212 protein-coding genes (1 of these 212 cut by a window edge) are annotated in these 230,686 nt (G+C 65.3%); 121 read left to right on the plus strand and 91 right to left on the minus strand.

All coding sequences use genetic code 11. The annotated features are described in order from the left end of the window. Positions 1-8 precede the first annotated feature (8 nt). From A3K89_RS15925 to A3K89_RS15935, 3 genes are all read right to left on the minus strand, one after another. Positions 9-1,127, minus strand: a complete 1,119-nt coding sequence (locus A3K89_RS15925; RefSeq protein WP_442978242.1) for an IS30 family transposase — start codon at positions 1,125-1,127, stop codon at positions 9-11. Positions 1,128-1,430: 303 nt separating this feature from the next. Further along, positions 1,431-2,333 carry an alpha/beta fold hydrolase gene (locus A3K89_RS15930; RefSeq protein WP_068427686.1) on the minus strand — a complete coding sequence of 301 codons (903 nt, stop codon included), beginning with the start codon at positions 2,331-2,333 and terminating at the stop codon, positions 1,431-1,433. A gap of 12 nt (positions 2,334-2,345) precedes the next feature. After that, positions 2,346-4,310: a CocE/NonD family hydrolase gene (locus A3K89_RS15935; protein WP_068427687.1), complete on the minus strand. Its 1,965-nt coding sequence runs from the start codon at positions 4,308-4,310 to the stop codon at positions 2,346-2,348. Positions 4,311-4,740: 430 nt separating this feature from the next. Between A3K89_RS15935 and rplJ the strand changes: the two genes are divergently transcribed. The 13 genes from rplJ to A3K89_RS16000 all read left to right on the plus strand — a co-directional run bounded on the left by rplJ (position 4,741) and on the right by A3K89_RS16000 (position 17,837). Continuing rightward, entirely contained in the window at positions 4,741-5,316 is a 576-nt protein-coding gene (gene rplJ, locus A3K89_RS15940) for a 50S ribosomal protein L10 (protein ID WP_068427689.1), read from the plus strand. Between the two features lie 81 nt (positions 5,317-5,397). Next, a complete protein-coding gene (gene rplL / locus A3K89_RS15945) occupies positions 5,398-5,787 on the plus strand; it encodes a 50S ribosomal protein L7/L12 (protein WP_068427691.1) in 390 nt (129 codons plus the stop codon). 341 nt (positions 5,788-6,128) lie between these two features. Next, entirely contained in the window at positions 6,129-7,325 is a 1,197-nt protein-coding gene (locus tag A3K89_RS15950; protein WP_174551439.1) for an ATP-binding cassette domain-containing protein, read from the plus strand. A 5-nt stretch (positions 7,326-7,330) separates the two neighbouring features. Continuing rightward, positions 7,331-8,125, plus strand: coding sequence for an MlaE family ABC transporter permease (locus A3K89_RS15955; RefSeq protein ID WP_068427693.1), 795 nt, complete (start codon positions 7,331-7,333; stop codon positions 8,123-8,125). 6 nt (positions 8,126-8,131) lie between these two features. Beyond that, entirely contained in the window at positions 8,132-8,992 is an 861-nt protein-coding gene (locus tag A3K89_RS15960) for an MlaE family ABC transporter permease (RefSeq protein WP_068427695.1), read from the plus strand. Beyond that, positions 8,989-10,350 (plus strand): MCE family protein, encoded by a 1,362-nt coding sequence (locus A3K89_RS15965; protein WP_068427697.1) that lies wholly within the window; start codon positions 8,989-8,991, stop codon positions 10,348-10,350. Before A3K89_RS15960 ends, A3K89_RS15965 begins: the two co-directional genes overlap by 4 nt. Beyond that, the gene (locus A3K89_RS15970; RefSeq protein ID WP_068427698.1) at positions 10,347-11,414 is read left to right on the plus strand and encodes an MCE family protein; all 1,068 of its coding nucleotides are present in this window, start codon (positions 10,347-10,349) and stop codon (positions 11,412-11,414) included. Before A3K89_RS15965 ends, A3K89_RS15970 begins: the two co-directional genes overlap by 4 nt. Beyond that, positions 11,411-12,403 carry an MCE family protein gene (locus tag A3K89_RS15975; protein ID WP_068427700.1) on the plus strand — a complete coding sequence of 331 codons (993 nt, stop codon included), beginning with the start codon at positions 11,411-11,413 and terminating at the stop codon, positions 12,401-12,403. The genes A3K89_RS15970 and A3K89_RS15975 overlap by 4 nt, the downstream gene beginning before the upstream one ends. Continuing rightward, positions 12,403-13,683, plus strand: coding sequence for an MCE family protein (locus A3K89_RS15980; RefSeq protein ID WP_068427701.1), 1,281 nt, complete (start codon positions 12,403-12,405; stop codon positions 13,681-13,683). The genes A3K89_RS15975 and A3K89_RS15980 overlap by 1 nt, the downstream gene beginning before the upstream one ends. 14 nt (positions 13,684-13,697) lie before the next feature. Further along, positions 13,698-14,969, plus strand: a complete 1,272-nt coding sequence (locus A3K89_RS15985) for an MCE family protein (RefSeq protein ID WP_167674314.1) — start codon at positions 13,698-13,700, stop codon at positions 14,967-14,969. Further along, complete coding sequence (locus tag A3K89_RS15990) at positions 14,966-16,213, plus strand: MCE family protein (protein WP_068427706.1); 1,248 nt, start codon at positions 14,966-14,968, stop codon at positions 16,211-16,213. Before A3K89_RS15985 ends, A3K89_RS15990 begins: the two co-directional genes overlap by 4 nt. 41 nt (positions 16,214-16,254) lie before the next feature. After that, a complete protein-coding gene (locus A3K89_RS15995) occupies positions 16,255-16,986 on the plus strand; it encodes a hypothetical protein (RefSeq protein WP_068427708.1) in 732 nt (243 codons plus the stop codon). 65 nt (positions 16,987-17,051) lie between these two features. Continuing rightward, positions 17,052-17,837 (plus strand): hypothetical protein, encoded by a 786-nt coding sequence (locus A3K89_RS16000; protein WP_068427710.1) that lies wholly within the window; start codon positions 17,052-17,054, stop codon positions 17,835-17,837. Between the two features lie 65 nt (positions 17,838-17,902). Here A3K89_RS16000 and A3K89_RS16005 read toward each other — a convergent pair whose 3' ends face one another. Further along, complete coding sequence (locus A3K89_RS16005; protein ID WP_068427712.1) at positions 17,903-18,526, minus strand: N-acetyltransferase; 624 nt, start codon at positions 18,524-18,526, stop codon at positions 17,903-17,905. Continuing rightward, on the minus strand, positions 18,516-20,684 hold the full coding sequence (locus A3K89_RS16010) for an MMPL family transporter (RefSeq protein ID WP_174551440.1): 2,169 nt from the start codon (positions 20,682-20,684) through the stop codon (positions 18,516-18,518). The genes A3K89_RS16005 and A3K89_RS16010 overlap by 11 nt, the downstream gene beginning before the upstream one ends. Positions 20,685-20,896: 212 nt before the next feature. On the opposite strand from A3K89_RS16010, the gene A3K89_RS16015 reads away from it, so the two are divergent. Continuing rightward, positions 20,897-21,865, plus strand: a complete 969-nt coding sequence (locus tag A3K89_RS16015; RefSeq protein WP_254303554.1) for a 3-oxoacyl-ACP synthase III family protein — start codon at positions 20,897-20,899, stop codon at positions 21,863-21,865. Between the two features lie 68 nt (positions 21,866-21,933). Here A3K89_RS16015 and A3K89_RS16020 read toward each other — a convergent pair whose 3' ends face one another. Both A3K89_RS16020 and A3K89_RS16025 read right to left on the minus strand, forming a co-directional pair. Then, positions 21,934-23,277 carry an aminotransferase class I/II-fold pyridoxal phosphate-dependent enzyme gene (locus A3K89_RS16020; RefSeq protein WP_068427716.1) on the minus strand — a complete coding sequence of 448 codons (1,344 nt, stop codon included), beginning with the start codon at positions 23,275-23,277 and terminating at the stop codon, positions 21,934-21,936. Continuing rightward, complete coding sequence (locus A3K89_RS16025) at positions 23,274-29,705, minus strand: type I polyketide synthase (RefSeq protein ID WP_068427718.1); 6,432 nt, start codon at positions 29,703-29,705, stop codon at positions 23,274-23,276. The genes A3K89_RS16020 and A3K89_RS16025 overlap by 4 nt, the downstream gene beginning before the upstream one ends. A gap of 1,091 nt (positions 29,706-30,796) precedes the next feature. Between A3K89_RS16025 and rpoB the strand changes: the two genes are divergently transcribed. Both rpoB and A3K89_RS16035 read left to right on the plus strand, forming a co-directional pair. Further along, the gene (gene rpoB / locus A3K89_RS16030; RefSeq protein WP_068427720.1) at positions 30,797-34,303 is read left to right on the plus strand and encodes a DNA-directed RNA polymerase subunit beta; all 3,507 of its coding nucleotides are present in this window, start codon (positions 30,797-30,799) and stop codon (positions 34,301-34,303) included. Positions 34,304-34,400: 97 nt separating this feature from the next. Then, on the plus strand, positions 34,401-38,357 hold the full coding sequence (locus A3K89_RS16035) for a DNA-directed RNA polymerase subunit beta' (RefSeq protein ID WP_068427722.1): 3,957 nt from the start codon (positions 34,401-34,403) through the stop codon (positions 38,355-38,357). A 96-nt stretch (positions 38,358-38,453) separates the two neighbouring features. On the opposite strand, the gene A3K89_RS16040 is transcribed toward A3K89_RS16035, so the two are convergent. Next, positions 38,454-38,867: a VOC family protein gene (locus A3K89_RS16040; RefSeq protein ID WP_068427724.1), complete on the minus strand. Its 414-nt coding sequence runs from the start codon at positions 38,865-38,867 to the stop codon at positions 38,454-38,456. A gap of 110 nt (positions 38,868-38,977) precedes the next feature. Between A3K89_RS16040 and A3K89_RS16045 the strand changes: the two genes are divergently transcribed. Continuing rightward, positions 38,978-40,594: an alkaline phosphatase D family protein gene (locus A3K89_RS16045; protein ID WP_068427726.1), complete on the plus strand. Its 1,617-nt coding sequence runs from the start codon at positions 38,978-38,980 to the stop codon at positions 40,592-40,594. Between the two features lie 54 nt (positions 40,595-40,648). Here A3K89_RS16045 and A3K89_RS16050 read toward each other — a convergent pair whose 3' ends face one another. Further along, on the minus strand, positions 40,649-42,271 hold the full coding sequence (locus A3K89_RS16050) for a GMC oxidoreductase (protein WP_068427728.1): 1,623 nt from the start codon (positions 42,269-42,271) through the stop codon (positions 40,649-40,651). A 120-nt stretch (positions 42,272-42,391) separates the two neighbouring features. Continuing rightward, complete coding sequence (locus tag A3K89_RS16055) at positions 42,392-42,757, minus strand: VOC family protein (protein WP_174551441.1); 366 nt, start codon at positions 42,755-42,757, stop codon at positions 42,392-42,394. Between the two features lie 145 nt (positions 42,758-42,902). On the opposite strand from A3K89_RS16055, the gene A3K89_RS16060 reads away from it, so the two are divergent. The 4 genes from A3K89_RS16060 to A3K89_RS16075 all read left to right on the plus strand — a co-directional run bounded on the left by A3K89_RS16060 (position 42,903) and on the right by A3K89_RS16075 (position 45,629). Then, positions 42,903-43,406, plus strand: a complete 504-nt coding sequence (locus A3K89_RS16060; RefSeq protein ID WP_114328256.1) for an SRPBCC family protein — start codon at positions 42,903-42,905, stop codon at positions 43,404-43,406. A gap of 41 nt (positions 43,407-43,447) precedes the next feature. Continuing rightward, complete coding sequence (locus A3K89_RS16065; RefSeq protein WP_068427730.1) at positions 43,448-44,419, plus strand: MsnO8 family LLM class oxidoreductase; 972 nt, start codon at positions 43,448-43,450, stop codon at positions 44,417-44,419. A 124-nt stretch (positions 44,420-44,543) separates the two neighbouring features. Further along, the gene (locus A3K89_RS16070; protein ID WP_068427732.1) at positions 44,544-45,395 is read left to right on the plus strand and encodes a helix-turn-helix transcriptional regulator; all 852 of its coding nucleotides are present in this window, start codon (positions 44,544-44,546) and stop codon (positions 45,393-45,395) included. A gap of 30 nt (positions 45,396-45,425) precedes the next feature. Then, positions 45,426-45,629 carry a hypothetical protein gene (locus A3K89_RS16075; RefSeq protein ID WP_068428988.1) on the plus strand — a complete coding sequence of 68 codons (204 nt, stop codon included), beginning with the start codon at positions 45,426-45,428 and terminating at the stop codon, positions 45,627-45,629. Between the two features lies 1 nt (position 45,630). Here the strand turns inward: A3K89_RS16075 and A3K89_RS16080 are convergent, their stop codons facing one another. Then, complete coding sequence (locus A3K89_RS16080) at positions 45,631-46,122, minus strand: SixA phosphatase family protein (protein ID WP_068428990.1); 492 nt, start codon at positions 46,120-46,122, stop codon at positions 45,631-45,633. 120 nt (positions 46,123-46,242) lie between these two features. Between A3K89_RS16080 and A3K89_RS16085 the strand changes: the two genes are divergently transcribed. Beyond that, the gene (locus A3K89_RS16085; RefSeq protein WP_068427734.1) at positions 46,243-47,913 is read left to right on the plus strand and encodes a hypothetical protein; all 1,671 of its coding nucleotides are present in this window, start codon (positions 46,243-46,245) and stop codon (positions 47,911-47,913) included. 141 nt (positions 47,914-48,054) lie between these two features. On the opposite strand, the gene A3K89_RS25835 is transcribed toward A3K89_RS16085, so the two are convergent. Further along, positions 48,055-48,237: a hypothetical protein gene (locus A3K89_RS25835; protein WP_157105364.1), complete on the minus strand. Its 183-nt coding sequence runs from the start codon at positions 48,235-48,237 to the stop codon at positions 48,055-48,057. A 267-nt stretch (positions 48,238-48,504) separates the two neighbouring features. On the opposite strand from A3K89_RS25835, the gene A3K89_RS16095 reads away from it, so the two are divergent. Together A3K89_RS16095 and A3K89_RS16100 are read left to right on the plus strand one after the other, a co-directional pair. Continuing rightward, positions 48,505-49,695, plus strand: coding sequence for a hypothetical protein (locus A3K89_RS16095; protein WP_068427737.1), 1,191 nt, complete (start codon positions 48,505-48,507; stop codon positions 49,693-49,695). Then, a complete protein-coding gene (locus tag A3K89_RS16100) occupies positions 49,692-51,191 on the plus strand; it encodes a hypothetical protein (protein WP_157105365.1) in 1,500 nt (499 codons plus the stop codon). The genes A3K89_RS16095 and A3K89_RS16100 overlap by 4 nt, the downstream gene beginning before the upstream one ends. Before the next feature lie 193 nt (positions 51,192-51,384). On the opposite strand, the gene A3K89_RS16105 is transcribed toward A3K89_RS16100, so the two are convergent. The 6 genes from A3K89_RS16105 to A3K89_RS16135 form a co-directional block, all read right to left on the minus strand. Beyond that, a complete protein-coding gene (locus A3K89_RS16105; protein WP_068427741.1) occupies positions 51,385-51,870 on the minus strand; it encodes a hypothetical protein in 486 nt (161 codons plus the stop codon). Positions 51,871-52,512: 642 nt separating this feature from the next. Then, the gene (locus A3K89_RS16115; RefSeq protein ID WP_254303572.1) at positions 52,513-53,049 is read right to left on the minus strand and encodes a DUF2716 domain-containing protein; all 537 of its coding nucleotides are present in this window, start codon (positions 53,047-53,049) and stop codon (positions 52,513-52,515) included. Positions 53,050-53,339: 290 nt separating this feature from the next. Continuing rightward, entirely contained in the window at positions 53,340-53,873 is a 534-nt protein-coding gene (locus tag A3K89_RS16120; protein WP_068427747.1) for a DUF488 domain-containing protein, read from the minus strand. Positions 53,874-54,253: 380 nt separating this feature from the next. Then, entirely contained in the window at positions 54,254-55,237 is a 984-nt protein-coding gene (locus tag A3K89_RS26735) for an ANTAR domain-containing protein (protein ID WP_367946711.1), read from the minus strand. Continuing rightward, positions 55,143-55,622 carry a GreA/GreB family elongation factor gene (locus A3K89_RS16130; protein ID WP_068427751.1) on the minus strand — a complete coding sequence of 160 codons (480 nt, stop codon included), beginning with the start codon at positions 55,620-55,622 and terminating at the stop codon, positions 55,143-55,145. Before A3K89_RS16130 ends, A3K89_RS26735 begins: the two co-directional genes overlap by 95 nt. Positions 55,623-55,981: 359 nt before the next feature. Then, the gene (locus A3K89_RS16135) at positions 55,982-56,872 is read right to left on the minus strand and encodes a LysR family transcriptional regulator (RefSeq protein WP_068427753.1); all 891 of its coding nucleotides are present in this window, start codon (positions 56,870-56,872) and stop codon (positions 55,982-55,984) included. A 74-nt stretch (positions 56,873-56,946) separates the two neighbouring features. On the opposite strand from A3K89_RS16135, the gene A3K89_RS16140 reads away from it, so the two are divergent. From A3K89_RS16140 to A3K89_RS16165, 6 genes are read left to right on the plus strand one after another with little or no spacing between them, the layout of a single operon-like run. Then, positions 56,947-58,146, plus strand: coding sequence for an MFS transporter (locus tag A3K89_RS16140; RefSeq protein ID WP_174551442.1), 1,200 nt, complete (start codon positions 56,947-56,949; stop codon positions 58,144-58,146). Between the two features lie 33 nt (positions 58,147-58,179). After that, on the plus strand, positions 58,180-58,770 hold the full coding sequence (locus tag A3K89_RS16145) for a biotin transporter BioY (RefSeq protein ID WP_254303556.1): 591 nt from the start codon (positions 58,180-58,182) through the stop codon (positions 58,768-58,770). Further along, positions 58,767-59,867 (plus strand): class I adenylate-forming enzyme family protein, encoded by a 1,101-nt coding sequence (locus tag A3K89_RS16150; protein ID WP_068427757.1) that lies wholly within the window; start codon positions 58,767-58,769, stop codon positions 59,865-59,867. The genes A3K89_RS16145 and A3K89_RS16150 overlap by 4 nt, the downstream gene beginning before the upstream one ends. Continuing rightward, positions 59,864-60,991, plus strand: coding sequence for a thiolase family protein (locus A3K89_RS16155; protein WP_068427759.1), 1,128 nt, complete (start codon positions 59,864-59,866; stop codon positions 60,989-60,991). Before A3K89_RS16150 ends, A3K89_RS16155 begins: the two co-directional genes overlap by 4 nt. Continuing rightward, positions 60,988-61,668, plus strand: a complete 681-nt coding sequence (locus A3K89_RS16160; protein WP_068427761.1) for an energy-coupling factor ABC transporter ATP-binding protein — start codon at positions 60,988-60,990, stop codon at positions 61,666-61,668. The genes A3K89_RS16155 and A3K89_RS16160 overlap by 4 nt, the downstream gene beginning before the upstream one ends. Continuing rightward, the gene (locus A3K89_RS16165) at positions 61,665-62,267 is read left to right on the plus strand and encodes an energy-coupling factor transporter transmembrane component T family protein (protein ID WP_068427763.1); all 603 of its coding nucleotides are present in this window, start codon (positions 61,665-61,667) and stop codon (positions 62,265-62,267) included. The genes A3K89_RS16160 and A3K89_RS16165 overlap by 4 nt, the downstream gene beginning before the upstream one ends. A 29-nt stretch (positions 62,268-62,296) precedes the next feature. Here the strand turns inward: A3K89_RS16165 and A3K89_RS16170 are convergent, their stop codons facing one another. Next, positions 62,297-63,739: a C40 family peptidase gene (locus A3K89_RS16170; RefSeq protein WP_068427766.1), complete on the minus strand. Its 1,443-nt coding sequence runs from the start codon at positions 63,737-63,739 to the stop codon at positions 62,297-62,299. A 192-nt stretch (positions 63,740-63,931) separates the two neighbouring features. Between A3K89_RS16170 and A3K89_RS16175 the strand changes: the two genes are divergently transcribed. Then, positions 63,932-64,315 (plus strand): RidA family protein, encoded by a 384-nt coding sequence (locus A3K89_RS16175; RefSeq protein ID WP_243636595.1) that lies wholly within the window; start codon positions 63,932-63,934, stop codon positions 64,313-64,315. A gap of 8 nt (positions 64,316-64,323) precedes the next feature. On the opposite strand, the gene A3K89_RS16180 is transcribed toward A3K89_RS16175, so the two are convergent. From A3K89_RS16180 to aroQ, 3 genes are read right to left on the minus strand one after another with little or no spacing between them, the layout of a single operon-like run. After that, complete coding sequence (locus A3K89_RS16180; protein WP_068427769.1) at positions 64,324-64,893, minus strand: vitamin K epoxide reductase family protein; 570 nt, start codon at positions 64,891-64,893, stop codon at positions 64,324-64,326. Next, the gene (locus A3K89_RS16185; RefSeq protein WP_068427771.1) at positions 64,890-65,621 is read right to left on the minus strand and encodes a DsbA family protein; all 732 of its coding nucleotides are present in this window, start codon (positions 65,619-65,621) and stop codon (positions 64,890-64,892) included. The genes A3K89_RS16180 and A3K89_RS16185 overlap by 4 nt, the downstream gene beginning before the upstream one ends. Positions 65,622-65,680: 59 nt before the next feature. After that, positions 65,681-66,118, minus strand: coding sequence for a type II 3-dehydroquinate dehydratase (gene aroQ, locus A3K89_RS16190; protein ID WP_174551443.1), 438 nt, complete (start codon positions 66,116-66,118; stop codon positions 65,681-65,683). A gap of 66 nt (positions 66,119-66,184) precedes the next feature. Here aroQ and A3K89_RS16195 point away from each other — a divergent pair, with 66 nt between their 5' ends. Next, positions 66,185-67,471 carry an MFS transporter gene (locus A3K89_RS16195; protein ID WP_068427773.1) on the plus strand — a complete coding sequence of 429 codons (1,287 nt, stop codon included), beginning with the start codon at positions 66,185-66,187 and terminating at the stop codon, positions 67,469-67,471. On the opposite strand, the gene A3K89_RS16200 is transcribed toward A3K89_RS16195, so the two are convergent. After that, complete coding sequence (locus tag A3K89_RS16200) at positions 67,446-68,963, minus strand: adenylate/guanylate cyclase domain-containing protein (RefSeq protein ID WP_068427775.1); 1,518 nt, start codon at positions 68,961-68,963, stop codon at positions 67,446-67,448. The genes A3K89_RS16195 and A3K89_RS16200 overlap by 26 nt on opposite strands. Positions 68,964-69,157: 194 nt before the next feature. On the opposite strand from A3K89_RS16200, the gene A3K89_RS16205 reads away from it, so the two are divergent. Then, positions 69,158-70,825, plus strand: coding sequence for an MDR family MFS transporter (locus tag A3K89_RS16205; RefSeq protein WP_068428997.1), 1,668 nt, complete (start codon positions 69,158-69,160; stop codon positions 70,823-70,825). 111 nt (positions 70,826-70,936) lie between these two features. Further along, the gene (locus tag A3K89_RS16210) at positions 70,937-73,060 is read left to right on the plus strand and encodes an ArnT family glycosyltransferase (protein ID WP_371828810.1); all 2,124 of its coding nucleotides are present in this window, start codon (positions 70,937-70,939) and stop codon (positions 73,058-73,060) included. Between the two features lie 135 nt (positions 73,061-73,195). On the opposite strand, the gene A3K89_RS26430 is transcribed toward A3K89_RS16210, so the two are convergent. Beyond that, positions 73,196-75,319 (minus strand): HNH endonuclease signature motif containing protein, encoded by a 2,124-nt coding sequence (locus A3K89_RS26430; protein WP_068427776.1) that lies wholly within the window; start codon positions 75,317-75,319, stop codon positions 73,196-73,198. Positions 75,320-75,976: 657 nt separating this feature from the next. After that, positions 75,977-77,020 carry an endonuclease/exonuclease/phosphatase family protein gene (locus A3K89_RS16220; protein ID WP_068427778.1) on the minus strand — a complete coding sequence of 348 codons (1,044 nt, stop codon included), beginning with the start codon at positions 77,018-77,020 and terminating at the stop codon, positions 75,977-75,979. 91 nt (positions 77,021-77,111) lie between these two features. On the opposite strand from A3K89_RS16220, the gene A3K89_RS16225 reads away from it, so the two are divergent. The 16 genes from A3K89_RS16225 to tuf all read left to right on the plus strand — a co-directional run bounded on the left by A3K89_RS16225 (position 77,112) and on the right by tuf (position 95,032). Next, complete coding sequence (locus A3K89_RS16225; protein WP_068427780.1) at positions 77,112-77,909, plus strand: TIGR03084 family metal-binding protein; 798 nt, start codon at positions 77,112-77,114, stop codon at positions 77,907-77,909. After that, positions 77,906-79,597, plus strand: a complete 1,692-nt coding sequence (locus A3K89_RS16230) for an acyclic terpene utilization AtuA family protein (RefSeq protein WP_068427782.1) — start codon at positions 77,906-77,908, stop codon at positions 79,595-79,597. Before A3K89_RS16225 ends, A3K89_RS16230 begins: the two co-directional genes overlap by 4 nt. Then, positions 79,594-80,742, plus strand: a complete 1,149-nt coding sequence (locus A3K89_RS16235) for an acyl-CoA dehydrogenase family protein (RefSeq protein ID WP_068427784.1) — start codon at positions 79,594-79,596, stop codon at positions 80,740-80,742. Before A3K89_RS16230 ends, A3K89_RS16235 begins: the two co-directional genes overlap by 4 nt. Next, positions 80,739-82,337 carry an acyl-CoA carboxylase subunit beta gene (locus A3K89_RS16240; protein ID WP_068427786.1) on the plus strand — a complete coding sequence of 533 codons (1,599 nt, stop codon included), beginning with the start codon at positions 80,739-80,741 and terminating at the stop codon, positions 82,335-82,337. Before A3K89_RS16235 ends, A3K89_RS16240 begins: the two co-directional genes overlap by 4 nt. A 5-nt stretch (positions 82,338-82,342) precedes the next feature. Further along, entirely contained in the window at positions 82,343-84,295 is a 1,953-nt protein-coding gene (locus A3K89_RS16245; RefSeq protein ID WP_068429002.1) for an acetyl/propionyl/methylcrotonyl-CoA carboxylase subunit alpha, read from the plus strand. Further along, positions 84,292-85,452 carry an acyl-CoA dehydrogenase family protein gene (locus tag A3K89_RS16250; RefSeq protein WP_068427787.1) on the plus strand — a complete coding sequence of 387 codons (1,161 nt, stop codon included), beginning with the start codon at positions 84,292-84,294 and terminating at the stop codon, positions 85,450-85,452. Before A3K89_RS16245 ends, A3K89_RS16250 begins: the two co-directional genes overlap by 4 nt. Next, positions 85,452-86,213 (plus strand): enoyl-CoA hydratase family protein, encoded by a 762-nt coding sequence (locus tag A3K89_RS16255; protein ID WP_068427789.1) that lies wholly within the window; start codon positions 85,452-85,454, stop codon positions 86,211-86,213. Before A3K89_RS16250 ends, A3K89_RS16255 begins: the two co-directional genes overlap by 1 nt. Before the next feature lie 41 nt (positions 86,214-86,254). Continuing rightward, positions 86,255-86,884: a TetR/AcrR family transcriptional regulator gene (locus A3K89_RS16260; RefSeq protein WP_068427791.1), complete on the plus strand. Its 630-nt coding sequence runs from the start codon at positions 86,255-86,257 to the stop codon at positions 86,882-86,884. A gap of 47 nt (positions 86,885-86,931) precedes the next feature. Continuing rightward, positions 86,932-88,338 (plus strand): guanine deaminase, encoded by a 1,407-nt coding sequence (locus tag A3K89_RS16265; protein ID WP_084423842.1) that lies wholly within the window; start codon positions 86,932-86,934, stop codon positions 88,336-88,338. Beyond that, entirely contained in the window at positions 88,339-89,301 is a 963-nt protein-coding gene (locus A3K89_RS16270; protein WP_068427795.1) for an antibiotic biosynthesis monooxygenase, read from the plus strand. Between the two features lie 25 nt (positions 89,302-89,326). Further along, positions 89,327-89,842: a DUF3558 domain-containing protein gene (locus tag A3K89_RS16275; protein ID WP_068427797.1), complete on the plus strand. Its 516-nt coding sequence runs from the start codon at positions 89,327-89,329 to the stop codon at positions 89,840-89,842. Beyond that, positions 89,839-90,357: a DUF3558 domain-containing protein gene (locus A3K89_RS16280; RefSeq protein ID WP_068427801.1), complete on the plus strand. Its 519-nt coding sequence runs from the start codon at positions 89,839-89,841 to the stop codon at positions 90,355-90,357. The genes A3K89_RS16275 and A3K89_RS16280 overlap by 4 nt, the downstream gene beginning before the upstream one ends. A 285-nt stretch (positions 90,358-90,642) precedes the next feature. Beyond that, entirely contained in the window at positions 90,643-91,017 is a 375-nt protein-coding gene (gene rpsL, locus A3K89_RS16285) for a 30S ribosomal protein S12 (protein WP_008714048.1), read from the plus strand. Beyond that, entirely contained in the window at positions 91,018-91,488 is a 471-nt protein-coding gene (gene rpsG, locus A3K89_RS16290) for a 30S ribosomal protein S7 (RefSeq protein WP_003941856.1), read from the plus strand. A 128-nt stretch (positions 91,489-91,616) separates the two neighbouring features. Beyond that, positions 91,617-93,719, plus strand: a complete 2,103-nt coding sequence (fusA, locus tag A3K89_RS16295; protein ID WP_068429005.1) for an elongation factor G — start codon at positions 91,617-91,619, stop codon at positions 93,717-93,719. Positions 93,720-93,841: 122 nt separating this feature from the next. Then, on the plus strand, positions 93,842-95,032 hold the full coding sequence (gene tuf, locus A3K89_RS16300; RefSeq protein WP_068427803.1) for an elongation factor Tu: 1,191 nt from the start codon (positions 93,842-93,844) through the stop codon (positions 95,030-95,032). Positions 95,033-95,469: 437 nt separating this feature from the next. Here the strand turns inward: tuf and A3K89_RS16305 are convergent, their stop codons facing one another. The 5 genes from A3K89_RS16305 to A3K89_RS16325 are packed head-to-tail and all read right to left on the minus strand — an operon-like array spanning position 95,470 to position 97,849. Then, positions 95,470-96,024 (minus strand): hypothetical protein, encoded by a 555-nt coding sequence (locus tag A3K89_RS16305; protein ID WP_068427804.1) that lies wholly within the window; start codon positions 96,022-96,024, stop codon positions 95,470-95,472. Further along, positions 96,021-96,947: a DUF6286 domain-containing Asp23/Gls24 family envelope stress response protein gene (locus A3K89_RS16310; protein WP_254303557.1), complete on the minus strand. Its 927-nt coding sequence runs from the start codon at positions 96,945-96,947 to the stop codon at positions 96,021-96,023. The genes A3K89_RS16305 and A3K89_RS16310 overlap by 4 nt, the downstream gene beginning before the upstream one ends. Then, positions 96,940-97,119 carry a DUF2273 domain-containing protein gene (locus A3K89_RS16315; protein WP_068427807.1) on the minus strand — a complete coding sequence of 60 codons (180 nt, stop codon included), beginning with the start codon at positions 97,117-97,119 and terminating at the stop codon, positions 96,940-96,942. The genes A3K89_RS16310 and A3K89_RS16315 overlap by 8 nt, the downstream gene beginning before the upstream one ends. Continuing rightward, on the minus strand, positions 97,116-97,412 hold the full coding sequence (locus A3K89_RS16320; RefSeq protein ID WP_068427810.1) for a hypothetical protein: 297 nt from the start codon (positions 97,410-97,412) through the stop codon (positions 97,116-97,118). The genes A3K89_RS16315 and A3K89_RS16320 overlap by 4 nt, the downstream gene beginning before the upstream one ends. Continuing rightward, positions 97,409-97,849 carry an Asp23/Gls24 family envelope stress response protein gene (locus A3K89_RS16325; protein ID WP_068427812.1) on the minus strand — a complete coding sequence of 147 codons (441 nt, stop codon included), beginning with the start codon at positions 97,847-97,849 and terminating at the stop codon, positions 97,409-97,411. Before A3K89_RS16325 ends, A3K89_RS16320 begins: the two co-directional genes overlap by 4 nt. Before the next feature lie 112 nt (positions 97,850-97,961). Here A3K89_RS16325 and ilvA point away from each other — a divergent pair, with 112 nt between their 5' ends. From ilvA to A3K89_RS16340, 3 genes are all read left to right on the plus strand, one after another. Then, positions 97,962-99,176 carry a threonine ammonia-lyase gene (gene ilvA, locus A3K89_RS16330; RefSeq protein WP_068427816.1) on the plus strand — a complete coding sequence of 405 codons (1,215 nt, stop codon included), beginning with the start codon at positions 97,962-97,964 and terminating at the stop codon, positions 99,174-99,176. 165 nt (positions 99,177-99,341) lie between these two features. Then, positions 99,342-100,310: an ATP-binding cassette domain-containing protein gene (locus A3K89_RS16335; protein WP_068427817.1), complete on the plus strand. Its 969-nt coding sequence runs from the start codon at positions 99,342-99,344 to the stop codon at positions 100,308-100,310. Then, complete coding sequence (locus A3K89_RS16340; RefSeq protein WP_068427820.1) at positions 100,307-101,098, plus strand: ABC transporter permease; 792 nt, start codon at positions 100,307-100,309, stop codon at positions 101,096-101,098. Before A3K89_RS16335 ends, A3K89_RS16340 begins: the two co-directional genes overlap by 4 nt. A 9-nt stretch (positions 101,099-101,107) precedes the next feature. On the opposite strand, the gene A3K89_RS16345 is transcribed toward A3K89_RS16340, so the two are convergent. From A3K89_RS16345 to A3K89_RS16355, 3 genes are all read right to left on the minus strand, one after another. Continuing rightward, positions 101,108-102,364, minus strand: a complete 1,257-nt coding sequence (locus A3K89_RS16345) for an acyl-CoA thioester hydrolase/BAAT C-terminal domain-containing protein (protein ID WP_084423843.1) — start codon at positions 102,362-102,364, stop codon at positions 101,108-101,110. A 91-nt stretch (positions 102,365-102,455) separates the two neighbouring features. Next, positions 102,456-102,950 carry a transcription elongation factor GreA gene (gene greA / locus A3K89_RS16350; protein WP_068429008.1) on the minus strand — a complete coding sequence of 165 codons (495 nt, stop codon included), beginning with the start codon at positions 102,948-102,950 and terminating at the stop codon, positions 102,456-102,458. A gap of 210 nt (positions 102,951-103,160) precedes the next feature. Beyond that, positions 103,161-103,583: a DUF4307 domain-containing protein gene (locus A3K89_RS16355; protein WP_068427824.1), complete on the minus strand. Its 423-nt coding sequence runs from the start codon at positions 103,581-103,583 to the stop codon at positions 103,161-103,163. Positions 103,584-103,700: 117 nt separating this feature from the next. Between A3K89_RS16355 and mca the strand changes: the two genes are divergently transcribed. Genes mca through A3K89_RS16370 form a run of 3 tightly spaced genes read left to right on the plus strand, consistent with a single transcriptional unit; the run spans position 103,701 to position 106,843 of the window. Then, entirely contained in the window at positions 103,701-104,576 is an 876-nt protein-coding gene (gene mca, locus A3K89_RS16360; protein ID WP_174551444.1) for a mycothiol conjugate amidase Mca, read from the plus strand. After that, a complete protein-coding gene (locus tag A3K89_RS16365) occupies positions 104,577-104,831 on the plus strand; it encodes a hypothetical protein (protein WP_068427830.1) in 255 nt (84 codons plus the stop codon). A 2-nt stretch (positions 104,832-104,833) separates the two neighbouring features. Continuing rightward, positions 104,834-106,843: a thioredoxin domain-containing protein gene (locus A3K89_RS16370; RefSeq protein ID WP_068427831.1), complete on the plus strand. Its 2,010-nt coding sequence runs from the start codon at positions 104,834-104,836 to the stop codon at positions 106,841-106,843. On the opposite strand, the gene trhA is transcribed toward A3K89_RS16370, so the two are convergent. After that, a complete protein-coding gene (gene trhA / locus A3K89_RS16375) occupies positions 106,840-107,505 on the minus strand; it encodes a PAQR family membrane homeostasis protein TrhA (RefSeq protein WP_068427833.1) in 666 nt (221 codons plus the stop codon). The two genes, A3K89_RS16370 and trhA, sit on opposite strands and share 4 nt — an antisense overlap. A gap of 127 nt (positions 107,506-107,632) precedes the next feature. Here trhA and A3K89_RS16380 point away from each other — a divergent pair, with 127 nt between their 5' ends. Beyond that, a complete protein-coding gene (locus A3K89_RS16380; protein WP_068427835.1) occupies positions 107,633-108,415 on the plus strand; it encodes an isoprenyl transferase in 783 nt (260 codons plus the stop codon). Between the two features lie 44 nt (positions 108,416-108,459). Here A3K89_RS16380 and coaA read toward each other — a convergent pair whose 3' ends face one another. Continuing rightward, on the minus strand, positions 108,460-109,383 hold the full coding sequence (coaA, locus tag A3K89_RS16385; protein ID WP_068427837.1) for a type I pantothenate kinase: 924 nt from the start codon (positions 109,381-109,383) through the stop codon (positions 108,460-108,462). Positions 109,384-109,510: 127 nt separating this feature from the next. Between coaA and A3K89_RS16390 the strand changes: the two genes are divergently transcribed. Beyond that, positions 109,511-110,707 carry a DUF885 domain-containing protein gene (locus A3K89_RS16390; RefSeq protein ID WP_068429010.1) on the plus strand — a complete coding sequence of 399 codons (1,197 nt, stop codon included), beginning with the start codon at positions 109,511-109,513 and terminating at the stop codon, positions 110,705-110,707. Positions 110,708-110,765: 58 nt separating this feature from the next. Beyond that, positions 110,766-112,049, plus strand: a complete 1,284-nt coding sequence (glyA, locus tag A3K89_RS16395) for a serine hydroxymethyltransferase (protein ID WP_068427839.1) — start codon at positions 110,766-110,768, stop codon at positions 112,047-112,049. Positions 112,050-112,128: 79 nt separating this feature from the next. Here glyA and gdhA read toward each other — a convergent pair whose 3' ends face one another. Further along, positions 112,129-113,466: an NADP-specific glutamate dehydrogenase gene (gene gdhA / locus A3K89_RS16400; protein ID WP_068427841.1), complete on the minus strand. Its 1,338-nt coding sequence runs from the start codon at positions 113,464-113,466 to the stop codon at positions 112,129-112,131. 432 nt (positions 113,467-113,898) lie between these two features. Here gdhA and A3K89_RS16410 point away from each other — a divergent pair, with 432 nt between their 5' ends. Then, the gene (locus A3K89_RS16410; protein ID WP_068427845.1) at positions 113,899-115,224 is read left to right on the plus strand and encodes a PhoH family protein; all 1,326 of its coding nucleotides are present in this window, start codon (positions 113,899-113,901) and stop codon (positions 115,222-115,224) included. Between the two features lie 30 nt (positions 115,225-115,254). On the opposite strand, the gene A3K89_RS16415 is transcribed toward A3K89_RS16410, so the two are convergent. After that, positions 115,255-115,668, minus strand: a complete 414-nt coding sequence (locus A3K89_RS16415; protein ID WP_068427846.1) for a limonene-1,2-epoxide hydrolase family protein — start codon at positions 115,666-115,668, stop codon at positions 115,255-115,257. Between the two features lie 128 nt (positions 115,669-115,796). On the opposite strand from A3K89_RS16415, the gene A3K89_RS16420 reads away from it, so the two are divergent. After that, the gene (locus A3K89_RS16420) at positions 115,797-116,654 is read left to right on the plus strand and encodes an acyl-ACP desaturase (RefSeq protein WP_068427848.1); all 858 of its coding nucleotides are present in this window, start codon (positions 115,797-115,799) and stop codon (positions 116,652-116,654) included. Positions 116,655-116,810: 156 nt separating this feature from the next. Here A3K89_RS16420 and A3K89_RS16425 read toward each other — a convergent pair whose 3' ends face one another. Then, positions 116,811-118,217, minus strand: coding sequence for a class II fumarate hydratase (locus tag A3K89_RS16425; protein ID WP_068427849.1), 1,407 nt, complete (start codon positions 118,215-118,217; stop codon positions 116,811-116,813). Between the two features lie 79 nt (positions 118,218-118,296). Further along, positions 118,297-119,337, minus strand: a complete 1,041-nt coding sequence (gene glpX, locus A3K89_RS16430) for a class II fructose-bisphosphatase (protein WP_068427851.1) — start codon at positions 119,335-119,337, stop codon at positions 118,297-118,299. Between the two features lie 125 nt (positions 119,338-119,462). Between glpX and A3K89_RS16435 the strand changes: the two genes are divergently transcribed. After that, complete coding sequence (locus A3K89_RS16435; RefSeq protein ID WP_068427853.1) at positions 119,463-120,032, plus strand: DUF4245 domain-containing protein; 570 nt, start codon at positions 119,463-119,465, stop codon at positions 120,030-120,032. Here the strand turns inward: A3K89_RS16435 and A3K89_RS16440 are convergent. From A3K89_RS16440 to A3K89_RS16450, 3 genes are read right to left on the minus strand one after another with little or no spacing between them, the layout of a single operon-like run. Next, positions 120,029-120,253: an exodeoxyribonuclease VII small subunit gene (locus A3K89_RS16440; protein ID WP_068427857.1), complete on the minus strand. Its 225-nt coding sequence runs from the start codon at positions 120,251-120,253 to the stop codon at positions 120,029-120,031. The genes A3K89_RS16435 and A3K89_RS16440 overlap by 4 nt on opposite strands. Positions 120,254-120,261: 8 nt before the next feature. Continuing rightward, positions 120,262-121,482: an exodeoxyribonuclease VII large subunit gene (gene xseA / locus A3K89_RS16445; protein WP_068427861.1), complete on the minus strand. Its 1,221-nt coding sequence runs from the start codon at positions 121,480-121,482 to the stop codon at positions 120,262-120,264. Next, on the minus strand, positions 121,479-122,036 hold the full coding sequence (locus A3K89_RS16450; protein WP_068427864.1) for a lipid droplet-associated protein: 558 nt from the start codon (positions 122,034-122,036) through the stop codon (positions 121,479-121,481). The genes xseA and A3K89_RS16450 overlap by 4 nt, the downstream gene beginning before the upstream one ends. Before the next feature lie 89 nt (positions 122,037-122,125). Here A3K89_RS16450 and A3K89_RS16455 point away from each other — a divergent pair, with 89 nt between their 5' ends. Then, entirely contained in the window at positions 122,126-123,136 is a 1,011-nt protein-coding gene (locus tag A3K89_RS16455) for a 4-hydroxy-3-methylbut-2-enyl diphosphate reductase (protein WP_068427868.1), read from the plus strand. 85 nt (positions 123,137-123,221) lie between these two features. On the opposite strand, the gene A3K89_RS16460 is transcribed toward A3K89_RS16455, so the two are convergent. Both A3K89_RS16460 and A3K89_RS16465 read right to left on the minus strand, forming a co-directional pair. After that, complete coding sequence (locus A3K89_RS16460; protein WP_254303558.1) at positions 123,222-124,025, minus strand: DUF6542 domain-containing protein; 804 nt, start codon at positions 124,023-124,025, stop codon at positions 123,222-123,224. A gap of 92 nt (positions 124,026-124,117) precedes the next feature. After that, complete coding sequence (locus A3K89_RS16465) at positions 124,118-125,284, minus strand: DNA recombination protein RmuC (protein ID WP_068429014.1); 1,167 nt, start codon at positions 125,282-125,284, stop codon at positions 124,118-124,120. 86 nt (positions 125,285-125,370) lie between these two features. Between A3K89_RS16465 and A3K89_RS16470 the strand changes: the two genes are divergently transcribed. Together A3K89_RS16470 and A3K89_RS16475 are read left to right on the plus strand one after the other, a co-directional pair. Beyond that, complete coding sequence (locus tag A3K89_RS16470) at positions 125,371-126,573, plus strand: exonuclease SbcCD subunit D (RefSeq protein ID WP_068429016.1); 1,203 nt, start codon at positions 125,371-125,373, stop codon at positions 126,571-126,573. Beyond that, positions 126,570-129,563 carry an AAA family ATPase gene (locus A3K89_RS16475; protein WP_068427873.1) on the plus strand — a complete coding sequence of 998 codons (2,994 nt, stop codon included), beginning with the start codon at positions 126,570-126,572 and terminating at the stop codon, positions 129,561-129,563. Before A3K89_RS16470 ends, A3K89_RS16475 begins: the two co-directional genes overlap by 4 nt. Here A3K89_RS16475 and A3K89_RS16480 read toward each other — a convergent pair whose 3' ends face one another. From A3K89_RS16480 to A3K89_RS16495, 5 genes are all read right to left on the minus strand, one after another. Beyond that, positions 129,564-130,757: an AI-2E family transporter gene (locus A3K89_RS16480; protein ID WP_068427876.1), complete on the minus strand. Its 1,194-nt coding sequence runs from the start codon at positions 130,755-130,757 to the stop codon at positions 129,564-129,566. Between the two features lie 91 nt (positions 130,758-130,848). Then, positions 130,849-131,346: a methylated-DNA--[protein]-cysteine S-methyltransferase gene (locus A3K89_RS16485; RefSeq protein ID WP_068427883.1), complete on the minus strand. Its 498-nt coding sequence runs from the start codon at positions 131,344-131,346 to the stop codon at positions 130,849-130,851. Beyond that, on the minus strand, positions 131,343-132,788 hold the full coding sequence (locus tag A3K89_RS16490) for a DNA-3-methyladenine glycosylase 2 family protein (protein ID WP_068427886.1): 1,446 nt from the start codon (positions 132,786-132,788) through the stop codon (positions 131,343-131,345). The genes A3K89_RS16485 and A3K89_RS16490 overlap by 4 nt, the downstream gene beginning before the upstream one ends. Before the next feature lie 57 nt (positions 132,789-132,845). Then, entirely contained in the window at positions 132,846-133,016 is a 171-nt protein-coding gene (locus tag A3K89_RS25515) for a YbdD/YjiX family protein (RefSeq protein WP_084423844.1), read from the minus strand. A gap of 1 nt (position 133,017) precedes the next feature. Further along, the gene (locus A3K89_RS16495) at positions 133,018-135,303 is read right to left on the minus strand and encodes a carbon starvation CstA family protein (protein ID WP_068427889.1); all 2,286 of its coding nucleotides are present in this window, start codon (positions 135,301-135,303) and stop codon (positions 133,018-133,020) included. Positions 135,304-135,491: 188 nt separating this feature from the next. On the opposite strand from A3K89_RS16495, the gene A3K89_RS16500 reads away from it, so the two are divergent. Beyond that, a complete protein-coding gene (locus tag A3K89_RS16500; RefSeq protein WP_068427891.1) occupies positions 135,492-135,824 on the plus strand; it encodes a CD225/dispanin family protein in 333 nt (110 codons plus the stop codon). Between the two features lie 101 nt (positions 135,825-135,925). Then, the gene (ychF, locus tag A3K89_RS16505) at positions 135,926-137,005 is read left to right on the plus strand and encodes a redox-regulated ATPase YchF (RefSeq protein ID WP_068427894.1); all 1,080 of its coding nucleotides are present in this window, start codon (positions 135,926-135,928) and stop codon (positions 137,003-137,005) included. Between the two features lie 72 nt (positions 137,006-137,077). Here the strand turns inward: ychF and A3K89_RS16510 are convergent, their stop codons facing one another. Together A3K89_RS16510 and A3K89_RS16515 are read right to left on the minus strand one after the other, a co-directional pair. Next, positions 137,078-137,947: an AraC family transcriptional regulator gene (locus A3K89_RS16510; protein WP_068427896.1), complete on the minus strand. Its 870-nt coding sequence runs from the start codon at positions 137,945-137,947 to the stop codon at positions 137,078-137,080. 84 nt (positions 137,948-138,031) lie between these two features. Further along, positions 138,032-139,189, minus strand: a complete 1,158-nt coding sequence (locus A3K89_RS16515) for a winged helix DNA-binding domain-containing protein (protein ID WP_068427899.1) — start codon at positions 139,187-139,189, stop codon at positions 138,032-138,034. A 342-nt stretch (positions 139,190-139,531) separates the two neighbouring features. On the opposite strand from A3K89_RS16515, the gene A3K89_RS26180 reads away from it, so the two are divergent. From A3K89_RS26180 to A3K89_RS16540, 5 genes are all read left to right on the plus strand, one after another. Then, positions 139,532-139,990 (plus strand): VOC family protein, encoded by a 459-nt coding sequence (locus A3K89_RS26180; RefSeq protein WP_068427903.1) that lies wholly within the window; start codon positions 139,532-139,534, stop codon positions 139,988-139,990. A gap of 17 nt (positions 139,991-140,007) precedes the next feature. Then, positions 140,008-141,891, plus strand: a complete 1,884-nt coding sequence (locus tag A3K89_RS16525) for an alpha-amylase family protein (protein WP_068429019.1) — start codon at positions 140,008-140,010, stop codon at positions 141,889-141,891. A gap of 104 nt (positions 141,892-141,995) precedes the next feature. Next, the gene (locus A3K89_RS16530; protein ID WP_068427906.1) at positions 141,996-142,949 is read left to right on the plus strand and encodes an alpha/beta hydrolase; all 954 of its coding nucleotides are present in this window, start codon (positions 141,996-141,998) and stop codon (positions 142,947-142,949) included. 148 nt (positions 142,950-143,097) lie between these two features. Continuing rightward, on the plus strand, positions 143,098-143,463 hold the full coding sequence (locus tag A3K89_RS16535; RefSeq protein WP_068427909.1) for a VOC family protein: 366 nt from the start codon (positions 143,098-143,100) through the stop codon (positions 143,461-143,463). Positions 143,464-143,476: 13 nt separating this feature from the next. Then, positions 143,477-143,941, plus strand: a complete 465-nt coding sequence (locus A3K89_RS16540; protein ID WP_068427912.1) for an SRPBCC family protein — start codon at positions 143,477-143,479, stop codon at positions 143,939-143,941. Here A3K89_RS16540 and A3K89_RS16545 read toward each other — a convergent pair. Beyond that, positions 143,930-144,784, minus strand: coding sequence for a PE-PPE domain-containing protein (locus A3K89_RS16545; protein ID WP_068429021.1), 855 nt, complete (start codon positions 144,782-144,784; stop codon positions 143,930-143,932). The genes A3K89_RS16540 and A3K89_RS16545 overlap by 12 nt on opposite strands. 67 nt (positions 144,785-144,851) lie before the next feature. Next, positions 144,852-146,135 (minus strand): WS/DGAT domain-containing protein, encoded by a 1,284-nt coding sequence (locus A3K89_RS16550; RefSeq protein WP_068427914.1) that lies wholly within the window; start codon positions 146,133-146,135, stop codon positions 144,852-144,854. A 58-nt stretch (positions 146,136-146,193) separates the two neighbouring features. On the opposite strand from A3K89_RS16550, the gene A3K89_RS16555 reads away from it, so the two are divergent. Then, positions 146,194-147,588, plus strand: coding sequence for a WS/DGAT/MGAT family O-acyltransferase (locus A3K89_RS16555; protein WP_068427917.1), 1,395 nt, complete (start codon positions 146,194-146,196; stop codon positions 147,586-147,588). Next, positions 147,588-148,610 (plus strand): NAD-dependent epimerase/dehydratase family protein, encoded by a 1,023-nt coding sequence (locus tag A3K89_RS16560; protein ID WP_068427920.1) that lies wholly within the window; start codon positions 147,588-147,590, stop codon positions 148,608-148,610. The genes A3K89_RS16555 and A3K89_RS16560 overlap by 1 nt, the downstream gene beginning before the upstream one ends. On the opposite strand, the gene A3K89_RS16565 is transcribed toward A3K89_RS16560, so the two are convergent. Then, positions 148,597-149,412, minus strand: coding sequence for a hypothetical protein (locus A3K89_RS16565; protein ID WP_068427923.1), 816 nt, complete (start codon positions 149,410-149,412; stop codon positions 148,597-148,599). The genes A3K89_RS16560 and A3K89_RS16565 overlap by 14 nt on opposite strands. A gap of 108 nt (positions 149,413-149,520) precedes the next feature. Beyond that, on the minus strand, positions 149,521-150,099 hold the full coding sequence (locus tag A3K89_RS16570; protein ID WP_068427926.1) for a TerD family protein: 579 nt from the start codon (positions 150,097-150,099) through the stop codon (positions 149,521-149,523). A 184-nt stretch (positions 150,100-150,283) separates the two neighbouring features. On the opposite strand from A3K89_RS16570, the gene A3K89_RS16575 reads away from it, so the two are divergent. Continuing rightward, positions 150,284-151,018 carry a DUF1906 domain-containing protein gene (locus A3K89_RS16575; protein ID WP_068427928.1) on the plus strand — a complete coding sequence of 245 codons (735 nt, stop codon included), beginning with the start codon at positions 150,284-150,286 and terminating at the stop codon, positions 151,016-151,018. A 62-nt stretch (positions 151,019-151,080) separates the two neighbouring features. On the opposite strand, the gene A3K89_RS16580 is transcribed toward A3K89_RS16575, so the two are convergent. Beyond that, positions 151,081-152,271 (minus strand): MFS transporter, encoded by a 1,191-nt coding sequence (locus tag A3K89_RS16580; protein ID WP_068427930.1) that lies wholly within the window; start codon positions 152,269-152,271, stop codon positions 151,081-151,083. A gap of 12 nt (positions 152,272-152,283) precedes the next feature. Continuing rightward, positions 152,284-153,102, minus strand: a complete 819-nt coding sequence (locus A3K89_RS16585; protein WP_068427933.1) for an Rv1157c family protein — start codon at positions 153,100-153,102, stop codon at positions 152,284-152,286. Positions 153,103-153,392: 290 nt separating this feature from the next. On the opposite strand from A3K89_RS16585, the gene A3K89_RS16590 reads away from it, so the two are divergent. After that, positions 153,393-154,613 (plus strand): mannosyltransferase, encoded by a 1,221-nt coding sequence (locus tag A3K89_RS16590; protein ID WP_068427936.1) that lies wholly within the window; start codon positions 153,393-153,395, stop codon positions 154,611-154,613. On the opposite strand, the gene A3K89_RS16595 is transcribed toward A3K89_RS16590, so the two are convergent. Next, positions 154,555-154,851, minus strand: a complete 297-nt coding sequence (locus A3K89_RS16595) for a 4a-hydroxytetrahydrobiopterin dehydratase (RefSeq protein WP_068427939.1) — start codon at positions 154,849-154,851, stop codon at positions 154,555-154,557. The two genes, A3K89_RS16590 and A3K89_RS16595, sit on opposite strands and share 59 nt — an antisense overlap. Before the next feature lie 14 nt (positions 154,852-154,865). On the opposite strand from A3K89_RS16595, the gene A3K89_RS16600 reads away from it, so the two are divergent. Continuing rightward, entirely contained in the window at positions 154,866-155,264 is a 399-nt protein-coding gene (locus A3K89_RS16600) for a (deoxy)nucleoside triphosphate pyrophosphohydrolase (protein ID WP_068427943.1), read from the plus strand. On the opposite strand, the gene A3K89_RS26020 is transcribed toward A3K89_RS16600, so the two are convergent. Beyond that, a complete protein-coding gene (locus tag A3K89_RS26020; RefSeq protein ID WP_165839483.1) occupies positions 155,242-155,418 on the minus strand; it encodes a hypothetical protein in 177 nt (58 codons plus the stop codon). The genes A3K89_RS16600 and A3K89_RS26020 overlap by 23 nt on opposite strands. Positions 155,419-155,608: 190 nt before the next feature. Here A3K89_RS26020 and typA point away from each other — a divergent pair, with 190 nt between their 5' ends. The 5 genes from typA to A3K89_RS16625 all read left to right on the plus strand — a co-directional run bounded on the left by typA (position 155,609) and on the right by A3K89_RS16625 (position 160,858). Then, the gene (gene typA / locus A3K89_RS16610) at positions 155,609-157,525 is read left to right on the plus strand and encodes a translational GTPase TypA (protein WP_068427950.1); all 1,917 of its coding nucleotides are present in this window, start codon (positions 155,609-155,611) and stop codon (positions 157,523-157,525) included. Positions 157,526-157,601: 76 nt separating this feature from the next. Continuing rightward, entirely contained in the window at positions 157,602-159,308 is a 1,707-nt protein-coding gene (locus A3K89_RS16615) for an ABC transporter family substrate-binding protein (protein WP_068427953.1), read from the plus strand. After that, positions 159,284-160,168: an N-acetyl-1-D-myo-inositol-2-amino-2-deoxy-alpha-D-glucopyranoside deacetylase gene (gene mshB, locus A3K89_RS16620; RefSeq protein WP_068429023.1), complete on the plus strand. Its 885-nt coding sequence runs from the start codon at positions 159,284-159,286 to the stop codon at positions 160,166-160,168. The genes A3K89_RS16615 and mshB overlap by 25 nt, the downstream gene beginning before the upstream one ends. Before the next feature lie 50 nt (positions 160,169-160,218). Next, complete coding sequence (locus A3K89_RS26025) at positions 160,219-160,377, plus strand: hypothetical protein (protein ID WP_165839484.1); 159 nt, start codon at positions 160,219-160,221, stop codon at positions 160,375-160,377. Positions 160,378-160,405: 28 nt separating this feature from the next. Then, positions 160,406-160,858, plus strand: a complete 453-nt coding sequence (locus tag A3K89_RS16625) for a hypothetical protein (protein WP_068427956.1) — start codon at positions 160,406-160,408, stop codon at positions 160,856-160,858. Here A3K89_RS16625 and A3K89_RS16630 read toward each other — a convergent pair. The 3 genes from A3K89_RS16630 to A3K89_RS16640 all read right to left on the minus strand — a co-directional run bounded on the left by A3K89_RS16630 (position 160,785) and on the right by A3K89_RS16640 (position 163,491). Next, positions 160,785-161,522: a uracil-DNA glycosylase gene (locus A3K89_RS16630; protein ID WP_068427959.1), complete on the minus strand. Its 738-nt coding sequence runs from the start codon at positions 161,520-161,522 to the stop codon at positions 160,785-160,787. The two genes, A3K89_RS16625 and A3K89_RS16630, sit on opposite strands and share 74 nt — an antisense overlap. After that, the gene (locus tag A3K89_RS16635) at positions 161,510-162,940 is read right to left on the minus strand and encodes a PH domain-containing protein (protein ID WP_084423876.1); all 1,431 of its coding nucleotides are present in this window, start codon (positions 162,938-162,940) and stop codon (positions 161,510-161,512) included. The genes A3K89_RS16630 and A3K89_RS16635 overlap by 13 nt, the downstream gene beginning before the upstream one ends. Positions 162,941-163,002: 62 nt before the next feature. Next, the gene (locus A3K89_RS16640; protein WP_068427971.1) at positions 163,003-163,491 is read right to left on the minus strand and encodes a PH domain-containing protein; all 489 of its coding nucleotides are present in this window, start codon (positions 163,489-163,491) and stop codon (positions 163,003-163,005) included. Positions 163,492-163,564: 73 nt separating this feature from the next. On the opposite strand from A3K89_RS16640, the gene A3K89_RS16645 reads away from it, so the two are divergent. The 7 genes from A3K89_RS16645 to A3K89_RS16675 all read left to right on the plus strand — a co-directional run bounded on the left by A3K89_RS16645 (position 163,565) and on the right by A3K89_RS16675 (position 171,023). Next, entirely contained in the window at positions 163,565-166,126 is a 2,562-nt protein-coding gene (locus A3K89_RS16645; RefSeq protein ID WP_068429024.1) for a bifunctional FO biosynthesis protein CofGH, read from the plus strand. Continuing rightward, a complete protein-coding gene (locus A3K89_RS16650) occupies positions 166,126-166,896 on the plus strand; it encodes a hypothetical protein (protein WP_068427974.1) in 771 nt (256 codons plus the stop codon). Before A3K89_RS16645 ends, A3K89_RS16650 begins: the two co-directional genes overlap by 1 nt. 108 nt (positions 166,897-167,004) lie before the next feature. Next, positions 167,005-167,328: a ferredoxin gene (gene fdxA, locus A3K89_RS16655; protein WP_068427977.1), complete on the plus strand. Its 324-nt coding sequence runs from the start codon at positions 167,005-167,007 to the stop codon at positions 167,326-167,328. A gap of 2 nt (positions 167,329-167,330) precedes the next feature. Next, positions 167,331-168,434 (plus strand): succinyldiaminopimelate transaminase, encoded by a 1,104-nt coding sequence (gene dapC, locus A3K89_RS16660; protein WP_068427979.1) that lies wholly within the window; start codon positions 167,331-167,333, stop codon positions 168,432-168,434. A 38-nt stretch (positions 168,435-168,472) separates the two neighbouring features. Further along, complete coding sequence (locus A3K89_RS16665) at positions 168,473-169,090, plus strand: LysE family translocator (protein ID WP_068427982.1); 618 nt, start codon at positions 168,473-168,475, stop codon at positions 169,088-169,090. Positions 169,091-169,139: 49 nt separating this feature from the next. Beyond that, the gene (locus A3K89_RS16670; RefSeq protein WP_254303559.1) at positions 169,140-170,630 is read left to right on the plus strand and encodes a SulP family inorganic anion transporter; all 1,491 of its coding nucleotides are present in this window, start codon (positions 169,140-169,142) and stop codon (positions 170,628-170,630) included. Positions 170,631-170,645: 15 nt separating this feature from the next. After that, positions 170,646-171,023, plus strand: coding sequence for a MerR family transcriptional regulator (locus A3K89_RS16675; protein ID WP_068429026.1), 378 nt, complete (start codon positions 170,646-170,648; stop codon positions 171,021-171,023). Here A3K89_RS16675 and A3K89_RS16680 read toward each other — a convergent pair. Continuing rightward, positions 170,995-171,381, minus strand: a complete 387-nt coding sequence (locus tag A3K89_RS16680; protein ID WP_068427984.1) for a hypothetical protein — start codon at positions 171,379-171,381, stop codon at positions 170,995-170,997. The two genes, A3K89_RS16675 and A3K89_RS16680, sit on opposite strands and share 29 nt — an antisense overlap. 2 nt (positions 171,382-171,383) lie before the next feature. Here A3K89_RS16680 and A3K89_RS16685 point away from each other — a divergent pair, with 2 nt between their 5' ends. Continuing rightward, positions 171,384-172,799, plus strand: coding sequence for an acyl-CoA synthetase (locus A3K89_RS16685; protein ID WP_068427987.1), 1,416 nt, complete (start codon positions 171,384-171,386; stop codon positions 172,797-172,799). Here A3K89_RS16685 and A3K89_RS16690 read toward each other — a convergent pair. Next, entirely contained in the window at positions 172,796-173,386 is a 591-nt protein-coding gene (locus tag A3K89_RS16690; RefSeq protein WP_068427988.1) for a CHAP domain-containing protein, read from the minus strand. The two genes, A3K89_RS16685 and A3K89_RS16690, sit on opposite strands and share 4 nt — an antisense overlap. A 62-nt stretch (positions 173,387-173,448) precedes the next feature. Here A3K89_RS16690 and A3K89_RS16695 point away from each other — a divergent pair, with 62 nt between their 5' ends. The 4 genes from A3K89_RS16695 to A3K89_RS16710 are packed head-to-tail and all read left to right on the plus strand — an operon-like array spanning position 173,449 to position 175,800. Continuing rightward, positions 173,449-174,486, plus strand: a complete 1,038-nt coding sequence (locus A3K89_RS16695; RefSeq protein ID WP_068429032.1) for a DNA polymerase III subunit beta family protein — start codon at positions 173,449-173,451, stop codon at positions 174,484-174,486. An 11-nt stretch (positions 174,487-174,497) separates the two neighbouring features. After that, a complete protein-coding gene (locus A3K89_RS16700; RefSeq protein ID WP_068427990.1) occupies positions 174,498-174,926 on the plus strand; it encodes a PPOX class F420-dependent oxidoreductase in 429 nt (142 codons plus the stop codon). A 2-nt stretch (positions 174,927-174,928) separates the two neighbouring features. Beyond that, positions 174,929-175,351 (plus strand): DUF1810 domain-containing protein, encoded by a 423-nt coding sequence (locus tag A3K89_RS16705; protein ID WP_068427993.1) that lies wholly within the window; start codon positions 174,929-174,931, stop codon positions 175,349-175,351. Positions 175,352-175,362: 11 nt separating this feature from the next. Then, positions 175,363-175,800 carry a 6,7-dimethyl-8-ribityllumazine synthase gene (locus A3K89_RS16710; RefSeq protein ID WP_068427996.1) on the plus strand — a complete coding sequence of 146 codons (438 nt, stop codon included), beginning with the start codon at positions 175,363-175,365 and terminating at the stop codon, positions 175,798-175,800. Here A3K89_RS16710 and A3K89_RS16715 read toward each other — a convergent pair. From A3K89_RS16715 to dapD, 4 genes are all read right to left on the minus strand, one after another. Continuing rightward, complete coding sequence (locus tag A3K89_RS16715) at positions 175,797-176,810, minus strand: GAF domain-containing protein (RefSeq protein ID WP_068427999.1); 1,014 nt, start codon at positions 176,808-176,810, stop codon at positions 175,797-175,799. The two genes, A3K89_RS16710 and A3K89_RS16715, sit on opposite strands and share 4 nt — an antisense overlap. Then, positions 176,807-178,174, minus strand: coding sequence for a cytochrome P450 (locus A3K89_RS16720; protein WP_068428001.1), 1,368 nt, complete (start codon positions 178,172-178,174; stop codon positions 176,807-176,809). The genes A3K89_RS16715 and A3K89_RS16720 overlap by 4 nt, the downstream gene beginning before the upstream one ends. After that, a complete protein-coding gene (locus A3K89_RS16725; RefSeq protein ID WP_068428004.1) occupies positions 178,153-178,863 on the minus strand; it encodes a MinD/ParA family ATP-binding protein in 711 nt (236 codons plus the stop codon). The genes A3K89_RS16720 and A3K89_RS16725 overlap by 22 nt, the downstream gene beginning before the upstream one ends. A 97-nt stretch (positions 178,864-178,960) precedes the next feature. Further along, positions 178,961-179,914 (minus strand): 2,3,4,5-tetrahydropyridine-2,6-dicarboxylate N-succinyltransferase, encoded by a 954-nt coding sequence (gene dapD / locus A3K89_RS16730; protein WP_068428007.1) that lies wholly within the window; start codon positions 179,912-179,914, stop codon positions 178,961-178,963. A 39-nt stretch (positions 179,915-179,953) separates the two neighbouring features. Between dapD and dapE the strand changes: the two genes are divergently transcribed. The 10 genes from dapE to A3K89_RS16780 all read left to right on the plus strand — a co-directional run bounded on the left by dapE (position 179,954) and on the right by A3K89_RS16780 (position 188,082). Next, entirely contained in the window at positions 179,954-181,051 is a 1,098-nt protein-coding gene (gene dapE / locus A3K89_RS16735; protein ID WP_068428012.1) for a succinyl-diaminopimelate desuccinylase, read from the plus strand. Positions 181,052-181,061: 10 nt separating this feature from the next. Then, positions 181,062-181,817, plus strand: a complete 756-nt coding sequence (locus tag A3K89_RS16740; protein WP_068428015.1) for a TIGR00730 family Rossman fold protein — start codon at positions 181,062-181,064, stop codon at positions 181,815-181,817. Further along, the gene (locus A3K89_RS16745; RefSeq protein ID WP_114328440.1) at positions 181,814-182,383 is read left to right on the plus strand and encodes a TIGR00730 family Rossman fold protein; all 570 of its coding nucleotides are present in this window, start codon (positions 181,814-181,816) and stop codon (positions 182,381-182,383) included. The genes A3K89_RS16740 and A3K89_RS16745 overlap by 4 nt, the downstream gene beginning before the upstream one ends. 36 nt (positions 182,384-182,419) lie before the next feature. Beyond that, positions 182,420-184,186, plus strand: coding sequence for a long-chain-acyl-CoA synthetase (locus tag A3K89_RS16750; RefSeq protein ID WP_068428018.1), 1,767 nt, complete (start codon positions 182,420-182,422; stop codon positions 184,184-184,186). A gap of 18 nt (positions 184,187-184,204) precedes the next feature. Then, entirely contained in the window at positions 184,205-185,065 is an 861-nt protein-coding gene (gene folP, locus A3K89_RS16755; protein WP_068428020.1) for a dihydropteroate synthase, read from the plus strand. Further along, on the plus strand, positions 185,062-185,988 hold the full coding sequence (locus A3K89_RS16760) for a glucosyl-3-phosphoglycerate synthase (RefSeq protein WP_068428022.1): 927 nt from the start codon (positions 185,062-185,064) through the stop codon (positions 185,986-185,988). The genes folP and A3K89_RS16760 overlap by 4 nt, the downstream gene beginning before the upstream one ends. Before the next feature lie 12 nt (positions 185,989-186,000). After that, positions 186,001-186,297, plus strand: coding sequence for a DivIVA domain-containing protein (locus tag A3K89_RS16765; RefSeq protein WP_068428025.1), 297 nt, complete (start codon positions 186,001-186,003; stop codon positions 186,295-186,297). Beyond that, a complete protein-coding gene (locus tag A3K89_RS16770; protein WP_068428028.1) occupies positions 186,294-186,902 on the plus strand; it encodes a DNA-3-methyladenine glycosylase I in 609 nt (202 codons plus the stop codon). The genes A3K89_RS16765 and A3K89_RS16770 overlap by 4 nt, the downstream gene beginning before the upstream one ends. Before the next feature lie 98 nt (positions 186,903-187,000). Continuing rightward, positions 187,001-187,168, plus strand: a complete 168-nt coding sequence (locus tag A3K89_RS16775; protein ID WP_068369835.1) for a DUF3117 domain-containing protein — start codon at positions 187,001-187,003, stop codon at positions 187,166-187,168. 74 nt (positions 187,169-187,242) lie between these two features. Continuing rightward, positions 187,243-188,082 carry a methyltransferase domain-containing protein gene (locus A3K89_RS16780; protein ID WP_068428031.1) on the plus strand — a complete coding sequence of 280 codons (840 nt, stop codon included), beginning with the start codon at positions 187,243-187,245 and terminating at the stop codon, positions 188,080-188,082. Positions 188,083-188,095: 13 nt separating this feature from the next. On the opposite strand, the gene glgA is transcribed toward A3K89_RS16780, so the two are convergent. Then, the gene (glgA, locus tag A3K89_RS16785; RefSeq protein WP_068428037.1) at positions 188,096-189,271 is read right to left on the minus strand and encodes a glycogen synthase; all 1,176 of its coding nucleotides are present in this window, start codon (positions 189,269-189,271) and stop codon (positions 188,096-188,098) included. Between the two features lie 76 nt (positions 189,272-189,347). On the opposite strand from glgA, the gene glgC reads away from it, so the two are divergent. Further along, the gene (gene glgC / locus A3K89_RS16790) at positions 189,348-190,562 is read left to right on the plus strand and encodes a glucose-1-phosphate adenylyltransferase (protein ID WP_068428040.1); all 1,215 of its coding nucleotides are present in this window, start codon (positions 189,348-189,350) and stop codon (positions 190,560-190,562) included. A 19-nt stretch (positions 190,563-190,581) separates the two neighbouring features. On the opposite strand, the gene A3K89_RS16795 is transcribed toward glgC, so the two are convergent. Then, positions 190,582-191,214, minus strand: a complete 633-nt coding sequence (locus tag A3K89_RS16795) for an O-methyltransferase (protein ID WP_068428043.1) — start codon at positions 191,212-191,214, stop codon at positions 190,582-190,584. Between the two features lie 262 nt (positions 191,215-191,476). Here A3K89_RS16795 and sigE point away from each other — a divergent pair, with 262 nt between their 5' ends. The 4 genes from sigE to tatB are packed head-to-tail and all read left to right on the plus strand — an operon-like array spanning position 191,477 to position 194,334. Continuing rightward, positions 191,477-192,088 (plus strand): RNA polymerase sigma factor SigE, encoded by a 612-nt coding sequence (gene sigE, locus A3K89_RS16800; RefSeq protein ID WP_068428046.1) that lies wholly within the window; start codon positions 191,477-191,479, stop codon positions 192,086-192,088. Positions 192,089-192,104: 16 nt separating this feature from the next. After that, positions 192,105-192,440 carry a hypothetical protein gene (locus tag A3K89_RS16805; protein WP_068429034.1) on the plus strand — a complete coding sequence of 112 codons (336 nt, stop codon included), beginning with the start codon at positions 192,105-192,107 and terminating at the stop codon, positions 192,438-192,440. 11 nt (positions 192,441-192,451) lie between these two features. Further along, the gene (locus A3K89_RS16810) at positions 192,452-193,918 is read left to right on the plus strand and encodes a S1C family serine protease (RefSeq protein WP_254303560.1); all 1,467 of its coding nucleotides are present in this window, start codon (positions 192,452-192,454) and stop codon (positions 193,916-193,918) included. A gap of 17 nt (positions 193,919-193,935) precedes the next feature. Continuing rightward, positions 193,936-194,334 carry a Sec-independent protein translocase protein TatB gene (tatB, locus tag A3K89_RS16815; protein WP_068428049.1) on the plus strand — a complete coding sequence of 133 codons (399 nt, stop codon included), beginning with the start codon at positions 193,936-193,938 and terminating at the stop codon, positions 194,332-194,334. A 75-nt stretch (positions 194,335-194,409) separates the two neighbouring features. On the opposite strand, the gene A3K89_RS16820 is transcribed toward tatB, so the two are convergent. From A3K89_RS16820 to A3K89_RS16850, 7 genes are all read right to left on the minus strand, one after another. Further along, positions 194,410-195,159, minus strand: a complete 750-nt coding sequence (locus tag A3K89_RS16820; protein ID WP_068428051.1) for an amino acid ABC transporter ATP-binding protein — start codon at positions 195,157-195,159, stop codon at positions 194,410-194,412. Next, the gene (locus A3K89_RS16825) at positions 195,156-196,553 is read right to left on the minus strand and encodes an amino acid ABC transporter substrate-binding protein/permease (protein ID WP_240930828.1); all 1,398 of its coding nucleotides are present in this window, start codon (positions 196,551-196,553) and stop codon (positions 195,156-195,158) included. The genes A3K89_RS16820 and A3K89_RS16825 overlap by 4 nt, the downstream gene beginning before the upstream one ends. Before the next feature lie 133 nt (positions 196,554-196,686). After that, on the minus strand, positions 196,687-197,823 hold the full coding sequence (locus A3K89_RS16830) for an Mrp/NBP35 family ATP-binding protein (RefSeq protein ID WP_068428057.1): 1,137 nt from the start codon (positions 197,821-197,823) through the stop codon (positions 196,687-196,689). 27 nt (positions 197,824-197,850) lie between these two features. Then, positions 197,851-198,720: a lytic transglycosylase domain-containing protein gene (locus A3K89_RS16835; protein ID WP_068428060.1), complete on the minus strand. Its 870-nt coding sequence runs from the start codon at positions 198,718-198,720 to the stop codon at positions 197,851-197,853. Positions 198,721-198,818: 98 nt separating this feature from the next. Next, a complete protein-coding gene (locus A3K89_RS16840) occupies positions 198,819-199,685 on the minus strand; it encodes a lytic transglycosylase domain-containing protein (RefSeq protein ID WP_254303561.1) in 867 nt (288 codons plus the stop codon). A 54-nt stretch (positions 199,686-199,739) separates the two neighbouring features. Then, entirely contained in the window at positions 199,740-200,294 is a 555-nt protein-coding gene (locus A3K89_RS16845) for a DUF1003 domain-containing protein (RefSeq protein ID WP_068428066.1), read from the minus strand. Continuing rightward, positions 200,291-201,565, minus strand: coding sequence for a magnesium transporter MgtE N-terminal domain-containing protein (locus tag A3K89_RS16850; protein ID WP_068428069.1), 1,275 nt, complete (start codon positions 201,563-201,565; stop codon positions 200,291-200,293). The genes A3K89_RS16845 and A3K89_RS16850 overlap by 4 nt, the downstream gene beginning before the upstream one ends. 57 nt (positions 201,566-201,622) lie before the next feature. Between A3K89_RS16850 and A3K89_RS16855 the strand changes: the two genes are divergently transcribed. From A3K89_RS16855 to A3K89_RS16880, 6 genes are all read left to right on the plus strand, one after another. Beyond that, entirely contained in the window at positions 201,623-202,594 is a 972-nt protein-coding gene (locus A3K89_RS16855) for an HpcH/HpaI aldolase/citrate lyase family protein (RefSeq protein ID WP_068428072.1), read from the plus strand. 5 nt (positions 202,595-202,599) lie between these two features. Further along, on the plus strand, positions 202,600-203,091 hold the full coding sequence (locus A3K89_RS16860) for a general stress protein (protein ID WP_068428075.1): 492 nt from the start codon (positions 202,600-202,602) through the stop codon (positions 203,089-203,091). Positions 203,092-203,264: 173 nt separating this feature from the next. Beyond that, the gene (locus A3K89_RS16865) at positions 203,265-204,587 is read left to right on the plus strand and encodes an ABC transporter substrate-binding protein (RefSeq protein ID WP_068428078.1); all 1,323 of its coding nucleotides are present in this window, start codon (positions 203,265-203,267) and stop codon (positions 204,585-204,587) included. Continuing rightward, a complete protein-coding gene (locus tag A3K89_RS16870) occupies positions 204,584-205,528 on the plus strand; it encodes a carbohydrate ABC transporter permease (RefSeq protein WP_068428081.1) in 945 nt (314 codons plus the stop codon). Before A3K89_RS16865 ends, A3K89_RS16870 begins: the two co-directional genes overlap by 4 nt. Beyond that, positions 205,528-206,361: a carbohydrate ABC transporter permease gene (locus tag A3K89_RS16875; RefSeq protein WP_068428084.1), complete on the plus strand. Its 834-nt coding sequence runs from the start codon at positions 205,528-205,530 to the stop codon at positions 206,359-206,361. The genes A3K89_RS16870 and A3K89_RS16875 overlap by 1 nt, the downstream gene beginning before the upstream one ends. 5 nt (positions 206,362-206,366) lie before the next feature. Continuing rightward, on the plus strand, positions 206,367-207,536 hold the full coding sequence (locus tag A3K89_RS16880) for an ABC transporter ATP-binding protein (RefSeq protein WP_068428087.1): 1,170 nt from the start codon (positions 206,367-206,369) through the stop codon (positions 207,534-207,536). A gap of 53 nt (positions 207,537-207,589) precedes the next feature. Here A3K89_RS16880 and A3K89_RS16885 read toward each other — a convergent pair whose 3' ends face one another. The 4 genes from A3K89_RS16885 to A3K89_RS16900 form a co-directional block, all read right to left on the minus strand. Further along, entirely contained in the window at positions 207,590-207,880 is a 291-nt protein-coding gene (locus A3K89_RS16885) for a hypothetical protein (protein WP_068428089.1), read from the minus strand. Positions 207,881-207,942: 62 nt separating this feature from the next. Continuing rightward, positions 207,943-209,463: an MFS transporter gene (locus A3K89_RS16890; protein ID WP_068428091.1), complete on the minus strand. Its 1,521-nt coding sequence runs from the start codon at positions 209,461-209,463 to the stop codon at positions 207,943-207,945. Positions 209,464-209,567: 104 nt separating this feature from the next. Beyond that, on the minus strand, positions 209,568-210,425 hold the full coding sequence (locus tag A3K89_RS16895) for a chromosome partitioning protein ParB (RefSeq protein WP_068428094.1): 858 nt from the start codon (positions 210,423-210,425) through the stop codon (positions 209,568-209,570). Continuing rightward, positions 210,415-211,128, minus strand: coding sequence for a metallophosphoesterase family protein (locus tag A3K89_RS16900; protein WP_068429039.1), 714 nt, complete (start codon positions 211,126-211,128; stop codon positions 210,415-210,417). The genes A3K89_RS16895 and A3K89_RS16900 overlap by 11 nt, the downstream gene beginning before the upstream one ends. Before the next feature lie 33 nt (positions 211,129-211,161). On the opposite strand from A3K89_RS16900, the gene A3K89_RS16905 reads away from it, so the two are divergent. Next, the gene (locus tag A3K89_RS16905) at positions 211,162-211,755 is read left to right on the plus strand and encodes a suppressor of fused domain protein (RefSeq protein ID WP_084423848.1); all 594 of its coding nucleotides are present in this window, start codon (positions 211,162-211,164) and stop codon (positions 211,753-211,755) included. Positions 211,756-211,763: 8 nt separating this feature from the next. Here A3K89_RS16905 and A3K89_RS16910 read toward each other — a convergent pair whose 3' ends face one another. Next, the gene (locus tag A3K89_RS16910; protein WP_068428097.1) at positions 211,764-212,861 is read right to left on the minus strand and encodes a magnesium and cobalt transport protein CorA; all 1,098 of its coding nucleotides are present in this window, start codon (positions 212,859-212,861) and stop codon (positions 211,764-211,766) included. A gap of 103 nt (positions 212,862-212,964) precedes the next feature. On the opposite strand from A3K89_RS16910, the gene A3K89_RS16915 reads away from it, so the two are divergent. From A3K89_RS16915 to A3K89_RS16925, 3 genes are all read left to right on the plus strand, one after another. Further along, positions 212,965-213,825, plus strand: coding sequence for a PHP domain-containing protein (locus A3K89_RS16915; RefSeq protein WP_068428099.1), 861 nt, complete (start codon positions 212,965-212,967; stop codon positions 213,823-213,825). Positions 213,826-213,828: 3 nt separating this feature from the next. Beyond that, a complete protein-coding gene (locus A3K89_RS16920; RefSeq protein WP_240930820.1) occupies positions 213,829-214,089 on the plus strand; it encodes a hypothetical protein in 261 nt (86 codons plus the stop codon). A gap of 190 nt (positions 214,090-214,279) precedes the next feature. Continuing rightward, positions 214,280-215,476 carry an NAD(P)-dependent malic enzyme gene (locus A3K89_RS16925; RefSeq protein ID WP_068428102.1) on the plus strand — a complete coding sequence of 399 codons (1,197 nt, stop codon included), beginning with the start codon at positions 214,280-214,282 and terminating at the stop codon, positions 215,474-215,476. A 286-nt stretch (positions 215,477-215,762) separates the two neighbouring features. Here the strand turns inward: A3K89_RS16925 and A3K89_RS16930 are convergent, their stop codons facing one another. Genes A3K89_RS16930 through A3K89_RS16945 form a run of 4 tightly spaced genes read right to left on the minus strand, consistent with a single transcriptional unit; the run spans position 215,763 to position 219,356 of the window. Next, positions 215,763-216,473 (minus strand): ABC transporter permease, encoded by a 711-nt coding sequence (locus A3K89_RS16930; RefSeq protein WP_068428105.1) that lies wholly within the window; start codon positions 216,471-216,473, stop codon positions 215,763-215,765. Continuing rightward, complete coding sequence (locus A3K89_RS16935; RefSeq protein WP_068428108.1) at positions 216,470-217,135, minus strand: ABC transporter permease; 666 nt, start codon at positions 217,133-217,135, stop codon at positions 216,470-216,472. Before A3K89_RS16935 ends, A3K89_RS16930 begins: the two co-directional genes overlap by 4 nt. After that, the gene (locus A3K89_RS16940; protein ID WP_068428110.1) at positions 217,135-218,361 is read right to left on the minus strand and encodes an ABC transporter ATP-binding protein; all 1,227 of its coding nucleotides are present in this window, start codon (positions 218,359-218,361) and stop codon (positions 217,135-217,137) included. The genes A3K89_RS16935 and A3K89_RS16940 overlap by 1 nt, the downstream gene beginning before the upstream one ends. Before the next feature lie 47 nt (positions 218,362-218,408). Further along, complete coding sequence (locus A3K89_RS16945; protein ID WP_068428113.1) at positions 218,409-219,356, minus strand: ABC transporter substrate-binding protein; 948 nt, start codon at positions 219,354-219,356, stop codon at positions 218,409-218,411. A gap of 179 nt (positions 219,357-219,535) precedes the next feature. Here A3K89_RS16945 and A3K89_RS16950 point away from each other — a divergent pair, with 179 nt between their 5' ends. After that, positions 219,536-220,417 carry a glycine betaine ABC transporter substrate-binding protein gene (locus tag A3K89_RS16950; RefSeq protein WP_254303562.1) on the plus strand — a complete coding sequence of 294 codons (882 nt, stop codon included), beginning with the start codon at positions 219,536-219,538 and terminating at the stop codon, positions 220,415-220,417. On the opposite strand, the gene A3K89_RS16955 is transcribed toward A3K89_RS16950, so the two are convergent. Genes A3K89_RS16955 through A3K89_RS16965 form a run of 3 tightly spaced genes read right to left on the minus strand, consistent with a single transcriptional unit; the run spans position 220,373 to position 223,708 of the window. Further along, complete coding sequence (locus A3K89_RS16955; RefSeq protein ID WP_068428116.1) at positions 220,373-221,311, minus strand: alpha/beta hydrolase; 939 nt, start codon at positions 221,309-221,311, stop codon at positions 220,373-220,375. The two genes, A3K89_RS16950 and A3K89_RS16955, sit on opposite strands and share 45 nt — an antisense overlap. A gap of 4 nt (positions 221,312-221,315) precedes the next feature. Further along, a complete protein-coding gene (locus A3K89_RS16960) occupies positions 221,316-222,146 on the minus strand; it encodes an SDR family NAD(P)-dependent oxidoreductase (RefSeq protein WP_068428119.1) in 831 nt (276 codons plus the stop codon). Beyond that, complete coding sequence (locus A3K89_RS16965) at positions 222,143-223,708, minus strand: flavin-containing monooxygenase (protein WP_068428123.1); 1,566 nt, start codon at positions 223,706-223,708, stop codon at positions 222,143-222,145. Before A3K89_RS16965 ends, A3K89_RS16960 begins: the two co-directional genes overlap by 4 nt. A gap of 69 nt (positions 223,709-223,777) precedes the next feature. Here A3K89_RS16965 and A3K89_RS16970 point away from each other — a divergent pair, with 69 nt between their 5' ends. Continuing rightward, a complete protein-coding gene (locus tag A3K89_RS16970) occupies positions 223,778-224,410 on the plus strand; it encodes a TetR/AcrR family transcriptional regulator (protein WP_068428126.1) in 633 nt (210 codons plus the stop codon). Between the two features lie 67 nt (positions 224,411-224,477). Here the strand turns inward: A3K89_RS16970 and A3K89_RS16975 are convergent, their stop codons facing one another. Together A3K89_RS16975 and A3K89_RS16980 are read right to left on the minus strand one after the other, a co-directional pair. Next, positions 224,478-228,263, minus strand: a complete 3,786-nt coding sequence (locus A3K89_RS16975; RefSeq protein WP_084423849.1) for a multifunctional oxoglutarate decarboxylase/oxoglutarate dehydrogenase thiamine pyrophosphate-binding subunit/dihydrolipoyllysine-residue succinyltransferase subunit — start codon at positions 228,261-228,263, stop codon at positions 224,478-224,480. Positions 228,264-228,374: 111 nt separating this feature from the next. Next, positions 228,375-230,686: the 3' portion of an ABC transporter ATP-binding protein gene (locus tag A3K89_RS16980; RefSeq protein ID WP_167674317.1), read on the minus strand. Its footprint extends 1,513 nt past the window's final position; the window shows 2,312 of its 3,825 coding nt (coding positions 1,514-3,825); its start codon lies beyond the right edge, outside the window; its stop codon occupies positions 228,375-228,377.

Raw genomic sequence — 230,686 nt, forward strand, 5'->3', positions numbered from 1 at the left:
GGGCGGTTTCAAGCGGTCGCTGCACCAATGAGCTCTGCGAACTTTTCCAACGGTGGTCTGTAGCCTAGCGTCGCCCTGGGGCGCTCGTTCAATTCCAGGGTGACGCGGCGCAGTTCCTCGGGTGAATGCACCGACAGGTCCGTTCCCTTCGGAAAGTACTGACGCAGAAGACCATTGGTGTTCTCGTTGGTTCCCCGTTGCCACGGCGAGTGGGGATCGGCGAAGTAGATCGCGACACCGGTCGCCGCGGTGATCTCCGCATGCGACCGCATCTCGAAGCCTTGATCCCAGGTCACAGACTGTTTCAGCAGCTCAGGCAGGGTGTTCATGGCCTCGATCATGGCGTCGCGGACCTGTACTGCGCCGTGGCCGTCCGGCAGATGCAACAGCAGCGTCGTGCGAGTGGTGCGCTCGACGAGGGTGCCGATCGCGGACTTGTTGTTCTTGCCCATGATCAGATCGCCCTCCCAGTGGCCTGGGATTTTCCTGCTTTCGACCTCGTCGGGCCGGTCGGCGATACCTACCTTGTCCGGGATGTGCCGGGCGTTCTTCGACTTCGCGACGCGGCCATGCGGTTTGCGGAACGTGCGGCCCGTACGCAGGGCTTTGTCGACTTCTTTCTTCAATCCTCCTCGTGGAAGCACGTAGATTGCCTTGTAGATCGTCTCGTGCGACACCTGCATCTCCGGTCGATCGGGGTACTTCTGTTTCAGTGTCTCCGAGATCTGCTGCGGTGACCACTTCTTCTGCAGCCCGGCGATCACCTCGCCCCGCAGTTCCTGATTGACGACCAGCTTCGACTCCTTCGGTCGCCGAACCGCATCATCTGCGCGGCGTTGCGCCGAGACAGCGCGGTAGCTGCCGTCGACGTTGCTGTGGTGTTTGATCTCGTACGAGATGACCGTGTGATTGCGACCGATGTCGCGACCAATCTGCCTGAGCGACAGTTTGTTTCGAACACCGATCTCGATCTCGACTCGGTCCTCCAACCTCAACGCCGGCCCGAAGGACACACGAACCTTCTCTCGATCGATGCCGGCCCTCTCATCGCGCCAGCGATAACCGGTCTTGCGCCTGACCCCATGCGCTTCGCTGGCCTTCTTTATCGGCACCCCGGAATCGATCATGGCGTAGAAGCTATCGCGCACTTCCTCCGATTTGCCCCGCGTTCTACCCACGACACACCACCTACTTCTTCCTGGTCGGGAGCGGTGGTGCATCGACCGCTTGAGACTGCCCTCGCTGGCCTTCTTTATCGGCACCCCGGAATCGATCATGGCGTAGAAGCTATCGCGCACTTCCTCCGATTTGCCCCGCGTTCTACCCACGACACACCACCTACTTCTTCCTGGTCGGGAGCGGTGGTGCATCGACCGCTTGAGACTGCCCAGAGTGACCGGATGTGACATTCGGTCGGAGGGGCGGAGAGCTCAGACCCGCCCGAAGTTCGACGACAGTTCCCCGAGGATCTCGTCCCACAGAGGCCGCGGGAGGTCGTGGCCCATTCCGTCGATGAGGTGCAGCCTGGAATTCTTCGCCGCTCGGGCGACGGCTTTTCCACCGGTGGGCCGCATCAGCCGATCGGCGCGGCCGTGGACGACGACGGTCGGCCCTGCGATCTGCGTGGTGTATCGCCGCAGGCTTCCCGTGCCGGTGACCGCAGCCATCTGACGTAGTGCGCCTGCGGGACAGTAGTTGCGGTCGTACATCTGGCCCGCGGTCTCGAGGAGTTCGTCCATCGGCGTCGGGTAGGCCGGGCTGCCGATGATGCGCCGCGTGTTCGCGGAGTGCCGAACGATCTCCTCGCGCGACGCTCCTGGCCCTGGCCCCTTCATGAGCGGGATCAGGGCGCGCGGATCGGGCGGCGGTAGAAACGCTTCGTTGGTGCTGGAGAAGATGATCGCGGTGCTGAGCACTCGGTCCGGGTACAGCCCCGACAGAATTTGTGCGATCATTCCGCCCATCGATGCTCCGACGACGTGCACTCGGTCGATGTCGAGGTAGTCGAGCAACCCGATTGCGTCGGCTGTCATGTCCAGCAGCGTGTAGGGCACGGTGCTGGGTGCGCCGAGTCCGGTTCGCAGCAGTCGTAGCAGCGCCGAACCCTGGATGCGCATTGCGTCCATCTTGGTCGACAAGCCGATGTCGCGGTTGTCGAACCTGATCACTCGGAAACCCATGTCGACGATGCGTTCGCAGAACTCGTTGGGCCACAACGTCATCTGCGCACTGAGACCCATGATCATCAGCACGGCGGGATCGTCGGGGTTGCCCATGTCCTCGTACGCGATGTCGAGCGAGTTCGACGCCGCGAAGCCGGTTCGGGTCTGCACGATGACCTTCTTTCACCAACCGGGTGTGCCGAGCAGCGGGACGACGAGGAAGCTGGGCTCGTCGGCGTCGAGAACGACGTCCTGTCTGCGGCCCCTCGTGCGCAGCAGGTCGGGGAGTATCGGCATGAATCGTGGTGCGTCGGTCGCGAATACGTCGACGCGGAGGCGGTGACCTACTCGGACGACGGCCTCGGTCGTCAGCAGGTCGATGTCGAGAATCACCGGCTCGCCCACGGGCACATCCAGCATGGAGGCCTCGGTCAACGGGTGGTGCGGCTTGGTGTAGTCCCCGTTCGGCGCGAAGAGGGACTTCTCGTCGTCGATGGCCCGACGGGAGGTCAACAGTGCACCGTTCGTGATGACCGTCGAGGTGCCGTCGGGTGCGACGTCGCAGACCATGATGGCCCACAACGCTTCTCGCGCATGGCACACGACCTGCATGTGCAGATTCATCGGGCCGGAGACGACCGTGTCCGCGTGGGCAGGGCCGGTGGTGAACGTGGCGGCGGCGCCTTCCGCGAAGCGATTGTCGTAGGTGAACCCGCCGCCGAACACCGCGGTGATCCCGGCCAACACCTGCGTCGTGTCACGAGACACCGTCGGGCGAAGAGACGGACGAACGGTGAAGATTCCGCTGGATCCGTCGGGCGTGCCGACGAGACTGCCGTCGGCTACTGCATGCGCGGCGACGCCGGAAGTCTTGGCAGAGAGGTAGAGCCGCGTCGGCTGCGCGTGAGGAGCGGGAAATCGCCCATGCGCTGTCCACGTACCGCCCTGACTGCGGAGAGTGACGGGTCCGTACTTCTCGATTCCGTTGTCCTCGTCGCGGAGCCAACGATCGAACCAAGCGCGTTCGAGCACGTCGAGACGAGGTGGGAACCCCGGTCGTCCGAAACCGATCCCCGGATTGCCGTGATAGCCGTCGCCGACGAGAAGCTGTTTGTGGCCGCGTTCGAGCGCGAGCCGGTTGTAGATGTCGGGGGCCGAGCCTCCGAAGATGTCGTGCCAGCATCCGTAGACGAAGGTGGGTACGTCGATCTGTTCGATGTCGGCGTCGATGTTGTCGTAGTAGGGGTCGTCGTAGATTCTCGTGTCACCGCCGGTCAGGAATCCTCTGGCGAGATCGAGCATGTGAGTGGCGGGGGAGGACGCGCGATCTCGGAGCCAGGTGACGACGTCGAGGCCCTGCAGCGACGGCACCCATTTGAGCCCGTTCACGGTCGTCAACCACAGCTGTATGAAGAAGGACGGCGCACCGCCGGTCGCGAAGATCTCACGAACGATGTCGACCGATCCTTCGACGGCGAACACCGCCTCTAGCCCGTTCGGCCTCTTCGCTGCGGCCTGCAGTGCGTTGATCGCCGAGTACGAGATGCCCGTCATTCCGACGCGGCCGTTGCTCCACGGCTGGGAGGCACTCCATTCGATGATCTCGATGGAATCCAGCTGCTCTCGATTGCCGAGAACATCCCACTTGCCTGCCGACGACCCGGTGCCTCGTGCGTCGACGATGACCTGGACGTACCCGCTGCGGATCAGGTGACGATTGACCGACAACAGATCGGCTGCACCGCCGTCGACGATGCGGGTTATCTCCGTGATCCCTTCGAAGGGGGTGCCGCTGAGGTCGAGTCGGCGCGAGAGCCCACGGAGTGCTCGACCCAGCACGGGCGTCCCGAGAAGCGCATCGATGCCCGTCACGAGGCCCTTGTTGTACGGCGTGATGTTCAGAACCACCGGAAGCGGGGTCGCGACGGCAACTCCTGCGACATCGGCGGGGCGAAAGACGTCCGCCCGTAGAACGGTCCCGTCGCTCATCGTGATCGGAACGTTCGACGCTCGTGCGATCTCGGGATAGCGGGGCGGTGCCTCGACGAGGTTGCGCCACGCGGTCGCTGCGTCGCCACCGCTGGGGTCGCGTACTCGCTCCTGGGCGTGCCCAGGACGCAGGAGGGGACGTGGCTGCGCTGCCGTCATGTATCCGATTGAACCGTCAAAATGCTCGGTTGTCCTGTGAGCGGCGATTGTTGTGCGCAGCTGACAGCAACGCTCGGGCAAACTTGGTGGGCAGTCACATCCGAAAACGGTGAGGCGCACTGTCGGGCCGTTTTGGCGTAGTGGCACTGCTCGAGGTACTGTTGCCGACGGTTCGGATGTGGAATGCATCCGGTCCACCCAATCGAGTTCTACCCAAGACCGTTGGTCACCGCCTTCTCCAGGGAATGCGGTTGAAGGTCCGAGTTTCTCGGACGGCCCACGCAGGAGGACGAGGTAAGGGACCTGTTCGACGGCGTCTTCGCGACGCTGTTCTCATGTCTACGCCCCGTGTGCTTCTTGCGCCGGGGCGTTCGTTGTTTCTGCCGGACCTCTCGCGATCGACATTACTTCCCACGAGAGGAGGCGAAGTATGGCAAAGCCCGAAAAGGTCTCGGCAGTATCCGAGATCACCGAACAGTTCAAGGGTTCGACGGCTGCCGTCGTCACGGAATACCGTGGCCTGTCGGTGTCCGGTCTGACTCAGCTCCGGCGTGCGCTCGGCGAAGGTGCCACGTACTCCGTCGCCAAGAACACCCTGGTCAAGCGCGCTGCTGCCGAAGCCGGCATCACCGGGCTGGACGAGTTGTTCGTCGGACCGACCGCCATTGCATTCATCAAGGGCGAGCCGGTCGACGCTGCGAAGGCCATCAAGGCGTTCGCAAAGGACAACAAGGCCTTGGTCGTCAAGGGCGGCTACATGGACGGCGCGACGCTGTCCGTGGACGAGATCAACAAGATCGCGGACCTCGAGTCCCGCGAGATCTTGCTGGCAAAGCTCGCAGGTGCCATGAAGGGCAACCTGTCGAAGGCTGCCGGCCTGTTCAACGCTCCGGCGTCGCAGGTTGCACGTCTGGCCCAGGCATTGGCAGACAAGAAGGCCACCGAGGCACCGGCTTCTGCCGCTGCCGAGGCACCGGCAGAAGCAGACGCTCCCGCCGAAAGCTGATCCGCACTTTTCAGCGAACAGCTACACACCACCACCTGTGTCGCGGATCAGCGACTCGGTACTAAAGGAAGGACCGCCACCATGGCGAAGCTCAGCACCGAAGAATTGCTCGACCAGTTCAAGGAGCTCACCCTCCTCGAGCTCAGCGAGTTCGTGAAGGCATTCGAGGAGACCTTCGAGGTCACCGCAGCTGCTCCCGTCGCCGTCGCCGCTGCAGGCGCTCCGGCTGCCGGTGGCGCTGACGCTGCCGAGGAGCAGGACGAGTTCGACGTCGTCCTCGAGTCGGCCGGCGACAAGAAGATCCAGGTCATCAAGGTCGTCCGTGAGGTCGTTTCCGGCCTCGGCCTGAAGGAAGCCAAGGACCTCGTCGAGAGCGCTCCGAAGGCCATCCTGGAGAAGGTTGCCAAGGACGCAGCCGACGCTGCCAAGGAGAAGCTGGAAGCAGCCGGCGCCAAGATCACCGTCAAGTAATTCTTGCCGGGCCGATCACGGTCTGTCGCTTCATCGAAAGAGGGCCACCTCCCGTACGGGAGGTGGCCCTCTTTCTTTCGTCCGTGCAGCGTCGTGTCGATGCGGAGCGGTCGGAAGCGCCATATTCTGTGGTCTGTCACAGTGCCGACACGTTGGTTTTCGTCACAAATCCGGCGAGTCGTACGCGTGTCTCAGTGACATGAGTCACACTAAGCTCAGGATCTCGGCCCGCCTCGGGGATTTTATTACTGGGCAGTAAGCTCCTGTGTCGGTGCGGACACTCGTATGCGATAGAGTGACCGGGCCCACATCCGGTGATGTGTACGAACTTGGAGGTCAGAGTGGGAGTCGAGGTTTCGGTCGAGGGTCTGACCAAGTCTTTCGGTGTTCAGAAGATTTGGCAGGACGTATCGCTGACGCTGCCGTCGGGAGAGGTCAGTGCACTCCTCGGGCCGTCCGGCACCGGCAAGTCGGTGTTCCTGAAGTCCCTGATCGGTCTGCTGCGGCCCGAGCAGGGCAAGATTTTCATCGACGGAACCGACATCCTGCAGTGCTCGTCGCGTGAGCTCTACGAGATCCGCAAGCTGTTCGGCGTGCTGTTCCAGGACGGCGCTCTGTTCGGGTCGATGAATCTGTACGACAACGTCGCGTTCCCGCTTCGCGAGCACACCAAGAAGAGCGAATCTGACATCCGCAAAATCGTGATGGAGAAGCTGGAGCTGACGGGCCTCGTCGGCGCCGAGGACAAGCTTCCCGGTGAGATCTCCGGCGGTATGCGCAAGCGCGCAGGTCTGGCCCGTGCCCTCGTGCTCGATCCCGAGATCATCCTCGTCGACGAGCCGGACTCCGGTCTCGACCCGGTGCGCACCACGTACATTTCGCAGACGTTGATCGACATCAACGCCGAGATCGATGCGACCATTCTCATCGTGTCCCACAACATCAACCTCGCGCGGACGGTGCCGGACAACATCGGCATGCTGTTCCGTCGCCAGTTGGTCATGTTCGGTCCCCGTGAGGTCCTGTTGACCAGCGAGGAACCCGTCGTCAAGCAGTTCTTGAACGGCACGATGATCGGCCCGATCGGCATGTCCGAGGAGAAGGACGAGGCGCAGATGGCGCACGAGCAGGCGCTCGTCGACGCCGGACACCATGCGGGCGGCGTCGACGACGTCGAAGGAATCGTGCCGCAGATGAAGGCGACGCCCGGGACGCCGGTTCGCCAGGCCGTTGCTCGCCGGCAGGAAAGGGTGCGACGCATCATGCACACGCTGCCGCACAGCGCGCAGGTCGCCATCCAGGAAGACCTCGACGCGACCAACTCGTCTCAGCAGGTTCCCGCCTATGCAGGACAGAGCTACGACGACGGCTCCGGTTACCAGCAGCAGTACGACCAGACCGGCTACGAGCAAGCGGGATACGACCAGCAAGCGGGCTACGACAATTCCGGGTACGAGCAGACCGGCTACGACAACTCGGGCTACGACACCGGATACAGCGACCAGGGCCGCGGCTCGTCGCAGGGGCGGGGACAGTAAGGGCTATGGGGGGTTCCAAGAAATCCGCGCTCGCACCGGCTAGCGCAGCACTGACGCAAGCCGGAAATATCGTCGAATTGTTGGTGGACGTCGTCCGCAACACGTTCAGGCGCCCGTTCCAGCTTCGCGAGTTCATCGAGCAGGCATGGTTCATCGCCAGCGTCACGATCCTGCCGACGGCACTCGTGGCCATTCCGTTCGGTGCCGTCGTGTCGCTGCAGACAGGCTCGTTGATCAAGCAGCTCGGAGCCGAGTCGTTCACCGGCGCCGCCAGCGTGCTCGCCGTCATCCAGCAGGGCAGTCCGATCGTGACGGCGCTGTTGATCGCCGGCGCCGCCGGGTCGGCCGTGACAGCAGACCTCGGGTCGCGCACCATCCGCGAGGAGATCGACGCGATGCGGGTGCTCGGTATCGATCCGATCCAGCGCCTCGTCGTTCCTCGTGTCCTTGCGATGATTCTCGTGGCCCTGCTGCTGAACGGTCTCGTGTCCGTCGTCGGCATCGCGGGCGGCTACTTCTTCAACGTCGTGCTGCAGGGCGGAACTCCCGGCGCGTACCTGGCGTCCTTCTCGGCGCTCGCGCAGTTGCCCGACCTCTACGTCGCGGAGTTGAAGGCTGCCATCTTCGGCTTGATCGCGGGAATCATCGCGTCGTACAAGGGTCTCAACCCGAATCCCGGCCCGAAGGGGGTCGGTGAGGCAGTGAATCAGACGGTCGTCATCACGTTCCTGTTGCTGTTCTTTGCCAACCTCATTCTCACCCTGGTGTATCTCCAGGTCGTGCCGGCGAAGGGAAGCTGACCCGCAATGACCATCGCCAAAGGTCGTGGCGACCGTACTCTCATGCGCGCGAAGCGAATCGCGAACGCGCCGCTGACCGTGCTCGACAGCGCGGGCGAACAGATGTCGTTCTACGCGCGAGCCATCGGATGGATTCCGCGCACGCTGATCCACTACAAGAAGGAAACCCTTCGTCTGCTCGCCGAGGTCACCTTCGGCAGCGGCGCGCTCGCCGTCATCGGCGGCACCATCGGCGTCATCGTGATGATGTCCGGCGCAACGGGTGTCGTCGTCGGCCTGCAGGGTTACGCAGCGCTCGAACAGCTCGGCAGCTCGGTGCTTACCGGCTTCCTGTCGGCGTACATCAACACCCGTGAGATCGCGCCCGTCGTCGCCGGTCTGGCGTTGTCGGCGACGGTCGGCGCAGGATTCACCGCGCAGCTCGGAGCCATGCGGATCTCCGAGGAGATCGACGCACTCGAGGTCATGGCGGTACCGAGTGTGCCGTTTCTCGTCACGACGCGCATGATCGCCGGATTCATCGCGGTCATCCCGCTCTACATCGTCGGTCTGCTCGCGTCGTACATCGCCTCTCGCGGCATCAGCACGATCTTCAACGGGCAGTCGGGCGGGTCGTACGACCACTACTTCAATCTGTTCCTACCGCCCGAGGACGTTCTCTATTCGTTCCTGAAGGTGTTGATCTTCGCCTTCGTGCTGATCATGATCCACTGCTACTACGGGTTCCATGCTTCGGGCGGACCTGCCGGAGTCGGTGTCGCAGTGGGTCGTGCCGTGAGGACCGCCATCGTGACGGTCGCTGTTCTGGACTTCTTCCTCAGTCTTGCCATCTGGGGAACCACCACCACAGTGAGGGTTGCAGGATGATCGACTCGCCGTCTCGCCTCAGGCGACTTCTGTTGGGTCTGGCATTCTTCTTGGTTCTCATCCTTTTCCTCGGGTGGTCCATCACGTCGTACAACAAGACGTTCAAGAAGGTCGTCAGCATCGATCTGATCACCGACTCGGTGGGCAACGCCCTGCCTGCCAACGCGGACGTGAAGGTCCGCGGGTTGATCGTGGGTGAGGTGCGCTCGGCGTCGACCGTCGACGGCGTCGTCACCGCGCATCTGGCGATCGATCCGGACAAGGCGGAGCTGATCCCGTCGAACACGACGGCGCGTTTGCTGCCGAAGACGCTGTTCGGTGAGCGCTACGTGTCGCTGATCGTCCCGGAAGGAGACACGGCGTCGCCCATCACGAACGGCACCGTGCTGCGCCAGGACACGAGCGGCGACGCCATCGAGGTGGGCCAGCTGCTGGACAACCTGCTGCCGCTGCTCGAAGCCATTCCGCCACAGGACCTGGCCAATACGCTCGGTGCGTTGGCGCAGGGATTGAGTGGCCGCGGTGCGGAACTCGGCATGACGATCGATCGGCTCGAACGCATCTTCGGGAGCTTGAACACCGAGTTGCCGAACATTCAGGAAGATCTGCGTGGTCTCGCCGACTTCTCGCAGACCTACTCCGACGCTGCCCCCCAACTGGTGGACGCGCTCGAGAACCTGACCGTCACCGGCAACACGTTCGTCGAGCAGCGTCCTGCGGTCGACACGTTGATCGCGACGCTGACATCCACCAGCGGAACGACAGCGGACTTCCTGCAGGCCAATTCGAACAACCTGATCAACATCGCAGCGAATTCGCGTGAGGCACTGGAACTTCTGGCCAAGTACTCGCCGTCGTTCGGGTGCACGTTCTCGCAGTTCGTTCCGACCGTCGCCGAGGCGCAGAAGGTCATCGGCGTCGGAGACGAGTATCGGGGCATCAACGTGACCGCGTCGTTCGTCAACCCGAAGGGTCGTTACCTGCCCAACCAGGACGAGCCGCGTCTCTTCGACAACCGCGGACCGAAGTGCTACACCCCGGCGAACACCGATGCGGGCGAGTTCTTCCCGCAGTACCCGGGCGGATCGGCCAACGACGGGTCCTACCAGGTGCCGTCGAGAAACCCAGGACCGCAGGAGATCCCCGAACTTCCCGCACCGCAGCTGTCGGGCGTGCCTGCTGCGACGGGTACCGACGGCCAGGCGACGCCTGCGGGGTACGAAGGATCCGATTTCGAGCGTGACACCCTCGCCGTGATCTACGGCGAGGCCGGGGGAGTGGCTCCAGGTGAGATCCCGTCGTGGACGACGACTCTCGGAGCACCCGCACTGAGGGGAGCGGAGGTGACCATCAAATGAGGGGACTTGCAGCTCCACTCGTCAAACTGATCGTGTTCGCGGTGGTGACCATCCTGGCGACCGCCACGCTCGCGTTCTCGATCGCGAACATCAGCGGCGGAGGCGGCGAGAAGTACAGCGCGATCTTCAGCGACGTCGCGTCGCTCAACAAGGGCGACGAGGTACGTATTGCCGGTGTTCGCGTCGGTGACGTCAAGAACATCGAGATCGTCAACGAACGCGAAGCACGCGTCGAGTTCAGTGTCAACGGTCGCGACTACCTCCCGTCGACCGTGACTGCGAACCTGCGATACCGCAACCTGGTGGGGCAGCGCTACATCGCCCTCGAACAGGGCTCCGGAGAGCAGGGCGGAAAGCTGAACCCGGGCGGGGAGATTCCGCTCTCGCAGACCAAGCCCGCCGTCAATCTGACGACGCTGTTCGACGGTTTCCGGCCGCTGTTCACGACGCTCAACGCCGACGACGTGAACAAGCTGTCGTACCAGATCATCCAGGTGTTCCAGGGTGAGGCGGGCACGATCTCCGACCTGGTGCGCAGCACCGCGAGCCTGACCAACACTGTCGCCGACAAGGACCGGGTCATCGGAGCCGTCATCACCAACCTCAACACGGTGTTGGAGACGGTGAACCAGCACGACAAGGATCTGGATTCGCTGATCGTCAACACGCAGCAGCTCGTGTCGGGGTTGTCGGCCGATCGTGACGTCGTCGGATCCGCCGTCACGTCGCTGGCCGGTCTGACGGACGCGACCTCGGATCTGCTGGAGCCGACGCGGCCCGCGATCCAGGGATCGATCGCGTCGCTGAACACGCTTGCGACGACGCTGAACAACCGCGAGGAGGACCTGACGAAGGTCATCCAGACACTGCCGAAGAAGCTCGACAAACTGATTCGCACCGCGCAGCAGGGATCGTGGTTCACGTTCTATCTGTGCGGCATCGACATTCAGGCCGGGCCGGGCACTTCGCCGAACTTGAACCTGCCGACGGGACTGCCGACTGTGAATCAACCGCTGTACACGAACGCGGCCGAGCGGTGCAAGGCTGGGGGGATCCAGGGATGAAAAAGCGTAGCCCGGTAGTGGCCGGTGCGCTCGGCATCATGATCGTGCTGCTCGCGACCGTCGCCGTGTTCTTCCTCGACCGTCTGCCCATCCTGGGTGCAGGGTCGGTGTACACCGCAGAGTTCTCCGAGGCCGCAGGTCTCAAGCCCGGCAACGAAGTGCGCATCGCGGGCGTCAAGGTCGGCAAGGTCGATTCCGTCGATCTCGCCGGCGACAAGGTGAACGTTCAATTCCGCGTGCAGGACGCGTGGATCGGCAACAACTCGTCGGCTTCGATCCAGATCAAGACGCTGCTCGGCCAGAAGTACCTGGCCATCGATCCGCGCGGCGACGAGGTCTTGAAGCCGAAGGATCCGATCCCGCTCGAGCGCACGACATCTCCGTACGACGTCATCGACGCGTTCTCCGACGCGGCGCGCACCATCACCGACATCGACACCGACCAGTTGGCGTCGAGCTTCCAGACGCTGTCGCAGGCGTTCTCGGAGACGCCGGACGACATTCGAGCATCGCTCGACGGTGTCAGCAGGCTGTCGCAGACCATCGCAAGTCGAGATGCCGAGTTGCAGAGGCTGTTCGAGGCGACCGGCAAGACCTCGAAGGTGCTGGCCGACCGTAACCAGGAGTTCAACCGCCTCATCGCCGACGCCGGTCCGTTGCTCGAAGAACTCAACAACAGACAGCAGTCGATCTCACAACTGCTGACAGGCACGCAGCGGCTGTCCACGGAACTCACCGGATTGGTTCGCGACAACGAGCAGCAGATCAATCCGATGCTCCAGCAGTTGAACGGAGTCATCGACATCCTGAACGCGAACAACGACTCCCTGTCCAGGGCGCTCGAGCTCTATGCGCCGTTCGTGCGTTTGTATGCCAACGTCACGGCGAACGGCCGGTGGCTCGACATCACCCTCGCCAACCTGACGCCGCCCGGTCTGCCGCTCATTCCCGGCTACCGTCAGCCCGCACGCGATCTCGGGGGCAACTGATGACCGACACCGCACAGAAACAGAAGAAGTCCGGCATCGGCAAGGGCGTCATCGCAGCCGTCGTGATCGTCGCGTTGGTCGTCGCAGCCGGTCTGTGGTGGCTGTTCACGCGCGCCGGCGCCACGAACATCACCGCCTACTTCGACAAGTCGGTCGGTATCTACGAGGGCTCGGATGTCCGTGTGCTCGGTGTCGCGGTCGGTGAGGTCACCTCGGTAACCCCTCAGGGCGACCAGGTCGAGGTTCAGATGCGCGTGAAGCGCGGCATCGACATCCCGGCCGACGCGAAGGCAGCGCAGATCACGCCGTCTCTGGTGTCGGACAGGTACATCCAGCTCGCGCCCGCGTACAGCGGAGGCGACACGATGGCCTCCGGCGCGGTCATTCCGCGCGATCGTACGGCAACTCCCGTCGAGGTCGACCAGATCTACGCGAGCATCGACGAACTCTCGACCGCTCTCGGTCCCGAGGGCGCCAACAAGGACGGCGCGCTGACAGACCTCGTGAACACCGGTGCTGCGAACCTCGACGGCAACGGTGAAGCGTTGGGCGACAGCATCACTCAGCTGTCCGAGGCGTCGCGCACACTCAACGAGTCGCGCGGCGACCTGTTCGACACGGTCAAGAACCTGCAGACGTTCGTGTCGGCGCTCGCCGCGAACGATCAACAGGTCCGAAACTTCAACAACCAGCTGTCGGATCTCACGAGCTTCCTGAACGGAGAACGCGAGGATCTCGGTGCGGCGCTGAACCAGCTGTCCATCACGCTTGGTGACGTCGCCGGATTCGTCGCGGACAATCGAGATCAGCTGGTGCAGGCCGCCGACGGTCTCGTCCAGCCCACGCAGACGTTGGCCGACGGCAAGGAATCGCTGGTGGAGACGCTGACGCTGCTTCCGCTCGCAATCAGTAACCTCGTCAACGCGTACGACGCCGAATCGGGAACGCTGGCGTCCCGCGCCAACCTGCAGAACGAGACGCAGGACCCGTTGGGCACGGTGTGCAGATTGATCGACCTCGGCAAGCTGGTGCCGGGCGATCCGCGCTTCGAGCAGCTCGGTGCGCAGATCCAGCCGATCATCGATCGATGCAGCGAATTCACGACCTTGATTCAAGGGCCCGTGCGGGATTCGGGCGTCGTTCTGCCGTTCGGTGTCCTCAGCGGTACGACCGAACAGAACGCCGTCGTGCCGGGAACGGTGCCCGGCACCGTGTCGCCGCGTCTCGGCGAGAACAACACGCTGCCCGGTTTGCAGCAGTCGCTCGGAGGGGGACAGTGATGGGAAGGTCGGTCATGCGTACGCGCCCACTCGTCGTGCTCGCCGGTGCGACGGTCGTCGGCTTGTCGGCGACGGCGTGTTCGCAGGGCGTCTACGGCATTCCGCTGCCCGGTGGCGCGGATACCGGAAGCAACCCGATGCATCTGACCATTCAGTTCCAGGACGTGCTCGACCTCGTCCCGCAGTCGACGGTGAAGGTCGACGGTGTCGAGGTCGGCCGAGTCGATTCGATCTCGGTGCCGAACGGTGAGTGGACCGCGAACGTGAACGTCATCGTCGACAATTCGGTGGATCTGCCCGCCAATGCGCTTGCCGCAGTGGAGCAGACGTCGATCCTCGGTGAGAAGTTCGTTCAGCTGACGGTGCCTGCGGGTGACGCCGATCCGCAGAAACTGCAGGACGGCGACACGATCCCGCTGGATCGGACGCGGTCGACGACGAACATCGAGCAGGTTCTCGGCGCGTTGTCGATGGTCCTCAACGGCGGTGGCGTCGGCCAACTCGCTCCGGTCGTCAAGGAATTGAGTGCCGCGTTCGACGGTCGCGAGGGCAAGACACGCAGTCTGTTGGAACAGGCGAACACCCTCATCGGTGGCCTCGAAGAGCAGCGCGACGACATCACCCGTGCGCTCGACGGTCTCGACGTTCTGACGACCGAGGTGAGTGGCCAGACCGAGAAGATCGATCGTGTGCTGTCGGACCTTCCGATCGCGACGGACGTTCTCGAACAGCAGCGTCCGCAGCTGACGCAGATGCTCGGCCAGCTCGATCGACTCGGAGCCGTCGGCACCGACGTGATCAACCGGTCCAAGGACAACCTGATCGCCGATCTGCGCGCACTGCGGCCGACGTTGCAGGCGCTCGCCGAGTCGAGCGACGACATCGTCACGACGCTGCCGCTCATCCCGACCCTCCCGTTCCCCGACGGCATCGAGCAGATCACACAGGGCGATTCGGCGAACCTGTACCTGTCGCTGGATCTGTCGATCGGCACCACGCTGCGCAATCTCGGTGTGGGAGAAGGCGATCCGGTCTACATCCCACCGAAGTACGGTGACACGCTGCCGCTGGTCGATCCGTCGAACCCGTACTACAACGGCAACGGACCGCGCCCGGGATGGCCGACGATCTCGCTGCTGCCGTTGCCTCCGATCATTCCCAATCCGTCCCCGCCGCCGGGAGTCCCGGTCGCGCCAGGAACCGAACCGGTGGACTCGCCCGTGAACGAACCGACTCCGTTCGCTCCGTTGAACGACCTGCTCGAACAATTCGGAGGTGGACAGTGAGATCGCGGCTGGTCAGGATTCAGCTGTTCGCATTCATCGCCGTCGCGGTGCTCGGCATCGTGTACGTCGGTGGAAAGTACGTCCGAATCGACAATCTGCTCGGCTTCGGGCAGTACGACGTCAATGCGCAGTTCGCGGACTCGGGCGGCATCTTCACCAACGCCGAGGTGACGTACCGCGGTGTGCCCGTCGGGACGGTCGGTGCGTTGTCGCTGACGTCGGACGGCGTGAACGTCGAACTGCTGTTGAACAACGGTGGGCCGGACATTCCGTCGTCGGCGAAGGCCGTCGTGGCCAACCGCTCTGCGATCGGTGAGCAGTACGTCGACCTGCAGCCGACCAGCGACGAGGGTCCGTACCTCGAAAGCGGTTCGGTCATCGTCGAGGCGGACACGGCAACGCCCGTTCCGGTCGAGAACGTGCTCGCGAGTGCGGACAGTCTCGTCAGTTCCGTTCCGTTGCAGAACTTGACGACGGTTGTCCAGGAACTGGGCACGGCATTGAACGGCAAGGGCGACGATCTGCAGGTCCTCCTGGACTCGCTGAACACGCTCACTCAGTCCGGTGACGAGGCGTTGCCCCAAACTCTCGCGCTCGTTCGGGACAGCCGGACGGTTCTCGACACCCAGTCGGATCAGGCGTCGGCCATCCGTCAGTTCAGCACCGACCTGAACAACGTGACGGCCCAGCTGCGCAGCAACGACCCGGACATTCGACGACTGATCAACACCGGCACTGCCGCCAGCGATCAGATCGGTGCGTTGATCGACGAGGGCGGTCCGGCGTTGACGACCGATCTGAACAACCTCAACGAGGTCACCGAGCTTGCCGCGCCGCGCACGCTCGCGTTGCAGCCGCTGCTGATCTTCCTGCCCGCGTTGGCCGCTGGATCGAGCACGTTGACCCCGGGCGACGGCACGATCCATCAGGGTCTGCTGCTCGAGACGAACAACCCGCCGCCGTGCACGGTCGGCTACGAGGGCACCCAGGCGATCCTCGCGGAGGAGAAGGCGAAGAACCCGAACTTCGACATGTCCGAGGACAACTACCCGCTGAACCTGCAGGCCAACTGCACGACGCCTCAGGGCAGCGTGACAGGTGTTCGTAGTTCCAACCGCATCGTCTTCGCGGATCCCGAAACCCCGCAGCCGTGGGATTCGAAGCCGAAGGTCGATCCGGACAAGCTCAACTTGAATCCGATTGCGACGCAGCTCGCACCGCTGATCGGTGTCACTCCGAAGTAAGCGGATCGGGTGACGAAGTTACCGAGTAGTAGGGTGTCAGTGTGACGTCAAACACCGAAGCCCAGGAGCCGACTTCCGGCGCTCCTGGGCCATCGAGCGAAAATGTCGGCCGAAAGAGCAGCAGGACTCCGATTCTGATCGGCGTATCCGTCGTCGCGATCGTCGCCCTGGTAGCGGCCGTGTGGTTCGGAATCGGGTACGTGAACGCGCGATCCGACAAATCGGTTGCCGACACCCGCGACTCGGCACTCACCGGTGCCCAGCAGGTGGCGATCAACCTCAACACCGTCGACGCCGCCAACATCGATCAGTCGTTCGACGACATGAAGTCGTCCATTACCGGCGACACGATGCTGAACGATCTGGAAGCAACACGGTCGTCTATCGACGACGCGGTCCGCACGTCGGGAGCCAAGAGTTCGGCCGAGTTGATGCACTCGACCCTGACCGAACTCAGCGCCGACGAGGGCACAGCCACCGCACTGGTCGTCATCGCCGCGACGACGACGTGGCCTGACCGTCCGGCGCAGAAGGTCAAGCAGACCATGCGGTTGTTCATGGAAGACGTCGACGGTACGTGGAAGGCCAACAAGGTCGACCCGATCGGAACACCGATCGCGCTCGACGCGTCGGGCGGGCAGACGGACTCGAACGGATTGCCGCTCGACCCCAATGGAGCTCCCGCCCCGACCACTGAGCCCGCCGACCCGAACGCGGTCCCGTCCGAAACCGCGGAGCCTGCGCCCGCTCCCGATGCGACCGGCGGGCAGTGACATCCGTCCTGCCCTGACCATCGGATAGTGGCATTTTTCGAAAGAACTACGAGGAGTTGTCCGCAGTGCCTCCACAGCGCCGGAAGATCGTTCCCCCCAACACCACCAGCAAGGCTCGGAAGAAGGTGGCGGGCAGCAATCGCAGAACCGAGCCCGACGCCGTCGCGTCCGACGCAGCGACTCCGGACACCACGGCGACCTCGGATTCCACCACGCCGGTAGACCTTTCGAAGGCTGCGAAGCCCGACGCCGCCGCGCCTGAACCCGAGGCTCCCGCAGAACCGCCCGCTCCCGCGGAACCTGCCGCTCTCGCGGAACCTGCCGCTCCTGCGGAGCCCGCCGCTTCCGAGGCGCCTGCCGCGCGGACCAGCTGGACGCCGGTTGTCGCAGTGGGGGTCGCTGCCGTCGTGTTCGGTGCTGTCGCCGTCGTTGCTGCGCTGAAGCCCGGTGCGGACGTCGACAATTCGGCGTGGGTCGATCAGAACGCGACGTCCGAGGTCACCGCTGCGGCGACGGACGCATTGAAGACGCTCTACACCTACAGCGACGCGACGATCGACGAGGACTTCGACAAGGCCCGCGCCGTCCTCAACCCCGACATGCTCGCCGAGTTCGACCGAGTGGCCGACACGACGAAATCGGCTGTGCGCCAGACTCAGACCGCAACGCAGGCCGACATCTCCGATATCGGCGTCACGCGCCTCGAACCCGATCACGCCGAGATCGTCGCACTGCTCAATGTCAGTGCCACGCAAGCGGGCGTCGCGCAGGGAAATGCCGAGGGGCCCATCGTCGTGAACATGGAGAAGACCGACGGTAAGTGGATTCTTTCTGCCATCTCCGATCAGTAAGCGGTATCAGCAGCCCGAACCGGTTGATGATCTTCTCGCAGCCGCCACGACGGAAGGCGAGCCGGCTACGGCCCGCTCGTCACCTGCGCGGGCGGGCGGTTCATGCGGTACACGAGCGGACCTTTCGGCCCGATGGTCGTCGTGCCTACCGGTTCGAAACCCATTGCGGTCCAGAAGGGAATGTTTCCCTCCTTGCAGATCCCGTAGGTGATGCGACGTTCGTGGTCCATTCGCTCGAAGATGGAGCTCGTCAATGCCCGTCCGACGCCCGAACGATGCAGTGACGGCTCGATTCCCAGATACACCCACAGGACGGCCTGGTCGTCGGGGGCTCCGGCGAGCAGCGTCCTGTCCATCTGGATGCCGGGTCGGACGCCGCGTCCCATGGCCCACAACAGGTGCGGTCCGCTGATTGCCTTGCGCCACCACGGTTCCGGCGGTGAGTCGTGCGGATACCAGAGGCTGACGCCGACGATCCTGCCGTCGATGGTCGCGACCTCGGCCCCGTCGATGGGCAGATACCGATGACGGATCAACGCGGACATCATGCGTCGTTGCTTCTTCGGTCGTGTGCGGTCGTTCGGGAAGAAGTACCCGCTGACCGGATCCTCGACCTGGAATGCACGGGCCATCACTTCGGACATCTCTCGGATGTCTGCTTTCGTGGCGTACCTGATCTCAACCGACATTCTCGTTGTCCTTTTCCAATGGGGTCGAAACAGTCTCGTGCACAAGTTTTTTCGGGTGCAGCCACCAGTTGGCCTCGCCCATCAGCTTGACCGTTGCGGGGACGAGCAACATGCGTACGACGGTGGCGTCGAGTATCAGTCCGACGATGATGCCGATTCCGACGAGGCGCATCATCGCGAGTTCGGACAACGAGAAGAATGCGGTGACGGTGATGAGCAGCAGTGCGGCTGCCGTGACGACGCGGCCGGTGCGTGCGGCGCCGATTCTCACTGCGTCACGCGTACTCGCGCCTGCGTCGTGCGCTTCGACGATGCGGGACAGCAGGAAGATCTCGTAGTCCGTGGACAATCCGAACACGACGGCCATGATGAGGATGCTCATGGTGGCTTGCAGCGGCGCCGGTGTGATCCCGACGATCCCTGCCCCGTGGCCGTCGTGGAACACCCAGGTCAGCACGCCGAACGTCGCGGCCAGGCTGAGTATTGCCATGACGATTGCTTTGGTGGACAACACGATCGAGCGAAACGCGGCCGTCGTGACGACGAACGTCGCAGCGATCATGATCGCGAACATCCACGGAATGGTGTCGTAGATCGACGAGATGCCGTCCTGGCTCAACGCTGTCGCTCCGCCGATGCGGATCACGGTGCCGTCCGGCGCCTCGATGTCGCGAAGGCGGGACACGGTGTCGAGTGCGCTCTCGGTGCGATCCGGTGAGGTCAGGATGGCCCTGATGACCCCGTAGTTCTCGGCGCTGCCCGACGGTATGGCGGCCGCGATGCCGTCGACGCGTCCCATCTCGGCGGCCAGTTGCTGCACGACGAGGGCGTCCGGGGGAGAACCGTTGTCGGACTGGACCATCACCGTGACGCCCGAGTTGGCGAGAGGGAAATCGGCGAACAGCTTGTCGGTCGCGATGCGGGCGGGCGCGTCGGAGGGCAGTCCCTTGTGGTCGAGGTCGCCGAGTGCGACGCCGAAGATCGGCGCCGCGAGCAGTCCGAGGAACGCGAGAATCGAGACCGCGACGACGGCGGGCCGTCGCATCACGCGCTCGGCCACCGAACCCCAGAACCGTTCGGCGCGAGCGTCACCGCGCTCGGCTGCGCCCCTACGCCAACTCAACGAATCGATACGTGGCCCGAGCACTGCGAGTGTGGCGGGCAGCGCCGTCAGCGACACGAACGCCGACACCGCGACCGCAGCCATTCCGCCGAAACCGAGTGACCGAATCATCGCCTGCGGAAAGATCAGCATGCCGACGAAACCGCACACGAGCAGCAGCGCCGAGAACGCGACGGTGCGACCTGCCGTGGCCATCGTGCGATACACGGCCTGGTCGACGGCGGCGCCGCGTCGTAGCTCCTCCCTGAATCTCGTCAGGACGAACAAGCTGTAGTCGACGGCCATGCCGAGGCCGACGAGGCTCGCGATGTTCGTGGCGAAGATGCTCACCTCGGTGAACTGCGACAGCACTCGCATGACGGCAAGGGACGCCAGAATGCTGAGACCGCCGATGCACAGCGGGACGGCGGCGGCGGTGACGCCCCCGAAGATGACGAGCAGCAACACCATCAGGATCGGGAACGTGATGGTCTCGGCTCGGACGAGATCGGACCGCGCCTCGGTGTTGTACGCGTCGGCGATGGTCGAGAAGCCGCCGAACTGCACGTCGACACCGTCGATCTGCAGGTCGTCTCGAATGTCGACGAACGTCTTGACTCGCGCGTCCTCGTCGCCGGTCATCGTCAGGACGGCCAGCGCGGATCGTCCGTCGAACGACGTCAAGCCCTGGGCGATGGTCGGCGGCATGTTCCAGTACGTTACCGGATCGCGAGCGAGGAGCGAGGAGTCGATGCCCGCAAGGTTCTGCTCGACGTCGCCGCGGATGTCCTCGACGGTGCGGCCGTCGGTCGGCGTGTACAGAACGGCGACGTCCGGCACCTGACGACCGAACTGTGCCTCGACGATCCGGTCGACCTGCGCTGCCTCGCTGCCCGGGTCCGAGTATCCGCCCACGCTGAGCTGGCTCAGCACGCCGACGCCCCACACGCCTGCGACGACGATGACGGTGACGCATGTGGCGACCACGAATCGAGCACGGCGAACCACGAATTGCGCGAACGTGTTCGGACGCGCCGTTCGATCGCCACGTGTCATGAAGCCCCCCGGGTGACCGCGAAACGGCCTTGAATGAACGCGAGAGTACACCGATCGTCCGACGCGGGCGACACTGTCGACGAAGTCCGTGCGATGTTATCGTGCAGCCGCGCAAATATGTTCCGCTGCTGCACGTTTCGCACCGCACCATGATCAAGCGTTCAACTTCCGCGCCTACGATGTGGAGAAGTATGAATACCAGAAATTCTTCGGTGGCGGTCCGTCATTTCGCCGATGCACTCCCGGACCGAGTGGTGGACAACGCCGAGCTGTGTGCCACGGTCGATTCGAGCGACGAATGGATCAGAGCAAGGACCGGCATCGAGGCACGACGATTTCTCGAGGACGGTGCCGCGGCATCCGACCTGGCGCTGAGGGCCGCGAGATCCGTACTGCACCAGAGCGGCCTTGCGGCAATGGATCTGGACGCGATCGTGTTGGCGACAGTGAATCCGGATCAGCCGTTCCCGTCGACGGCGCTCACCGTTGCTCAGTCGCTCGGTGCGGTCCGGGCCGTTCCCATCGATCTGACGCAGGCGGCGTGTTCCGGCGGGCTGCTCGGGCTGGAACTGGCCGCGTCGATGATCGGAGATCGTTACCGAATCATCCTGGTGCTCGCGGTGGAAGTGCTGTCGCGCCAGACGAATCCGAACGATCGGACGACGCGCATCTTCTTCGGTGACGCGGCAGGCGGTGCGCTCGTGACCGCGGAGACGGATCCCGCGAGGGGGATCAGGTCGTCGACCATCGAATCGGAACTGGACATGTCCGTCGGTATCAGCGGCGGGGGATCGCGTCATCCTCTCACTGCCGACGCCGTCGCGGACGGTCGACACTTCGTGTACATGGACGGTCGACGAGTGTGGAAACTGGCGACGGTGCTGCTGCCTGCGGTGGTGCGCAAGGCCGTCGACGACGCGGGGTTGACGCTCGACGACGTCGATCATCTCGTTCTCCATCAGGCCAATCGCACCATCATCGAGACCGTCGTCGACACGCTCGGTATGCCGCGGGAGAAGGCGCCCATCACGGTGGACAGACTCGGAAACACCGGCGCGGCCAGTATTTTCACGGTTCTTGCCGAGCTCGAGCGCGCGAAGCTCACGAGCCAGGGGAAGGTGACCGTCATCGCGACCATCGGTGCCGGATTCATCTGGGGCGCAATCGTTCTGATTCACTAGGGGCGTCGCCCTCGTGCGTGCGAATGTATAGCGGGCTATACATTCGCACGCACGTGCGCCGAAGGCGCCTACCCGAGAATCTCCGCAACCGTCGTCAACGCGGTGTCGATCTGCTCGCGCGTGTGTTCGCTCGAGATGAAAAACCGCAGGCGCTCCTCGCCGAGAGGCACCGACGGGTGGGTGATCGAATTCGCGTTGATGCCCGCCTGCAGCAGGCCGACTCCGGCCAGCACCGCCTTCTGCGTGTCACCGACGATGATCGGCAGAATCGGCGTGCCCTCGGCGAGGCCGGTGCGGAATCCGAGGGCTTGACTCTGCGCGAAGGCGTACGACGCGTTGTCCCGCAGTCGAGCAACGCGTTCCGGTTCGCGGTCGACGATGTCGAGCGCGGCAAGTGCGGCGGCGATCGACGCCGGAGCAGGTGCAGTCGCGAACATGCTGAGACCGGGCGCGGAGTACTTGAACGCACGAATCAGTTCGCGTGAGCCGGCGAGAAATCCGCCGACGCTGCCCAACGCCTTGGACATCGTGCCCATCCAGACGTCGACGGCGTCACCGGGGAGGCCGTACAGCTCGCGGATGCCGTGGCCGTGTTCGCCGAGGACGCCGAACGAATGTGCCTCGTCGATCATCACCGCGCAGTCGTACTTGCGTGCCACGTCGATCAGCGGGGGGAGCAGCGCGACGTCGCCGTCCATGCTGTAGTGGCTTTCCAGAACGACCATCGCACGCCTGAAGCTGCCGCGCGACATCTTCAAGACCGCTTCCAATGCGGCAGGATCGTTGTGTCGGAACGAGATTCGCCGACACCCCGCCCATTCGGTACCGGACACGATACTGCTGTGCACCAGGGCGTCGCAGACCGCGAGATCGCCCTGGCCCAGCAGATATCCGACGGCGGCTGCATTGGTCAGGTAGCCGCTCGTCGTGATGACGGCGTCGTCGACGTCGTACGTCTCGGCGATGCGACGTTCGAACTCGGCGTACAGCGGGATCTGCCCGGACACGATGCGGCTGGCCGATACCGACGTGCCGTACTCGTCGATCGCCGCCTTCGACGCCTCCGCGACCCGCTTGTCGGCGCTGAGCCCGAGGTAGTTGAAGCATCCGAAGTTGATCATGTCGCGATCGAGCTGGCGGATCGTGGGTCCGCTCGTGCCCTGGTGCGGCAGGTACAGCGGGTTCGGCACGTTCAGACTGTCGAACATGCGATCCACGCCGTCGAACTGCGCGACGGTGGCAACGATGTCCGGGTGCGCCAGCAGGCCACGGTCACCGGGGGCCGCGACACTGCTCGGTTGTGGGGTTCGCGGTGCCGTCGGTGCCGACTCGGCGGTCTCGGTCACCTGCACCGTCGAATAGCCGGTGCGTGCGAGCAACTGCCTCGCGATCTCGCGGGAGTCGGCGGTCACGATGCGGTCCCGACGGGCTCGTGCGCGGCGTCGGCGTCCGGTGCAGGCATGACGTCGACCGCGATGGGCGACGGTGCCGGTGCCGCCTCGCCCTCCGCCCGCGCGGTGAGTGTCGCCGCGAGCTTCGCGCCGATGGCCGAGAGGCCATGTCCTCGGCCGAATTCGAGCACCGACAGTTCGAGGCCGACGGCTTTGCCGACGCGCGCCGCGAATTCGACGGCCATCAGTGAGTCCAGTCCCAGCTCGGGCAACGGCGTCTGGACGTCGACTGCATCGGCGTCGATTCCCATCACGACGGCCAACTGCTCGGCGAGGACGAATGTCATGACCTCCGCGCGCTGCTCTTCCGGCAGGGCGAGGATCTCGGCTTGCAACGCCGAGATTCCCGAGCCTCCGGTGCTGGCCGCCGCGATGTGTGCAGCGAACCTCGGGATGTTGGCCGATGCCGGGTTGGCGACGCCCCACTGCTCCCAGTCGATGCCGACGAGGGCGACGTGTGGGATGTCGAGGGTCAGGGCTTCGCGAAGGTACAGCGTGGCGACGTCCATGTCGATGTTCCTGAACCCGAGCATCTCGAGATAACGCACCACTTCCGGCTTGGCTTCGGCCATCCCGCCACCGCCCATCGATCCCCAGCTGACGGTGAACGCGGACTTTCCCCGGTTCCGACGCGACCACGAGAGAGCGTCGAGCACCGAGTTGGCCGCCGAGTACGACACCTGGGGAGCGCCGCCGGTGAGACTGCTCATCGACGAGAACATCACGAAGATGTCCGGGTCGACGTGCGCCTCCTCGAGCGCGCGATCCATGTTCACCGCACCGCTGACTTTAGGGAGGAACACGCTGCGCAGCGAGTCCTGGTCGATGTCGGCGACCGGGTGGTTGTTGACCACGCCTGCCGTGTGGAAGACACCGCGGAGTGGATGCGCGTCGTCGATTCGGCCGATCATCGAGGCAACCGCGTCGTAGTCGGCGATGTCGACGAGTTCTTCGCTGACCAAAATGCCTGCAGCCGAGAACGATTCGAGATTCTCGCGGGCCCGATCCGTCGTCGCGCCATTGCGTCCGACAAGAACGAGATGACGGGCACCGGAGTCGACGAGCCACCGCGCGACGGCGGAACCGAAGGCGCCGAAGCCACCGGTGATCAGGTAGGTGGCGTCGGGATCGATGTCGACCGTCGGAATTCGGGGCTTCACGACGGGTGCGTCCTCGTCGAGGCTGAGCACGACGCGACCCGTGTGGCTCGATCTGACGACGGCGTCGAACGCCTCGCCGACCTGATCGAGCCGGTAGGTCGTGTACGGCAGGTGCACGTAGTCGCCTACCTTCATCTTGTCGACGACCTCGCGGGTGATCTGCCGGGCCAGATCGGGCTTGAAGTTGAACATGCGATCCATGTCGACCGCGTAGAACGTCAGGTTCTTGTCGAACGGTTTCAGGTCCATGACACCGCCGAAGTAGATGTCCGCCTTGCCGATCTCGACGATTCGCGCGAATTCGGCTGCCACATGCAGGTTCTGGGCCATGATTTCGCCGGGGGAGGAGTTGAACACGACGTCGACGCCCAGGCCGTCGGTGAGTGTCATGACGTCCTCGGAATAGTTCAGCGACCGCGACGCCAGCACGTCGTGCGCGCCCGCCTCACGGGCCACCTCCCGACGCTCGTCCGTGCCCGCCGTTCCGATGACCCTCGCGCCGAGCGCTCGTGCGACCTGAACGGCCGCGAGTCCCATGCCGCCTGCGGCGCCGTGCACGAGAACCGTCTCACCCGGTTGCACGCGCGCCAGGTGAACGAGGCCGTAGTGCGAACAGAGAAACGGCAGGATCGACGAGCACCAGCCCGCTTCCCAGCCGTCGGGAATGGGCATCGTGCCGCCTTCGTCGATGCCGACGGTGACGTAGCGACGCATCATGTCCCGGGCACACACGCCCATCTGATCACCGGGAGCGACCTCGGTGACGCCCGGTCCGACGCGGGTGACGACGCCCGCGCCTTCGAGTCCGAGTCGCGTCCCGAAGTAGGTGCCGTCGAGTTCCTTGTCGGTCAGCACTCCCATGACCTTCAGGGGATCCTTGTAGTTGAGGCCGATCGTCTCCATGCGCACCTCGACCTCACCCGGCCCGGGAGCGCGACGGTCGTGCACGCGAAAGGCCAGGTCCGACAGCAGCTTCGACTTCGGTACCTCGACCGCGAACGATTTTTCACGGTCGCGCAGGACGGTGGGCTGCTCCCGGACCGCGAGGTGCTCGTCCAGGTTGCTCTTCAACGTGATCACCCAGCGCGAGGTCTGCCGCAGTGCGACCTCGTCGGCGACATCGGAGGCGAACGATCCGCATGCGAACGTCTCGGTGACGAGTTCGGAGTCCGTAGTCGAGGGCTCGGTGTCGACGAGCCGCCATCCGGCGGCGGACTGCTCGTTCCGCAGCGAGCGCCTCGCGCCGACGAGTCCCGCGTGGGTCAGGTCGGCGCCGTCGATGTCGCCCGGCATGCAGAACGCCCGCTGGGTGACGACGGCTGTCGACAATGATCCGGGATCGACGGCGGGCCCGGTCTCGTCGCCGTAGATCGCGAGGTGAACAGCACGCGCGACGACGAGCAGCGACGCGACCGAGTCGGCCGGCTCGTCGAAGCGGCCGGCCACCGCGACGACGGTGACGTGGTCGACGCCGTCGACCGACAGCGCCTCGCGGAGGGCGGCCACCAACTCGTGGTGCGTCGTCGAATCCGCGTGCAGGACCGATGAATTCCGACGCGACGCGGCGATCGCGTCGACTCGCGTGGTCGTCGACGCGTCGGCGTGACCGAGTACGACGACGAGCGCGAAGTCGCGGGCTTGCTCGGGGAGAACGGCGCCGGGATCGCGGTTGTCCCGAAGCTCCCACACCGGTTCGTAGAACACCGACGACATCTGCGCGTGCAGGCTCTGCGGCGGAGCGATGGGACGGAATTCGACGGCGTTCATCGTCACCGCGGCACGTCCCTCGTCGTCGGTGACGGCGATGTCGGCACGCATCGGATCGGTCGACGTGCGCCGGACGACGACGGTCGCGTGGTCGGGAATCGGTCCGTAGCGTCGCACCGTTCCCATCGCTGCGGGCACGACGGCGCCGGTGACTCCGGACGGATTCGCCAGCGTCGCAACGCATTGCAAGGCGGTGTCGAGAACGGCCGGGTGGACGAGGTGGCCGGAGCCGGCTTGCGCGGCTGCGTCGATGGATGCGACGACGATGTCGGCGCCGATCCGTGCCGACTCGATTCCCTGGAATGCCGGCCCGTACTGCAGTCCAGCCGCATGCAGCAGCGGATACAGAGCCTGCCCGGTGATCTCGTGTTCGACGTCGGGAGTGTCCGCCGCGACGAACGGTGCCTCGAAATTTCCTTCGACGAGGCGACCGGTCGCGTGGAGCGACCAGCTCGTCGACGACGCGGGCCGCGAGCGGATGACGAAACGTCGCGTGCTGTCCTCGACGGCGACCTGCAGCACGGGCACGTCGTGCGTGTCGACGACGAGGGGAGCGACGAACTCGACGTGTTCGAGGCCGACCTCGGGGCGGTTCGACCGCACCGCGGCCGCACTGAGGGCCGCGTCGAGATACGCGGTTCCCGGTAGCAGCACGAGGCCGTCGACGACGTGGTCGCGTAGCCACGGCAGCTGCGAAACCGCCAGTTCGACGGTCCATTCCGACGCGGCCGCGGCGGTCCGGTCACCGAGCATCGGGTAGACGGTGTTCGTGCCGAATCGGTCGGCGACCGAGGCCTCGTCCTCGTTCCACACGCGCGTGCGCTGCCACGGGTACGCGGGGAGGTCGACGTGCGGCGACGCGACAGCGTCGCCGGGGGCGAAGATGCGTCCGTCGAACGCGCCCGCGGCGTACAGGCCGGCCACCGTCGCAGACAGGCTCACGACGTCGTTCTGCTTGCGGACGAGTGTGCCGATCGACGTGCCGGGATCGCCCGAGCGAATCAAGATCTCACGGATGTTGCCCGACAGGACGGGGTGCGGCCCGACTTCGAGGAACAGACGTCGGCCCTGCGCGATCAGTGCGGCGATCGTGTCGGCGAACCGCACCGGCTTGCGGACGTTGTCGCACCAGTAGGCGGCGTCCCAGTGTGCGCCCGTGACGCGTTCGGCGGTGACGGTCGAATAGAGCGCCAGCCCGGGAACGTGCGGATCCAGGGATGCGAGAGCCGACGACACCTCGCCGAGAATCGGATCCATCAGATGGCTGTGGTACGGCACCTCGACGTGCAGACGCTTGGCGAATATACCTGCTGCGGTGAGGGATTCGGCCAAAGAGGTGAGGTGTTCGACGTCGCCTGCAAGCGTCACCGCGGTCGGGCTGTTGACGGCTGCGACGGACACGTGGGACACCATGTCGTCGCCCGCCTCGGCGAGTCGGGCCAGGGCGTCGGCCTCCGACAGTCCGACGGCCAACATCGATCCGCTGCCGGCCGTGGTGGCCTGCAGCCGCGCGCGATGACAGCTGACGAGGAGAGCGTCGTGCAGACTCAGTGCGCCACTGATGTAGGCGGCGCTGACCTCACCGACGCTGTGGCCGACGACGGTGTCGGGTTCGATTCCCATGGACCGCAATTCGGCGACGAGCGCCACCTGCACCAGGAAGTTCGCGGGCTGCGCGACTTCGGTGTCGGTGACGCGCGACGACTCCTCGTCGCGGCTCAATTCCTCGATGATTGACCATCCGGCGATCTCGGTGAACGCGTCGTCGATGATCCGGGCTTCATGGGCGAAGACGCCACCCTCGTTCAGAAGGTCACGAGCCATGCCCCACCACTGCGGTCCCATGCCGCTGAACACGAACACGGGTGCGCCGCCGCCGTCGACGGTATGTGCGGATTGTCCGGTACCCGAGGCGAATTCGCGTAGGACTTCGAGCAGGGTGGTGGCGTCGGTGTACTTGACCGACGCGCGGACGGGGTGGTGTGCCCGACGCGTCCACGCCGCTGCGGTGAATGCGCGCACGATGTCGTCGGCGGCATCCGGTGCGGCTTCGACAAGGGACTGCAGACGGTCGGCGAGAGTCGCCGCGACCTCGCGGACGGCTGCGTCGGTGCGGGCGGAGAGTGGGAAGATCCGCGGACCCGACACGCGAGGCGTCGACACCGCGGAGGCGGGCGCGTCGTGCATGATGACGTGCGCGTTGGTGCCGCCGTAGCCGAAACCGTTGATGGCGACGACGGGCCGGGAGTACGCGTCGGGGAACGGTTCGGGATCCAGCGGGATGCGAATCTGCAGGTCGTCGAACAGAATTGCAGGGTTGAGCGCCTCCAGCCAGGCCTGCGGCGCGATGGTTCTGTGGTGGATCGACAGGGCGCTCTTGATGACGCTCGCGATGCCGGCGGCTGCCTCGGTATGGCCGATCGACGCCTTGATGGATCCGACGACGAGCGGAGTCGTACGACCGGGCACCGTGCCGTAGGCGCCGCCGAGTGCCTCGATCTCCAACGGATCGCCGACGGCCGTGCCCGTTCCGTGTGCCTCGACGTATCCGACCTCACTGGGGTCGATACCGGCCTCCGCGCAGACCCGTTCGGCCAGCGTGCGCTGCGAGACGGGGTTCGGGACGGGGATGGCGATCGTGCGCCCGTCCTGGTTGACGCCGGATCCGCGGATCACCGAGTAGATCCGGTCACCGTCGCGCACCGCGTCGGCGAGCGGCCGGAGCAGCACCATGCCCGCACCCTCACCGCGGCCGTACCCGTCGGCGGTGGCGTCGAACGACTTGGATCGGCCGTCGAACGCGAGGAAGCGGCCCTTGCACATCGAGACGAACGTCTCGGGACGGATCATCGTGTTGACGCCGCCGACGAGCGCCATGTCGCATTCACCGCGGTCGAGGGCGCGGACGGCCTCGTGCATCGCGACGAGCGAAGACGAGCACGCCGTATCGATGGTCATCGACGGACCGACCAGGTCCAACGCGTACGAGATGCGGTTCGACAACAACGTGTGCGACGAACTGGTGGCACTGTGCGCATTGATGAACGGGCGCACCGACGGCGCACCACGAAGCCCGGCCGAGTCGTTGGTGAATCCGCCGACGTAGACGCCGATCGGAGCGCCCGTGATGCGGCCGGCGTGCCCCGCGTCGTCCAGGGCTTCCCATGCGACCTCGAGTAGCAGACGCTGCTGCGGATCGGTCACCGACGCCTCACGTGGGGAGATGCCGAAGAATTCGGGATCGAAATCCCACAGCGACTGCGTCAGAAACCCGCCGCGACGGGTGTACATGCGCCCCGGCGCCTCGGGATCGGGGTCGTAGAACCGGTCGGCGTTCCACCGATCGGCAGGGATGTCGACGATGCCGTCGCCCTTCGAGATCATGAACTCCCAGAAACTCTGCCCGTCGTGAACTCCGCCCGGGAATCGGCATCCGATACCGACAAGTGCAATCTCGACCATGAATCTCCCCCGACTACTGTGCGACGGCCCACCAGAGATGTGAGCCCCGTCCGACCCCGAATACGTACTGCGCTCGTGAAGACAGCGAACTCCCCGAGTCGGGTGAATACAACCAGACTCTGCACCGAACCGCCATAGGAATGATGGTGCGGCACTCGTTGTCTCGATACGCGTTGGCAAAGTACAAGATTGAACTTTGCCTGGGGGTGGGGCGGTTCTGCCGTGGTCGCTATCGTTGTGAATAGCGTTGCCAGGCAATAGATTTCGAATGAAGCACAGGAACTGTTGCGGCGCAACGAAATCCGACCATTCCGGCGCTGTGGGTCGTTACAGATTTACAGCGAGTGCGAACGGTGTAACGCGGCCGACTGGAACGCTCCCATGTGTGTCCGGGGTGAGCGGCTGGGTGGCCCCGCGCCCCGTACCGCGCACGTTGCAGCGAATGCGCGGGTTGCAACGTGCGCGCCGGCTGGAACCTGCGCGGCTGTGATCCCGGGTGGGCCCCGCGCCCCGTACCGCGCACGTTGCAGCGAATGCGCGGGTTGCAACGTGCGCGCGGGCTAGAACCTGCGCGGCTGCGATTCCGGGGTGGCCCGAGTTCCGTATCGCGCACGTTGCAGCGAATGCGCGGGTTGCAACGTGCGCGCCGGCTGAAACCTGCGCGGCCGCGATCACGGCCCCCTGGAACCCGCGCGCACGAAAACCGGACCGGCCCGAGACCCGCCGGTTTTGCGCCACGCGGGGCTGTCCCTCTTGACGCGGGCGCGGCGAGGGGTCACTCTTGTCCCGGAAGCACCCCGCAGCGATCGGGAGGACCGATTCGCAGACCCGCGACACGCCGCCGCCGAGCGCCACGCAGGTTCACATCTCGGGTGCTACTTTTGATGCCCCTGTTGCGCTCTGCGCCGATGTGGGGTACCTTTGGACGTTGCGCTGGCTGCCTCCTGTCCACCTCTCGATTGCTGTGTCTGCGAAGTCGAACTTCGAAGAGATTGCAGTGGGGATTCGGTCTTGGTTGTGACCAGTGAATTCGCCCCACATATAGCAAGCAGATACAGCGGCGGTCGCACTGCACGAGCGGCCCGCGTGAGGTGCTGGAAGGACGCATCTTGGCAGTCTCTAGCCAGACCAAGGCAGTTGTCGGAACACCGGGAGCCCCGAGGAGGGTTTCGTTCGCGAACATCCGCGAACCGTTGGAGGTACCCGGTCTCCTCGATGTACAGACGGACTCTTTCGAATGGCTGGTAGGCGCGCAGTCCTGGCGCGACCGTGCCGCCGCGCGCGGTGACGGTGAAGTCACCGGTGGTCTCGAGGACATCCTGACGGAGCTCTCTCCGATCGAGGACTTCTCGGGCTCGATGTCTCTTTCCTTCTCCGATCCTCGATTCGACGAGGTCAAGGCCTCGCAGGACGAGTGCAAGGACAAGGACATGACGTACGCGGCTCCGCTGTTCGTCACTGCCGAGTTCATCAACAACAACACCGGTGAGATCAAGAGCCAGACGGTGTTCATGGGTGATTTCCCCATGATGACCGACAAGGGCACGTTCATCATCAACGGCACCGAGCGTGTCGTCGTCTCGCAGCTCGTTCGTTCCCCCGGCGTCTACTTCGACCACACGGTCGACAAGACGACGGAGAAGGACCTGCACAGCGTCAAGGTCATCCCCGGCCGTGGTGCATGGCTCGAGTTCGACGTCGACAAGCGCGACACCGTGGGTGTTCGTATCGACCGCAAGCGTCGTCAGCCGGTCACCGTGCTGCTGAAGGCTCTCGGCTGGACCACCGAGCAGATCACGGAGCGCTTCGGCTTCTCCGAGATCCTGATGGCCACGCTCGAGAAGGACAACACCGCCGGTACCGACGAGGCACTCCTCGACATCTACCGCAAGCTGCGTCCGGGCGAGCCCCCCACGAAGGAGAGCGCGCAGACGCTCCTGGAGAACCTGTTCTTCAAGGACAAGCGCTACGACCTCGCTCGCGTGGGCCGCTACAAGATCAACAAGAAGCTCGGCCTGAACTCCGGCCAGCCGATCGTCGCGTCGACCCTCACCGAGGAAGACATCGTCGCGACCATCGAGTACCTCGTGCGTCTGCACGCAGGTGAGACCTCGATGACGGCTCCCGGCGGCGTCGAGGTTCCCGTCGAGGTCGACGACATCGACCACTTCGGCAACCGTCGTCTCCGCACGGTCGGCGAGCTGATCCAGAACCAGATCCGCGTCGGCCTGTCCCGCATGGAGCGCGTTGTTCGCGAGCGGATGACCACTCAGGACGTCGAGGCGATCACGCCGCAGACCCTGATCAACATCCGTCCCGTCGTGGCTGCGATCAAGGAGTTCTTCGGAACGTCCCAGCTGTCGCAGTTCATGGACCAGAACAACCCGCTGTCGGGTCTGACGCACAAGCGTCGTCTGTCGGCTCTCGGCCCCGGTGGTCTGTCGCGTGAGCGCGCGGGCCTCGAGGTTCGTGACGTCCACCCGTCGCACTACGGCCGCATGTGCCCGATCGAGACCCCCGAGGGTCCGAACATCGGTCTGATCGGTTCGCTCTCGGTGTACGCGCGGGTCAACCCGTTCGGCTTCATCGAGACGCCGTACCGCAAGGTCGTCGACGGCCAGGTCACCGACGAGGTCGACTACCTGACGGCCGACGAAGAGGATCGCCACACGCTCGCGCAGGCGAACTCGCTCGTCGACGATCAGGGTCGCTTCGTCGAGGACAAGATTCTCGTCCGTCGTAAGGGTGGAGAGGTCGAGTTCGTCTCGTCCGCCGACATCGACTACATGGACGTCTCGCCGCGCCAGATGGTGTCCGTCGCCACCGCGATGATTCCGTTCCTCGAGCACGACGACGCCAACCGTGCCCTCATGGGCGCGAACATGCAGCGTCAGGCCGTCCCGCTGGTGCGCAGCGAGTCGCCGATCGTCGGTACCGGCATGGAGCTCCGCGCTGCCGTCGACGCCGGTGACGTCGTCATCACCGACAAGACGGGCGTCGTCGAAGAGGTGTCCGCGGACTACGTCACGGTCATGGCCGACGACGGCAGCCGCAAGACGTACCGCATGCGCAAGTTCGCGCGCTCGAACCAGGGCACGTGTGCCAACCAGCGTCCGATCGTGGACGAGGGTCAGCGCGTCGAGGCCGGCCAGGTCCTCGCCGACGGTCCCTGCACCGAGAACGGTGAGATGGCGCTCGGCAAGAACCTGCTGCTCGCGATCATGCCGTGGGAAGGCCACAACTACGAGGACGCGATCATCCTGTCGCAGCGCCTCGTGGAAGAGGACGTTCTCACCTCGATCCACATCGAAGAGCACGAGATCGACGCCCGCGACACCAAGCTCGGTGCCGAGGAGATCACTCGTGACATCCCGAACGTCTCCGACGAGGTCCTCGCCGACCTCGACGAGCGCGGCATCATCCGTATCGGTGCCGAGGTTCGTGACGGCGACGTGCTGGTCGGAAAGGTCACGCCGAAGGGCGAGACCGAGCTGACCCCGGAAGAGCGTCTGCTGCGCGCCATCTTCGGTGAGAAGGCTCGCGAGGTTCGTGACACGTCGCTGAAGGTTCCTCACGGTGAGAGTGGAAAGGTCATCGGCATTCGCGTGTTCTCGCGCGAGGACGACGACGACCTGCCTCCCGGCGTCAACGAGCTCGTGCGCGTGTACGTCGCGCAGAAGCGCAAGATCCAGGACGGCGACAAGCTCGCAGGCCGCCACGGAAACAAGGGCGTCATCGGCAAGATCCTCCCGCAGGAGGACATGCCGTTCCTGCCCGACGGCACCCCGATCGACATCATCCTGAACACGCACGGTGTTCCGCGTCGTATGAACATCGGTCAGGTTCTGGAGACCCACCTCGGGTGGATCGGCAAGACCGGATGGAACGTGCAGATCGCCGCGGACGGCACGAAGCCCGATTGGGCCGACCGCCTTCCGGAGGAGATGCTGGCGGCTCCGGCCGACAGCAACATCGCCACCCCGGTGTTCGACGGCGCCAAGGAGCACCAGCTCGCTGGTCTGCTCGAGAGCACCATCCCGAACCGTGACGGCGAGCAGATGGTCGGCCCCGACGGCAAGGCCACGCTGTTCGACGGCCGCTCCGGCGAGCCGTTCCCGTACCCGGTGTCGGTGGGCTACATGTACATCATCAAGCTGCACCACTTGGTCGACGACAAGATCCACGCTCGTTCGACCGGTCCGTACTCGATGATCACGCAGCAGCCCCTCGGCGGTAAGGCCCAGTTCGGTGGTCAGCGCTTCGGTGAGATGGAGTGCTGGGCCATGCAGGCCTACGGTGCGGCATACACGCTGCAGGAGCTTCTGACCATCAAGTCCGACGACGTGGTCGGTCGCGTGAAGGTGTACGAGGCCATCGTCAAGGGCGAGAACATCCCCGAGCCCGGCATTCCCGAGTCCTTCAAGGTGCTCCTCAAGGAGCTCCAGTCGCTGTGCCTCAACGTGGAGGTGCTGTCCTCGGACGGCGCAGCCATCACGATGGCCGACGGCGACGACGAAGATCTCGAGCGTGCGGCAGCCAACCTGGGAATCAACCTTTCCCGCAACGAAGCTGCCACGGTCGACGACCTCGCCCAGTAGTTCTTGGTCCCCGGGCCTGCAGTGACGCGGGCCCAGGGGCGTTAGTTCTTGTTTTCGATTCGGCAGTACAACACCCATCACGGGGAAAGGAAGTTACGTGCTCGACGTCAACTTCTTCGATGAACTCCGCATTGGCTTGGCCACGGCGGACGACATCCGTAACTGGTCCTACGGCGAGGTCAAGAAGCCGGAGACCATCAACTACCGCACGCTCAAGCCCGAGAAGGACGGCCTCTTCTGCGAGAAGATCTTCGGCCCCACCCGGGACTGGGAGTGCTACTGCGGCAAGTACAAGCGCGTCCGCTTCAAGGGCATCATCTGTGAGCGCTGCGGCGTCGAGGTCACTCGCGCCAAGGTGCGTCGTGAGCGCATGGGCCACATCGAACTGGCTGCACCCGTCACGCACATCTGGTACTTCAAGGGCGTCCCGTCGCGCCTCGGTTACCTGCTCGACCTGGCTCCGAAGGATCTGGAAAAGATCATCTACTTCGCTGCCTACGTCATCACCTCGGTCGACGACGAGCTCCGCCACAACGAGCTCTCGACGCTCGAGGCCGAGATGGAGGTCGAGAAGAAGGCTGTCGCCGATCAGCGCGACGCCGATCTCGAGGCTCGCGCGCAGAAGCTCGAAGCCGACATCGCCGAGCTCGAGGCAGAGGGCGCGAAGTCCGATGTCCGCCGCAAGGTCAAGGACGGCGGCGAGCGCGAGATGCGTCAGCTCCGCGATCGTGCGCAGCGTGAACTGGATCGTCTCGAGGAGATCTGGAACACCTTCACCAAGCTGGCTCCGAAGCAGCTCATCGTCGACGAGCTCATCTACCGCGAGCTCACCGACCGCTACGGCGAGTACTTCACCGGCGCCATGGGTGCCGAGTCGATCCAGAAGCTCATGGAGACCTTCGACGTCGACGCCGAAGCCGAGATCCTGCGCGAGACCATCCGCAGCGGCAAGGGCCAGAAGAAGCTTCGCGCACTGAAGCGTCTGAAGGTCGTCGCAGCGTTCCAGGCCGGCCGTAACTCGCCGATGGGCATGGTCCTCGACGCCGTCCCGGTCATCCCGCCGGAGCTTCGTCCGATGGTGCAGCTCGACGGTGGGCGTTTCGCGACGTCCGACCTCAACGACCTGTACCGCCGCGTCATCAACCGCAACAACCGCCTCAAGCGACTGATCGACCTCGGTGCTCCCGAGATCATCGTCAACAACGAGAAGCGGATGCTGCAGGAGTCGGTCGACGCCCTGTTCGACAACGGCCGTCGTGGACGTCCGGTCACCGGACCGGGTAACCGCCCGCTGAAGTCGCTGTCCGACTTGCTCAAGGGCAAGCAGGGTCGTTTCCGTCAGAACCTGCTCGGTAAGCGCGTCGACTACTCGGGCCGTTCGGTCATCGTCGTCGGTCCTCAGCTGAAGCTGCACCAGTGTGGTCTGCCGAAGCTGATGGCTCTCGAGCTGTTCAAGCCGTTCGTGATGAAGCGTCTGGTCGATCTGAACCACGCGCAGAACATCAAGTCGGCCAAGCGCATGGTCGAGCGTCAGCGTCCCCAGGTGTGGGACGTCCTCGAAGAGGTCATCGGCGAGCACCCCGTGCTGCTGAACCGTGCACCTACGCTGCACCGGTTGGGCATCCAGGCGTTCGAGCCGCAGCTCGTCGAGGGCAAGGCCATCCAGCTGCACCCGCTCGTCTGTGAGGCGTTCAACGCCGACTTCGACGGTGACCAGATGGCCGTGCACCTGCCGCTGTCCGCCGAGGCTCAGGCCGAGGCACGCGTGCTGATGCTGTCGTCGAACAACATCCTGTCGCCTGCATCGGGCCGTCCGCTCGCCATGCCGCGTCTGGACATGGTCACCGGTCTGTTCCACCTGACGCGCCTCGATCCGGGCGCCAAGGGCGAGCACGTCGACGCCAGCGCCGACGCCGCCGAGTTCGGTACGTACTCGAGCCCGGCCGAGGCACAGATGGCCGTCGATCGTGGCGTGCTGACCGTGCAGTCGCAGATCAAGGTTCGGCTGACGCAGCAGCGTCCGCCGCGCGACATCGAGGCCGAGCTGTTCCCGAACGGCTGGAACCGTGGCGACGGCTGGACCGCCGAGACCACCCTCGGACGCGTCATCTTCAACGAGCTGCTTCCGGCGGACTACCCGTTCGTCAACGAGCAGATGCCGAAGAAGCGTCAGGCCACGATCATCAACGATCTCGCCGAGCGCTACCCGATGATCGTCGTCGCGCAGACCGTCGACAAGCTCAAGGACGCAGGCTTCTACTGGGCCACGCGTTCGGGCGTCACCATCTCGATCTCCGACGTGCTCGTGCCGCCGGAGAAGCCGCAGATCATGGAGTCGTTCGAGGCCCAGGCCGACCAGATCGAGAAGAAGTACCAGCGTGGTGCTCTCGACCACGCCGAGCGCAACTCGGCTCTGGTCAAGATCTGGCAGGACGCGACCGAGCAGGTCGGTAAGGCCATGGAGGCGCACTTCCCCGACGACAACCCGATCCCGATGATCGTGAAGTCCGGCGCAGCCGGAAACATGACTCAGGTTCGTTCGCTCGCCGGCATGAAGGGTCTGGTGACCAACCCGAAGGGTGAGTTCATCCCGCGTCCGATCAAGTCTTCCTTCAAGGAAGGCCTGACGGTCCTCGAGTACTTCATCAACACGCACGGTGCTCGTAAGGGTCTGGCCGACACGGCGCTTCGTACCGCCGACTCGGGCTACCTGACGCGTCGTCTCGTCGACGTGTCGCAGGACGTCATCGTTCGCGAGGTCGACTGTGGCACCGAGCGCGGCATCACCACGACCATCGCCGAGAAGCTCGCCGACGGCACGATGATCCGTGACGCTCACGTCGAGACCAGCACCTACGCTCGTACGCTGGCCGCCGACGCGACCGACGACAACGGAAACGTCATCGTCGCTCGTGGACACGACCTGGGTGACCCAGCCATCGATGCTCTGCTCGAGGCAGGCGTCACGACGGTCAAGGTCCGTTCGGTGCTCACCTGCACCACCGGCACCGGCGTCTGCGCCACGTGCTACGGACGCAGCATGGCGACCGGCAAGCTCGTCGACATCGGTGAGGCCGTCGGTATCGTCGCCGCACAGTCCATCGGTGAGCCCGGTACCCAGCTGACCATGCGTACCTTCCACCAGGGTGGTGTCGCCGGAGACGACATCACCGGTGGTCTGCCTCGCGTGCAGGAGCTGTTCGAGGCACGTGTGCCGAAGGGCAAGGCTCCCATCGCGGACGTGTCGGGACGCATCCAGCTCGAGGACGGCGATCGTTTCTACAAGATCACCATCATTCCGGACGACGGCGGCGAAGAGGTTGTCTACGACAAGCTCTCGAAGCGTCAGCGTCTGCGCGTCTTCAAGCACGACGACGGCACCGAGCGCCTGCTGGCGGACGGTGACCACGTCGAGGTCGGCCAGCAGCTCATGGAAGGTGCTGCCGATCCGCACGAGGTTCTGCGCGTGATGGGTCCTCGCCAGGTTCAGATTCACCTGGTGAACGAGGTCCAGGAGGTGTACCGGTCGCAGGGTGTGTCGATTCACGACAAGCACATCGAGACGATCGTGCGCCAGATGCTCCGTCGCGTCACGATCATCGACTCCGGCTCCACCGAGTTCCTGCCCGGTTCTCTGACCGAGCGCAGCGAGTTCGAGGCGTCGAACCGTCGGGTCGTGTCCGAGGGCGGCGAGCCCGCAGCCGGACGTCCGGTCCTGATGGGTATCACCAAGGCGTCGCTGGCAACGGATTCGTGGCTGTCGGCAGCGTCCTTCCAGGAGACCACTCGTGTGCTCACCGATGCGGCCATCAACACCCGCAGCGACAAGCTCATCGGCCTCAAGGAGAACGTCATCATCGGTAAGCTCATCCCGGCCGGAACCGGTATCAACCGGTACCGCAACATCCAGGTGCAGCCGACCGAAGAGGCACGTGCCGCGGCATACGCGGTGCCGTCGTACGACGATCAGTACTACAGCCCGGACGGCTTCGGCCAGAACACCGGTGCCGCAGTGCCGCTCGACGACTACGGTTTCTCCAACGAATACCGGTAGGCGCCTTCGGCGCACGTGAGTGCGAATGTATAGCCCGCTGTACATTCGCACTCACGACGAGAGCCCCGCATCCTGTGAGATGCGGGGCTTTTCGCGTTATCGGTGGCAGACCGCTTCGAGGTCGATACCGTTGAGATCCCGGACGAACGCGCCGTAGTACGACGCGTGGTACTCGGGCTGCAGGCCGGGCGGTCGCAGTTCGACGGCACCGGCCGCTAAAGCGGCGACGTGGAAGGCGTCGACGGTGTCGTGGTCGGCAGCGGTGAACGCAAGATGGGTGTGCGGACCGATCTGCGCACCTGGGGCGTCGACGATCCAGAAGAACGGTTTTCGGTCCGCCCATCCGAAGGCGATCATGGGGAGCTGGTCGGTGCCCGCGGGAACCCGCATGATCTCGGTGATGCCGAGGGGTGCGAGGGCTGCGCCGTAGAAGGCGGCGCTCGCGGAAAGGTCGGAGACGCCGACGTTGAGATGGTCGATCTGTGATCCTGAGCGGTCCGGTGTGGTCATGGAACACAGCATGCCGTCGATTGCGGACAACTACGGCCCTTCGTGATCGGTTCATGTGCACGTCCCCTCGATGACGGGTCCTGTTGACCGGCGTCCGAGAGCCTCGAACGATGGTGAGACGAGGAAACGACGTATCCATCGGCCGTGACATCTCCCTACGCGGGGGTTCGACGCGGCGACAGTTTCTGACGTGGAGCGCACTGGTCGGTGCGCTGGCGTTCACTCCTGAGCTGACTGGAATCCCCGCCGCGAACGCGCAATCGGTTGTCCCGCCGGACTTTCCGTTTCGACTGGGTGTTGCGTCCGGTGACCCGTTGCCCGACTCGGTGGTCCTGTGGACTCGGCTCGCGACGGATCCCTTCGCGCCGCTGGGTGGAATGAACCCGGGGGTCGTTCCGGTGCAGTGGCAGATCGCTGCCGACGAGAAGTTCGGGCGCATCGTCACCCAAGGTGTCGAGCTGGCTACGAAATTCGACGGCTGGTCGGTCCACGTCGACGTGGAGGGACTGGAGCCGGCCCGCGAATACTTCTACCGTTTCCTCGTCGGTGCACATGCCAGCACCGTGGGTCGCACGAAAACTGCTCCGGCACCGGGTCAGTCGCTCGGCCGTCTCGACTTCGCGTGGGCGTCGTGCCAGAAGTGGGAAGACGGATTCTTCGACGCGTACAAGGATGTGGCGTCGTCGAATCTCGATGTCGTGTTCTTCCTCGGTGACTACATCTACGAGTACGCGATCAAGGACGAGGGAGCGCGCGCAGGTAAAGCGCGGCCCGACTCCGCCGCACGAGAAACCATGGTGCTCAACGACTATCGCGACCGCTATGCCATGTACAAGGCCGACGAGAATTTGGCCGCGGCGCACGCGTCGGCGCCGTTCGTGACGACGTTCGACGATCACGAGGTCGACAACAACTGGGCGTCGCAGATCAGTCAGGACGACGACGATCCAAAACAATTTCTCCTCCGAAGAGCCGATGCCTTCAAGGCGTGGTGGGAGAACATGCCCGTCCGCGCAAATCTGAGACCTTCAGGCCCCGACATGAAGGTGTACCGGCGCTTCTCGTTCGGCGATCTGGTCGACTTCTCCGTCCTCGACACCCGCCAGTACCGCAGCGATCAGGCCAACGGCGACGGCGAGCACGCGCAGAACGCCGAGACCGCGGACCCGTCGCGCACCATCACGGGCGCCGAGCAGGAGCAGTGGATTCTCGACGGCTTCTCCTCGCCGTCGAAGTGGAATTTCCTTGCGCACCAGACTGTCATCTCGGATCTCGCACGCGGACTCGACGCCGACCGCAAGGTAGGAATGGATCCCTGGAGCGGGTACGAGGCGTCGCGCCACCGCATTCTCGATGGTGCACGCGACCGCGGAACGAACAACGTGGCGTCGATCGTCGGCGACATCCACCGCACGATCGTGTCGGAGCTTCGACGCGACTACCAGGATCAGGTGTCGCCGGTGGTGGGCGTCGAGATCGCGACGACGTCGATCGCGTCGGGCAAGGACGGTGCCGACGTCGACACGACAGGCGCCGCCATTGCACACGGCTCACCCCACGTGAAGTTCGGCAATGCGCGACGCGGCTACCTGCGTGCCTCGTTGACGCCGAGCGAATGGCGTTCGGAGGTACGGGTTCTCGACGCGGTCTCCACACCCGGCAACGCCGTCCGCACGGCTGCGACGGTCACCGTTCCGGACGGCAGCCCCGAGATCGACCTGCGCTGACGCACCCGTGCGTGGAGAGTTGGACCCCGATGCAACTATCCACGCACGGACGCGTCAGCGCCCATCGGCGATGATGCGAGCGACGTTGCGCTCCGCCAACGCGGTGATGGTGAGCGACGGGTTGGCCGCACCCGTGCTGCCGGGGATCAGGGCGCCGTCGACGACGTAGACGCCGTCGTGGCCCTTGACCCTGCCGTACGAGTCGGTGACGTCACCGAGCACCGCCCCGCCGAGCGGATGGGCGGTGAAGGTGTCGTCGACGTCGCGGGTGAACGGTTCGGCCGAGACGACGGTTCCGCCGGCTGCTGCCATCCGATTCTGTACTGCGCGTAGGGCTTCGACGGTGTCGCGGCTACCGCCCTTCGGCCAGGACAGCGACATCGAGTCGGTCGCGGCGTTGTAGGAGAAGTTCGCGCGCAGGGGATCGATAGTCATGCCGAGTGAGCCGAGGAATCCGAGGTCCCAGGGAACGCCGGGGACGTACCAGTTCTCGACGGTCAACGGAAGTCCCGACTCGTCGACGATGCGCGACGCACACGGCGCACCCTGCGGTCCGCCATTCGCGGGGCCGAGCGAGCGGGTCATCGACGCGTCGCCGTTGGTGCCGAAACCGCGGCCGACGAACTCGTTCAGGTTGCCGAGTGCGCCCGTCGCCTGGGCGCGCAGCAGCAGTTCCGTCGTGCCGATCGATCCTGCGCCGAGGACGAGCGAATCGCATGTGAGCGTTCGGGTTTCGACGACGTTGCCCTCGGGGTCGAGGCGTCGCACCTCGACGCGGTAGCGGCCACCCGATTCGGTGCCGATGGCGGCCACCTCGTGGCTGTGCGCGATGAGTGCGTTGCCGGTGCCCTCGGCTTGCGGGATGTAGTTCTGGGTCAGGTCGTGCTTGGCGCCGTTGCTGTTGCCGAAGGTGCTCGCCCCGATGGTCGCCGACGGACGCGACCGGCCGGACATCTCGTCGCGGAGGACGTTCCAATTCCAGTTGCCGTCGACGGGCTCGGGTGAATAGCCGGCGCGTCGGGCATGGTCGTCCCACGTACGAGAATGCGAGAAGTTGGGACTGTTGTAGATGTCGGCAGGCATGGTCGACGGCAGCAGCATCGAGCGCGCCTTCGGGTACCACGTGGCGGCCATCTCGTCGTACGAGAGGCGCCCGCCGAAGGACATGTCGAAGAAGCGCTTGTCGGGCGCGATGGTGACGCCGGTGTAGACGATGGATCCACCGCCGACGGCCGCACCACGCCACACCGAGAGGTTCTCGAAGCGCGTCGTGTCGAGCACACCGCCGAAGCGGTCGACGGGCCCCACGGGCATGCCCGTGATGTTGGTGAACGATCCCTGACGCCACAGACCACGGCCGTCGGCTGTCATGTCGGCAGTGAAGATGTCGCGCCACGGGTCACGTGGCCAGCGCAGGCCGCGTTCGAGGACGGTGACCCGACGCCCGGCCTGAGCGAGCCTCAGGGCAGCGGCACTGGCGCCGAAACCGGAGCCGACGACGATGACGGACGAGTGATCCGGCGGTCGAGGGGGATCGGCGAACAACTCCGGAACGAGGTTGCGGATCGAGCCGACGCCGATGGGGATCGCGCCGGCCCGGGACGCCGATACCAGCGGCGGTGCGGCCATTCCGACCAGTCCCGCTGCTGCCAGTTGAAGCAGTTGCCTGCGTTTCACGTGTTTCGTCCCCTGCACTCGACCCCGACCCGCCGGACATTCTTCCCTATCCGGTTGCCAAAAAGCGACCGTATGTCGGGAAAATGCTGGTTTCCGCTGGTCGAGCGCAGGTCGTGCGGACTAGCCCTTCGGTAGCTCCTGCACCGCCCACTTGTTGCCGTCGGGATCGGAGAAGTACACGAACTTCCCCCAGCCCTGGTCGACGACGGGATCGATCTCCAACCCGGCGGCCGTGAGGTGGTCGTAAGCCTCTTGCGCGCTATCGACGACGACCTGCATGCCCTCGACGCTGCCGGGTGCAGCTTTCGTGATGTTCTCGCCGATGGCGATCGAACACGCCGAACCGGGCGGGGTCAGTTGCACGTAGCGAATGTCGTCGGTCGGGCGCTCGTCGTAGTCGGCGACGAACCCGATGCTGGTGTAGAACTTCTTGGCCCGGTCCACGTCGGTCACGGGGATCATGATGAGTTCGATGCGAATGTCCACGATGTCTCTCCTCGGTCTCGATCGGTTGACGGGTCTCAGTGTGACCCGAATCGCGGACAGCTTCGGTCCTCTGTGTGCGGGGCGATGAATTTTTCGCTCGCGCCGGGTCGGAACCTGCGACGACGCCTACGAGAAGGAACGAGAAATGCACGACATCAACGACCCGGAACGCCTGTCCGTCAGCCGCACCGTCTCCGCGCCCCCGTCGACCGTGTTCGCCTTTCTGGCCGACCCGTCGAACCACCACCGCACCGAACCGACGGATTGGGTGCGCGACGCCATCGAACCGACCCCGATCACAGGCCCCGGCCAGGTCTTCCCCATGAACATGTACATCGAGCAGGCAGGGGGCCACTACGTCATTCACAATCTCGTGACGGTCTTCCAACCGAACCGCGCTATCGGGTGGTTGCCGACGACAGTGAACGACGACGGGGTGCTCGAGGCCGGCGGGTGGTGGTGGCGCTACGACCTCGCCGAGGACGGTGACGGCACCCGGGTCACGTTGACCTACGACTGGACCGACACGCCGTCGTTCGTCCGCGACCAGATCGGGGGCATGCCTGCCGTCCCGACCGAGTTTCTCGAACGGTCTCTGGCCTCGTTGGATGCGGCAATCGTCGAGGATCGTGAGGGTCTGCCCGCTTGACCTCCAGAAATATGCGCGACGCGTAACTCGTTGCCTCTGACGTGCTTCTGTCGCTTCTCGATCGCTCCCGAACCCGTGACGGCTCGTCCGACGCGACGGCGCTTCACGCGACCATCGACCGTGCCGTCAACGCGGAGAAGCTCGGCTACCACCGATTCTGGGTAGCCGAGCATCACGGGGTCCCCGGGATCGCGAGTGGCGCACCGCCGGTGCTGTTGGCGGCGATTGGTGCCAGGACGTCGAGCATCCGGATCGGGTCGGGCGGCGTCATGCTCCCGAACCATCAGCCGTTCGTCGTGGCCGAGCAGTTCGCGATGCTCGAAGCGCTCTACCCGGGCCGGGTCGACGCCGGGGTCGGCCGTTCGGTGGGATTCACCGAGCCGGTGCGCAGGGCTTTGCGCACGGTAGCAGCGGACACGTTCATCGACGACCTCGCCGAACTCCGTAGTTACCTGGACAGCACCGGCCCGGTCACGGTGCGGCCTGCGGTGCCGTCGCCGCCGGTCTACGTGCTCGCGACGGGGCAGGGGTTGGCCGTCGCGGCGGAGGCGGGACTTCCCGTCGTCGTCGGCGGCCCGATCCTGTACGGCGACGGTTCCGCGATCGACGACTACCGATGTCGGTTCCGTCCCACCGAGCGCAACCCTGCGCCGACGGTGATCGTGTCGCTCGACATCACCGTCGCCGAGACGGCGTCGAGAGCGCGAGAGTTGGTGCTCCCCGAGGCATGGGCGATGGCGCAATCGCGACGGACGGGCGAATTCCCGCCGCTGACACCGGCGTCGAACATCGATCTCGACGCGGCTCCGACGCGTGTGCGCGATCGCGTCGAGAAGTCCATTGCCACCGGCGTTCACGGAACGCCGGAAATGGTTGTGGCACAGCTCGATCGGTTGAGCGATCGAACCGGCGCCGACGAGATTCTGGCATCGACGTCGACCTACGACCGAGAAGCCCTGTTCGACGCCGATGCCGCGTTGATGGATCTGGTTCAGGCCTCGCTGTCGAGCTGAGCCATCTGGGCCTCGGCGTATCGGTCGCCCGCGACGGCGTCGGCAGGCGCGGCCTTGTCGATGCGCTTGTCGTGGGACTGCCGATCCCTGGCTGGGCGCGCCGGAGAAGAGCACACTGAACGACGTGGAACGAGACCAGCTCGCAGACTTCCTTCGCCGACGCCGTGAACTCCTGACTCCCGCCGACGTCGGTGTCGCGCCCGGCGTGAGGCGTCGAACACCGGGGTTGCGACGCGACGAAGTGGCCTTGCTGGCCGGGATGTCCACCGACTACTACACGCGCCTCGAGCAGGGGAGAGGTCCGCATCCGTCGACGCAGATCCTGAGCTCGCTGGCGCGTGCGCTGCGTTTCGACGACGACGAGCGCGACCACCTGTACATTCTGGCCGGGCAGGCGCCTCCGACGCGGATCGGTGCGGACAAACACGTCGGCCCCGGTTTGATGCATCTGCTGACCAAGCTCGACGACACCCCGGCGTTCGTCGTCACCGATCTCGGCGAGATCCTGGCCTACAACACGATGTTCGACGCCTTGTCCGGCGGCGTGCCCGAGTACACCGGCATGGACAGGTACGTGGTGTGGCGGTTCTTCATGGATCCGAACGCACGACGCGGATTCGTCGAGGACGACTGGGATCGCATGGCGCACAAGCAGGTTGCGGATCTGCGAGCCGTCGCAGCGCGCCGAGCCGGTGATCCCGAGGCGACGACACTCGTGTCCCGTCTACGTGCCGAGAGCGAGGAGTTCGAGTCGGTCTGGAGCGAGCACCGGGTGGCGTTCAAGGCGTCCGCGATCAAACGGTTCGTACACGCGGACGTCGGAGTCGTCGCGGTGCACTGCGAGACGCTCGCGACGCAGAAGGAAGGCCAGCATCTCATCGTCTACTCGCCCCTTCCGGGGACCGATGCCCGCGAGAAGTTCGACCTGCTCAGGGTCATCGGCACCCAGACGATGCGCGCTACTGTGGAGAACTAGGACATATCCGACGCAGGAGAGGTGCTCGACATGGCAGGCAAGAAGCTCGACCGCGTTCATGCTCAGTCCGCACTCGAGACGGTGCGCGAAAGCCCCGGCATTGCGTTGATCGCCGCTGCACCCGCATTGGTAATCTTCGCGCTCGTGTGGTGGCTCGCAGGTTTCGGAACCGCCCTTCTGCTGCTCATCGCACTCGGCGTCGTCGGGTTCGTCGGCGCGAAACTGAAGAGCTGAGCTAGCGCGGCACGTGGAAGTGCGTCAGCGCGCCGGTGCCGCGTCCGATCTCCGACCATGACGTGTCGAAGGTGAGAACAGCGATCGCCGACGTCGGAAATTTGCGGCCGATCTCGATGGCTGCCTCGGAGCCGGTGGCTTCGCCCAATTCCAGTGCGGTGAACGGTATTCCGGGCGCATGGCCGACGACGAGCAGTGTCGAGACGGAGTCGTCGGTCAGTGCGACCTCGTCGATGATCTCCTCCGGCGACGCCCCGTAGATGCGCTCCTCGTAGGTCACGGGTGCGTCGATCTTCGTTGCGGCGAGTGTTTCGCGGGTGCGCGTTGCCGTCGAGCACAACACGGCGTCGACGGCGCCGAAGTGCTCGGTGATCCACTGGCCTGCCAGTCCCGCTTCGCGCTCGCCACGCTCGGCGAGGGGGCGGTCGAAATCTTCCACCCCGTCGGGGTAGGCGGACTTGCCGTGTCGCATGAGCACCAAAGTTCGCGTCATGAGTACCACCGTATCGCGCACGGATGTCGGTCCCTCGTTCTAGAGTCTCCTCGTCGAACAGCGGTGAGTGAATCCGGGGGGGACCAACGCGTGCGAACGATGTCGACGGTTTTCGGGGTAATGGTCGTGTTGCTACTGGCAGGCATTCCGGCGGTCGCGCAACCTGTCGTCTCGCGAAGCGAGGAGCAGATCGAATCGTCGTCGCCGGTCACCGACGTCGTCGGATCCGTCGTGTCGGTGCTTGCCCCACTACCGCCCGACGCGCTCCGACGTCCTCCGGAATGCGACTACCTCTCCTACCTGCGGTGGCGGTCGGTCGATGGCCCGACGGAATCGACCGCGGCAGACCGCATTCTGGTCGCGCAACCGGGAATCTACGAGGGTGCCGGTGCCTTCGAGTCCGTTGCCCGTAACACCGTGTCCGCTGCCGCCGCGGCGGGATCCCATATCGAGTTCTGGGCATTGGATCGACGGTCCAATTGCATGGAGGACCACACCGGTACGCAGGCGGCGCTGGCAGCGAGAGATCTGACGGTCGCGTCGGACTACTACTACGGCGGCGCCGAGGTGGACGGTCGACGATTCGGCGGTTTCGTCGACGGCGACGCGACGGCGTGGCTCGCGCGCCAGGGACTCGAACAGACGCTGCGGGATCAGTACGACGTGATGCGCATCGAGATGCCGGATCCGGCCATGCGCAAACAGAAGATGCTGTGCGGCGGACACTCGCTCGGCGGTTTCGTGACGGGCTACTTCGCCGAGTGGGATTTCGACGGCAATCCCGGCACACTCGACGACGCCGGATTCAACCAGTGCGCCGGCTATTTCGCGCTCGACACCATCGTGAAAGCGGGAACGCCACCCCTGCTGAGAGGCATTCCGGATCTGGAAGTGCCTCGCGCAGTGGCCGATCCGATCGCCGACCTCGCGGCCCGTGTCGACGGTGCACTGCCGGTGCTGCGACTACCGGCCGTCATCAACCCCGAGACCACAAATCTCCTTGCGATGGCGGGCGTCGCAGCCAGCATCGATCCCGACGGCGTGAACGATCTCGTCGACGTTCTGCCGCGCAACACGAACATCGATGCGACACTGCGGGTTCTGCTGTCGAAGGACACCGCGACGGCTGCGACGGGCAGCCCGTCGGTGCGAACCCTGAACGCCACCAACGACGCCGTGCTCGGCGCACTGCTCGACGACAATTCCCAGCCTTTCGGCTTTCTCCAGGCAAGCGTCGGCTTCATCGGCGCACAGCCCGTCGTGGACAAGTCGTTTCCCACTCTGCCCGGCATGGAGTCACTTCCGATGATCGGTAGTGCGCTCGGCGATGCGCGCAAAGCTGCACCGGCGGTGTTCGGCGATCCTGACGTCGTGTACACCTGGAACGATTACGACGCGCTCGACGGCTCGGAGCAGACCGCGCGCTACACCGATTCCACCAGTGAGGTCACATCCATCACTCAGCTGGCTCGCAGTCTCGCGGAGCCGCCGCTGGACTTCACGGAGTGGTATTTCCCGACTGCGTTGACGTTCGATCTGGCTCAATCGGGCGCCACCGCGATCAGTGGACATCGGATACACCGAGACGGAGCGGACCGTAGCCCGATCCTCACGCTGCAGGGAAGCGGCGGAATCGATCTGCCTCCGTCGGGCCATCCGAACGACACGCGAATCGTCGTGCAGGGGTACAACCACCTCGACGTGCTGACGGCGGCGCAGACTCAGAACAACGGCCTTCCGGAGGTGGTGAGCACCGAGCTGGCTCGATTCGCAGCCGATCCTGAGCTGTGACCGGACACTGGACGTGGTCTATAGGAAGTTAGCGAAATCTACCCTCCAATTGTGCGCTTTCGACCCTTGAAACCGCACAATCGAAGGGTAAATTTGTCAAAGCCTGGAGGAGTGAGGTGCGCTCGCCCCTTGTCGGCGAAGTCAGGTGGCCGATACACGCCGCGCCCACAGTCGCGCCAAAGCGAATGTGGCGGCGAGAACCAGCAGCACCGCAAGGACGACCGGAATCGTCGTCGACACGCGGGTGGTGAAGTCGTAGAGCCATGCTGTCCCGACCCCGGCCGCGGTGGCAACCAGGCCGCCGACTGGAAGGGCTATTGCCACGCAGCGCACGGTCCGCCCGACGAGCTCGTCTGCGCGTGCACGCAGCGCGATCCGGAGGCTGACAACGCCAGGGATTGCATGTCGACGGGTGTTGTTCCCACTGACGTCCACGCAACCTAATCAAAAGGGACTGCGGAAACTTATGGACCCGATGTCGCCGTTGGTCATCTCGTAAGCTTCGGTCATGAAGACGTGCGGTGAGTCCTGGTCTTTCCTCGGCAGCAACCGGCGGACTGCTGGAACAAATCCGCTGCCGGGACCGATTTCGTGACGTACACCGGAACTGTCCATGCTGACCATCACCAGTTCGTTGTGGGATCGCAGTCCGCAGAGACCTACGAACCGACTGCGACCGGCAGCGTCATCGAAGTCGGGCCGAACTTCGTGACTGTCATGACCGGGGTCGCCTACGGCCCGGTATCGGTGATGGTCGAGCTACTTGAAACCGATCCCGGCGACCCCAGCACCAGCGGCGAGTGGGAAGTCATCGAAGAAGCCACAATCAAGGTAAGCGAACCGTTCCGAGTCCTCACCATGGGCGGCGAGGTCGCCCAGGACTTCCCGACGCTATCGATCCCGAAAGGGCTCAACACCTTTCGAGTCAGCGGACGCGGACGAGATGCAAACTGGGACTTGACCGTCACCGACCCAACGGAGTCGTACCTCGTTCAGATCTGGAGAGTTGCCAAAACCGCCGCAATGCGTCGACTCCACAAGACCGACACGGCCTGGAACAACGACATCATCGTCCACAAGGTCAGAAACTGGTGGGACCCCGATCCCGTCGCGGACGCAACCATGTACATCAAGTACGGCTACGAACAGATGGCGCGCTCGGTCAAGCAAAACGCTATCGACTGGGGCGGGCGGCCGCCCACCGACAAGATCGCACGCGTGCCCTACGCTCAACAATTCGCAGGGCACGACCGAATGCTCGTCGACGCCATGGCCCGAGCCCGCGCACCCAAACTGCGCACGATCGCTGCGTGGGCTGCGCGGCGGGCCTACACGATCGCCGGTGTCGCGGACATCGATTGGATCCGCGGGGGCCTCGAGGCGTTCGACAACGGCTCTCCGCTTCCAGTCCCGTTCGACGACCGGCACAGCACCAAAGTGTGGGACGCCTTCCACGACGACGCACGCATCCATCTGTGGGAAACGTCGGACAACGGCGAACAGGTCCCGACGCTTGCTTTGGCCTCGGTGAACGCTCTGACAGACGCAAGCGGGAGCGAGCCACTACCGGCAGTGTTCAACGTTCTCCACACCGTGGCCCAAGTACAAGCACGGGTCGATGTCCCAGGGCGAGTGTTGTTGCAGAGTCAGGACTACGACTACCCAAAGATCATTGCCGATCTGCGACGGGAATTCTTTCCGAAGCTGGCGCCCGCGGATCAGTACGAACGCTGGATCGGCCACACGGTCGACGATGTCCTACAAGCGAATCCAGGCCGATGACTGTGCGTGTGTTGACCGTGATGGTCGACGGGTGGCTAATCGAGGACGGATCAGTCCGGCCGCCCGCGGTGGGGGAGCCGTTGGCGATCAGCCTCGAGTTCTTTCGTTGCGCAGAACCCGTCACCGATCCGAGACTCGGGTCGATTCGAGCCGTCGCGCACCCCACGTTGGACCGCGAACCGTTGCGCCACCCCGATGGTCACTTGCAGTGGGAGACCGTACTTCGGGGCGACGGATGGTCGGCAGCATGGCGGGCAGATCGCCCGGTTGTCGGGCAGATCGCCGAAAATGGGAGCTTCTTCGTCGATCATGCCGGCCGGACTGAACCTGTGCGCGGTCTGGTGACGCGGGTTCGCAACGTGTTCGGCACGCTGGTCTACGGTGATCAGGGTTGGATTCACGGCACGGCCGATACGCTCGAGTTGGAGGATATCGAGACGTCGCCGCGGTGGTTCGACAACGTCCCCGGCGACCGGGATCCTGAACCAGGCGACAGCAGGCGGCACCACATGGGAGTGGTGATCGACCTCGACCTCGACAACGTCCCGCCGGCGCCGATCCGGCCTCGCGTCGTACCGTCGGCCGTCAGCGCCGCTGGATCGACGCTGTGGCTCCTGGACGGGGAGTTGCCGGTCTTAGTGCGTGTTGTCGATCCGATCGGTGCTGCGGCAGCGACTGAGTACGTGCTGCCTGCGGGTGTGGTGAGCGCGCTCGCGGATCCCCGACCACGACGGGTGTTCGCTGACTATTCAGGATGCTGGGTCGCCGGTAGATCGGACGTGTTGCGGTGCAACATTGTTGACGGCGTTGTGTCCGTTGTCCGGTTCGATTTGGGTCCCGTCCGATTCGCGACCGCCCGACAAGGTTCGTTGCTGGTCGTCACCGAAGACCACGTAGTCATCATCAGCAGTAGTGGTGAGCAACAGAATGTTTCGACGCCTAGCGGCGGTCTGCGCCCTGTCATCGATTGCGCTCCGACCGATACAGGTTTCCTGCTGCTGACGCTGGGACGTCCCCGCCGCACTGTCGAGGTTTCCGAGATCGACCGAAGCGGCTATTACCGTCCAGGTCATGAAATCGAGAGCCCCGTAGCGTTATTCGTGGTTCGAACAGTCGCCGGCATTCGAGTGTTCACCTACCACGGCGTCATCGACGCTCGGTCGGGCGAGACGTTACTCGCGCAGCGATTTCTGTCGGGCGGGCGGATAGGTAACCATGTATGGATTGTTCAGCACCGCCCGAGCGGTTATGGACATCACGGGTGGTGGCCCGTCGACGACGGTGATCAGCTCCCGCCGAGAGAAGACGGGCGATGGTTGTTCGTCGTACTGAATCCAGTCACATTCGCGGTGTTGTCCGTTCGGCCGATCAAGACGTCCAGGCCCGATGTCACTGTCGATGAGGAAGGCCGCATTTGGATTGCCGGGCTCGGTGTGCGCGGAATCGAAAGGGGCGGCAGGACAGTCGAACTCGACGTCGCGTCGCTTTTGTCCTGACCGTTCGCGTCGAGGGCAATGTGTGCGGTCGTCGATCGGCGGTTGAAAGATCGGTCGTGCCACACAGCCATGAGCTCGTACCACTGGCCGTCGAGGTGGGTCGCGGTGAAGTCGTCGAAGCCAGTTGGGTACCCATCTCGCGCTCCATGCGTCGAACACGTTCGAACGCTACGAGAGGACACCGGCCCTTGCTCTATCGGTGTCTGCAGAGGGATCCGATATCGGCGACGACGCTCCCATCATGCGGGTCGACCCATCGTGCACCGGTCTCGTCGGCCCGTGGCCTTAACAGATACCGCCCTCGGCTCGGCCATTGTACGAATTGGTATCCAGCGAGTTTGTCTTGCACAACTTCCGCCACCCATGCGGCGGCATCGGCGTAGGACGCGTCCATCGACATTCCCGCGCCGCGACCGAAGCCGCCGATATCGTCGTTGCCATCCCAGCCAATGGACACGTGATAGTCGGGATCGATCTCGAACTCCCACGTCAGATGACGCATCGTCACCTCACGCCCCGCCCGAAGGCACTGCAAGTCGCGCCCGACGGCGTCGAGCGCACGCATCCATGCCTCGGGCGGATCGAACTCGGGATTGCCCATGGGCTGGCCTGCGCCGTCGAAAAGCGGGAACCGCCAGATCAGGCTGTCGCTCCGCAGCTGCTCCCACAGACTTCGCATAGTTCGCCCTCTTTCGATCGTCGCGTCAGTCTATGTGCCAGTTGAGGTCAGGGGCGCACGCGGCAGCGCGGTCCGTTCGAAAGATGAGAAGCTTGGTCCATGACTTTCGAAGCCACCGAACGCCGTTGAACGACGACGACCGAAGCGAGTCCGGTGCGCTCACTGCGTTTCTTCCATTTCTGGGCGTGCTGATGGGGTGTGTCCTGGGGTGGTTCGGCGCAACGTGGGCAGTTCGTAATGCACCTGATCTATTGCCGATCTTCGCTGTGCCCGTGAAGGATCGGGCCTCGATTGCACCTGGCCCGCCTATCGCCTACTGGCTGACATGGTTGGTCCCGCCGGCGATAATGTACAGCGTAGGGGCGTTGGTGTTGTGGCGATCCCGACGGGGACGTGCGGTGGTAGCTAGTTTTCTGATCGGGTTCACGCTGATCTACGTCGGCTTCGCGTCGTTGTGGATTTCGCTGGACACTCAGGGTTTCTCTCCGAGCTGACCTCGAGGGTTCTGACAGAGGTCCGCGTTCTGGTCGAGTATGCGGCATCGTCCTGGAAACGGTGTCTGCACTGATCTGCGATGGATCGGCGGGCCGGGTAACGCTGCGTCGGCCACGCCCACGGGACCGGCGCGAGAGCCAGTCGACGTCAGTCGATCGGGTGGCCGTTGGTACGGAGTGTGGGGAGCCAGGTGGCGAGTGTGCGTCCGAGCGTGGCGACCATTCGGGGTCCGTACACGCACAAGGTTTGTTCCCAAGGGTGGCCGAACGTGCCCTCGCTGAAGTTGTCTCGGCCGAAGATGTAGTAATCGCCGTTCGGGTAGACGGGCACGCGCCACTCTGCGTGCTCCATTGCGGCGGCGTGGGCGTTCGCGTCGAAGCGGTAGCACCTGTGTTGCCAGTCGAGGACCACGAAGGTGGGGTCGTCAGCGAATTCGGTGACGAAGCACCGCAGGGCTTCGGCGTTGACCGCGTCTACTCGGGCAGCGGCGGACGACTTCGTGCGGATGGGGTCGGCGCTTACGTCGAAGGTTATCGATGGAGACGGTTCTATGATTGCTGGCCACGTCTCGGAGTCGATCCCAGGGCGAAACCCGTATCTACCCTCGAATATCTCCCAATACTGTTCCTGCACAACCCTGTCCAGTTCCGACCACCCCGCGGGCAGCGGAGACCTGAAGTCCATGGTCAACTTGGTTGTCATCAGCTCATCGTGCCAAGTCGACTTTCTTCAGTCGAATGGATCGTGGTCCATCGGTGTCTGTGTCGTGGCGTCATCAAGGCTGGGCTGACGGTCGATCGGTCGCCCATTCCGGCCCAGGCGCCCGTCTTGCGTTGCGCTTGGTTCCCGCGGCGTCGAGGTCATGCACGAAGACCTGTCGGTATTACCTGATGCCTTCGGTGCAGAGCACTGTCCCACTGTGGTCGGTGACGCCGTACTGGGTTACTGCACTGTGTCTCAATACCTTCGGTAGGTCAGGGTGATCGGTCGCCGTCCCATACCACCACTGCGTCGTCGCGAAGCCGGGCGCCGGCGGCGACAGGATGTAGGGACATTTTTCCATCGTGTGCGAGGTGATGCACTGTCACACCGTATTGCAGGGTGGCGACGTCGGCGACCAGGCGGCGATGACACCGCCACCACACGCTTTCACTGCACAGCATGGCAACTGCGCTCTCCGTCGAGCGTTCGAGCAGTTCGCCGATCGCGTCGGCGAAGTCCTGTGTTCGGGTGTACGCAGCGTAAGCCGCGAATTGAGGGACTTGCCACCAAGTGTCTTGTGCGGGCTCGCCTGCCGGCAGACGGCGACGGCCACCGAGCCGAGGCTCGTGCAGGTACGCAATTCCGATCGCAGGTACCCACTGTGCCATGGCATCTGCTGCGACGTCGGGGTTTCGGCGACTGCCGGGGAATCTGCGGATATCGACGATCGCATCGAGTTCAGCGGTGCGGAACAACTCGGTGAGACCGTGCCGATCGAGTGTGCCGTGCCCTACCGAAATCAACATCCTCCTATCCTCGCCGATCGCACGACGGCAGGTTCGAGGCGCGCTGGTCAGGCATGCGTTCAGGACATCGACCATGGCCCGTATCTGCGCGTGTAGGGCGGTTACGAGTTCTGGGCGTCCTTCTGCCTGCACATGGTCGATGAGCATGTGCGCGCAGCGCAACGGCCGGGGTGGATCGCGAGGTCATGAACGCATCCCTTCGATTGGTTTGCGAAGCACCGAAAACTCGGCACGGACAGCGAGTCTGCGTTGTTGCCCTCGTCTAGCGTTCTACCTCAGTAAGCCGGCAGATGGTTCCCCGACGGGTACTTGTCGGGGGAACCATCCAAGGCGCGCACTACTTTGACCCGAACTTGCGAAGGTAGTTATTCCGGGCCACTTCAACGCTTACGTTTCCGCGTCGTCGAGGCATCGTCGAGAGCTTTCGCGCGCTTCTCGGCGCGCTTCTCCTTCAGTGACTGCGTCGGTTTTCGAAGAGATTTTCCTGGCATCCGGTCAGCCATCGAGATCGGCCTTTCGATAGTTGGAACTGTTGTCGGTTGGTCCATGAGAGGTGGACGAGGGGTGTGTGCGGTGAGGAGCAGATGATCGAAGCGCTCGCGCAACGGTGGCTCCGCCATGCCGCACTCACCGACGGCGTCGAGCAAACGTGTTGCAATCAAGGATATTTCGGTACCGGTGTCGTGCGAGCGCCACATCAAAAGGTTCAGGGCTCGGTCGGCGGAAATTCCGTAAACCAGCATCAACATTCCGGTAGCTCGATCGATGCGCGGCTGCGTCGTACCGACGCTGTGGCCACGCTCTGCGACGGCCAGTTCGACATCGTGGTCGTATGTTTCGGTGATGTCGATGTAAAGACCGGAGGTTTTCAGGTCGTGCGCTGTCGAACCCGCAGCTCGGCTACCCAACAGCACGACGTGTCGACAATGTCCGCGGGTGTCGAGAATACGAATCTTCCGAGAAGTCGGCGTCGTGGATTCGGCCATTTTCGCCATGACACCGAAAGCGTGGCCGCGGTCGGCGTGGTGAACGTGGGAAAGGACCGTTGCGGTGGTCGGTGTCATGTCCTGGGCGGGGTATCCGTGTAACGCGGCCACGTCGGGAGACCAATGCCATCGCTCGTCTGCGAGGGAAAATGAGAACTTTCCGACGGGACCGAGCGGCCTCGATGTTTGCACTGCGAATGTGCTGGTCACATCCACCTCGTTTGCTGGGATGATTTCTCGGGACAGTAGGGCGATCGTCGGCGGAAAGGTGACGACCAGGACGTCACGCAATTCCGACGACGTGCACCGTGCACGACGAGCCCGTCGGAAGCGTGTACGTGCGTGTGTCGCCTGCCCTGCTGCCGACCAACGCCGCACCCAATGGTGACGTCGACGAGCAGGTATCACCTACGCCGGCATCGGCGAGAACGCCGGAACTCACGAGAGTGAAGGTCTCGACGTCGTTGTCGTCGTCGCCGAATCGCACTGTGACGACGGAACCGACGTGGGCCGTTCCGTTCTCGACCGGCGTGCAGGTGGTGCTGCCGGCGATGAGTGCGTTCAGCTCGGCCATCCGACGGTCCACCGTGAGCAGTGACTCGAGTGCGCGATGGTAGGGGTCGTTGTTGTCGAGATCTCCCATCGCACGATGTACTGCGACGTCGTGCGACAGCACCGTTCGTCGCTCGATCAAGACCGTCAATTCGTCGCGGAGATCATCCGAATTCGACGAGCCGATCGGCGCATTGTCGATGACAGTCATACTTTCTCCTAGCGCAGTGTTTTTGTGGCGGCGACGATGCGAATGCTGCTTCGTCGCGAGATAGGTTGGCCCTGCAACTCAAAAAAGTGACGCAAAATGGGAAGCATCGGACGAGAATGGTCCGAAATGTTCAGCGGACGAGGCCGAAATGATCTGCGTTGCAAACGATCCAGTCGGAATATGCGCGGATCGCACGCGAGGTGGTGAAGCGTCGAAACGCTAACCCACCTGCGCAACGTCGGGGATCACGGCCCACACCTTCTTTCCACTCGAAGTCTTGATGCCGACTGTAGCGCAGAAAAAATAAAAAGCCAGTCGCTGACGTCGAACGGCTACGCAAAACCCGCCCTACTATTTTTCTACTCTTGACGCCCGCGTATGCCGATACGGTCGAGAAAAACCCGCGCAGCCGAATTGACCGGACGCCGCGTACGACTTACCAGCGCCAACGATCGCCGAGGCGCGGGGACGACGTCGATGTCGAGCTGCTGCAGAGTCGGTCGTTCCTGCGCGATGGCCACGGGTATGACCGCGACGCCCAGCCCGCGTTCCACGAGATCGAGGAGACGACGCATGTCGCTGACTCGAAACGCTATGTCGCGCACCACTTTCGAATCGTCGAACAACGCGTCGACCACGGTTTGCAGTCCGACGCCCGCCTCGAAATCGACGTAGGGGTACTCGCCGAGCGTCGACAGTGCGACGCGGCGGCGGTCGGCGAGCGAATGGTTCGCGCCCACCACCGCCGTCAGGGGCTCGTCGTAGGTGCGTAGTGCGAACAGGGATGTGGGCACCGGCTGCGCATCCAGGGCCACGAACGCGCAATCCAGCGAGCCTTCCTCGACTGCGTCCAGCAACGTCGTCGTGGTTGCCTCGCGCAGCACGACCTGCACCCTCGGGTAGTCGTTGTGGAACGTTTCGAGGACGGCGGGTAGGTCCACGGCGGTGAACGTCTGCACGGCACCGACCGCCAGTGATCCCGATTCGAGGTTGTCCACGCCTCGGAGATCGTCACGGGCAGCGGCCACGTCGCCGATGATGCGGCGAGCATGTGAAAGCAGAACGGCACCAGCGGATGTCAGCAGGACGCGTCGCGTCGTGCGCTCGAAGAGCTGCGCGCCCACCTGACGTTCGAGGGCTCGCACCGACGAACTCAGAGCCGATTGGGAAATGTGCAGTCGCTCTGCGGCTTTGGTGAATTGCTCGAGGTCTGCGACCGCCACGAAGTGTTCGAGTTGTCGCAGTTCCATTGTTCGACTCTATCGAACGAAACGATAGAAATTATGTGTTGGATCGATGAAGCGATTCTCGCGACGATGCAGTGATGCGAACACGTGCAACTGCCGACGCACCACTGGACTCACGCCTGACCGCGGTGATGGCACTGATTTCCGGCCTCGTGGTGGCGAACAGCTATTACGCGCAGCCACTGGTCGACGCGATCGCCGAGAGCCTGCACGCGTCGACCACGAATGTCGGACTGGTCGTCACTGCGAGCCAGATCGGGTACGCGGTGGGGCTGGCGATGCTCGTCCCTCTCGGTGACCTCGTCGAACGCAGAAAGCTGTTGGCCGTCATGTTGACCGTGACGTGCGCGGCCCTCGTGGTCATGGCAGCAGCACCGTCGTGGCAGGTCCTGGCCAGCGCAGCCGTGATAGCCGGTGCGGGCTCCGTGGTCGGTCAGGTTCTGGTGCCGCTGGCCGCGTCGTTGGCCTCCGACGACGAACGCGGACGCGTGATCGGCAACGTCATGACCGGGCTGTTGCTGGGCATTCTGTTGTCGCGGGTCGTCGCCGGTCTCATCGCGCAGGTCGGCGGTTGGCGGGCTGTCTTCGTGGTCGCGGCGTCGTTGATGGTTCTCGCGTACGTGCTGGTGCGGACCCTGCCGACGGTTCCGCCCGACGCTTCGCTTACGTACCGGGGTCTGCTGGCGTCCGTCGTGGCATTGGTTCGCGAGGAGCGCGTTCTCCGGTGGCGGATCGCGTACGGAACCACGACCTACGCGTCGTTCGGCGTCTTCTGGACGTCGGTGGGATTCCTGCTCGCGGGGCCTGCCTATGGCTGGTCCGACGCGCGAATCGGGCTGTTCACGCTGGTCGGCGTCGCCGGTGCGCTGGCGGCGCGGTTCGCGGGTCGGCTCGCCGATCGTGGCTACGCGCAGCGCCAGACAGGGCTGTTCGTCCTCGCCACGTCGCTCAGTTTCCTGCTCCTTGCCGTCGGCGAACAGCACGTTCTGGCTCTGGCGGCAGGTGTCGCGCTGCTCGATCTCGGCATCCAGGGCACCCACATCAGCAACCAGAGCCTGTTCTACCCGCTACGACCCGACGCCCGCAGCCGACTCAACACGGCGTACATGACCACCTACTTCCTGGCGGGGTCGATCGGCAGTGCACTGTCCGTCGTGGTCTACACGTGGGCGGGATGGCCGGCAGTCTGCGCGCTGGGTGCCGCGTTCCCCGCACTCGGTTTCGTGCTGTGGGTGGTCGAGTCGTTTTCGAACCGCCGCTCCCACCTGCTACCTTGAACGCCGTTCAAGTTCGCATCACGAGGAGTGAGCATGGCAGGCGCACAGGAGTCGACAGTGGCCGGTTCGAATTTCCGTATCTCGGCCCGTGACATGGCTCAGATCGCTGTATTCGCTGCGTTGCTGGCAGCGCTCGGCCTGCCCGGCGCCATCACCGTCGGCTTCAGTGGTGTTCCGATCACGCTGCAGACGCTCGGCGTCATCCTCGCCGGAGCGATCCTCGGTGCCCGCAAGGGGACGCTGGCCGTCGTCGTGTTCATCGCACTGACGCTGATCGGCCTACCCCTGCTGTCGGGTGGACGCACAGGTCTGACCGCTCTCGCCGGACCCAGCGCCGGGTACCTCATCGGCTGGATTCCCGCCGCCTTGGTCATCGGCCTGCTGACGGCACGCATTCTGCCGAAGTATCCCGTCGTGCTCGGCCTGCTGATCAACGCGCTCGGCGGCATTCTCGTCATCTACGTCTTCGGTACGTTCGGCCTGCTGCTGCGTACCGACATCGGAGTCTGGGGTGCCATCTCCGCCAACTTCGCATTCCTGCCCGGTGATGCGCTGAAGGTCGTCATCGCTACCGTCGTCGCCAAGAGCGTGCACCGCGCCTACCCGGGCCTGATCCGTTCGTGACCGAAGTGCTCGGCGGAGTAGGTGACGCGCCGGCACTGAGGTGGGCCGGCCGGACCGTCACCTATGCCGAGTTCGACGCAGCGATCGACGCGTGGCCCGACGAGCCCGTGTGCGACGCGTCGGAACTCGATGTTCCGACGGCCCTCGTCGCCGTCTTTGCCGCTGCCCGCCGGGGCACAGCAGTACGCGTCGAGAATCCCGATGCCAGGCCCGAGTCCCGCGAAATTCCCGTGGGAGCCTGGCTGCTCGTCGCCACGTCCGGATCCACCGGACGCCCCAGGCCACTGGCGCGTACCGTCGCGTCGTGGGCCGACAGCTTCGATGCATTCACCGCGATCACGGGTCTGAAGCCCGAGGACACGGTCCTGATCACCGGCCCGCTGCACGCGACGATGCACCTTTTCGCGGCCGTCCACGCGTTGCACATCGGTGCGTGCGTCACCGACGACGAGCAGATCGCGACGGCCGCGCACGCCGTGCCCGCGGTACTGCGGCGGCTCGTGCACGACGCTCCACAGCTGCGGACCGTCGTCGTCGCCGGAACCGCACTCGACGCCGGCGCGCAGGAGCGTGCCGCAGGCCTCGACCTCATCGAGTACTACGGCGCCGCCGAACTATCGCTCGTTGCCGCGCGCAGGGTGCCCGAGCCGCTGAGACTTCTCGACGGCGTCGAGGCACGAGTGGACGACGGGTTGCTCGTCGTCCGCAGCCCGTACGCTGCGCTCGGAACGCCCGAGTGGCTCGGCGTCGGCGACCTGGCCGAGCTGTCCGACGACGGCACACTCGCCGTGTTCGGCCGCGGCGATGCGGTCATCGACGTCGGGGGCACGACCGTGGTCGCCGAGGATGTCGAACGCATTCTCGACGCCATCGACGGTGTCCGAGCAGCTGCCGCGATCGGTACACCGCACGACGTGCTCGGCGCGACGGTCACCGCGGTGGTCGAGCTGGACGGCGACCTCGACACGGTCAAACAGCACGCCCGTCGCCGACTGCAGAAAGAGGCGGTTCCACGCCGCTGGGTGGTCGTCGACGAGTTGCCACGTACGGGCAGCGGAAAGATCGCGCGTGGTCGGGTGAAAGACTCGTTGTCATGACTGCGATGCCCGTTCTGGTTGCGCCGTGGCGGACGCCGATCGGAAATGCCGGGCACGGTCTCAAGAATCTGACGACGACGGATATTGCCGCGCCCGTGCTGTCCGCGGTCGTGACGTCGCTGCGCGAATCGGGATGCTCCGACGAGGTCGACGACGTCGTGCTCGGCAACTGCCTGGGTCCGGGCGGTGACCCGGCCCGCATCGCGGCCCTGCGCGCCGGACTCGGCGTCGACGTGCCCGGCGTGACCGTCGACCGCCAATGCGGATCGGGCCTCGACGCCGTCATGCACGCTGCGATGCGTGTCCGCAGCGGCGAGGACCAGCTGATCCTGGCCGGTGGCGTCGAGTCGGCCAGTACCGCGCCGTGGCGCTTCTGGCCACCGGCATCTGATGAAACTCCCGTCCGCTACACCCGTGCTCCCTTCGCGCCCGACGGCTTTCCCGACCCGGACATGGGCGTCGCCGCCGACGATCTCGCGCGCAAGCTCGGAATCAGCCGCGAGCGGCAGGACGCGTACGCCGCGCGGTCGCATGCACGCGCCGCGGCCACCGACTTCTCCCACGAGATCGTCCCGATCGTCGGCCTCTCTCGCGACGAGCGAATTCGACCCAACATGACCCAGCAGAGGCTCGCGCGCCTGCGCCCGAGCTTCGGGGCCGACGGCACCGCGACCGCGGGCAACTCGTGCGGAATCTCCGACGGCGCAGCCGCTCTCGCGGTGACGACGGAAGCGCGCGCGAAAGGACTTCCCGCACTGCGTGTTCTGGGTTCGGCGGTGGCCGGGTCGGATCCGGCGCTACCGGGCCTCGGTCCGGTGCCTGCGATCGAGAAGGTACTACGACGCACCGGCGTCGCGCTGGCGGACGTCGGAATCGTCGAGATCACCGAAGCATTCGCGTCGGTCGTCCTGGCGGTGACGGACAGCCTCGGCGTCGACGAGAACATCGTCTGCCCGCAGGGAGGGGCCATTGCGATGGGGCATCCGTGGGGCGCGTCGGGCGCAATTCTGTTGGTGCGCTTGGCAGCTCGAATGCTTGTGGGCGACGGACCCGAGGTAGGGCTTGCGGCCTGCGCCATCGGCGGTGGGCAAGGTATTGCGATGATCGTGGAGCGTGCGTGGTGAGTGAGATCGTGTTCGACTCGGTGCGGCACTCGTTCGGGGAACGAGAAGTGTTGCGCGGCATCAGTTTGACTATCACCGAGCGCCGCGTCGGCATCATCGGCACCAACGGATCGGGCAAGTCGACGCTCGCGAGGACGATCAACGGTCTGCTGACCCCGACGTCGGGCACCGTCACCGTCGACGGCGTGGACGCGTCGAAGAAGGGCGCACAGATCCGCAAGAAGGTCGGCTTCGTCTTCACCGACCCGGACACCCAGATCGTGATGCCGACGGTCGCCGAGGATCTCGCGTTCTCGCTACGCCGGTCCGGGCTGAGCAAGACCGAGATCGCCGAACGTGTCCGGGAGATTCTGGTGCGCTTTCGGCTCGACGGCCATTCCGACCATCCGTCGCATCTGCTGTCCGGTGGGCAGAAGCAGTTGCTCGCGATCGGTGCCGTGCTGATCCGGCATCCCGAGGTCGTCATCGCCGACGAGCCGACGACGTTGCTCGATCTGCGCAACGCACGCGTCGTCGCCGAGGCACTGAATTCGATGGATCAGCAAGTGATCGTCGTGACGCATCAGCTGGCCTTGCTCGACGGTTTCGAGCGCGTCGTCGTCATCGACGACGGTCGCGTCGCCTTCGACGGCACCCCGGACGACGCCGTGCCCGCCTATCGAGAGCTCGTCGCGTGATCGGGCTGTATCGACCGGGGAACTCGCTGCTGCACCGACTGCCTGCGGGCGTCAAACTGGTGCTGCTCATCGTCGCGATCCTCGCCGCGACGATCCTGGTCCGCACGCCAGTAGCCGTCGGTGCAGTCGCGGTGGTCGTCGCAGCACTGTTCGCGACAGCCCGCATTCCGGCGAAAGTCGCTGTCGCGCAACTACGTCCGATCGTCTGGATGCTCCTGATCATCGGTGTGTTCCAGGTGATCATCACGTCGTGGCAGCGTGCCCTCGTCGTGTGCGGGCTGTTGCTGATCTCCGTCGCGCTGGCGGCACTCTTCACGCTGACGACGCGGATCAGCGACATGCTCGATACCGTCTCTCGCGCACTGCAGCCGCTACGACGGTTCGGCGTCGACCCCGAGCGCGTCGGTCTGATGCTCGCCCTCGCGATCCGGTGTATTCCGCTGCTCGCCACGATCGTGCACGAGGTCGCGGAGGCGCGGAAGGCGCGCGGCCTGCAGTGGTCGATGACGGCACTGGCCACACCGGTTCTCGTGCGGGCACTGCGGACCGCAGATGCCATGGGCGACGCCCTCGTGGCCCGCGGCGTCGACGACGACTGACACCGGCGCCGTCGACGGGAGGTAGCTGCTCAGAGCACGTGCCGCGCCTTCATGCCCGCGAACACCGGTGCGACTCGGACGACGTCGCCCGTGGTGGGTGCGTGCACCATCTGACCGTTGCCGATGTAGATGGCGACGTGGCCGGGGCCGCCGGATTGCCAGTTGCCGAACAGCAGATCGCCGGGTTGCGCCATCGACAGCGGAATTTCGGTACCGACGTTCCACTGAGTCTCGGACGTGCGCGGTAGTTTCAGCGTGCCGTTCGACGCCTTGTACACCGCGTACGACGTCAGTCCTGAGCAGTCGAACCCGCCGCCCGACGGGCCGTTGATGTTGCCGCCGCCCCACACGTAGGGCAGGCCGAGGTAGTCCATGGCGAGCTGTACGACGCGGCCGCCGATTCCGGCAAGGTCGAGCGCCGAGAACGGCGTCAGCAACGCGGCGAACTGTGGTTCCATCGCTCGGATCTTGGCGACGTACGGTTTCGTCTGATTCTCGTAATCCGGTGTTCCCGACGGCATTCCGCCTGATCGAAGCACGGCTCCGGCGCCTGCGTTGTACCCGGCGATCGTCAGATCCAGTGTGTCGCCCTGGACTCGTCCGTCGGACTTCCATTTCGATACCTGAGAATGTATGTCGCACAACAGGTTTCCCGACGCCATGACCGAGTCGGCGATGCCGTTGATGTCGGCCACTCCGTCGCCGTCGGCGTCCTTGCCGTACTTGCGCCACGTCGACGGCATGAACTGGCCGGGGCCTCGTGCGCCCGAACTCGACACGGGTGACGTCGGGCCGTAGCGAAAACCGTTCTCCGCGGCGTACAGCGCAGCGATGGTCGGGGCCGTGACGCCCTCGCAGAGCGATCCGGCGCGCGTCAGCCAGGGGACGAATGCGGTGATCGCACCGATCGGCGACAGCGAGACACCGGTGAACGTCGCGGGCATGCCCGGGAACAGTGCCCGGCGAACGGCTTCGGCGGCAGGCATGAACGCGGTCTGGTTGGTGAGGTCGGACAGCGAGAAGCTGAGTGAGCCGAACTGCATCGTGCCTGCACCGGACGGGAACAGCGACGGCGCGAACGCACTCGGTGCGACGGGAACGCTCGCCGCCAATTCCGTGGTGGGCAGGGTGGGTGATTCCGGAACCGGCGGCTCGGGTGCCGGGGCGGCCCCGGCTTCCGGCGCCGGCAGCGCCTCCGGCTCGGCGGGCTTCTCGAGCAACAGTGGGTCAGTGGCGGTTTCGAGGGCGGCGGCGCCGTTGTCGAGTGCTGCGCTCGCCGCGTCCCGCGCCGGCTCGGGCATCGACTTCAGCAAGTCGTCGAGTTGCTGCGTCAGCCCGGGCGCGCTGTTCTCCGCTGCGGCAGCCACATCCTCGGCCGCATCCTGGACAGGTTGGGGGAGATCGGTTCCTGCTACGGCGCCTGCGGCGGACACGATGACGGCAACTATCACTGCGATCGGATCGCCTGCCATGTACAACTCCTGGTGCTCGAGCTCTCCCCGACATGCCACGCCAACCCCTTCGCGTGAGCTGACTCACACATCATGCCTTGCCGAGATGATTCGCGGGCCGAAACGGAAACGAGTTCTAGTACGGCCGTGCCGGTGTTGGGTTCGCAGTAAAGTTGTCCCCGATCACAAGGAGGGGTCGTCATCACCAGAAAAGTGCTGTCACCGGACACAGTCTGGGACCCGGGTGAGCAGTTGTTGTCGCAGTGCGTCGTCACCTCGAACGCCTCGCGCACCCTGTATCTGTCGGGACAGACGGCGATCACCGCCGACGGTCGATTCGCCGGTATCGACGACGTCGAGGCGCAGATCAGGTTGGCCTTCGAGAACATCCGGCTCATCCTCGCGGCCGCGGACGGCACGCTGGACGACGTCGTGAAGGTGACGGTGTACTTCGTCGACATCGGCAATCTGGATACGTACACCAGAATTCTGGGTGAGCTGTTCCCGCAGACACGGCCCGCGCAGACCGTCGTCGAAGTAGCTCGTTTGGCGATGCCCGAATTACTGATCGAGATCGACGCTGTGGCAGTGCTCTAGAAAGTCTTTCAGATCAGCGTCGCCCAGTAATCCGAGAAGCGGATACCGATTGCGACGACGACGATCGCGTACCAGACAGCGAGGATCGTCCACCGCCATTCGAGCAGGAGCCTCGCCGCCGTGCCTGCGCTCTGGCGATCGACCAGCTGCGACAGCGACACGACGAAGATCGGCATCGTCACGGCCCAGACGACCATGCAGTACGGGCAGAGTGCGCCGATCTCGTACAGGCTCTGGTAGATCAGCCAGTGGACGAACACCTCGCCGAGGAGCGTGCCGAGGCTCAGACCGAGCCAGTACCAATGCGGGAGTTCGACCTTCGCGAGCGTCAGAACGCCGGTGACGACGACGATCGAGAACGCGACGATGCCGAGGATCGGATTGGGAAATCCGAAGACCGCGGCTTGTTCGGTGGTCATGACCGAGCCGCAGGACAGTACCGGGTTCAGGCTGCACGACGGCACGTACGACGCGTCCTCGAGCAGCTTGATCCGCTCGATCGTGAGTGTCAGTGCGGCGAGGAGTCCGAGGACGCCGCCGATCGACAGGACCCACGCGGTGACCCTCGCGGGTCTCACTGTGCTGCGGAAATGGCCGCGCGCAGGCCGTCCGGCGTCGGGTTCTGGACCACGGTGCCGTTCACCGAGACGGTCGGGGTGCCGGTGACGCCGCCCTGCAGCACGGTCTGGGTCTGGCTGGTGACGTAGTCGGTGTAGGTGCCGTCGGTGATGCAGCCGGCCACCTCGGCACTGTCCGCGCCTGCAGAGGCAGCGATGGCGACGAGCTCGTCGTCGGTCAGACCGCTGCCGCCCTCGGCGGGCTGCTGCTCGAACATGGCCGTGTGCCACGCCGGCCAATCGGCGATGTCCGCGTCCGCGACACACATGCTCGCGTTGGCTGCGCGGGTGGAGTAGTTGGTCGACGACATGCGGTCGAGAATCGCGATGGGCTTGTAGTCGACCGCGACGGTGTTGTCGGCGACGAGGCCCGAGAGGGTGTCACCGCTGATGGCTTCGAACTGCTTACAGGCCGGGCACTGGAAGTCCTCGACGACCGTGACGACGACGGCGGCGTTCGGGTCGCCGATGCGGATGGCGCCGTCCGAGGTGACTGCCGACGGGGTGGCGGCGGGTGTTGCGGTGCTGTCGTCGGACTTCTTCGATGCAATCGAGAATCCGATGACGGCGATGAGCGCAATGAGTACGACGGCGACACCGATCTGGATCAGTGTGCGGCGCTGCTTGTCCCTCTTGCCCTGCAGAGCGGCAGCGGCTGCCTGTGCCTTCTTCTTGCTGTTGTTGCTCACTGGTTCCCTCGCTCACCCGAAAAAGTCCTCCGGCCAGGATAAGCGCGCGAACCTGAGCGCTACGTAAGAGCGACGATCCGCTCGACGGCGTATCCGTAGCCCGCGATGCCGAGTCCGGCGATCACTCCGCTGGCGATGGGGGAGACGAACGAGTGGTGACGGAATTCCTCGCGTGCGTGGACGTTGCTGATGTGCACTTCGACGATGGGCACCTCGGGGATGACGAGTGCATCCCGGAGTGCGACGGACGTGTGAGTGAGACCACCGGGGTTGATCACGATGCCCGACGCCTTCCCACGGGCTTCGTGGATCCAGTCGATGAGCATGCCCTCGTGATTCGACTGTTCGGCGCGGACGGCGCGTCCGTGCGCGGCAGCGGTTTTCTCGCACAGGGCGACGACGTCGTCGAGCGTTTCGTGACCGTACACGTCGGGCTGACGGGTACCGAGCATGTTCAGGTTCGGTCCGTTGAGCACCAGGATGTAGCTGTCGGTCATGGGATTGCTCACTTTCTCTTCGCCTCGCGCCGCCGGGTCGAATCCTTCCACAGGCCACCCGGCAGAATGTTCACAGTGAAAACGGTGTGGGTCGTGTGGGGAGTCGGCGTCTTCGCGTACATCGTCGCCATCCTTCACCGCACTGCTTTCGGCGTCGCCGGTCTCGAAGCGGCGTCTCGTTTCTCGATCAACCCAGCGGTGTTGTCGTCGTTCGTCGTGCTGCAGGTCGTCGTGTACGCGGCGATGCAGATCCCGGCAGGACTGCTGTTGGACCGTGTCGGATCGCGCAAGATGATCGCGCTCGGTGCGCTTCTGATGACGACGGCGCAGGTCATGCTGGCCGTGACGGAGTCGCTGCCGGTGGCCGTCGCGGCCCGTGCCCTCGTCGGTATCGGTGACGCCCTGACGTTCATCTCGGTGCTGCGGCTGGTGCCGCGATGGTTCCCGCCGCGTCAGGTGCCGATCGTGTCGCAGCTGACCGGTCTGATCGGGCAGTCGGGACAAATTCTGTCCGCGGTGCCGTTCCTGATTCTGCTGCAGGGACCCGGGTGGACATTCGCGTTCGGCAGTGCCGCGTCGCTCGGCCTGTTGGCTTTCGTGCTCGCGTTGTCCCTGATTCGGGACACACCTGCCGGCGCCGACGTCGTCGAATCGACGACGTCCCTGCGGGAGACGTTCGGGTCGATCGGCCAGGTGTGGAAGCGCCCTGGCACGCGGCTCGGCTTCTTCAGTCACATGGGCACGCAGTTCTCGATCACCGTGTTCGCGCTGCTGTGGGGCATTCCGTACCTGACGTCCGGGCAGGGTCTGTCGGCGTCGACGGCAGGAGGGTTGCTGTCCATCTCGGTGGTGTCGTCGGTGTTCTCCGGCATCTGCCTCGGCATCCTCACCGGCCGGTATCCGATGCGTCGGTCGTGGTTGGTGCTGGCCGTCATGGTCAGCAATGCCGCGATGTGGGGCATCGTGCTGGCGCTGCCCGGCCCCGCGCCGTTGTGGCTGCTGGTGCTGCTGGTCGTCGTCATCTCGGTCGGTGGTCCCGGGTCGATGATCGGGTTCGACTACGCCCGTACCTTCAACCCGAGCGCGAACCTCGGTACGGCTCAGGGCATGGTCAACATCGGCGGGTTCACGGCGTCGCTCCTCGTGATCGCCGCGATCGGGTGGATTCTGCAGGCGCTGGGCGGTTACACGTTCGACGCGTTCCGCGTCGCCTTTCTCGCGCAGTACCCGGTGTGGATCGTCGCGATCGTCGGGGTGTTGCTGACGCGTCGCAAGACTCGTCGTCAGCTGGCCGACGAGGGCATCTACCCGCACACGATGCGGGAGGTCATTCAGCGCGTTCGCGACCGGTAGTGCTTCCCGCGAGCGTCGCGACGGCCGTCGGCGCGGCCAGACCCCGCAACGTGACGTGCCCTGTGCCATGCCACTGCTCGGCCTCGTCGGCCGCGGCGACGTCGACGAGATCCGCCGCGACGAGGACCCGCGACGGTTCGGTCTTCGCCAGGTCCGACAGCCTCGCCGCACAGTTCACCGGCTCGCCGATGACGGTGTACTCGTAGCGTGTTTTCGCACCGATGTCGCCGGCGAAGACCTGTCCGGCTGCGACGCCGATTCCGAAATCCATCGAGTCGAGTACCTGCAGCGCGACGCGCAGATCGCGTGCGGCGCGCAACGCAGCCGTTGCCGGGTCGTCGATGGGCTGCGGCGCACCGAAGATCGCGAGTGCCGCGTCGCCCTCGAATTTGTTGATGAAGCCGAGGTTGTCGTCGACGGTTTCGACGACGATCGCGAGAAACTCGTTCAATGCTTCGGCGACGCGTTCGGGCGGATGATCGACGGCGAACGACGTCGACCCGACGAGGTCGATGAACAGCACCGCCGCGTAGCGGACGTCGCCACGGGGGAAGTCCGACTCCTCGAGCGCGCGCGAGGCGACCTGTGCGCCGACGTGTCGACCGAACAGGTCACGAAGACGCTCACGCTCGGCCAACCCGGCGGCCATGCTGTTGAATCCGCGCTGCAGAGTTCCGATCTCGGAAGCGTCGTAGACCGGGACCGCGACGTCGGTTCTGCCGTCTTCGATTTCCGTCATGGCCGAGCTCACTTCACGGACGGGCTCCGACACGGACCGGGCGACGAGTATCGTCCCGCGCAAGCCGGTGGCCAGCGCGATCGCCGACACGATCAGTATCGGGAGCTCGATGGGTGCCTCGATCTTCAGGGGCGTACCGGTGGCGTGGACGACGACGATGAGCGTGATCGCCGCGACGGGAATCGCCGTGCAGACCAGCCACGTGCCGATGAGCCGGGTGAGGACGGATGATTCCGGCCGCGTTCTCGGTGCCGTCGCCGACGCGAGCGCGGCCACCGGGCGGAGTGCTCGCTCGGTGAGAAGGTAGCCCGTGCCCGCGGTCGTCACGGCGCCGAAGACCGTGCCGACGACGATCAGCACGGTGATGTCGCGATCGGTGTCGTGGGTCAGCAGCGCAAGCGCGAAACCGAAGACGAGCCACATCACCAGGTGGGAGATCGTGTGACGCAGCGGTGTTCGGACAGCGTGCCGGGACTGTCCTGCCGTCGGGACGTCCCCGCGCGCGACCCACCGCAGAGTGGGAACGATCAGCAGGACACCTGCCGCTGCGCCGGTCGTGATGCCCAGCGGCACGATCCAGCGGAATGCGCTGTAGGCCGGGTCGGTCAGGACACCTGCCACCGACGTCGACTCGGATCGAGCCAGTAGAGCGACGACGAATCCGACCTGGACCGCGGCGACGACGTTGAGGACGATCAGCGAAATGCCGTAGTGCGCCGCAACTCTGCGAACCTGAACCTGGTTGTCGGGCATGGTGTCGAATTCTGCTCTTCTCACGTGCCCGGTCGGGTGAAATCTCTTTGCAATCTCATCCGGCCGCGAGCATGCTGGTGGTCTGCTTTTAGTTGCATGACGTAAGCAAACAAAACGTAAAGGTGTGACCAAGCGTGGTATCCCAACCTGACGTGACGGCATCCGATTCCGGCGAGTACAGCCACCGGGAGATCATGACGATCCTGTCCGGGCTGATGCTCGGCATGTTCCTCGCTGCGTTGGACCAGACGATCGTGTCGACGTCGGTGCGCACGATCGCCGACGACCTCAACGGGTTCTCGATCCTGGCGTGGGTGACGACGGCGTACCTGATCACCTCGACGGTGTCGACGCCGTTGTACGGCAAGCTGTCCGATCTCTACGGGCGCAAGCCGTTCTTCATGACGGCCATCTCGATCTTCGTCGTCGGCTCGATGCTGTGTGGGATCGCGACGTCGATGTACGAGCTCGCTGCGTTCCGGGCCGTGCAGGGCCTCGGCGCGGGCGGTCTGATGTCGATGGCGCTGGCCATCATCGGCGACATCGTGCCGCCCCGTGAGCGAGCGAAGTACCAGGGCTATTTTCTGGCCGTGTTCGGCACGTCGAGCGTCCTCGGTCCCGTCATCGGTGGCCTGTTGGCCGGCCAGTCGTCGATCCTCGGGATCACCGGGTGGCGCTGGGTCTTCTACATCAACGTTCCGCTCGGCATCATCGCGCTCGTCGTGGTGTGGCGGGTGCTGAATCTGCCTGTATATCGGCGGGAGGCGCGCGTCGACTGGTGGGGAGCGGTGTTGCTGACCATCGGCCTCGTCCCGTTGCTGATCGTCGCCGAGCAGGGCCGCGTCTGGGGATGGACGTCGGCGCGCGCGTCGACCTGCTTCGCCATCGGTGTCGTCGGCGTCGTGCTGTTCGTTCTGGTCGAGATCAAGATGCGCGACGACGCCCTCATCCCCATGCGGTTCTTCCGGAACCGTCTGTTCGCGCTGTGTATCGCGGTCAGTGTCATCGCCGGTGCGGCGATGTTCGGTGGTATCTCGCTGTTGCCGCAGTATCTGCAGGTCGTGAAGGGCTCGTCGCCGACGCTCGCCGGGTATCAGACGCTTCCGCTCGTCGGGGCGCTCATGGTCGCGTCGATCGTGTCGGGTCGCGTCATCTCGAAGACCGGTCGATACAAGATCTTCCCGATCGTCGGCACCGCGTTGATGGCGGTTGCGATGTTCGCGTTCCACTACGTGGGTGCGGACACCCCGCTGTGGCAGACGATGATCGTGATGGCTGTGTTCGGCATCGGACTGGGGTCGATGATGCAGCCCCTCACGTTGGCGATCCAGAACGCGATGCCACCGAAGGACATGGGTGTGTCGACGTCCGCGGCGACCTTCTTCCGTCAGATCGGGGCGACGCTGGGTGTCGCGGTGTTTCTGTCGATGCTGTTCAACCAGCTCACGCCGAAGACCGGGGATGCGCTCGTGGCGGCCAGTTCGGATCCCGACTTCCAGGAGGCGGTGAAGACGGCTGCCACCAGCAGTGATCCGCTCGAGTCCGGCTTCGCGAACGCACTGATCACGCACGATTCTTCGGTCGCGGGGAGTGCGCTGACCGACTCGTCGTTCATTCAGAAGATCGACTCGGTTCTGGCCGAGCCGTTCCGCATAGGTTTCTCGAACGCGATGGACTACGTGTTCCTGGCGGTGTCGATTCTGATGGTCGTCGGATTCGTGCTCGTGCTGTTCGTCAAGGAGGTGCCGCTGAGGACGATGTCCGGCATCGCGGCCGCACGTCAGGAGCGGGAGGCGGAGGCGGCTGCTCAGGACGCTTCCGACGATGCGGCTGGGGGCGAGTCGGAGGAGAAGCCTCGGTAGTGCCTCGTTCGACGGCGCCCGAGACTCACAGCTTTCCTCGAGCGAGCTCCCAGGCCTGCCGCAAGTAGCGGGGTCACTCTGGTCACAAGACATCTTCGATGGAGGACCACCGTGACCACACCACTTCTGCCACCGCGAGCGACTCCGCAGCCGCGCGCTGCGTCTCGGCACCGCCGCGCGCGTCGTTTCACGTCGAACCGCGATCATGTTCTGCTGGCCGCGCTGCTCGTCGCCACGGCGGTGCTCTATCTGTGGAATCTGACTGCGAGCGGCTACGCCAACACCTTCTATGCCGCGGCGGCGCAGGCGGGTTCGAAGGACTGGACGGCGTGGTTCTTCGGTTCGCTCGACTCGTCGAACTTCATCACCGTCGACAAGCCGCCGGCGTCGCTGTGGGTGATGGGCCTCTCCGCGAGGATCTTCGGATTCTCCAGCGCGAGCCTGCTCGTCCCGCAAGCGCTCATGGGTGTCGGCGCGGTGGCGACGGTGTATGCCGCGGTGAAGCGGGTCGCGAATCCGACTGCCGGTCTGCTGGCCGGTGCTGCGTTGGCGTCGATTCCCGCTGCTGCTCTGATGTTCCGGTTCGACAATCCCGACGCGCTGCTGGTGCTGCTGATGTCGGTGGGCGCGTACTTCGTGGTGCGGTCGTTGCAGACTGCGGTCGGTCGTCGTGCTGCGATGTGGCTCGCGTTCGCCGGTGTCGCACTGGGATTCGCGTTCTTGACGAAGATGCTGCAGGGCCTGCTGGTGTTGCCCGCGTTCGGACTGACGTATCTCGTTGCGGGACAGGCACGTCTGCGTGCGCGCCTGCTGCATCTCGTCGGTGCTTTCGCGGCGTTGATCGCCGGTGCCGGGTGGTGGGTCGTGACGGTCGCGTTGTGGCCTGCCGATGCTCGTCCGTACATCGGCGGTTCGACGGACAACACCGTGATGGATCTGGTGCTCGGCTACAACGGGCTCGGGCGCATCTTCGGAGGAAGCGGCAACGGCGGTGGGGGCGGTGGCGGCGGAATGAGCGGCGCCGCTGCGGGTTCCAGTTTCGGCGGCGCCACCGGCCTGGATCGGTTGTTCGGCAGCGAGATGGGTATCGAGATCTCGTGGCTCGTTCCGGCTGCGCTGATCGCGTTGGTGTTCGGGTTGATTGCTCGCGGTCGTGCGCCGCGGACGGATCTGCTGCGAGCCTCGCTCGTGCTGTGGGGTGGTTGGTTCCTTGTAACGGGCCTGATCTTCAGTTACATGTCCGGCACGATTCATCCCTACTACACGGTGGCTCTGGCGCCCGCGATCGCAGGTCTGATCGGTACGGGCGGGTACGCATTGTGGTTGCGCCGTGAATCGATCTGGGGCAGAGCAGGTCTGGCGACGGTGATGCTCGCTGCCGGAATCTGGTCGTGGGTTTTGCTGAACCGCAATTCCGATTGGCTGCCCGCATTGAAATGGATCTTGTTGGTGGGCACGGTCGTCGGAGCTGCGCTGTGGCTTGCGGCCGGTCGGTTCCGGAAGTTGGCGGCTGTCGCGCTGATCGTCGGGGCGCTGGCAGGACTCGGTGGTGGGACGTCGTACGCCATCGCGACGGCGGCGACCGCGCATGGTGGATCCATCCCGACCGCTGGTCCGACCGGTGCCGTCTCGGATACCGGTATGGGCGGCGGCATGGGTGGCGGCATGGGTGGCGGCGGCATGCGGATGCCGAGTGACGGTCAGGCGCCCGGTGGTGAAATGCCGAGTGGTGAGATGCCGGCCGGTGGAATGTCCGGCGGTGAGGTGCCCAGCGGTACGGGTGATGGTCAGCAGCCCGGCGCGTCGGTGTCCGACAGCACCCAGGGCGGTACTCCGTCCGGCGGCGCTCCGTCCGGCGGCCCGGGTATGTCGTCGCAATCGTCCGATGCGGTGAACGAGTTGCTCGAATCTGCCGGCACCACGTGGTCGGCCGCGGTGAACGGTTCGCAGTCGGCCGCGACGTACGAGCTGGCTACCGATACGGCCGTCATGGCGATCGGTGGGTGGAGCAGTGACCCTGCTCCGACGCTCGACCAGTTCATCGCGTATGTCGCGGACCATCAGGTGAAGTACTACATCTCGAGTGGTCAGGGCGGAGGCATGGGCGGACCGGGCGGTCCCGGCGGTGGCTCGGACAGTACGTCGTCCGAGATCGCAGAATGGGTGGCCGCCAATTTCACGGCCACGACTGTCGACGGCACGACTGTCTACGACCTCAGCACCTACGCCGGCTGAGCCACGCAGCACCAAGACATGGCAGCCCCCGACCTCAGGCCATGACGCGTAGATCCCCTGTCCTGCCATCGCGGTGGGGCAGGGGATCGTCGTTGTCGGATCGCCTGTGTCAGAACGGCGCTGGGTCATCGGCGTCTACCCTTTCTTTTCCGGTGATATCGACGTTCCAGGGGTCGGTGGGTTGATCGTGGGTGGTTGTCTCGCTGGCCTTCTCGGCCCCCTGGTCTTCTCTGTCTCGCTGGTCTTTTCGGGCTCGACGGGCGATGGGGCTGTCGATTCCGGTTCGGCGGGTTCTGCTTTGCATGTGGGTCTGCGTTTGCGGGGTATGTGGGGTGTGAGTGTGTGGCCGGTGAGATCGGTTGCGCCGACGCTGCTTCCGGGGAGGGTGACGGCGGTGCTGCCGGAGTTCGATGTCCAGTATTCGATGGCTCCGGCGAGCATGGTGGTGTGCCAGGCGCCCATGGTTTTGAGGGAGTGGTGGTAGCGGCACAGGCAGTGCACGTTGGTCAGGATCGTCCAGCCGCCGTGGGCGGGGTCGTGGTGGAGGTAGGGGATGATGTGGTCGAGTTCGCAGCTGGCTGCGGGTACGTCGCAGCCGGGGAATCGGCAGGTGCGGTCGCGGTGGCGGACCAGGTCGGCGAGCTGTGTGCGGGGCTTGTAGTGCAGTGCTCCGGCGGGTGGTTCGATGAATCCTCCGTGGCCGTCGGGGTAGAGCGCTTGCGCGACTGCGGGGTTGGCGGCGATCGCTTTCTCGAGGGCGGCGATGAGTGTGTAGGAGCCGCGGTAGGGGCCGGTGTCGTTGGGGACGGTCTGTGCGCGAGTGGCGCCTGCTGCGGGTTTCGGGAGGTTCAGTCCGCGTCGGCGTCGCCCGCGTCCGAGTGGGTGGAATGTCAGATGATCGACAGATGCCGAGCCTCCGGTAGCTGCGGGGGCATTCTCGGATTCGGCCGCGGCGTCCCCGGGATCACCCTGCTCGGCGCTTTGTTGGCCGACCGTTCCTTCGGAGCTTTCATGACCGGCCGTTCCTTCGGCCGCCTCGCTGCCGTCTTTTTCGCCCTGGCCGTTGGTCGCGTCGCTGTCGTTTTCTTCGACCTGGTCGTCGGTCTCGGCCGCAGTGTTCTCACTCTCCGCGGTCTCGGTTGCCTCGGTGGTCTCGGTCTCCGCGCTCTCGCCGTCGGCCTCGTTTTCGCCGCCTCCGCCGCTGCAGGTCTCGTCGCTAGCCTGAATGTCGTCGTCAGCCTCGCTCGCGTCGTTTACTTCGTCGTTGTCGGCCGTGTCGTCGGCTGTGGTGGTGATCTGGAGTTCGTCGGCGATGTTGCGGGCTTCGGTGATGACGATCTGCCAGTCACTGTTGGCGGCGAGTTCGCGGGCGTAGGCGGCGTCGATGAGGCCGTGTCCGGCGAGGTAGGCGGGTAGATCGTTCAATGCGGCGAGGGTGGCGAGGTCGATGGTGATCGAGGTCAGTGGTACTCGCCGGTCGGGCAGGGTTCGGTTGGCGGTGCAGGGGTGGTCTTCGTCGACTTCGCAGGTGCAGGCGAGATGGGTTTCGCGTCGCATGCATGCGGTGTAGGCGGCGGCGAGGCGTTGGCTGCGGGTGCGGGGGTCGCGCGGGCATAGGGTGGCGGCCATTTCGGTGATCGCTTGCCAGCAGGCGGCGGCGTCGGCGGCGTCGAGGGTTGCTTCGATGGTGGCGATCAGGTCTTTGTCGCGGTAGCGCACTCCGGTGAGTTTTTTCAGGTCTTCCCGCACCTCGGCGACTTCGTCGGGTGCGGTGCGCTGGATGATGGCGGCGATTTCGGTGGCCAATGGTCCGGGCGAGAGCCTTCTGGCGGCGTGTAGTACTTCGGCTTCGATCCGGGTGGCGGCATCCAAAGACAGCGGGGAGGTGACGCGGTAGATCGCGCGGACGCGGGCGAGGTCGAGTTCGCCTAATTCGAATGCTGTTTTGATCGCGGGCAGGCGTAGCCGTAGGTCCATGCCGATCTCGGCGAAGGTGTCTGCGACGGTTTTCGAGCAGCCCAAAATTTTCGCGGTTTCGGAGGCCGCGTAGTTACCGGCATCGGTGATCAAATCCCCGACTTGGATGGTTTGATGGATGCACGAATCCCAGATGTGCGCCGCCAGAGCGACTTTCCGTGCGCAGGCCTGATTCTCCAGGACCGCGACCTCCAACAGCTCACCCAACAAGTCGGTGTCGATGACCGGTTTCTTCTGTGGTCCGACGTATTTCGCGAACGCGCTGCGCTCCGTGAACGGCATGGATTCAAGCCCCCCGACTCGATTCGAACTTGTGTTCGACTATACCACCGGAGATCGCGATGTCAAGGAAAAGTTACTGCGTCACAGAGGATTTCGATGCTGCGGGCGCTACCACATGCCACCGACAAGAACGCGCCGCGCCCATCGCGACAGGCATCGACCAGCGTCACGCATCAATGGGACTGGGCCCGGGCACCCGAACGCCTCTACGTCACATCCCGGATATCCGTGACCCTGTGGTCGAATTCGCTGTCCACGTCGTCGACAGCATCCTCGACGCGCCCGAACTCGAGAGGCCGGTATACGAACACAGTTGACATTCCCAGATCTCGAGCCGCCCGCAGATCGTACGGGTGCGACGCCACCATCGCTGCACGCTCAGGGCGCACACCCAAGTATCGGCACGTTTGTTCGTGCAACACGGATCTAGCTCGAATCCGTCGAACATCTCGGCGGTCAGCGATGCACCTCAATCGCTTTCGTGCTTTTCGGCCGATTCACCATCGACGACACTCGTCCACCACAGCCGATCCCCGCAACTCGCGAACCCCGTCGACGACGTCCGGCCACAGCGTCAACCGGCGCCGCGTCTGAAGACGCCGTCCGAGAGACGGAGACGTCGAATACACACGCGCCCTACGCCGTCGCGCGAGGGCCCTAGATCTGCACGTCCACCCACACCAACCTGTGGTCCGACGGGTGTTCCACCCCGGCCGGCCAATGAACACCCGAGCCCGCGACTGTCAGGTCGTCCGATGGCAAGGCGTAGTCGACCCGCAGATCGCCGGGCACGGGATCGGCGAAATCCGCTGTATCCGTTCCACTACCGGCTTCCGACGTCGGCGCAGGATCCTGAACTCGAGGGTGATCCAACAGTTGCTGAATCGACCCGGCCACCGAATCGCCGTCGACCGGATCGCTGTTCTGATCACCCACCACGACGAACGATGCACCGGAGTCCAATCCGCCACGAACTCCGTTGTCGTCGTACAGATACTCCGCACCGGAGATGTAGTCGGCGGTCAGTCGGATCTCGTCGTGATTGCGCTTGCCGTTGCGATCCTCCGGGCCGTCGAACGACGGGGGAGTCGGATGCGACGCCAGCACATGCAGCGTCCGGCCGTCGACATCCACCGGTACATCCCAGTGCGACTTGCTGGACAGGCGCAACGCGTCCGACGCGTCCCCGTAGTAGTCGCGTGGCAACAGCGAATTCGGCATGTCCTTCCACAGGAAGTTCTGGAACGTACGCACGCCCGAGGTGTCGATCGGATACTTCGACAACACCACCATTCCGTACTGGCCAGGGAATTGACCGAACCCGTAGGCATCTCCCGGGTCACCCGTGGCGCCGTCGACATCCAGATCCAGCCCCGAGTCGACGCCCGTGTTCACTGGCGCCGTGTACGAGAATTCGTACTTGCCGTCGAGGTACCGATCACGAAACAGGTTCACCGCATCGGGACCCGAATAGTCGAACTCGTTGATCAGCACCACATCCGGATCGTTCTGCCCGACGATGTCCGCAACCGCACGTATCTGCGCATCTTCGCCCTGCAGGTCGGCGACCAACTCGCCCGCGGCGCTTCGATTCATGCTCGCGTTGAACGTCGCAACCCTGATGGTCGACGCCTCGTTCTCGGCGGGCGACGCGCACCCGGCCAACACGGCAACAGCACAAACACCGGCGAAAATCCTCATGCCCGGCACCGTAGAGACTGCATCTGAACAGCACGTGAATTAACAAGCAGGCGCGCTTGCTTTTTTACGAACCCGCTGGAATGCTGTCCACATGGCCGACCTCGACTCGATCGTCGATGACCTCCGCGCGGAAGGCGATGCGCTGGACGCGCTCGTCGCCCACCTCGACCAAGAACAATGGTCGACGCCTACTCCCGCCGCCGGATGGACCATCGCTCACCAGATCGGACACCTGTCCTGGACAGACAACGTCGCCGAGCGGACGACGTCGGGTGCAGCAGGCGACGCCGACGCGGCGGCCGAGTTCGACGTAGCACTGAAGCAAGCGTGGGCCGACCCCACCGGATTCGTCGACGCCGCCGCCGACGAGGAAGCCGCCAAGCCGGACCTGCTGACCACCTGGCGCACCCGCAGGCACGCCATGACCGATGCGCTCGCGAAAGTGCCGGCGCGAGTCAAGATCCCATGGTTCGGCCCGCCCATGAGCGCGGCGTCCATGGCGACAGCCCGATTGATGGAAACGTGGGCACACGGCCAGGACGTCGCCGACGCACTCGGCATCGTCAGGGAGCCGACCGACCGCATCAAGGGCGTGGCGCATATCGGGGTGCGCACACGCGACTTCGCCTACGCTGTCAACCAGCAGACTCCGCCGGCCGAGCCGTTCCGGGTCGAGCTCACTTCCCCCTTGGGTGAGCTCTGGACCTGGGGGCCGGAGGACGCGTCGCAGCGCGTCACCGGCTCGGCGGCGGACTTCTGCCTCTTGGTGACCCAGCGCGCTCACCGCGACGACCTCGATCTCACGGCCGTCGGTGACGACGCACAGCACTGGCTCACCATCGCTCAGGCCTTCGCGGGCCCACCTGGATCGGGACGTGACAAACGATGACCGTGCGGATCGGTAACTGCTCCGGCTTCTACGGCGATCGTCTCTCGGCGATGCGTGAGATGCTCGAAGGCGGCGAACTCGACTATCTGACAGGCGATTACCTCGCCGAACTGACGATGCTGATTCTCGGCCGCGACCGGATGAAGGACGCCACCCGCGGCTACGCGAAAACCTTCCTGCGCCAGGCCGAGGACTGCCTCGGGCTCGCTCTGGACAAGGGTGTCAAGATCGTCGCCAACGCGGGCGGACTCAATCCCGAAGGGCTCGTCGACGCGCTCGACAAGCTCGGTTTCGGCGCCGAAATCGCCTATGTCGAGGGCGACGACCTGTTGCCGCGCGCACAGGAACTCGGCCTCGGCTCGCCACTGACCGCCAATGCGTATCTCGGCGCGTGGGGCATCGTCGAATGCCTGAAATCGGGCGCCGACGTCGTCGTCACCGGGCGCGTCACCGACGCGTCCGTCATCGTCGGGCCAGCCGCACATCACTTCGGTTGGACACCAACCGATTACGACGCCTTGGCCGGGGCTGTCGTCGCCGGTCACGTCATCGAATGCGGCACCCAGGCGACGGGCGGCAACTACTCCTTCTTCACCGAGATCGCCGACATGTCCCGTCCCGGCTTCCCGATCGCCGAGATCGAGGCCGACGGTTCCTCGGTCATCACCAAGCACGAGAAGACCGGCGGCGCAGTGAGCGTCGGCACCGTCACCGCACAGTTGCTGTACGAGATCACCGGTGGGCGGTACGCGAATCCCGACGTCACCGCACGGATCGACACGGCCCGACTGACACAGGAATCGAGCAATCGCGTCCGCATCAGCGGCGTGACCGGCGAAGCACCGCCCCCGACGCTGAAGGTCTCGCTCAACTCGCTCGGCGGTTTCCGCAACGAATTCACGTTCGTGCTGACGGGACTCGACATCGACGCGAAAGCCGAACTCGCCCGTAGACAGTTCGAAGCCTGGTTGCCGACGAGGCCGAAAGAGCTCGACTGGACCCTCGTTCGCAGCGACAAGCCCGACGCCGACACCGAGGAAACGGCAAGCGCCGTGCTTCGGTGCGTCGCGCGCGACAGCGACCCCAACGTCGTCGGCCGCCAATTCTCCGCAGTGGCAGTCGAACTCGCACTCGCGAGCTACCCCGGTTTCTCGCTGACGGCTCCGCCGTCGAACGGCGGTCCGTACGGTGTGTTCACGGCCGGCTTCGTACCGATCGCCGACGTGCCGCATACAGCGGTACTCCCGGACGGTACGCGGCGCGACATCCGCCCTGCCGAAGAGACCCGTGAGCTTGCATCTCTGGAACCTGCCGAGCTTCCAGGCAAGCGTCCGGTCGAGCCCACCGTCCGCCTCCCGCTCGGCACCATCGCGGCCGCCCGTAGCGGCGACAAGGGCGGTAACGCCAACGTCGGCGTCTGGGTGCGCACCGACGACGAATTCGCTTGGCTCGCACATGCACTGACGGAGTCGAAGCTGAAAGAGATGCTGCCGGAGACGCGCGAGCTCACCGTCACCCGCCACGTACTGCCGAACCTCAGAGCCGTCAATTTCGTCATCGACGGGATTCTGGGCGAAGGCGTTGCGTCACAAGCACGTTTCGATCCTCAGGCCAAAGGCCTCGGCGAGTGGCTTCGGTCTCGCCACATCGACATTCCCGAAACGCTCGCATTCCAAGGAGACATATGACGATCTGGACGACGCCGGAGCGGCAGCAGCTCCGGAAGACCGTTCGCGGCTTCGTCGAACAGGACATTCTGCCGCACCTGAACCAGTGGGAATCCGACGGTGAAATACCGCGCGATCTCCACAGGAAGGCCGCAGCACTGGGCCTGATCGGCGCGGGCTTCCCAGAGGACGTGGGCGGTGACGGTGGCGACCTCGCCGACGCCGTCGTCATCTGCGAGGAAATGCACCAGGCCGGTGCGTCGGGAGGTTTGTTCGCGTCGCTGTTCACCAGCGGAATCGCGTTGCCGCACTTGGTCGCAGCGCGGAACGACGAGCAGATCGACAAGTGGGTCCGCCCGACCCTCGCGGGCGAGAAGATCGGCTCGCTTGCCATCACCGAACCCGGCGGTGGATCCGACGTCGGACATCTGCGAACCAAGGCAGTGCGCGACGGCGACCACTACGTCGTCAACGGTGCGAAGACCTACATCACGTCGGGCTGCCGTGCGGACTTCGTCGTCACTGCCGTCAGGACGGGCGGCGACGGTGCCGCCGGGGTATCGCTACTCGTCGTCGAGAAGGGCACCCCCGGTTTCGAGGTCGCGAACAAGCTCGACAAGATGGGATGGCGCGCATCGGACACCGCGGAACTGTCGTTCACCGACGCCCGAGTGCCCGTGGAGAACCTAGTCGGCGCGGAAAATTCCGGGTTCGCGCAGATCGCGCAGGCCTTCCTGACCGAACGTATCGCCCTCGCCGCCCAGGCCTACGCCAGTGCGCAGCGGTGCCTCGACCTGACGCTGCAGTGGGTGCGCGACCGTGAGACGTTCGGAAAGCCGCTCATCGCACGACAGTCCGTGCAGAACACCGTCACCGAGATGGCGCGCAAGATCGACATCGCACGCGTCTACACCCGCAACGTCGTCGAGCGATCGCTCGACAGCAACGACGACCTGATCGCCGAAGTCTGCTTCGCGAAGAACACCGCCGTCGAAACCGGGGAGTGGGTGGCCGACAAAGCCGTGCAACTCTTCGGTGGCCTCGGCTACATGCGGGAAAGCGAAGTCGAACGCCAGTATCGCGACATGCGCATCCTCGGCATCGGCGGCGGAACCACCGAGATCCTGACCGGACTGGCAGCGAAACGATTGGGGTATCAGGCATGAGCGTGCTGAAGTCCACTCTCGACACCGCATCGGAGCAATTCACCGATGCGACGGAGGCGATGAACACCAAACTCGCCGAGATCGACACCGAGCACTCGAAGGCGCTCCTCGGCGGCGGCGAGAAATACGTCGAGCGACACAAGAAGCGCGGAAAGTTGCTGGCGCGCGAGCGCATCGAACTCCTCATCGACGAGGATTCCGCATTCCTCGAACTGTGCCCGCTGGCGGCCTGGGGGAGTGAATTCCCTGTCGGCGCAAGCACGGTCATGGGGATCGGTGTCGTCAGTGGAGTCGAATGCCTGATCGTGGCCAACGATCCCACCGTGCGCGGCGGTGCCAGCAACCCGTGGACCCTGAAGAAAGGGTTCCGCGCCAACGATATCGCGACCCAGAACCGTCTCCCCGTGATCTCGCTCGTCGAATCCGGCGGAGCGGACCTGCCCACCCAGAAGGAAGTCTTCATCCCGGGCGGCCGGATGTTCCGCGACCTGACGCAGCTGTCCGCGAAAGGGATTCCGACGATCGCACTGGTCTTCGGCAACTCGACCGCGGGCGGCGCGTACATCCCCGGAATGTCCGATCACGTCGTCATGGTCAAGGAACGCTCCAAGGTGTTCCTCGCCGGGCCACCGCTGGTGAAGATGGCCACCGGTGAGGACTCCGACGACGAATCCCTCGGCGGTGCCGAGATGCACGCCCGAAAGTCCGGTCTCGCAGACTATTTCGCCGTCGACGAGCAGGACGCCATCCGTATCGGCCGCAGCATCGTCGAGCGGCTGAACTGGAAGAAGAAGGGACCCGAGCCGCGCGCCGACGTCATCGAGCCGCTCGCGGATCCCGAGGATCTGCTGGGCATCGTCCCCACCGACCTCAAGATCCCGTTCGACCCGCGCGAGGTCATCGCCCGCATCGTCGACGGCTCCGACTTCGACGAGTTCAAGCCCATGTACGGCTCCTCGCTCGTCACCGGATGGGCTGAGCTGCACGGCTACCCGATCGGTATTCTCGCCAACGCCCGCGGAGTTCTGTTCAGCGAGGAATCGCAGAAAGCGACGCAGTTCATCCAGCTCGCCAACCGGTCGAACACGCCACTGTTGTTCCTGCACAACACAACCGGATACATGGTGGGCAAGGAATACGAGGAAGGGGGCATGATCAAGCACGGTTCGATGATGATCAACGCCGTATCCAACTCGACGGTTCCGCACATCTCGATCCTGCTCGGCGCGTCGTACGGTGCAGGGCATTACGGCATGTGCGGCCGCGCATTCGATCCGCGCTTCCTGTTCGCCTGGCCGTCGAGCAAGTCTGCCGTCATGGGCGGCGCGCAACTGGCAGGCGTCATCTCCATCGTCGGACGCGCGGCAGCAGAAGCCCGCGGTCAGGCATTCGACGAAGAGGCCGACGCGGGATTGCGCGCGATGATCGAAAACCAGATCGAAGCCGAATCGCTTCCGATGTTCCTGTCCGGACGCCTCTACGACGACGGCGTCATCGACCCCCGTGACACCCGTACGGTAGTGGGAATGTGCTTGTCGGCCATCGCCTCTGCCCCGATCGAAGGCACCGATACCTTCGGTGTCTTCCGGATGTGAGCGACATGACCATCACGAGCGTCCTCGTAGCCAACCGCGGCGAAATCGCCCGACGCGTCTTCACGACCTGCCGTCAGGAAGGCATCGACACGGTCGCCGTCTTCTCCGACGCCGACGCGGACGCCCCGCACGTCCGCGATGCCGACGTTGCGGTCCATCTGCCCGGCACCGCGTCGGCGGACACCTATCTGCGCGGTGAGCTCGTGATCGCGGCCGCCGTCCAGACCGGCGCCGACGCCATCCACCCCGGTTACGGATTCCTGTCCGAGAACGCCGATTTCGCACAGCAGGTGCAGAACGCCGGACTGACGTGGATCGGACCGACCGTCAAGTCCATCGAACTCATGGGCTCGAAGGTCGAGTCGAAGAAGATCATGTCCGACGCCGGGGTGCCGGTTCTCGACCGTCTGACTCCGGCGGACGTCACCGACGCCGACCTCCCGGTGCTCATCAAGGCCTCGGCGGGCGGTGGTGGCCGCGGCATGCGCGTCGTCCGCGAACTCGCGAAGCTCGACGAGGAGATCGAAGCCGCTGGGCGCGAGTCGCTGTCTGCGTTCGGTGATGCGACGGTGTTCGTCGAACGCTACATCGAGACCGGGCGGCACATCGAAGTGCAGGTCATGGCCGACCGCCACGGGACCGTCTGGACCGTGGGCGAACGCGAATGCTCGATCCAGCGCAGGCACCAGAAGGTCGTCGAGGAGGCGCCGTCGCCACTCGTCGAACGCATCGACGGCATGCGGGACCGGTTGTTCGACGCCGCGCGAAAAGCAGCCGAGGCCATCGGTTACGAGGGTGCAGGCACCGTCGAGTTTCTCGCCGACGAGAAGGGCAACTTCTTCTTCCTGGAGATGAACACCCGCCTCCAGGTCGAGCATCCCGTCACCGAATGTACGACGGGACTCGACCTCGTCGCGCTGCAGATCAGCGTCGCGGCAGGGGATCCGTTGCCCACGGAACAGCCGTCGGCGCAGGGGCATTCGATCGAGGTCAGGCTCTACGCCGAGGACCCGGCCCAGGAGTGGCAGCCGCAGAGCGGACCGGTCCATCGGTTCGACATCCCCGGCAGGCACTTCGAAGTCCTGACCGCGTCGGGCATCCGCGTCGACTCCGGCGTCGAGAGTGGCAGCACGATCAGCACCCACTACGACCCCATGCTCGCCAAGGTCATCTCGTACGCACCCACGCGCGGTCAGGCCGCGAACCTTCTCGCGAAGTCCCTGTCACGGGCCGTCATTCACGGGCCGACGACCAACCGCGACCTCCTCGTCGCGATCCTGCAGCACCCTGCGTTCCTGGCCGGCGACACCGACACGGCCTTCTTCGACACGCACGGCCTCGACATTCTGTCCCAGCCGATCGCGCAGGGGCGGGCCGTCCGGATGTCGGCGCTCGCGGCGGCGTTGGCCGATGCGGCATCGAACCGCGACAGGGCGACGGTCAACAAGGGGCTGCCGAGTGGCTGGCGCAACCTCCCGTCTCAGCCGCAGCGAAAACTGTACGGCGACATCACCGTCGAATACACCCTCGGCCGCTACGGGCTGAAGACGGACCAACTCGACGGCGTCACCCTCGTCGACTACACGCCGAACCGAGTCGTGCTCGACGACAACAAGATCCGTCGTACATTCCAGGTGAGCACGTACGGCTCGCACGTCTTCGTGGATTCACCGCTCGGCCCGGTGCGTCTCGAATGCACACCGCGCTTCGTCGACCCCACCGACGAAGTCGCGGCAGGTTCGTTGCTCGCGCCGATGCCGGGCAGCGTCGTCAGAGTTGCTGCAGCACAGGGTGACACCGTGACCGCAGGCCAGCCGATCCTCTGGCTCGAGGCCATGAAGATGGAGCACACCGTGACTGCACCCGCGGACGGTGTGCTCACCGAACTGAACGTCAGTGCAGGTCAGCAAGTGGAAGTCGGGACGGTCTTGGCCGTTGTCAGTGAGGGAGAAGAATGAGCTTCATCGAAACCGACGAGCAGAAGGGCCTGCGCGCCGCGGTCTCGTCGCTGGGCAAGCGCTACAACTACGTCGACTACGTCCTACCGAAGGCTCGCAAGGGCGAACCACTGACCGAACTGTGGGGTGAGGCAAGCAAACTCGGCTTCCTCGGCGTCAACCTGCCGGAGGAGTACGGCGGCGGGGGTGCGGGCATCTACGAGCTCGCGCTCGTCCAGGAAGAACTCGCGGCACACGGTGCAGGTCTGCTGCTGGTCGTCGTCAGCCCTGCCATCTGCGGAACCATCATCGGCAAGTACGGCACCGACGAGCAGAAGCAGGCGTGGCTGCCTGCGCTGTCCGACGGGTCGAAGATCATGGCGTTCGGCATCACCGAGCCCGACGCCGGATCGAACTCGCACCAGATCACGACGACGGCTCGTCGAGATGGAAGCGACTGGATCCTTCGCGGCAGCAAGATCTACATCTCCGGCGTCGACCAGGCCGATGCGGTGCTGATCGTCGCCAGGACCGAGGACAGCAAGACAGGGAAGCTGAAGCCGGCGCTGTTCATCGTCCCGACCGATTCCGAGGGCTTCCAGAAGACCCGGATGGAGATGGACATCATCGAACCGGATCACCAGTTCACGCTGTTCCTCGACGACGTTCGACTGCCCGCGGACGCTCTCGTGGGTGAGGCCGACGCGGCCCTGATGCAGCTGTTCGCGGGACTGAACCCGGAGCGGATTCTCGGTGCGGCGATGGCCGTCGGGATGGGGCGTTACGCGCTCGATGCGGCCGTGAAGTACGCGAACGAGCGGACCGTCTGGAAGTCGCCCATCGGTGCGCATCAGGGCATCGCGCATCCACTCGCGCAGGTGAAGATCGAACTGGAACTGGCCAAGCTGATGATGCAGAAGGCCGCGGTCCTGTACGACAGTGGCGACGACTTCGGTGCAGCCGAGGCCGCCAACATGGCGAAATATGCTGCGGCAGAAGCAAGTATCAAGGCGCTCGATCAGGCCATCCAGACGCACGGCGGTGCAGGCCTCACCGAGGAGTACGGCCTGGCCGCGATGCTCGGTGCGGCTCGTATCGCCCGCGTCGCACCGGTGAGTCGCGAGATGATCCTGAACTTCGTGTCGCAGCACTCGCTCGGTCTGCCGAAGAGTTACTGATGGCAGTCACCAGTTCGACGGACAACTCCGTCACCACGCTGACACTCGATTCCCCGCACAACCGCAACGCCCTGTCGACGATCCTCGTCGACGAGCTCGAAGCCGGTCTGAAGGCCGCAGCCGACGACCCCGACGTGCGCGCGATCGTGCTCACCCATACGGGCGGCACGTTCTGTGCGGGGGCCGACCTGTCCGAGGCCGGGTCGTCGGTCGAGAGCAGGACGTCGCAGATGCTCGGCCTGTTGCGGCTGATCGTCGAGACCCCGAAACCGGTCGTCGGACAGATCGACGGACACGTGCGTGCCGGAGGTATGGGGCTCGTCGCCGCGTGTGACATCGCCGTCGCAGGCACTGCCGCCACCTTCGCGCTGACCGAGGCTCGGCTGGGACTGGCCGCGTCGATCGTGTCCCTGACGGTGTTGCCGCGACTGGACTCGCGCGCAGCCAGCCGGTACTTCCTGACCGGCGAGAAGTTCGGGGCACACGAGGCGGAAGCGATCGGGTTGATCAGCGAGGCCAGCTCGGATCCGGCGTCGACCGTCGTCGACATCCTGGATTCGCTGAGACAGGCGTCGCCGCAGGGGCTGGCCGAGTCGAAATGGCTGACCACGCGGGCTGTTCTCGCCGGCTTCGACGCCCGCGGCGAGGAGCTCTCGGCCCATTCGGCGAGGCTGTTTGCATCGGACGAAGCGCGGGAGGGGATGATGTCCTTTCTGCAGAAGCGTCCGCCATCGTGGGCGGGAGTGAAGCCTACGGAATGACCAGATGGTCAGCCGCTAGACCGGGAGAGAAGTAGTACGAGATGGTGACGGCGCGTGAACCGAAGCAGGACCGCAGTAGAGCCACGCGCCATCGGCTTCTCGAGGCGACGATCGATTCGCTGTCGGAACACGGCTGGGCGGCGACGACGGTAGGCGTCGTCGCCGAACGCGCGGGAGTCTCCCGCGGCGCGACGCAACACCATTTTCCGACGCGCGAGGACCTGATCACCGCGGCGCTGGACTCCATGTTCGACACGCGGATGGAGAACGCCCAGGCGGAAACGACTCCGGTGCCGCCGGGCCCGGAGCGGACGAAGGCCGTGGTCGAACGGCTCGTCGAGTACTACACCGGACCGCAGTTCAAGGCTGCCCTGCAGGTGTGGACGGCCGCGGCCGCCGACCCCGAGATGCGCGCCCGGGTTCTACCTCTGGAGGAGAAGTTCGGCCGCGTCGCGCATCGAATGGCCGTCGCACACCTCGGTGCCGACGACTCCGATCCGCAGACGCACCGCCTCGTCCAAGCCACGCTGGATCTCGCGCGCGGCCTCGGACTCGCCGACGTACTGAGCGACGACTCGCGTCGTCGCGCAGAGATCGTGCGGGCCTGGGCAGGCGTCCTCGACAGCTCGTTGAAGATTCGACAGGGTGAAATCGCTGTACTGAACGGATGATTTCGACCGTTCGGCAAGCGGTGCGTATCTCGGCGTGATTCGCTTCGCTGGTGAACCAGGTACACAGAGGCCATATCTTCCATGTCGCCGGATCGCCCACGGTGCACGGCGCGACCGACGCGCTCGAGTACCTGGAGGACGGGGCGCTCGTCGTCGACGGTGACGGACGCATCGTCTACTGCGGCGCGTTCGACGGATTGCCCGAGGACCACGAGAGCTGGAACGTCGTCGACCACCGCCCGGGCTTCATCTTCCCCGGGTTCGTCGACACGCACGTCCACTTCCCGCAGACCTTCGCCGGCGACGCCTACGGCGGTGGCCAACTGCTCGAGTGGCTGAACGCGTGCATCTTCCCGTCGGAAAGCCTGTTCGCCGATCCGGACTTCGCGCGGGAAGCCGCTGTGAAGTTCTGCGATCGACGCATCGCGGCCGGTACGACGCAGGCGATGGTGTTCGGCTCGGCCTTCCCGCACGCGCAGGACGCACTGTTCGAGGAGACCAGGCGTCGAGGCCTGCGCGTCGTCAGCGGACGGGGAGTGCAGACCACCGGACCCGACTCGGCCGCAGCCCTGATCACCAGCGAAGACGACGCCGTACGACTCGTCACCGAGGAGATCGAGAAATGGCACGCCGCCGACACCGGGGACGTCCGCACGGCGACGTTGCACGTGGCCGTCGTACCGCGGTTCTCACTGGCGGTCACCACCGAGACGTTGAAGAACCTCGGTGAGCTCTACGATTCGGTCCGCGACCGCGGCGTCTACTTCCACAGTCACCTCAACGAGAACGATCGGCCCGGCACCGGCGAAGTGGCGACGACGAAGGAGATGTATCAGGTCGACTCCTACCTCGACACGTACGACGGCAAGTTCCTTCCCGGATCCGCCGTCGGCGGCAAGAGCTTCCTCGGCCGACGCAGCATTCTCGCGCACGCGGTCCACTGCCAGGACGTCGAACTCGCTCGCATGGCCGAGACGGGCACCTCGATCTCGCACTGTCCGACGTCGCAGCAGTTCCTCGGTTCCGGAACGATGCCGTGGAAGCGAACCATCGCCTCCGGCGTCAATGTCGCCATCGGTTCCGATTTCGGCGGCGGTGACGAATTCCTGCTGACCCGAGTTCTCGGCGACGCGTTCAAGGTCCACATCTCCGAGGCGGGCGACGACGGCATCTCGATGCACCCGGCCGAGATGCTGTTCACCGGAACCCTGGCCGGCGCGCGGGCGCTCGACATGGAAGACCGGATCGGCAACTTCGACGACGGCAAGGAAGCGGACTTCGTCGTCGTCGACCCGCGGGCGTGGCCCCCGCTGCAGGGCGTGATCGACAACGGCGTGCGGTCCGACGACCCGACCATGGCTCGTGACCAGACGCTCTTCGCAGTGCTGATGGCCATGCGCGAACCTGCGATCACCGAGGTCTACGTGCAGGGTCGTCGGATCGACGTGACCTAGATGGCCGAGTCCGCGGCGACTGCCGTCAGTGTGTTCCGATCGAAAGGCGAGCACGACGGCTTCACTGCCTGGACTCGCACGATGCACGAGGCTGCCGCCACGAGCCCTGGTTTCCTGACCGCAACGGTGTCCACCCCGGTCGGAAGCGGATTCGACTGGGCGTCGTCGGTGTCGTTCGATTCCGAGAAGCACCTGCACGCCTGGCTCGACAGCGACGACCGCGCCGCGCTGCTGCATGCGGGGGAGAAGGACGGTCACACGCGCGTCAGCACGGACCTGCTGATCGTCGACGGGCATGCGCCGTCGACGGGAGTGGGCATCATCGCGCACGACGTCGTCGACGGCCGTCTGACCGACTTCCGCCGGTCGCAAGAAGAGTTGGTCGCGCTGAGTTCCGGCTTCTCCGGATTCGAGGGTGCGGTTCTGCTCGGGCCTGCCGACCCGAGCGACACCGAATGGATCTCGATACTGCGGTTCAGGACCGACCGCCAACTGTCGGAGTGGATGCAGTCCGACACCCGGTCCAAGGCCCTTCCCGAACTGCGTAGACACCTCGCGGGCGAGTTCTCGGTGATCACCCACAGCACACCGTTCGGCTCGATCGTCCGCGTCGAGGACGGTCAGGCCAAGGTGACGCCGGACTGGAAGACGGCGATGCTCGTCCTGCTCGTGCTGTATCCGACGGTGATGACGCTGTCGCGGTTCGTCGGACCTCTGCTCGACGACGTCGGCGCACCCCCGTGGCTGTCGATGTGGCTGAGCCAGATCTGCAGCGTCGGGTTGATGACGTACTTCTTCATGCCTGCGGTCACCGGTTGGTTCCGTCGATGGCTCGACCCGATCGACGGGGCGTCGCGGAAGGTCTCGGTCGTCGGCGCGCTGGTGGTGATGGCCGTGTACGCGGCGACGCTGTCGTTGTTCGCGTCGGTGAAGTGGCTGCAGTTCTGGGACTACTTCGACTAGCACCCCTCGACTAAGGTGCCTGAACATGCGAGCGATCGTGGTTCTCGGCGTGGCACTCCTCGCGCTGTCGGCGGGATGCAGCAGAGGTGACGACGCGGCGGCCCCGTCCGCGACGACGGCGAGCGAGGACCCGGGCGCGGCAGGACCGTTCTTCGGTGCGTGCGGTTCGGTCACCGACGAGGAGGTTCGCAGCGCGTTCGCCGTTCCCGCGTTCACCGCCATCACCCGCAATTCCCTCGGGTGCGAGTGGGAGGTCGGCGGCTTCACCGGCCCGTCGGTCAGTTTCTCGTGGTACCGCGGCAGCCCCATCGAGCGGGAGCGCGCAGGCTCGGAGCTGATCGGCCGCCCCGCCGAGAACATCGAGATCGACGGACACGACGGTTTCGCCGCCGCAACCGACAACTATCTGTGCGAGGTCGGCGTGCAGTACGGCAAGGACTTCATGCACTGGTCCGTCACGTACGGCGATCAACCGCCGACGGCCAGTCCGTGCGACGTCGCCGAACAGTTGGCGACGCTCACCGCGGAGCGCGCGCAATGAGGCGCGCTCTGGCCGCCGCGAGCCTGTTGCTCCTCGCCGGATGCAGCACGACCGTGCAGGGCACTCCGACCGCGGCCACGTTCGACGGGTCGGGCAACCCCGATCTACGCAAACTGCTCACCGAATGCGACGCCGTCTCCGACGACCAGATCGCGAAGACCGTGGGTGGCGACGCCATCGCCCGCGCCTTCTTCGGAGCGATCTGTCGCTGGGACGTCGCGGGTCCGTCCGGCACGGTGAAGGTGTCGTTCAACTGGTTCGAGAACGGCTCGCTCGACGTCGAGCGACGGACGAACGAGCAGCTCGAGTACACCGTCGACGACATAACCGTGCAGGGCCGCAAGGCAATTCGGGTGCAGCCGCCAGGTGACCCCGCGTCGTGCGGCGTCAGTGCAGGGTCGCCGGACTCGGGCGTCGTCGGATGGTGGGTGCAGTATCAGCCGGGTTCGGCACACCCCGACCCGTGCGAGGCCGCGACGGCGTTGATGGACCTGACGATCAATCTGGCCCGGTAGCACAACCTGGGTCGTTTTGACCCGAGGCCGCGCCGCCGGGTATCGTTATGGGTCGTGTCCGGCCTGGCCGGTCCGTTTGTGTGCCTATGCGAGGTACAGCCGTGCGCCCGCTGATACGACAGCGAGCTCGGGCTGCACGTGTGGGGGTATGCGACACACCCGACCGCGGGGTGCAAGAGACCCGCGGTGGTTCCACTGGGTGAGGAGCAGTGTTCTCTTGCTCCAACTGCTAGATCCCTGAGTCTCGATCAAGTACGAGACTCGCGACACGAAGAAAGCCGGTTCATGCCAACTATCAACCAGCTGGTCCGTAAGGGTCGCACCGACAAGGTTGCGAAACTGAAGACCGCTGCCCTCAAGGGCAGTCCCCAGCGTCGTGGAGTGTGCACTCGCGTGTACACCACCACTCCGAAGAAGCCGAACTCCGCTCTGCGTAAGGTCGCGCGTGTGCGCTTGACCAGCTCGGTGGAGGTCACCGCCTACATCCCCGGTGAAGGCCACAACCTGCAGGAGCACTCGATGGTGCTCGTTCGCGGTGGTCGTGTGAAGGACCTCCCGGGTGTGCGCTACAAGATCATCCGCGGCTCGCTCGACACCCAGGGTGTCAAGAACCGCAAGCAGGCACGCAGCCGTTACGGCGCCAAGAAGGAGAAGAGCTAAATGCCACGCAAGGGCCCAGCACCCAAGCGGCCGCTGATCAACGACCCGGTCTACGGATCGCCGCTGGTCACGCAGCTCGTCAACAAGATCCTTCTCGACGGCAAGAAGTCCACCGCCGAGCGCATCGTCTACCAGGCGCTCGAGCAGGCTCGTGAGAAGACCGGCACCGACCCCGTCGTCACGCTCAAGCGTGCACTCGACAACGTCAAGCCGGCCCTCGAGGTCCGCAGCCGTCGCGTCGGTGGCGCCACCTACCAGGTGCCCGTCGAGGTTCGCCCCGGCCGCTCCACCACGCTGGCTCTGCGCTGGCTGGTCACCTTCTCGCGCGCTCGTCGTGAGAAGACCATGGTCGAGCGTCTGGCCAACGAGCTTCTCGACGCCAGCAACGGCCTCGGTGCCGCTGTGAAGCGTCGCGAGGACACCCACAAGATGGCTGAAGCCAACAAGGCGTTCGCGCACTACCGCTGGTGACTTCCGGCCGGAAGGACGTAGTGAAACTTTCTACGTCCTTCCGGCGTTAGACCTAGTACCTGGTCGGCATCATCACCTCCGAGCTCGACCAGCCCCACTTCTTCGACTTACAAGGCGGGATGAATTCCGTGGCACAGGACGTGCTGACCGACCTCAACAAGGTCCGCAACATCGGCATCATGGCCCACATCGATGCTGGTAAAACCACCACTACCGAACGCATCCTGTTCTACACCGGGGTGAACTACAAGATCGGTGAGACGCACGACGGCGCGTCGACCACCGACTGGATGGAGCAGGAGCAGGAGCGTGGCATCACGATCACGTCTGCTGCTGTGACCTGCTTCTGGAACCAGAACCAGATCAACATCATCGACACCCCCGGCCACGTCGACTTCACCGTCGAGGTCGAGCGTTCGCTGCGCGTCCTCGACGGCGCCGTTGCCGTGTTCGACGGCAAGGAAGGCGTCGAGCCGCAGTCGGAGCAGGTGTGGCGTCAGGCCGACAAGTACGACGTTCCGCGTATCTGCTTCGTCAACAAGATGGACAAGCTGGGCGCTGACTTCTACTTCACCGTCCAGACCATCAAGGATCGCCTCGGCGCGAAGCCGCTGGTCATCCAGCTCCCCATCGGTGCCGAGAACGACTTCGAAGGCATCGTCGACCTCGTCGAGATGAAGGCGAAGGTCTGGAGCGGCGAGACCAAGCTCGGTGAGAAGTACGAGGTTCAGGACATTCCTGCCGACCTTCAGGAGAAGGCCGAGCAGTACCGTCAGGAACTCCTCGAGACCGTCGCCGAGTCCGACGAAGCTCTGCTCGAGAAGTTCTTCGGTGGCGAAGACCTCTCCATCGAGGAGATCAAGGGCGCCATCCGCAAGATGACCGTCAACAGCGAGCTGTACCCGGTTCTCTGTGGCTCCGCGTTCAAGAACAAGGGCGTTCAGCCCATGCTCGACGCCGTCATCGACTACCTGCCGTCCCCCCTCGACGTCGAGTCGGTTCAGGGCCACGCAGTCGGCGACGAAGAGCAGGTCATTACGCGCAAGCCGTCCGCCGACGAGCCGTTCTCGGCTCTCGCGTTCAAGATTGCTGCGCACCCCTTCTTCGGCAAGCTGACCTACGTCCGCGTCTACTCGGGCAAGGTCGAATCCGGCGCTCAGGTCATCAACTCGACCAAGGGCAAGAAGGAGCGTCTGGGCAAGATCTTCCAGATGCACTCCAACAAGGAGAACGCAGTCGCGTCGGCGTCGGCCGGACACATCTACGCCGTGATCGGTCTGAAGGACACGACGACGGGTGACACCCTCTGCGATCCGCAGAACCAGGTGATCCTCGAGTCGATGACCTTCCCGGACCCGGTCATCGAGGTGTCGATCGAGCCGAAGACGAAGAGCGACCAGGAGAAGCTGGGAACGGCTATCCAGAAGCTCGCCGAAGAGGATCCGACCTTCTCGGTGAAGCTGGACGAGGACACCGGCCAGACCGTCATCGGCGGCATGGGCGAGCTCCACCTCGACATCCTGGTCGACCGCATGAAGCGTGAGTTCAAGGTCGAGGCCAACGTCGGTAAGCCGCAGGTCGCGTACCGCGAGACCATCCGCAAGACCGTCGAGAAGCTCGACTACACGCACAAGAAGCAGACCGGTGGCTCGGGTCAGTTCGCGAAGGTCATCATCAGCCTCGAGCCTTTCGAGGGCGAAGACGGCGCGACCTACGAGTTCGAGAACAAGGTCACCGGTGGTCGTGTGCCGAGGGAATACATTCCTTCGGTCGACGCCGGAGCTCAGGACGCCATGCAGTACGGCGTTCTCGCCGGATACCCGCTCGTCAACGTCAAGGTCACGCTGCTCGACGGCGCGTACCACGACGTCGACTCGTCGGAAATGGCCTTCAAGGTCGCCGGCTCACAAGCGTTCAAGGAAGCTGCAAAGAAGGCCGGCCCGGTCATTCTCGAGCCCGTCATGGCCGTCGAGGTCACGACCCCCGAGGATTACATGGGTGAGGTCATCGGCGACCTGAACTCCCGCCGTGGTCAGATTCAGGCCATGGAGGAACGTAGCGGCGCACGTGTCGTCAAGGCACAGGTTCCGCTGTCGGAGATGTTCGGCTACATCGGAGACCTTCGGTCGAAGACTCAGGGCCGCGCTAACTACTCCATGGTGTTCGACTCCTACGCCGAGGTTCCCGCGAACGTCGCCAAGGAGATCATCGCGAAGGCGACCGGAGAATAATTTCTCCGCGAGCTGGACACGCTGAATCAGTAACACCGCACGACCGAGCAGTTCAAAAGAACTGCGAAGACAACCGCACTGCTGCATAAGAAGCAAGCACCAACAGTCCAGGAGGACACACAGTGGCGAAGGCGAAGTTCGAGCGGACGAAGCCGCACGTCAACATCGGGACCATCGGTCACGTTGACCACGGCAAGACGACGCTGACTGCAGCAATCACCAAGGTTCTGCACGACAAGTTCCCGGACCTCAACGAGGCCTCGGCCTTCGACGAGATCGACAAGGCGCCTGAGGAGAAGGCTCGTGGTATCACGATCAACATCTCCCACGTCGAGTACCAGACCGACAAGCGCCACTACGCGCACGTCGACGCTCCGGGCCACGCCGACTACATCAAGAACATGATCACCGGTGCTGCCCAGATGGACGGCGCGATCCTGGTCGTGGCAGCAACCGACGGCCCGATGCCGCAGACGCGTGAGCACGTGCTCCTCGCCAAGCAGGTCGGCGTTCCGTACATCCTCGTCGCCCTGAACAAGGCCGACATGGTCGACGACGACGAGATCATCGAGCTCGTCGAGATGGAGGTCCGCGAGCTTCTCGCTGCGCAGGACTTCGACGAGGACGCACCGGTTGTCAAGGTCTCCGCACTGAAGGCACTCGAGGGTGACCCGAAGTGGGCCGAGAGCGTTGCAGAGCTCATGCAGGCTGTCGACGACTCCATCCCGGACCCGGTTCGTGAGACCGACAAGGCATTCCTCATGCCCGTCGAGGACGTCTTCACCATCACCGGTCGTGGAACCGTTGTCACCGGCCGTATCGAGCGTGGCGTGATCAACGTCAACGAAGAGGTCGAGATCGTCGGCATCCGTCCCGGATCGACCAAGACCACGGTCACCGGTATCGAGATGTTCCGCAAGCTGCTCGACTCGGGCCAGGCTGGCGACAACGTCGGCCTGCTCGTTCGTGGCATCAAGCGCGAAGACGTCGAGCGTGGCCAGGTCATCATCAAGCCCGGCACCACGACTCCCCACACGGAGTTCGAGGGCAACGCCTACATCCTGTCCAAGGATGAGGGTGGCCGCCACACGCCGTTCTTCAACAACTACCGCCCGCAGTTCTACTTCCGTACCACGGACGTTACGGGCGTCGTTACCCTCCCCGAGGGCACCGAGATGGTCATGCCCGGTGACAACACCGAGATGTCCGTCCAGCTGATCCAGCCGGTCGCCATGGACGAGGGCCTGCGTTTCGCAATCCGCGAGGGCGGTCGTACCGTCGGCGCCGGTCGCGTCACCAAGATCATCAAGTGATCTAGCTCCACCTGAGAAGCGCCCATCCCCTTCGGGGGGTGGGCGCTTTTTCGTGTGCTCGTTCTCGTGCGCTCGTTTCGGCATCGATGGCCCGCAGCATCCGATAGACAGTTGCCGTGGTCCATTCATGCGACGGCGGGGGCGGTTTTTGCGGCGCGGACCCCCTTCCGCGCACGTTTCAGCAGCTGCGCACGTTGCAACCTGCGCGGTGGCTGCAACCTGCGCGGATGGTGGTCAAAAGCCCCACGTTGGCATGCCCGAGCGTTAGCGCACCCCGGCATCCACGTGCACCTGCACGCGCAGGGCGACGGGGGCGGTGATTGCGCCCCGGACCCCCTTCCCGCGCACCTTTCAGCAGCTGCGCAGGTTGCAACTTGCGCGTTCGCTGGAACCTGCGCGGGCGGCGGTCGGACGCCCCACGTCGGCATGTCCGAGCGCTAGCGCGCCCCGGCATCCACGTGCACCTGCACGCGCAGGGCGACGGGGGCGTTCTCCAGCGTGTCGGCGACGAACTCGGCCCGCGACTCGGCGACCCGGGTGAAGGCGTCGATGTCGACGTCCGGTGAGGTGTGGACCGTGACGGCGAGGGTCGGGACACCGCGATCGTCGATGGCCCGACCCTCAGCGCTCACGACGCCCGGGAACGTCGCGAGATCGGCTGCGACGCCCCGCGCCAGCGCGCCGAGGTCGACCCGCACCGCGAGGGATTCGTCCGACGCGATCTGTACCGTCCCGGTTCGGCGCGGAGACAGGTTGCCGATCGATAGCACGAGCGCGACGACGGCCGTGATCGCAGCAGTGGCGGCGAGCGCCACCTCCCACCAGTTCCGATTCGGGATGGACACGAAGATGTCTCGGTCGAACGTGGCAAATCTCTGCACCGCCCACGGAACATCGAAGTACCAGGCGAGCGCGAACGCCCCCGCGCACATCAGCGCCACTCCCAGCACCACGGCGAGAATGCGGTCGACTGCCGCCATCACACGCTTCACGAGCGCACGTCCTTCACCCGAACCTGAATCTTCCGCGGTTCGGCGAGCACCGCGAGTGTCGGGGCCACGGCCTCACGCACTGAATTGCTCAGGGCGTCGTTGCCGTCACCGGCACGATGCACGTCGACGATGACCTTCTTGCGCGTGACGGTCGTGCGCGCGGAGTCCACTTCGGGCACCGAGCTCGCACGATCGCTGCACATGCGGGCGACATCGGTGGGACGCAGCCACACCATCGGTGACGACGACGTCGGAGATAATGCGCCCGCATGGGTTTTCGTGCGTGGCTTCAGTCCCAGCACGACGAGTACGACGCCGACGACAATCGATGCAACCGACGCCGCGACCATCCATGGCGCCCAACGTAATTGGGCAATCCAATCGATGCTGTTGTGAATCCACGGCGCTCCGCCGAAAGTGTCGTGCACGATCAAGAATTCACGGCCCGCGACGAACGCGACGCCGAGCAACGCGAACGCGAGCACGACAGCGACGGGAAGCGCGGCGGGACTGGCCGTCGGCGGGCGCGGCCTCGGTACGACGACCACACGCTCGGACGCGCCGACGTGGTCACCGTCGTCACCGACCGTCGTTGCCGCGACCATCACGTTCAGCCGATGCAAGGGGAGCCCGACGATGCTGTCCAGAGTGCGGCTGACCTCCTCGTGAACCGACGCGGCCACCTCCGAGATGCGGCACGGCCACGCGAGCGCGACGTACAGATTCACCGACACCGATTCCTCGCCGACGGACACGTCGGCGCGGGGAAGATCGCGGCCGGTGAGCCGGGACATGCCTCCGACCTGCCGAACCACCGACGGAACCGTCAGCGCGGCGGCGACGGCGACACGCGCTACGGCTCGATCCTTGATGACGAGACTGCCGGGACCTCCGTTCGAGATCGCGCCGTCCGTGTCAACCACGGCCACGGCTGCGCAGCAACGACGTCAGGTCGAGCCGCCCGTCGAAGTGTGCCCCGACGGCGACACCGACAGCACCGAGGAACAGGGCGAGTACGAAACCACTGAACCCGCCGACGATGCCGGCGAGCGCGAGCAGCAGACCGGTCAGCAGTCCGACGATCGTGTAGTTCATGACTTGTCTCCAGGAAAGCGAACATCTTCGACGGTCACCGACACCGGCACCGTGATCAGTGGCTGCACGGCCCCGACTACACCGCGTGCCACCGCATGCACGTCGCTGGGGTATTCGGCGGTGATGTGGACGTCGCATCCGTCCGCATGGATCCGAACGCCGACGACTTTGCGTCCGGGCAGGTATGTCGCGATCTCCCCGAACTCACCGCCGTTCAGCGCGACGACGCCTGCCGCCGACAACGCGGCCGCAGCAACCGCGTCGGCGAGCTCGTGTTCCTGAAGGACGCTCACTGGACGCGACGGACGTCAGGTTCGAGCGCCGCGTCGGCCTCGTCGAACAGCATGACGTCGTAGACGGTGATGTTGACTTCGGTGACCTCGAGGCCGGTCATCCGTTCGACGGCCGTGATGACGTTCCTACGGATGCCTGCTGCCAGCTCGTGGAGCGCGACGCCGTACTCGGCGACGATGCCGATGTCGATGGCCGCCTGTTTCTCACCGACCTCGACCGCGACGCCCTGGCTGTGGTTGACCCGAGCACCGGGGATGCGGTCACGCAGCGCGCCGACGACGCGCGCGGTGCCGCCGCCGACGTCGTAGACGCCGTTGATCTCGCGCGTGGCGATGCCAGCGATCTTCGCGACGACGGCGTCGGCGATGATCGTTCGACCCTGCGTGGTGGTGAGCGCAGCGGAACTCGCGGAGGCGAAGCTGGGGTCAGTACTCATACGTTCGATCGTAGTGACTTCGGGCCCGACGCGGCGACGTAAACGCTGTCGGGGCGTCCTGGCATACTGCGGCAGTGGTGAGTTTCTGCGTGTCGTCGTCGGTGGGTCCCGCATGACCGGGTCGCTGCTCACGGCCGCGGACATCTCCGACGCCGAGGCACTCCTCGGCCCGGTGATGCGGCGAACGCCGGTCGTCGCGTCACGGATTCTGTCCGATCTGACCGGACACGACGTGCGTCTCAAGTGCGAAAATCTGCAACGCACAGGGTCGTTCAAGCCCCGCGGTGCGTACAACCGCATCGCACGTCTCGACGCGTCGGAACGCCGCAACGGGGTCGTTGCGGCGAGCGCAGGCAATCACGCGCAAGGAGTAGCCTGGGCGGCAACGGAATTGGGCATTCCGTCGACGGTGTTCATGCCGACCGGGGTGTCGCTGCCGAAACTCGTCGCCACGAAGGCGTACGGGGCCGACGTGCAACTCGTCGGCCATACCGTCGACGAGGCGCTCGTCCACGCGCACGAATTCGCCGAGCGAACCGGCGCGGTGTTGATCCATCCGTTCGATCACGCGGATATCGTTGCGGGACAAGCAACGTTGGGTACCGAGCTACTCGCGCAGATGCCGGACGTCGGCACCGTCGTCGTACCGACGGGAGGCGGGGGACTGCTCGCGGGTGTCACCGCGGCGATGCGCCTGCACAAGCCGTCGGTGCGGATCATCGGGGTCCAGGCCGAGGGTGCCGCGGCATGGCCGGCCTCGCTCGACGCAGGACACCCGGTCGCGGCGGGGTCGATGTCGACGATGGCCGACGGCATCGCTGTCGGACTGCCGGGCAGTGTGCCCTTCGAGCATGTGGTGAACCAGGTCGACGACATCGTGACCGTCTCCGAGGACGCGCTGTCGAGAGCGTTGCTGATGTGTATCGAACGCGCCAAGCTCATCGTCGAGCCTGCCGGTGCCGCTGCCGTCGCCGCTCTGATGACACGCGACGACCTCGCGCTGGACGGGCCGGTCTGCGCAGTGCTGTCCGGCGGCAACATCGACCCACTGCTGCTGACGCACGTCATCACGCACGGTTTGCGCGCCGCGGGTCGGTATCTTGCTGTGCGCGTGACCATCTCGGACCGGCCCGGTGGTCTGCTCGATTTGCTCGGCGTCGTCAAGGATCTCGGCGCGAGCGTCGTCGACGTCGTGCATTCACGCACCGGCGGGCAACTCGGACTCGACGAGGTCGAGGTCATGCTGACCGTCGAGACCCGCGGACCCGAACACCGGCAGGAGATGCTCGACGCGTTCGAGTCGGCGGGATACACGGTTCGCGCTTAGCCCGCGCGTGTCGGTCCGAGACCGTAAGGTGACCGCGGTGCGAGCGACGTGGGGGCCGTTCACGAGGAAACTTCTTCAGGACAGCAGGTGTCCGCGGCACCGATTAATGTTCGACGCGTTCCGAGTCTGCAGTACGGATGCATCACAGGAATGGGGTTACACACCATGGCACATGCCATCGAAGTCGAAGATCTAGTACTGGAGTACGGGAAGAACACCGCGCTCGCCGGGATCAGCTTCACCGTCCCCGAGGGCACCGTCCTCGGCGTTCTCGGTCCCAACGGGGCCGGAAAGACGACGGCCGTTCGTATTCTCGCGACCTTGTTGAAGGCGACGTCGGGCACCGCCCGCGTCCACGGCGTCGACGTGGGGGAGCACCCGAACGAGGTCCGCAAGACCATCGGACTCACGGGCCAGTTCGCTGCCGTCGACGAATACCTGACGGGCTACGAGAATCTCGAGATGGTCGGGCGGCTGTTCGGTCTGAAGAAGGCCGAGGCACGTCGCCGCGCCGACGAGCTACTCGAACGATTCGATCTCGAATACGCACGCGACCGGACTGCGAAGCAGTATTCGGGCGGTATGCGTCGTCGACTCGACATCGCGGCCAGTCTCATCGGGCGGCCGAAGGTCGTGTTTCTCGACGAGCCCACCACGGGCCTCGACCCGCGCAGCCGAATTGCCATGTGGGAGTTCATCGCCGACCTCGTGAAGGACGGCACCACCATTCTGCTGACCACGCAGTACCTCGAAGAAGCGGACCGGCTGGCCGACTCGATCATCGTGCTCGACAAAGGATCGATCATCGCCAGGGGCACGGCCGACCAGCTCAAGGAACAGGTCGGCGGCGAGCGACTCGAATTCGTGCTCATCGACCCGGCCGACCGCGAGCGCGCCGAGCAGATCCTGACGCCGATCGGCGTCGACACCCCGGTGTACGACGAGCAGGCGCGTCGCCTCGCCGTGTCCGTGGGCGACGGCGCCGACGACCTGACCACCGCTCTCGTTCAGCTGAAGGACGCCGGAGTCAAGGTGGTGGACGTCGGATTGCGACGGCCCAATCTCGACGACGTGTTTCTCACGCTCACCGGCCATGTCACCGAGGCCGACGCACCCGTGGAGGAAGCGAAATGACCGTCGCACACGATTCGCTGATCGTCACCAAACGAAATTTGATCAAGCTCAAGCGGGTTCCCGACCTGCTGTTCTTCGCGACGCTGTCGCCCATCATGTTCGTGCTGCTGTTCGCGTACGTCTTCGGCAGTGCCATCGACGTTCCCGGGGTCGACTACAAGAGCTTCCTCATGGGCGGCATCTTCGTACAGACCATGATCTTCGGGGCATCGATCACCGGATCGTCGCTCGCGGAGGATCTGCAGAAGGGCGTCATGGACCGGTTCCGATCGCTCCCGATGGCCAGGTCGGCCGTCGTGATCGGTCGGACGGCAGCCGACGTCGGCAACAACATCGTGACCATCACGATCATGTCGATCACCGGACTCATCGTCGGGTGGCGCATCACGTCGTCGTTCTTCGAAGCAGTCGCCGGGTACGTTCTGCTGCTGCTGTTCGCGTACTCGATCTCGTGGGTCATGGCCTTCGTCGGATTGACGGTGCGGTCGCCGGAGATCTTCAACAACGCGTCGTTCATCGTGATCTTCCCGCTGACGTTCATCGCCAACACGTTCGTGCCGATCGACGGTTTCCCGACGGTCCTGAAGACGATCGCGGAGTGGAATCCGATCTCGGCCGTCACCCAGGCGGTGCGTGAACTGTTCGGAAACACCAATCCCATGGTTCCGCCGCCGGATGTCTGGCCGCTGCAGAACCCGGTGCTGTACACGTTGATCTGGGTCGTGCTGTTCCTGGTGATCTTCGTGCCGTTGTCGGTGCGCAAGTACGAGCGGACCCTGACCGCCTGATCTCGTACTTCATTGGGTGGCAAGGGTTTCCGCCAGGAAGTCGAGCGTCTCCGTCCACGCCCGTCGCTGGCCTTTGGCCGTGCCGGCGGGCGTGCCTCCGGACACGATGAAGTTGTTGCGGTCCACGGTCGTCGGCGTTGCCGGCGGCCGGAGGAAATGGCCCGCGTTCGGCAACACGAGAAGTCGGTCGGTGTCACGATGGCGTCGCGCGATCAGCGCTCGCGCCATCCGATCCGCCGGGTACGACGCGTCCGCGACGCCCGCGATCGCGAGCATCGGCGCATCGATCTTCTCCACCGGAATGACGGCCCGCGCGACGGCCTCGTCGTCGCGCAGGCCTGCGGAGTAGGCGGGTCGCAGTGACAGTGCGCGCGACGTCGGTGACGGCGAGAACAGCCGTCCGACGGTCCTCTTCACGATCTGCCCGACCAGTCTCTCGGCGCGAATCGGCATGTACGGCAACGGTTCACCCGCCTCGGTCAGCGACGACGCCCGCGGCGGCGGCCCGGTGTCGGACAGCGCTTGAAGAACGACGTGTGTCGGCGCGAGCGCGACGACCGAGCGCACGGTCAGCTCGGGTGTGCGGGCAAGGGTGGACAAGGCAACGGAGGCGCCCACCGACGCGGCGTGCAGCGCGATGCGGTCGGCGTCGACGCGTTCGTGCGACGCGAAGGCCGCGATCCCGGCAGCCACCGCTTCGATCGGAATGGACTCGAAGGAGTCGGGCAGCCCGGGTTCTCCCATGTAGGACAGGACGGCGCTGACGTAACCGTGCGATGCGAGCAATGCCGCAGTCGGCGTCGAGGGCCGGGCGCCCATCGTGCCGGGCAGCAGCAGAACTCCCGCGGTGACGTCCTCGCTCGTGTCCGGCAGGTAGACACGCAGACGCCATCCCTTTCCCGCGTGATCCTCGCGCACGACGTCGTCGCCCCAGCTTCGACGGATCGTCGTGCTCGACGATCCCTCGTGAGCGTGTACGGAGACGCGGTAGTCGAGGCCTGCTTCGGAGCCGACGAACGTCACCGGTGCGACGCCTTCGTCGACGAACTGCATGTTCCACCACGGGCGATCCGGGTCGGCCATCTTCAGCCGCCCGTCGGCGTCGATGTCGTAGTCCTGATGGGACACCCAGTGGTGACCGTCGTCGTCGACGGTGGCGACGTCGAGATGGACCGGCAGACCCGGTCGGACGCCGTGAACGCGAAAGACCGTGGGGCTGTCGATGGGCCCGGAAACCGGGTCCACCTGCAGTGATACGGGCTCCATCGGTCAAGTGTGCGCCGCGTCTCGCGCCGGTGTCGGCCGTATAACGCAAAAAGCCCCACCCTGGCGGGTGGGGCTTTCGGCCTGAGCGGGCTTACTCGTGGTACGGCTCCGCGCTGAGCAGCGTGACCTTCATGGTCTTGCCGTTGGGCAGCGTGTACTCACGGGTGTCACCGACCTTCGCGTCGATGAGGGCACCGCCGAGGGGCGAGCTGGGGGAGTAGACCTCCAGCTTGCCGTTGCGTGCACCTTCCTCGCGCGTGGCGATGAGGAACGTTTCGGTATCGGACTCGTCGCCGTCGTAGTAGACCTTCACGACGGATCCGGGCAGCGCGACGCCGGACTGGGTAGGTGCTTCACCGACCTTGGCGGAGTTCAACAGCTCCTGCAGCTGGCGAATGCGAGCTTCCTGCTGGCCCTGCTCCTCGCGCGCAGCGTGGTATCCGCCGTTCTCTTTCAGATCGCCCTCTTCGCGTCGCTCGTTGATCTCGGCGGCGATGACCGGACGATTGGAAATGAGTTGGTCGAGTTCGCTCTTGAGCCTGTCATGTGACTCCTGGGTGAGCCAGGTCACCTGCGTCTCGGTCATCTCGATCACTCCCTTGTAAGTCGAAGCCGCAGCGGGCTTCTGGTGTGCCTGCGGACGGACGCGCGAGCGCTGACGAACGCATCGATCCACGAGGCTCTTGTCTGTCGGAGTCCCCCCGGATCGGTCCGCTCAATCGACCGTCAATGCAGCAATACACGGCCCCAGTGCGGAACCGTGTACGCGTAGATGTTACCACGAGCAGGCGTTCGGTCAGCTTCCGCGTAAATATTGCGGAACATTCAGACTGCACCCGTAGACATCGCCGACGGCCGGTGGTTGCGACGTCTTGACCTCGGAGACCACCTCGACCTCGCGGTCCGCCGATCCCGGAACGAGTACCTCGCGTCGGCCCGTCTCGGATCCGTCACGAGACCTGGCGCGGACGATGCAGACGGCTTCCTGATCGGGGTGAGCACGCGTAACGCTGAAGCGAATCGACACCGTTTCGTCGTCGAGCAGATCGAATGCCAGCGCGGTTCCTTCGACGTCCTTGACGGAGAAACGCTGGTAGGCGACGAACGCAACCCCGAGTCCGATCACAACCGCGAGCGCGATCACGGCCAGCTTGACGCCTCGGCCGATACTGCGATGCGTCGACCTCGGATACCGGCCTTCGGGGAGCGTGGCAGTCATTCGAGCGTCTCTCGGTGGATCGGATTGTTTCTTCGGCAGCCGGTGCAAGTGTTGTCGGCGTCAGGTGGAACTATAGGGGCAGGTTCCAAGCAGGCGACGCTGAGGTGAGGAAAGAACGTGTCCGGACTACGGCTCATGGCTGTGCACGCCCATCCCGACGACGAGTCGAGCAAGGGCGCGGCGACGATGGCTCGGTACGCGGCCGAGGGAAACGACGTTCTCGTCGTCACGCTGACCGGAGGCGAGCGAGGAGACATCCTCAATCCGGCGATGGACATTCCCGGAATCCACGAACGCATCCAAGAGGTACGACGCGAGGAGATGGCCGAGGCGGCACGGATCCTTGGCGTGCAGCAGACCTGGCTCGGATTCGTCGACTCGGGACTTCCCGAGGGTGACCCGCTGCCGCCGCTGCCCGAGGGGTGTTTCGCTCTCGTCCCGCTCGAGGAATCCACCGAAGCGCTCGTCAAGGTCGTCCGTGAGTTCAAGCCGCACGTGATGACCACGTACGACGAGAAGGGCGGATACCCGCACCCCGACCACATCCGGTGCCACGAAGTGTCCGTCGCCGCATTCGAGGCGGCGGGTGACCCGGAGAAGTTCCCGGACGCGGGTGAGCCGTGGACGCCGCTGAAGCTCTACTACTCGCACGGCTTCCTGCGTAAGCGGATGCAGCTGTTCCACGACTGGTTCATCGACCGCGGCGAGGAAAGCCCCTTCGTCGATTGGCTGAAGCGGTGGACCACCGATCGCGACGAGATCATGGAACGCATCACCACGCAGGTGACCGTCGGCGACTACTTCGAACAGCGCGACGACGCCCTGCGCGCCCATGCCACGCAGATCGATCCGAACGGTTCGTTCTTCGCCGTGCCGGTCGACGTGCAACGTAAACTGTGGCCTACCGAGGAATACGAACTCGCACGCACCCGCGTGAAGACGTCGATCCCCGAAACCGATTTGTTCGCCGGTATCGATCCCGAGGACGCCTGAGTGATCATCTCCATCTTGGCGCAGCAGCCGACCGGGCCGGAGTTCGGTAAGTCGTCTCCGGTCGGTCTGGTGATCATCGTCGCGCTTCTCGTCGGCACCGCGTTCCTCATCTGGTCGATGAACAAACAGATCAAGAAACTTCCGGAATCCTTCGAGAAGGACGATCCGGGTGCCGACCGGGAATTCGACGAGGGCACCGACCGCGGTGCCGTCCGAGACACCGACCGGACCGAGACCGAACCTCGCGACAGCTGACGATGCTCGGCGCCAACGCACTCGGGGACTCGACCAGTCCGTACCTGCGGCAGCACGCCGACAATCCGGTGCACTGGCAGCAGTGGTCCGAGGAAGCTCTGGAGTCCGCCCGCGAGCGCGACGTGCCGATCCTGCTGTCCATCGGGTACTCCGCATGCCATTGGTGCCACGTCATGGCACACGAGTCGTTCGAGGACGAGGCGACCGCGGCCGTCATGAACGAGCATTTCGTCTGCATCAAGGTCGATCGCGAGGAACGTCCCGACCTCGACGCGGTCTACATGAACGCGACGGTTGCGATGACGGGCCAGGGCGGCTGGCCGATGACCTGCTTCCTGACCCCGGACACCGAGCCGTTCTACTGCGGCACCTACTACCCACCGAAACCACGCGCGGGTAGCCCGTCGTTCACGCAGTTGCTCGAGGCCATCGCCGACACGTGGAGGACGCGTCGCACCGAGGTGTTCGACGCGTCGGCGGCCGTCGTCACGGCCTTGAAGCAGAACTCGGGCGGGCTACCTGCGTCGGATCGACCCGTCGACACCGACCTGCTTGCTGACGCCGTCGCCGCCGTGCTGCGGGACGAGGACGTCGACCGGGGTGGCTTCGGAGGTGCACCCAAGTTTCCACCGGGACCGTTGCTCGAAGGGCTGCTGCGCCATCACGAACGCACCGGGTCCGAGGAAGCTCTGGCGACGGTGATGCGTACGGCGTCGGCGATGGCTCGTGGCGGGATGTACGACCAGATCGGCGGCGGATTCGCGCGCTACTCGGTCGACGCCGAATGGGTCGTCCCGCACTTCGAGAAGATGCTGTACGACAACGCCTTGCTGCTTCGCTTCTACGGTCATCTCGCCCGCGTCACGGGCGATTCGACGGCCCTGCGCGTCGCCACCGCGACAGCAGAATTCATGCTGCACGAGCTACGCACCGAGAGCGGTTGTTTCGCGTCCGCGCTCGATGCCGACACCGAAGGCGTCGAAGGTCTGACGTACGCGTGGACACCCGAACAGCTCGTCGAGGTCCTCGGGTTCGAGGACGGTGTGTGGGCTGCGGGCCTGTTCGTCGTGGACACCACGGGCACGTTCGAAGCCGGCATGTCGGTGCTGCAGTTGCCGGAGGATCCGGACGACATCGTACGTTTCGACCGTGTCTGCGCAGCGCTGAAGGACGCACGCGACCGTCGTCCTCAGCCGGGACGCGACGACAAGGTCGTCACCGCGTGGAACGGGCTCGCGATCACCGCCCTCGCCGAAGTCGGATCCGGCCTCGGCCGCAGCGATTGGGTCGACGCTGCCGTCGAATGCGCCGAACAGATCTTCGCGACGCACGACGAGAACGGCCGGCTGCGTCGGGCGTCGCTCGGATCCCACGTCGGCGAGGCACCGGGGGTGCTCGAGGACTACGCGAGTCTCGCGGTCGCGTCGCAGACGCTGTTCCAGGCCACCGGGGATCCGGTCTGGTCCGACCGCGCGCGCACCGTGCTCGATGCGGCAATCGCTCACTTCGCCGACGCGGACAACCCCGGCAGCTGGTTCGACACCGCCGACGACGCCGAAACTCTCGTCACCCGTCCGCGAGATCCTCTCGACAACGCGACCCCGTCGGGGGCGTCGACGATCACCGAGGCCTTGCTGACGGCCGAGGCGCTGGTACCGCCGTCGGAGTCGGCGCGGTACGGGGAGCTGGCGGCAGCCGGTCTGGCGCGCGCAGCCGTCGTGCTGGGGCGTGCACCGCGATCGGGCGGCCACTGGCTCGCGGTGGCGGAAGCGTCGGTGCGAGGCCCGTTGCAGGTGGCGATCTCCGCGAGCGAGTCCGGCCGTCTGCTCGAGGTGGCGCGCCGGTACGCACCCGGCGGTACGACGATCGTCTCGGGCGTCGTCGATTCGTCGCCTCTGCTCGCCGATCGACCGACCGTCGACGGTCGGGAGGCGGCGTACGTATGCCGCGGATTCGTGTGCGATCGGCCCGTCACCACCGAAGACGACCTGATCGCCGCCTTGCGGCGCTAGAAGACCACGAGCCATACCGCGACGAGGTGGCAGATCGCCGCGAGCACGGTTGCTGCGTGGAAGAACTCGTGGTGCCCGAATGTCGTCGGCCATGGGTTGGGCCATTTGGTGGCGTACAGAACGGCGCCGACGCTGTACAGGACGCCGCCGACGAGAAGCAGTACGAACGGCGCGTAGCCGACGTGCTCGATGAGCGTCGGAGCGACCGGAACGATCGCCCATCCCAGGAGCAGGTAGAGCGGAACGCCGACCCACCGGGGCGCATGCGGCCACAGCATCTTGAGCGCGACGCCTCCCAGCGCGCCTGCCCAGACGACGATCAGCAGCGTGCGCCCTGTCGCGGTCGGCAGGCCGAGCACCGCGAACGGGGTGTAACTGCCGGCGATGAACAGAAAGATCATCGAATGGTCGGCCCGCTTCATCCATATGCGATGTGTCGGGTTGTCCCAGTGCACGCGGTGGTACGTGGCGCTCACACCGAACACACCGCAGACCGTCGTCGCGTAGACCGCGGTTGCGATGCCGGCGCTCACCGAGACCAGCGTGAACGCGAGGGTGACCAGCACGACTCCGGATACGACCGCGAATCCGAACGCATACAGGTGAATCCAGCCCCGCATACGCGGCTTGACCGGCAGTTCGTCGATGCCGAACATCGTCATCGGCGTGACCTCCTCACGTGCCCGAACCTACGCAACCGTAGGTTCGCTGCTCACTGTACCGGCGAGTAGTTCGACCGTGTCGGCGTAAGGTTGTCCCCCGTGGTGATGTGGCAGTGGTGATGTCTCGGTGAAGATTCTCCCGACCAAGGTGCGCAGCGTCCTCTACAACGTGTACGAGCGACGTCTGCTGACTCAGCTCGACGGTGTGGCGCATCCGCGTCACGTCGCCGTGATGTGCGACGGTAACCGCCGCTGGGCACGTGAGAACGGCTTCACCGACGTCGCACACGGACATCGGATGGGCGCGCTGAAGATCGCCGAGATGCTCGGTTGGTGCGACGCGGCAGGTATCGAGATGGCCACCATCTACCTACTCTCCACCGAAAATCTGCGACGCGATCCCGACGAGCTCGATTCGCTGCTCGAGATCATCACCGACGTCGTCGAGGAGATCTGTGGTCCGGAACAGAACTGGGGCGTGAAGATCGTCGGCACGCTCGACCTGTTGCCGGCAGCGACGGCACGCCGTCTCAAGGAAGCCGCCGACCTCACTGCAGGTCGGTCCGGAACCCACGTCAACGTCGCCGTCGGCTACGGCGGGCGACAGGAGATCGCCGACGCCGTGCAGTCGCTGATCGGCGAGCAGATCTCGGAGGGGGTGTCCGGGGAGGATCTGGTCCAGTCGATCACCGTCGACGCCATCGATTCACACCTGTACACGTCCGGGCAGCCCGATCCGGACCTCGTGATCCGCACGTCGGGGGAGCAGAGGCTGTCGGGTTTTCTGCTCTGGCAGAGCGCGTACTCGGAGATCTGGTTCACCGAGGCCTACTGGCCGGAATTCCGACGCGTCGACTTCCTGCGCGCACTGCGCGACTACGCCGCGCGGCATCGACGGTTCGGGGTGTAGTCGTGCGCGCGAATGTACAGCCCGCTGTACATTCGCGCGCACGACTACAGCTTGCGGAGCCGCAACCGGTTGATCGTGTGATCGGCGTCCTTACGTAACACCATCGTCGCCCGCGGTCGCGTCGGAAGGATGTTGTCGACGAGGTTCGGCAGGTTGATCGAGTGCCACAGATCTTCGGCGGCGATCCGCGCATGTTCGTCGGACAGATTCGCGTAGTGGTGGAAGTGCGCATCCGGATCCGCGAACGACGTCTCACGCAGTGCGAGGAACCGCTTGACGTACCACGACTCGATGTCCTCGATGCGCGCGTCGACGTAGATGGAGAAGTCGAACAGATCCGACACCATCAGGCGCGGTCCGGTCTGCAGCACGTTCAGCCCCTCGACGATGAGGATGTCGGGCTGCCGAACCATGTGGAGCTGACCCTTGACGATGTCGTACGACACGTGCGAATACACGGGCGCCGCAACCTCTTCCGCACCCGACTTGACCTCGGTGACGAAGCGCAGCAGTTTGCGACGATCGTAGCTCTCCGGAAAACCCTTGCGGTGCAGGATGCCTCGACGCATGAGTTCGGCCGTCGAATAGAGAAATCCGTCGGTCGTGACGAGGTCGACGCGTGGGTGGTGGTCCCAGCGGGCGAGCAGCGCCTGCAGAACACGGGCCGTCGTCGATTTCCCGACGGCGACGCTTCCGGCGACGCCGATGACGAACGGCACCTGCCGATCCGGGTGCTTCTCGCCGAGGAACGTGGCCGTCGCGGCGAACAGTCGCTGACGCGCAGCGACCTGGAGATGAATGAGCCTGGCAAGCGGCAGATAGACCTCGGCCACTTCCTCCAGGTCGATCTGCTCACCGAGACCACGCAGGCCGACGAGTTCTTCCTCGGTGAGCACCAACGGCGTCGACTGGCGGAGCGTGCGCCACTGCTTGCGGTCGAACTCGACGTACGGGCTGGATTCGCTCACTGCTCGTGAGCCTTTCGAGTACCGGAAAGTACGCAAAAGGCGCACGAGGGTCTTCCCATGTTCTCAGATTGTGCTCGGTGCCACGGCGGCTCGCACGGCCGGGGTGGCTCACCTATCGTCGGATCTCATGAACACCGATAGTTTTGTTCGTGAATATCTCGTCCTCGGTCTCGGCTTCGATCGACTGGAGGAAGGCTTCGTCGACGCCTACACCGGCGATCCCGAGCTGCGTCGACAGGTCGAGAACGCCCCCGCTCCCGAGCCGCGCGCGCTGGCGCGTCGGGCCGCGGAACTGCGAGAGGAACTGCGCAACACCGAGTTGCCGACGCAGCGGGCCGAATTCATCGACGTGCACCTACGTGCGCTCGAATGCTCGGGGCGAAAGTTCGCCGGCGACGACATCGGATTCGTCGACGAGGTGTTCGCCTACTTCGACGTCCGCATCGAGGCGGGCGATCAGGACGAGTACCGCGAGGCGCACCGCCGCATGGACGAGGTCCTGGCCGGTCCGGGCTCGCTCGCCGAGCGTCTGGCCGCGCATCGGGCGAGTGACGTCGTTCCCGCCGACCGCCTCCAGGAGTGTGTCGACGCGTTCTCCAGCGCGTTGCGTGACAAGGTCCGCGCCGAGTACACGCTGCCCGAGACCGAGCAGGTGACGTACGAGGTCGTCGGCGACAAGCCCTGGTCGGGCTTCAACTACTACCTCGGCGACTACAAGTCGACCGTCGCGATCAACTCCGACCTCGAGCAACAGATGGCGAATCTGCCGCACCTCATCGCGCACGAGGCATACCCGGGCCATCACACCGAGCACTGCCGCAAGGAAGCCGGTCTCGTCTCGTCGGGCCAGCTCGAGCAGACGCTGTTCCTCGTCAACACCCCGCAGTGTCTGATGGCCGAAGGCCTTGCCGACCTCGCGCTGAAGTCCATCGTCGGACCGGGATGGGGTCTGTGGGCGCAGGAGATCTACGCCGACCTCGGTCTGCGTTTCGACGGCGAGAAAGCCGAGCGATTGGCGAATGCGTCGGGCCAGCTGCTCGGGGTTCGTCAGGACGCTGCCCTGTTGCTGCACGATCAGCACCGAAGCCAGGACGACGTCGCCGCCTACTTGGAGAAATGGTCGCTGGCGTCGCCGAAGCGGGCGCGTCAGAGCCTGAAGTTCCTGTCGTCCCCGCTGTGGAGGGCCTACATCAGCACGTACGTCGAGGGATACAAGCTGCTGGGAAGCTGGCTCGATCAGGGCAAAACGGTCACCGAACGATCCGCCCTGTTCGGACGGCTTCTCGACGAGCCCCTGATTCCGAGCGCGCTGCGAAAGGCGTGAGCCGCATCTTCTAAACTGGGTACGCCAATCCCACTGCGTTCCCTTGGAGATTCTTGAAATGACCGACGTCAACAACCTGTCGCTGGCCGAACTCGACCCCGAGGTCGCCGAGGCGATGGCGGGCGAACTCGGTCGTCAGCGCGACACCCTGGAGATGATCGCGTCGGAGAACTTCGTTCCCCGCGCAGTTCTGCAGGCCCAGGGCAGCGTTCTGACCAACAAGTACGCCGAGGGCTACCCGGGACGCCGCTACTACGGCGGCTGCGAGCACGTCGACGTCGTCGAGGATCTCGCCCGTAACCGTGCGAAGGAACTGTTCGGCGCCGAGTTCGCCAACGTTCAGCCGCACGCGGGTGCGCAGGCCAACGCCGCCGTCCTGATGGCGCTGATCAACCCGGGCGACAAGATCCTCGGTCTCGATCTCGCCCACGGCGGCCACCTCACGCACGGCATGAAGCTCAACTTCTCCGGCAAGCTGTACGAGGTCGAGTCCTACGGCGTCAGCAAGGAAGACCACCGCATCGACATGGACGAGCTGCGTAAGCAGGCCGTCCAGTCCAAGCCGCAGGTCATCATCGCAGGCTGGTCGGCCTACCCGCGTCACCAGGACTTCGAGGCGTTCCGCGCGATCGCCGACGAGGTCGGAGCACTGCTGTGGGTCGACATGGCCCACTTCGCCGGCCTGGTTGCCGCCGGACTCCACCCGTCGCCCGTGCCCTACGCCGACGTCGTGTCCTCGACCGTTCACAAGACCCTCGGCGGACCTCGTTCCGGCCTGATCCTCGCCAAGAAGGAATGGGCCAAGAAGATCAACTCGGCCGTGTTCCCGGGCCAGCAGGGCGGCCCGCTCATGCACGCCGTCGCAGCGAAGGCGGTGGCCTTCAAGATCGCGGCGACGCCCGAGTTCAAGGAACGTCAGGAGCGCACGCTGCTGGGCGCCTCGCTGGTGGCCGAGCGTCTGCTCGCCAAGGACGTCGCCGACAAGGGCGTCTCGGTCCTGACCGGTGGCACCGACGTTCACCTGGCGTTGGTGGACCTGCGTAACAGCGAGCTCGACGGCCAGCAGGCCGAAGATCTGCTGCACGAGGTCGGCATCACCGTCAACCGCAACGCCGTGCCGTTCGACCCGCGTCCGCCGATGGTCACCTCCGGTCTGCGTATCGGAACCGCAGCCCTCGCGACGCGTGGTTTCGGTGAAGCCGAGTTCACCGAGGTCGCCGACATCATCGGCACCGCCCTCGCAACCGGTGAGGCCAGCGATTCCCTGAAGGACCGCGTCGTGAAGCTGGCGCAGAGCAAGCCGCTGTACGACGGCCTCGAGGACTGGGGTCTGCTGGGCTAGACGCCTCTCGTTCCGGCATCGATGGGCCGCGGCAACCGGTAGACGGTTGCCGCGGCCCATCGATGTTGTCGGGGGAGGGTCAGATCACGCCCGTCGCGATCATGGCGTCGGCAACCTTGGTGAAGCCGGCGATGTTCGCGCCGAGCGCGTAGTCGTAGGGCCGGCCGTACTCGTCGGCGGAGTCGCGGCACCGGTCGAAGATGTCGGACATGATCGACGCCAATCGCTGGTCGGTGTAGTCGAAATGCCACGAGTCGCGCGACGCGTTCTGCTGCATCTCCAACGCCGACGTCGCCACGCCGCCCGCATTCGCTGCCTTGCCGGGCGCGAAACGTACCGAGGCTTTCTCGAAGACCGCGGTTGCGCGAGGCGTCACCGGCATGTTGGCGCCCTCGGCGACGATCGTCGTCCCGCCTCGCACCAGGGTCTCGGCGGCTTCGTCGTCGAGCTCGTTCTGCGTTGCACACGGCAATGCGACGTCGCAGGCGACGTCCCACACGGAACCGCCCTCGACGACGTGAGCGTTCGGGCGCTGTTCGGTGTACTCCGAAAGTCGCCCGCGCCGAACCTCTTTGATGTCCTTCAGTACGTCGAGGTCGATGCCGTCCTCGTCGACGACGTAGCTGTTCGAGTCGGAACAGGCGACGACGAGGCCGCCGAGTTGCTGAACCTTCTCGATCGCGTAGATCGCGACGTTGCCCGAGCCCGACACCGTGACGCGTTTGCCGTCGAACGAGTCGTTCTCGGCGGCGAGCATGTTCGACACGAAGTAGGCGAGGCCGTATCCCGTTGCCTCCTTGCGGACTTGGGATCCACCCCAGCTCAGGCCCTTGCCCGTCAGCACACCCGATTCGTGCGTGTTGGTGAGTCTCTTGTACTGGCCGAAGAGGTAACCGATCTCGCGTCCTCCGACGCCGATGTCACCGGCAGGCACGTCGGTGTACTCGCCGATGTGACGGTACAGCTCGGTCATGAAGGACTGGCAGAACCGCAGCACCTCGAAGTCGCTACGCCCCTTCGGATCGAAGTCGGCACCACCCTTGCCTCCGCCGATCGGAAGCCCGGTCAGCGAGTTCTTGAAGATCTGCTCGAAGCCGAGGAACTTCACGATCGACAGATTGACGCTCGGGTGGAAGCGCAGTCCGCCCTTGTAGGGTCCGAGGACGCTGCTGTACTGCACCCGAAAGCCTCGGTTGACGTGGACCTGGCCTGCGTCGTCGATCCACGGAACACGGAAGATGATCTGTCGCTCCGGTTCGCACAGCCGCTCGATGAGCGCCGCGTCGGCGTAATCGGGATAGCGCTCCACGATGACGGCGAGCGACTCGAACACCTCGGTGACGGCTTGGTGGAATTCGGGCTCACCTGCGTTGCGGCGGACTACTTCGGCGAGTGCTTTCTCCAGCTTGGCGTTCACGATCGTCTTCCTTTCGTATGTTAGGTAATCCTTTCAAATCGATTGACAGGTATCGAAGTGGGGTAGCTCGGGGCCGACGAAATGGTATGAATGCAGACAGCCGCATTCGCACGCCGAATGTGCCCACCGGGCGCCGCGACACCGTCGCGGACTCGCCTGAATTTCGCGCGTTTCGCGCCGTCACAGCAGCTGAAATCGGTTTACGCGTTGTTCATCGACACGCCCTTCGCTCGCCGAGCCAATCGTCGGAATCGCCTGTACCGTCGGCAGTAACAGGCAGCGGGGAAGTTGTCTGTGCGGGAGGTTCTGATACGTGACTGAGCTAGTGAGCGCGAGAGGGCCGGCACCCGGTCCTCGTGTCATCTGACACGTCAGACCGACCGGCCGAGCGACACAGTCCGCGCGGTGCCGCGCGAGACATAGGAGCCCCACGTGACCACTTCACGCTCCGTTTCCGCCCCTCTTCGGACCTTCGTCCTGGATACCTCGGTTCTGTTGTCGGACCCGTGGGCAGTCATCCGGTTCGCCGAGCACAACGTGGTCCTGCCGCTGGTGGTCATCAGCGAGTTGGAGGGAAAGCGCCATCACCACGAACTGGGATGGTTCGCGCGGGAATCCCTACGTATGCTCGACGATCTCCGTGTCGAGCACGGCCGTCTCGATCAGCCGGTTCCGATCGGAAACGACGGCGGCACACTGCAAGTCGAGCTCAATCACACCGATCCGTCGGTGCTTCCCGTGGGATTTCGAACCGATTCCAACGACTCGCGAATCCTCGCCTGCGCACTCAATCTCGCAGCCGAGGGCAAGGACGTCGTGCTGGTCAGCAAGGACATCCCGCTCCGCGTCAAAGCCGGTGCCGTCGGACTTCGCGCCGACGAGTACCACGCGCACGACGTCGTGCCGTCGGGATGGACCGGTATGGCCGAACTCGAGGTGCAGCCCGGCGACATCGATCAGCTGTTCGCCGAGGGTGTCATCGATCTCGACGGTGCGCGAGAGATGCCGTGCCACACCGGAGTTCGTCTGCTCGGTGGTCGTTCGAGCGCGTTGGGGCGCGTCACACCCGACAAGCAGGTTCAGCTCGTCCGCGGTGAACGCGAGGCGTTCGGCCTGCACGGCCGGTCCGCGGAACAGCGTGTGGCGCTCGATCTTCTGCTCGACGAGAGCGTCGGTATCGTCTCGCTCGGCGGCAAGGCCGGTACCGGAAAGTCGGCGTTGGCGCTGACGGCCGGACTCGAAGCGGTCCTGGAGCGTCGCACACATCGGAAAGTCGTTGTTTTCCGGCCTCTCTACGCCGTGGGCGGTCAGGAGTTGGGGTACCTCCCCGGTAGCGAAAGCGAGAAGATGGGTCCGTGGGCCCAGGCGGTCTTCGACACCCTCGACGGGCTCGCGAGCCCCGAGGTGATGGAAGAAGTCATCGCCCGCGGAATGCTGGAAGTGTTGCCGCTGACCCACATTCGAGGACGGTCGCTGCACGATTCGTTCGTGATCGTCGACGAAGCGCAGTCACTCGAACGCAACGTCCTGTTGACGGTGCTGTCGCGACTGGGCAGCGGCTCACGCGTCGTCCTCACGCACGACGTCGCGCAGCGCGACAACCTGCGCGTCGGGCGTCACGACGGCGTCGCCGCGGTCATCGAAAAGCTCAAGGGACACCCGCTTTTCGCGCACATCACCCTCACGCGCAGTGAGCGTTCGCCGATCGCCGCGCTGGTGACGGAGATGCTGGAAGAGTTCGGTCCCGCAGGCGCCTAGCGGCGCCCGTGAGTGGGAATGTATAGCCCTCTATGCATTCCCACTCACGAGGGCACGGAAAGCGCCCTTCGCGAATCCTTTCGAGATGTCGGCGACGTCGCCGTAATCGCGCCACACGGCGATCTTGCCGTCGCGCAGTTCGAACGTGCCACACACCCAGAAATCGACGCGCAGGCGCCGGTAGACGATCGCGTCGGTACGTTCGGTCAACACGATGTTCCCGTTCGCGGCGATGTTGTGGATCGTGACGTCGAAACCCCATTCTGGTTTCGCGAGCGCCGTCATGTACTTGCCGACGCGGTCGCGTCCCCGCACCTTGGGAAGCCCGACGTTGTGCCAGACGATCCCGTCGTCGAACAGATCGACGGCCGTGTCGACCTTCCGGTCCCGCAGCGCGTCCAGCATGGTCTCGACCACTTCGGTGGCCTGCGTCGTCTCGGTCATGGCGAATCCCTCCCCCTCGTTTCACGGACGAATCGAGCGTAGACCTGCGCTATCAGCGACGTTGGGACAATTCACAGACGTCCAGGGCACGACATCTGTCGTCCACCACGAGGCGCTACGGTTGTCGGATGCCTACGAACATGACGGACGGCGACCTGTTGCTCCGGTTGGAGCCCGCCGTGGAAGAGAACCTGCGTCGCCACCTCGACGAAGCCGAGGACTGGCACCCCCACGATTTCGCGCCGTGGGACGAGGGCAAGAACTTCGCGTTCCTCGGTGGTGAGGACTGGTCGCCCGAGCAGTCCCACCTGAGCGACGTCGAAATCCTCTCGGCCACCGTCGGGGTGCTCGTGGCCGACAACCTGCCCGCCTACCACCGCGAGCTGGCGCGGGCGCTCACCGGGCTCGGTGCCTGGTGGAAGTGGACGGGTCGCTGGACGTCGGAGGAGAACCGTCAGGCGATCGTGCTCCGCGACTACCTGGTTCTGACGCGTGCGGTCGATCCCGTCGCGCTCGAGCGCGTGCGTATGGAGGAGATGACGCGGGGTTACTCCGCGCCGAGCCTGCACGTGCTCGACATCGTCGCGCACTTCGCGATCGACGAGTCCGCCGCGGCACTGCGCAACTCCAACACCGTCGCACTGGGCGGCGACAAGGTTCTCGCGACGATCCTGACGAAGATCGCAGCCGACGACGTCCTGCAGTCGCGCTTCTACGCGAACATCGTCACCGAAGGATTCGGCGTCGTACCGGACCAGACGATGCGCGCCGTCGCGGACCGCATCAACGGCTACGCCATTCCGGTCGTCGACCTGCCGAGCAAGGCGAACAGCACCGAAGCGCTGAAAGAAGCGGGAATCTACGACGACGACCAACAGCGCGAGAAGGTGTTCAAGCCACTGCTCGCGACCTGGAACGTCTTCGGCCGCGACGACCTCGGCGACGAGGGCAAGAGGGCGCGCGACGAGTTGGCGCATCTGGCCTGACGCCGGCCCCGTTACGCATCGATGGCCCGTGGCAACCTGTAGACGGTTGCCACGGGCCATCGATGTCGTCGGGCCGACAGTCCCCGGAAACATCGATGGACCACCACATCCGTCTATCGGATGCCGCGGTCCATCGATGCGGAAGGGGGCGGGTGACTACTGGTCCTTGACCTTCGCCATGGCCAGGACGTCGAGACGCTTGTCGAGCTCTTCCTCGCTCAGCTTGTCGCCGATGAGTCCGCGATCGATGACGGTCTGACGGATCGTCTTCTTCTCCTTCAGAGCCTGCTTCGCGACGGCGGCAGCTTCCTCGTAGCCGATCGCGGAGTTCAGCGGCGTCACGATGGACGGCGACGACTCGGCGAGCGTCTTGAGGTGCTCGGTGTTGGCCTGCAGGCCGACGATGCACTTGTCGGCGAACAGAACCGACACGTTCGCGAGCAGCTTGAGCGACTCGAGGACGTTGCGCGCCATCATCGGGATGTAGACGTTGAGCTCGAACGCACCCGATGCACCACCGAACGCGGTGGCGGCATCGTTGCCGACGACCTGAGCCGCGACCTGCGTAACAGCCTCGGGCAGAACAGGATTGACCTTGCCGGGCATGATCGAGCTACCGGGCTGCAGGTCGGGGAGCTGGATCTCGCCGAGGCCGGTGAGCGGTCCCGATCCCATCCAGCGAATGTCGTTGGCGATCTTGGTGAGCGACACGGCGATGGTGCGCAGTGCGCCGGAGATCTCGACGAGTCCGTCACGAGCAGCCTGTGCTTCGAAGGAGTCCTTTGCTGCGGTCAGTGCGTCGATACCGGTCGACTTGACCAGTTCCGCAACGACTTTGGCGCCGAATCCGTCGGGTGCGTTGAGGCCGGTGCCGACGGCGGTGCCACCGATGGGCAGTTCGCCCAGACGCGGGAGGGTGGCTTCGACGCGCTCGATGCCGGCTTCGATCTGACGGGCGTAGCCGCCGAACTCCTGGCCGAGCGTGACGGGCACGGCATCCATGAGGTGGGTGCGACCGGACTTCACGACGGTCTTCCACTCCGTGGCCTTCGCGGCCAGAGCTTCGTGCAGGTGCTTCAGCGCCGGAACCAGAGACGTGACGGCAGCTTCCGTGGCGGCGACGTGAGTAGCCGTCGGGAAGGTGTCGTTGGAGCTCTGCGACATGTTGACGTGGTCGTTCGGGTGAACGTCGACGCCGTTCGCCTTGGCGATCGACGCGATCACCTCGTTGGCGTTCATGTTGGAGCTGGTGCCCGAGCCGGTCTGGAAGACGTCGATCGGGAACTGGTCGTCGTGCTTGCCGTCGGCGATCTCGGTGGCAGCGGCGACGATGGCGTCGGCCTTGTCGGCGTCGAGCAATCCGAGGTCCTTGTTGACCTGAGCGCAGGCTGCCTTCAGCAGGCCCATCGCACGGATCTGGGTGCGCTCGAGCGGACGGCCGGAGATCGGGAAGTTCTCCACCGCACGCTGCGTCTGAGCACGCCACAGCGCGTCGATCGGGACGCGTACCTCTCCCATGGTGTCGTGCTCGATGCGGTACTGCGAATCGTCTGTCTGCGTCATGAGCCTTACTTTGCCAGTCGGGTTACACGGATTGGGATGCAGCCTGGGTCAGGAGTGGAGCCTGCAGGAATGACCCGGATCAGAACGACGGTGCGTGCGCGTTCTCGTCGCCGTCGAAGTCGACCGAGCTGTAGCCGCGGAGCTTCTCGAGACGGTGGTAGGCGTCGATCATGCGCACGGTGCCGGACTTGGATCGCATGACGATGGACTGCGTGTGCGCGCCGCCGCCCGCGTATCGGACGCCGCGGAGCAGGTCGCCGTCGGTGACGCCGGTGGCGGTGAAGAAGACGTTCTCGCCGGAGACGAGGTCGCGCGTCGTCAGGACACGGTCGAGGTCGTGACCTGCGTCGATGGCCTTCTGGCGCTCGGCGTCGTCGGTCGGGGCGAGGCGGCCCTGCAACACACCGTCCATGCAGCGCATCGCGGCGGCGGCGATGATTCCCTCGGGGGTACCACCGATGCCGATGAGCATGTCGGTGCCCGAATCGGGACGTGCTGCGGCGATCGCGCCCGCGACGTCACCGTCGGAGATGAGGCGGATGCGGGATCCGGCGTCGCGCACCTGCTGGATGAGATCCGCGTGGCGGGGGCGATCCAGGATGCACACCGTGACGTCGGAAGCGGAGCCCTTCTTGATCTTCGCGATCCGGGCGATGTTCTCCTTGACCGGTGCAGTGATATCGATGACATCGGCGTAGTCGGGGCCGACGGCGATCTTCTCCATGTAGAACACGGCCGACGGGTCGAACATCGCACCGCGCTCGGCGACGGCGAGGACCGAGATGGCGTTGGGCATGCCCTTGGCCATCAGCGTGGTTCCGTCGACGGGGTCGACCGCGAAGTCGACCTCGGGGCCGTTACCGTTGCCGACCTGCTCGCCGTTGTAGAGCATCGGGGCTTCGTCCTTCTCGCCCTCACCGATGACGACGACGCCGCGCATCGAGACCGAGCTGACCAGCTGGCGCATGGCGTCGACGGCTGCTCCGTCTCCGCCTTCCTTGTCGCCACGACCGACCCACCGGCCCGACGCGAGCGCACCGGCCTCGGTCACACGTACGAGTTCGAGGGCGAGGTTGCGGTCTGGCGCCATGGCGCGAGTGGACTCGGTGCTGGCCGTCATCGGTTTGTAGCCTCCTGGTAGATGGGGGTCGTACCCAGGCGCGATTATCTCATTCGTGAGCCGCGTCATGCGACGTAGGGCATGCGCCGACCGAGCACTGACAAGCAGCGGGGATACTGGACTGCGTGGCGAACAGCAAACCCCGGATTCTGAACAACAACCGCGACATGGTGTGGTCTCTCATCCCGCTCGTGATCGCGTGTCTGTTGATCGCCGGTATCGCCAGCCAATGCACGCTCAGCCCGGGCGGTCCCAAGCAGGGGCCGATCCCGAACTTCGACGTCGACGCCGCCTTGCAGTACGACGCCTCCGAGCTTTCGTTCCCGATCCGCAACCCGAAGGTTCCCGAGGACTGGACGCCCAACTCGGGCAGCCGACAGTCGATCTCCGGCGACCAGGGCGGCGACGTGAGCAACGTCGGCTTCATCTCCGGCGCCGGACGCTACATCAGGCTCACCCAATCCAACGCGACCGAGGACGTGCTGGTGCCGTTCGCCGTGGGCGAGCCGCGCTATGCGTCGGGCACGCAATCGATCGACGGCAAGGAATGGATCGTCTACGAGCAGAGCGACAAGGAGCCCGTCTGGGTCACCGACCTCGGTGACGTGCGCCTGCTCGTGACCGGCAGCGGGTCGAACGAGGAGTTCACCGAGCTCGCGACCGCGACGACGAGCGCCACGCCGCTGACACCCTAGCTGTCGGCGTCGTTCTCCTCGATGTGGGCCAGCGCGTTCTCGACGCGGGTGCGCGCCCCGGCCAGGTGCTCCTCGCAGCGCGTCGCGAGCTGCTCGCCGCGTTCCCACAGAGCCAGCGACGCGTCCAGGTCGAGACCGCCCTGCTCGAGCACCTTGACCACATCGACCAGTTCGTCGCGCGCAGCCTCGTAGCCCATCTCCGCGACGGGTGTTTCGCTCATGATCTCTCCTATCGAACTTTGCCCATGACCGCGGCGGTGACAGCACCGTCGGCCACACGTACACGAATCTGTGTTCCGGGTGGGGCGTCGTCCACCGAACGCAGCACCTCGGGATCCTCGCCGGCGACCATACGCTGCACGACGGCGTAGCCACGAGCGAGCGTGGCTGCCGGCCCCAGCGTCTGCAGACGAGCACGCAGATGTTCGACGAGGGTGTCCTGCTTCGCCAGTTCGCGCAGCACGTCTCGTCGGGCCGCGTCGACGAGTCGCTGAATTTCCTCGCCGCGTCGATCGATGCCGGCGATGGGGTCCGCGAGCGCAGGCCGATGCCGGATCATCTCGATGCCGCGCGCTTCGCGGGCGACCCAGTTGCGCAGTGCTGCCGCGGTTCTCGCGCGCAGTTCGGCGACGAGATTCTGCTCGGCGACGGCGTCTGGCACGACGAGTTTGGCCGCATCCGTCGGCGTCGCAGCACGCAGATCGGCGACGTGATCCGACAGAGGGCTGTCGGGTTCGTGCCCGATCGCGGAGACGATGGGCGTCGTCGCCCGTGAGATCGCGCGACACAGAGCCTCGTCGGAGAACGGCAGCAGATCTTCGACGCTTCCGCCGCCGCGGGCCATGATGATGACGTCGACGCTGCCCTCGAGGTCTTTCAATGCGTCGCGAATCGCGGGAACCGCCGTCGGGCCTTGGACCGGTGTATGCCGAACCTCGAAGTGCACTGCAGGCCACCGTCTTTGCGCGACGGTGAGAACGTCACGTTCGGCGGCCGACGCGCGTGCGGTGATCAATCCGATCCGCTTCGGCAGGAACGGCAGCGGTCGCTTGAGTCGGGGGTCGAACAGTCCCTCGGCGGCGAGCAGCGCACGCAACTTCTCGATGCGTGCCAAGAGCTCACCGACGCCTACTGCTCGAATGTCGGTGGCGCGCAACGAGATCGTTCCGCGGCCGGTGTAGAACGACAGCTTGCCGTAGAGGATGACGCGTGCGCCCTCCGTCAGTGGAACGGGGGAGCGTTCGAGCAACTGCGGCGAACACGTGACCGACAGCGACATGTCCGCGGAAGGATCACGCAGGACGAGAAAGGCGGTGCGCGTGCCCGGACGCGCGTTGATCTGCGTCAGCTGGCCCTCGACCCAGATACTGCCGAGACGATCGATCCAGCCCGCGACCTTCATCGCGACCGTGCGTACCGGCCATGGCTGTTCGGCTGTACTCGCTGTCACTTGGCTTTCGCTGTGGTGATTCGGTTCTCGAGCATCGTCAGGAACGGAGCGCGAGACTTGGTGGAGTTCTCGTACGTCAGAAGTGTCTCCAGGTCGTCGAGCGACAACGTGCGCAGGCGGGCACGGAGCTGCGCGAGCGCAAGGGTGTCGTAGTCGACGAGTTCGACGATGTCGGGCTTCTCGGCCGTCACCGCGGGTTCGGGCTCCTCGGTGGCTTCGGCGGGAGGCGTCGAATACAGCGCGAAGCGGCCCGTCGCTGCGGGCGGTTCGTGGTCGGGGATGTCGACCTCACCGTTCGTGTCGTCCTCGTCGAACACCGCCCACGACGGCTGTTCCTCGTCCGGCGTGCCGAGGAGGGGGAGGCCTGCAATCGCCTGGTCACCCTTGATCGCCAGGGCTGTGACCTGCTGCTGGAAGCGCATCGTCGTCGCCAGCATCTCGCTGATGACGGTCATCGGCAGTGTCACGGCCGTGCTGGGGAGCTTGCGCGCCTCTTCGACGACGGTCACGGCCACACCTGCAGCCACGCGTGCGGCAAACGGGACACGAGTCATGGACACCAGACTGCCTGAAGACGGATGAATTTGGTAGCCGACATGCTCGGGGAGCGGAGTGCCCGCCGTTCCACACGTATCCTGTTGGTATGTCTTCGGCTGTTCCCTTGAATCTCGGTATCGCACGACCTGCGGGCGACGGTGCTGCGGCCTACTCAGGTGCAAAGCGTGTCCTCCTCGCCGAGCCGCGTGGCTACTGCGCAGGAGTGGACCGCGCCGTCGAAACTGTGGAGAAAGCACTGGAGAAGCATGGCGCTCCGGTCTACGTCCGCAAGGAGATCGTGCACAACCGCCACGTCGTGGAGACGCTCGCCGATCGCGGCGCGATCTTCGTCGACGAAACCGATCAGGTCCCCGAGGGGGCGCTGCTCGTGTTCTCCGCGCACGGCGTATCGCCTGCGGTGCACGCGTCGGCCGCGGAGCGCAACCTGCGCACGATCGACGCCACCTGCCCGCTGGTCACCAAGGTGCACCAGGAAGCCAAGCGGTTCGCCCGTGACGACTACGACATTCTGCTCATCGGGCACGAAGGCCACGAAGAGGTCGAGGGCACCGCGGGTGAGGCTCCCGATCATGTTCAACTCGTCGACGGTCCCGACGCGGTCGAGGGCGTCACCGTCCGTGACGAGAGCAAGGTCATCTGGCTCTCGCAGACCACGCTGAGCGTCGACGAGACCATGACGACGGTTGCGCGACTGCGTGAGAAGTTCCCGACTTTGCAGGATCCGCCCAGCGACGACATCTGCTACGCGACGCAGAACCGTCAGGTCGCGGTCAAGGCTATGGCGCCGGAATGCGATCTGGTCATCGTCGTGGGCTCGAAGAACTCGTCCAACTCGGTCCGCCTCGTCGAGGTCGCCCTTACCGCAGGTGCCAAGGCCAGCTACCTCGTCGACTACGCCAAGGAAGTCGATCCCGCCTGGCTCGACGGCATCAAGACCGTCGGCATCACCTCGGGCGCGTCGGTGCCGGAGATCCTGGTCCAGGGCGTCATCGATCTGCTCGCCGAACACGGCTTCGCCGACGTCCAGCCGGTCACGACCGCCAACGAGACGCTGGTCTTCTCGCTTCCGCGCGAACTGCGAGCGGCGAGGGCCTGACGCGCTTCCTCCTTCTACGCATCGATGGCCCGAGGCAACCGTCTACAGGTTGCCGCGGGCCATCGATGTTTCGGGCCTACGTGTCCTACGCGTCTCCGCGGTCCCGGTAACGCACCTGCGGCACAGGATGCGGCGGGATGTGCGCGCTGACGGGCGCGGCAGTTCTCGGCGCCGAGTACGGGTCGACCTCCGGAGGCCGGGGGACCCGAGGCTGCTGCGGCCGTGGTGCAGCCCGACGAACTGAATCCGACGCGTAGCCCCGCTCGGGCCGGTACGGATCCGCGGCAGGACGGTCGATTCTCGGCGCGACGTGGTCGCGCTGCGGTTCGCGTGACGCGTTCCGGCCAGGGGCGTTGCGATTGGCGCGTCGCGAGCGCGTCTCGGTAACAGCCGCGGACGCCGTCGGCGCGTCGGAGCGACGCTGCTTGGCCTGAGCCATGCGGGCCCGGTTCTCACGCGCACGGTCGCGAGTTTCCTGGGCGCGGTCGCGCATCGTGCGCTTGGCCGCACCTGCGGGCGCGTGCGAGTTCTGTCGTTTGAGGAACACCCTGAGTGCGCCGATGCCGAGCGCCAGCACCGTACCCAGCAGCATGACCGGGAATCGGTTGACGAGAGGAATGGCGACGTTGAGAAGGATGTCCTTCAGGCTGGTCCCGGGATTCTCGGTGAAGTACTGGTACGACAGCGGCACCGCGACGAACAGAATCAGCGGCGCCTGCACCATCGCGGTGAACAGGCCTCGATAGCGGACGAGTAGCGCCGCGACGACGACACCGATGATGTACAGGCTGGAGAACGCAGAGGTCAGCTCTGTTCCGCGGGCCGCGTCGAGGACGAAGCCGAGGAAAGTTGCGCCGCCGGCGATGGCCACTGCCCCCCACGCAGGCACGCCGGGCACGGTCGCGAAGGCTGAACGCTGATCCAGCGGTACCCCGGAGCGGGCACGTTGGGAGGTAGACACCCCTCGAGGTTAGCGGCTGTTCAGCCCACCGCGTCGTCGACGTGCCCGAACGATCGGCTCGGGTACGACGAATCGGACAGTCTGGGGCGTGCGTCGACGCGTCGAACGTCGACGACATCACCGTCGAAGAGCTCGAGTTCGTGAAGTTTGCGGGCAGTCACTCCGACACGCGAGTCGACGGACGACACCGTCGAGTTGAAGGACTCCACCGCCTTGCCCAAATGCCCTCCCAGCTTGTCCAGATGCGACGCCACGGTGCCGAGCCGGGAGTAGAGCTCGCGACCGAGTTGCTGGATGCGTGCCGCGTCCTCCGCGAGCGACTCCTGCTTCCACGAGTACGCAACCGTGCGGAGCAACGCCACCAACGTGGTGGGGGTGGCAAGAATCACGTTTCTCGTGAACGCATATTCCAGGAGCGACGAGTCCGAGGTAAGCGCAGCATCGAGGAACGGGTCTCCCGGGACGAACAGCACGACGAACTCGGGAGTCGGTTCGAAGGAGCGCCAGTATTCCTTCGCCGACAACTGATCGACGTGGGTGCGCAGGTGCCGAGCGTGGCGTGTCAGCTGCCTGGCGCGCGCGTCGGGATCTTGTTCCTGCGCCGCGTCCAGATAGGCGGCGAACGGGACCTTGGCGTCGACGACGATCTGCCTGCCGCCGGCCAGGTGCACGATCATGTCGGGTCGAATGCCCTCGCGGCTGACCTGCGTGTCGAAATCGCAGTGCTTGACCATTCCGGCGAGTTCGACGACCCGCTCGAGCTGCATCTCGCCCCACCGGCCGCGGATCTGCGGTGCACGCAGCGCGGTGACCAACTGAGACGTCTGCGTCGACAGATCTACCGATGCGCGGTGCATTCCCGACACCTGTTCGGTCAACCCGGCATAGGCGCGAATGCGGTTGTGCTCGACCTGACGAACGTGCTCGGTGAGAGCGTCGACCGCGTCGTGCAGCGGCTCCACGAGGCTGGACACCTGCTGGCCGATGACACCGGAATGCCTGCGTGCCGAATCCTCGTTGACGGCCGCGAGCGAGCGACGCAGCAGCGCCTCGTTGTCGCGCAGCGCGGCCAGCTGAGCCTCGGCACGGACGGCACGATCACCGACGCGCTGCGCATGCATCAACCAGCCGAGCGCGCCGCCGAGTGCGAAGGCGAAAGCCATTCCCAGTGCGGTGAGTACGTTCATGGCGACGATGATGCACCGGGGCACCGACAGGTTCGGCTCGGAGCGCCGCCCGAAGTTTGTCGGTGGCAGCCGATACCGTCGTTCCCATGAAGATCCTGCACACCTCGGACTGGCACATCGGACGCACGTTCCACGGCGTCGATCTGCTCGCCGACCAGGCTGCGGCGCTGAGCGCGATCGCGGAACTGGTTGCCGCGCAGGGCATCGACGTCGTCGTCGTTCCGGGTGACATCTACGACCGCGCGGTGCCGAGTGCCGACACGGTGCTGGTGTGCAACAGGGGCCTCGAGGCCATTCGAGCGGCAGGCGCGGTCATCGTGGCCACGTCGGGCAATCACGATTCGCCCGCCCGCCTCGGTGCGGGTGCAGCTTTCGCCGCTGCGGGCGGCCTGCACTTGATGACGCGCGTCGGTGACGTCGACCGTCCGGTGGTGCTCGACGACGACTTCGGACCCGTCGCGTTCTACGGAATTCCTTACCTCGAACCGGAAACCACTCGCCTCGAACTCGACGTTCCCGCGGCGCGCACGCACGCGGAGGTACTGGACGCTGCGATGATCCGTGTTCGCACCGATCTGGATCGGCGTCGCGCCGACGGGTCCGCTGTCCGATCCGTCGTTCTCGCACATGCTTTCATCGTCGGTGGTGAAGCGACGGGATCCGAGCGCACCATCTCGTCGGGTGGCGTCGAAACCGCTCCTGCATCGGCGTTCGACGGCGTCGACTATGTGGCGTTGGGCCACCTACATTCTCCGCAGACGCTGAGCGAGCGCGTGCGTTACTCGGGTTCTCTGCTGCCGTACTCGTTCGGCGAACGCAGTCACCGCAAGGCGGTCTGGATTCTCGAACTCGACGCCGCCGGTCTCGGTACCGTCGAGCGGGTCGACCTTCCGATCGTGCGTGGCCTCAGTCAACTTCAGGGCACCGTCGAAGAGCTGCTGAGCAGCGACGAGTTCGCAGATGCCGAAAAGCATTACGTGTCTGCGGTTCTCACCGATCCGGTGCGTCCGGTCGATGCCATGCGGTCGCTGCGTACCCGCTTTCCGCATGCAGTCCATCTCGAATGGGTTCGCCCGGTGAACACGTCGGAGTTCACCTACCGTGACCGAGTTCGTGGGCGCACCGACATCGACATCGCGACGTCGTTCGTCGCCGATATGCGCAGCGCGCCGACCTCGCGCGAAATCGGTTTGCTGGAGCGCGCTTTGGCGTCCGTGCAGCGTGACGACGTAGCCAAGGACGAGAATTCCAGCGTCGACCACGACGCGTTGTTCGGGCGTTCCGCGTGAGGCTCCACCGGCTCGAGATCACAGCCTTCGGTCCGTTCGGCAAGACCGAGTGCGTCGACTTCGATGCGCTCGGCGCGGACGGATTGTTCCTCCTGCACGGTCGGACCGGCGCGGGCAAGACAACTATTCTCGACGCGGTCGCATTCGCGCTCTACGGCACGGTTCCCGGCGCGCGCCGTGACGGCAAGAGACTGCTGTCGGATCACGCGGCGGACGGCACCGCGCCGTCGGTGACGCTCGAAGCCACACTCGGCGGCCGACGCGTCAAGATCGTCCGCAGTCCCGAGTACTTCCGGGCGAAGAAGCGCGGAACCGGCACCACCAAGCAGAACGCGAAGGCGTCGCTGACCTGGCTCGACGGAAGTGGTCAGAACCTGACGCGTCTCGACGAGATCGGCGAGGCAGTCGGTGCGGCGCTGGGAATGAGCGCAGACCAGTTCTTCCAGGTCGTGTTGCTGCCGCAGGGAGAGTTCGCCCGTTTTCTGCGCGCGGACAGCGACGAGCGCGGCAATCTGCTCGAGCGATTGTTCGACACCGCTCGATTCGGCGACGTCGAGCAGTGGTTCGCGGAGCGGCGTCGGCTGAGCGCGGCCGAGCTCGAATCGTCGTCCATCGCGATCGACAAGTTGGTCGGCAAGATCTCCACCGCCGCGGGGGAGCCCGAGCAGCTCGATCGGCAGCCGGTCGAATGGGCTACCGAGATTCTCGAGAACAGCAGAGACGCATTTCGATCGGCTGCGACAGCTCTCGCGTCCGCCCGCGCCACGTCCGACGCTGCCGTCGCAGCTCTGGGCCGTCTCGAATCCACGGCAACAGCGCAGCGGCGACGCGACGTCGCACAGCGGCAGTTGTCGGAATTCCAGGCAACGGCCGCCGAGCGTGAATCGATGCGCCGCGAAGTCGAACTGTCCGCGGCCGCCGGTCCGGTTGCAGCACTGGCGAAAGAGTGTGCGACGGCCACAGCCGCGCATGTCGAGGCGATGCGCTCGGTCGTCGAGGCGGGTCGTTCGCTGTCGGCGGTGCCAGGCTCGGAAATCGTTCTCGCGGAGCATGATTCGGATACTTCGGACCTCGCCGCCGTGCGCACTGTCGTCGCACGTGCCGTGCGTGAGTGGACAACCCAGGTCGGAGTCCTCGACGAGCTGCGGTCCGTCGAACGGCGCGCGGACGCAGACGAACGCATCGCCGACCAGTTGGCGCAGCAGCACGACGCCGTGGAACGGCGAATCGACGAGCTCCAGCGCGCACGTGACGCGCTGCCCGAGGCCATCGAGACGGCCGAGCGCGCCGTGGACTCGGCCGTGCACGCATCGGCCGAGATCGCGACGCTCGAGAGTGCATCGGCGCGCGTCGCCGAGGCAGTACGCGCGGCGATCGAACTGAAGAAGAAACGCGCTGCGTTGGCGAAGTCGGAGAAGGCGCTCGATGCCGCACGCACGACGCACAACGACGCTCGCGAACTGTGGCTGGACCTGCGGGAGCGCCGCCTGACGGGCATGGCCGCAGAACTGGCTGCATCGCTGATCGACGGTGAGGCGTGCGGTGTGTGCGGCTCGACGGCCCATCCGAATCCAGCGAAGATTGCCGAGACCACCGTCACCGAAGCCGACGAGGACGCCGCAGCGAAGAACGAGCGCGCGACGGCGGCCACCGTCGACTCGTGCGCCGCAGAGGTCGCGACTATCCACCGCACGATCGAAGGCCTGGTGCAGGCGTCGGGCGATCGCGACAGTGCAGGCCTCGCAGCCGAACTCGACTCGGTCACAACCGCATTGACCGCAGCGCGACGCGAAGCCGATGCGTTGGCGCCGCGACGTGCACGCCTCGACGAACTCCGATCGGAGGATCAGCGCATCGCGACCGTCGTCGCGGAACAGCGATCGGAGGCCGCGGCACTCGTCGCGAGGCGGGAGCAGATCGTGCAGGCCGTCGCGCAGATGCGGGCCAGAGTCGCGACCGCGATCGGTGCAGGCGGCGACAGCATCGACCAGCGCACCCATCGTTTGGACCAGCTGATCCGTCGCTCGACCGCGTTGCTCGACGCGCGCGTTGCCTCCGCAGATGCCGCAGCCGCCGCAGCAACGCTCTCCCGCAAACTCGACGATCTCGTCTCCGAGTCGGGGTTCGCCTCGGCAGAAGACGCCGCGCACGCGGTGATCCCCGCTCGGCGTGCAGCAGACATCGAGCAGCGGCTGCTGTCGGCCAACGACATTCGCGCGCACGCGGAACAGGTGTTGGCCGAGCCGGCCATCGCCGCTGTGATCGGCACCGAACCCGTCGACACGCAGCCGGCACGGGCAGCGGTTGTCCGCGCAGCCGAGGAACTCGACGCCGCGGTCGCCGTGCACGCCGAGTGCAGACGCAAGACCGAACAGGTCGAGGAGTTGACAGCTCAGCTGTGGGCTGCCGTCGATCGTGCAGCTCCCATGCGTGCCAAGCACGACGAACTCGCCGCACTTGCCGACGTCGTCGCCGGTCGCGGGCAGAACGCGCGCAAGATGTCGCTGCGGTCGTATGTGCTGGCGTCGCGGCTCGAAGACGTCGCCGAGTCGGCGTCGATCCGGCTGCATCGCATGTCGGGTGGGCGCTACGAGTTCGTCCACTCCGACGAAGCGGAATCGCGCGGTCGCCGTGGAGGATTGGGCCTCGACATCCGTGACGACTACACAGGCGTCGTCCGTTCCGCGAAGACGCTGTCCGGCGGCGAGTCGTTCCTCGCCTCGCTCGCACTCGCCCTCGGCCTGGCCGACGTCGTCGCAGCCGAATCGGGCGGCGTCGTACTCGACACGATGTTCATCGACGAAGGGTTCGGCACACTCGATGCGGACACACTCGAATCGGTGATGGGCGTCCTGGACGAACTACGGGCAGGCGGACGCGTCGTCGGCATCGTCAGTCACGTCGACGAGATGCGGCAACGCATTCCGAGCAGGCTGCACGTGGTCCGTGAGCGAGTAGGGTCGCGAATCGAGTTGTTCGCGGCGTCCTGACTATTTGTCGATCTTCGCGTCCTTGTTGTTGCCGTCCTCGTCGGTGACGAGGTCCTCGGTGTCGGGTGCCTCGTCCTCGAGTTGGCTCCGGTCGGCTTCGACGGAGCGTTCGTCAATTTGCTCGGATACGTAGCGGATCAGGACGGCAGCGACGGCCGCAGCGGGAACGGCGAGGAACGCGCCGATGATGCCGAACACCGAACCGCCGCCGGTGACCGCGAGAAGCACGATCGCCGGGTGCAGGTTCATGCTTCGGCTCTGGAGGATCGGTTGCAGCACGTTGCCTTCGAGTTGCTGCACCGCGATGATGATGACCAGCACGATCAGGGCGGTCGTCGGTCCGTTGGCCACGAGAGCGACCAGAACCGCGAGGGCGCCTGCGACGAACGCACCGACGATCGGGATGAAGCCGCCGAGGAAAGTGATCGTGGCCAACACGAGGGCCAAGGGGACGCCGAGAATGACGAGTCCCAGTCCGATGAAGAAGGCGTCGATGAGGCTGACGATTGCCTGCGTGCGAATGAATCCGCCGAGCGTCGCCCACATGCGGGCCAGGATTTCGGCGAGGTGCTTTCCGGCGCGACCGCCGGCGAATCCGTGCAACCACGGGATGAACTTCACGCCGTCCTTGACGAAGAAGAACGTCAGAACCAGCACGAGTGCGAGTGTCACGAGGATCGAACCTGCGGCGGACACTCCCGTGAACACGCCGGACGCAATCGCCGTGCCGCTCTCCTGCAGTCGTGAGGTGATGGCGGAGACGGCGTTGTCGATCTGCTCGTCCTGCAAGTTGACCGGCGGGCCCTTCAGCCAGTCCTGCACCTGGGACACACCTGCCGACGCCTTGTCGACCAACTCGGGAGCGGAGTCGACGACCGACGGCACGATCAACGTGATGATGCCGCCGATGACGAGGAAGAACACGACGAGCGACAGCGTCGCTGCGAGCGCGGCAGGGAAGCCGACGCGCAGCATCCACTTGGTGGGCGGCCACAGGACCGTCGCGACGATGATCGCGAGCAGCGCGGGCAGAATGACGACCCACAGCGCCGAGATCAGCCAGCCGAGCACCCATGCACCCGCCGCGACGGAGACGAGAATGAGTGACCATTTGGCCAGCCACATTCCGCCGACGCCGATGAGATCGCCCCGATCGCGCCCGGTCCTCGGTGTGGGCGCTGCCTGTTCCGTCACGTCGGTAAGTCCTTTTCCCCGGCTGCAGTCACTGTTGCTACACGTGTGACTCTAATGTCTTCGGTCGGGCGCCTACCCACCTGCGCCAGGGTCAACCCCGCTCGTGGGCGAGCAACCATTCCTTCGCAGGCAGGCCCCAACGGAATCCGCCGAGCGCGCCGCCGATGCGCAACACCCGGTGACACGGCACGAACAGCGCCGCAGCATTGCGTGCGCACGCCGACGCTGCTCCCCGGATCGCAGTGGGGCGTCCGGACATCGCCGCGAATTCGGAATAGGTGACCGGCGAGCCTGCGGGGACGGTACGGAGGATTTTCCACGCATGCACGAGAAATTCACCGGACGTCTGGGCGACGGGGACGTCGTCGACAGCTGCCAGATCGCCGCGGTGATACTCGTCCACGGCCTTCGTGACACTGCCGAGCGTGGGGGCCGGCCGGATGTCCACCGGTCGTAACGATCGATGGACGAGTGGCACGAGATCGTCGACGGTCGCGGTCCATCCGGACGCGAGTACCACGCCCGCGTCGTCGACGATGGTGGTGAACGGGCCGATCGGGGTGTCCGTGATGGCGTAAAGCGCGGTCATAGTCCTCTTCTTTCGAGTGCGACGTTCCAGAGATGCATCGACACGTACGAGCGCCACGGCGACCAACGCTCCGAATCCTTCAGTGAGACGCCGAGCGCGTCGGCGCCCTGACGGACGACGAGATCGGTGTCCAGCAGAACATCGGGGTCGGCCAGGAGGCGCATGACGACGTAGCGCGCTGTCCACGGTCCAATTCCTCTCAGCGCCAGCAGTTCTCGTTCGAGCTCGTCGGCTGCTCGCGCGGAATGAAGAACGATCTTGCCCGACGCCACCGCGTCGGCCACCCCGATGATCGCTCGGACCCGGTTCTTCGGACCGGTGAGAACCTCGTGACCACGTTCGGCGATGACGTCGGCATCAGGAAAGAGGCGCGTGACGGTACCGCCTGCCGGATCCTCGATCGGCGTGCCGAGTGCGTCGACGAGTCGCGCAGTGTGCGTCGCCGCGGCACGCAACGAAATCTGCTGCCCGATCATGGTGCGCAGCAACAGTTCCGGACCGTCGGCGCAGCCGAGCGCGCGAATGCCCGGCCGAGACTCCACATGCGGACGCAGGTGCGGATCCTCGGCGAGGGCGGCGTCGACGGCCTCGGGGTCCGCGTCGAGATCCAGTAGGTGCCGAATGCGCGCGACGGCGGGGGACAGGTCACGCATGTCCTGCAGGCCGAGCGTCGTGTCGACGTACCCGTCCTCGATACGCAGTCCGACGATGCCGTGGCCGTGGGGCAGACGCAGGGACCTGCGGTAGACGCCGTCGTCCCATGCTTCGATACCCGGTACGACGTGTGCTTTCAGGAACCAGTTCAGCCAGGTTCGATCGAGCGGGCGGCGGTAGGGGAGACGGAGCGTGACGGTTCCATTGCTGGACAACGTCGTTCGCTTCTCCGCTTCGGTTCGCAATTCCGTCGGATTGGCGGCGAACACCTCGCGCACGGTGTCGTTGAACTGCCGGACGCTGGAGAATCCTGCGGCGAAGGCGATATCGGTCATCGACATCGCCGTCGTCTGGATCAACGTGCGGGCCGTGTGTGCGCGATGGGCTCGTGCGAGGGCGAGTGGCCCTGCGCCGATTTCGGCACCGAGTACCCGCGTCAACTGTCGCGTCGAATAGCCGAGAGCGTCCGCGACCGCGTCGACGCCACCGCGCTCGACGGCCCCGTCGGAGATCAGCCGCATCGCGCGCGACGTCAGATCGGAGTGGACGTTCCAGCGCGGTGAGCCGGGGGTGGCGTCGGGCTGGCAGCGTCGGCACGCACGAAATCCGGCTTGCTGCGCGGCGGCCGCCGTCGGCATGAACTGCACGTTCTTCGCCTTCGGCGTGGTGGCCGGGCACGACGGGCGGCAGTAGATGCCCGTCGTGCGCACGGCCGTGAAGAACTGCCCGTCGAAGCGGGTGTCCCGTGCCGAGACGGCCCGGTAGCAGCGATCGAAGTCCAACTCCATGGGTTCCACTGTGTCACCGGTGGAACCGTCGCCGCTAGCGGAAATCCGCCATCAGCGTCAACAGCAGCGGGCGCCTGGGTTGGCGTCGGCTTCCGCGTAGCGGTCCCGCCAGTACTGGCGTTCCGACGGGATCGGCTCGCCCGGGTGTGTTCGACGCATGTGCGCGACGAACCGCTCGTAGTCACGGTCGCCCATGACCGACGTGAGCCACCACCAGAGTCCACGCATGTCAGTGATGCCCCGCGTGTGCGGCGCCGGGAGCGCGGACGGTGCCGTCGGCGATCAGCTTGTCCCAGTCCTTCTGGATTTCCTTCTCGGCCGCGGTGGGAATGAAACCCGAGGGGCCGAAGATCTTCGAGGGGACGGCCGGTTCCTCGTTGTCGGGCAGGTCGTCGACACGAACCGCTTTGATGCACACCAGAAGTCCGACGACCGCGACGATCAGTACGAGCACCGCGAAGATGATCGACAACGTGCCCTGGATGAACGTGTTGCGGATGACGGCGTCGATCGCCTCGGCGGATTTGGCGGTGCCGAATTCGGTGAGGTCCTGATTCTTCGCGTCGACGAACTGCGCATGCTGCGCCCAGTAGCCGATGGCCGGGATGTCGGAGAAGATCTTCTGGTACGACGCGGTCATCGTCACGATGAGGTCCCACACCAGCGGAACACCGGGAATCCACGCCCATTTGAACAAGCGACGCTTCATGACGATCGTCAGGACCACGGTCAGTGCGATGGCGGCGAGCAACTGATTCGCGATGCCGAACAGCGGGAACAGGGTGTTGATTCCGCCGAGGGGATCGGTGACGCCCATGAGCAGAATGGCACCCCATGCCGCGACGACGATGAACGAGCAGAGCCATGCACCGGGACGCCACGACGGGTCCTTGAACTTCTTGGCCGCCGAACCGGGCAGGTTTCCGATGCTGTCGGACAACATGAATCGCGCGACACGGGTACCGGCGTCGACCGTCGTGAGAATGAAGAGCGCCTCGAACATGATCGCGAAGTGGTACCAGAACGACTTAAGACTTTCGCCGCCGAACACTTGGTGCAGCACTTCGGACATGCCGAATGCCAGCGTCGGGGCGCCACCGGTGCGAGAGATGATCGATTCCTCGCCGACGTCGGCCGCGGCCTGGCTGAGCTCGCCCGCACTGATGTCACCGCCGCTGAGGCCGAGTCCGTTGACGTAGTCGGCAGCTGTTTCCGGGGTGCCGCCGGTCAGCGTCGCGGGAGCGTTCAGAGCGAAGTAGATGTGCTGATCCAGGACACACGCGGTGACGAGTGCCATGATCGCCACGAACGACTCGGTGAGCATGCCGCCGTAGCCGATCATCCGCATCTGCTTTTCCTTCTCCAGCAGCTTCGGCGTCGTGCCGGAGGAGATAAGAGCGTGGAAGCCGGAGAGCGCACCGCAGGCGATGGTGATGAACAGGAACGGGAACAGCGATCCGGAGAACGCGGGTCCGTTGCCCTCGGTGGCGAACGACGTCATTGCTGGCATCTGGATCTCGGGACGTGCGATCAGGATGCCGACCGCGAGAAGGGCGATGGTGCCGATCTTCATGAACGTCGACAGGTAGTCGCGGGGTGCGAGCAGCAGCCAGACCGGGAGGATCGACGCGGCGAGACCGTACGCGATGAGGCACCACGCGACGGTGACCTTGGACAGTGTGAACCAGTCGGTGCCCCAGTCCGTTTCGGCAACCCATCCGCCCGCGACGATGGCGAAGAGCAGGAGCGCGACGCCGATGATCGACACCTCGGACACCTTGCCCGGACGTAGGAAGCGAAGGTAAACGCCCATGAAGAGAGCGATCGGGATGGTGAGAGCGATCGAGAAGACGCCCCACGGACTCTCGGCGAGTGCGTTGACGACGACCAACGCCAGCACCGCGATGATGATGATCATGATGACGAAGACGCCGATCAGTGCGGCGATACCGCCGACGACGCCGAGCTCGTCGCGGGCCATCTGACCGAGGCTGCGGCCGCGGCGACGCGTCGAGATCCACAGGACGAGGAAGTCCTGCACTGCACCCGCGAAGACGACACCGATGATGATCCACATCGTGCCCGGCAGATAGCCCATCTGAGCTGCGAGGACGGGTCCGACGAGAGGGCCGGCTCCTGCGATGGCCGCGAAGTGGTGGCCGAACAACACGCGACGATCCGTCGGCATGTAGTCCTTGCCGTTCTCGAGGATCTCCGCGGGAGTGGCACGGTCGTCGCGCGGATGCACGATCTTGTTCTCGATGAGCCTGGCGTAGAAGCGGAACGCGATGATGTACGTGCACACCGCGGCGATGACGAACCAGACGGCGTTCGGATTCTCACCGCGGATGATGGCGACGATCGTCCATGCCACACCGCCGAGTAAACCGATGAGTACGAACAGAACTCGCTTGGCCGCGGTCATCGGGGTCTTGTCGACGACGCCGACCGGCGGTAGATCGTCGTCGGTCTTCAACAGCTCGATGTGTGGACTTTCGGACGCGGTTGCTGTCATCGAAAAGCGCTCCTCGCAGACGTGCTTGTGATCGAGCTCACTGTAGACCTGGCGGGTGACAAGTTCGCGAAGGGGCGGAGGCCGCTGCGTTCAAAGGTGGTGACGATGCGCCGAATGGTTCGCAGCAGAAACGAACCGTTCGGGATGTAGCGCGCGAAAACGTCGTTTGCCCGTATTACAGTGCCTGCATGACGGACCCGAACCAGTCCTATACAAGCCAGTCGTACCCCGGCCAGACGTACCCGCAGTACACGCCGCCGCCACCGCCCCCGACGAACGCCGGGTGGGCGGTTGCCGCGGTCATCTTCTTCTGGCCGCTCGCATTCTCGGCCTTCACGCATTCGTCGAACGTCTACCCGAGATGGGCGATGGGCGATTTCCAGGGGGCGCAGTACGCGTCGGACAGGGCGAAGAAGCTCGGTCAGATCGCCCTGTGGATCTGGGTCGGATTCATGGCTCTGTTCGTCGTCTTCTACATCGTGCTCTTCGCGACGTTGGCCAGCGCGTCGAACAACTGGTAGGTCGCTTCGCGACCCGTGCGCGCGAATGTACAGCCGGCTGTACATTCGCGCGCACGACGGGTGTCGGGCTGGTTGGACCAGGGAAGTAGACTCCATAGACCGTGAGCCTCACCCTCGGAATCGTCGGACTGCCCAACGTCGGCAAGTCCACCCTTTTCAACGCGCTGACCAAGAACGACGTGCTGGCTGCGAACTACCCGTTCGCGACCATCGAGCCCAACGTCGGTGTCGTTCCGCTGCCCGATCCGCGGCTCGGCAAGCTGGCCGAGGTGTTCGGTTCCGAGAAGGAAGTTCCTGCGCTCGTGTCGTTCGTCGACATCGCCGGAATCGTCAAGGGTGCCTCCGAGGGCGCAGGACTGGGCAACAAGTTCCTCGCGAACATCCGTGAGGCCGACGCCATCTGCCAGGTCGTGCGCGTGTTCGCCGACGACGACGTCGTGCACGTCGACGGCCGGGTCGACCCCTCCGCCGACATCGAGGTCATCGAGACCGAGCTCGCGATCGCCGACCTTCAGACGCTGGAGAAGGCGATCCCGCGCGTCGAGAAGGAAGCGCGGATCAAGAAGGATCGCAAGCCCGCGCTCGACGCCGCGATTGCAGCTCAGGCCGTGCTCAACGACGGCAAGACGCTGTTCTCGGCGAAGGACAAGCTGGATTTCGAATTGCTGAAGGAATTTCAGCTTTTGACGACCAAGCCGTTCCTGTACGTCTTCAACGCCGACGAGAGCGTGCTCACCGACGACGTCAAGGTCGCCGAGCTGGCCAAGTCCGTCGCCCCGGCCGATGCTGTTTTCCTGGACGCGAAGATCGAGTCGGAGCTGCTCGAGCTCGACGCGGAGTCGGCTGCCGAGTTGCTGGAGAGCGTCGGACAGACGGAGCCGGGTCTCGACGCCTTGGCTCGCGCCGGCTTCCACACCCTCGGCCTGCAGACCTACCTCACTGCAGGCCCGAAAGAGGCGCGCGCGTGGACGATTCACCAGGGCGACACCGCACCTCAGGCGGCGGGAGTCATCCACACCGACTTCGAGCGTGGCTTCATCAAGGCCGAAATCGTCAGCTTCGACGACCTCATCGAAGCGGGCTCCATGGCGTCGGCCAAGGCCGCGGGCAAGGTGCGCATGGAGGGCAAGGACTACGTCATGGTCGACGGGGATGTCGTGGAGTTCCGCTTCAACGTCTGACGGTCCCGAAATTTACCCTCCCGTTGTGCGGGAAATCCCTGCTGAACCGCACAACAGAAGGGTGAATTCTCGTCAGGAACTCCGTGTCACCGGAATCCACAGCTCACCTGTCCCGGAGGTCCAGTCGTCGCTCGACTGGGTGACCGTCAGGATCTCCGGGCCCGGCACCACCTCGTACGGGTTAGACGGGAACCATTCGCCGAAGGCGTCGGCCCACAGTTGCTGCAGAGCGAGCTGAAAGTTGTTCTCGCTGTGCGCTTCGAACACCACCCACGTCGACGCGGGCACTGCGAGCGAGTCCCAGTCGTCGTGGTTCGTCGTCGACGCGACGGCGAAGTAGTAGTCGAACAGACTGCCGTCGGCGCGGTCGGATTCGAATGCGGTGCTGACGAACAGGATTTCAGGGAGTTCTTCGACGTCGGCACACGCTTTCAGCCGTGCCCCGGTGCCCTCGGGCAGGCTGCGGTGGAACTCCGTCATGGCGGGATTCGGCCCGCTGTACACCAACGGAATTCGGGTTCTCCGGCCGACGATGTGGAATTCGGGTAGGTCGACGATGCGGTAGCGCATGGTGCTCCGTCCTTCGATGGTGAGGTGAAACGACAGTGCTTGCTGCGAACGAAGGACGGCGCCCGGACGACGAGCCTGCGACGGCGTCATGCCGTTCATCTGACGGAACGCCCGTCCGAAGGCATCGCTCGACGAGTACCCGTACCTGACCGCGACATCGAGAATCCCGTCCCCGCTCAGAATGTCCGCTGTCGCCAACGTCATTCGGCGCGCGCGGATGTACTGGGCCAGTGACATACCGGCAAGAGCCGAGAAGACGCGTCGGACATGGTATTCAGACGTCAGCGTGATGCGGGCCAGTTGCTCCGGATCGATCTCACCCGCAAGGTTGTCCTCGATGTAGGCGAGTGCGTCGTTCCAACGTTCGAGCACGTCCGATCACCTTCCTTCGTTCTGCCGACAACGATAGGAGCGCGAGCCCGGCAGTTCTCGACAATTCTTGCCTCGAAAAGTCGGCTACTTCCCGCGCAGGCGCTTCTCCAACGGCGTCGGGAAGCTCGGAACGACCGCGGCCCCGTCGAGCAGATCGGTGATACGCCCTGCCTCGGCGTCGATCGCGCGAGAGTCGTTGTCCTCGAACAACTCCGTCACCACCTCACCCGCAGGCGTGACTGCCCAACCGCCGACGATGCGGCCGTCGGACCAGATCGTCGGGCCGATGTTGCCGAACGTGTCGAACAGCGGTTTCATGTACTCACCGAGGTACCAGTCGCGGTGCTTCCACCCCATGGGCGTCGGATCCAAGGCCGGTAACAGCATGATTCCCGACGCGTCCTCGTCGAATGCAGTGTCCGACAACATGATTCCGTCACCCGCTTCCAGCGCGACGTCCGCCGTGTCGAGTCCCGCCAGCGCAGCACGTGTCTGGGTCTTGTTCCACCCGGTCCACCACTGCAGGTCGTCCATCGTCGCGGGACCGAAGACCTCGAGCCACCGATGTGCGAGATCGCGGCGGGCCTGTGCCTCGTCGACGTCGGGAATGCCGCCGGGCCACCACTCGTCGATCGGCGCCCATGCGTGCCGACGCGATGTCCAGGCGCCCCGAGGCTCGACGCGCACCATCTTCCCCTCGGCCGCCATCATCGTCAGCACCTGGGAGGTGACATACCTCTTGACGTCGTAGACCTTGTCGGTCGTGGGCAGAATGGCCGTCTTCAACAGCGTTACCGCACTGGACAATTCGGCACCGGTCGCGGATCCGACCGATCGCAGATGCGTCATCGTCTCCTCTTCGGTCTGCGCGAGCCATGCGGCGACGTCGTCGAGGACGGGCTCGGTGGGGAGCGTCGACACCTCCTTGATCAAGCGTGCCCGCATCGTCTTCGCGACGCCGACGCTGGCCGCGGCATGCACGGTCGGCACGTCGTCGTGCGCGACCACGAACAGCGTGCGACGCATGGCCATGATGCGGACGAGCGAGCGCCGGTCGTACATCGCGGCGCGGACGTCCTCGACGGTCAGTGACCGCGCACGCGCGAGGACCGACAGATACACCGACGCGGGGTCCGTCGCGTGCAGAGCGAACAACGAGGAAACCACGTCTTCCGGTGACCCTGAATCGGCGAACTGACGTGCGACGAGTCGTGCTCGGCGCTGCGCATCGGTGATCTTCACCCGAACAGTGTGACGGCATCGATCAGGAATCGAGAAGTACTCGAAGCCGTGTCCCTTTTATCCTGATCCGCATGGCGACCATCCTCGACGACATCACGCTCGACGCAGCGGACACTGCGGCCGCGCACTCGTTCTACACATCGGCGCTCGGCGCGGAGGCCAAGCACGGCAGACTCGACCTGCACGGAACCGCCGCAATCCTGATCGGCGACGCTACGACCCCGCCGACGGGCTTCCGCGGCTACACGATGTCGTACATCGTGAAGCAACCCACCGAGGTCGAGACGGTACTTTGCAGCTGCTGCAGCGGGTGGCGCGGAGATTCTGAAGCCCGCCAAGAAGATGCTGTTCGGGGCGTTCTCCGGGGTGTTTCGCGCACCCGACGGATCGATCTGGAAAGTTGCAGCGCCGACGAAGAAGGACACCGGACCCTCCCAGAACCCGCCCGTCCCGACCGAGACCGCGGTCCTATTGGCTGTCGACTCACCCAAGGCGTCGAAATCGTTCTACCAGGCGCTCGGCCTCACCACGGACCGCGATTACGGCAACAAGTACATCGATTTCGCGCCGGCCCCCGGCGGCTACCGGCTCGGCTTGATGCAGCGGAAAGCACTGGCGAAGGACGTCGGCGTCGACGACGGCGGTTCGGACGCACGGGGCGTCGTGTTCGGGATTCGCGTGGAGACGTCGTCGGACACGCAGCGGCTGGTGGATGTAGCCGTGACGGCGGGTGGAACGGTCACCGGAGAGGGGCGCTTCCTCGATCCCGACGGCCATGCCTGGGTCGTCACCGCGCCGTAAGTCCTATGATTCATGACGTGGCTCTCCCCGAGACGGCACGCCGGATCCTTGCGGATCTGCCGGACCATCGACGCGCAACGTTCGAACTCCGTCTCGAGCGGTGGTGGCCGGATCTGCACGACGCCGTGACGACCCTGTATTCCGATCCCGACGACGTGGCTGCCGCGCTGGTGACCGTCGCGGCCCGGGGTTTCGTGCAGCGTCCCGACGATCTTCATCGGCTCGATGATCGCCGTTTGCTGCAGCCCGACTGGTTCCAACGGCCCGACATGTTCGGCTACGCCTGCTACGTCGACCGGTATGCGGAGACGTTGAAAGGCATGGGGGACAGGCTGGGTCACCTGACCGACCTCGGCGTCACCTATCTGCATCTGATGCCGCTGCTGAAACCGCGCCCCGGAGACAACGACGGCGGCTATGCCGTCATGGACTACCGCTCGGTGCGACCGGATCTCGGAACCAACGACGACCTGCGTGATCTCGCGACGACGTTGCGCGGCAAGGGAATCAGCCTCGTCGTCGATCTGGTGCTCAATCACGTTGCGCGTGAACACGACTGGGCGGTGAAGGCGCGAGCCGGCGACGCGTCCTACCGTGATTGGTTCCACATCTATCCCGATCGCGCGACGCCCGACGCGTTCGAGGCCACGCTGCCGGAGGTGTTTCCGGACTTCGCGCCGGGAAACTTCACGTTCGACGACGAACTCGGGCAGTGGGTCTGGACGACCTTCAACGAATGGCAGTGGGATCTGAACTGGTCCAACCCGGCGGTGCTGCTCGAATTCGCCGACGTCGTCATCCATCTGGCGAACCTTGGCGTCGAAGTGCTCCGGCTCGACGCCATCGCATTCCTGTGGAAACGGCTCGGCACCAACTGTCAGAACCAGCCCGAGGTTCATGCGATCACCCAGGCGCTGCGCGCCACCGCGCGGATCGCCGCGCCCGCCACGCTGTTCAAGGCCGAAGCCATCGTCGGGCCGCGAGATCTGTTGCCGTACCTGGGTCTCGGGCGGCACACCGGGAAAGTCTCCGACATCGCGTATCACAACAGTCTGATGGTGCATGTCTGGTCGATGTTGGCCTCGGGCAGCGCCGATCTCGCGCGTCACGCGCTCGGATCACTGCCGCCGACGCCGCCGAGCGGCACCTGGGTCACCTATGTGCGCTGCCACGACGACATCGGATGGGCCATCGACGACGGCGACGCGGCGGGCCGCGGCATCACCGGCGCGGGGCATCGGCATTTCCTGGCCGATTGGTACTCCGGCGAATTCGAAGGATCCTGGGCCGAAGGAGTTGTGTTCCAGCACAATCCAGCGACAGGTGATCGACGCATCAGCGGTACTGCGGCTGGGTTGACCGGACTCGGGCCGTCGCGGAAGGATCCCGACGGGGCATTCGCGCGAATCTTCCTCGCGCACGCGATCGTTGCCGCGTGGGGCGGCATCCCCGTCGTCTGGAGTGGCGACGAGATCGGGTCTCCGGGCGATGTGGACTGGGCGAGCGAGCCGGGACACGAGGACGACAATCGGTGGATTCACCGGCCGCGCGTCACCGACACCGATCGGGCCGGTCGTGTCGACGAGGGTTCCGACGCACAGAGAGTGTTCGACGGCATCGCCCGCATCGCGGCAGTGCGCGCAGGGCTTCCCATGCTGCATGCCGAAGCGCCCGTGGAAGTGCTGAGCGATGTCGACGACGGTGTGCTGGCGATCGCGCGTCGGCATCCGAGTGGAACGCTCGTCGGGCTGTTCAACGTCACCGGTGAGCATCGGCCGTTCCCGGGAGCGCGGTTACGTGAGCTCGGAGTCGCCCCGCGTGAGGTGCTGTCTCAGCACGAACTCGTCGAGTCCGACGGTCTGCTGTGGATCCCGCCGTATGCGGCATGGTGGATCGTCTAGATTCGTTAGCCCTGCTCAGCGTCGGTGACGGAGAGGCGTCCGCGTTATTTCCCTGTTACCCTCCCACCCGAAGGTCGGTCGGAACGGACGAAAAGGGATTGCTGATGTTCTCTCGTGCCCGCAGCATGTTGCTGGGACTCGTGACCGTATTGATCGCTGCGTTCGGTGCCGTGTTCGTGGGTACGGGCGTCGCGCAAGCAGACTCCACTCTCGTCTACGTGCACTCCGACGCGATGAACAAGGACATCCCCGTCAAGGTTCTGACGGCGGCGGGCGGCGGCCCGGCTCCGACGATCTACCTGCTCGACGGACTCCGCGCGCCCGACGACAACAACGGCTGGCTCATCGAGACCGACGTCGAACAGTTCTTCGCGGACAAGCACGTCAACGTCGTCATCCCGTTCGGTGGTGGCGGAACGTTCTACACCGACTGGCAGCAGCCCGACCCCAAGCTGGGCGTCGTCAAGTGGGAGACCTTCCTGACGCAGGAACTGCCCCCGGTCATGGCTGCGCAGTTCGGCAGCGACGGCGTGAACAACGCAGTCGCGGGCCTGTCGATGAGCGGCACGTCCGCGCTCAACCTGGCAGCCCACCACCCCGACTTCTACAAGGCAGTCGCGTCGTTCAGCGGCTACCCGTCGGCGAGCAGCCCCGGCTACGCGCAGGGCATCCAGGTCTCGGTCGGCGAGATGGGCGGCAACGCTCGCAACATGTGGGGCGCATGGCCGTCGGACGCGTGGCGCTACAACGACCCGCTGCGTAACGTCGGCGCGCTGCGCAACACCTCGGTCTTCGTCTCGGCAGGCACCGGTTCGCCGCTGACCGATCCGACCGTCAACCCGGTCAGCGCCCAGTTCGACCCGGTCAAGTTCGCGCAGATGGTTCCGCTCGAAACGGCGTCGGGCCTCAGCAGCCGCGCCTACGTCGCAGCCCTCCGAGCAACAGGCAACAACCCCGAGGTTCGCATCACGGGCACCGGCACCCACTGGTGGAACTTCTGGGAAGAGCACCTGCACGACGCCTGGTTCACCACGTTCGCACCGGCGTTCGGGCAGTAAAACTTCTGCATGAATGGCGCTTTCAAGCTGACAGATAGCTTGAAAGCGCCATTCATGCGTTCGGGGTCGGTTGCCGCCTCCGCATCGATGGCACACCACAACCGATAGACGGTTGCCACGGACCATCGATGCCGTCAGGGTAGAGGCCATGACCGCACCCAAGATCGACGTCGACTACACCGTCCTCGACTGCCCCGACACCGAAGCGCTGGCCACGTTCTACGCCAAGGTGCTCGGATGGGACCTCGCCAGAAACGACGGCGGCTGGGCGGTACTGCAAGGTCCGGGCGAGCTACGGCTCGCATTCCAGAAGGCGCCCGACTTCACCCCGCTCGACTGGCCGTCGGACGGCATCAAGATCCACCTCGATCTCGTCGTCGACGACATGGAAGCGAGCGAGAAGTACGTGCTCGGACTGGGAGCGACGAAACTCGAAGGCAACGAGAACCATCCGGGGTTCGCAGTGTTCCGCGATCCGGTCGGCCACATCTTCTGCCTGTGTCGGCGCGACTGATTATCATTCGCGCATGAGCACCTTCCTGGTAGAGCGCACCACCACCATCAGCGCGTCACCCGAGAAGATCCACGAACTGATCGACAACTTCCGTAACTGGAAGAGCTGGTCTCCGTGGGAGGGTGCGGATCCGGATCTGCAACGCAGCTACGCCGGGCCCGAGCGGGGAGTGGGCTCGTCGTACGCGTGGGTCGGCAACCGCAAGGCCGGCGCGGGCAGCATGACGATCACCGACTCCAAGCCGGGGCAGATCGTGAAGCTCGATCTGGTGTTCACCAAACCGTTCAAGGCCACGAACGTCACCACGTTCACCATCGATCCAGGGCCGAACGGATCGGAGGTCACCTGGGCCATGACGGGTGAGAACAACCTGTTCTTCCGGCTGCTGGGCAAGGTTTTCCCGATGGACAAGGTCGTCGGCAAGGACTTCGAGAAGGGTCTCGCTCAGCTGAAGGCCCAGGCCGAGTCAAGCAGCTAACTCGTACTGACAGAACGTGGCCTGTACCTGCAGCCACTGCGCGAGGATCTGACACCCCGTCAGGCCGCTGCTGTCGAACGGCTCCGTCGCGTAGGCGATGTGGCGATTGCCGGACGGGTTCGACACCGTGATGCCGTGCCACGTCAGTGTGCACGGCAGGTACCCCCTGAGCTCGTCGGTGGCCGTGCGGATGCGTCGGACATCCCGCATCCATTGCCGCGGTGACACCCGGGTGCGGCCTGCGTTCTGAAAACCGTTGCTGCGCAGCAGAATACACAGCGCACGCAGCCAGGTCTTCAGTGTGCGAAAAGACATGTAATGGGTCAGGTCTGCGATGTCACGGATGTAGCTGTCGGCGCTGGCGTTGCAGATCATGTCCTTCGGATGGCCGACCCACGTCACGGACACGCCCTCGGGGAGGCCCGGACCCGCGCCTGCGACGCCACTGCCGTCGCACTCGGCGACGACGCCTGCCGGCTGCTGCGGATCGGAGATCAGTCCGGCCGCGACCACCGAACCCGTCTCGATCTCGCCTGACGCCATCCGGCCCAGCACCGCACGCACCACCGAGCACCCTTGCGAATAGCCGATCAGAGCGACCGGTCCGTCGGTTGCCTCGATCGCGGCGATCAACCGGCGCACGCCCGCCTGCGTGCTCTGGCCGTAGCTCAATCCGCCGACCGCAACGGGACCGTACGACGCCGGGTAACCGACCCACCGTGACGTGAATCGGCTGTCCAGATTGTCGGTGACGCAGCGCAGAATGCCGGTCACGGCCGTACGACGGTCGGCTGGATGCGATTCGCCGGTCCCACCCACTGCCAGAACTGTCATCTGCGTCATGAACACGATCCTGGCCGACGAATCTGAGACGAGCACGTCCGCGAATCTGAGAAGACTCTGGCAACCGTCAGAGCGCCCGTGCCACATCGTCGACGGCCTCGTCGAGCAGTGACGCATAGGCATCAGGGTCCGGTACCGCGGATTCCGACGACGTGACGCCGAAGGTCACGACGTCGCCGATGCCGTGCACGCCGTGCGTCAGGCTCATGACGGGGGACAGCGCAGGAAAGCCGGCGGTGAAGCGCACCGGACCACCGCCGAGTGTCAGGTCGGCAGGTCCGCGCGCAACGGAGGAGACGACGGTGTTTCCAGTGACCGACTCGGGCACGGCGGTGGCGTCGAACTGTCGGATGCCCCAGCGCAGCAGGACCGCGGGCACCATCTCCGTCGCGCGGGCCTGCGCTTCCATCGCGGGATGCTCCGCGCGGACGCGTCGGGCATCGAGGGACTCGGCGATGCGTCGCGCCCGGACGCGTATGTCGTCGACATCGGGAAACAGGTCGACGCCTGAGTTGCGAAAGTGGTTGTGCGCGTGCCGGTCGCCACTCTTGGCGAGAGTCACTTCGGCGCCGAGTTCGGCAGGGACCGCGTCGCCGTGCAGCGCGAGGTAGCGCGACAGCGCAAGCGACACGGCCGTGAGCGCCCCGACGGTGACGGTGATCGGACCGCGCGCCAGGTCGGTGCGGTTCCGTACGACCGTGCGTACCGACGTCGTACCCCTCGGTGCCGTGTTGACACGCGTTCTCGGCCGCCCGGGGGCCTGCGGTGGCACCCGACCCGCCGCAGTGTCGTCACGAAGAAGCTGCTCGAACTCCCGGGCTCGACGGGCTCGCGTCAGAATCTCCACCGGCCCGAGTCGCCGGTGCGGCGGAATCGATATCGGTCGCTGCTCCCGATCGCCGAGCAGGCGTCGTGCGAGAGCCGACGCGACGCGGCCGTCGCCGAGGGCATGCGAGAACTGCAGCACGACGACGAGCGCTGGCCCCGCGCAGCGAGGCGCGTCGGACACACTCTCGAAAAGGTGTATCCGCCATGGTTTTCGGGAGGCGTCGACCTGATCTGCGAACAGTGCGGCCACTGCCGACAGGCATGCATCCCATCCGCCCGGACAGCCGTGGTGCACGACGCCCTCGACGCCGGCCGGAGTTCGGACCGTACGCGGGTAACCGAGACGCGACTCCTCGATGCGTAGGTTCAGCTCGTCGATTCCACGAGCTGCATCGACCAACTGGCCCAGCACCCCGTCGGCCGCGGCCGACGACTCGAAACAGAACAGCAGGAACTGGTCGTTCGGGATGACGGAAGACATCCAGTACGTCTGGGCATCGGTCGGGTGCAGACGTCCGAGCATCGGCCAAGGATAGCGCAATCGCCGACGTGAAATTGGAACAGGTTCTAGTATTGGTGCGATGGAGCGGTTGAGCGGACTCGATGCAAGCTTCCTGTATCTCGAGACGTCGACGCAGCCCCTCAACGTCTGCGGGATCGTGCAGCTCGAGCCGGCGGGCGACGACGTCCGGTACGACGCCGACTCACTGAAGCGAGAACTGTCGAGTCGAATCGCCGCGATCCCCGCGCTACGAAAGAAGTTGTACGACAGTGCGTTCAACTTCGATCATCCCGTATGGATCGAGGACGAGGACTTCGATCTCGACCGGCACTTCCATCACATGACGTTGCCGCAACCAGGAGGAGATCGCGAGATCGCCGAGGCCTGCGCGTATCTCGCGGCCCAGCGACTCGACCGATCGAGACCACTGTGGGAGATGTGGGCTCTCGACGGCACCGCGGACGGCAGAATGGTGATCTTTCTGAAGATGCACCATTCCACCGTCGACGGAGTGTCCGGGGCCAACATCATCTCGCAGCTGTGCAGTCCGGACCGTGACGCACCACCTCCTGAGCCGGTCGAGGGCGTCGGTGCGGCCCATCGATTCGATCTCGCTGTGGCAGGGCTCTTCTCGATGGCGACCAGGCCACTGCACATGGTGGCCATTCTGCCTGCGACCGTCCGCATTCTGACCGGCTGGATCGGCCGTTCGAGGCGTGGTGAGGCGATGCCGCCGCCGTTCGTCGCGCCACGAACCATGTTCAACGGCACGCTGACCGAGCACCGAACCGTCGCGTTCACCAGTCTGCGTCTCGCCGACGTCAAGACGGTGAAAAACGCCTTCGGAGCCAAGGTGAACGACGTCGTACTGGCAATGTGCGCCGGGGCTTTACGTATGTACCTCGATGATCGGGACGGTCTGCCCGATGCATCGCTCGTCGGCGTCGTCCCGGTCTCGGTGCACGAGAGCAGCGGCAGGCCGGGCACCAATCAGGTCTCGGCGATGTTCGCCTCGCTCGCCACCGATATCGCCGATCCGGTGAAACGCCTGCGTGTGATCTCCTTCAGCCACGAGGTCGGCAAGGACCACAACCGTGAAATCGGTGCGACGCTGTTGCAGGACTGGGCCCAATTCGCCTCTCCGGCAACGTTTGCCGTCGCAATGCGCGCGTACGCCGCGCTCGACCTCGCGGAGCGGCATCCCGTCGTCCACAATCTGGTGATCTCGAACGTGCCGGGCCCGCAGCTCCCGTTGTACTTCCTGGGAGCGAGAGTGACGGGATTGTTCCCGCTCGGGCCGATCATGCACGGCGCGGGCCTCAACATCACCGTCATGTCCGGCGACGGCCGCCTGGACGTCGGCATCATCGCGTGTCGTGAACAGGCGCCCGATCTGCAGGCACTGGCGGACGCCATGTCGACGTCGCTCGACGAACTTCTCGGCGCCGCGGCCACACGGGCGGGGGAGGGCTGATGCGCGTTCTCGTGACCGGAGCGACGGGCTTCGTCGGCGCGTGGACGGCCCGAGCGATCGTCGACGCCGGACACGAGGTCCGGTATCTGGTCCGCAGTCCGGCGCGCCTCGAGACCAGTGCCGCGTGCATCGGACTGGATCCCGGCGACATCTGGTTGGGCGACATCACCGACCGCGAGTCCGTCGTCCGTGCACTCGACGGATGCGACAGCGTCGTCCACGCAGCGGCCGTCGTCGCCACCGATCCGAGCCGGGCCGACGAGGTGCTGACGACGAACGTCGCGGGCGCGGAGAACGTTCTCGGCGGAGCGGCCATGCTCGGGCTCGACCCGATCGTGCACGTCTCGAGTTTCACCGCGCTGTTCCACCCGGGTCTCGAGTTGCTGCATGCCGGACTTCCCGTCGTCGGCGGCACGGACGCGTACGGGCGTTCGAAAGCCCAGGTCGACGTCTACGCGCGCGGAATGCAGGACGGGGGAGCGCCGGTCGTCATCACGTACCCGGGCATGGTGCTCGGACCGCCCGCGGGCGATCAGTTCGGCGAGGCCGCCGACGGCGTCGAAGCGGCGTTGACAATGCGGGTGCTGCCGGGGCGTAGTGCGGCATGGCTGGTCGTCGACGTACGAGACCTTGCGGCGATACACGCGGCCGTGCTCGAACCGGGTTGTGGGCCACGGCGATTCATGGCCGGTGGACGACGGCTGCCGGTCGACGCGATCGCCGGCATTCTGCGGGACGTCGCCGGTGTGACGGTCGTTCCCGTCCCGGTTCCCGACGGGGCCCTGCGCGTGGTCGGGAAGGCCACCGATCTGCTCGGTTCGGTGGTGCCGTTCGAGACACCGGTGTCGCGCTCGCCGATGTCGGAGGCGGCGATGCAGTACTACACGCAGATGCCGCCGTCCGACGACTCCGCCACCGAAGCCGAACTGGGAGTGAGGTATCGGCTACCCCACGAGACGTTCGAGGCGACGGTGGCGGGTCTACGGTCGGTCGGTCGGCTCCGACGCGTCAGGCGACGTTGACGAGTCCGACGGTCGGGAAGAAGAAGCAGCTCTTCTCACCGGTCGGGGTGTTGTGCGTGACGTTGCCGAACACCGCGGCAAGCACTGTGCCCGAACCGGTTTCGACGGGAGCGAGGCGAGCGCCCGCTGCGGGCAGGCCGGCGACGAAGTTGGTCAGCGCACCGCGAGCGATCTCGGTCGTGATCGGATCCAGGTTCGCGTTCGCCAGAATGGAGTCGACGAGGGTGTTCGTCGCGCCGCCCATGTCGGCGAAGCCGCCCTTCAGCGTGTTGACGTTGAACCACGCGACCTGCATACCGGCTTTGTCGCCCGAGTCGTCGACGATGCCTGCCGGTACGAACGCGAACATCGTCTCGCCCTTCTCGACGGCGTTCAGCGCGGGCAGCTGAGGCAGAAGGGGGATGGACGGCAACCCGATGTTCGGCCACGGTCCACCCGCCGCGCCTGCGACGGCCGGTGCGATGTCGAGCGGGAGGCCCGGCACTGCAGCGCAGTTGATCGAGGCGGTCGGGTAGAAGAACGGCGTGATGCCGAGCTTCGTCAGAATCTCGTTGGCGGCGTCGAGTGCGGCGAGCGGGTTCGAGTCCGTCGTCTCGGCCACGTCGGTGCGGGAATCGGCGATGGCCGTGGCTGCGGCCAGCGCCGGATCGGTTGCCGCGGCGCCCTGCTGCTGCAGTGTCGTCAACGCCTGCGACAGCGGATCAGCAGGCGCAGGATCCGCTGCCGCAGTTGCAGGCAGAGCCAGCAGGGCTGCGCAGGACAGGGCGACCGTTCCCGCTACACGACTGAACCGACGAGACATGTGTGACTCCTGTGACTCATGAGGCGAATGTTACGAATGAGAAGATCGGACCACAGGTTCTCGTTCGTTCTCAAGTCCAGGGCTCGTCGGTTGTTCAATCGTTATGCGTCAGCCCACGTTGATGCCGTAGTCGCGCACGATTCCTTCGAGGCCCGACGCATATCCCTGGCCGATCGCGCGGAACTTCCATTCCGATCCGCGACGGTAGAGTTCGCCGAACACCATCGCCGTCTCGGTCGACGCATCCTCGCTGAGGTCGAAGCGCGCGAGCTCACGATCGTCCGCCTTGTTCACGACGCGAATGAAGGCATTGACGACCTGACCGAAGTTCTGGCCGAGCGCGTCGGCGTTGTGAATCGACACAGGGAAGACGATGGACTCGACCTCGGGCGACAGGGCGGTGAGATCGATGTCGATGCTCTCGTCGTCGCCCTCTCCCTCGCCGGTGCGGTTGTCGCCGGTGTGCTCGATCGCGCCGTCCGGCGAGCGGAGGTTGTTGTAGAAGACGAAGAACAGATCGTTCACGGACCTCTTGTTCGAGTTCAGTCCGATCGCGCTGGCGTCGAGGTCGAAGTCGCCGCCCGTCGTGCTGCGCACGTCCCAGCCGAGGCCGATCGTGACTGCGGTGAGATTCGGTGCTTCCTTCGACAGCGAGACATTTCCGCCCTTGGCGAGGGTGACGCCCATGTCTTTCTCCTTCAGTGATGCAGAACCGGTTGGTCTCCACAGTAAGGGAATCGCCGACGAGGCGGATGTGGCTGGCGAGAGTCAGGTGACTGGCGATACGGATGTGAATGTGGTGCAATACGCAAACTGCAAAAAGTAACAGCGTCGATGCCCGCGGGATCGACGACACGCCGTGGGACACCGAATGTGGGGGAAAACCGTGCACGTATCGCGACGCGATCTGTTCAAGTACGCGGCCGTGGGGTCGGCTGCCGCAGTCGGACTGGCGGCCGTGGGTGCGCAGTCGGCGCATGCCGACGGCCTGGGAACGTTGATCGACTACGCGGCGGGCGTTCCGTCGCCCGAATCCATCAAAGCGGCAGGCCATCTCGGAGCCGTGCGCTACGTGTCCGACCGTCGTCCCGGAGCCGAGTGGATGCTGGGCAAACCGATGAAGCGTGACGAGGCGGACGCACTGACCGAGGCCGGACTGGAGGTCGTCTCCAATTACCAGTACGGCAAAGGAACGACGTCGGATTGGCGCGGCGGATATGCGGCGGGTGTGAAGCATGCGAACCGCGGGCTCGAATTGCACCGTGCCGCAGGCGGTCCGGAGAACCGGCCGATCTACGCGTCCATCGACGACAACCCGACGGCCATCGAGTTCGCGACGATGATCGCGCCCTACATCCTCGGCTGGCAGTCCGTCGTCGGCCCGGAGAACACCGGAATCTACGCCAACTCACCGACCATCGAACTGGCGTCCATCGCCGGGCTCGGTCAGTGGTACTGGCAGCACAACTGGGGAACGCCCAAGGGTTTCCGACACCCGAAGGCGCACCTGCACCAGATCAGAATCGACAAGGACAAGGTCGACGGAATCGGCGTCGACATCAACGTCGTTCTGAAACCCGACTACGGCCAGTGGTCGCTGGCCTGAGACAGAAAAGGAACAATCATGGACTTCATCGACGTGCTGTACACGATCGCCGGCTACTTCTATCAGCTCTTCTCGGATTCTTTCTCGTCCTGACGCCCGGACACGGTCAGGAGTAGAAACGCGACGACGGCCAGGAGCGCCACCACGGCGCAGAACACGACGCCTGCCGTCACGAGTCCCCACGCGTTCGCCGCTGCACCCGCGCCGATCACCGGGATCGATATCGCGACGTAGAGCACGACGAAGAACGTCGACGTCACCTCGGCACGCCTGTCTGCAGGCAGTTCCGCGGTGACCGAGGCCATTCCCTTGCTGAACGTGATGCCTTGTCCGACACCGCACACCACCGCGGCGACGACGAGAAGCGGGAACGACGCGAGCAACAGCGACGCTCCCAGTGCCGCGACGCCGACCAGAAGCACGATGCAGCCGGCGCGCTGAGCGAACGCCGCGTCGAGACCCCGCAGCCCGATCTGGGCCGCGGCCGACGCCGCGAAGATCAGGAACACGACGGCTCCTCCCACGGCGTGGTTGTCGACGCCGAGGACCGTCGTCATGAATCCCGGTGAGACGCCGCTGAACAGTCCGAGGACGGCGAAGCCCGCGAACCCGCCGATCGCCGCGCGTGCGAACGTTCCGCGAATCTCGGCGGGGATGGACAGTCGCTGCATGTGTGGCGTGGCACCGGGCTGTACGTCGACGGTCTCGGGCACCAGGAACACCGCTACCGCAGCGATCACCAGCAGCACGATGTCGACGACGAACGTCAGATGCGTCGGCTCCGGAAGATACTGCACCAGAAGGCCTGCGACGAGCGGGCCGAGGCCGAGACCGCCGATGTTGGCAGCCGTCGCGATCGCGGGTGCCTTGGCCTTCCACTTGTCCGGAACCAGTTCGACGAGCGTCACCGTCGCGGTGCCGACGAAGATGCCCGCGGACAGCCCCGACAGCACGCGTCCGACGAGTAGCGCAGCGAGATTGCCCGCGAACACGAAGACCAGCGCGCTGACGATGCCGAACGCAATGCCGCCGAGGAGCAACGGCCGTCGGCCGAGCGTGTCGGACCATCGCCCGAACGCGAGCAGTGCCGCCAGGACACCGAGCGCGTACGCGGCGAAGATGACCGTGATGACCAGAACCGAGAATCCGAACTCGGCCTGATACAGCGAATACACCGGTGTGGGCATCGTCGTGCCCATCATTCCGACTGCGAACGCGTAGGTGGTCGCGACGAACGCGAAGGGTCTGCTCACGAGCAGACCGTACTAGGCGACGAAGAAGGTGCCGATCGTCGGGAGGAACGAGCAGGTCCGCGGAGCTGCCGACGGATCTTCCTTCGACTGCGTCGTGATCGATCCCGAGATGACCGACAGGACGCGGCCGGGGCCGGTGTCGGCGATGGCCGAGATCGTCGCCGGTCCGTCGGGGTTGATGCGCGACGCACCGGTCAGATCGACCGTTCCGCTGCGTCGGTTGTCGAGGTTGAGCCACGTCGCGGTCAGCGGCGCTTCCTGCTTCTCTGCGATCGGAGCAGTGCCGAGGGCGGTGAACACGAAGCCTGCCTGGCCTGCAGCCGGGCCGGGGGGCGGCAGCGTCGCAGGGCCGGGGACGGCGAGCGCGGTACCGACGGAATCGGCGGTGTCCGAGATGCAGCCCTTGCCGAGGGTGGGGTAGAGGAACTGCGCGATGACCGGACCGTCGGACGGCGGCAGTTCCGGTCCGCCGCCACCCGAACCGTCGAGGAACGTGATGACCGCTTCGAGAGTGCTCTTGACGTTGTCCGGAAGTCCCGAGTTCGCCAGCAGTGCTCGCGCTTGGGCGAGAATCTCGGCCTGCGGGCCTGCGGCCGCGTCGGCGGGACCTGCTGCGGCACCGAGAATCGCGGGTGCGAACGACGCGAGCGCCTCGACCTCTGCGTAATCGGGGAGCGGCTGATCCGGAGTGGGGAGGATCAGTGCGGGCAGCTCGGGTGGTGCGGGCTCTGCCGAAGCGGAAGTCGGTACGGCGAGCGCGGCGGCTGCTGCGACGGCTACGGCGGTGACAGCCCTGCGCGATACCCCGAAACGAAGCACTAGTTTCCCCATCCTGATCGTCAACTTCGCCCTGAGGCGGTTGCTGGCTCGAGGGGTCACTCTATGTATCGGACCCTTCCTTGTACAGCCGGTGCCGCCCACCCCGTACCGTCGCAGACTAGCTTGTTACTGAAGTGATCTGTGTGGTTGGTGATGCAAATGTTATTTGTGATCCAGCAGCATCGGAACGCGTCGATCCTGTGACGTGCGTTTGTGAACCCCGAACGAGTTCCCTATAAGCTCGCCGCGTCGGTCTCGAACGGGGGCGGCCGAAGAATGATGCGAACGGGAGCAGAGAAGACGTGAACCGTCTGGTTCGATGTGCCCCGATCCTGCTGGTGCTGTCGGTCGTCGCGAGACTCGCCTGGGCGTTCCTGACGCCCAACGGCATGAATCTCGTCGACCTGCACGTGTACGTCGACGGCTCCGCCGAGTTGCTGCGCGACGACCTGTACGACTTCACGTACTCCGAGGAAACCCCCGATTTCCCGCTGCCGTTCACGTATCCACCGTTCGCGGCGCTGGTGTTCTTCCCGCTGCACTACCTGCCGTTCACCCTCGTCGGCGTCTGCTGGCAGCTCGCGACGATGGCGGCGATGTTCCTGCTGATCAAGCTCAGCCTCGGATTGGTTCTGGGCGACGAGACGGCCCAGTCCCAGCGCTGGACACGCGTCGCCATGCTGTGGACGGCCATCGCGCTGTGGACCGAGCCGGTCCGCACGACACTCGACTACGGGCAGGTCAACGTCTTCCTCGCCCTCGGTGCACTCGTCGCGATTCGGAGTTCGCGGTGGTGGGTGGCAGGCGGTCTCGTCGGGATCATCGCGGGAATCAAGCTCACGCCGGCCATCACCGGGCTGTATTTCGTCGCGACCAGGAGATGGAAAGCCGCGATCTTCTCCGCCGTCGCGTTCGGTGCGACCGTCGGCCTCAGCTACCTGATCCTCGGGCATCAGGCGGGTACCTATTTCACGACGCTGCTGGGCGACGCCGATCGCATCGGCCCGGTGGGATCGGTGTGGAACCAGTCGCTGCGCGGCGCGATGAGCCGCGTCGCCGGTCACGACGTCGGCTCCGGTCCCGTCTGGATCGTGGGCGTCGCGATCTGCGCTGTGCTGGCGTTCTTCGCCTGGCGCGCGCTGCGTGCCGACGATCGACTGGGCACGCTCGTCGTGGTGCAGCTGTTCGGTCTGCTGGTGTCGCCGATCTCGTGGTCCCACCATTGGGTCTGGGTCATGCCGCTGCTGGTGTGGTTGTTGCACGGACAGGATCGGCAGCGCCTCGGCACCAAGCTCGTCGCCGCCTATTGGCTGGCGACGACGCTCGTCGGCGTGCCGTGGATTCTCAGTTTCTTCCAGGACTCGATCTGGCTCGTGTCCCGACCCGGCGTGTTGGCGTGGCTCGGCGCGGTCGACGTGGTCGGCGCTCTTCTCGTCTACGGCTGGACGATTTACCTGGGCCGGATCAATCGTCGGGAAGAAGTGCGTTTATCTCGTGAGCGAGATGTACGTCCTTCTTCGTGAGGCCGCCCGCGGAATGCGTCGACAACCTGAAGGTGAGTTTTCTCCACCGAATGTCGATGTCGGGATGGTGATCGGCGGCCTCTGCCGCGTCGGCCACGCGCGAGACGAACTCGATGGCGGCCGGGAACGTCGGCATCTCGACGGTGCGCACGATCTCCTGCCCGTCGAGTGTCCATCCCGGAAGACCGGTGAGAGCATCGTCGATGTCGGAATTCGAAAGCTTGTCATCCCCACTCATGAATCGATGGTGACATGGGCACACTCGTCGTTGCAGGCGCACTGGTCTCGAATGGATTGCTTCTGCTGGCCCAGCGATCCCGACCCTCCGACCTCGCGGGCCGATGGGAACTGCCGGGAGGCAAGGTCGAGGACGGTGAGAAGCCGGAGGACGCACTCGTGCGCGAGCTACGCGAGGAACTGGGTGTGGAGACCTCGGTGGGGGAGCCGCTCGCGGGTGACGTCGAGTTGTCCGGCGCGCTGACACTTCGCGCCTACCTCGTCGAGTTGATCTCGGGAACGCCTGTGCCGCTGGAACATTCGGATCTACGGTGGGTCGATGCCCGCGGGCTGGGAGAGATCGATCTGGTCGACGCGGACCGTGCCTGGATACCGGAACTGAGCGAGCTGCTCAGGCAGCCCGGGCCTTTTTAAGGCCCTTCTTCAGATCCTTGCCCGTCGCACCCTGATCTTCCAGTTTCTTCATCCGCATGATGACGACGGGGCACTTCAAGCACCTGGTCTTCTTGCGGCAACATTTCTTCTTGGGCTTCAGACCCGAGATGTCCTTGGCCTTGACCTTGCCCATGTATTTCGCTCCGCGCTCGAGAAGAACAATCCGGTGAACTTCAGGCCAAGAGTACTGCGTGGTGTGGGTCACCTCGTAGCAGCGGGTAAACTCGATCGGTCGCGAGAACCTCGCGGTGCAGCGCGCTTCTCTAGCGACATAAGCCCGCTAGCGAACAAGAGCCCGCATTCGACCCAGGAGAATTTTTCGCGTGAGCGCCCCCACCAGTACTGAGACCACCACATCGTTCCGCAACGTCGCCATCGTTGCACACGTCGACCACGGCAAGACCACGCTGGTCGACGCCATGTTGCGTCAATCGGGAGCGTTCGCCGAGCGTGCCGAACTCGTGGACCGAGTCATGGACTCCGGTGACCTCGAGAAGGAAAAGGGCATCACGATTCTGGCGAAGAACACCGCTGTTCACCGCCACAACGCCGACGGCACCGTCACCGTCATCAACGTGATCGACACCCCCGGCCACGCCGACTTCGGTGGTGAGGTCGAGCGCGGCCTGTCCATGGTCGACGGCGTCGTCCTGCTCGTCGATGCTTCCGAGGGCCCGCTGCCGCAGACCCGCTTCGTGCTCCGCAAGGCGCTCGCCGCGTCGTTGCCGGTCATCATCGTGGTCAACAAGACGGACCGTCCCGACGCACGTATCGACGAGGTCGTCTCCGAGTCGCAGGACCTGCTCCTCGACCTGGCATCCGACCTCGACGACGACGCGGCCCAGGCCGCCGAGGCTCTGCTCGACCTTCCGGTTCTGTACGCGTCGGGCCGCGAGGGCAAGGCGTCGCTGAACCAGCCCGAGAACGGTGCCGCACCCGACACCGAGAACCTCGACGTCCTGTTCGACGTTCTGATGGAGCACGTTCCCGCCCCCAAGGGCAACGCGGACGCGCCGCTGCAGGCGCACGTCACCAACCTCGACGCGTCGGACTTCCTCGGTCGCCTCGCGCTCGTCCGTATCCACAACGGCCAGCTGCGCAAGGGCCAGAACGTCGCATGGATGCACGCCGACGGCGTCAAGAACGTCAAGATCACCGAGCTGCTCAAGACCGTCGGCGTCACCCGTGAGCCCGGTGACGTGGCAACCGCCGGTGACATCGTCGCCGTCGCGGGCATCCCGGAGATCATGATCGGTGACACCATCGCCGACCCCGAGAACGCCGTCGCACTGCCGACCATCACCGTCGACCAGCCGGCCATCTCGGTCACCATCGGCACCAACACGAGCCCGCTCGTCGGCCGCGTCAAGGGCCACAAGCTGACCGCACGCATGGTCAAGAGCCGCCTCGATTCCGAGCTCATCGGCAACGTCTCGCTCAAGGTTCTCGACATCGGTCGCCCCGACGCCTGGGAGGTGCAGGGCCGTGGTGAGCTGGCGCTGGCCATCCTCGTCGAGCAGATGCGTCGCGAAGGCTTCGAGCTGACCGTCGGCAAGCCGCAGGTGGTCACCCGTCAGGTCGACGGCAAGGTGCACGAGCCGTTCGAGGAACTGACCATCGACACCCCCGAAGAGCACCTCGGTGCCATCACCCAGCTCCTCGCGAACCGCAAGGGCAAGATGGTTCAGATGACCAACCACGGAACCGGTTGGGTCCGCATGGAGTTCATCGTCCCGTCGCGCGGCCTGATCGGCTTCCGTACCGACTTCCTCACCGAGACCCGCGGTACCGGCATCGCCAACGCCGTCTCGCACGGATACGGCCCGTGGGCAGGCGAGATCCGCGCCCGCCACACCGGTTCGCTCGTCTCCGACCGCACCGGCTCGGTCACGCCGTTCGCGATGATCCAGCTCGCCGACCGTGGAACGTTCTTCGTCGACCCGGGCGCCGACACGTACGAGGGCATGGTCGTGGGCATCAACCCGCGCGCCGAGGACCTCGACATCAACGTCACCAAGGAGAAGAAGCTCACCAACATGCGCTCCGCGACGGCCGACGCCACGGAGACACTGGCGAAGCCGATCGAGCTCACCCTCGAAGCTGCGATGGAGTTCTGTGCCGCCGACGAGTGCGTCGAGGTCACCCCGGAGGCCGTGCGCGTCCGCAAGGTGCACCTGTCGCAGACGGACCGTGCACGCGAGCGTTCGCGTGCGAAGTCGCGTGACAAGGCTGCTCTGTAAGGTGCGCTGACGCGCCCGTGCGTGCTCGGTCGGGTAGAGACCGAGCACGCACGGGCCACGACGAAGGAGTGGCATATTGCGGCAGCGACTGCACACCGCGGGCATCGGACTCGTCGCCCTGGCGCTCGCAGCATGCACCGCCAACCCGCCTCCACCGGTGGAGAGCGCTCCGACGACCACGACGACCACTCCCGTCGCGCCCGTCGAAACGGGTGATCAGGTCGTCGTCGCGATCGACGACGTCGGCAACGGATTCAATCCTCATCTGCTGTCGGATCAGTCGCCCGCCAACTCGGCCGTCAGCGCGCTGGTTCTGCCCAGTCCGTTCCGGCCGACGCTCGATCCGGCCGACCCCGCGCGTACCGTCTGGACGCCGGATCCGTCTCTGCTGATCTCGGCGGAGGTCACGTCGCAGAATCCGTTCACGGTGCGCTATCAGCTCCGCAACGAAGCGCAGTGGTCCGACAGCGCCCCGATCGCCGCCGAGGACTTCCGCTACCTGTGGCGGCAGATGATCTCGCAGCCAGGCGTCGTCGACCCTGCCGGCTACGCGCTGATCGAGGACGTCCAGTCGTCGGGCGGTGGCAAGACCGTCGACGTGACGATGCGTCAGCCGTACCCGAATTGGCAGCGTCTGTTCACCGACCTGTTGCCCAGCCACCTGTTGAAGGATTCGCCGGGTGGTTTCCAGAGTGGTCTGTCCGACAACGTGCCGGTATCGGGTGGGCGGTTCAACATCAAATCCGTCGACCAGGGTCGCGACGAGATTCTGCTCGAACGCAACGACCGGTTCTGGGACGAGCCCGCTCTTCCCGATCGTATTCTCCTCCGCCGCGGCGGTACCGCGGCTCAACTCGCGGACTCGTTGCGCTCGAAAGATGCTCAGGTAGCACAGGTTCGGGCCAGTTCCGCGACGCAAGCGCAGCTCGCCGCGATTCCCGGTGTGCGCACCGACATCAGGTTCCAGCCGCGCGTTCTCGACCTGACGCTCAACGGGCGTACCCCGGAACTCGCCGATCCCGAAATGCGACGCGGCATTCTCGGGCTGCTGGACCCGGCGTTGCTGTCGACGGTCGCGGCCGGAAGCGGCTCGGCGGATCATCCTGCGCGAGCACAATTGTCGAGCCCGTCCGATCCGGGATACGGGCCGACTGCACCCGCTCCGATCGGTCGCGACGCCGCGCTGGCGTCGCTGAATCGCAGCGGTTACGTACCGCTTCCGGACGGGAGCATCGGAAAAGCCGGTGTGCCACTGACATTCGTCATCGGTGCCGTCGAGGGTGACAGCACTGCGTTGGCGGTGGCCAACACGGCGGCCGACCAGTTGGCAGGTGCGGGAATCGCGGCGACCGTGACACCACTGCCCGCAGAGGAGCTCTACGGCACCGCGCTGACCGAGGGACAGGTCGACGCGATCGTGGGATGGACGAGCGTCGGCGTCGACGCGGCCACGGTGATGGCGTCGAGGTTCGGATGCGCCGCCGTCGACCCGATTCCCGCGTCCGACGACATACCGGCTGTGGCGCCGAGCAACACGTCCGGGCTGTGTGTGCCAGAACTGACCGATTCGGTGAATCGTGCTCTGGCAGGCGAACTCTCGGTCGATGCACTGAAAGCCGAAGCCGAGCCGCAGCTGTGGTCGCTGTCGGCCGTGCTACCGATTTCGCAGGATTCGTCCGTCGTTGCCGTCGGCAACGACGTCGAGGGTGTGTCGCTCGCAGGTCCGATCGAGGTCGGAATCTTCGGCGACGCAGCGACATGGATGAGGACCGGAACCAAGTGAGATTGCTGCTCGTTCATGCACATCCGGACGACGAGACCATCACGACGGGCGGAACCATCGCACACTACGCGCAGGCGGGTGTCGAGGTCACCGTTCTGACGTGTTCGCTCGGTGAAGAGGGCGAGGTCATCGGCGACCGATGGGCTCACCTGATCGCCGACGAGGCAGATCAGCTCGGTGGCTACCGCATCCACGAATTGCACAGGGCCCTGGACGTTCTCGGCGCAGGGACCCCGAACTTCCTCGGTGGCGCCGGGCGGTGGCGTGACTCCGGCATGGCCGGGACGGCTGCCGCCGCCAATCCACGGGCGTTCGTCAACGTCGACCGCGACGAAGCGCTGACGGCCATGCTGACGGTCGTGCGTGCAGTCAAGCCGCACGTCGTCGTCGGTTACGACCCGGAGGGTGGCTACGGCCATCCGGATCACCAGCAGGCCCACTCGCTCGTCACCGAAGCGTTCGACATCGCCGGATCCGACCTGTATCCGGATGCGGGCGCGCCGTGGATGCCGTCGAAGTTCTACTGGACCGTCACCGGCGCCGATCAACTGCGCGACGGCATCGCCGCGATCGAGGACGTTCCGGACGGGTGGCGTATGCCCGAGCCGGGTGAACTGCCGAGCGTCCCCGAGGACATCGTCACGACGTCACTCGACGTGCGCGGCGTGTTCCATCTGAAGCGTGAGGCGTTGAACGCACACGCGACGCAGGTGACGGTGGCCCCGTCGGGCGTCGAGTACGCACTGTCCAACAACATCGTTCAGCCCATTCTGGCCGACGAGCAGTACGTTCTGGTGCGGGGCAAGCTCGGCGACGTGGATGCGTCGGGACGCGAAGGTGATTTGTTCTCCGGCGTGTGACACTATGTGCTGCATCACGTCGGCACCGATATGTGGGGTGGATCACGAACATGTACAACTGGGTAGTGCAGGACGCCATCGTCGCGTTCGTGAACTCGCTGATGCCGGACTTCCCGCGTCAGGAAATGCTGTATCAGCAAGGCCTCACCGATTTCGCCAACATCATGAGCAACCTGCTGACGTCGTTGGGATACCCTCCGGTCTCCTGATTCCTGCTCGTACGTCACTATTGGCGTCATGATCTCGAAAGCCGCATCCAATGCCGTCGTACTCGTCTCGAGGGCGACTCTGGCGGTATTGATCTTCGACGGCTTTCTGTGCGGCGTCCTCTCGGTGCTGTTCCTGCCGACCTACCTGGGGTCGATCCCGTTTCCGGTCAGTGCGCTGCTGGCCGGTGTCGCGAACGTCGCGTTGCTGTTCGCCGCGCGCAAGGTGGCCGAGCGGCCGGCGGCTATCGCGTCGCCGCTGATCGGGTGGGGCGTCGGCGTGCTGCTGTGCATGTTCGGCGGACCGGGAGGCGACGTCCTTCTCCTCGCCGACTGGCGGACAGCGCTTCTGTTGGTCGGTGGCGCGGTGCCGCCCGGCATTCTGTTGTTCTCGTGGCGGCTGAAGGCGCTCACGACAGCCCCGCATGGGTCGCCGCAGCCCGCAGCACGTCCTGGGTCATCTCCTGGGTCAAGAGCCCGGTGAACGTGTTGCGTTGACTGACGTGGAAGCACCCGAACAGCCGGATGCTTCCAGGAGTGGAGCCTGCGGAACGACCCGACGGTGCCGCCAGACTGACCTCTGCCCCGTGACCGAATTTCGGCCTCGGACGCGGGATGTCCCAGCCGTTGCGCTGTAGAACGGGCAGCAGCGACTGCCATCCGAATCCGCCGAGGACGACGATGGAGCGCAGGTTCGGGCGCAGCAGTCCGAGTTCGAAGTCGAGCCATGTCCGGCATCGGTCGCGTTCGTCGATCGTCGGCTTGTTCGCCGGGGGAGCGCAATGGACCGGTGACGTGATGCGCACCCCGTGCAGTTCCAGGCCGTCGCCGATGTGCGTCGCGGTGGGTTGGCTCGCGAGTCCCACCTCGTACATCGCGGCGTATAGAAAGTCGCCCGCACGGTCGCCGGTGAACATCCGGCCGGTGCGGTTGGCGCCGTGCGCGGCAGGGGCGAGGCCCACGATCAACATCGACGCATCTGCCGGGCCGAAGCCGGGAACCGGCCTGCCCCAATAGGTTTGGTCCCTGAATTCCGCCTTCTTCTCGGCGGCCACCTTCTCGCGCCAGCGCACCAGCCGTGGGCACGCACGGCACGACGAGACGGCGAGGTCGAGTTCGTCGATGCTGCGGGGAGTCAGCGCGCCCATATGTCCCCGGCTCCCGGTGTCACGGACTCGACGATCGACCACGCCTGGTCCGCAGGGACGTCGAGAACCTCGTAACGGCCGACGCCCGCAGGCGTCGCGGCCACGATGGTGGCGACGCCTGCTCGCCGCTGGAAGAACGTCTGTCGGACGGTCCAGCCGATGATGCCGGCCGCTTCGAGGCTGTGACGCCGTCGGTCGAGCGAGCCGTGCCGAGTGACCAGCCAGCCGGGGAGAAGTGCGTGTCCGAGGCCTCGGTATCGGTCCCACGCCACGAACACGGCACCGACCAGCAGGACTACGGCGGCAACCCATGCGAGCGGCGGAATCGGCGCACCCAGTGCCTCGGCGACGCCGAGTGCGGCTGCCGCGACGACGACGGGTCCGACCGCGCGGGTGTAGCGCCGACGCCGCGCGACCGGTCCGTGCGGGGTCAGCGGCTTCTGTGCGTCGGACGTCAATCCCGCCTCGCCGAGAACGACGGTCATCATCCGCAGCGCTTCGTCGACCGGCGCCTGGGGCAGCAGCAGCGACGACTCCTTCTTCTCCGCGCTGACGCCCGTCATGATCGCGTCGAGCCGGGCGCCGTTCACGGACCGCAGAAGCAACGGTTCCGACAGTGACGTCCCGCGGAGCCGTTTGCGGTCGAGTGTCGTCGAACGGGTCTTCAGCAGACCGTGATTCACGTGCATCCGTGTTCCGTCGTCGGTGACGGTCAGGTTGCCGTACGTGATCAGGTAGCGGACGCAGGCGAACACGCTCGCGACGACCAACAGGAGCGCCAGTCCGACGAGTACCACGACGACGATTCCCAGTCGTTCGGCGGAATCGATGCTGTCGCTGATCACCGACGATTCGGCGAGCCGTTGACCGAGGCCGTACTGGAACAGCACGCCGATGGCGGCCGCGATCGTCACGACACCCGTGAACGAGAACGGTGCGAACCGCACCCACGACGTCTGCCAGTGCGCGATCTCGGTTTCGACTACCGGCGGTCCACCCGGGCCGATGCCGGCGCGGGTGACACGGTGCAGCAGCTCTTCCCTCAGCGCGGGAACGACATTCGCGTCGAGGGCGTCGAGTTCGAACTTCTCGCCCTTGCCTGCTTGCTGTCCCGTGCCGATTCGCAGGATGGACAGCCCGAGTACGCGATGCAGCAGGTTCGCCTCGATGTCCACCGACCTGATGCGGCTGCGTGGAACCGACAGCACCTTCTTCTGGAAGACGCCCGTCCGAAGTTGTACGTGTACCGGGCCGATGCGGTAACTCGTGGTGAACCAGCGGAGGATCGCGTAGACGACCACGATCGCCAGGATGATCAGTCCCAACAGGTGATTGCCGCTCTGGCTACCGACGACGAACGACACCAGCAGGACCGGTAGAACCTTGACGCCCTCGTTCACCGGATGCACCAGCAGCATGCGCTTGTCGAGTCGAAGCCACGGCCTCTGCTCCTCCTCGACGAGAAGCTCGGTCTCGGTGGTCACGTCGCGTCACCCAGTGTGCGCCCGGCGATGTCGGTCAGCCGAGCGACGGTCTTGTCCGCGACGTCCTTGTCCAGGGCAGTGATCTTCACGGCGCCCGCCGACGACGCCGTCGTCACGGTCACGGTCGCCAGGCCGAGCATCCGGTCGATCGGGCCGCGTTCGGTGTCCACGGTCTGGACCCGTGAAATCGGTGCGATGCGTCGCTCCTGGTCGAACCATCCCGTCAGCGTGTAGACGGCGGTCTCGCTGATCTCCCACCGATGCACCCGGTAGCGCCACAGCGGCACACCCACGATGTGCGCGACGGCCACGGCGACGGTCACGGCGAGCGCCGCTACGTGTGGCCACGTCGTCCACCGACCATCGATCACGGCCCACACGATTTGTGCGACGAACACCGGAATCCACATCAGAGCTGCATTGATCGCCCACAACTGCTTCGCACGGGGACTCGGCCGCCACGCCGGGTCGGTCATCGTGATCATGGCTACGAATCTAGCTTCGGGGACCTCCCGGTGGCACACGATCGTGTCGGAGGAGCATGATCGACTGGTGACCATGCTGCCTGATCCTGCTGCACCTGTTCGACACGACGAGAAAGCCCCTGCCCCGTCCGCTATGCGTCGAGTGCTGCGTCGTGCTCGTGACGGGGTGAGTTTGAACGTCGACGAGGCCACTGTGCTGTTGCATGCGCGCGGTGAGGATCTGGTCGATCTGATGGCGTCGGCGTCGCGGGTGCGTGATGCGGGGTTGGAGTCGGCGGGGCGTGCGAGGACGGTCTCGTATTCGCGGAAGGTCTTCATCCCGATCACGCGGTTGTGCCGGGACAAGTGCCATTACTGCACGTTCGTGAGCGTCCCGGGGAAGTTGAAGGCCGAGGGGCACGGGCTGTTCATGGACCCGGACGAGATCGTCGAGGTCGCACGTAAAGGCGCCGAACTCGGGTGCAAGGAAGCACTGTTCACCCTCGGTGACCGTCCGGAGGAGCGGTGGCCGGAGGCCAAGGAATGGCTCGATTCGCGTGGCTACGACTCGACGTTGGATTACGTGCGCGCCATGGCGATTCGGGTGTTGGAGGAGACCGGTCTTCTGCCGCATCTGAATCCGGGCGTGATGTCGTGGCAGGAACTCTCGCGGCTCAAGCCCGTGGCGCCGTCGATGGGCATGATGCTCGAGACGACCTCGCGCCGGCTGTTCGAGGAGAAGGGGCAGGCGCATTACGGCAGCCCGGACAAGGATCCGGAGGTTCGGCTGCGCACGTTGACCGATGCGGGCCGACTCAACATTCCGTTCACGACGGGCATTCTCGTCGGCATCGGCGAGACCATTCGAGACCGCGCCGAGTCGATCATGGCAATCCGCAAGGTGCACAAGGCATTCGGGCACGTTCAGGAAATCATCGTGCAGAATTTCCTGGCCAAGTCCGACACGGCGATGCGGTCGGCGCCGAACGCGGGCATGGAGGAATTCCTCGCGACGATCGCGGTGACGCGGATTCTGATGGGGCCGGCCATGCGGATTCAGGCTCCGCCGAACCTCGTCGAGGCAGAGGAGACCGCGGCGTTGCTGCGGGCGGGCGTCGACGACTGGGGTGGGGTGTCGCCGCTGACGCCGGATCATGTCAATCCCGAACGGCCGTGGCCGAACCTGGACACCCTCGCCGAGCTGTCCCGGGCCGGCGGGTACACGCTGGTGGAACGGACCGCCGCGCAGCCGCAATATGTTCTCGCCGGGGCTCCGTGGATCGACCCGCGCATCTCGGCGCACGTGCATGCGTTGGCGGATCCGGAGACCGGGATGGCCCGGGCCGATGTGACGCCGTCGGGCCTGCCGTGGCAGGAACCGGACGAGCAGTGGGAGTCGTCGGGCCGGATCGATCTGAACACCGAGATCGACTCGCACGGCCGTAACACCGACACCCGTAGTGATCTGGCGAACGCGTTCGGGGATTGGGATTCCATTCGTGAGCAGGTGCGCGATCTGGCCGGGCTCGAACGCGTCGACCGGGATCTGATGGCGGCGTTGAAGGCGGCCGAAGCCGATCCGGCCGGGTGCAGTGACGAGCAGTATCTGGCGTTGGCGACGGCCGAGGGTGCCGGCATGGATGCGGTCGCGGCGCTCGCCGACGACCTGCGTAAGCAGGTGATGGGCGACGACGTCACCTACGTGGTCAACCGGAACATCAACTTCACCAACATCTGCTACACCGGCTGCCGATTCTGCGCGTTCGCGCAGCGCAAGGGTGATGCGGATGCGTTCACGCTGTCGACGTCGGAGGTGGCGGATCGGGCGTGGGAAGCGCATGTCGCCGGCGCGACCGAGGTGTGCATGCAGGGCGGTATCGACCCCGAACTTCCCGTCACCGGATATGCGGATCTGGTGCGCGCGGTGAAGGAGCGGGTGCCGAGCATGCACGTGCATGCGTTCTCCCCGATGGAGATCGTCAACGGCGCCTCGCGGGGTGGGCAGTCGGTGCGTGAGTGGCTGACGGCTCTGCGCGAGGCGGGCTTGGACACCATTCCGGGCACGGCGGCGGAGATCCTCGACGACGAGGTCCGCTGGGTGCTCACGAAAGGCAAATTGCCTGCAGCGGAGTGGATCGACGTGGTCACCACCGCGCACGAGGTGGGACTGCGATCGAGCTCGACGATGATGTACGGGCACGTGGACAACCCGTCGCACTGGGTCGGACACATGAACGTGCTGAAGAAGATTCAGGATCGGACAGGTGGGTTCACCGAGTTCGTGCCGTTGCCGTTCGTGCATCAGTCCTCGCCGCTGTATCTGGCGGGGGCCTCGCGGCCGGGTCCGACGAATCGGGACAATCGTGCGGTGCATGCGCTCGCGCGGATCATGTTGCACGGGCGGATCGACAGTATCCAGACCTCCTGGGTCAAGCTGGGTATCACCGGTACGCAGGTGATGTTGAACGGTGGCGCGAACGATCTCGGTGGCACGTTGATGGAGGAGACCATTTCCCGTATGGCAGGCAGTGAGAACGGTTCGGAGAAGACCGTCGCGGAATTGCACGAGATCGCGAACGGCATCGGCCGTCCCGCCCGCGAACGCACCACCACCTACGACCGCGTCGAGCACATGCCCGCGCTCGGACTCGTCTGATGGAAGACCGCACCGTCGCGGCCGCTCTGACACGAGCCGTCGCCATCATCGACCCTGTTCTCGACATCCTCGGAACCCGCGATCCGGTGGGTTTGAAAGCTCGTACATTCCGGACGCCCGAGGCCGATGACACCGTCGTCGACAAGGCTTTCGATGCACTGGCCTGGGCGCTGAACGCCACCGATTTCCCCGGAACTCGGGGATGGCAGGAACTCGGTGCCGACGCGCGCTCGCAGTGGTGGGTCGCGCGGATCGGCGCGTTGAACACTGTCGCCGTGGCTTTTCCCGGTGTATTCGGCGTGCTCGTCAACCGGTTGCCGCTGCAGGATCTCCTCGGGTTCGCCAATCAGGCAATGGTTCTCGTCGCCGTCGCGCGCGAGAGCGGAGTGACCGATCGGGAGACGCACGTGCGGTTGCTGGCGTCCGTGCTGTGCGAACGTGACATCGATCTCTCCGAACGCGACGCCGCCCAGGACAAGGAACGCCCTCGGGGCTCCGGACCGTTCGCGCTGCTGCGGGCCATGTGGGACGTCGCGGCGGTGCTGCGTGACGTGTCCGGCGAGCTGGCCAAACGTCCGCACAGCCGGCTGCCGTTTCGGGTCATCTCCGCGATTCCGGTGGTAGGCGGCCTGGCCAGCTTCGTCGGCGAGCGGGAGGCGTTGTCGCGAGCGGCGAAACAGGGACGTCGGTGGATCGCCGACCACGCCGCCGGGACGAAGCACGTAGGCCCCCGGACGACGTCGGATGCGGATGCGTCGTCGCGCAAGTGAGGACACCCTGCGCTGGTTGTCGGATTTTTACGACGCGATACTAGGATATTCAGGGCGTTCGAGGTGCCACCTCGGCGTCGACCTATCGGAAAGGGAGGGAGAGCAGCAGTGACCTACTCGATTGCGGAACCGTGTGTCGATGTGCTCGACAAGGCGTGCATCGAAGAATGCCCGGTGGACTGCATCTACGAGGGTAACCGAATGCTGTACATCCACCCGGACGAGTGCGTCGATTGTGGTGCGTGCGAACCGGTTTGCCCCGTCGAGGCGATCTTCTACGAGGACGACGTGCCGGAGCAGTGGAGCGGATACGTCAGCGCGAACGTCGACTTCTTCGACGACCTGGGTTCGCCCGGCGGCGCAGCCAAGCTCGGCAAGGTCGACTACGACCCGCCGTTCATCAAGGCACTTCCTCCCATGGGTGAGCACTGACCTTGGCTCGTATATCGGTCGCTTCAGGCCTGCCCGACTTTCCGTGGGACTCTCTGACCGGCGCGAAGGAGAAGGCACAGGCGCATCCCGACGGCATCGTCAACCTGTCCGTCGGCACGCCCGTCGACCCGGTCGCCCCGGTGATCCGCGACGCGTTGGCATCGGTGTCGGACGAGCCCGGATATCCGACCACCATCGGAACAGTCGAGCTACGTGAAGCGGCCGTTGCGGCGCTGCAGCGCCGGTACGGGGTAACCGGTCTGAACATCGAGGCGGTCCTGCCTGCGATCGGAACCAAGGAGATGATCGCCTGGTTGCCGTCGCTGCTCGGTCTCGGCGCCGACGATCTCGTCGTCATCCCGGAAGTCGCGTACCCGACGTACGAGGTCGGCGCCCTTCTGGCCGGCGCTCGCGTGACGCGCGCCGACGGCCTGAATCGACTCGGACCCGAGCGTGCGTCGCTCGTGTTCATCAACTCGCCGTCGAATCCGACCGGCAAGGTGCTCGGAATCGACCACCTACGCAAGGTCGTCGCATGGGCTCGTGAGCGCGACGCCGTCGTCGTGTCCGACGAGTGCTACCTCGGACTGACGTGGGAGGCCGAGGCCGTCTCGATCCTCGACCCGCGTGTGTGCGACGGCGACCACACGAATCTTCTTGCGGTGCACTCGCTTTCGAAGACCTCGAATCTGGCGAGTTACCGTGCCGGTTTCGTCGCGGGCGACCGGGTGCTCGTGAAGGACCTGCTCGAGGTCCGCAAGCACGCAGGCATGATCGTGCCCACTCCGATTCAGGCTGCGATGACTGCCGCGCTGACGGACGACGAGCACGAGAACCTGCAGCGTGAGCGCTACCGGGCACGTCGAAAGGAACTCCTCGACGCGGTCCGCGGCGCGGGCTTCACCGTCGACCATTCCGAAGCAGGCCTGTACCTGTGGGCGACGCGCGGCGAACCGTGCCGCGACACCGTCGATTGGTTCGCCGAGCGAGGCATCCTCGTCGCACCCGGCGAGTTCTACGGTCCGACCGGTGCTCGGCACGTCCGTATCGCGCTGACGGCTTCGGACGAACGCATCGGCGCCGCGGCTACGAGGCTGTCTATTTAGTTTGAACTTTGCCCTGCCTGGGTGCTTTCATTCTCCGCATGACTTTCAGCCTGTTGCTCGGCTTCGCCGGAGTGTGCTTTCTGCTGGCGATCCTGCCGGGACCGGACTCGTTCCTGGTGCTGAGGTACAGCATCGGCGGACTGAAGCCGGGAATCGCGGCTGCGATGGGCGTCTCGATCGGCGGTTTCCTGTGGGCTGCACTGGTAGCAGTGGGGCTCGCTGCGATCGTCGAGCAATCCGCGACGGTCTACCGCGTCATCAAGGTCCTCGGGGGTTTGTACCTGCTCTACCTGGGTGTTCGAGCATTCATGGCGCGTCGGAAGAACAAGGCTGCGGGAGAGCCGCTGGTTCCCGTCGCCGCGTCGATGCGGTCCGCGTTCGGGGCAGGCGTGCTGTCGTGTGCCCTGAATCCGAAGGTCGGCCTCTTCTATCTCGCCGTCGTCCCGCAGTTCCTGACGGTCGTCACGTTCGGCGGTGCGATGACGCTGGGGCTCGTCGAGGTCGTCGTCGCGGCGCTGGTGATGGGTGTGTTCTCGATCGCGGCGTCGCGCGCGGTCGCCTTGCTGCGTCGGCCCAAGGTCACCGACTGGCTCGACCGCGTCAGTGCCGGAATCCTCGCGGCACTGGGCGTCGGGACCGTGGCGTCGTCGGTCTGACGTCGACCGCGTGCGACTCTACCCTCACGTGAGGGTAGAGTGGTGCCACGTGCCCCATGACGTGTCGACCACGCTGTCTGTTCTGTCCGCGTTGCGTTCCCCGAAGAGACTGAAGACCGAGGTCCTCGCCGGCCTCGTCGTCGCACTGGCGTTGATCCCCGAAGCGATCTCGTTCTCGATCATCGCCGGCGTCGACCCGAGTGTCGGACTGTTCTCGGCCTTCACGATGGCCGTCACCATCGCGATCGTCGGCGGTCGCACCGCGATGATCTCTGCGGCAACGGGATCCGTCGCCCTCGTCATCGCGCCGATCGTTCCGCAGTACGGCCTCGACTACCTCGTCGCGACGGTTCTGCTCGGTGGGGCGATCCAGATCGCGTTGACCGCGTTCGGTGCCGTGAAGTTGATGCGGTTCATCCCGCGCAGCGTCATGGTCGGCTTCGTCAACGCACTCGCAATCCTCATCTTCATCGCCCAGATTCGCTATTTCGTGGACGTCTCGTGGCTGGTCTTCCCGATTGCTGCCGCCGCGATCGTCATCATGATCGTCCTTCCCCGGTTGACGACGGCAATTCCGGCGCCGCTCGTGGCCGTCGCCACCTTGACGCTCGTGACGATCGTCTTCGGTCTGCAGGTTCCGAACGTCGGTGACGAAGGCGAACTCCCGTCGTCGTTGCCGTCGCTGTTCATGCCCGACGTGCCGTGGAACATGGAGACACTGACGATCATCGCGCCGTTCGCGTTCGCCATGGCCCTCGTCGGACTTCTCGAATCACTGCTGACGGCCAAGCTCGTCGACGACGTCACCGACACCCCGTCGAGCAAGACACGCGAAGGCGCGGGCCTCGGCATCGCCAACATCGTCACGGGAGCGTTCGGCGGGATGGGCGGCTGTGCGCTGATCGGTCAGACGATGATCAACACGAAGATCTCCGGCGCTCGCACCCGCATCTCGACGTTCCTGGCGGGAGCGTTCCTGTTGCTTCTGGTCGTCGTGTTCGGCGACGTGGTGGCGCGCATCCCGATGTCGGTACTCGGGGCCGTCATGATCATGGTCTGCTTCGCGACGTTCGACTGGCACTCCATCGCGCCGAAGACGTTGCGTCGCATGCCTCTCAGCGAGACGGCAGTCATGGTCGCGACGGTCGCGGTGACGGTGCTGACCGACAACCTGGCGTACGGCGTCATCGTCGGTGTCGTCGTCGCGATGATCCTGTTCGCGCGACGCGTCGCGCATGTCACCGAGGTCGTCGAGCTGCCCGGACCCGACGCCGACACCCGCGTCTACGGCGTACGGGGCCAGCTCTTCTTCGCGTCGAGCAACGACTTGATCCACCAGTTCGACTACTCCGCCGACCCGTCGAACATCGTCATCGACTTGACCGAAGCGAACGTCTGGGACGCGTCGACCGTTGCTACCCTCGACGCCGTGACGACCAAGTACGCCCGAGCAGGAAAGGCCGTCTCCATCGTGGGACTGCACGGACCGAGCAAAGAACGCCACGGACGTCTGACAGGCCGACTGGGTGGGGAAGGCTGAGCGGTGCCGGATCTCATGCAGATCGGTGAAATCGCCGAGCGTACCGGGCTGTCGATCCGCACGCTGCGTCACTACGACGACGTCGGCCTCGTACCGCCGTCGGAACGCAGCGCGGGTGGATTTAGGCTGTACACCGAGGTCGACCTCACGCGGCTCATCGTCATTCGCCGAATGAAGCCTCTGGAATTCACGCTCGACGAGATGCGTCGACTGCTGGACTCGCTCGACGTCATCGCAGCAGGCGGCGACGGCGTCGCCGAGGCGGAAGCGTTCGTCGACGAATGCCACGCCAAAGCCCAGGCGGCGTGCGAGAACCTGCGCCGAAAGCTGTCGTACGCCGAGGAATTGACCGAGCTGCTCGGCGCTACCCGACGTCCCAACCCCCGCGCCTGATACGCAGGATGTAGACGAGCTCGTTACTGCCGAACGCCTCGACCGTCGTGAAACGCTTCGCTTCGACGTTCGAGTTCGGGTTACGAGCGTGCTGTTCCTCGTAGATCTGCGTCGCACGGAGATCGGCGAGTTCGACCCGAGTCCAGAAGTCGTCCGACTGGACCGAGTACACGAGACGAGGTGCACTGTCGGTGGTGCGATCGATCTCGTCGTCGTCCTCGTCGTCGTCGAGTTCTTCGTCGGTGTCCTCGTCCTCACCGACGTCCGTGCCGATCAGATACACGCCGGGCCGCAGCTCTCCAGCGGGGACCGTCAGGTATTCGGCGTAGTCGCCGGTGTCGATTCCGTCGGCATCCATGTATGTACGGTAACCATGTGCTGCTTCGTTCATTGAATCCACTCGCCGTCGCGCGCGGGGAGGACATTCCCGACGCCGTCACCATCGACGGCGTCTCGCTGTCGCGTGGTGACATCCTCGGTGCTGCGACGTCGGTTGCCGAGCGCGTCGCGCAGGCCGAACGCCTTGCCGTACTGGCGACTCCGTCCGTGAAGACCGTGCTGGCGGTCGTCGGATGTCTCATCGCGGGAGTGACCGTCGTACCGGTTCCGCCGGACGCGGGACCTGCCGAACGCGAGCACATTCTCCGTGATTCGGGCGCCCAGGCGTGGCTGGGCGAGGCGCCCGACGACACGGCCGGTCTGCAGGTTCTCCCGGTGCGACAGCATGCGCGGTCGTGGCACAGTTACCCGGATCCGCACCCGTCGTCGATCGCCTTCGTTCTCTACACCTCGGGTACGACGGGACCGCCGAAGGGCGTGTTGCTGTCGCGCGACGCCATCGCCGCAGGCCTCGATGCGCTCGCCGAGGCGTGGCAGTGGACGTGGAGAGACACACTCGTGCACGGACTTCCGTTGTTTCACGTGCACGGGCTGATCCTCGGGTTGCTCGGCCCGTTGCGGGTGGGCAGCCCGGTGATTCACACCGGCAAGCCGACGCCGTCGCTGTACGCAGCCGCGAAGGGGACTCTGTACTTCGGCGTCCCGACGGTGTGGTCGCGCGTCGCGGCGGATCCCGACTCCGCGCGGGCGCTGGCGGACGCACGACTGCTGGTGTCGGGAAGCGCCCCGCTGCCGGTGCCGGTGTTCGAGAAGATCCGCTCGTTGACCGGCCACGCGCCGGTCGAACGGTACGGGATGAGCGAAACGCTGATCACGCTGTCGACGCGGTTCGACGGCGAGCGACGCCCGGGATCGGTGGGATTGCCGGTGAACGGCGTCGAGACACGCTTGACGGCGGAGGACGGCTCTGTCGTGCCGCACGACGGAGAGTCCATCGGCGCGCTGCAGGTGCGTGGACCCATGCTGTTCGACGGCTACCTCAACAACCCGGACGCGACGGCCGAGTCCTTCACCGACGACGGCTGGTTCGACACCGGTGACGTCGCAGTGATCGAACCCGACGGCTTTCATCGCATCGTCGGACGCGCATCGACCGACCTGATCAAGTCCGGCGGATATCGCGTCGGCGCAGGCGAAATCGAGACGGTTCTTCTGGGGCACGCGTCGGTCGACGAGGTCGCAGTGGTGGGTGTGCCCGACGACGATCTCGGTCAGCGGATCGTCGCGTTCGTCGTCGGAAGTGGCGTTGACGAGCAGGAATTGATCGATCTGGTGGCGTCGGAACTGTCGATCCACAAGCGGCCCAGGGAGGTTCGGGTCGTGGATTCCCTGCCGCGAAACGCAATGGGCAAGGTGCAGAAGAAGCTGCTGGGTTAGGCCATTCGTCCGAACCCGACGATCGCGGAATCGGATCGGACGTCGACGGTGTGCACACGAATCTTGCCGAGTTCGTTGCCGCCGACCGTCGTCGCGGTGTCTCCGTCGACGGCCACGACGATGTTGGTGTGCTGCCCGACCCAGCTGCTGTTGTCGTAGAGGACGACGTCACCGACGTTGGGGGAGTAGCCCTTCGGCTCGAATGTGCCCTGCGCTTGGTAGTACTCGGTGAGCGTGTACACGCCGGGGATACGCCAGCTACCGGAGTTCGGATTGCTGAGCGGCTGTCCTGCCTCGCGCATGATCCAGCTGACGAAGTTGGCGCACCACGCTTCTTCGACGCCCTCCGAATAGAACGTGCCCGGTCGTTGCTGCTCGTGCTCGGACCGAAGAAGCTCGACGACGGTTGCCTGCTGCGGCGTCAGGGTCGACGCATCGATCTCGGGAAACGGCGTCGTGTCCCAGGGGAGGTATCGACTCGGCGCGAACCACAGGACACCTGCGGCGATCACGACCACGACAGCCACGATGCCCGCGAGCCAGCCGGCGGTGCGGCGTCGATTGCGGGGCGGTGTCATGGTGGTCATGAAACGAATGTACCGGGAGGTCTCTTGACTCTCGACCTACCCGAAGGCCCAGGATGATTCGTGTGACCGACACCGAACTGATGACCATCGGAGTATTCGCACGTACCACCGGACTGACACCGGGAGCGTTGCGCTTCTACGCGGACTCGGGAGTGTTGACCCCCGCCGAGGTCGACGAATTCTCCGGATACCGGTACTACGCCGCGGCGCAGATCGACCACGCCGTGACGATTCGACAGTTGCGCGACATCGGGATGCCACTCGACGCCGTCGCCGATGTGCTGTCCGGGAATCCTGCCGCGATCGACCGACACGTGGCTCGGCTCGGCGACGATGCGCGACGGGCCGGCCGCACCGCCGCGGCACTACACAGAACTTTCGCGATCGAGAACGAGGAGCGCTTCATGATCACTGTCAACGGACCTGTCTTCGCGAACGCCGTCGAGCAGGTGATGACCGCGACGACTCACGACCCCGAAGCCCCGGTGCTGTCGGGCGTATTCCTCGAAATCGACTCGGCAACAATGACTTTGACTGCGACGGATCGCTACCGCCTCTCGACGCGGACCATGCCCGTCCAGTCGAGCCGACAGTGGACGGGTGTCCTGGACGGGACCGATCTCCGCGCTGTCCTGCCGTTCGTGCGACGCACTCATCGGGTGCACATCGAGATGAGGTCGTCCGCGGTCGCCTTCATGGCCGACGGTGGGGACGCCCAGCCCTGCCGCGTTCTCGCCGAGCAGTTTCCCGACTACCGAGCCATGCTCGACGGCTTGCCCGACGCCACGGCACGGGTCGTCGTCTCACGGACAGCACTTCTCCGTGCGCTGGAAGAACAACCGAACGAGTACGTGAATCTCGTTGTGGCGGAGAACAGCATCGAGCTCGGAGGCCTCGAGCTGCCGGCAGCCGTCACCGGGTCGCAGTGCGTACTGGCCTTCGGGGTGACGACGCTGTATCCGGCGGCGGCGTCGGGACTCGGACCCGATGTCATGCTCGACATCATCGGCGAGGCCATGCCGGTTCTGGTGCGGTCCGCCGACGACGGGGACCTGCTGACTTCAGCCATGCCTGTCGAACCCAGCCTCGTCGGCGGCTAGCGTGGGGACGTATGGACGACATCGAGAACCTGTTCACCGAGACCAACCTCGCTGCGCTGTCGACGATCAAGCGGGACGGGCGCCCACAGATCTCGAACATCACCTACCACTACGACGCCGACGCGCGGCAGTTCGCGATCTCGATCACCGACGGGCGGGCGAAGACGAAGAACATTCGACGCGACCCTCGGGTCAGCCTGTACGTCAACGCCGAGCAGGGTGCGGCGTACGGCGTCGCCGAAGGTACCGCGCGGTTGTCGGCGGTGGCGACGGAACCGGACGACGACGCCGTCGAACAGCTCATTGCGCTGTACCGCAAGGTTCAGGGTGAGCATCCCGACTGGGACGACTACCGGGCCGCGATGGTCGCCGACAAGCGACTCGTCCTGTATGTCGACGTCGAGAAGTTCTACGGCTGGATCATGCCGGGGGAGCGGTAGACATGACCGAGTACGACTTCCAGAAGTTCGTCGACGCCCAGGACCCGGTGTGGCGTGATGTCCGCGCCGAACTGAAAGCGGGTCGCAAGGTGTCGCATTGGATGTGGTTCGTGTTCCCGCAGTTGGCGGGGCTGGGGTCGAGTCCGACGGCACAGCACTTCGCCATCGCGGACATGACCGAGGCCCAGTTGTATCTGGAGCACGACGTCCTCGGTTCGCGACTGTTGGAGGCGTCGAATCTGGTCCGGAAGGTCCAAGGCAAGACCGTCGACGAAATCTTCGGTTACCCCGACAACCTGAAGCTGCACTCGTCGATCACGTTGTTCGCTGCCGCGGGACCGGACGTCGAGGTGTTCGCTCATGTTCTCGAGAAGTATTTCGACGGCAGGCCGGACGAGCGAACTCTCGATCTGCTCGGCGACTAGCATCGACGTCCATGACGACCGAACAGTCTGGAACCGTTGCCTTCGTCCAAGCCACGTGGCACAAGGAGCTCGTCGATCGCGCCCGTGAGGGGTTCGTCGCCGAATTCGGATCCGACGTGGACACCTTCGAGGTGCCGGGGGCGTTCGAAATTCCGCTGCACGCGCAGCGGCTGGCGCGCACCGGACGCTACTCGGCCATCGTCGCCGCGGCGCTGGTGGTCGACGGCGGTATCTACCGTCACGAGTTCGTCGAAACAGCTGTCATCGACGGACTCATGAGAGTGCAGCTGGACACCGACGTGCCGGTGTTCTCCGTCGTTCTGACGCCGCATCACTTCCACGAGCATGCCGATCACATCGAGTTCTTCTCGAATCATCTGGAGAAGAAGGGCGCCGAAGCAGCGCGTGCCGTCGTCCGCACCCTGGATTCTCTCAAGTCGATCGGCTAGTCCAGGTACATGTCGACCACGGCGAGGTGACGACCCAGGTCTCCGGGGTACGACGAGATGCGCATGTGCGTGGGGATCCAGGGCGCGTGGCCCGGGCTGCCCTTGGTTCGCACGACGATCTGTTCGTGCCCACCGCCCTGCACCCGCTCGTGTGCCGACGCGATGATGTGCCGATCGTCGGCGTGGAACACGTCGAAGCCCGACGACACGTCACGCCACTGCACCCAGGGCGCCGGGTTCTCGCACAGCCACATCGTCAGCAGGCTTCGTTCCGGGACGAGCAACGCGGGGTAGATGCCGAGCGTTTCCATGCCGCGTTGCCGGGCGAGCACGTCGAGCAGCGGCTTGTCCGGTTCGACGGTGTCGGTGACGTCGTGCCACAGAACGCGCGCGCCGACCTCGCCCGGTTCCAGGCACGCGCGGGCATGACAGTGCCAGCGCATGATGCGGCCGTCGGCGTGCAGCACGCTGAACGAGCCTTCCCAGGTACCGCCCGCGGTCGGCGCGAGGCACAGGGTGAACAAGCCCGCGGTGTCGTCGAACCGTATCGACTTCGCGTAGTACTCGGCCGGCGTCCGCTCGGGCACGTGCGCGTCGGGTTCGACGCCCGACATCATCGACGCCTCCAGAGTCTGCGCGATGACGCCTTTCTCCAGCAGCCAGCTGACTCCCGACGTGATGCGCGGTGGGCCCGGCTCCACGTCCGACGGACCCATCCACAGTTGCAGCGCATGGACCGCGCCGGTCGGGCCGAGAACCGGGTGCGTCAGCAGGCGAAATGCCGTCGACCCGCCGCCTCGCGTGCGCACATCGACCACTTCCTCGTAGCACGAACGAGATTCGAGCGCACGCTTCAGGAACGGTTCGACGCCGATCTTCGAATCGGGAGCCAGTCGTTGCAGGGATACGGCGTCGGCGAAACGTCGCGGGCTCCCACCCTTGGCGACGACGTTCAGCTCACCGGGGACGAGCGTTTCGATCAGAATCCACTCGGGGCGTGACGTGCTCACCGCTGCCGCACCTTCATGCGCATGTTCTGCGGTTTGAGCGTCAACGATTCCTGGATGTCCAGCTCGTAGCCGTCGTCGAGTTCGAAGTCGAACGACTGCGCGAGTCGTGCGAGCGTCAGCACCGATTCGTGCAGGGCGAACTGACGTCCGATGCAGCCGCGCATTCCGGTTCCGAACGGCTTGTACGCGTGGGCCGGGCGGGATTTCGCGCGAGCCGACGAGAAGCGATCCGGGTCGAAGACGTCCGCATCCGGACCCCAGACCGGATCCCGATGCAGCCCGAGCGTCAGTACGAATGCCCACTCGCCGGCCTTCATGGGGTACTTCCCGTCCGCCAACGACGTGTCCTGACGCGCCTTGCGGAAATAACCGGGAGCCGACGGCCAGAGCCTCAGGGTCTCGTCGACGACGCTGCGGATGTAGCGCAGCTTCGAGATGTCCTCGTAGGCCACCGAGTCCGCTGCGTTGTCGGCCTCCTCCCGCACCCTGGCTGCGACGTCGGGGTGCGTCGCCAGAAAGTACAGCGCGAATGCCAGTGTGCCCGCGGTGGTTTCGTTCCCGGCGACGAGGAACGTCAGAACCTGGTGACGGATGTTCACACGGTCCAGCAGTTCTCCGGTCTCGGGATCGGGTGTGTGCAGCATGAGGTCGAGCAGGTCGTCGTGACGAGTGTCGTTGTCCAGCAACCGTTTCTCGATGACGTCGTCGACCACGCCGTGCACGTACTCGATGTCGCGCTCGTTCTGCAGTCGGGACTTCTTGTCGAACAGCCGAGTGAGGGGGAGGTCGTTCGACGTTCGATTCACCTGTCCGAGAATGCGAACGATGGCGGAGACGAACGCGTCGTCGTCACGCTCGAAGGAATCGAAACTGTAGCCGAATCCGGCGCGGGCCATGTTCTCGAGCGTCAGCTTGTTCAGATCCGCGGTGACGTCGACGAACCGGTCGGGACGCGCCCGCCAATGCTCGACGAGTTCACCGGCCACGTCCTGCATGATGTGGTGATATCGCCGCATCGCGTCGCGGCTGAAACCCGGCATCAGAACTCGATGTGCCGCACCCCAATTGGGCTCGGAGTTGAACGCGGTGAACAAGCCGTCGCCGCCCAGCGCGCGTAGCTTCCGATGCGGGAGTGCGAGGAACTTCGTGAACCGTGACTCGTCGTTGAGCTCGGCGACCAGGTCGGCGCCACTGACCACGACGAGCCGGTGCGAGAGGATCTTACGTTCGAATATCGGACCCAGCTCCGACGCCATCTTCAGTTCGCGCTGGGTCGGTTTCGCCGCGTCGATGCTGAGAATGTCACCGAGCACCGGTAGTCGGAAGCGGGGCTTGGGTATATTCACGCCGACATTGTGCCCCAAGCAGACCGAATGTTCGACGCGAGAATCCGCTCGTAGGCACGCGCTGTCGCCGGTGACAGATCGGCTGCGGTGACGGTCGACCCGGACGCGAGATGTGGGTCGAACGGGACTTCGTGGACGTCGAACACGCTGTCCAGGCCGCGCCGCATGTCGTCGATTCCGACCACGCTCGGACCCGGGTCGCACTGCGACACCACGACGGTGGTGCGGCGCAGCGCTTTCGCTCCTGCCGCCAGTCGAATCGTGTGCAGGGCCGTTCTGGACCGTCGAACGGCATCGGGACGAGCAGGGACGACGAGCACCAACGCCGCCCACGGCTGGCTGCGGAGAGGGCTTGCGCTGTCGCGTTCGAAACCGCGGTGCCCGAAGTCGTAGACCGCCGCATCGGCCGTGCAGCTCAGATACCAGTCGAGCCGGCCGAAGTCGGGGTCGTCGGCGTCCGGCCATGCCCGTCCCAGCACCTGAGCCCCGGTGCTGGTGACGGACAGGTCCCCATCGATGTACCCCGACTCGACGGTCGCCGCCGTGACGGCGTGGTCCGCGGCGCGATCGACGAGATCGCCGCCACCGACCGTGGCGTCGACGGCCACGACCGAATTACCTTGCAGCGACAGTGCATTGGCCAGACCGACCGACGTCGTCGTGGTTCCGGCTCCGCCGCAGGACCCGAGCACCAACATCACACTCATTGCGCGCCTCTTCGACAGCTACGGTGCAACATCCGTGCCGAGCGTCAAGCCGCGGGGAGCTTCCAGGCGGAAGCGCCGGGTCAGTATATGTCCGGTTTCAGTCGTTCGCGTGCAGGGCAGCGTTCAGTTCGACGCCCGTACCCTTCCACGGCACGACCTCGACGGCACCGGACACCGAGTTCCGACGGAACAGCAGGTTGCTCTTCTCGGTCAGCGTCGCGGCCTTGACGACGGTGCCGTCCGGACCGGTGACCTTCGTGCCCGCCGTGATGTAGAGGCCGGCTTCGACGACACAGTCGTCGCCGAGTGAGATGCCGAGGCCGCTGTTGGCGCCGAGCAGGCAGCTCTTGCCGACCGAGATGACGTTCTTGCCGCCACCGGACAACGTGCCCATGATCGATGCGCCGCCACCGACGTCGGAACCGTCGCCGACGACGACGCCCGCGGAGATACGGCCCTCGACCATCGAGCTACCGAGCGTGCCGGCGTTGAAGTTGACGAAGCCCTCGTGCATGACGGTCGTTCCGCTGGCGAGGTGCGCGCCGAGGCGGACGCGGTCGGCGTCGGCGATTCGGACCCCGGTGGGAACGACGTAGTCGACGAGACGCGGGAACTTGTCGACGCCGTAGACGGTGACGGGTCCGCGTGCACGCAGCTTCGCCCGCAGGGTCTCGAAGCCCTCGACCGCGGCCGGTCCGTGGTTGGTCCATACGACGTTGGCGAGGAAGCCGAACTGTCCGTCGAGGTTGACCCCGTGCGGCTGGACCAGGCGGTGCGAGAGAAGGTGCAGACGCAGGTAGACGTCGTGCGCGTCGACGGGTGCGTCGTCGACGGACGCGATGGTGGTGCGGACTGCGACGACGTCGACGCCGCGCGCGGTGTCCGGTCCGACCAGGTCGGCGAACTCGGCCGGAATGTCGGATCCTTCGAGGCGGACGGTGCCCGTTTCGCCGAATTCACCGAGCTCGGGGCTCGGGTACCAGGTGTCGAGGACGACGCCACCGGTGGTGATGTTGGCAATGCCGATTGCAGATGCTCCCTGTGCGCTCACGGGAAACAAGGATACGGCCCCGGCATTTAAGGTGGACGGATGAGTTCGCACCCCGCGTTGGATCTGCACGCCGACCCGATCGACCTGACCGCCGCACTCGTCGACATACCGAGTGTCTCGCAGGACGAATCGATCATCGCCGACGCGGTCGAGGCGGCTCTGCGGGCGCAGACCACCGGTTTCGAGATCGTCCGCAGCGGAAACGCGGTGTTGGCACGGACCGATCGCGGGCTGCCCAGCCGCGTCATGCTGGCCGGTCACCTCGACACGGTGCCCATCGCGGACAACGTGCCGAGCACACGCGAGCGGGACAGCGCCGAGGGCGACGTCATCCACGGCTGCGGAACGGTCGACATGAAGTCGGGCGACGCGGTGTTCCTTCATCTCGCCGCGACGATCGACGACCCCGCGCACGACCTCACGCTCGTCTTCTACGACTGCGAAGAGATCGCGGCGTCGTACAACGGGCTCGGGCGTATCGAGCGTGAGATGCCCGAATGGCTGCAGGCGGACGTCGCGATTCTCGGTGAGCCGACGGGCGGATTCATCGAAGCGGGGTGTCAGGGGACTCTGCGTATCCGGTTGTCGGCCAGCGGAACTCGGGCGCACAGTGCACGATCCTGGTTGGGCGACAACGCCATTCACAAGTTCGGTGCCGTCCTCAATCGCCTCGCGTCGTATCAGGCGCGCGAGGTCGACATCGACGGATGCGTCTATCGCGAGGGGCTGCAGGCGGTCCGGATCTCCGGTGGTGTCGCGGGCAACGTGGTGCCCGACGCGGCCGAACTCGACGTCAACTTCCGATTCGCGCCCGACCGTAGCGTCGACCAGGCGATCGAGCACGTGCGCGAGGTCGTCGAGGGTGTGGATCTGGGATTCGAGGTCACCGACGCGTCGGCGGGTGCGTTGCCCGGTCTCGGCGCGCCAGCCGCCGCGGCGTTGATCGACGCTGCGGGAGGCCAGTTCAGGGCCAAGTACGGATGGACCGACGTGTCCCGGTTCTCGGCACTGGGCATCCCCGCGGTCAACTACGGACCGGGCGACCCCAACCTCGCGCACAAACGCGACGAGCGCGTTCCCGTCGAGCAGATCACGCACGTCGCGACCGTCCTCCGGAGCTATCTGACGTCCCGTTAGCCTGGACGCCATGGAACCGGAACCGACCACGCACAAGGGGCCCGTCGTACTGCGTCGCAGGCGCAACACCGAGACGTCGACGTCGGATCAGCGTCTGCTCGACCAGCGTGGGACGGGAGCCTGGATCCACACCGACACCTGGCGCGTCCTGCGGATTCAGAGCGAGTTCGTCGAGGGCTTCGAGGCACTGGCCGAGGTGCCGAAGGCGGTCACCGTGTTCGGGTCCGCCCGGACGCCGCGCGAGCATCCGGAGTACGAGCGTGCGCGGGCTCTCGGATCCGCGCTCGCCGAAGCCGGGTTCGCGATCGTCACCGGTGGCGGTCCAGGCGTCATGGAAGGCGCGAACCGCGGTGCGAGCGCGGCGAAGGGCTACTCGATCGGCCTCGGTATCGAGCTGCCGTTCGAGCAGGGCCTCAACGAGTGGGTCGACCTGGGCATCAACTTCCGCTACTTCTTCGTGCGCAAGACGATGTTCGTCAAGTACTCGCAGGCCTTCGTCTGTCTCCCAGGCGGTTTCGGAACACTCGACGAACTGTTCGAGGCGCTCACGCTCGTCCAGACGGGCAAGGTCACACGCTTCCCGATCATCCTGCTCGGCACGGACTTCTGGTCCGGGCTGCTCGACTGGATCAAGAACACCCTCGTCACCGAGGGCAAGGTGTCACCCGGTGACGTCGACCTGATCCATTGCACCGACAGTGTCGACGAGGCCGTGCGCATCGTCATCGAATCGCAGAAGGACGCAACGACAGGAGAAAGCTGGTGAACGGCGAGGCGCTCCGGGTGTGCGTCTACTGCGCATCGGGGCCGGTCGAGCAGAAATTCATCGACCTCGCGCGCGAGCTCGGCACCGAGATCGGCCGTCGTGGTTGGCAGCTGGTGTCCGGGGGCGGAAACGTGTCCATGATGGGGGCGGTTGCCGAATCCGCCCGTGCAGCAGGCGCTTTCACGCTCGGAGTCATTCCGAAGGCGCTCGTGCATCGCGAGGTGGCCGACGTCGACGCCGACGAACTGGTCGTCACGGACACGATGCGCGAACGCAAGAAGGTCATGGAGGATCGCGCCGACGCGTTCATCACGCTGCCCGGGGGTATTGGGACGCTGGAGGAGTTGTTCGAAACCTGGACCGCCGGGTACCTGGGTATGCACGACAAACCGGTCGTGTTGCTCGATCCGGGCGATCACTACGCCGGGTTGCTGGCGTGGATCGACGGCCTGTCCACCACCGGCTTCGTTCAGCAGAGGGCGTTGGACGCGCTGATCAGGACGACGTCGGTGACGGAAGCGCTCGACGCCTGTGCGTCGGCCCGTCCAGAGGTTACTCTGGAGTAGGGTAAGAAAGATCACAACGTCATAAAAGGGGAGTCAATGGCTGTCGATGCTCGTCAGAAGATCGGTGTCACCGACCTCGCGATCGCATTGCCGAAGATGGTGACTGAGGTCCCGAGTCTGCTGAGGGGGCTCGCCGGTTTCACCCGCAAGCCCACCCACAAGGCATCGATCGGCCAGGTCTTCCAGGATGTCGCAGCGAAGCGCGGCAGCCACCCCTTCGTACGTTTCGAGGGAGAGTCGACGTCGTACGCCGACGCCAACGCGCTCGTCAATCGCTACGCGCACGTGTTCGCCGACCGAGGCGTCGGGCGCGGTGACGTCGTCGGCATCCTCAGCAAGAACCGTCCCGAGGCGCTGTTCGCCGCGCTGGCAGCCGTCAAACTGGGCGCAACTGCGGGCATGCTCAACTACAACCAGCGCGGCGACGTCCTCGAGCACAGCCTCGGGATTCTCGAATCGAAGGTTCTCGTACTCGACGAGAACGCACAGGAAGCGCTCGACTCGCTCGACTCTCCGCCGGACGTGCTGCCTCTGGAGGAACTCACCGAACTCGCGAAGAACGCCTCGGACCGGAACCCTCCTGTGACGGCCGAGATCCAGGCGAAGGAGAAGGCGTTCTACATCTTCACCTCCGGCACCACGGGCATGCCCAAGGCCAGCCTGATGAGTCACTTCCGCTGGCTCAAGTCGATGTCCGGTCTGGGCAACATGGGTGTCCGGCTGCGCGGCGACGACGTCATCTACTGCTGCCTGCCGCTCTATCACAACAATGCGCTGACGGTGACGCTGTCGTCGGTGCTCGCGGGCGGCGCGACGATGGCGATCGGACGGCAGTTCTCCGTCAGCAACTTCTGGGACGACGTCGAGGCCAACAAGGCCACGGCGTTCACCTACATCGGCGAGCTGTGCCGGTACCTGCTGACGCAGCCGAAGAAATCCACGGATCGCGACAACACGGTCAAGCTCGTCGTCGGAAACGGTCTGCGGCCGGAGATCTGGGAAGAGTTCACCGAGCGGTTCGGCATCGAGCGCGTCGCCGAGTTCTACGGTGCCAGCGAGTGCAACATCGCGTTCGTCAACGCGCTCAACATGAAGAAGACCGCGGGGGTCTGCCCGCTGCCGTATGCCGTCGTCGAGTACGACGACGAGAGCGGTAAGGCCAAGCGCGGCAGCAACGGCAAGCTGAAGCGCGTCGGGACCGGCGAGGTCGGGCTGCTGCTGTCGAAGGTCACCGACCGGGCGCCGTTCGACGGCTACTCCGACGACGAAGCGTCCGAGAAGAAGCTCGTGCGCGACGGCTTCAAGGACGGCGATACGTGGTTCGACACCGGTGACCTCGTGCGTAAGCAGGGGTGGTTGCACGTCGCGTTCGTCGACCGCCTCGGTGACACCTTCCGATGGAAGGGTGAGAACGTCGCGACGACGCAGGTCGAAGGTGCCCTCGGCACGCACAAGGCGGTCGACGGTGCCGTCGTCTACGGCGTCGACATCGACGGTGCCGACGGCAAGGCGGGTATGGCTGCGGTGACGCTGCGCGACGGCGAGACGTTCGACGGCAAGGCCGTGGCCCAGCATCTGTACGACAAGCTCCCGAGCTACGCGGTACCGCTGTTCGTGCGGGTCGTCGATACCTTGGAGCAGACCTCGACGTTCAAGAGCCAGAAGGTCGCGCTGCGCAAGCTCGGTTACGGCGACGACCCGGACAGCGAGCTGTACGTACTGCGAGGTAAGTCCGGCGGTTACGACAAGGCGTACGACGGCTACGTCGACGAGGTTGCAGCAGGCAAGGCGCCGAAAGGTTAGCGTGCCAGACTTGGCATCATGAGCACACTCTGCGGCAAGCCGGTGGCCGACGATCGCGCGTTGGTCATGGCCATCGTCAACCGCACCCCCGACTCGTTCTACGACCAGGGTGCCAACTTCACCGACGACGCCGCGATGGCGTCGGTGCATCGTGCGGTCGCAGAGGGTGCCGACATGATCGACGTCGGCGGCGTCAAGGCGGGACCGGGAACGGTCGTCGACGCGGCCGAGGAGATCAGGCGCGTCGTGCCGTTCGTCGAAGCGATTCGCGACGAGTATCCGGACCTGCTCGTCAGCGTCGACACGTGGCGCAGCGAGGTCGCACGGCTCGCCTGTGCGGCAGGTGCGGACATGATCAACGACACGTGGGCAGGGGCCGATCCCGACCTCGTCGGGGTGGCCGCGTCGGAAGGCGTCGGCATCGTCTGCTCGCACACGGGCGGTGCCGAACCGCGGACCAGGCCGCACCGCGTCCGCTACACCGATGTCGTCGCGGACGTCGTCGCCGAGGTGACCGCGGCGGCCGAGAAAGCCGTCGCAGCCGGCGTCGCGAAGGACGCGATCCTGATCGATCCGACCCACGATTTCGGAAAAAACACGTTCCACGGGCTCGAGTTGTTGCGTCGATTGGACGTTCTTGTAAACACCGGATGGCCAGTGCTCATGGCGCTGAGCAACAAGGATTTCATCGGGGAGACTCTGGGTGTAGAACTCGTCGACCGGTTGGAGGGAACATTGGCAGCGACAGCATGGGCCGCAGCAGGCGGCGCTCGAATGTTCCGGGTGCACGAGGTTGCGTCGACCAGAAGAGTCGTCGACATGGTGGCGGCGATCCAGGGAACGAGAAGTCCCGTACGAACCGTCAGGGGGCTCGCATGACCCTTGCCGAACCGACGTCGGTGACGACGGCGTGGAACGACACGAACAGCTGGGACGAACCCTCCTGGTCGCTCGCCGAACTCGAAGCGGCCAAAGCAGGACGGACCGTCTCGGTCGTACTGCCTGCGCTGAACGAGGAGGAGACGGTCGCGGCCGTCGTCGACACCATCCATCCGCTTCTGGGCGGACTGGTCGACGAGCTGATCGTCCTCGACTCCGGATCCACCGATGCCACCGCCGAACGTGCGACGGCCGCGGGCGCACGCGTCATCAGCCGCGAGGAAGCCATCCCCGGGCTCGATCCGGTGAAGGGCAAAGGCGAGGTCCTGTGGCGTTCCGTCGCAGCGTCGACGGGCGACATCATCGCGTTCGTCGATTCCGACCTCATCAATCCCGATCCGGCGTTCGTGCCGAAACTCCTCGGGCCGTTGCTCACGGGCGACGGGATCCATCTCGTGAAGGGCTACTACCGACGGCCGCTGCGGACGAGCGGCTCCGAGGACGCCAACGGCGGTGGACGCGTCACCGAACTCGTCGCGCGACCGCTGCTGGCCGCGCTGCGACCGGAACTGACGGGCGTGATCCAGCCGCTCGGCGGCGAATACGCGGGCACCCGCGAACTGTTGTCCGCGGTGCCGTTCGCGCCGGGCTACGGCGTCGAGATCGGTTTGCTGCTCGACACGTACGACCGGCTCGGGTTGAACGCGATCGGCCAGGTCAATCTCGGTGTGCGCAAACACCGTAATCGGCCGCTCGTCGAACTGGGGGCGATGAGCCGTCAGATCGTCGGCACGATGCTCGGCCGGTGCGGAATGGTCGATTCCGGTGCCGGGTTGATGCAGTTCCGCGCCGAGGGCGACTCGTTCGTTCCCTTCTCGACCGAGGTGTCGTTGACGGACAGGCCTCCCATCAACACGCTGTGAGAACATCGAGCAATGCTGACGCTCCTGCTCTACGTCGTCATCATTGCCGTGATCGCAGCCGTGCTCTTCTTCGTGGCCAGTGCTGTGTTCGGACGTGGTGAGGAACTCGCACCGCTCCCCGAGGGCACGACGGCGACGGTGCTTCCCGCCGAGGACGTCACCGGCGACGACGTCCGGGCGCTGAAGTTCCAGCAGACGCTGCGCGGCTACAAGCCGAGCGAAGTCGACTGGGCGCTCGACCGATTGAGCGCCGAGATCGACCGGCTGCGGTCCGAGCTCGCTGCCGTCGCAGAAGCGAGTGACGAATGACGGCTGTCGCCGGGCCCGACGGGAAGCTTCGTTGCCCGTGGGGCGCCGGGTCCGACGCGTTGTACCGCGACTACCACGACGACGAGTGGGGCAAGCCGGTCCACGGCACGAGCGCGCTGTACGAGCGTCTGTGTCTGGAAGCGTTCCAGTCCGGACTGTCGTGGATCACAATTCTGCGGAAGCGAGAGGCTTTTCGATCCGCGTTCGCCGGATTCGATCCCGAGAAGGTCGCGACTTTCGGTGCCGACGACGTCGAACGGCTCATGGGCGACGCCGGAATCGTGCGCAACCGAGCGAAGATCGAGGCGGCCGTCGTCAACGCACGCGTCGTGCTCGACCTGGAGGGAACCGACCTGGACACGCTGTTGTGGTCGTTCGCGCCGCAGCCCCGGGCGCAGCGACTCGACCACGTGACGGATGTGCCAGCGGTGACCGAGGAGTCGACCGCGATGGCGAAGGAACTCAAACGCCGGGGGCTGAAATTCTTCGGTCCGACCACGGCGTATGCGTTGATGCAGGCCACCGGAATGGTGGACGATCACCTGTCCGGCTGTTGGGTGAAGCCCACTAATACCGACTCCAGTTCCCGGTACGGGCCGCGATAGGGAAGAATAGGCAGCAAGAACCTTTTCCGCCACGAGGCGGGAACATCTTTACAGGCCGACGCGCATGCAGTGTGGCGCAGATGTGGAGGGAGCAGAGGATGGCGGCGATGAAGCCCCGGACCGGGGACGGTCCCCTCGAAGCAACCAAAGAAGGACGGGGGATCGTGATGAGGGTGCCGCTCGAGGGCGGTGGACGGCTCGTCGTCGAACTCACCCCGGACGAGGCTGCGGCATTGGGAGAAGAACTGAAGGGCGTCACCGGTTAACTTCTCGTCTGTTTCTGCGCCAAGCCCCGCTCGCCGATCAGGCGGGCGGGGCTTCGTGATGTGCTGGAGGCTTCGTGCTCGCTGATGTGATCGACCTGTTGATCTGCCCGCTGTGCGGATCCGACCTCGACCTCGGTGACGACGACAAGTTCCTGCTGTGCGACCGCGGGCACACGTTCGACGTCGCACGTCAGGGGTACGTCAGCCTGCAGTCCGGCGGCGCCGGGAAGATCACCGGTGACTCCGCCGACATGATCGCCGCACGCGCGGATTTCCTCGACGCGGGTCATTTCGCGCCGATCGCGGACGCGGTTTCCCAGGCCGTCGGATCCGTCGGATCCGTCGGCACGGTCCTCGAGGTCGGTGCAGGGACGGGGCACTACCTCGCCGCCGTTCTCGACGCAGCCGACGGCGCGCGGGGCATCGGTGTCGACGTGTCCAAGGCAGCGGCGAGACGCGTCGCACGCGCGCACCCGAGACTCGGATCGATCGTCGCCGACGTGTGGCAGGGCCTGCCCGTACGTGACGGGTCCGTCGACGCTGTGACGTGTGTCTTCTCGCCGCGTAACGCGTCCGAGCTACGACGTGTCCTCACACCCGAGGGGGTATTGGTCGTCGTCACGCCCACGGAACGACATCAACGCGAACTCACGGCCACCGTCGGTCTCATCGGCGTCGACGAGGACAAGGCCCGCAGACTCGGTGATTCGCTCGCAGGCAAGTTCGAGGCAGTCGAACGCGACGTCGTCGAATACGCGGTGCAGTTGGATCACGACGCCGTCGAGGCCTTCGTCGCGATGGGCCCGTCCGCCCGCCACACCACCCCGGCGGCGCGACGGGCGTCCATCGAGTCGATGCCCGAGCCCGTCCACGTCACCGTGTCGGTGACGGTCGGAACCTACCGGGCCGTGTGACCCCGAGGGCTCGCTAACCGCGTCGGGCCAGAGCTGCCTGATAGACCTCGACGGTCTGCTGCGCGATGGCAGCCCAGGAGAATTCGGCGACGGCCCGCTCACGGCCCGCCTTGCCCATCGCGGTCGCCGTCGCCGGGTCGAGAGCGACCTCGTTGACCGTCGTCGCCAGGGCCCGCTCGAACGCCTGCGGTTCGTACGAGTTGTAGTGCACCAGTCTGCCGGTGACACCGTCGTTCACGACCTCAGGAATGCCGCCGACATCGGACGCGACGACGGCCGTCTCCGCCGCCATCGCTTCGAGATTCACGATGCCGAGCGGCTCGTACACCGACGGGCACACGAAAACGTCTGCTGCCGAGAGGATTTCACGGATCTTCTCGGTGGGTAGCATGTCGCGGACCCAGAACACGCCGGATCGTTTCGCGGCCAGTTCCGCCACTGCGCGCTCGGTCTCGGCCGCGATCTCGGGAGTGTCGGGCGCGCCCGCGCACAGTACGAGCTGGATCGAGGGGTCGAAGTCGTGGGCTGCGGCGACGAGATGTCCGACGCCCTTCTGACGGGTGATGCGTCCGACGAACGCGACCATCGGCCGGGTCGGATCCACGCCGATGGCCTCCAGCGCGGAGTCCTGTGGATCGGCGGCAGGGCCTGCGTGCCAGCGCTCGGTGTCGATTCCGTTGCGCACCACGTGAACTCGGCTGGGATCGAGGCGCGGGTACGAGTCGAGCACGTCCTTGGCCATGCCCTCGCTGACGGCGATGACGGCGTCGGCGTACTCGACCGCGTTCTTCTCCGACCACGACGAGATTCTGTAGCCGCCGCCGAGTTGTTCGGCCTTCCACGGGCGTCGCGGCTCGAGCGAGTGGGCCGTCAGAATGTGTGGGACGCCGTAGAGTTCGGCGGCGAGGTGCCCGGCGAGACCGGAATACCAGGTGTGTGAATGCACGACGTCGGCGCCCGCGGCCGCATTCGCCATCCGCAGCTCGGCCGACAGCGTCGTGAGCGCCGGATTGGCGCCGGCGAGCGCCGGGTCGGGGTCGTGCACCTGCGCGGTGTCACGCGGCGCGCCCATGCAGTGGATGTCCACCTCGCACAGGGCTTTCAGCTGTGCCGACAGCTCGGTCACATGAACACCTGCCCCGCCGTAGACCTCAGGCGGATATTCCCTCGTCATCATTGCCACGCGCACACCGCTAAACCTACATTCCCGCCGCGACACGCGTGTACTGCTAGCAAGGTTCACCCGGTGCGGATAGGTTGGCAATGTGAGGACACAACCGCACGTACTAGGGATCGTGCTTGCAGGCGGTGAGGGTAAGCGGCTTTACCCGATGACCGCGGATCGAGCCAAGCCGGCCGTCCCGTTCGGCGGCGCATATCGACTGATCGACTTCGTTCTGAGCAATCTCGTCAACGCCGGTTACCTCCGGCTCTGCGTGCTGACCCAGTACAAGTCTCACTCGCTGGACCGGCACATCTCGCAGACCTGGCGCCTGTCCGGGTTCGCGGGGGAGTACATCACTCCCGTGCCCGCCCAGCAGCGACTCGGTCCGCGCTGGTACACGGGAAGCGCAGACGCGATCTTCCAGTCACTGAATCTCGTCTACGACGAAGACCCCGAATACATCGTGGTGTTCGGCGCCGATCACGTCTACCGCATGGACCCGGAACAGATGGTGCAGCAGCACATCGAGTCCGGAGCGGGCGTCACCGTCGCCGGAATTCGCGTTCCGCGCAGTGAGGCGTTCGCGTTCGGCTGCATCGACAGCGACAGCAGCGGCAAGATCACCCAGTTCCTGGAGAAGCCGGCGCACCCACCCGGCACGCCCGACGACCCCAACATGACGTTCGCTTCGATGGGCAACTACGTGTTCACGACGAAAGTGCTCGTCGACGCCATCAAAGCCGACTCGGAGAACTCCGATTCCGACCACGACATGGGCGGCGACATCATCCCCGCGCTCGTCGAGGCAGGTGTCGCGTCGGTGTACGACTTCAACGACAACGTCGTCCCCGGCGCCACCGAACGCGACCGCGGCTACTGGCGCGACGTCGGAACCATCGACGCCTTCTACGACGCGCACATGGATCTGGTGTCCGTGCACCCGATCTTCAACCTGTACAACCGCCGCTGGCCCATCCGCGGTGCCGCCGAGAACCTCCCGCCCGCCAAGTTCGTGCAGGGCGGGCTCGCGCAGGAATCCGTCGTCGGCGCGGGATGCATCCTGTCGGCCGCGACCGTGCGCAATTCGGTCCTGTCGTCGAACGTCATGATCGACAGCGGCGCCACCGTCGAAGGCAGCGTGCTGATGCCCGGTGTGAAGATCGGCAAGGGCGCCGTCGTCCGACGCGCGATCCTCGATAAGAACGTCGTCGTCGGCGACGGGGAGATCATCGGCGTCGACATCGAGCGCGACAAGGAGCGCTTCAACGTCTCCGCAGGTGGGGTCGTGTCCGTCGGCAAGGGCGTGTGGATCTAGGCGCCTTCGGCGCAGCCGCCTAGCTGCGCGAGGCGCAAATGAGCCCGTCGCCGAGGGGGAGCAGCACAGTCGTGAGTCGCTCGTCCTCGGCGATCGCTCGTGCGGCGGCCCGCACGGCCACGGTCGTCGCGTCGCGCTGAGCGCCGTCGGCGACGCGTCCGTTCAGAAGTGCGTTGTGCAGCACCAGAACTCCGCCCGGGCGCAGTAGCCGGACGCTTTCCTGCACGAAATGGAGTTGGTCGACGGGACTTGCGTCGATGAAGACGAGGTCGTACGCGTCGTCGGCGAGCCGCGGCAGGACGTCGAGTGCCCAGCCGTTGATCAAGCGTGTACGTGACGGTGCGATCCCACCTGCGCGGAACGCTTCACGCGCGGCGCGCTGGTGTTCGGGTTCGGTGTCGATGGTGGTCAGAACGCCGTCCTCGCGCATGCCGTCGAGCAGCCAGAGGCCGGAGATGCCGGCGCCCGTGCCGATCTCGACGACGGTCTTGGCGCTCAACATCTGGGTGAAGATGCTCAGGATCGCTCCGACGGACGGTGCGACGGGTGCGGCTCCCAACTCCTCGGCCCGTTCTCGGGCTGCGACGAGTACCTCGTCCTCCTGAACGGAATCCTCGGCATAGGCAAGAAGCTTCTCGGCGTTTGTCGGCACATTTCGAGGTTAGCGTGACCAGGGACGGAACCGGTGGAGTGACCCGGCGTACCAGGCCCCCAGGTTTCTCAGCGGCGCCTCAGGTTATTCATACGACTCCCACACCCCGGTGGGAGAAGCTACTCGTGATCGCTTGATCGAGAAGACCGACAACGGGAACAAATGCGACGGCGCCGACAGTTGAACGCGGCAGGAGCAGGACCCCCGACTTAGGTCCTGAGCAGGAGGATCCACCATCTACACAGTCAACGGAGACCGAGACATGACTCGGTTGCCCGACGCCGTCGCAGACGAGGCGGCGGACGCCACCGGCACCGCAGTGTTCGACGCCACGGGCGAGGAATCTTCCATGCCGTCGTGGGACGAGCTCGTGCGCGAGCACGGCGATCGGGTGTACCGCTTGGCGTACCGGCTGTCCGGCAACGCCCAGGACGCCGAGGATCTGACGCAGGACACCTTCATCCGTGTCTTCCGATCGCTGTCCAACTACCAGCCGGGCACGTTCGAGGGCTGGCTGCACCGCATCACGACCAACCTGTTCCTCGACATGGTCCGCCGTCGCAACCGCATCCGCATGGAAGCTTTGCCCGAGGATTACGACAGGGTGCCGTCGGACGTTCCCAATCCCGAGCAGATCTATCACGACGCTCGCCTCGACCCCGATCTGCAGTCTGCGCTCGACTCGTTGGCGCCTGAATTCCGTGCCGCCATCGTCCTGTGTGACATCGAAGGACTGTCCTACGAGGAGATCGGTGCAACACTGGGAGTGAAGCTCGGTACGGTTCGAAGCAGGATCCACCGAGGACGTGCGGCACTACGCGAGTACCTTCGAGTGAACGGAAAGGCCGACTCGGCTCACGCCAGTGCCCAGTAGCTATCAGGAGGGTTGGATGACGCAGGCCCGCAAGCCACGGCAGTTCAGCTCCACCGAGCATCTGGCCAGCGAGGCGATCGCCGCGTTCGTCGACGGCGAATTGCGGATGAGCGCGTACCTGCGCGCCGCGCACCACATCACCGAGTGCGAAGAATGTGCCGCCGAGGTCGATGCTCAGCAGCAGGCCCGAACCGCGCTTCGCGGTTCCGGTGATCTGTCGATGCCGCACTCGTTGCTCGGTCTGCTCAGCCAGATCCCGATGTGCGAGCCGACCGACAAGAAAGACGCTCTGGAACGCCGAAAGCGGGCGATCGTCACGTCGGTGGTCGGAATTCGTCGGCGCCGTCGGTAGCCTGGACGATCGTGACCGACGCGAGCACGCACACCGATCCCGAAGCGCCCCGACTTCCACCGCGGCCCGTGCACCGGCCGGAGGTCGACAGTGCATCCGCTGCCGCTTTCTCTCGTCCTCGTGACGTCACGGGTTCGTTCACGCCGGTCGCCCGTAGGTCCGAGCCGTCGCCGTCGATGTCGGTGCGTACACCCGACCCGGTCCTGGCCGAGGCGTTCGGCCGTCCCGCCGATGCGACGTCCTCCTTCCAGCGCGATCCCGACGCGTCGTCGACCGTCGTCGACACCGAGCCCGAACCCGAGGATCCGTGGCGCGATCCGCATTCGGCCGTCCGTCTCGGCGCAGCCGGTGCGCAGACGCCGACACCAGCCGAGGTGCCGGTCGGTCCGAAGCTCGGTGTGCGCGAAGTCTTGTTCGGAGAACGCGTCGCACCGAAGGCGCTGGTCGTACTCGGGGTGATTGCGCTGGGAATCGGGCTGGTCGGCGGCCTGATCGGCCGCGAGACCGCCGAGGTCACCGGAGCGCTGACCAGCCAGAAGGTCAACTTGACGCAGTCGTCCGGTGAGGATCTGCCGCCGGGACAGGTCGCCAGGGTCGCCGACGCGGTTCTGCCGTCCGTCGTGTCCATTCAGGTCACGCTCGGCGAGAACGCGGGCACCGGATCGGGCGTCGTCATCGACGGTGCCGGCTACATCGTCACCAACAACCACGTCATCTCGATGGCCGCGACCAACTCGGACAATGCCACGCTGCAGGTCACGTTCTCCGACGGCACCAAGGTTCCGGCGCAGATCGTCGGACGCGACACCAAGACCGATCTCGCGGTGCTGAAGACCGACGTCGGCAACCTGACCGTCGCCGAACTCGGAAGTTCGGCGGACGTCCGAGTCGGTGAAGACGTCGTCGCCGTCGGTTCCCCGCTCGGTCTGAACAAGACCGTCACGCGTGGCATCGTTTCCGCGCTCGATCGGCCGGTGCGGTTGTCCGGTGAGGGCACCGACACCGATGCGGTCATCGACGCCGTTCAGACCGACGCCGCGATCAACCCGGGTAACTCGGGTGGGCCGCTGATCGACGCCGAGGGACGCGTCATCGGCATCAACTCGGCGATTCGCAGCGAGAGCGGCGGCTCGGTGGGTCTGGGCTTCGCGATCCCGATCGACGACGTCACCGAGGTCGCACAGTCTCTTATCCGCACCGGCGAGATGAAGCATCCGGACATCGGCATCAACGCGCGTTCGGTCGTCAACGACGCCACCTCCGGCGCCGAGGTGGCCAACGTGCGCTCGGGCGGACCGGCGCAGCAGGCGGGAATCGTCGAGGGCGACGTCATCACGAAGGTCGGCGATCGTGCCGTCACCAGCGCCGACGAATTGGTCGTCGCAGTGCAGGCCAGCGAGATCGGTCAGGCGACGCCCGTGCAGTTAGTGCGGTCGGGACGTCTCGTCGACGTCACCGTCACGCCGATTTCGGACTGAACACGTAAGCTGGGCCCGTGTTCGGCAACATCGGCTGGGGAGAGCTCGTCATTCTCCTGGTAGCAGCTCTCGTCATCCTCGGTCCCGACCGGCTTCCCGGTGCCATCACCTGGGTCACCAAGACCATGCGTCAGGTGAAGGAGTACGCCAACGGCGCGAGCCAACAGCTCAAGGACGAGCTCGGCACCGATTTCGAGGATCTGCGCAAGCCGTTGGCCGACCTCAATCAGCTTCGCGGGATGACGCCACGCGCTGTCATCACCAAGCACCTGCTCGACGGTGACGACTCGATCTTCACCGGCAACTTCGACGCGAAGAAGCCGGGAACCAACGGCTCGGGTTCGTCGCCGAAGCCGTCGCTCGAGAAGAAGCTCCCACCCGGCCAGACGCCGCCGATCGACGCCGACGCCACCTGATTTCGCCGGCATCGATGGTCCGTGGCGCCCGTCTATCGGATGCCACGGACCATTGATGCGGGTTGGGCACCCCCGCTACAGCACCTTGTTCAGGAAGTCCTGAGTACGAGAGTGCTGCGGGTTCCCGAAGATCTGCTCGGGCGTTCCCTCCTCGACGATGACGCCGTCGGCCATGAAGATGACACGGTCGGACACCTCGCGGGCGAAGCCCATCTCGTGGGTCACGACGACCATCGTCATGCCGCCCTTCGCCAAGTCGCGCAGCACCTGTAGTACCTCGCCGACCATCTCGGGGTCGAGCGCGGATGTCGCCTCGTCGAACAGCATGATCGACGGGCTCATCGCGAGCGCACGTGCGATCGCGACGCGCTGCTTCTGCCCACCGGACAGGTTCGCCGGCCGGTAGTGCGCGCGGTCGGACAGGCCGACCTGATCGAGCAGCTTCAGCGCCGTTTCCCTTGCCTCGGCCTTCGACTGCCGCTTCGTCTCGACAGGAGCGAGCATCACGTTCTCGAGTGCCGTCATGTGCGGGAACAGATTGAAGTGCTGGAACACCATGCCGATGTGCTGGCGAACCTTGTCGAGGTCGACCTTCTTGTCGGTGAGGTCGTAGCCGTCGACGACGACCGTGCCCGACGTGATGTCCTCGAGTTTGTTGAGGCACCGTAGAAACGTGCTCTTGCCGGAGCCCGAAGGGCCGATGACACAGACGACTTCACCGGACGCGACGTCGGTGTCGATTCCCTTCAGAACCTGGTTGTCGCCGAACGCCTTGTGCAGATCCTTGACGGCGATCTTGACGCCGGCCTTCTCGTCGACCGTCATTTGTTGATCCTCTTCTCGATGCGATTGCTCAACTTGGTGAGCGCCATGATGATGATGAAGTACAGGACGCCGATGATCAGCCACATGTTGAACGACTGGAAGTTTCGGGCGATGATGATGCGTCCGGTCTGAGTCAGCTCGGCGAGGCCGATGACCGACAGGATCGACGTGTCCTTCAGCGTGATGACGAACTGATTGATGTACGACGGAATCATCGTCCGAATTGCTTGCGGCATCACGACTTTCCGCATCGACTTCAGGTAGCTGATGCCGAGGCTGCGCGACGCTTCCATCTGGCCCTTGTCGACGGACAGGATGCCGCCGCGCACGATCTCGGCCATGTAGGCGCCTGCGTTGAGCGACAACGTGATGATGCCTGCCGTGAACGCCGACATCTGGAAGTCGAGCGCTGCCGGGATGCCGAAGTAGATGAAGAACGCCTGCACCAGAAGCGGAGTGCCGCGGAAGATGTCGACGTAGGTGGTGCCGATACCGCGCAGCACGATGTTGGTCGAGACACGGAACAGGCCGAAGATCGCACCGAGTACGAGGGCGATCGCGATCGAGATCACGGTGAGCAGAATCGTCAGCCACAGACCTTCGAGCAGCAACTTCCATGTGCTCTTGATCAGCCCGATGATCGAGTTGTCGTCGGTGCTGGCGTCGGAATTGAGGTACGTGTCGAGAATGTCGTCGTACTGTCCGCTCGCCTTCAGGTTCGCGAGGCCGGTGTTGAACTGCTGAAGAAGCTCCGGGTTCTGACCCTTCGCGACGGCGAATCCGTAGCTGGCGCCCGGCTCCTTCTCGGTGACGGTCTTGAATCCGTTGCCCTGCTTGATGCCGTACGCGAGAACGGGGTAGTCCTCGAACACCGCAGCCGAATTACCGGTGCGCACCTCGTCGAACATCGACGACGAATCCGCGAAGTAGCGTGTGGTGAAACCGTACTGGTCCTTGATGGACTCGGCGAACGTCGCACCCTCGGTGCCGTTCTTGACCGCGACGGTCTTACCGCGCAGATCCTCGTAGGACGTCACCGAATCGTCGCTGTCGAGAACGCCCATCTGGACGCCGGATTCGAAGTACGGATCGGAGAAGTCGAACGTTGCCTTGCGCGCGTCCGTGATGGACATACCGGCGATCATGCCGTCGAACTGTCCACCGGTGACGCCCTGTAGTGCCGCGTCGAAGCCGACGGCGTCGACGCTGTAGGTGAAGCCCTGGTCCTCGGAGATGGCTTTCAGTAGATCCATGTCGATGCCGACGAGATTGCCGCTCTCGTCCTGGAACTCGAACGGCGCGAACGTCACGTCGGTGGCGATGGTGTAGTTCTGGCCCGGCGGGGGAGCCGGTTGCGCCGACGCGATCGAGGGAGCGAGAACCGATCCCAGCATGAGGGTAAACAGGACGAAGGCCGCGGCGATGACGCCGCGGCCCTTCGTGTGCGGGATTTTCATGCCTGCCACTCTTCATCCAACAGCGGCTCTCAGGCAAGTCTCAGGTTGCGACGCGAGTCACACGCCCGATCTACAGATGCCGAGTCGTGTCGATTCCCAGAGACATTCCGACGAGTCCGCGTTCACGCACCGCGAGCTTCTGTGCGACCGATTCGAGCGCTTGCGCGGCAGGTGTTTCCGGAGCGGCGAGCACGATCGGCGTTCCCGCGTCGCCGCCTTCTCGAACCGCGGTGTCCAGCGGAATCTGGCCCAGCAGAGGGACTTTCGCGCCCACGGCCTTCGTCAGGCGATCCGAGACGTCCTGTCCGCCACCGGATCCGAAGATGTCCATGCGCGTACCGTCGGGAAGTTCGAGCCACGACATGTTCTCGACGACGCCCGCGATGCGCTGACGGGTCTGCAGCGCAATCGCGCCCGCGCGCTCGGCCACCTCGGCGGCAGCCTGCTGCGGCGTCGTGACGACCAGAATTTCCGCGCCGGGGATCAACTGCGCGACCGAGATCGCGATGTCACCGGTGCCGGGCGGCAGATCGAGGAGCAGGACGTCGAGGTCGCCCCAGAAGACGTCGGCGAGAAACTGCTGAAGCGCACGGTGCAGCATCGGTCCGCGCCAGACGACAGGAGTGTTGCCCTGGGTGAACTGCGCGATCGAGATGAACTTCACGTCGTGCGCCTGCGGAGGCATGATCATCTTCTCGACCTGCGTCGGCTTCGCGTCGTTGCCGAGCATGCGCGGCACCGAGTGGCCGTAGATGTCCGCGTCGAGCACGCCGACCGACAGGCCGCGCTTCGCGAGCGCCGCGGCGAGATTGACCGTCACCGACGACTTTCCGACGCCACCCTTGCCCGACGCGACCGCGTACACGCGCGTCAGCGAGCCCGGTTGCGCGAACGGGATGACGGGTTCGGCGGAGTCGCCACGCAGAGACTTGCGCAGTTCGGTGCGCTGCTCGTCGCTCATGACGTCGAGTTCGACGGTGATCGTGCCGACCCCGGCGACGTCGGCGACGGCCTTCGTGACGCGGTCGCTGATCTCGGTGCGCATCGGGCACCCGGCGGTGGTCAGGTAGATCCCCACCTCGACGGCGCCGCCGTCACCGATCGTGACGCTCTTGACCATTCCGAGGTCGGTGATCGGTTTGCGAATTTCCGGATCGACGACCTTCGTGAGTGCGCCGCGAACGTCGGATTCCGTCAGAACTGCCATTTCTCCATGCTATGCGGACCGAAAGTGTCAGTGGATGCGGGGGAGTTGGTCCGACGTCGGGACGATGCCCGTCTGGTATCCGGCGGACCACGCGAGCACGTTGGCGACGTAGGCCATCGAGTTGTTGTACCGCAGAATCGCCGTGGTGGTCTGGCCCAGATCGCGCAGGTTCAGGTCGCCGTCGCACAGGTACTTGCCGGTGGCGAGGGCCGCATCGAACAGGTTCTGCGGATCGGAGATGCCGTCGCCGTTGCCGTCGGCGTGGTAGTGGTTCCACGTCTCGGGCAAGAACTGCATGGGTCCGACCGCGCGGTCGTAGTGGGGATCGCCGTCGAGGGCTCCGCCGTCGGTGTCCGGGATGACGTTGTTGCCGGCGAGGGTGCCGTCGAGGCGGGGCCCGAGGATCGGCTCGAGAAGTTCGCCGAGATCGTCGGCCTTGCCGTTGTTGGCGTGCGTGGACTCGACGCGGCCGATGCCCGCGATGATGGTCCAGCTGATTCCGCAGCCCGGCTGCTCGGTCGCGAGGATCCTCTCGGCGTTCTTGTACGCCGAGACGTTGACCGTCGGGATCGCGATCGGGCTGGCTGCGAGGTTCGTGGGCAGCTCGGGTGTCGGTGCCACCTCGGGCTCGGGAGCAGGCGCTGGAGCGGCTACTTCCTGCGCGACGGGAGCCTCGGCCGCGGCGACCGGCTGTGCGTCGGTCTGTTCCGCAAGGGGCTCGGGGGTCTCGACGACCGGTTCGGCGCTCTGCTGCGACGCCGACGTCATGAACGGGATGTGCTCGGCCGCACCCGCCGACGTGGCGGCGGTGACGAGCCCGGCGGGGACCAGTCCTGTCAGAGCAATCACCGAGTTCCGGCGGGCTTTGGAATTCGATGCTTTTCTGTGACGTCCCACGCCTCGTAACCTCCAAATTGCCCGGCTTCTTCGGGCCTCCGTAACTGAACCGGAGTCGAGGCTACCTGATTCGAGACGTTTCCGTTACCTCGCTGTTATCAAGGCGCGGGGGCCGTGCACGAAACGAGACATGGCAAGGGTGGCAGAGGGGGAAGTGCGAACGGAAACAGGGCTGGCGGCGGCGGCGTGTCGGGCACCGGCGCGGGGATGGTCGACGGCGAAGTGCGGTACTCCTCCACCGGCGCGCCGGACGCGGGCGCGCTCGGAATGTGGGTCACCGATTCGCCGTCCAGCAAGTACGCCTGTGACCACGCGAGCACGTCCGCGACAAAGACCGGTGAGTTGCCGTAGCGCAGAAGTGCCGCGGTCAGGTCTGCCGGGTCGGACAGGTCGAGCCCGCCCGCACACAGATACCGGCCTGCCGCGAGGGTGGCGTCGTAGATGTTGTTCGGGTCCTTGTCTCCGTCGTCGTTGCCGTCGGAGCTGTACCGCGCCCACGTCGACGGAATGAACTGCATCGGCCCGACGGCCCGCTCGTGTCGTGGGTCGCCGCCCCGAACGGGTCCGACGATGCGCGTGACCGTGGTGCCGTCGGCGTCGATCTGGCCGCCGTACGCGTGACCGGACTCGACCTGCCCGATCCCGGCGAGCAGGTACCACGGCAGGTGGCAGGACGGGTTCTCCGATGCCAGCGCGGCTTCGGCGTTGGAATAGGCCACCGCTACCGATTCCGGAACGCTCGGCGGGTCGACGGGGCCCGGTTCCGGGTCGGGCTCGTCGGGTTCCTCCGGAACGAATATGGTGAGCGTGCGATCGGGTTTCGGACTCGGCGCGGTCAGGCCGGGAACCGTGTCCGCGAGGGGGAGTGGGGCCGGCGAGACCACGGGGACGGGCTGTTCGACGACGCCGACCGACGCCGATACCGCCGCGGCGCCCACTGCGCCCACGACGACCGCGCACAGCACGGGAGAGCTCGCTCGTCTGCGAATTCTCCCCCGGGTCCGCATAAGTGATACACGTTACAGTTCGGGGTGTTCTCCCAGGATGGATTCCGCCGATTGGCTCTGCCGCGCCTTCTTGCGTGACTTCTTCGACGTCGTCGCCTGGCCGTCGAGGCCTTCGAGCATTTCGCGGATCTCGTCGAGTTCGCGACGCAGGTAGTCGCGCGTCGCGACCTCGCCGACGGCGATGCGCAGTGACGCGAGTTCGCGCGCAAGGAATTCGGTGTCCGCCTTGGTCTGCTGAGCGCGAGCCCGGTCCTCCTCGAGCGACACGCGGTCACGGTCGTCCTGACGGTTCTGCGCCAGCAGAATCAGCGGTGCCGCGTAGGCGGCCTGCGTCGAGAACGCGAGGTTCAACAGGATGAACGGATAGGGGTCCCACTGCAGACTGACTGCGGCGACGTTCAGGAAGATCCAGACCACGACGACGATCGTCTGGATGGCCAGGTAACGACCGGTACCGAGGAACCGGGCGGCGCGTTCACCCGAACTGCCGAGATCGACGTCGAGATGCCAGTTGAAGAACCGCGACCCCTGCGGGGTGTCCATCCGGGCGCGTGCGGATTCCTTCATTGACCTGCCACCTCCTGATCTCGCCAGTCCTCCGGGAGGAGGTGATCGAGTACGTCGTCGACCGTGACGGCCCCGACCAGATGATCCTCGTCGTCGACGACGGGGCCGCAGACGAGGTTGTACGTCGCGAAATATCGCGTGACGGCCGTCAGGCTGTCCTCCGGCGACAGCCGCGGCAGAGCCTTGTCGATGACGCCGCCGACCAGACTGGCAGGGGGCTCACGGAGCAACTGCTGCAGGTGCACACATCCGAGGTACGCGCCGGTGGGCGTCGCCGTCGGCGGTCGCACCACGAACACGAGCGACGACAGCGCAGGCGTCAGGTCCGGGTTGCGCACCCGGGCGAGGGCCTCGGCAACCGTCGTCGACGCCGACAGCACGACCGGCTCCGGAGTCATCAGACCGCCTGCGGTGTCGGGGGAGTGCTCGAGCAGACGGCGGACCGGAGCGGAATCCTCGGGGTCCATCAAGCGCAGCAACGATTCGGCTTCGGGTTCGGGAAGCTCGCCGAGGAGGTCGGCGGCGTCGTCCGGGTCCATCGCCTCGAGCACATCCGCGCCGCGCTCGCTGCCGAGGTAGTGCATCATCTCGACCTGGTCGTCGTCGGGCAGCTCCTGGACGACGTCGGCGAGACGCTCGTCGTCCAGCGCCAACGCCACCTCCATCCGTCGCTTCACCGGGAGTTCGCGCATCGCGTTGGCGACGTCGGCGGCACGGAGATCCTCGAACTGCATCAGCAACTGTGCGACGCCCTGGCCCGGCAGCGACAGTGCGTTCTGCGTCAGACCCTGCACGTGCTGCCAGTCGACGACGTGCATCGACCCGCGTCGCGCGAGCCTGCCGCGCAGGCGTCGGACCGCGACACGGGCGACGAGCCAGTCACGGGTACGGGTCAGTTCGATGCCGAGATCGACGACGACGGAATCGGTGTCGTGCAGTTCTTCGAGTTCGGGATCGTCGACGCGCACCTTCGAGTCGAGAATCTGCGCGAACACCAGAATCTCGTTCGCGCGCTGCGAGAATCGCCGCAGACTGACGTTTCCCGTGGTGAGTTGCACCGAGTTCGGCTCGATGCTCGTCACGCGCAGCATGGGCACGAAAATTCTTCGGCGCGTGGCAAGTTCGACGACGAGGCCGAGCACGCGCGGTTGCGCGCGTCCCAGTCTCATCGTGACCACGAGATCGCGGACGCGGCCGATCGATTCACCGTCCGGTCCGAGTACCACCAGACCTGCGAGCCTGGCCGCGAATACCTTGCTCAGTGCTGCCATGATGGCAAGGTTAGAGCGTTGAAGGACCAACCAGAGAATCGAAGGAGTCCAGCGGAGATGAGTTCGCCTGAAAGCGGTCGTTCTCGGCGCTCGGTCCTCGCCGTGCCCGGCAGTTCCGCGAAGATGATCGAGAAGGCGAAAGGCTTGCCCGCCGACGAGATCTTCCTCGATCTGGAGGACGCCGTCGCGCCGATCGCCAAGGCGGAGGCACGCGGACGCATCGTCGACGCGCTCAACTCCGACGGGTGGGGCAACCAGATCAAGGTCGTGCGCGTCAACGACTGGACGACGCCGTGGACGCACCTGGACGTCGTCGACGTCGTGTCCGGTGCAGGCGCCAACCTCGACGCCGTTCTGCTGCCGAAGGTCGAGACGGCGTCGCACGTGCAGGCGCTCGATCTGCTGTTGACTCAGGTGGAGAAGAACGCCGGACTCGAGGTCGGCGCGATCGGCATCGAGCCGCAGATCGAGAGCGCGACGAGTCTGCGCAACATCGACGAGATCGCCACGGCCAGCCCGCGGGTACAGACGTTGGTGTTCGGTCCCGCCGACATGATGGCGAGCGTCAACATGCGCACGCTCGTCGTCGGGGAGCAGCCCGAGGGGTACGACACCGGCGACGCCTACCACCACATCCTGATGACCATTCTTCTCGCGGCCCGCACGCACGGTCTGCAGGCCATCGACGGGCCCTACCTGCAGATCCGCGACGTCGACGCGTTCCGACGCGCGGCCGGCCGCACCGCGGGCCTCGGCTTCGACGGCAAGTGGGTGCTGCATCCGACGCAGATCGACGCCGCCAACGAGATCTTCAGTCCGCGCCAGGCCGACTTCGACAAAGCCGAGGAGATTCTCGAGGCCTACGAGTACTCGACGTCCGACGCCGGCGGCGCCCGCGGCGCCGTCATGCTCGGCGACGAGATGATCGACGAAGCCAGCCGCAAGATGGCTCTCGTCGTCTCGGCCAAGGGGCGCGCCGCCGGAATGACACGCAGTGAGGGTGCGAACCGGACATCGGGGGCACAATAGGGGGCATGACGAACCCACTTTCGCAGCCGGGCCGCGGTGGCCAAGGGCTTCCGACGCCGCCGTCGGGCTGGCCGATCGGTTCCTATCCGACGTACGCAGAAGCACAGAAGGCCGTCGACTACCTGTCCGATCAAGAGTTCTCCGTGCAGGACGTGACCATCGTCGGCGTCGACCTGATGCAGGTCGAGCGGGTTCTCGGACGCCTCACATGGCCCAAAGTCATTGGCGGAGGGATCGTTTCGGGCGCGTGGCTCGGAGTCTTCCTCGGTCTGGTGTTGGGGATCTTCACGAACGGCAACATTCTCGGCGCGCTCGTCATCGGCATCGTCGGCGGCATCATCTTCGGTCTGATCTCCACTGCGATCCCGTACGCGGCGACCAAGGGGCAACGGGATTTCGCGTCGAGCATGCAGTTGGTGGCCGGTCGTTACGACGTTCTCTGCGAACCGAAGAGCGCCGAAAAGGCCCGCGACATGCTCGCGAAGCTGTCGCTGTAACTGGGCGTTGTTACGGAATAGTCCCAATTTCGCCTCGAGCACCCTCGGTTCGGTTACGTTTCTTTACGTGCAGGGCAATAGGTAACGGAGTTACTGCACGAGTAGTCGAACAGTGGGAGGCGAGAGTGCCGAGACAGCGTCGTTCGAGGCCCGGAAACGCAACCAGGATAGGCGTGTTGGCGGCGGCCACGTTGATAGTCGGCCCGCTGCTGACCGCGTGTTCGTCGTCAGGTGGCGGCACACCGGTGCTCAGTTTCTACACCGCAGCCGACGGTGCCGAGCAGTACGCGCAAGCCGCGGAAGCCTGCTCGGCCGCGTCGAACGGCCTCTACGAGGTCGAGCAGCGGACGCTCCCGAAGAGCGCCAACGATCAGAGGCTCCAGTTGGCCCGCAGGCTCGCGGGCAACGACGGCACGCTCGATCTGATGACGCTCGACGTCGTCTGGACGGCCGAGTTCGCCGAGGCGGGGTGGGCACTACCCGTTCCCGACGACCTCGCCGCGAAGCTGACGGACGGGTCGACGCTGGCAGGGCCGCTCGCGACGGCCGAGTGGCAGGACCAGCTCTACGCGGTGCCGCTCAACTCGAACACGCAGCTGCTCTGGTACCGACCGGACCAGGTGCCCGGCGGTGAGCCGCCGCAGACGTGGGATCAGATGATCGACGAGGCGGAGGCCAATGCGGCCCAGGGCAAACCGGCGTACATCGGTGTCCAGGCCAAGCAGTACGAGGGCCTGATGGTCTGGTTCAACAGCCTTCTCGTCAGCGCGGGCGGACAGGTCGTCGCCGAAGACGGAACGACCGTCACGCTCAACGACACTCCCGAGCATCGGGCGGCCACGGAGAAGACGCTCGAGATCATGAAGCGCGTCGCCACCGCCGACGGGCACGATCCGTCGATCTCGCAGACCGACGAAGCCACAGCACGATTGGGTATGGAGGCGGGCAACTCGGCCTTCCAGGTCAACTACCCGTTCGTGCTTCCCGGTCTCAAGGAGAACGCGGCTGCAGGCGCGGTGCCGTTCCTCGATCTCACCGGCGTGCCCGCGGATCAGCAGGACGCCAAGGTCGCCGAAGTGTTCCGCAGCGCACCGTATCCCGCGGTCGTTCCGGACACGCCCGCCAAGGTCACGATCGGTGGATTCAACATCGGTGTCGCCAAGACCACGCAGCACGAGGACCTCGCGTGGGAGGCCGTCGCCTGCCTGACCAACGAGGACAACCAGCGCAACAACGCCGTCAACGGTGGTGTGCCGCCGGTGCTCGCGCAGCTGTACCAGGATCCCGAGTTCCAGGCCGTGTACCCCGCGTGGGAGGGCGTGCTCGACTCCATCGAGAACGCCGCGGTGCGCCCGGTTTCGCCTGCGTACCAGAGCATTTCGATCCTTCTCGCCGACGCGCTCAATCCGCCTCAGAACATCGACCCGGTGGCGGACGTGGACAAGCTCGCCGACCTCGTCTCCAAGGCAGTCAATTCCGAAGGGCTGATTCCATGAGCGCACCCACCACCGAACGGGAGACGACCTACGACAAGCAGGCCGTCCTGAAGCAGATGTCCGACGGCAAGAAGGCCGAGCGTCGACTCGGGCTGCTGTTGATCGCGCCCGCCGCGATCATGATGATCGCGGTGACGGGTTATCCGATCGTCTACGCGTTCTGGCTCAGCCTGCAGAAGTACAACCTGGCATTTCCCGACGACCGTGAATTCGTCGGACTCTCCAATTACGTGACGGTTCTGACCGACGGCTACTGGTGGACGGCGTTCGCCGTCACCGCGGGTATCACCATCGTCTCGGTGGTCATCGAGTTCGTTCTCGGTCTCGCCGTCGCACTCATCATGCACCGCACCATCTTCGGACGCGGACTGGTCCGCACCGTCGTGCTGATCCCGTACGGCATCGTCACGGTCGCCGCCGCGTACAGCTGGTACTACGCGTGGACGCCCGGCACGGGTTACCTGGCCAACCTGCTTCCCGACGGCAGTGCGCCGCTGACCGAGCAGTTGCCGTCCCTCGCCATCGTCGTTCTCGCCGAAGTGTGGAAGACGACGCCGTTCATGGCTCTGCTTCTTCTCGCCGGCCTCGCGCTCGTACCGGACGATCTGCTGAAGGCGGCACAGGTCGACGGCGCAGGCGCATGGACGAGGTTGATACGCATCACGATTCCGCTGATGAAGCCGGCGATCCTCGTCGCCCTGTTGTTCCGCACGCTCGACGCATTCCGCATCTTCGACAACATCTACGTTCTGACCAAGGGCAGCAACGGAACCGGATCGGTGTCGATTCTCGGTTACGACAACCTGTTCGGAGCATTCAACCTCGGACTCGGTTCGGCGATCAGCGTTCTCATCTTCTTCTGCGTCGCCATCATCGCGTTCGTGTTCATCAAGCTGTTCGGTGCCTCGGCGCCGGGCTCGGACGACGGAGGCCGCAAGTAATGACGACCGTAACGCCTCGCAAGAAAGTCGGCTGGACCGTCGTCAACGTGCTGGTGCTGCTGTACGCGCTGGTTCCGCTGGCGTGGATCATCAGTCTGTCGTTCAAGTCGACGGCCACCATCGCCGACGGCAAGTTCATCCCGAGCTCGATCACGTTCGACAACTACAAGGGCATCTTCTCGACGAACCAGTTCACGTCGGCGTTGATCAACTCGATCGGTATCGGCCTGATCACCACGTTCATCGCCGTCGTGATCGGAACGATGGCGGCCTACGCCGTCGCACGACTCGAGTTCCCCGGCAAGAAACTCCTCGTCGGCGCGGCACTGCTCATCGCGATGTTCCCGCAGATCTCGCTCGTGACACCGCTGTTCGACATCGAACGCGCACTCGGACTGTTCGACACGTGGCCGGGCCTGATCATCCCGTACATCACGTTCGCACTGCCGTTGGCGATCTACACGCTTTCCGCCTTCTTCCGCGAGATCCCGTGGGAGCTGGAGAAAGCCGCGAAGATGGACGGTGCAACCCCCGCCCAGGCGTTCCGCAAGGTCATCGCGCCTCTCGCCGCGCCGGGCATCGTCACCGCTGCGATTCTGGTGTTCATCTTCGCGTGGAACGACCTGCTGCTCGCCATCTCGCTGACGGCGACGGAACGGTCGATCACGGTGCCGGCCGCGATCTCTCAGTTCACCGGTAGCTCCCAGTTCGAGGAGCCGACCGGGTCCATCGCGGCGGCGGCCGTCGTCATCACCATTCCGATCATCATCTTCGTGCTCTTCTTCCAACGACGTATCGTGGCGGGCTTGACGTCCGGCGCAGTGAAGGGATAACCGTCATGGCCGAAATCGTTCTCGACAAAGTCACCAAGCTGTACCCGGACGGTGCCGCCGCCGTCAGCGACGTCGACATCACCATCGCCGACGGCGAGTTCATCATTCTCGTCGGGCCGTCGGGCTGCGGAAAGTCCACGACGCTCAACATGATCGCCGGTCTGGAGGACATCTCGTCCGGTGAGCTGCGGATCGCGGGCGAACGCGTCAACGAGCGTGCACCGAAGGATCGCGACATCGCGATGGTGTTCCAGTCGTACGCGCTCTACCCGCACATGACGGTGCGTCAGAACATAGCGTTTCCGTTGACGCTCGCGAAGATGAGCAAGAACGAGATCAATACGAAAGTCGAAGAGGCCGCGAAGATTCTCGACCTGAGTCAGCACCTCGACCGCAAGCCGTCGAACCTCTCGGGCGGCCAGCGTCAGCGAGTTGCCATGGGACGCGCCATCGTTCGCACGCCCAAGGCGTTCCTGATGGACGAGCCGCTGTCGAACCTCGACGCGAAACTGCGTGTGCAGACGCGGGCCGAGATCTCGCGGCTGCAGAAGCGACTCGGCACGACGACCGTCTACGTCACCCACGATCAGACCGAGGCCATGACGCTCGGTGACCGCGTCGTCGTGCTGCGCGGCGGTATCGTGCAGCAGATCGGTTCGCCGCAGGAGCTGTACGACAAGCCGCGAAACCTGTTCGTGGGCGGCTTCATCGGATCGCCGTCGATGAACTTCGTTCCGGGACAGCTGACGGCGCACGGCGTGAAGACCGACCTCGGGGAATTCGAACTACCGTCCGAGCGCATGCAGACGATCAAGTCGAAGAACCCCGGTCAGGAAGTGGTGGTCGGCATCAGGCCCGAACACTTCGAGGACGCCTCGCTGATCGATTCGTATCAGAAGATGAGCGGCACGGTGATCACCGTCGACGTCGACGTCCTCGAATCGATGGGTAGCGACAAGTACGCCTACTTCACGTTGAAGGGCAACAAGGTCGAGTCCGCGGAACTGGCCGAGCTCGCAGCCGACGCCGGTATCTCGGATCTCGGTGGTGCACAGGTCGTCGCGCGTCTGGCTGCCGAATCGAAAGCCGAAGTGGGGCGTCAGGCCGAGCTGTGGTTCGACCCGGCGAAGGTGTCGGTGTTCGATCACGCGTCGGGTGCGAATCTGACGCTGTAGGCGCACGTGCGTGGGAATGTACAGCGGGCTGTACATTCCCACGCACGGGTCGGTCAGCCGGCCGAACCGGTACCGATTCCCTGCCAGAAATTCGGCCCGAACTGCGGGACAGCGGTCGGCGCGGGCAGCGGGGCCGGATCGGGTTGCGGTGCCAGGTCGGGGAGCTGCAGCTGCGGCAACTGGAACTGCGGAAGCTGGAACTGCGGGACTGGCTGGTTCTGGCCACGGTCGTCGTGGTTGTTGCCGATCGGATCCGCGGACGCGGTGCCGGCAACGGCCACGAGTGGGACGGCGACGAGTGCGCTCGTGACTGCGGTGCGGGTCAGTATCTTTCGTGTGTTCATGCGAACCAACGTAGGTCGCGCAGCGCGTCCTCCGACAGGGGAAATCCTGTTCTCCCAGAGGGTCAGCAGTCCTTTGCCAGGGTGCTCGGACCAGCGGTTTCGGGCTGTTTCCCCTGGGTCGATACCCGCTGATCCACACAGTTTCCTGTGAGTCTGGTGGGCTCGGTGCGGCGCGGCGAGACGACCGTGCTGCGCTCGGCGATCGTTTTCGTGGGTACGCGAATCGCCAAGGCGGACAACGTGACTATCGTGCACGCCACTGCGCCGACGGCGAAGGCCGCGGTGTAGACGGCCTCCCGCGGCACCGATGTGCCCGCAAGGGTGTACGTCGCGAGCATCGTCGTCAGCACCGCACTCGCGATGGACGTTCCGACGGTGCGGACGATCGAGTTGACGCTGTTGGCAATTCCGGTGTCCGCGGGTGCCACCTCGGCCATCAGGAGATTCGGGATCGCGGCGAACGCAAGCGAGACGAACACGTTGATGACCGACGACGCGAGGATCACCTGCCACGTCGCGGCGTGGAAGAACACGAAGAACACGAAGCCGACGAAACCGACGACGCCGCCGGAGATCAGAATCGGGCGCGGACCGAAGCGTCGAATCAGGGCCCCGCTCGCGGTGGCTGCCACGACGCCGACCACCGCCCCCGGCAACAGATAGACGACGCTGGCGGCGAGCACATCGGCGGTGAACCCGTAGCCCGCGACTGCGCGCGGCGTCTGCACGAAGTAGCTGCATGCCAGGAAATTCACGAACATGCCGATTCCGACGAACAGCGTCGCGACGTTGGTCGCGAGCAACGGCCCGTGCGTCAGCATCCGAGGTGCGACGAGAGGAGCGGTGATCCGGTTCTCGAACACCCACCACCCGGCGAGGACGACGGCGCCGACGATCGCGCTTCCCAGCGTCGGCAACGAACCCCAACCCCATGTACGTCCCTGCGTCAGCGCGAGGAACAGCAGCACGAGAGCGACGGCGAGCAGCGCGGCACCCCACCAGTCGACGGAACCCGAGCCGGTGCGTCGGCGAGCGGGGATGCCGAACCACGCGAGCGTGATCGCGACGGCGACGAAGCCGACCGTCAGCCAGAACACGCGGTGGTAGTCGGCGCCGGCGGCGGTGAGCAGGCCGGTCAGAACGAGGCCGAATCCGCCGCCCACGCCCAACGTGCCCGACAGGATCGCCATCGCGCCGACGAGCTTGCGGGGTGGCATCTCGTCGCGCAGCACCGCCAGCGCGATGGGGAACAGCGCATACGAGACGCCCTGCAGAACACGCCCGAGAATGAGCAGCGGTAGCGAGTGCGTGAGCGCGGCGATCAGCGAGCCGAGCAGGACGAGTCCCATGACGGCGATCAGAACTGGCCGCTTGCCGTACAGGTCGGCGAGCCGACCGATGACGGGCGTTGCGACGACGGCAGCAAGCAGATTGGCCGTCAGAACCCAGCCGGCGGCCGTCGTGCTCACCTGGAGTTGGCTACCGATGGTTCCGACGATGGGGATGACCATGGTCTGTAGGACAGCGAGAGTCATCACGACGAAACAGAGCGAAGGCACGAGCAACCGGCCGGGGCGGGACATGAAAGCTACCTCGTTACGTGAACCGAAAGAAAGAAATGCAATTGCTTGATATATGCATCTAATTACCTATCAGGTTCGACGCCGCGACGAAAGCCGACAAGTACCTACCGTCCTCGCGTGTGCTGCGCACGCTCGCGCAGTTCGGAGACGATCTCGTCGTTCCAGACGTGCTCGCGCACGAGGCGATACCGCTCGCGGATCATCCACAGATAGGCCTCGGCGTCCGTGCGGCCCTCGAGGATGTCGGCCGCGCGGACCATGCGCACGACGGGGAGAAATTCCTCGCCGAACCAGCGTCTGGCCACGGTGGCGCGGTCGACGAACTCCGACACCTCCTGCATCAGCCGAAACCCCCACGCTTCGACGGATTCGCTGAGCTCGGCGTAGTCGTACGGATCGGTGACGGTGACCGCCTCGCGCGCCTTGCCCGTCAAAGGCACGCGCGACAGGAAGATCCGTCGGTGATCCTTGATGAGGAGGTCGCCGCGACGGGTGATTCCCTCGGGTGAGATTCGCGTCACGATCTCGGTGACGGACGCGTCGATCGTCGTCCGGTGCATCGCGAACGCGATCGACACGCGGTGATGGCCGTCGAGCACGAAATGCATCGAACCGATGCGATACACCTGGATCGGCGGCATCGTTTCGCCCCGACGCTGAGCCGCCGCGAGCCGCTGCCAGCGTTCCCTGGTGCGCGCGGACGTCGGACGGAAGAACCGGTCGAAGTCACGCGTCCGATCGACGCTGCCGACGATCGAGTCGACGCGAATCACCTGTAGGCCGAGGTGCCGCTCGCCGACCTTGCCGAGGGCAGCGACGACCTCGTCGAACGGCAGGATCGTGTTGACGTCGTCGGGCTGACGGCGCAGCCATCCGACCAGTCGTGCGATGTCGGCGCGACGGCGTTGCCGGGTGAAATCGTTCTCGGCGTCGGCTGCAGGAAATCCGGTGTCACGTGCCATGGCGTCGCCTCACGATCGTGGGTGCGTGTTCTCTGCGTTCCCCGTCGGGCTCGATGTCGAGCAACGTGTATCCGACGGTGTTGACGACGTCGGAGCTGTGCAGGCGAAGGTCCTGGGGCGTCTGTCCGTGCGGATGGATGTGGCCGTGCAGCAGTATCTGTGGCCGAAGGATGCGGGTGACGTCGTGCAGGCAATCGAAGCCGACGTGCGCCGGGTCGGTGCCGTCGCCCACACTGAACGGGGGACTGTGGGTCAGCAGAACGTCGACGCCGCGCTGATCACCGCGGACCTTCTGGGCCCACGTCTTCGTACGCGTCAGCGATTTTCCTCGACGCCGTTGCTGGCGTTGCGTCCACTGGTTCGGCCCGCCGTTGTAGCGGATGGATCCGCCGAGGCCGGCGATGCGCAGACCGGCCGCGGAAACGATCTTGCGGTCGGCGTTGACGGCCCCGACCGGGCCGGGCCACGTCGTCGGCAATCCGGCGCGCATCCAGCCTGCGCGTCCTGCCGAATAACCCGTCAGATCCGGGTCGTGGTTGCCCGGGACGAACACGCACGGGGCGTTCAGCGCGTCGGTCAGGTATTCGAGGTAGTCGAACGGGAGATCCCCGGCTCCGAGGATGAGGTCGACGTCCATCGAACGAACCTGGGCACTCCACAGACTCTCGATCGTTTCGTCGGCGACGGCGAGGACAGAGACCACGCGCACGACGCTACCGGTCGCCTGTGGTGTTGGATGTACTTCGTGAGCGATGTGATCCCGTCCGTACGCGCACACCTCATCGCCGAGATCGGGGACGAGAGTCCCTCGTCGGCGTCGGTGACGTTCCTCGGGCTCGAACCCCTCGACGTGTTGCGTTTCGCCGGCACCAGCGACGACCTGGTTCGTTACGCGACGCTCGGCTGCTCCCGGCACCCGATGGCCGATCCGAACGAGCTCGTCGCGGACCCCAACCGCGGCCCACGGGCCGAGCTGATCCTGACGCTCGTCGGGGGCGCGGGAGTCGCGTCGGGAGTCCACAAGACGCTCGCGGTGTTGGCCGCGTCGCCTGCGGTCGAGGGGCTCGTGCTCGTCGAGGATGCACTTCTCGACCTCGGTGAACCCCTGTGGGTGAACGCGCCGTTCACCGCGGTCCTGCTCGGTGCGAGCGACGTCGCCGACCTCGCCCTGCCCGAACCGGCGGATCCGGTGCGCTTCCTGTCGGTCGTACCGCTCACCGGAACCGAAGCTGCGTGGGTGCGTCTACGCGGAGCCGACGCCTTGCGCGAGGCCTGGGCCGAAGCAGGCGTCGACGTCCGGGACCCGAACCGATCGGCCGTGACGCTGTAGTTCGTGCGTCAGAGCCAGTGATTGCGGCGGAAGGTCCTGAACAGACCTCCGCAGAACAGCGCGACCACCCCCAGGACGAGGTAGTAGCCGTACGTCCAGTGCAGTTCGGGAATGTTGTCGAAGTTCATGCCGTAGATGCCCGCGACCATCGTCGGTACCGCGGCGATCGCGACCCACGCGGAGATCTTGCGCATGTCCATGTTCTGCTGCATCGTCACGCGAGCCAGCGCCGCGTCGACGAGGGAACTGAGCACCTCGTCGAATTCCGCGACCCGATCGGCGACGGTCGTGTGGTGGTCCAGCACGTCGCGCAGGTACCGTCGCACGGCTTTCGGGACCGGCGTGTCGGCGCTCTGGACGAGCTGGCTCAGCGGCGTCGACAACGGGCTGACCGAGCGTCGTAGTTCGACGACTTCTCGTTTGAGCATGTAGATGTTCTCGATCGGCACGTGGTGAGCGGGGGAGAAGACCTCCTCCTCCATGACGTCGACGTCGCGTTCGATCGACGACGTCACCGCGAGATACTGGTCGACGACATGATCGGCGACGGCGTGCAGCACCGCCGACGGCCCGAGAGCCAGACGCTCCGGGTTCTCTTCGAGGTCGCGTCGGACCCCGGACAATCCCGAGTGTTCGCCGTGCCGAACCGTCAGCACGAAATCGCGCCCGAGGAAGACCATGATCTCTCCGGTCTCGACGATCTCGTTGGCCGTCGTCACCGACTCGTGCTCGACGTAGCTGACCGTGCGCAGGACCAGGACGGCGATGTCGTCGTACCGCTCCAACTTGGGGCGCTGGTGGGCCTGAACGGCATCCTCCACCATGAGTTCGTGCAAGCCGTAATGCTCGGCGACGCCGGTCATCTGGCCCTCGTCGGGAGCGTGCAGGCCGATCCAGACGAATCCCTCACCGCGCCCCCGTACCTCGGCAATCGCGGCCGAATGCGTGAACCTGCCCGGCAGCCGGTGACCGTCGACGTAGACGGCACAGTCGACGATCGCGCGAGCCGTCGGAACAGGCACCTTCGGCCCGCTCGCCTGTCCGCGGGAGGCCGGCCGAAGAGAATGCAGCGACGGTAGCGACGGCCGTGGTGGTAGCGATGGCATGGGCTGCTCTCTTTCGTGTCGAGCGGGCGCGGGTCCGGGGCGCGCGACGCGCAACTGTACGCCTGACAGATGTACGGCTCGGGCGCCTGAGACACTGGCACTCGTGCGTATCGACCTCCATACCCATTCTCGCGTGTCCGATGGCACCGACAGTCCCGCCGAGTTGGTGCGGGCCGCCGCCGAGGCGGGTCTCGACGTCGTCGCACTGACCGATCACGACACCACCGCGGGGTGGGACGAGGCCGTCGCCGCTGCTCCAAACGGCCTGACCGTCGTGCGCGGGATGGAGATGTCGTGCGAGGGACGCGGCGAGGACGGCGATCCCGTCGCGGTGCACCTGCTCGCGTATCTTTTCGACGCCGAGGATCCGGTGTTCGCCGCCGAACGACGCAGGCTGCGCGCCGAACGCGTCGCCCGTATCCGCGTCATGGCCGAGCGTCTCGCCGTCGACTATCCGATGATCGAGCCCGACGCGATTCTCGCGGCGACGGGGGAGTCGGCGGGAAGGCCGCACCTCGCACGCGCACTCGTCGACGCGGGTGCCGTCGCGTCCGTGCAGGAGGCGTTCGACGGCCCGCTGAAGACCGACAGCCCGTACTACGTCGCGAAGATCGACACGCCGCTCGACACGGCCGTCGAGATGATTCGCGCGGCAGGAGGCGTCAGCGTCGTCGCGCATGCACGAGCGCGTACTCGCGGACGGCTGCTCGACCTCGCGCACATTCGTGACCTCGTCCCTCTCGGACTCGGCGGACTCGAAGTCGAACACGCCGATCACGACGAGAACGACACGCGTGTCCTGCGTGAGCTGGCCGAGGAACTCGATCTCGTCGTCACCGGGTCCTCGGACTACCACGGCGACAACAAGCCGCTGCGGCTCGGTGAGCACACCACGGCCGTGGATCAGTACGAACGGCTCGTCGCGCAGTCCGACGCGCGAGTCACGACCACCACAGGAGGATGACGGTTGCTTCGGGGTCTGAGTGGAGCAGTCACGGCGGGACTCGTCGTGTTGGCCGTCGTGGTCGTCGGCACGCAGTATCTGGGAAGTCAACGCGGATTTCCTGGACCCGGCACGGTGTCGGTGGCATCGCACATCGGGGCTGCGATCGTTGCGATCGTGCTCCAGCGCATCGCCGACCATCGGGCACGAGCTGTCTCGGTGATCGCATCGCTGCTGGTGTTCGCCCTCGCGGGGGTGTTGTTGTGGACTCAGTGGTGGGGCTGACGTAGGCTGTCCGGGATCATGCGCGCTACAGCGCCACGTTCGTTCGTGACGGCTCACCCGCCTCACGTCATCGAAGTTTTTCGGTAGACGCAGCCACCCAGGGCGCGCACCGAGACATCTTCTTTCGAATCATCTCTCCGACGCGTCGCGCGTAGCCGAGAGAGATGAATTTTCCTGAGGAGCTATTAACGTGACGACTGTGACGCAACCGACCAACAACGCCGCTGATCTGTCTGCCATCACCGAGGAGGAAATCTTCCTCGGACACGTCGGTGGGAAGCTCTCCGTCGAGCTGACTGCACCCCTCGAGACGCAGCGCGACCTGTCCATCGCCTACACGCCCGGTGTCGCCCAGGTGTCCCGCGCCATCGCGCAGGACGATGCGCTGGCCAAGCAGTACACCTGGACCGACCGTCTCGTCGCCGTCGTCACCGACGGGTCCGCCGTCCTCGGCCTCGGCGACATCGGCCCGCGCGCATCCCTTCCCGTCATGGAAGGCAAGGCAGCGCTGTTCAAGAACTTCGCCGGACTCAATTCCATCCCGATCGTCCTCGACACCAACGACGTCGACGAGATCGTCGAGACCATCGTGCGTCTGCGCCACAGCTTCGGCGCGGTCAACCTCGAGGACATCTCCGCCCCGCGCTGCTTCGAGATCGAGCGACGCGTCGTCGAAGCCTTGGACTGCCCGGTCATGCACGACGATCAGCACGGCACCGCCATCGTCGTCCTCGCTGCCCTCAACGGTGCAGCGAAGGTGCAGGGTCGTGACACTGCAGGACTGAAGGTCGTCATCTCGGGCGCAGGTGCAGCAGGAGTCGCCTGCGCGAACATTCTTCTCGCCGCGGGCGTGTCCGACGTCGTCGTGCTCGACTCGAAGGGCGTCGTCTCCTCCGATCGCACCGACCTGAACATCGTCAAGACCGAGCTCGCAGCCCGCACCAACCCCCGCGGCGTCACCGGAACCGCGGCTGATGCGCTCGCCGGAGCGGACGTGTTCCTCGGTGTCTCGGCCGGCCAGATCGACGAAAGCTTCATCGCGTCCATGGCACCCGAGTCGATCGTCTTCGCTCTGTCCAACCCGGACCCGGAAATCCACCCGGACCGCGCGGCGCAGTACGCGTCGATCGTCGCGACCGGACGCAGTGACTTCCCGAACCAGATCAACAATGTGCTCGCCTTCCCCGGCGTGTTCAAGGGCGCACTCGACGCCGGAGCACGCCGCATCACCGAAGGCATGAAGCTCGCCGCTGCCGAGGCAATCCTCTCGGTTCTCGGCGACGAGTTGGCGACGGACAAAATTGTCCCGAGCCCACTCGACCCGCGTGTCGCCCCGGCCGTTGCGGACGCAGTTGCGGCAGCAGCGCGAGCAGAAGGCGTCGCGTAGGACAGTAGGGGGAAGCACCCCGAGCCGCCCCCAACAGGGCTACGGCTCGGGGTGCTTTCGTATCCGGGGCCGCTCCTGCTCGGGCCCGCCCCCCGCTCGCTTGGGGCCGCCCCCCGCTCGGGACCGAATGTCACATTCGGTCACTCGGAGTGAGCACGGGGCCCCTTCGGTCCGGGCTGGGTCGGGCGGGCTGGGAGCGAGGGTGACATTCGGTCACTCAGAGTGAGCACGGGGCGCGTTCGGTCCGGGCTGGGTCGGGCGGGCTGGGAGCGAGGGTGACATTCGGTCACTCAGAGTGAGCACGGGGCGCCCTCGGTCCGGGCTGGGTCGGCCGGCGCAAACGGCCCGTCCCCGGGACCGAGGCGTACACGGCGAGGGCGAGCAGGCCGTCGATCACCAGAGCGAGCACCGCGACGAGGATGGCGCCGACGAGGACTCGGTCGTACTGGTAGAGCGCGAGACCGTCGAAGATGTAGCGGCCGAGCCCGCCGAGGTTCACGTATGCGGCGACGGTTGCGGTTGCGATCACCTGCAGCGTCGAGTTGCGCAGGCCTCCGAGGATCAGCGGCAGCGCATTGGGCACCTCGACCCGGAACAGCACCTGCAGCTCGGTCATACCCATTGCTCGGGCGGCGTCGACCACGTTGTCGTCGACATTCGCGATACCGGCGTACGTTCCGGCGAGCAACGGAGGAATGCCGAGCAGGACGAGTGCGAGGATCGGCGGCACGAGCCCCAGACCGATCAGCAACACGAGGAAGACGAGTACACCCAGCGTCGGCAGCGAACGCAGCGCATTGACGAGTCCGACGACGGCAACCTCACCACGACGGACGTGGCCGATGATCAGTCCGATCGGAACGGCGATCGCAGCCGAGACGACGACGGCCAGCAGGCTGTACCAGACGTGTTCGAGAATGCGCGCGCCGATTCCGGTGCTGCCCTGCCAGTTCGCGGCGTCGAGTATGTACGAGAACGCTCCGGAGAAGATGTTCACTTGGCGGCCTTCCGCTTCGCAGGTGCCGTCCCGAGGCGCGTCCACGGCGTGAGTCGACGGCCCACGAAGTACAGCGCCGCGTCGAAGACCAACGCGAGGAACACTATCGAGATGATGCCGGCGAGAATCTGGTCCGGATAGTCACGTTGATAGCCCTGCGTGAACAACTGGCCGAGACCGCCGATACCGATGACCGATCCGACGGACACCATCGAGATGTTGGTGACCGCGACGACGCGCACGTTCGCGACGAGGACGGGAAGAGCCAGGGGCAGTTCGACGCCGAGCGCTCGACGCAGCGGGGTGTAGCCCATTGCCTCGGCGGAGTCGGCGACGGCAGCCGGTACGGAATCCAGCGCCTCCGGTACTGCGCGGACGAGCAGGGCCGTCGAGTACACCGCGAGCGCGATGACGACGTTGACGGAATCGAGTACCCGCGTCCCGATGATCGCCGGAATGGTGACGAACAATGCCAACGACGGGATGGTGAACGCAATGCTGGCCGCGGTCAACGTGATTCGACGAACCCACGACACGTTGCGTATCAACGTTCCGACCGGTACCGCGACGACCAGTCCGATCAGCAGTGGAACGAGCGAGAGATACAGGTGGGTCTTGGTCAGATCGAGGACGACGTCGAAGTTGTCGACGAGCCACCGCATCAGCGAAGCCCGTCCCCGACGAGCGGGGCGTCTCCGAAGTAGTGCTTGTTGCGGTCCTGGTCCTCGGCTCTACGTTGCGCTGCAAGGTGTTCCAGCACCTCGGATCCGTCGATGCCACCTGCGACACGACCCTGGTCGTCGACGGCGACACCGATGCCCGACGGTGACGAGATGGCTGCGTCGAGCGCCAGTCGGAGATCTCCGCCGACGGTGAACAGCGACCCGCCGGCAGCGGTGCTCCGCTCGACGGTGTCGCCCGCGCGGATGCCCTCGACGCCGGTGACGTCGATCCACCCGAGGGGCGTGTTCGCGTCGGTGACCACGAGGACCCACTGACCCTGTTCGAGCCGAAGGTTCTTCAGGTTGTCCGCGGTGGATGTCTCGATGTCGTGCAGCGGAACGGTGTCTGCGGTCCGGAACGACAGGCCGCGGTACCCTCGATCGCGTCCGACGAACGACGCCACGAAATCCGTTGCAGGAGAAGCGAGTACGACCTCGGGGCGGTCGTACTGCTGCAAACGGCCGCCGGTGCCGAACACGGCGATCCGATCGCCGAGCCGCACTGCCTCGTCGATGTCGTGTGTCACGAAGACGATGGTCTTCTTCAATTCGGCCTGCAGGCGCAGCATCTCGGTCTGCAGATCTTCGCGCACGACGGGGTCGACGGCGCTGAACGGCTCGTCCATCAGCAGAATCGGCGGATCGGCTGCGAGTGCTCGTGCGACGCCTACGCGTTGCTGCTGTCCGCCCGACAACTGGGCCGGGTATCGCGAGGCCATCGCCGGATCGAGACCGACCCGCTCCAACACGGTCAACGCGGCTTTGCGTGCGGATCGACGGGATTCGCCGCGCAGCACCGGAACCGTCGCCACATTGTCGACGACGGTTCGGTGGGGGAGCAGTCCGGCGCTCTGGATGACGTAGCCGATGCCGCGGCGCAGTGCCACGGCATCGGTGTCGGCGATGTTCTTTCCGTCCACCGTGATCACGCCCGACGTCGGTGTGATCATTCGGTTGATCATGCGCATCGACGTGGTCTTGCCGCAGCCGGACGGCCCGACGAAGACCGTGAACGACTCCGGTTCGATCTGCAGATTCAACGTGTCCACCGCAGTGGTGCCGCCGGGAGTGGAGCCTGCGGAACGACCCCTGACGCCGGGAGTGGAGCCTGCGGAACGACCCCTTACGTCGGGATACTGCTTGGTGACGTTCTCGAACGTGATCACGGGTGGAGCGCTCCGATCGGTCGGAAAGTGTGTCGGCAGAGGTGGTCTCAGCTGACGGGCGTGCTCAGTCCCTGTTCCTCTACCCACTGCTTCGCTGCCGCGGCGGGTTCTGTCTTCGTGTCACCGGACACGGACTGGTTGAGCGCCAGCAATCCCTCGGTGGTCAGCTTGGCCGAGATCGCGTTCAGAACCTCGGTGAGCTTGTCGGAATTCTTGCCGGCGTTGACCACCGGCACCACGTTCTGCGCTGCGAAGTTGAACTTGGGATCCTCGAGCACGACGAAGTCGTTCTCCGCGATGGACGCCGACGTCGAGAAGATGTCCGCAGCCGTGACCTGACCTTCGGCGAGAGCGGCCACGGTTGCCGGGCCACCGCCGTCGGCGATCGGGACGAACTTGCTCGGGTCGATGTCGACGCCGTAGTTGGTCTTCAAGCCGGGCAGCCCGTACGCGCGTTCCTGGAATTCGGGCGGTGCGCCGATGCTGATCTCGGCCGAGTGAGGTGCCAGGTCGGCGATGGTCTTCAGATTCCACCGCTCGGCCGTCTCGCGGGTGACGACGATGGCGTCCTTGTCCTCCGCGGGTGCAGGCTCGGTGATGGCCAGCTCGGAGCCGAGTGCGTCGGGAAGCGCGGCTTCGACGTCCTCGGCGGAGGTTGCAGTCGCTTCGGGGTCGAGGTACTGCAGCAGGTTGCCGGTGTAGTCGGGGATCAGATCGATCGACCCGTCCTTGACCGCCGGGATGTACGCCTCGCGGCTTCCGATGTTGAGGGTGGTGCTCACGTCGAATCCGTTGACGCGCAGCACCTCGGCGTAGATGTTGGCGATGGTCTCCGACTCGGTGAAGTTGGCCGAACCGACGATGATGGAATTCGGGTCGTCATTGCTTGCACCGCCGCCGCTGGACAGTGGATCGGAATTGCCGCCGCACGCGGTCAACGCCAGGGCCGACAATGTGAGCGCAGCCAAGGCGCGCGTGGTACGGGTGATGTTCATGGGTTCCTTCCATCTGTTCCAGCGTGTGAACCGGCCCGGGTGGGTGCCTCGACGCTCACCGATGGTGATCGGGGCTAGCTTAGCCTTGAGGTTGCCCCGGTGATCATTTCGTTCGCCCCTTTTTTCCCTGCGTGCGAGAACCGTAAACCCGACCACCGACACAGTGCAGTAGGAGTGGAGTGTTGTTCGTGAAAGTGCGTGGCCTGCGAGCGCCCGTCGCCGTGTCGCTGTCCGTTCTGTTGTCCTGTCTCGCGGTGGCGTGCGGAGGGACGGAACAACAGTCGCCGATCGTCGTCGGGTCGGGTGACGACGTCCGCGACGAACTCGTGGCCGAGATCTACGCCGGAGCGTTGCGCTCGGTGGGAGCAGACGTCCGTACGGAGACCCGAATCGGCGATCGCTCGGACTATCTCGCCGCGCTCGACAAGGGCGATGTCGACGTCGTACCCGAGCTCACCGGCGAGTTGTTGGTCTCGTTCGACTCCACGTCGACCGCGACCGGCGCCGACGACGTGTTCGTCGACCTGAACAAGGCCTTGCCCGCGGGACTTTCGGTAACGGACTACGCGACGGCCGAGGACAGGCAGGCCGTCGCGGTCACGACGTCCGGCCCCTTCGCCGACGCGACCGCGGCGGCGGACATCGCATCCCGCTGCGGCGCTTCGACGCTCGTCGTCACCGAGGCCGACGCGTCCGCGGTGGACGTTCTGGCCCAGCGCTACGGCTGCACGTTCGGGTCCGTCGACACGGTGACCGACGACGAGAGCGTCGTCGACGCGCTGGTCGACGGTTCGGCCCAGGTCGGGATCATTCGGACGGCGTCGGCAGGCCCCGGCGCAAAAGACCTTACGGCGCTGACGGATACGGACGAGGTGTTCGCGGCTCGAAATGTCGTACCGCTTTTTCGTGACGGAGTGTTGAGCGACAGCGAGATTCGGTCGTTTTCAGTCGTGGCAGGGGAGCTGACGACAGCAGACCTCGCCGACATGATCGGCGAGGTCCGCGGTGGTGCGTCGTCAGGCGATGTCGCTGCTCGTTGGCTCGGGGAGCACAACCTCTGACGACCGCAGGCGCGCCCCGAGGAACGCGCCGAGGTGGCGGGTTGCTTCGGCGGCTTCGCGCAGAATCGAGGTCTGCAGATGCGCGACGTGCCACAGCTTCTCGTATTCGACGTACTCGACCTCGTTGCCCGACGTCAGGAGCCGGTCGTGGAAATCCACGATCTGCGAGTAGAGCACCTCGGCTTTGCCGACGTGCATGACGATGGGCGGGAGGCCGGACAGGTCTCCGTGCAGCGGCGCGAATCCCTGATCGAGGGGATCCCCGTCGCCCAGGTAGGCCTCCGCGGCCGCGAAGGACCACGCGGTGTTGACGACGATGTCCCGGGGAAACGGCGCGTCGCGTGCACCGGGGTCGACCCACGGTGAGATGAGGCCGAGCGCAGCGGGTTTCACGCCGTCGTCGACGAGATGCCGCGCCGTTGCGACGGTCAGCCCGCCACCCGCGGAATCACCGGCGATGGCGATCCTGTCCGGTGTGTACCCGTGTGCCTTGACGAGTTCGCGGAACGCTGCGACCGCGTCGTTCAGGCCGGCGGGGTACGGGTTCTCGGGCGCCAGACGGTAGTCGAGAACGTAGACGGCACTGGCTGATTCACGCGCGAGGTGTGCCGCGAGCGAGCGGTGCGTCGCGATCGATCCGATCGTGTACGCACCACCGTGCAAGTACAGCACGGCCGTGTTTCGCTCGGTTGCTCCGACGGTGATCCGCTCGGCGGGACGGCCCGCGAGCGTCGTCTTCAGGCTGACGGCGCCGTCGGGCATGGTCTGCAGCGGCGCGGCCAGATCGAGGATCCGGCGCTGCACCGAGACCGGCAACCGGGCGTCGAGCGCCAACCGGTAGAACGGTTTCAGCGCCGCGGCGACCACCGGGAGGGGCAGGTAGAAGGACTTCATCGTCCTACTTCTTTCTGGGCATGACGCGGTTGGAGATGACGGCGACCACCCGCTGATACTTCGACCCGGTGATCCGTTGGAACAGGTCCAACGCGATGGCGTCCGAACCGATGAGAACGCGGCCCTTGCCCTTCTCGACGCCCTTCAGAATGGTCTTGGCCGCTTGGTCGGGTGTGGTCTTCGCCAGCTTGGCGTCGAAGAACTTCGCGACGGACGCCTGGTCGTAGTTCTCCGCGACGGTGGCGTTGCGCGCGATGGCAGTCTTGATGCCGCCGGGATGGACGACGGTCATCTTCACCGGTGCCTTGGAGATCAGCAGTTCCATTCGCAACGCCTCGCTGAAGCCACGTACCGCGAACTTCGCGGCGTTGTAGGCGGCCTGCGACGGCATCGCGAGGAGCCCGAACAGGCTGGAGATGTTGACGACGTGCCCGTCGCCCGACTCCTGCAGGAGCGGCAGAAATGCCTTCGTGCCGTTGACGACTCCCCAGAAGTCGACGTCGACGATGCGCTCGATGTCCTTGAACGACGAATTCTCGACATCACCGTGGTAGGCGATTCCGGCGTTGTTGTAGATCTGGTTGACCTTGCCGAAACGCGCTTTCACGGTCTCGGCGTAGTCGAGTACGGTCTCGCGCTGCGTCACGTCGAGGAACTGCGATTCGACCTCGCCGCCGAGTGCCTCGACCTGGCGGACCGTCTCGGCGAGCCCGGCGACGTCGACGTCGGACAATGCGAGCTTGGCCCCACGCTGGGCCAGATTCAGTGCGAGTGCACGTCCGATGCCGGACCCGGCTCCCGTGACGACGGCGACCTTGCCTGCGAAAGCGCTCACTGTACGGCTACCTTGCTCTCGGAGTCGGCGACGACATCACCGACCGGGGTGGGAAGATCCGATACTGCGACGCTACGGTACGCCGCCAGGTCGAACCTCTTGGTCAGCTGACGGAAGCGGAACGTGAAGTCCGGCCACAGCGTCGTGTTGTTGCCGTGCTTGTCGAGGTACCAGCTGGCGCAGCCGCCGTTCATCCAGACGCTCTTCGCCATCCTGTCCTGTAGGTCGGCGTTGTACTCGTCCTGCACGTCCTTGCGCACCTCGATGGTGCCGATGTCGTGCTTGTCGATCGTGTCGATGGCATCGATGACGTAGTTGAGCTGCGACTCGATCATGTAGACCATCGACGTGTGGCCGAGACCAGTGTTGGGTCCGACGAGGAAGAACATGTTGGGGAAGCCCGCGACCGCGGAGCCTTTGTAGCCCTGCTGTCCCTCTTCCTCGAACGTCTGGGCCAGCGTCTTGCCACCCTTGCCGAAGATGCCCTGGTACGCCGGCGAGTCGGTGACGTGGAAACCGGTGGCGACGACGAGCGAGTCGATCTCGCGCTCGGTTCCGTCCTTCGTGACGATCGAGCCCGCCTTGACCTCCGCGATGCCGTCGGTGACGACGTCGACGTTCGGGCGGTCGAGGGCGGGGTAGTACGCGTTGGAGATCAGCATGCGCTTGCAGCCGATGCGGAAGTTCGGTGTGACCTTCTTGCGCAGGGCCTTGTCCTTGATGCCCTTGTTGATCTGCTGCTTCGCGATGACCTCGAAGATCTTCATCAGTGCCGGCTGCTTCGCGAGGCCGACGACCTGCGTCTCGCGGGCGGCGTAGATGCCGGTGCGCGACAGGCGCTGGAATCCGGGGATGCGCTTGAACGCGAACTTCTCGAGTGCGGTGTACTCGCGGTCGAATCGCGGGAGGATCCACGGTGCAGTGCGCTGGTAGATGTCGAGGTGCGACACCTTGTCGGCGATGGACGGCACGATCTGGATGGCCGACGCTCCGGTTCCGATGACGGCGACGCGCTTGCCTTCGAGCGACACGTCGTGGTTCCACTGTGCCGAGTGGAAGATGTCGCCCTGGAAGTTCTCGATGCCCTTGATGTCGGGCAGGTTCGGCTCGCACAGTGCGCCGACAGCGGTGACGACGACCTTGGCCGAGTATTCGCCCGTGGTGGCCGTGATGTCCCACCGGTTCGTGTCGTCGTTCCAGACGACGGTCTTGACGTCGGAACCGAACACGTGCCGATCGAGAACGTCGTACCTACGCGCGACGGCCGAGATGTACTTCTGAATCTCCGGCTGGGTCGAGAACGACCGAGACCAGTCCGGGTTGAGCGCGAACGAGTACGAGTACAGGTGCGACGGCACGTCGCACGCCGCACCCGGGTACGTGTTGTCGCGCCAGGTGCCACCGACGTCGGTACCGCGCTCGAGGACGAGGAAGTTCCTCTTGCCCTTCTGTGCCAGCTTGATCGCGGCACCCAGCCCGGCGAATCCACTGCCGATGATCACGGTGTCGACTTGGCGCGGCGCCGTCACGCGCTCGGAAGTATCTGTTACCGAAAGACTCATGCAAGTGAGCGTAAGAGCTTGTTGAGTGTGAGTCAATAGTTATTGACTACCATTCAGTAGGCTGGTCTCATGGCGAGTGTGAACAACGCAGTGGTGAAGCGGACGCGCATGAGTCCCGAGGAGCGTCGTGCGCAGTTGATCTCTCTGGGCACCGAGATGCTGTCCGAGCGTCCTCTCGAACAGGTGTCGGTGGAAGACATCGCCGACCAGGCGGGCGTATCCCGAGGGCTGCTGTTCCACTACTTCTCGTCGAAACAGGACTTCCACCTGGCCATCGTGCGTGAAGCGAGCCGGGAAATGCTCGAACGCACCGCGCCGGACACGAGCCTCGAACCGTACGAGATCCTGCGTGACTCCATCGCGAACTACGTCGATTACGTCACCGAGAACCGGGAGACGTTCATTTCCCTGCTGCGGGGATCGGCGACGGGCGACCCCGACATGCGTGCGGTGTTCGAGGAGACCCGCAGTGCCATGGCCGAGCGGACCGTCGCGAATCTCCACAAACTCGACGTCGACGCGAACCCGACCACCGAACTCGCCGTCCGCGGCTGGATCGCGTTCGTCGAAGAAGCCACCATTTCGTGGCTGCAGGACCCGAAGATCACGCGCGACGAGCTGATCGACCTCGAAGTAGGGGCGCTCCCTGCCGTCGCCCTCGCGCCGACGATGATCGCGACGCTGCTGGGCGCAGGCTCGTAGAAACGCCGAATGGCGCCTTCGGTCACTGTGAGTGACCGAAGGCGCCATTCGCTCCGAGAAGTGACTGTCAGTCCTCGCCGACGCCCGAGAAGGCCTCGTCGATGATCTCCAGCTGCTCCACGGCGTGGACCTTGCTCGAACCCGAGGACGGGGCCGACATGGCGCGACGCGAGATGCGCTTGATGTTGCTGAGCACGTCGGGCATGAGTTCCGGCATCGCGAGGCCGAAGAACGGCCACGCACCCTGGTTGGCCGGCTCCTCCTGGACCCAGCGGAACTCGGTGGCGTTCGGGTAGCTCTTGATCGCCTCGGTGATCCGACGCGTCGGAACCGGGTAGAGCTGCTCGATACGCACGATGGCGACGTCGTCGCGACCGTCCTTCTGCTTACGCGCCAGCAGCTCGTAGTAGAGCTTGCCGCTGACCATGAGGACGCGCTTGACCTTGCTGCGATCGCCGGTGCCGGTGTCGTAGGTCGGCTCGTCGAATACCGAGTGGAACTTGCCGTCGGTGAAGTCCTCGATGTTGGACACCGCGGCCTTGTTGCGCAGCATCGACTTCGGAGTGAAGACGACGAGCGGACGACGGATTCCATCGCGTGCGTGACGACGCAGCAGGTGGAAGTAGTTCGCAGGCGTCGACGGAACGGCGACGGTCATCGAACCCTCGGCGCACAGCGTCAGGAAGCGCTCGATACGGCCGGACGTGTGGTCCGGTCCCTGGCCTTCGTGGCCGTGCGGCAGCAGCAGCACGACGTCGGACAGCTGTCCCCACTTGGCCTCACCGGACGAGATGAACTCGTCGATGATCGACTGGGCTCCGTTGACGAAATCGCCGAACTGCGCCTCCCACATGACGAGTGCGTCCGGGTTGCCCACGGAGTAGCCGTACTCGAAGCCGACGGCCGCGAACTCGCTGAGTGCGGAGTCGTAGACCATGAACTTGCCGGGGTTCTCGCTGCCGATGTTGTGCAGCGGGGTGTACTCGGCGCCGGTCTTGCGGTCGATGATGACCGAGTGACGCTGCGTGAACGTGCCGCGACGCGTGTCCTGGCCGGAGAAGCGGATGTTCGTGCCCTCGTCGACGAGCGATCCGAGAGCGAGCAGCTCGCCGAAGGCCCAGTCGATCTTGCCTTCGTACGCCATCTCGCGACGCTTCTCGAGGACGGGCTTGACGCGCGGGTGCACGTTGAAGCCTTCGGGGACCTCGAGGTGGGCGTCGCCGATGCGATGCAGGATCGACTTGTCGATGGCCGTGGTCAGCTTGGCCGGCAGCTGCTGATCGAGCTCGACCGACTCGCTGGGCTCGGGGGTGAACTTCTCGAGTTCGCGCACCTCGTTGAAGACGCGTTCGAGCTGGCCCTGGTAGTCGCGGAGTGCGTCTTCCGCTTCCTTCAGGGAGATGTCACCGCGGCCGATGAGAGCTTCGGTGTAGCTCTTGCGAACGCTGCGCTTGGTGTCGATCAGGTCGTACATCGCCGGCTGCGTCATCGACGGGTCGTCGCCCTCGTTGTGGCCACGCCTGCGGTAGCAGATCATGTCGATGACGACGTCCTTGTTGAACTTCTCACGGAAGTCGACGGCCAGCTGGGCGACGCGGACGCACGCCTCGGGGTCGTCGCCGTTCACGTGGAAGATCGGCGCGCCGATCATCTTCGCGACGTCGGTGCAGTACTCGGACGAGCGCGAGTGCTCGGGAGCAGTGGTGAAGCCGACCTGGTTGTTGACGACGATGTGCACGGTGCCACCGGTGCGGTAGCCGCGCAGCAGCGCGAGGTTCAGCGTTTCCGCCACGACGCCCTGGCCCGCGAATGCCGCGTCGCCGTGGAGCATCAGGGGCAGAACCGAGAAGCCACCTTCGCCCGGTCCCTTGTCCAGCAGATCCTGCTTCGCGCGAACGAGGCCTTCGAGGACCGGGTCGACGGCCTCGAGGTGCGACGGGTTCGCGGTCAGCGAGACGGCGATGTCGTTCTCGCCGAACATCTGGATGTAGGTGCCTTCGGCGCCGAGGTGGTACTTCACGTCGCCGGAGCCGTGAGCGGCCGCCGGGTTCATGTTGCCCTCGAACTCGGTGAAGATCTTCGAGTACGGCTTGCCGACGATGTTCGCCAGAACGTTCAGGCGGCCGCGGTGCGGCATGCCGATGACGACCTCGTCGAGGGCGTGCTCGGCGGCCTGGTCGATGACGGCGTCCATCATCGGGATGACCGACTCGGCACCTTCGAGCGAGAAGCGCTTCTGGCCGACGTACTTGGTCTGAAGGAAGGTCTCGAACGCCTCGGCGGCGTTGAGCTTGCTGAGGATGTACTTCTGTTGCGCCACAGTCGGTTTGACGTGTGTGGCCTCGACGCGTTCCTGCAGCCAACCGACCTGGTCGGTCTCGAGGATGTGGGTGTACTCGACGCCCACGTGGCGGCAGTAGGAGTCGCGCAGCACGCTGAGCACGTCGCGCAGCTTCATCTTGTCCTTGCCGTGGAATCCGCCGACCTTGAATTCACGGTCGAGGTCCCACAGCGTCAGGTCGTGGCTGATCACGTCGAGATCCGGGTGCATCCGGAACTTGTCCTTGGTGAACTGCAACGGGTCGGTGTCGGCCATCAGATGGCCGCGGTTGCGGTACGCCGCGATCAGTTCGAGGACGCGCGTGTTCTTGTCGACCGTGCCCTCGGGCAGATCCTTGCGCCAGCGGATGGGCTCGTACGGGATCTTCAGCGAGTGGAAGATCTCGTCGTAGAACTCGTCGCTGATCAGGAGCTTGTGGATCGTGCGCAGGAAGTCGCCCGACTCGGCACCCTGGATGATCCGGTGGTCGTACGTCGACGTCAGCGTCATCAGCTTGCCGACGCCCAGTTCGGCGAGGCGCTCGTCGGACGAGCCCTGGAACTCGGCCGGGTACTCCATGGCACCTGCACCGATGATGGCGCCCTGGCCGTTCATCAGACGCGGGACGGAGTGGACGGTGCCGATGCCGCCGGGGTTCGTCAGCGAGATGGTGACGCCCTGGAAGTCCTCACCCGTCAGCTTGCCGTCGCGTGCACGACGGACGATGTCCTCGTACGCGTTGTAGAACTGCGTGAACGTGTGGTCCTGCGTGTTCTTGATCGCGGCGACGACGAGCGAGCGGTTGCCGTCCTTGCCAGGAAGGTCGATGGCGAGACCGAGGTTGGTCGACGCGGGGGTGACGGCGTTGGGCTTGCCGTCGACCTCGGCGAAGTGGCGGTTCATGTTGGGGAACGCCTTCACGGCCTGCACGATGGCGTAGCCGAGCAGGTGCGTGAACGAGATCTTGCCGCCGCGCGTGCGAGCGAGATGGTTGTTGATGACGAGGCGGTTGTCGACCATCAGCTTCGCCGGGATCGCACGAACGCTGGTCGCGGTCGGGATCTGCAGCGACGCGGACATGTTCTTGGCGACGGCAGCAGCGGCGCCGCGGAGAACCTTGCTCGACTCTTCGTTCGTGGTGGCGGCGGGCTTCGCCGGGGCCGCGGTCTGATTGGCGCCTGCAGCCTTGGACGTCGCGGGCTTCGCCGTGGGAGCGGGCTTGGACGGCTCCGCCTTGGGTGCCTCTGCCTTGGGAGCCGCTGTCTTCGGCGCTTCGGCCTTGGGAGCGTCTGCCTTCGGTGCAGCCTTCGCCGGGGGAGCGGGAGGGGCCGGAGGAGTCTTGCCGTTGCCCTGCGCTGTACTGCCGTTCGGAGCCGACGCGGTGTCGTCACCCGCGGGCGCGTCCGGATCGTAGTCGGTCAGGAATTCGTGCCAACTTGCGTCGACAGAAGACGGGTCTTCCTTGAATCGCTGGTACATCTCGTCGACCAGCCATTGGTTTTGTCCGAATTGGGTAGTAGAGCTGCTGCTCACGGCAGTAGTTCGCCTCTTCTCTTCTCTTCGTTCCCGATCAGCGCGCGTACTTGTCCAGGCTAGACCTCGTCGGTGAGTTACCGCCGTCCGGGACATAGCTGTGGTATGTACTCACGAGTAACTGTCGGCTTCTCTGCTGACGACTCCTTGGTGTATCGGATTATTCCCGCCGCGCGTTTCGGCCGCATCCCACAGTCGCGCGTAGTGGCCGTCTCGGGCCCGCAGATCCGCGTGTGTGCCGACCTCCACGATCCGGCCTGCGTCGACGACGACGATCAGATCCGCCCGTGCCGCGGTGGCCAGTCGGTGTGCGACGACGACCGCCGTGCGCTTGCGTGCGACTGCCGTGCTCGCGGCGAGGACCTTGCGTTCGGTGGCCGGGTCGAGGGTGGCCGTCGCTTCGTCGAGGAGCAGCAGATCCGGGTCGACGAGTTCCGCTCGGGCCAGGGCGATCAGTTGCCTCTGCCCGGCCGACAGACCTTGCCCTCGCTCGCCGACGGGCTGGTGCATACCGCTCGGAAGTGCAGCGATGGTGTCGAGAGCGCCGACGGCTCGTGCCGCGGACTCGATTTGCTCGCGGCTCGCGTCGGGCTTTCCGTAGGAGATGTTGCTCGCGACATCTCCGGTGAACAGGTGCGCTTCTTGCGGCACGACGCCCAGCCTGCTTCGGTAATCGGCGAGCCGATAGCGCCGAAGATCCGTGCCTCCGACGCGGACCGATCCGGACGTCGGATCGTAGAACCGGGCGAGCAGTTTGACGACCGTCGACTTGCCCGCGCCGGTCTGTCCGACGAGCGCGACGGTCGTACCGTGCTCGATTGTGAGATTGACCTCACGCAGCGCCTCGGTGTCCGCACCGCCATAGCGGAAGCCCACGTCGTCGAGACGAATGTCACTGCGGAGATGCCCGTTCTCGATTTCGACGACGTCACCCGACGACGCGGTCTCGATCGAACTCGGAGTGCGCAGAAGATCACCGATGCGGCGGACGCCGACACTGGCCTGCTGGTAGCCGTCGAACACCTGGGAAAGCTGCTGGATGGGCCCGAACAGCAACCCGAGGTACAGCACGAACGCGACGAGCGTGCCTGCCGAGGTTGTCCCGGTCGCGACCTGATGCGCGCCGACGAGGACGACGAGCGCCAGCGCGAGATCGGAGAGGAACGTGATGAACGGGAAGAACACCGAAATCGCGCGTTGGGAGCGCATGCGGCTGCGGCGGTAGCGGTCGGCACGTTCGGAGAATCGTTCGGCGGCGAACTCCTCGCGCCGGTACGCCTGCGCCGAGCGCAGACCCGCGATGTTCTCCTGGAAATCCGCGTTGACCGCCGAGATGCGCTCACGGGATGCCGAGTACGCGGCCGAGGAGACCTTGCGGAAGACGAGGATGGCCACGATCAGCGGCGGGACCACGGCGAGCGCGACGAGCCCGAGAGTCGGATCGGTGATCAGCAACGCGGCCGAGATGCCGAGGACGGTGATCAGGCTGACCACGGCGGTCGACGCGCCCGTCTGGATGAACGAGGACAGCGCGTCGACGTCGGTGGTCATGCGCGTCATGATGCGACCGGACAGTTCGCGTTCGTAGTAGTCGAGGCCGAGACGCTGGATGTGCGCGTAGCTACGCACGCGAAGACCGAACAGCACGCGTTCGCCCGCGCGGGCCGTGACGACGGTCGTCGCGCAGATGACGAACCACCCCACGACGGCCAGCACGACGCCTACTCCGGTGGCCACCCACAGTGCGCCGGAGTCGCCCCGGGCGACGCCGGAGTCGACGGCGTACCGCACGATCGACGGGAACGCGATCGACGACAGCGAATCCAGCGCGAGCAGGACGACGACGATCGTCAGAAGCCACCGCACGGGCTTCAGCAGGCGTGAGAGTCGGAAGTGAGGATCGGCGGTGCGCAGTGCGGGCCCGCCGGTCGCCGGGTCCTCGGTCGCCGGAGGAAGAGCGTCGACGGCCTTCTGCAGCTCGGGCGTCGACGCGACGTTGCCGAGAGCTCCTGTTGCACCCCCGCCACCCCGGCCCGGTGCACCCCCACCGCCCCGGCCCGGTGCGGTGGCGCCCGGTGCACGGGCAGATTCGGACGGTGTGACTGCGGGCCACAGCGTCTCCTCGCTCGGCTCGCATCCGCGGCACGCGGCGTCCTCGTCGTACACGGGGTCGTCGGACTCGCCGCCGGCGAGGAGTGCTCGGAACAGAGGACACCGCTCGTCGAGCTCGTCGACGGTTCCCGTGTCGATGATGCGGCCGTCGTCGAGCACGGCGACGCGATCGGCGAGCGACAGCGTCGAGCGACGATGCGCGAGGATGACGGTCGTCCTGTCGCGCTGAGCGCGCAGTGCGTCGAAGATCTTCGCCTCGGTCGCGGCGTCGACGGCGGAGGTGGCGTCGTCCAGAACCAGGACGCGTGGAT

This window comes from Rhodococcoides kyotonense (assembly GCF_001645385.1).
GTDB classification, from domain to species: Bacteria; Actinomycetota; Actinomycetes; order Mycobacteriales; family Mycobacteriaceae; genus Rhodococcoides; species Rhodococcoides kyotonensis_B.

Excerpts from the sequence above, each read along its gene's own strand:
- A3K89_RS15925 (WP_442978242.1), bottom strand. The coding sequence starts at position 1,127 with ATGATCGATTCCGGGGTGCCGATAAAGAAGGCCAGCGAAGCGCATGGG.
- A3K89_RS15935 (WP_068427687.1), bottom strand. The coding sequence starts at position 4,310 with ATGACGGCAGCGCAGCCACGTCCCCTCCTGCGTCCTGGGCACGCCCAG.
- rplJ (WP_068427689.1), top strand. The coding sequence starts at position 4,741 with ATGGCAAAGCCCGAAAAGGTCTCGGCAGTATCCGAGATCACCGAACAG.
- rplL (WP_068427691.1), top strand. The coding sequence starts at position 5,398 with ATGGCGAAGCTCAGCACCGAAGAATTGCTCGACCAGTTCAAGGAGCTC.
- A3K89_RS15955 (WP_068427693.1), top strand. The coding sequence starts at position 7,331 with ATGGGGGGTTCCAAGAAATCCGCGCTCGCACCGGCTAGCGCAGCACTG.
- A3K89_RS15960 (WP_068427695.1), top strand. The coding sequence starts at position 8,132 with ATGACCATCGCCAAAGGTCGTGGCGACCGTACTCTCATGCGCGCGAAG.
- A3K89_RS15965 (WP_068427697.1), top strand. The coding sequence starts at position 8,989 with ATGATCGACTCGCCGTCTCGCCTCAGGCGACTTCTGTTGGGTCTGGCA.
- A3K89_RS15970 (WP_068427698.1), top strand. The coding sequence starts at position 10,347 with ATGAGGGGACTTGCAGCTCCACTCGTCAAACTGATCGTGTTCGCGGTG.
- A3K89_RS15975 (WP_068427700.1), top strand. The coding sequence starts at position 11,411 with ATGAAAAAGCGTAGCCCGGTAGTGGCCGGTGCGCTCGGCATCATGATC.
- A3K89_RS15980 (WP_068427701.1), top strand. The coding sequence starts at position 12,403 with ATGACCGACACCGCACAGAAACAGAAGAAGTCCGGCATCGGCAAGGGC.
- A3K89_RS15985 (WP_167674314.1), top strand. The coding sequence starts at position 13,698 with ATGCGTACGCGCCCACTCGTCGTGCTCGCCGGTGCGACGGTCGTCGGC.
- A3K89_RS16005 (WP_068427712.1), bottom strand. The coding sequence starts at position 18,526 with ATGTCGGTTGAGATCAGGTACGCCACGAAAGCAGACATCCGAGAGATG.
- A3K89_RS16010 (WP_174551440.1), bottom strand. The coding sequence starts at position 20,684 with ATGACACGTGGCGATCGAACGGCGCGTCCGAACACGTTCGCGCAATTC.
- A3K89_RS16025 (WP_068427718.1), bottom strand. The coding sequence starts at position 29,705 with ATGGTCGAGATTGCACTTGTCGGTATCGGATGCCGATTCCCGGGCGGA.
- A3K89_RS16040 (WP_068427724.1), bottom strand. The coding sequence starts at position 38,867 with ATGACCACACCGGACCGCTCAGGATCACAGATCGACCATCTCAACGTC.
- A3K89_RS16045 (WP_068427726.1), top strand. The coding sequence starts at position 38,978 with ATGGTGAGACGAGGAAACGACGTATCCATCGGCCGTGACATCTCCCTA.
- A3K89_RS16060 (WP_114328256.1), top strand. The coding sequence starts at position 42,903 with ATGCACGACATCAACGACCCGGAACGCCTGTCCGTCAGCCGCACCGTC.
- A3K89_RS16075 (WP_068428988.1), top strand. The coding sequence starts at position 45,426 with ATGGCAGGCAAGAAGCTCGACCGCGTTCATGCTCAGTCCGCACTCGAG.
- A3K89_RS16080 (WP_068428990.1), bottom strand. The coding sequence starts at position 46,122 with ATGACGCGAACTTTGGTGCTCATGCGACACGGCAAGTCCGCCTACCCC.
- A3K89_RS16085 (WP_068427734.1), top strand. The coding sequence starts at position 46,243 with ATGGTCGTGTTGCTACTGGCAGGCATTCCGGCGGTCGCGCAACCTGTC.
- A3K89_RS16100 (WP_157105365.1), top strand. The coding sequence starts at position 49,692 with ATGACTGTGCGTGTGTTGACCGTGATGGTCGACGGGTGGCTAATCGAG.
- A3K89_RS16105 (WP_068427741.1), bottom strand. The coding sequence starts at position 51,870 with ATGCGAAGTCTGTGGGAGCAGCTGCGGAGCGACAGCCTGATCTGGCGG.
- A3K89_RS16115 (WP_254303572.1), bottom strand. The coding sequence starts at position 53,049 with ATGGACTTCAGGTCTCCGCTGCCCGCGGGGTGGTCGGAACTGGACAGG.
- A3K89_RS16120 (WP_068427747.1), bottom strand. The coding sequence starts at position 53,873 with ATGTTGATTTCGGTAGGGCACGGCACACTCGATCGGCACGGTCTCACC.
- A3K89_RS16130 (WP_068427751.1), bottom strand. The coding sequence starts at position 55,622 with ATGACTGTCATCGACAATGCGCCGATCGGCTCGTCGAATTCGGATGAT.
- A3K89_RS16135 (WP_068427753.1), bottom strand. The coding sequence starts at position 56,872 with ATGGAACTGCGACAACTCGAACACTTCGTGGCGGTCGCAGACCTCGAG.
- A3K89_RS16140 (WP_174551442.1), top strand. The coding sequence starts at position 56,947 with ATGCGAACACGTGCAACTGCCGACGCACCACTGGACTCACGCCTGACC.
- A3K89_RS16145 (WP_254303556.1), top strand. The coding sequence starts at position 58,180 with ATGGCAGGCGCACAGGAGTCGACAGTGGCCGGTTCGAATTTCCGTATC.
- A3K89_RS16155 (WP_068427759.1), top strand. The coding sequence starts at position 59,864 with ATGACTGCGATGCCCGTTCTGGTTGCGCCGTGGCGGACGCCGATCGGA.
- A3K89_RS16170 (WP_068427766.1), bottom strand. The coding sequence starts at position 63,739 with ATGGCAGGCGATCCGATCGCAGTGATAGTTGCCGTCATCGTGTCCGCC.
- aroQ (WP_174551443.1), bottom strand. The coding sequence starts at position 66,118 with ATGACCGACAGCTACATCCTGGTGCTCAACGGACCGAACCTGAACATG.
- A3K89_RS16195 (WP_068427773.1), top strand. The coding sequence starts at position 66,185 with ATGTTCACAGTGAAAACGGTGTGGGTCGTGTGGGGAGTCGGCGTCTTC.
- A3K89_RS16200 (WP_068427775.1), bottom strand. The coding sequence starts at position 68,963 with ATGCCCGACAACCAGGTTCAGGTTCGCAGAGTTGCGGCGCACTACGGC.
- A3K89_RS16205 (WP_068428997.1), top strand. The coding sequence starts at position 69,158 with ATGACGATCCTGTCCGGGCTGATGCTCGGCATGTTCCTCGCTGCGTTG.
- A3K89_RS26430 (WP_068427776.1), bottom strand. The coding sequence starts at position 75,319 with ATGCCGTTCACGGAGCGCAGCGCGTTCGCGAAATACGTCGGACCACAG.
- A3K89_RS16220 (WP_068427778.1), bottom strand. The coding sequence starts at position 77,020 with ATGAGGATTTTCGCCGGTGTTTGTGCTGTTGCCGTGTTGGCCGGGTGC.
- A3K89_RS16225 (WP_068427780.1), top strand. The coding sequence starts at position 77,112 with ATGGCCGACCTCGACTCGATCGTCGATGACCTCCGCGCGGAAGGCGAT.
- A3K89_RS16230 (WP_068427782.1), top strand. The coding sequence starts at position 77,906 with ATGACCGTGCGGATCGGTAACTGCTCCGGCTTCTACGGCGATCGTCTC.
- A3K89_RS16235 (WP_068427784.1), top strand. The coding sequence starts at position 79,594 with ATGACGATCTGGACGACGCCGGAGCGGCAGCAGCTCCGGAAGACCGTT.
- A3K89_RS16240 (WP_068427786.1), top strand. The coding sequence starts at position 80,739 with ATGAGCGTGCTGAAGTCCACTCTCGACACCGCATCGGAGCAATTCACC.
- A3K89_RS16245 (WP_068429002.1), top strand. The coding sequence starts at position 82,343 with ATGACCATCACGAGCGTCCTCGTAGCCAACCGCGGCGAAATCGCCCGA.
- A3K89_RS16250 (WP_068427787.1), top strand. The coding sequence starts at position 84,292 with ATGAGCTTCATCGAAACCGACGAGCAGAAGGGCCTGCGCGCCGCGGTC.
- A3K89_RS16255 (WP_068427789.1), top strand. The coding sequence starts at position 85,452 with ATGGCAGTCACCAGTTCGACGGACAACTCCGTCACCACGCTGACACTC.
- A3K89_RS16260 (WP_068427791.1), top strand. The coding sequence starts at position 86,255 with ATGGTGACGGCGCGTGAACCGAAGCAGGACCGCAGTAGAGCCACGCGC.
- A3K89_RS16270 (WP_068427795.1), top strand. The coding sequence starts at position 88,339 with ATGGCCGAGTCCGCGGCGACTGCCGTCAGTGTGTTCCGATCGAAAGGC.
- A3K89_RS16275 (WP_068427797.1), top strand. The coding sequence starts at position 89,327 with ATGCGAGCGATCGTGGTTCTCGGCGTGGCACTCCTCGCGCTGTCGGCG.
- A3K89_RS16280 (WP_068427801.1), top strand. The coding sequence starts at position 89,839 with ATGAGGCGCGCTCTGGCCGCCGCGAGCCTGTTGCTCCTCGCCGGATGC.
- rpsL (WP_008714048.1), top strand. The coding sequence starts at position 90,643 with ATGCCAACTATCAACCAGCTGGTCCGTAAGGGTCGCACCGACAAGGTT.
- rpsG (WP_003941856.1), top strand. The coding sequence starts at position 91,018 with ATGCCACGCAAGGGCCCAGCACCCAAGCGGCCGCTGATCAACGACCCG.
- A3K89_RS16315 (WP_068427807.1), bottom strand. The coding sequence starts at position 97,119 with ATGAACTACACGATCGTCGGACTGCTGACCGGTCTGCTGCTCGCGCTC.
- A3K89_RS16325 (WP_068427812.1), bottom strand. The coding sequence starts at position 97,849 with ATGAGTACTGACCCCAGCTTCGCCTCCGCGAGTTCCGCTGCGCTCACC.
- ilvA (WP_068427816.1), top strand. The coding sequence starts at position 97,962 with ATGACCGGGTCGCTGCTCACGGCCGCGGACATCTCCGACGCCGAGGCA.
- A3K89_RS16335 (WP_068427817.1), top strand. The coding sequence starts at position 99,342 with ATGGCACATGCCATCGAAGTCGAAGATCTAGTACTGGAGTACGGGAAG.
- A3K89_RS16340 (WP_068427820.1), top strand. The coding sequence starts at position 100,307 with ATGACCGTCGCACACGATTCGCTGATCGTCACCAAACGAAATTTGATC.
- A3K89_RS16345 (WP_084423843.1), bottom strand. The coding sequence starts at position 102,364 with ATGGAGCCCGTATCACTGCAGGTGGACCCGGTTTCCGGGCCCATCGAC.
- greA (WP_068429008.1), bottom strand. The coding sequence starts at position 102,950 with ATGACCGAGACGCAGGTGACCTGGCTCACCCAGGAGTCACATGACAGG.
- A3K89_RS16355 (WP_068427824.1), bottom strand. The coding sequence starts at position 103,583 with ATGACTGCCACGCTCCCCGAAGGCCGGTATCCGAGGTCGACGCATCGC.
- A3K89_RS16370 (WP_068427831.1), top strand. The coding sequence starts at position 104,834 with ATGCTCGGCGCCAACGCACTCGGGGACTCGACCAGTCCGTACCTGCGG.
- trhA (WP_068427833.1), bottom strand. The coding sequence starts at position 107,505 with ATGACGATGTTCGGCATCGACGAACTGCCGGTCAAGCCGCGTATGCGG.
- A3K89_RS16390 (WP_068429010.1), top strand. The coding sequence starts at position 109,511 with ATGAACACCGATAGTTTTGTTCGTGAATATCTCGTCCTCGGTCTCGGC.
- glyA (WP_068427839.1), top strand. The coding sequence starts at position 110,766 with ATGACCGACGTCAACAACCTGTCGCTGGCCGAACTCGACCCCGAGGTC.
- A3K89_RS16415 (WP_068427846.1), bottom strand. The coding sequence starts at position 115,668 with ATGACCGAGACGACGCAGGCCACCGAAGTGGTCGAGACCATGCTGGAC.
- A3K89_RS16420 (WP_068427848.1), top strand. The coding sequence starts at position 115,797 with ATGCCTACGAACATGACGGACGGCGACCTGTTGCTCCGGTTGGAGCCC.
- A3K89_RS16425 (WP_068427849.1), bottom strand. The coding sequence starts at position 118,217 with ATGACGCAGACAGACGATTCGCAGTACCGCATCGAGCACGACACCATG.
- glpX (WP_068427851.1), bottom strand. The coding sequence starts at position 119,337 with ATGACGGCCAGCACCGAGTCCACTCGCGCCATGGCGCCAGACCGCAAC.
- A3K89_RS16440 (WP_068427857.1), bottom strand. The coding sequence starts at position 120,253 with ATGAGCGAAACACCCGTCGCGGAGATGGGCTACGAGGCTGCGCGCGAC.
- A3K89_RS16450 (WP_068427864.1), bottom strand. The coding sequence starts at position 122,036 with ATGACTCGTGTCCCGTTTGCCGCACGCGTGGCTGCAGGTGTGGCCGTG.
- A3K89_RS16455 (WP_068427868.1), top strand. The coding sequence starts at position 122,126 with ATGTCTTCGGCTGTTCCCTTGAATCTCGGTATCGCACGACCTGCGGGC.
- A3K89_RS16465 (WP_068429014.1), bottom strand. The coding sequence starts at position 125,284 with ATGAACGTACTCACCGCACTGGGAATGGCTTTCGCCTTCGCACTCGGC.
- A3K89_RS16470 (WP_068429016.1), top strand. The coding sequence starts at position 125,371 with ATGAAGATCCTGCACACCTCGGACTGGCACATCGGACGCACGTTCCAC.
- A3K89_RS16485 (WP_068427883.1), bottom strand. The coding sequence starts at position 131,346 with ATGACCGCGCTTTACGCCATCACGGACACCCCGATCGGCCCGTTCACC.
- A3K89_RS16490 (WP_068427886.1), bottom strand. The coding sequence starts at position 132,788 with ATGGAGTTGGACTTCGATCGCTGCTACCGGGCCGTCTCGGCACGGGAC.
- A3K89_RS25515 (WP_084423844.1), bottom strand. The coding sequence starts at position 133,016 with ATGCGTGGACTCTGGTGGTGGCTCACGTCGGTCATGGGCGACCGTGAC.
- A3K89_RS16495 (WP_068427889.1), bottom strand. The coding sequence starts at position 135,303 with ATGACAGCAACCGCGTCCGAAAGTCCACACATCGAGCTGTTGAAGACC.
- A3K89_RS16500 (WP_068427891.1), top strand. The coding sequence starts at position 135,492 with ATGACGGACCCGAACCAGTCCTATACAAGCCAGTCGTACCCCGGCCAG.
- A3K89_RS26180 (WP_068427903.1), top strand. The coding sequence starts at position 139,532 with ATGCTGTTCGGGGCGTTCTCCGGGGTGTTTCGCGCACCCGACGGATCG.
- A3K89_RS16530 (WP_068427906.1), top strand. The coding sequence starts at position 141,996 with ATGTTCTCTCGTGCCCGCAGCATGTTGCTGGGACTCGTGACCGTATTG.
- A3K89_RS16535 (WP_068427909.1), top strand. The coding sequence starts at position 143,098 with ATGACCGCACCCAAGATCGACGTCGACTACACCGTCCTCGACTGCCCC.
- A3K89_RS16540 (WP_068427912.1), top strand. The coding sequence starts at position 143,477 with ATGAGCACCTTCCTGGTAGAGCGCACCACCACCATCAGCGCGTCACCC.
- A3K89_RS16545 (WP_068429021.1), bottom strand. The coding sequence starts at position 144,784 with ATGACGCAGATGACAGTTCTGGCAGTGGGTGGGACCGGCGAATCGCAT.
- A3K89_RS16550 (WP_068427914.1), bottom strand. The coding sequence starts at position 146,135 with ATGCTCGGACGTCTGCACCCGACCGATGCCCAGACGTACTGGATGTCT.
- A3K89_RS16555 (WP_068427917.1), top strand. The coding sequence starts at position 146,194 with ATGGAGCGGTTGAGCGGACTCGATGCAAGCTTCCTGTATCTCGAGACG.
- A3K89_RS16560 (WP_068427920.1), top strand. The coding sequence starts at position 147,588 with ATGCGCGTTCTCGTGACCGGAGCGACGGGCTTCGTCGGCGCGTGGACG.
- A3K89_RS16565 (WP_068427923.1), bottom strand. The coding sequence starts at position 149,412 with ATGTCTCGTCGGTTCAGTCGTGTAGCGGGAACGGTCGCCCTGTCCTGC.
- A3K89_RS16570 (WP_068427926.1), bottom strand. The coding sequence starts at position 150,099 with ATGGGCGTCACCCTCGCCAAGGGCGGAAATGTCTCGCTGTCGAAGGAA.
- A3K89_RS16575 (WP_068427928.1), top strand. The coding sequence starts at position 150,284 with ATGTGGGGGAAAACCGTGCACGTATCGCGACGCGATCTGTTCAAGTAC.
- A3K89_RS16585 (WP_068427933.1), bottom strand. The coding sequence starts at position 153,102 with ATGGGGAAACTAGTGCTTCGTTTCGGGGTATCGCGCAGGGCTGTCACC.
- A3K89_RS16595 (WP_068427939.1), bottom strand. The coding sequence starts at position 154,851 with ATGAGTGGGGATGACAAGCTTTCGAATTCCGACATCGACGATGCTCTC.
- A3K89_RS16600 (WP_068427943.1), top strand. The coding sequence starts at position 154,866 with ATGGGCACACTCGTCGTTGCAGGCGCACTGGTCTCGAATGGATTGCTT.
- A3K89_RS26020 (WP_165839483.1), bottom strand. The coding sequence starts at position 155,418 with ATGGGCAAGGTCAAGGCCAAGGACATCTCGGGTCTGAAGCCCAAGAAG.
- mshB (WP_068429023.1), top strand. The coding sequence starts at position 159,284 with ATGGATGAGGACCGGAACCAAGTGAGATTGCTGCTCGTTCATGCACAT.
- A3K89_RS26025 (WP_165839484.1), top strand. The coding sequence starts at position 160,219 with ATGTACAACTGGGTAGTGCAGGACGCCATCGTCGCGTTCGTGAACTCG.
- A3K89_RS16625 (WP_068427956.1), top strand. The coding sequence starts at position 160,406 with ATGATCTCGAAAGCCGCATCCAATGCCGTCGTACTCGTCTCGAGGGCG.
- A3K89_RS16630 (WP_068427959.1), bottom strand. The coding sequence starts at position 161,522 with ATGGGCGCGCTGACTCCCCGCAGCATCGACGAACTCGACCTCGCCGTC.
- A3K89_RS16635 (WP_084423876.1), bottom strand. The coding sequence starts at position 162,940 with ATGCTGCTGGTGCATCCGGTGAACGAGGGCGTCAAGGTTCTACCGGTC.
- A3K89_RS16640 (WP_068427971.1), bottom strand. The coding sequence starts at position 163,491 with ATGATCACGATGACCGACCCGGCGTGGCGGCCGAGTCCCCGTGCGAAG.
- A3K89_RS16645 (WP_068429024.1), top strand. The coding sequence starts at position 163,565 with ATGCTGCCTGATCCTGCTGCACCTGTTCGACACGACGAGAAAGCCCCT.
- A3K89_RS16650 (WP_068427974.1), top strand. The coding sequence starts at position 166,126 with ATGGAAGACCGCACCGTCGCGGCCGCTCTGACACGAGCCGTCGCCATC.
- A3K89_RS16665 (WP_068427982.1), top strand. The coding sequence starts at position 168,473 with ATGACTTTCAGCCTGTTGCTCGGCTTCGCCGGAGTGTGCTTTCTGCTG.
- A3K89_RS16675 (WP_068429026.1), top strand. The coding sequence starts at position 170,646 with ATGCAGATCGGTGAAATCGCCGAGCGTACCGGGCTGTCGATCCGCACG.
- A3K89_RS16680 (WP_068427984.1), bottom strand. The coding sequence starts at position 171,381 with ATGGATGCCGACGGAATCGACACCGGCGACTACGCCGAATACCTGACG.
- A3K89_RS16685 (WP_068427987.1), top strand. The coding sequence starts at position 171,384 with ATGTACGGTAACCATGTGCTGCTTCGTTCATTGAATCCACTCGCCGTC.
- A3K89_RS16690 (WP_068427988.1), bottom strand. The coding sequence starts at position 173,386 with ATGACCACCATGACACCGCCCCGCAATCGACGCCGCACCGCCGGCTGG.
- A3K89_RS16700 (WP_068427990.1), top strand. The coding sequence starts at position 174,498 with ATGGACGACATCGAGAACCTGTTCACCGAGACCAACCTCGCTGCGCTG.
- A3K89_RS16705 (WP_068427993.1), top strand. The coding sequence starts at position 174,929 with ATGACCGAGTACGACTTCCAGAAGTTCGTCGACGCCCAGGACCCGGTG.
- A3K89_RS16710 (WP_068427996.1), top strand. The coding sequence starts at position 175,363 with ATGACGACCGAACAGTCTGGAACCGTTGCCTTCGTCCAAGCCACGTGG.
- A3K89_RS16725 (WP_068428004.1), bottom strand. The coding sequence starts at position 178,863 with ATGAGTGTGATGTTGGTGCTCGGGTCCTGCGGCGGAGCCGGAACCACG.
- dapE (WP_068428012.1), top strand. The coding sequence starts at position 179,954 with ATGAGTTCGCACCCCGCGTTGGATCTGCACGCCGACCCGATCGACCTG.
- A3K89_RS16740 (WP_068428015.1), top strand. The coding sequence starts at position 181,062 with ATGGAACCGGAACCGACCACGCACAAGGGGCCCGTCGTACTGCGTCGC.
- A3K89_RS16750 (WP_068428018.1), top strand. The coding sequence starts at position 182,420 with ATGGCTGTCGATGCTCGTCAGAAGATCGGTGTCACCGACCTCGCGATC.
- folP (WP_068428020.1), top strand. The coding sequence starts at position 184,205 with ATGAGCACACTCTGCGGCAAGCCGGTGGCCGACGATCGCGCGTTGGTC.
- A3K89_RS16760 (WP_068428022.1), top strand. The coding sequence starts at position 185,062 with ATGACCCTTGCCGAACCGACGTCGGTGACGACGGCGTGGAACGACACG.
- A3K89_RS16765 (WP_068428025.1), top strand. The coding sequence starts at position 186,001 with ATGCTGACGCTCCTGCTCTACGTCGTCATCATTGCCGTGATCGCAGCC.
- A3K89_RS16770 (WP_068428028.1), top strand. The coding sequence starts at position 186,294 with ATGACGGCTGTCGCCGGGCCCGACGGGAAGCTTCGTTGCCCGTGGGGC.
- A3K89_RS16775 (WP_068369835.1), top strand. The coding sequence starts at position 187,001 with ATGGCGGCGATGAAGCCCCGGACCGGGGACGGTCCCCTCGAAGCAACC.
- sigE (WP_068428046.1), top strand. The coding sequence starts at position 191,477 with ATGACTCGGTTGCCCGACGCCGTCGCAGACGAGGCGGCGGACGCCACC.
- A3K89_RS16805 (WP_068429034.1), top strand. The coding sequence starts at position 192,105 with ATGACGCAGGCCCGCAAGCCACGGCAGTTCAGCTCCACCGAGCATCTG.
- A3K89_RS16820 (WP_068428051.1), bottom strand. The coding sequence starts at position 195,159 with ATGACGGTCGACGAGAAGGCCGGCGTCAAGATCGCCGTCAAGGATCTG.
- A3K89_RS16825 (WP_240930828.1), bottom strand. The coding sequence starts at position 196,553 with ATGCTGGGATCGGTTCTCGCTCCCTCGATCGCGTCGGCGCAACCGGCT.
- A3K89_RS16830 (WP_068428057.1), bottom strand. The coding sequence starts at position 197,823 with ATGGCAGTTCTGACGGAATCCGACGTTCGCGGCGCACTCACGAAGGTC.
- A3K89_RS16845 (WP_068428066.1), bottom strand. The coding sequence starts at position 200,294 with ATGAAGGAATCCGCACGCGCCCGGATGGACACCCCGCAGGGGTCGCGG.
- A3K89_RS16850 (WP_068428069.1), bottom strand. The coding sequence starts at position 201,565 with ATGGCAGCACTGAGCAAGGTATTCGCGGCCAGGCTCGCAGGTCTGGTG.
- A3K89_RS16855 (WP_068428072.1), top strand. The coding sequence starts at position 201,623 with ATGAGTTCGCCTGAAAGCGGTCGTTCTCGGCGCTCGGTCCTCGCCGTG.
- A3K89_RS16860 (WP_068428075.1), top strand. The coding sequence starts at position 202,600 with ATGACGAACCCACTTTCGCAGCCGGGCCGCGGTGGCCAAGGGCTTCCG.
- A3K89_RS16870 (WP_068428081.1), top strand. The coding sequence starts at position 204,584 with ATGAGCGCACCCACCACCGAACGGGAGACGACCTACGACAAGCAGGCC.
- A3K89_RS16875 (WP_068428084.1), top strand. The coding sequence starts at position 205,528 with ATGACGACCGTAACGCCTCGCAAGAAAGTCGGCTGGACCGTCGTCAAC.
- A3K89_RS16880 (WP_068428087.1), top strand. The coding sequence starts at position 206,367 with ATGGCCGAAATCGTTCTCGACAAAGTCACCAAGCTGTACCCGGACGGT.
- A3K89_RS16885 (WP_068428089.1), bottom strand. The coding sequence starts at position 207,880 with ATGAACACACGAAAGATACTGACCCGCACCGCAGTCACGAGCGCACTC.
- A3K89_RS16890 (WP_068428091.1), bottom strand. The coding sequence starts at position 209,463 with ATGTCCCGCCCCGGCCGGTTGCTCGTGCCTTCGCTCTGTTTCGTCGTG.
- A3K89_RS16895 (WP_068428094.1), bottom strand. The coding sequence starts at position 210,425 with ATGGCACGTGACACCGGATTTCCTGCAGCCGACGCCGAGAACGATTTC.
- A3K89_RS16905 (WP_084423848.1), top strand. The coding sequence starts at position 211,162 with ATGTACTTCGTGAGCGATGTGATCCCGTCCGTACGCGCACACCTCATC.
- A3K89_RS16910 (WP_068428097.1), bottom strand. The coding sequence starts at position 212,861 with ATGCCATCGCTACCACCACGGCCGTCGCTACCGTCGCTGCATTCTCTT.
- A3K89_RS16935 (WP_068428108.1), bottom strand. The coding sequence starts at position 217,135 with ATGCGGTGGCTCGTCGACAACTTCGACGTCGTCCTCGATCTGACCAAG.
- A3K89_RS16945 (WP_068428113.1), bottom strand. The coding sequence starts at position 219,356 with ATGAACATCACCCGTACCACGCGCGCCTTGGCTGCGCTCACATTGTCG.
- A3K89_RS16955 (WP_068428116.1), bottom strand. The coding sequence starts at position 221,311 with ATGAAGTCCTTCTACCTGCCCCTCCCGGTGGTCGCCGCGGCGCTGAAA.
- A3K89_RS16965 (WP_068428123.1), bottom strand. The coding sequence starts at position 223,708 with ATGAGTCTTTCGGTAACAGATACTTCCGAGCGCGTGACGGCGCCGCGC.
- A3K89_RS16970 (WP_068428126.1), top strand. The coding sequence starts at position 223,778 with ATGGCGAGTGTGAACAACGCAGTGGTGAAGCGGACGCGCATGAGTCCC.